The sequence below is a fragment of the Cryomorphaceae bacterium genome (genome assembly GCA_017798125.1).
GTDB lineage: Bacteria > Bacteroidota > Bacteroidia > Flavobacteriales > ECT2AJA-044 > ECT2AJA-044.
The window spans coordinates 403,700-634,385 of the sequence record CP059070.1 but is presented as its reverse complement, the minus strand read 5'-3'; the positions used below and the strand labels follow the sequence as shown (position 1 = coordinate 634,385).

The following is a 230,686-nucleotide window of genomic DNA, read 5'->3' as shown; positions in this document are numbered from 1 at the left end:
AAGGCAGATTGGGCTTTGCGCTGGATTGAGAGCGACAGCTTTGCTGAGCGATTGATTGCTTTTGCTGCTGTGGAAGGAATTTTCTTCAGCGGAAGTTTCTGTTCTATTTTCTGGTTGAAGAAGCGCGGAATTATGCCGGGATTGACCTTCTCCAACGAGCTCATCAGCCGAGATGAAGGTCTGCACTGCGACTTTGCGGTTCACTTGCACAACAACCACTTGGTCAATCAGGTGCCCAAAGAGCGCATCAAACAAATTATTACCGAAGCGCTAGACATCGAGCGCGAATTCATCACGGAAGCTCTGCCTGTGAGCTTGATCGGAATGAATTCAAATCTGATGACCCAGTACCTCGAGTTTGTCGCTGACCGCTTGTTGGTCGAGTTGAACTGCGAGAAAGTCTATGGGTCTGAAAACCCATTTGACTTCATGGACATGATTTCCCTTCAAGGTAAAACGAACTTCTTCGAGAAGCGCGTGGCGGAATACCAGAAGGCCGGAGTTATGAGCCAGAGTGCTGAAGAAAACAAGATATCCTTCGACGCGGATTTTTAATCCGTTCACGAGTAACCATCATCAAACCATTTCCCAACCCTCCCAAAGTATAAAGGCGTATGTACGTAGTAAAAAGAGACGGCCGTAAAGAAGCGGTGAAGTTCGACAAGATCACCTCGCGAATTCAAAAATTGTGTTACGGCCTCAACCCCTTGGTTGAACCGACTTCAGTAGCCATGAAGGTGATTGAAGGAATTTACGAAGGGGTGACCACCTCTGAACTCGACAGCTTGGCTGCTGAGGTATCGGCATCGATGACCACGCGCCACCCGGATTACGCGCAATTGGCTGCCCGCATTGCGGTTTCCAACTTGCACAAGAACACGGAGAAGTCTTTTACAGAGACCATGACTTCTTTGTACGAGTACGTCAACCCTAAAACAGGATTGAAAAGCCCGTTGATCGCGGATGACGTTTACGAGATCATCAAGGAAAACGAGGCCGTTTTGGACAGCACCTTGATCTATGACCGCGACTTCGGTTATGACTACTTTGGGTTTAAGACCTTGGAGCGTTCGTACCTCTTGCGCTTGGACGGTCACATTGCGGAGCGCCCACAGCACATGTTGATGCGTGTGGCCATTGGTATTCACAAAGAAGACATCGATTCAGCGATCGAGACTTACGAGTTGATGTCTAAGAAGTACTTCACGCATGCGACGCCGACCCTCTTTAACTCGGGAACGCCTAAGCCTCAAATGTCGAGCTGCTTCTTGTTGACCATGAAAGGCGACAGCATTGACGGCATTTACGACACGCTGAAGCAGTGTGCTAAGATTTCTCAATCTGCAGGTGGAATTGGTTTGAGCATTCACCACGTACGCGCCACGGGATCGTATATCCGCGGAACAAACGGAACGTCTAACGGAATTGTACCGATGCTCCGTGTCTACAACGACACCGCTCGTTATGTAGACCAAGGAGGAGGTAAGCGTAAGGGAAGCTTTGCGATCTACGTAGAGCCATGGCATGCAGACATTTTCGACTTCTTGGATCTGAAAAAGAACCACGGTAAAGAAGAAATGCGTGCGCGCGATTTATTCTACGCCCTTTGGATTCCAGACTTGTTCATGCAGCGTGTTGAAGAAGACGCCGAGTGGACCTTGATGTGTCCAAACGAGTGTCCAGGTATGCCAGACGTACACGGAAAAGAGTTCGAAGAGCTCTACTTGAAGTACGAGGCTGAAGGAAAAGGGCGTCGCACCATCAAGGCGCGTCAGCTTTGGGAAACCATCCTCGAGGCACAAATCGAGACCGGAACTCCGTACATGTTGTACAAGGATGCAGCAAACGGAAAATCCAACCAAAAGAACTTGGGTACCATTCGTTCTTCGAACCTCTGTACCGAGATCATTGAGTACACAGCCGAAGACGAAGTCGCCGTATGTAACTTGGCCTCCATTGCCCTTCCAAAATTTGTGAAGGATGGCCAGTTTGATCACCAGTTGTTGTTCGACATCACCTACAAGGTGACCTATAACTTGAACAAGGTAATTGACCGCAACTACTACCCAGTGGCAGAGGCGCGTAACTCGAACATGCGTCACCGTCCTGTAGGATTGGGGGTACAAGGCTTGGCTGATACCTTCATCATGCTCCGCTATCCATTTACTTCTGCTGAGGCGAAGAAATTGAATTCGGACATCTTCGAGACCATGTACTACGCGGCTTTGACCTCTTCAAAGGACATGGCCAAAGAAGAAGGTACCTACGAAAGCTATGAGGGTTCACCCATTTCACAAGGGATCTTCCAGTGGAACATGTGGAACTTGGACGAAAGCGATTTGAGCGGAAACTGGGATTGGAACACCTTGCGTGACGAAATCAAAGAGCACGGTGTCCGCAACTCCTTGCTAATGGCTCCAATGCCAACGGCCTCTACCTCACAAATTCTGGGGAACAACGAGTGCTTTGAGCCGTACACGAGCAACATCTACACCCGTCGTGTATTGAGTGGTGAATTCATCGTAGTGAACAAGCACTTACTCATTGACTTGGTGAAGTTGGGCTTGTGGGACAGCGATATGAAGGACGAGATCATTCGTGCGAATGGATCTATCCAGCACATCGATGTGATTCCAGACAACATCAAAGAACTGTACAAAACCGTTTGGGAACTGAGCATGAAAGACATCATCGATATGGCCGCCGATCGAGGAGCCTTTATCGACCAGAGTCAATCCATGAATCTCTTTATGGAGAATGCGAACATGGGTAAAGTAACCTCCATGCACTTCTACGCGTGGAAGAAAGGGCTCAAAACCGGTATGTACTACCTCCGCACGAAGGCAGCTGCGGACGCGATCAAATTCACGGTTCAGAAGCAAGCCAAAGCGCAGGTTGAGCCTGTGGTTTCTTCTGAGCAAACCGAGAAGATTCAAGAAGAACGCGTCAGTAAGCTGGAGGAAGCAGCCAAGAAGATGGCAGCGGAAAACGCGGACATCATTGCGTGCTCCATTGATAATCCTGATGAGTGCGAAGCTTGCGGAAGTTGATCTAGAGTGCAATTTATTTAACTACGCAGGGAAACCCCGGACACCGCGAACTTGTCCGGGGTTTATTTTTTCTCCTACCTTGTAAAAACAAGAGCCCCCACGGAATACGCAGGGGCTCAGTACCGCAGGTCCAAAAAAGTTTCAAAAAAAGACCTGCGTTGTACTTTGACTTTTTCTTTCAAACGAACCTGAAACTCGATTTGTTTTATGCGAACGGCAGTCCTTTCCTGCTTTAGTCTCTTACTTTCTCTTGGTGTGTTAGCTCAAGAGGTACGAGAACCGGATATCGTTGGAGGGAAACGCGAATGGAAATACCTAGTGGAGACGCAGCTTCAGTATCCTTACGCTTCCATTCAAGCGGGTGAGCAAGGCACCGTTTCTATTGATTGCTATATATCTTCAACAGGTCAGCTGGAAGAAATAGAATTCATCAAGTCCGTATCACCGGCAGTAGATCGCGAGGCCTTGCGCATACTCAAGCACGTGGTATGGCGCCCCGGCGTATATGAAGGATCGGAAATTCAAGGGGTCACCCGAATGAAGATCGATTTCTATCCAGACCGGTACTATCGATATTGCAGAAATCGCGGCTACCGTTTATTGCCACACCCAGTCACCCCTGTTTCTGAGGAAACCACTTTGTACACGAAAGAAGAAGTGGATAGTGTAGCCAAACCCCTCATTCCCGAAGGCTGGGAAGCTTTCCCGTACATCTTGAGCAAGCTTAAATACCCTGAAGATGCAGTCCGCGAGAGTATTCAAGGAGAAGTTCGTTTACGCTACGTCGTAGAACAATCAGGACATATTACCAATGTGGAAATCGTGCAAAACCTCGGAGGCGGTTGCCCGCAAGAAGTCACGCGCGTATTGCGTGCTTTGGATTGGATACCGGCCATCCGAAACGGTATGGCCGTTCGCTCTACTCAGGAAATATCCATCCTCTTCCAGCTCGGGGTAGGGGGCACCGCAAAGGAATTTGTCTACGGGGCCCAGCAGGGGATTTACTGACCCTCTTCAAGGCGCTGCATGCGCTGCATTGGGTTCTCCCCGCCTCTGCTTCTGCGCTTGTACAGCTCGAACTTGGTCGGCTGTTGACGGGGTGGCCAGTAGTTGTTTCCCGTATCGGTATCGGCCGTTTCCAAATTCGGATCCAGAACCACGCCCACCAGCTCTTTTTCACTGAAGAAGACTTTGGAGACCTCAGTCGCATCCATCTTCCAGATTTCAGCTGGAATATACTTGCGCTCGGAACTACCATCAGCGTAATCCAAACGAAGAATAATGGGCATGGGGATTCCTCCGATCATTTCCACATCAATCTGATAGTAGTTCAATCCGCTTTCCAGAAGCGCACGATCGTTTTCGTCGAGTTTGCTGAGGTACTTTTCGTAGTCCTCACGGTCGAGTTGAGTCGGCTCTAGAGGATCGTACTCATTGTAGAAATCGAGCAAGTCCGGACGCGCATCCGTCACCTTTGGAATAGTATCATTCCGGAGGTCACCAATAAAGTCTGGTTGAGCTGCATTGCGCCCCTTTTCCAAGGCCATTTCTACATCGGGGTCCTTGGTGTCGATTTGATACCAACGGACGCTCTTAAGCCCCATATCGACGTGATCCGTGGTGTAGAACCAGCTTCTCCAGAACCAGTCGAGGTCCGTACCCGAAGCATCTTCCATGGTGCGGAAGAAATCGGCAGGGGTGGGATGCTTGAACATCCAGCGCTGGCTGTAGGTCTTGAAAGCGTAATCGAAGAGCTCTCGGCCTAGGACCGTCTCTCTTAGGATGTTCAACGCCGTAGCGGGCTTTCCATAGGCGTTGTTCCCAAACTGCCAAATACTCTCGGAGTTGGTCATGATGGGGCTGATGTAGGACTTATCCCCCTTCATGTAGTCTGTAATCTTGTAGGCAGGTCCACGACGACTGGGGTAATCGGGCTCCCACTCTTGTTCGGTCAAGTACTGAACAAAGGTGTTCAAGCCTTCGTCCATCCACGTCCACTGGCGCTCATCGGAGTTGACGATCATGGGAAAGTAGTTGTGACCAACTTCGTGGATGATAACCCCAATCATACCGTATTTGGTACGCTCGCTGTAGGTACCGTCGGCCTCAGGGCGTCCACCGTTGAAGCAGATCATCGGATACTCCATACCGATGCGGTCGGTGTGCACGGAAATAGCCACCGGGTACGGGTAATCAAAGGTGTACTTTGAATAGATGCGGAGCGTGTGCGCAACCACTTCAGTTGAATACTTCTCCCACAAAGGGTTTCCTTCTTTTGGGTAGTAGCTCATGGCCATAACCGTGCGGTCGCCGAACTTCACACCCATGGCGTCCCAAATGAATCGACGCGAGCTGGCAAAGGCAAAGTCACGAACGTTCTCCGCTTCAAATGTCCACGTGCGGGTTTTATCCGTTACGGGATTGGCTATTTTTTCATCTGCTTCTTCTTGAGTCACGATCATGACCGGACGATCCGCGGTGCGCGAATCGCTGTAGCGACGGCGCTCGGTTGAGGTCAATACAGAGGAAGCATTCTGAAGTTCTCCAGTAGCCCCGACGATGTGATCGGCAGGGACAGTCAAGTTGACTTTGTAATCTCCAAAGGGAAGGGTGAATTCACCGCGGCCCAAGAACTGCTTGTTCTGCCAACCTTCGACGTCGTTGTACACGGCCATGCGAGGGAAAAACTGGGCAATGGTGTAAAGGTAATTTCCATCTTCTTCGAAGTATTCGAATCCGGAACGTCCACCGACCTTGCTGCGGTCATTGATGTTGTACCACCACTTGATTTGGAAGGTATAGGACCCGCCTGCCGCCAAGGGCTGAGGCAAGTTGACGCGCATCATGGTTCCGTTGATCACGTATTCCAGCTCATTTCCTCTGCTGTCTTTGACCCAGTCAATCTTGAACCCACCATCGTAGTCGCTGTGCATACGAGCCAGTGTTCCGAAGGACATTTTATCCTCGATGTCCATTTGGCTGATCATTTCGCGATCGCTGCCTTTGGCGCGCATGTTCTGATCGAGCTGAACCCAGAGGTATTCTAGGCGGTCCGGGGACTCGTTGTGGTAGGTGATTCGCTCTTCTCCGTACAGGCGTTGATTCTCGTCATCCAGGGTGAGGTCCATGACGTAGTCAGCCTGCTGCTGATAGTACTCATGACCTGGAGCTCCAGCTGCGGTGCGGTATACGTTGGGCGTGGGGAGCTCATCGTACAGTTGACGGAATTTGTTTTCGTTGGTGTTTTGAGCCCATCCGGCCGTGAGGCCGAAAACGAATAAAAGCGTAAGTAGTTGCTTCATTTTACCAGGGTTTGGTTTGGTAGATCAATATCAAGCTAATGCCGAGCGCCATGCCCGACGTAACTAGGGTCCAATCGCGTTGTTTCACCGACAGGAGCCCGCTCAGCAGGGCGTATACCATCATGATGAAACCAACGATGATCAGCTGGCCAATTTCCAGGCCGAGGTTGAATCCGAGCAAAGGGAGTACAATGTCTGCTTCTCGCCCCAGTAGGGTTCGAAAGTAGTTGCTGAATCCGAGTCCGTGAATCAACCCAAAGCCTAACGCCAGTCCATATTTAATGTTCAGGCGGCCTTTGCCAGAGAAGAGATTGCCCACAGCGGTGAGCAAAATGGTGACGGGGATTAAGAACTCAATGAGTGCCGAGTCCACCACCACAATCTTCAATGCCGCCAAGGCTAGGGTCACGGAATGACCCACGGTGAAAGCCGTTACCAGAATAAGGAGCGGTTTCCAATCGCGAATCGAATACACGGCGACCAAAGCCAATAAAAAGAGCATGTGGTCGTAGCCGTCGAAGTCCGCGATGTGCTCGAAACCGAGCCTGATGTATGTCTCAAATGGCGACATGAGGGGCGAATTTAACAATTTCGTCTTTTCCCGTACCTTGAGCGCATGATCAGTACGGTACTACTCTCCATTTCCCTCTTACTTCATCCGTTTTACGTCAGTGTGACGGAAGCCAAATACAACAAAGAAGCGCGAACCCTCGAATGCAGTGTGCGCATCTTTACCGATGACCTCGAGCGCGCCCTGAAGGATCGCGGACACGGGGTTTTGAATTTGGATAGTGACGAAGAAAGCGCACAGGCCGATTCCTTGATTGGTCACTACGTGCTGAGCACCTTCACGGTGGTTACCGATAAAGGAAAACGCCGCTTGGTCTACGTGGGACGCGAGTACGAAGAAGATGGAACCTATGTGCACTTTCAGGCCGAGGCCATCAGCACCCGATTCAAGTGGGTTGAAATGCACACGAACCTGTTGGTCGAGCAATTTGAAGACCAGCGGAACATCATTCACGTAACCAAAGGTGCCTCTACGCACAGCCTGTTGCTCAATGCGAAGGATCGCGGAGGCACGGTAACATTCCAAGAGTAAGATGAAACAGATTTGGACCCTTTGCTTTTCCCTCCTCCTGGCCCTAGGGGCCGCGGGGCAAAGCGATTATTACAATGTATTGATTCACGCCGCAGACGGTGGTATGGGTCCCTGCGAGCCTTCCATTGCGGTCAGTGTAGCTGATCCAAATGTCGTGGTCGCGGGAGCCGTCCTCAACGACGTGTACCGGAGTACCGACGGCGGCTTCACCTGGACGAAAAACAAATTGCGCTCCCCTTATGGGGTGTGGGGAGACCCCTGCATTGTATCGAACAGCAAGGGCGATTTTCATTTTTTGCATTTGAGTGACCCTACGGGTCGAAACTGGAGCAGCGAGGAAATCCTCGATCGCATCGTTTGTCAAACGTCCACCAACTCGGGCAAGAGCTGGGGCAATGGCACGTACATGGGACAGCGTCACCCCAAGGATCAGGACAAGGAATGGGCGGCTGTAGATCTGCGGAACGATGCGCTTTACGCCAGCTGGACCGAATTTGATGACTACGGGTCAGAGAATTTCCCCGAGGATCGTTCCCGTATTCTCTTTTCGAAGTACACCGGCAAGGGGGAAGGCGGATGGTCAGAGCCCATTATTCTGAGCGAACTGGAAGGAAACTGTATCGATAGCGATAGCACTACAGAAGGCGCCGTTCCGGCCGTTGGCCCCGAGGGGCAGCTCTACGTCGCGTGGTCCTTTGCGGATCAGATTTATTTTGATCGATCCATGGATGCCGGCGCCACCTGGTTGGATCAAGACCTCGTGGTCAGCGATCAGCCCGGAGGGTGGGATATTGATATTTCAGGAGTTGGACGCTGCAATGGAATGCCGGTGACCGGCTGTGATGTCAGCGAGGGTCCAAACCGGGGGCGTATCTACGTCAACTGGGCAGATCAGCGAAATGGCGAAGACGATACGGATGTTTTTCTCGCGTACAGTGACGACGAAGGAGATACTTGGTCCGAACCGATTCGCGTCAACGATGACGGTGCGGGCAAGCAGCAGTTCTTGACCTGGATGGCGGTGGACCCGATGACGGGTCATATTTACGTGGTCTTCTACGATCGCCGAAACCACAAAGGCGATACCACGGACGTCTACTTGGCCAGCAGTACGGATGGAGGAATGACTTGGACCAACGAACGCATTAGCGAGTCTCCTTTTACGCCTGTTGGCGGAGTGTTCTTTGGAGACTACAACAACATTTCAGCCGTGGACGGAGTGGTTCGACCCATTTGGACTCGCCAAGAAGGGCGAGAGACCAGCATTTGGACCGCCATCATCAACAAATAAGGGCAGTATGAATCTATTGATCGTTTCCACCAGCACGGTGCACGGTAAGGGCTATTTGGAGTATATCTTGGAGGAGGTTCAGGACTTCTTTTCGGGTGTTGAGGAGATCGTATTTGTGCCCTACGCTCGTCCGTCGGGAGTCTCACATGATGATTATACCGCCGTGGCCGCGAAGGCCTTTGCTCAGATCGGTATAGCGGTTCGCGGGGTACATACCTTTGATGATCCTGCGGAAGGAATACATCGTGCCGCAGGCACATTCATCGGGGGAGGGAATACCTTTCTATTGCTGCGGGAGTTGTATGCGAATGGACTGGTGGAACCGCTGCGGAAGCGAGCCGCCGAGGGCATGCCGTACATGGGCACCAGCGCGGGAAGTAATGTTGCGGGCCAGACCATCAACAACACCAACGATATGCCCATCGTATATCCACCGTCTTTTCAGGCGCTCGGCTTGATGCCTTTCAATGTGAATCCGCACTATTTGGATCCCGATCCGAACAGCACCCACATGGGGGAAACGCGGGAAACGCGCATCAATGAGTTTCACACGCAGAGCGCCACTCCAGTGGTCGGAATACGAGAGGGAAGCTGGTTGCGCTTCCGAGATGAGCACGTTGAATTGAAAGGTCCACTGACCGCCCGAATCTTTCAAGCCGGACAGGACCCCTGGGAACACAACCCCGGTCCTTTAGAGCTCTAGTGCCTTTTTCACGTTGGATTCACCGCCGAGCAATAGCTCGGTAGGATTCTCCAATGCTTCTTTTACCGCGACCAAGAATCCAACCGACTCACGTCCGTCGATGATTCGGTGATCGTAGCTTAAGGCCACGTACATGATGGGTCGAATCTCTACTTTTCCGTCTACAGCCACAGGGCGCTCAACGATGTTGTGCATACCCAGAATGGCGCTTTGCGGAGGATTGATGATCGGGGTACTGAGCATGGAACCAAAGACTCCACCATTGGTGATAGTAAAGGTTCCTCCGGTCATTTCATCCAAGGTGATGGATCCGTCGCGTACCTTTCCGGCCAAACGACCGATTTCGGCTTCTACACCGCGGAAGCTCATGTTCTCGGCGTTGCGCAATACAGGAACCATCAGTCCTTTAGGGCCACTTACGGCGATGGAGACATCGCAGTAGTCGAACTTCACTTGGTTGTCGCCGTCGATCATGGAGTTCACATCAGGGAACTCTTGAAGCGCACGGGTAACTGCTTTGGTAAAGAAGCTCATGAAGCCTAAGCCCACGCCGTGCTTCGCTTTAAATTCTTCTTTGTACTGTTTGCGCAAGGCGAAAATGGGGCTCATGTCCACCTCGTTGAAGGTGGTCAACATGGCCGTTTCGTTCTTCACAGAGACCAAGCGGGTAGAGAGGCTTCTGCGCAGTTTAGACATGCGTTTGACCTCGCTGCTGCGCGCTCCTTGTCCTGGTGATCCCATGGAAACAACCGCCTTCTGGGCGTCTTCTTTGGTCACGCGTCCGTCGCGACCGGTACCCTTAACGTTGGACAGGTTGTTTTCTTCGATAATCTTTTTCGCCGCTGGAGAAGGTGTTCCCGAAGCGTAAGTTTCTTTGGCCGCTGGAGCGGGCTCTTCTTTCTTCGGCTCTTCGGCAGCTTTCTCTTCTGCTTTTGGCTCTTCTTTGGCGGCCGGCGCAGCAGCTCCTTCTGGTGCAGCGGCATCCGTATCGATCAAGCACACCACTTCGCCCACAGCAACCGTGTCGCCTTCCTCGGCTTTTAAAGTGATGACTCCGCTTTCTTCAGCCGGAAGTTCCAAGGTTGCCTTGTCCGAGTCTACCTCGGCAATGGCCTGATCTTTTTCGACATAATCTCCGTCTTCCACGAGCCAGGTCGCGATTTCAACTTCGGAGATGGATTCCCCCGGACTGGGGACTTTCATTTCTAAGATCATGATCGTCTATGCTTTGATCGTTTAAATTTCAAAAGTTTCTTGAACGATGGCGCGCTGGCGCTCCATTGCTCGTTTACTGGATCCCGTCGCCGGTGCTGCGCTTGCTTTCAAGCTGACGCGTTGTAGGCGAACTTCTTCGGGGAAATGCTGGAGCAAGAATCCCCATGCGCCCATGTTGGCGGGTTCTTCCTGAGTCCAAATATGTTTGTCGGCCTTTTGGTACTTGATCAAAAGGGCCTTGATTTCGTCTTTAGGCAAGGGGTATAACTGCTCGATGCGCACCAAGGCCACATCGTCTGCTTTGCGCTCTTCTTTCTCAGCGAGGAGTTCGTAGTAGACCTTTCCGGTACAGAAGACCACTTTACGCACCTTGCTTGGATCCGCGGTGGCGTCGTCAATGACGCTGCGGAAATGCCCTTCAGAAAGTTCTTCCAAATGGCTGGTTGCTCGTGGATGGCGCAACAAGCTTTTCGGGGTCATGACCACGAGTGGCTTGCGGAAATTCCGGCGCATCTGGCGGCGAAGAAGGTGGAAGTGGTTCGCAGGCGTTGTCGGATAGGCAACGATCATGTTCAGATCGGCGCAGAGCTGCAAGTAGCGCTCCAATCGCGCAGAACTGTGTTCCGCTCCCTGTCCTTCATATCCGTGAGGCAAGAAGAGGACCATACCGCTGCGGTTTTTCCACTTGTCTTCCGCTGCGCTGATGAACTGATCGATCATGATTTGTGCACCGTTGGAGAAGTCTCCAAACTGTGCTTCCCAGATAACCAAGGTTTCCGGTGCAGCTAGGGAGTAGCCGTAGTCAAATCCCATGACTGCGTATTCGCTGAGCAATGAGTTGTAGATGGCGAATCGTCCTTGATCCACGCCCAACTCATTGAGCAAACACACTTCTTCTTCGGACTCTTCCACCTTCATGATGGCATGACGGTGCGAGAAGGTTCCGCGCTCGACGTCTTGACCGGAAATTCGGACGTTGTGCCCTTCGGTCAAAAGTGTGGAATAGGCCAACAGTTCGGCCATTCCCCAATCGAGGTTATTGGTCTCTTCGATCATCTTGCGACGATCGCCCAAGACCTTGACCATTTTCTTGTACAGGTTTTTGCCTTCGGGGACTTGGCTGATGGCCCGCCCCAATTCACGCAGTTTGTCCAGGTCGTAGGTAGTGTCTACATCGGCGAACATCTGCTCCACGTTGTTGGCAAAGGTGTAGGGCTCCCACACCTGCTCCATAAATGGCGTAATCTTGTTCTTCTCGATTTTCTTGGACTCGTCAAAATCCCCTTCGAGCTGCTTCTTGAACTCCTCGTCAATTTGCTTTAGCGTCGCTTGGTCGAGGGTTCCTTCGGCGATGAGTTTATCCGTGTAAATCTTGCGCGGATTCGGGTGCTTGGCGATGATCTTGTACAGGTTGGGCTGCGTAAAACGCGGCTCATCTCCTTCGTTGTGCCCGTATTTCCGATAACCCAACAGGTCGATGAAGACATCCTTGTGGAATTGCTGGCGGTAGTCCATGGCAAAGATCATGGCGTGAACCACAGCTTCTACATCATCGCCATTCACGTGTAGTACAGGACTCAAGGTAACCTTGGCCACATCCGTACAGTAGGTACTCGAACGACCGTCGATGTAGTTGGTGGTGAATCCCACCTGGTTGTTGGCGACAATGTGGACCGACCCTCCGGTTTTATATCCGTCGAGTTTAGCCATTTGTATTACCTCATAGACCACGCCTTGACCGGCGATGGCCGCATCCCCATGAATGAGGATGGGTGCTACTTTTTGCGTGTCTTCGTTCCAGTCATTGTTGATCTTGGCACGCGCCATACCTTCAACGACCGGGTCAACCGCTTCCAAGTGCGAGGGGTTCGGGCTCAAATTCAAGAGCACCTCTTTACCCATTTCAGTTTGATGATTCGAGGTATAGCCTAAGTGGTATTTTACGTCACCGTCAAAGAGCTCATCTTCGAAATCCTTGCTCTCAAATTCACTAAAAATTTGGGTGTAGGTCTTGCCAAACACATTGGCCAATACATTTAGACGGCCACGGTGGGCCATCCCGACCACAAATTCCTCCACTCCAAGGTGCGCACCGCGCTCAATGGCGGCGTCTAGGGCGGGAATCAATGCTTCTGCTCCTTCCAAGCTAAAGCGCTTCTGACCGACAAATTTCCGGTGCAAGAAACCTTCAAAAGCTACCGCTTCGGTCAGCTTGGTGAGGATCTCCATCTTCTGCTTCTTGGAAAATTTTGGCGTGTTGTAGTCTTTTTGAAGCCAGTTCTGTATCCAGCGACGTTCTTCAGGGTCGCGGATGTACATGTACTCCACCCCGATGGATTGGCAGTAGACCTGCTCTAGGTGGTTTACAATATCCTTCAAGGTCGTGGCTCCCAGCCCAATTTCACTTCCTGCTTGAAAAACGCTGTCAAGATCTGAATCCGAAAGGTCGAAGTTCTTCAGCTCAAGAGTAGGGACGTACTTGCGTCGTTCACGAACGGGGTTGGTCTTGGTGAACAAGTGCCCGCGTGTACGATAGCCTTCAATCAGCTTGAGTACGCGAAATTCCCTTTCGACGTGCTGTGCGGCGACGCCAGAAGTAACTTGATCCGCTGCGTAATCGCCTGCGGAACCGTTATAGCTTTCTTGAGCAAAATCGTAGCCCTGGAAAAAGGCACGCCAACTGGGCTCTACCGAGTCCGGCGATTCCAAATATTGCTCGTAAAGATGATCGATGAATTGGGTGTGGGCAGCTCCTAAAAAGGAATATCGGTCCATGTGTCCTACCTGTCGGATTGAGTGTTCAAAAGTACGAAATCTACAGAATGAGCTCGTTTCCGAAAAGAACAAATATCAGGGACCAAGGTTCGCCGTGCTTCAGCCATCAGATATTCGGCTATCAAAGGAGCCCTCACTGTTTTGAGCATTTTTGAAATGCTCCCGTAAAACAACCTTTTGAAGCTCGCGCTCCAGGATCTTGTGGCAGATGAATTCTAGGAAATCAGCGTGTTCGCTGGCCGCTCTCCGCATTTCCTTTTCATCGAGGTCGATGCGGTACAGCAGACTCATAAAACGCTCTGGATCATTGTTTAGGAGATCGTCAACGATGGGCCGGATTTGCGCAAATAGCTCATCGTATGCGGCTTCGCTGTCTCCGCTAAACCGAATATCGAAGTCGAAAATCTGGAAATCCTTCTGAATCTGTTCTACCGTCCGGCGCAGAAAGGAGATCTGCCGGCGGTACTTTTCGTACTCAAGTGGAAGTGACATTAGTGTTCGCGTTGCATGAGGCTTTCCGCGAGCCCAATAAGCGGAGCCTTACGGCTCGATGGTACACGGACCTCCTCGAGGTGTTTCATACCAAGTTCGTAAAACTCATCCATTTTCGCACGAACTTGAGCAGGAATCTCCAGGGTGTCGTAAAGGCCCCGAACGGCTGAGATTTTTTCCTCATCCCGATCATTCACCCCAATGTAGGAGTGCAATAGAGCGCGTTGCTCCTCGCTGGCTTGGGCTTCAGCCGTGAGCCAGAGGTAGGTTTTTTTGTCGCAGAGGATGTCTCCGGCCACTTGCTTGCCCACTTTTGCCTGATCGCCATAGACGTCCAAAAAGTCGTCTTGAAGTTGAAAGGCAATGCCGATGTTGCGACCAAATTGGTAGAGGTGCTCAGCATCCTCCGCGGAAGCACCCGCAATCAGTGCTCCCATTTCTAAAGCGGCCGCGAGCAATACCGAGGTCTTGTATTCGATCATGTGGAGGTACTCGTCCACCGTGACATCGGTCCGCGATTCAAAATTCATGTCCAGCTGCTGTCCTTCGCAGACTTCGATAGCCGTGCGGTTGAAAAGGGCCATGACGCTCGCTTGGACATCGGGCCGTAGGCCCAAAAGAAAATCATAACACTTCACGAGCATGGCATCGCCGCTCAAGATGGCAATATTGGCGTTCCACTTTTCGTGAACTGTGGCCTGGCCGCGCCGCAAAGGCGCCTCGTCCATGATGTCGTCGTGCAAGAGACTGAAGTTGTGGAACCATTCTACGGCCAATGCGGCGGGAAGGGCCTCGTCAGCCGAGCCTTCAAAGAGTTCGCTTCCGAGCAAGACCATCACCGGGCGAAGGCGTTTGCCGCCTAAGGACAGGATGTAGCTCATGGGCTCGTACAGCTCACGAGGGTCGCCCGTCACGGCGTTTTTTTGAAGGTTTTCAGCAAAGTAGGACTGGAGGGCAACGACGCGTTCGTGCATCAGAAATCGCGGTTTAACAACTGAATGAGGTACTGTCCGTAGCCGCTTTTCATCAAGGGCTGTGCGATCTCTTTGAGCTGGGCGTCGTCAATGAAGCCATTGCGCCAAGCAATTTCTTCGATACAGCCGACTTTGAGGCCTTGGCGTTCTTCGATCACTTGAACGAACTGGCCGGCTTGCATCAAGCTCGGGAAGGTTCCCGTATCGAGCCATGCTGTTCCGCGGTCGAGAATACCCACCTGAAGTTTTCCGCGCTCTAGGTAAATCTTGTTGATGTCGGTGATTTCGTATTCCCCACGGGCCGATGGCTCGAGGTTCTTGGCGATTTCCACTACGTCGTTGTCGTAGAAGTACAGTCCAGGCACCGCGAAGTTACTCTTGGGCTGAACGGGCTTTTCTTCGATGGAAATGACATTTTGTTGGTCGTCGAATTCCACCACACCGTAGCGCTCGGGATCTGAAACATGGTAGGCAAAGACCACCCCTCCATCGGGATCGTGGTGTTCCACCAGTAATTTACCCATGCGCGCTCCGTAGAAGATGTTGTCTCCCAATACAAGGGCCGCTGAATCATCTCCGATGAATTCTTCGCCGAGTACAAAGGCCTGAGCCAGTCCATTGGGGACTTCTTGGACTTGGTAGCTGAAGTTGCATCCAATGCGTGATCCATCGCCCAGTAGGTGTTCAAATCGGGGTAGATCCTGCGGGGTGGAAATGATAAGAATGTCTTTGATCCCGGCCATCATCAAGGTCGACAGCGGATAGTAAATCATCGGCTTGTCAAAAATGGGCATCAACTGCTTGCTCACAGCAAGGGTCAAGGGATGGAGTCGGGTGCCGGCGCCTCCGGCGAGTACAATTCCTTTCATGAGGTCGTGTTGTTTTCGGATTCTTCTTCCTTGCGAACGACGAGTTCATCGAGATCGATGTCCTCTTCCTCATCTAAGATATCAATTAATGGCTCTTGGAAGGTTCTGGTCGTGATTCTCTTCTGCAAGGTCAAGAGCAGACTGGGCAGCAACAGCAAGTTGGCCAGCATGGCAATCAAGAGAGTGAGCGACACGAGCATACCTAAGGCCTTGGTTCCGCCGAACTGGGATGCCATGAAAATGCTGAAACCAAAGAACAACACGATGGAGGTGTAGGTCATACTCACGCCTGTCTCGCGAAGGGCTTGTAATACACTTTCCTTGATGTCCCATTGGCGCACCTTGAGTTCTTGTCGGTATTTGGCCAAGAAATGGATGGTGTCGTCTACCGAAATACCAAAGGCAATGGAGAAGACCAAGATCGTGGAAGGCTTGATGGGAATGTTGAAGTAGCCCATCATGGCCGCTGTCAAGAGTAGAGGGATCAAGTTCGGGATCAGAGACACAATCACCATACGGGCCGAGCGGAACATCCAGGCCATAAATAAGGCGATCAAGAAAATAGCCAGCGCCAGGGAAACCACTAGGTTCTTCACGAGGTAGTTGGTTCCCATGATGAAGACCACCGAAGTTCCCGTCATGGTCACATCGTATCGGTCCGGGTTGAAAAGGCTGTCGATTTGAGGTCGCAGGTTTCGCTTGAGTGAATCCATCTCGCGAGTCCCGATATCCGCGATATTGGCGGAAATACGCGCGTAGCGTCCGGTCGAGTCCACCAGCATCTTGACGGAACTGGCTTCGGTGTTGGAGCGATTGACGTACGAGAAAATGAAGTTTTTGTCCTGCGAGTTGGGCAGGGTGTAGAAGTTCGTATCTCCTCCGTAGAAGGCTTGTTTGGAGAACTTAGCCAAGTCAACAATGGAAAGAGAACGGCTGAGCTCGGACTTCTCGGACATAACTCCCTGCAAGGCATCCATACGCTTCATGGTGGTGAGCGAAGTCACGCCATTGGGGCGCTTGGTGTCGATCATGATCTCGAAGGGAAGGACTCCATTGAAGTTCTCCTCAAAAAAGACCAAGTCCTGGTAGAGCTTGGCGTCTTGAGGCAGGTCTTCAGCCAAGTTTCCAGTCTTGCGCATGCGCAGCATTCCGAAGATTCCCGCGGTGATCAAAATCGCCGTGGTGACGTAAATACTGGTGCGCTTGTATTGAACCCGGATCAGCATCCAGTCCACAACTTTGTTAATCCACTGGCGCTCTAAATGCTGGACATGGCGCGTTTTTGGTGGTTTCGCAAAACTGAAGATAATGGGAATCAATAGGAGGGAAAGGACAAAAACAGCCATGATGTTGACCGATGCCAGAATACCGAATTCAACGAGCACTCTGCTGCTCGTAAGAATGAAGGTCGCGAAACCGGAAGCGGTAGTCGCATTGGTCATCAAAGTGGCGTTCCCAATCTTGTGAATCACCCGACTCAGCGCTTTTACCTGATTGCCGTGCTTCACGTACTCCTGATGGTACTTGTTCAACAGGAAGATGCAGTTAGGCACCCCGATCACAATAATGAGCGGCGGAATAAGCGCCGTAAGTAGCGATACCTTGAAGCCGAACAGGACGATAAATCCCATGGACCAGACCACGGCAACCACCACAACGACCATGCTGAAGAGCATAGCTCGGAAGGATCGGAAAAAGAGGTAGAGGATGAGTGCCGTGACCAAGAGGGCCATCAAGACAAACATCAAGATTTCATCCTGGACTTTTTCGGCGTTGACCGTTCGGATATAAGGGAAGCCGGAGGTGTGGGTTTCCAGGCCAGTTTGTTCGGTGAAGTCTGCAATAATTCTCCGGAGGTTGTTCACCACCCGAACCCGTGCTTTGTCGTTGAGGATGTCCTTCTCCAGAGAGATGGCCATCAGCGTAGCGCCGGTCTCAGGGTTGTAGAGAATGCCTCGGTAAAAGGGCAGGTTCAAGAGCACTTCGCGCAGGGAATCGAGTTCTGCTTGATCCTTGGGGAATTCGGGCATCACTGGGTGAACGTCAAAGGCCTGAAGGCTGTCGTTCCGTTCAATGATGAGGGCATCTGCTAGAATGAGCGTACCGGTGACACCGGGCTGTTCGGCCAAAGTATCGGCGAGGTCATTCCACTGCTTGAAGTTTTGATATTCCCGAAGGTTGGGGTCTTGGATACCCACGACGATGATGTTTCCCTCGTCGCCGAATATATCCTTGAAGTTCTCATAGCCCACGTTGGTGGTGTCGTCCTTGGGCAATAGGCGCGCGTATTCGTAGTCCATTTGGACAAATTGCGCTTGGTATCCCATAAAGGCTGTAATCAGCCCAATGGCGACAAGTAGGGTAATTCTGTTACGCAGAATGATGCGAGCGATGAACGTCCACATGGATTGGGAACTCCTTCAGTTTGGAACGTACGAAAGTACGGATTATTCCTGCCAGAAAAAACGGTAATTCAGCCGCAGGGCCCAGTTCTCCCAAAAGTCTGACTTCCCGTATGGACCGTATCTGTAGTAAGCTCCGAAACCGAGGTTGTTGAAGAGCTGGGTAAATTCCACTCCAGATTCAAAAAAGCCCTGGTCCATGGTCTGATTCCCGATATTCAAGTGACGCTCCGGATTCTCCGCATCTCCCCAGGCTGCCTTGGTGACAATCCAAAAGGCGGCGTTGTTGTCCTCTTTCTTAAACATGCGGCCGAAGTTGTGTCGGAGAATAATTTGTGCGTAGCGATCGCTGAGGAATTCGTTTCGCTGCATGGTTTCGAATGAGTTGTTGTCGCTGGCGAAGTTGGGCCCATTATACCAGCCGGCATAGAGGCGAGAGTAGGGAAGATCGCCACCGGCCCATCCACCCGTAAGGGTGAGGTATAAATCGCCTAAATGACGGATGCGCCAGCGCTGCTCCAATTTGGCATCGACGCGCCAATAGTCGAAGTCACTGCCCCAAACTCCCTCCAGACCCCGCGCAACTTGCAAGGTGTAAATGGGATAGGTTTTGTCGATGGTGACGTACCCGAATTGGGTTTGCATGTAGCGGTCTTTTGGCGCCCATTGAATGGAAACCCCCGCTTCGGTATAGTTAAAGGCACGCGATCCGCTGGTGGAATCGGTGACGTCCCCGAGGTATTGGTAATCCCCCACTGTAATGCGGCGTTCCCATTGTCCAAAGAGTCGCATTTTCATATTACTCAGTGGGCGTACGGCCACATAGGCGTTGTGGCGAGAGGCGATATCGACCTGTCGGATGGTCAGGGCGCGATAGTCGTTGATGAGCAGTTTCCGCCCTTCGACGTAGAAAGGAACTCCTCCCGACTCGGGCGTATCATACGAGTAGTCATACCCAATTTTGAGATCCTTGGCTTTGCTGAGGGTATACTCCCCGTCAAACCCGTATTTAGCGGCGCCGTCGCGGAAACCCCATCCCCAAAAGCCACCGACGGTGAAGCGGTCACTGAATTTTTCGTTGGTGTGCACACCTAAGCCGAGCCGAACGGCTTCGTAGCTGTTTACTTGGATGATGCGGTCCAGATCCAGACTGATGGGGCCAATAGGCCAACGTCCGGTTAGGATGGACTGAAAGGCCTTCAGCTTGGTATCGATATTTTCTGCCTTTCCAATGGAGTCGAGCACCCTATAGGTCTCCTGCTCTTTGTCGGTCAAATTACTGTCGATGCGGTAAGGAGCCCAGAATTCGTCATCGCGTTTGCCCGCTTTTCCTTCCAAAGTGACTGCCGTGTTCGGAATCTTCCGCTTTTCGAGGTCTGGATTGATTTTGATGTCCATCAAGTAACTCCGCCCAATGGCTTTGGGGACAATTCCGTTCGCTTCAATGGGTGGCACAATGTCCGTGTTCAGTTGAGTTGGAAACCAATGTTCGCCATCTACCCGCTCGTACATTTGCTGGATTTTGATGGGGAATTCGGTATTCTCTAGAGCGGGTTCCGCAATCACATTGGAGATGGCGTACTTGTCAGAATTGATGTATACCACCCCTTTGAGACCAATGATATTGGCCCGTACGGAGGGTTGGTAAGCGATCACGAAAACGCTATCTCCTTGAGCCGTATAAATGGTGTCTTGAAGCTCGTAAACATAGCGCTTGATGGACCCCTTTGCGATGGGGTTGAGGTAGTCATCCCCGAGAACGGTAATGTAGTCGTCGTAGAAGCTAAAGCTCTGGAACTCGTTGGCGAGCACCACAAAATTAGGGCTTTGCAGTCCGGAAATGCGAGACGCGATCACCCGCTCGTTATCTCTTTTCCCTTTGATGTATTGCCGCTCACTGATGTTCTCCATAATGAAGAGGTGCTGCTTTTCGGAAAACTCTTTCACCTCTAAATTACTGCTGTCTTCTCGGGTCAAGGGGACCTCAGGAACCTCCAGTGAATCGAGATCGAGGGTGATTAAAAACTTGGAATAAGAGTCATAGGAGAAGGAGGGGTAATTGGTCGGTTTGTTTTCATCCTTGAAGTCTACCGCCTTCCGGACAATGCGGTGCGCTGGATTTTCGTTGGCGACCAGTTCGACCTCGTTGATGAGAAAGTTCTCTGCGGTCATCCTTACGATGAAAGGCTTCTTTCCGCTGAGGTCTTGTGGTACAGAGACGGTTTTAGTTTCGTATCCGACAAAGGAGAGGGTCAGGGTCTTGGGAAGGGGCTCGTCCAACCAAAAGCGACCGTCGATATCGGTTACGGTTCCACGTCGAGTATCATCGAAGGTGATGTGAACGAAAGCAAGTCGTTCGTTGGATTCGTCGTCGACCACGTAGGCAGCCATTTGCTGCGCAGACAAGGAGTAGGTCAAAGCGATTAGGAGGAAGGTGAGTAGAGGTTTCATCGCATCAAAATAAAAAAAGCGCCTATCGTTAAGACGGCGCTTTGGCAAAATTGTTACAACACAAGGCGTTAAACGTGCATTATTTCTGCTTCCTTACGCTCGAGATGGTTGTCGACCTTGGTGTTGTAGGCATTGGTAATGCCTTGAACTTCGGCTTCTGCATCTTTGGCCAAATCTTCTGAAAGGCCATCGTTTTGCAAGTTCTTGATCTCGTCATTCGCTTCTTTTCGCGCATTCCGAATCCCCACTTTGGCATGCTCCGCCTCAGCGCGAGCTTGCTTGACTAAGTCTTTACGTCGCTCTTCCGTTAGAGGTGGAATGTTGATGATCACGGACTCACCATTGTTTTGGGGATTGAAACCGAGGTTGCCATTGATAATGGCTTTTTCGATCTCTGGAATCATCTGCTTTTCCCAAGGTTGTACGGTCAGCGTACGCGCATCAGGGGTGTTGATGTTGGCCACCTGAGAAAGGGGCGTTTCTGTGCCGTAGTAATCCACCTTGATGGAGCTGAGCATGCTGGGGTTTGCACGGCCGGCGCGAATTTTCAATAGCTCTTTTTCCAAGTGGACAATGCTCTTGTCCATGGACTCGCGAGTGGTGTCGTAGATTAAATCGAGTTCTTCGTTCATCTCCTTCTGCTTTTTCGGGTGGCCTAAGATATCAAATTCTAGTTCTCAACTAGAGTTCCAACGTTCTCCCCTCGGACAACTTTCTCCAAGTTCCCGGCTGTATTCATGTCGAATACGATGATGGGCAGGTGGTTCTCTTTGCTCAGTGTAAAGGCCGTCATGTCCATGACGTTCAATCCTTTTTCGTAAACGTCCTTAAAGGTCAAATTCTGATAGCGCACAGCATTTTTATCCTTCTCCGGGTCGGCTGAATAGATACCGTCAACGCGCGTTCCTTTCAAAATCACATCTGCCTCAATTTCTACGGCGCGCAGGGTTGCTGCCGTGTCCGTTGTAAAATATGGATTGCCCGTACCACCTCCGAAAATAACAATACGTCCTTTTTCCAAGTGGCGAACGGCGCGGCGTCGAATAAACGGCTCGGCTACCTTGTCCATCTCAATGGCTGACTGGAGGCGCGTTTGTACGCCCATTCCTTCCAGCACAGACTGCATGGCCAATCCGTTGATGACCGTAGCCAACATACCCATGTGGTCTCCCTGTACTCGGTCAATCCCTTGGTCCGATGCGCCAAGTCCGCGGAAGATGTTTCCTCCACCGAGCACAATGGCGACCTCAACTCCCGCTTCAACAACTTTCTTAATGTCTTCAGCGTACGCACTGATGCGCTTGGGATCAATGCCGTAACTATTGTCCCCCATGAGGGCCTCTCCGCTCAGTTTCAGTAGAATTCTTTTGTATTTCATCTCGTGCAGTTGTTTGGGTAAAGTTAGAGCAAAAAAAAGGAGAGAACTAAGTCTCTCCTTTAAAGGTTGTGGTGGGCGAATTAACCGCCGAGGCCAACGCGCTTGAATGCAGTTGCAGTCAAACCTTTGTCCACGGAGTTCAAATAATCCGCAACACTTTGCTTGCTTTCTTTGATGAAGGCTTGGGACATCAAGGTGTTCTCCTTAAAGAATTTACCTAAGCGGCCTTGAGCAATGCGATCGAGCATTTCCTCTGGCTTTCCTTCTTGACGTGCCAAGTCTCGACCCACTTCCAGCTCGCGGTCGATGGTCGCTTGATCAACACCGTCCTTGTCTACTGCGATCGGGCTCATCGCGGCAACTTGCATTGCTACGTTTTTCCCTGCATCGTCAGCAGAAGGAACTCCGCTCAATCCTACCAAGCTCGCCAATTTGTTTCCAGCGTGGATGTACGCGGCTACAAACGGAGCATCCAATTTCTCGTATGCAGAAACTTCGATTTTCTCACCGATAACACCGGTCTGCTCGGTCAATTTCTCTCCAACAGTCATGGTGTCGTCGAAAGAAAGTGCCAACAATGCATCTTTAGTATCTGGAGTGTTGGCCAAAGCAACATTCAAAATGCTGGTTGCCAATTCAACAAACCCTTCATTTTTCGCAACGAAGTCGGTTTCACAGTTCACAGATACCAAAACACCTGTAGTGTTATCTCCGTTGGTGGTGGCCAAAACAGCTCCTTCGCTCGCTTCACGATCGGCGCGCTTAGCAGCTACTTTTTGTCCTTTTTTACGAAGAATGTCGATGGCTGCGTCAAAATCACCTTCGGCTTCTACCAAAGCTTTTTTACAATCCATCATTCCAGCTCCTGTCTGCTTGCGGAGCTTATTTACGTCTGCGGCAGTAATGTTCGCCATTTTACTGATCTAAAAATGTGATGTTAAAGACTGGGTGAATTATTTAGCTGCTGAAGCTTCTTCTTTCTTCGCTGCTTTCTTCTCCTTCTTCTCTGCAGGAGCTTCATCCTTGTCTGCTTTACGAGCAGAAAGGCCTTCTTTCACAGCGTCGGTAACGTATTCCAAGATTACTTTGATTGCTTTAGAAGCGTCGTCGTTTCCTGGGATAGCGAAGTCTACCTCATTAGGGTTAGAGTTCGTGTCAACGAGTGCGAAAGTAGGGATGTTCAATTTCTGCGCTTCTTTCACGGCGATGTGCTCGCGCATGATGTCCACGATGAAGATGGCACCTGGAAGACGATTCATATCCGCGATGCTTCCGAGTTGCTTCTCGAGTTTCGCACGCTGACGAGTCACTTGGAGGCGTTCGCGTTTTGATAGTGAATCGAAGGTTCCGTCTGCGATCATCTTGTCGATGGTCTGCATCTTCTTGATTGCTTTGCGGATGGTCACGAAGTTCGTGAGCATTCCACCTGGCCAACGCTCGGTAATGTAAGGCATGTTCAATCCTTTCATTTGCTCTTCCAAGATCTCTTTCGCTTGTTTCTTGGTCGCCACAAAGAGGATTTTCTTTCCACTGGCTGCAATGGATGCCAGCGCCTTACGACTTTCGTCGAGTTTGGCCGCCGTTTTCTTGAGGTCGATGATGTGGATTCCGTTGCGCTCCATGAAGATATAAGGAGCCATCGCAGGATTCCACTTGCGGGTCAAGTGTCCAAAGTGTACACCTGATTTTAACAGTTTTTCAATTTCAATTGGTTGCATAATGCAAATTGGTTTACGTTCTGTAAGACTTAATGAGAGGTTAAGCAATCAGGAGGTAGGCCCGTAGGCATCCGACTGATTTAGATGCTAAACCGTGTAAGGGATTCCGATTAACGTTTAGAGAACTGGAATTTCTTACGAGCTTTCTTCTGACCAAATTTCTTGCGCTCGACCATACGTGGGTCACGAGTGAGCAAGCTGTGTGGCTTGAAGAGTGCGCGGTATTCTTCGTTGATCTCGCAAAGAGCGCGAGCGATTCCTAAACGAAGGGCTTCCGCTTGTCCAGTGGTTCCACCACCTTCGATGTTCGCTTTTACGTCGTACTTTCCGACGATGTCCGCTATAGTGAAGGGTTGCATCACTTTGTAACGGAGGGTTGGAGTCGGGAAGTAATCTTCGATCGCGCGGTTGTTGATGGTAAAGTTCCCCTTACCTTCTGACAAATAAACGCGAGCAATTGATTTCTTACGACGTCCTAATGCGTGCGTGATTTCCATTGCTTAAAGTTTGATTTCGTTGAAGTTGATTGCTTCGGGCTTTTGCGCCTCATGCGGGTGCTCTGCACCAACAAATACGTGAAGATTCTTAAAGATCTTACGACCTAGACGGTTCTTCGGCAACATACCTTTAACAGCGCCCTCGATCAAAAGGATAGGATCTTTCTCGAACAATTCGCGAGAAGTCAGACTGCGCTGACCTCCAGGGTACCCTGTGTGGCGAATGTGTTGTTTTTGATCCCACTTCTGTCCGGACAAGCTGATCTTATCGGCATTGATAACGATGACGTAGTCACCACCATCCACGTGTGGGGTGAAGTCTGGCTTGTGTTTACCGCGCAACATCTTGGCAACTGCTGAGGCCATACGACCTAGTGTTTGCCCTTCCGCGTCCACCAAAACCCACTTCTTGTTCACTGTGGCGGCGTTGGCCGAAACCGTCTTGTAGCTCAATTGGTCCACTTGACTGAATTTTAATTAATTACCTGACTCACAATGGAGTCCTCTCAAAAACGGGCTGCGAATTTACGACAATAATATCGTTAGCCCAATTTTATAAACGAAAAAGTGTTGATAACCAGAGGGTCTTCTCTGGTGGAGGAAAGATGTTGGCCTGGGGGCATCGAGCCGTAGGCTCAAATCACGCCTAACTCACGGCCCACCTTGGTGAAGGCGGCAATGGCCTTGTCGAGGTGTTCCTGCTCGTGCGCTGCGCTGAGTTGCACGCGAATCCGCGCTTGTTCCTTCGGAACGACAGGGTAGAAAAAGCCGATGACGTAGATTCCTTCTTCGAGGAGTTTATCGGCCATGACTTGACTCAATTTGGCGTCGTAAAGCATTACGGGAACGATGGCGCTATCTCCGTCTTTGATATCGAAACCGGCGTCCTTGATGCCCTTCTTGAAGTAGTTGGTGTTCCACTCCAGCTTGTCGCGCAATTCTGTGCTTCCGCTCAGGAGGTCAAAAACAGCGTTACTGGCTCCAACGATGGAAGGGGCCAAGGAGTTGCTGAAGAGGTAAGGTCGAGAGCGCTGGCGAAGCATGTCGATGATCTCTTTACGGCCCGAAGTAAATCCACCCATAGCCCCACCAAGGGCTTTTCCGAGGGTTCCCGTAATGATGTCAATACGGCCCATTACGCCGTTGAGTTCGTGCGTTCCGCGACCCGTAGCACCAATGAATCCGGTGGCGTGGCACTCGTCGACCATGACCATGGCGTCGTATTGATCGGCCAAGTCACAGATTTTATCCAGTTGAGCCACGTAGCCGTCCATGGAGAATACCCCGTCGGTCACAATGATTTTATGGCGCGCACCTTGAGCGGCTTTCAGTTGCTCTTCAAGGTCCGCCATGTCGTTGTTTTTGTAGCGAAAGCGCTGTGCCTTGCACAAACGAACTCCGTCGATGATGGAAGCGTGGTTCAAAGAGTCGCTGATGATGGCGTCGTCCGGGCCCAAGAGCGGTTCAAAAACGCCTCCATTGGCATCGAAAGCCGCGGCGTATAATATGGTGTCTTCCGTACCCAAGAAATCGGCGATCTTTTGCTCCAATTCTTTGTGAATATCTTGAGTTCCACAGATAAAGCGAACGCTGGACATGCCGAATCCATGAGAGTCCAGAGCGTCCTTCGCCGCTTGAAGCACTTTCGGATGCGAACTCAATCCCAAGTAGTTGTTCGCGCAAAAGTTGATCACCTCTTCGCCGGTGCTGATTTGGATGACAGCGTCCTGCGGTCCAGTAATGATGCGTTCTTTTTTATAGAGCCCCGCTTCTTCGATGGCGGTGAGTTCTTCGGTCAAAAAAGATTGGATGGATCCGTACATATCAAGGGTATTTGGAGCGCAAGTTAGCGCAATTCATGCGTTCAGAAAAAGGGATTTATGTACCTTAGAACGGTATGAAAAGAAAATGGTTGTGGATTGTCTTGGGCATCGTGGTGGTGCTCGTCGGCGGATTCTTTCTGTCGGGCAATCTCCTGGTCTTGCGGCAAGTCAATGAAATGCTGAAGTCGCAAGTCCGTAATCAGCTGGGAGACGGCTGGACCTTCGACTACGACAAGAGCAAGCTCAACCTGCAGCGCGGAGAGCTCATGCTCTACGATATCGAGTTGACCCGAGGGGATGAGGACAAGGAGTACTGGACCCTCGATGTGGAGAGCATCAAGCTATACGGCTTCAGCAGTGCGGAGTTTTTAAGTTCTGGGAGCCTGCGGCTCGATAGCCTAGCTATCGACCGCCCCGTCTTCGAGGGCTACGCATTGGCCCCCAAGGACACCGCTTTAAAACCTGCGCCCGTGCCTGCCGAGGACGGTGGAATTGGCGGACTAAAGCTGCAGGTCAAAAAGATCAGAACCTCGAATGGGTCAATGATCTTCAACCCGGAAGGGCCCACTGAGTTTTCCGCTGGCCTAGACTTCTTGATGACCGACTTGGAGATTAACGGAAAAGCCACAGAGGTCATTGACATGTCCAAGGGACAACTCATACTTCCAGATGTGTACTTTCAGTTTCCGGACAGCATTTACGTCGTGCATATCGATAGTGTAGAAGTGCTTTGGGGCGATACGTTGTTCGCCGGATACGGCCTACATATGGAATCCAACTTGGGCAAGATTGCCTACGGTCACCACTTTGGCTGGAAGAAGGCGCGCTGGGATATTCAAGTTCCCAATTGGTTTATGACCCGACCTGAGGCCATTGATTCGGGCTTCATTCACCTTTCCGAATTGTATTTGAATGCACCGTACGCCGAAATCTTCAAGGACGGTCGCTTGCCCTTCCCCGACCATGTGAAAAAGTATCCTCAAGAGTTGGTCGAGGCCATTCCTATGGACTTCCGATTGAATAAGGCTGTGGTAAAGAATGGTCATATGGTCATTGAAGAATTACACGGAGAGCGAACCGTGGCCGCGCGCATTGAGCTCAATGACATGAATGCCGCCCTCAAGGGTTTGCAGAACCAGAACCGAAGAGAGCCGGCCCTAGTTATGGAAGGCTCCATCATGCTTCAGGGCAAGGCTTACACCGAGGTCCGTGCAGAATACCTTTATGGAGATCATTATCCCTACACGCTGAAGGGTACCATGGAGCCCACGAACCTTCAAATCATGCGGGAGTTTTTGGAGCACTCAGGAAACTTGTCCATCAAGAGTGGACAAGTCAATTCTCTGGCTTTCGACCTTCGCGGGACCAAAGACACCACCTTTGGCGACGTGGACTTCAGGTACAGCAACCTAGAGGTTGCCTTGGTCGATAAGGAGACAGGGCAACAGAAGAGCGGGATGATCAATTTCTTCACCAATGCATTTGGAGGCCTCGTCTATCACAAGAACAATCCTTCGGATAAATTCGGCCTGCACATCGGAGAAGCGGCCGTAGCCAATAAACCGTACAAGGCCTTTATTGGCCATTGGATCGAAGGCCTACTCGATGGCCTCATTCATTCCGTCTTGCGGACCAAAACGCACAAACAGGATCGCGCCTACCGGAAGAAGGTGAAGGAAGAACAAAAAGAAGAACGCAAGGCTGAAAAAGGTGCTGATACGGATCAGGAAGAGCCGGAGAAGAAGCGCGGTCTCTTTAAGAAGAATAAAGACGCTTAAAGCTGTCCTGAACCATGGACCATAGGATTTGATGGGTCTGGCCCGTCCAAGCCTCGGGAAGATCGAATCCTTCCGAGCCTCTCGGTTGGGCATCTTGTCCCGCTCCAATACCAATGAATACACCGTTGAGACCCTTCAAGTAATGCTGGAAGTCATCGGACCAATGCAACGGTTCATCCAATAAGCGAACGGGATGGCCAGAAGCTTTTCTCCACTGTTCAACGACCTTCGCTGTACCCTCGCCATTGCGAATAGCGATGAACTCGTCATGCCAAGTGACATCCACACCTAGTTCATGAATTTGCCCGGCGATTTGCGCATAGTCCACAATGCGCTTGGCCATTTTGTCCAGCTCTCTCTTTTTCCGAGCACGTACGGTCGCGCTCAACTCAGCATACCCTGGTGAAGTGTGAAAGACTTTTTCGCCCAATCGAATATGCGCCACATTGGTTTGCACAAACTGCTCAAACTTCTCATCGGCAGACAAATCGAGTATTTGCTCGGAAAGACGAATGACTCCTTTCAAGGGATGCACAGCACCAAGGGCGGAGCTAATGTCGCTCTCTTTACCGTGTAGTTTGATGGTCAATCCTTTACTCGCCGTAGTCATCGCCCCTTCTCGAAAGACCACTGTTCCTAATTCCTCGCCCGGAATCGGTTCAAATCCAATGATCCAATCCGGCTTGAAGGGTCGGAACTTATCATCTGAGAAAACAGCATGGGCGCCGGTTCCAGTGGTCGAGGCGGGCTGGAATACAAGAACCAGCGCTCCCGTTTTGGGCATATTCTCCTGAATAAGCGGAGCTAAACCGGCAACCGCGGCCATTTCGGCGTCATGTCCGTAGGTATGCCCTTCTGCGGCCGCGTCCATGCAGGCTCGGACCATAACAGTAGGCCCCTTTTTTCCCGAGTTCCATTCGGCAATAACTCCGTATCCACCTACATGATCAACAAATCGGGTCGGTTTAAATTCGGTGAGGAAATGCTTGAGTCTAGCCGCCGTTTCACGTTCACTATTAGCCGTCTCTGGAAAGAGGGCTAACCGGGCGCGTAGGGTTTCTGCGAGCTCGATAGGTGCGTTCGATGAAACTTGTGTGCTCAAATCAAAAGGGTTTATTCAAGAAGACTAACACCCTTCTTCGTCTGAGGTTCAAAAAAAATTGAAAGTTTTGAATCTGCCGTCTTTATTAGTCCTCCGCGGCAGAATCAGGAGCTTCTGCCTCTAATTCTTCACCTTGGGCATCATCGTCTCCTCCTTCGTCTAAAAAAGCATCGATCGCATTGATCATTTCCACATTCATTTTGATCAGGTAATCCCCATCTTCGGTTTCAATGGGAAGGGCGGAGACCGTCTCACCAGCGGCGTTGACAAATTTGATCATATCGTCGTCATCGTACCCATACGGATAGGTATGCTTAATGCTCTCGAGCATATCCGAAGTGATGTTTTTGACGTTGATGATTCGGTGCACTTTACCCATGGTGAGCAGGTATTTAGCGGGGAACGATTCTCGATTTACACAGGTACAAATTTAAAGGCCCAATGGCCGGCCAAGTTGTTTCAGTATTAAGTTTTAACCAAGCAACCGTCAGACTTCATTAATCGAATTTCGATTCCTACCTCTAATTTATTTATTTCTGCTTTTGTGCCTGCGGCACGATGCTCGATTTTCCCTCCAATCACCCCCATCCCTCTACCTTCATCTCCCGCGGAACTCCTATATTCACAGTCCAAATCCCTACAACATGAAAAGATTACTCTTTCTTTTGCTCGGTCTTTTGAGCACAACTGGTCTCATGGCTCAGGAAGTCATGACACCCGAACTACTCTGGGATCTCGGTCGCGTTGGCGGCGGCGCTCTCAGTCCAGACGGTAAATATTTAGTCTACGGGGTCACTCGATATGATATTGATGAAAACGGCGGTTCTAGCGATCTTTATATGGCGGATATTGAATCAGGAGACAACCGCCGATTGACTTCCCTCGAAGGATCTGAATACGGTGCCCAATGGCATCCAAGTGGAGAAAAGGTCGGTTTCCTTCATGGCGGGCAGTGGTATGAGATTCCCGCAGAAGGCGGTGAACCCGTACAGATCACCGAATACGCGTATTCTATTGGCAATGTAAAATACAGTCCAAACGGGGATAAATTACTGTTCACGGCAGAGGTTAAGATCACCCTGGAAACCTCGGATCGTTATCCGGATTATCCTCAAGCCAATGCGTTGATTTATGACAATCTGATGTATCGCCACTGGGATCATTGGTCGGACGGCCGCTTTTCGCACGTGCACTATGTAGAACTCGAAGACGGTAAACCGAAAGGAAGCCCCGTGGACATCATGGAGGGAGAGCCCTACGATTCACCCCTAGCACCATTTGGAGGCTCTGAAGCCTTGACGTGGGGACCGGATGGGCAGTCCATCATCTACGCGTGCAAGAAGCTCAGTGGAGTTGAGTACGCGCGCTCGACCAACGGTGACCTTTATCGATACGACTTTACGAATTTCACTACGACTAATTTGACGGACTTCAATGAAGGTTACGACAATAACCCTCAGTATTCCCCAGATGGAAAGTACATGGCCTGGTTGAGCATGGAGCGTGATGGATACGAGAGTGATCAAAACCGATTGATGCTCATGGAAGTGAGTTCAGGAAAGTACATTTCCCTTATGGGGGACCGCCCCATCACGGTTGGTGGATTTAGCTGGGGCCGTGATTCCAGAACCATTTACGCTGAACTTCCAACGAAGGCGACCCAACAAATCTTCTCTTTTGATCTCCCAAAGAAATTCAGCGATATGCCTGAGGACGTTGAAGTGAAGCAACACACTTCTGGAAACTTCAACTACGGTGTCCCTATGGATGCTGGAGACCACTGGGTGGTGGGTCGTACCGATATGAATCACGCCCGTGAGTATTACAGTGTCAACAAGAAGAGTAAAGAGGTGGCAAACTTGACTCGAGTCAATGAGTCCATTTACAACCAAATCAGCTTAAGTGCGATTGAAAAACGCATGATTAAAACCTCAGATGGCAAGGAAATGCTGACTTGGGTCGTCTTCCCACCGAATTTTGATCCAGATAAAAAATATCCGACGCTATTGTACTGCCAAGGAGGACCTCAGGCTGCTGTTTCGCAGTTCTACAGCTTCCGCTGGAATTTCCAGTTGATGGCCGCCCAAGGGTTCATAGTTGTAGCCCCAAACCGCCGTGGCCTTCCCGGATTTGGTCTCGAATGGAACGAGGATATTTCACAGGACTGGGGCGGTCAGGCCATGAGGGATTATTTGTCTGCGATAGATACCGTGGCAGAGGAGCCCTATGTGAATAAGGACAAACTGGGCGCCGTTGGAGCGAGCTATGGTGGGTACAGCGTGTATTACCTGGCCGGAATCCATGAGAAGCGGTTTAAGACCTTCATCAGCCACTGCGGACTCTTCAACTTGGAATCTTGGTATGGTTCCACGGAAGAACTGTTCTTTGCGGACTGGGACATTGGTGGTCCCTATTGGGAAACTCCACGTCCGGAGAGCTATGACAAATTCAGTCCTCATTTGAATGCCGACAAATGGGACACCCCAATTCTGGTGATTCACGGAGGAAAAGATTTCCGTGTTCCATACACCCAGGGTCTTGAGGCTTATCAAGCGGCCCAAGTTCAGGGAATCCCCAGTCGATTGTTGTTCTTCCCTGAAGAAGGGCACTGGGTATTGAGTCCGCAGAATGGATTGATTTGGCATTCCGAATTCTTCGGCTGGCTCAACCGTTGGCTAGTGCCTTCGAAAGAATAAGAGGAAACTTATTCACATTCTGTTCATAACAGGGGGTTTAACATACTGTTTTACAAATACTTAACGTTCCGGCAGAACTCAGGTTCTAGCCGGACGTTACGTTTGTATAGAATTAAAAAACAGGATTATGACCTCTGAAATGGAAATGGATCGCTACCTGAAAAAGCGCATGTTTCGTTACTGCTTGGAAGAAGGATTCAAATTGTCTGAGATCAAAAAATCACTCGGTCTTCGGGCTTCCGAAATGCGTGAATTTGTGTTCGAGTACCAAATGAAAGGATCAGCTTCGGCCGTCTAACCAAGCTTTAAAGCGGGCGCTTTTGTCGACGCTGACCACCGCGTCTTCAGGCGTTGGCGGAGCAGTGACGAGCTTCAAACGGCCTTTGGAGTACGGAATCATTTCTTCTATGCATCTAAAGCAAATGATGAACTTTCGGTTGATCTGAAAGAATTGCTTTGGATCCAACTGTTCAATCAGCTGCGTTAGTGGTTGGTCAATAAGGTATTCTCTTCCCTGTTTATCCGTGATAAACGAGTGCTTTCCTTGCGCGAAGAAAAATGAAATTTCTTCCGCGGGAAGGCTCTTTACCCGTTCACCCGTGCTCACCAAGAAGCGATCCCGGTATTCGGGTTTTAAATCCCGCTCAACTTTGTTCCAGTCCAATTGCCCATCACTAGGCTGGGTCCATCGATCTCGCTTATCCAGCGCACGTTTCAATTCTCCCTCTCCAATGGGTTTGAGGAGGTAGTCAATGGAATTCAATTTAAATGCACGGAGGGCATATTGATCAAAGGCGGTGGTAAAGATGATGGGACAAACGACTTCGACTTGATCGAAAAGCTGGAAAGAGAGACCATCGGAGAGATGAATGTCCAGAAACAAGAGGTCTGGTTTGTGCTCCCGAAGCGCTTCGGCTGCGGCCCGCACGCTTTCGACCGGAGCGAGGGCTACCCAATCGGGCCGTAGGCTCTTTATGGCCTGCTGCAACTTCTCAGCTGCTAGGGGTTCATCTTCTACGATTAAGTAGGTCATGCTTCGGCTTGAATGAGGGGTAGATCCGCTCGATACGTTCCTTCCAAGATACGGAAATCGGGTTCGTGGGAGGTTAAGATGCGGTAGCGTTCGCGAAGGTTTTGGAGTCCGAGTCCTGTAGAGATGACGCGGTCCGTCCGGCGTTGGAGGTTGTTGGATATGCGGATACCGTCCGAAGTGCTTTCGAGTGTAATGACCAAGGGCCGTTCGGCGCTGACTTCGTTGTGCTTGATGGCATTGCTCACGAGTTCTTGGAGGCTGAGTGGCGGAACGTAGAGTTCCAAATGGGCCGCGGAGATGTTCTCCTTCAGCTCTAGTGCTGAGCCGAAGCGGATTTGCTGCAGGAACATAAAGGAATCCAAGAAGCGCAATTCTTCACGCAGCGGCACCACCATTTCATCTTTGACGTCCAGCACATAGCGGTAAATACGGGCAAATTCATCGACGAATTGCTCCGCTTTTTTCGGGTCCTTTCGGATGAGGCTGCTCAGGACGTTGAGGCTGTTGAACAGGAAGTGAGGATCGAGCTGTGACTTGAGGGACTCATATTGGCTTTCGACTTGCTGGCGTTTGAGCTGTTCGGTTTCGAGTACACTTTTGCGCCATTGCTGAAAGAAAAAGACGCCCTCCATCAGGAGGACAACGATAAGTGTGATGGTGTTTCCGAAGATAATGTTGTCAAACAGATCGGCCTTGGTAACGGCAATGCCTTCATACAGTGGGGTTTTGGAGAAGCCCATGATGATGAAGTACTGAGCCACACTGGCGTAGAAAAAAACAACGAGTAATTCTACAGCGAGTCGGCGAACCACCCCTTCGCGCCAAGGCATTTTACGGTCAATAAACTGAATGATTCGCGTGCAGCCGAAGTACAAACTGGAAGTTACGGCTAGGGAATAAAGCGCCCCGTAAACAAAAGTGATGGGTCGGGGCTGAACTTCCGTTCCGTGCCAAGTCAAACCGAAGCCGTAATAACGGGTCAAGCTGAGCAGTACGGGGATGCTCGAGATAAAGAGAACGCCGAGAACTTCTTTTTGCCAGAGTTTCACAGGGATCAATTTAAGCAATTAGGCAGGGAGCCAATGCTCCAGGGATTGGGCGCGAAGTTTTTCACGGAGGCGTCTTTCGCCATCGACCCGTAGGGTCTGCAAATCAGGAAGAGCATCGAGGTCCTCGATTTCCCATCCGACAGTGTAGCCATGCCCCATGTAGCGGCTGAGTTTCATGGCAACGAGGTGGGCACCGGAGGTCATGAAGGCCCGCATGTGGGCTTCCGACTCCCATACACTGACGGTGCAAACATTGCGAATAGTAGCGGCCCAAGCCGTCCATTTGACGTTGCCTTTGCTCCGGCCCGCTTGGTTTCCGGAGCGAACGGCGTGGAACTGAAAGAGGAACCAACCGATCGGATTGGTGATCTTGAAGTGGGTGTGACTGACGTACATGGCGCTGCGATTAAAAGGTGATGCGGTAGAGGAACATCGGGAAGAAACCCAATTGGTTCGTCACCTCTAGTTCGCCAGTCGTTTCGTTGTAGTCTTGTCCAAAGGGATTCTCACGCCCGGTCAAATTTTGAATGTCCAGGGCCCATTCCTGAGTGACGTTGGGACCGGCCATCTTGAATCCGATGCGGAGATCGAGCCGTAGGTAGTCGATGAATTGCTCGTCATAAGCCCGCGACCAGTCGTAGACCGCTTCTCCCGCGGCGTTGCTCGCTTCCAAATCAATGGGCACGTAGCGCTGACCGCCCGCCCAGCTGAACTTGGAATCCACGGTGATAGTGTTCAAGAAGCGCGGGTTTTCTTTCTTGCTGCGCAAGGCAAATTCTTTTCCTCCGATGAGGTTGTACACGAAGTTTCCGTTGAAAACGGTGTTTCGCCATTCACCGTCTAGACCGGTGTACTTGCTGTCGAAGATGGAGATGGTGTTGAGGAAGTAAAAGCCATTATCCAGGTACTTCTCAATGGTCAAGTCCAAGCCCACATTATACCCGTTCCCCTGGTTCAAGACCGTGTCTGGGGTGAAGAAGGTAAAGGACCCATCGTTCAGCAAGCTATATTCTTCTTGCTCCGGGGTGACCAGCGCATCGTATATCCATTGGTAGTAAGCCTCCGCTTTCAAGTGAAGTCCCCAAGGCAGATTGCGGTCATAGCCCACGACAAAGTGGTGGCTCTTTTGAAACTCGACATCGGTATTGGGCTCGAAATAGCTCCCGTCCGGAAGATAGACTTGCTTGTACAGGGTCAGCGAATTCGGCACTTGACTGTGCAATCCGTAGCCCGCGCTGATGCGGTTGTTCTCATCGATTTGATAACCGAATCCGAGTCGCGGTTCTACGTTGAAGTTACCGTTGCTCTGGAGGGCCATCGCGTGCACCCCGGCATTCATTTCCAGGCGATTGTTGAAGCGGTGCTCCCAGTTGATGTAGGGGTTGTAGCGCCAGTCGGCTCCGTCGTGGTTGCGCAGCGTTTGGAAGAACTGATCGCTGTTGTCGAAAATGCTGTCGTTGAGGTTGAAGTCCATCCGGGTCACGAAGGTTCCTACACGGACGCTGTTTTTAGCGTCGAATTTCTTGTGCAGATAAGCGGCGAGCTGAATGCTGTTTTCTTCGAACTGCTGCCCGTAGTTCAGGGCGGTTTGGGTACCATCGCCGTAGAGGGTGTCGATGGTGGTTTTGTTCCGAATGGTCGTCGCGGCCAAAGTTACCTTGGAGTACATATCGTTCTCGAAGAGGTACTGATGGGATACTCCAATGACCCCGTTGGTCACTTTGTAGCGCAGGTCTTCATTTCCCGAGTAGAAATTATCCGGCTCTTCTTCTAGGCTCTCCGAATCGAGGAAATCGATGTTGGACCGACCGCCCATGGCAAAGACCTCGATGTTTCCAATTTTCCGACTCGGGAAGTTAAATTTCGCCGTGAAGTCCTGGTAATAGGGGATGGCCGTTCCGGTTCCGAATTCGAAGCCCATCTCCGCCATGATGCCCAGTGTTGAGTAACGGTAGTTGATGAGGTAAGAAGAGTGTTTTTCGCGATTTAAGGGCCCTTCTGCCCCAAATTCGAGCCCGTTGAAGCCAATTTGGCCCAAAAACTCGTGATTTTGATCATTTCCGTTTCGGAGCTGAAGGTCGAAAACTCCCGATAATCCATCCCCATAATCTGCCGGGAAGGCCCCAGTCAAAAAGTCCGAATTGGCCAGCACGTTGTTGTTGAGCATCGAAACCGGCCCGCCCGTGGCTCCAAATGACCCGAAGTGGTTCGGGTTCGGAATATCAATGCCCTCCATTCGCCAAATCAGCCCGATGGGCGAGTTTCCGCGGATCACGATGTCGTTGGTGGCATCGTTTGTGCGCTGCACCCCGGCAAAGTTAGACGCCATGCGTGCCACATCGTTATTGGCTCCTGCGAATCGCTTGCTCTCTTCAATCGAAAAAGTACGGCCCGATACCTCAACCCGTTCATTCTTCGTCCGCTGCAGATCCACTTCTTCCACCACCGTGACTTCCATGATTTCCTCCGCGCTTTCCCGAAGGTCCATGTTCAACACCAGCTCTTTCGAAGCGATATGCTCGATGTTCCGTGCCGTCCGCGTTTCGTACCCGATAAAGCTAAACTGCAGGGTAACGCGCCCCACAGGGACATCTTCAAGCACGTAGTAGCCGTCGAAGTCCGTGGCCGTTCCAATCATCGGCTCGCTGCCGATTACCAGCACATTGACACCCGGCAAAGGCATCTGCGACTGTTCATCGATCACGCGCCCCCGGATCGTTTGGGTATAATCTTGTTTGATGACGACGCGGTAGGCGTCCTCTGGATTTGCGCCTACGGCGCGATGCGACAGGCCAAAGGCCATAGCAAGTACTACGAGGAAGAGGGAGGGTTTCATTATTGGTTCAAATCAAGTTGCTATTCAAATCCTGCATGGCACCGAACGGATGAGCGCCGTATCCTCGCACACGGTCATTCCCTCGTTCATCACTTAAGATAGCGATGAATTCGTGATCTCTGCGTTCTACGCGAATGAAGCGTAGCATTTGCAGCGGAATGGCGATACGGATGGCATTCATGGTCGTTCGATTTTACACAGGCAAAGGAATAGCACCTTGCTCGACCATAATAACAGACGGGAGTGAACGGGAAATATTACGGTATGAACCGGAAAATTTAGGCGTAATACCGTTTTTTCAACCAATAACTCACCTGTACCAGGCCGATGAGCGCAGGTACCTCAACAAGCGGGCCAACAACGCCGGTGAAGGCCTGACCCGAGTTTAAACCGAAGATGGCAATGGCCACAGCGATGGCCAATTCAAAGTTGTTTCCCGCTGCTGTGAAGGCAATGGAAGCGTTCCTGGAATAGTCTGCGCCCATTCTTTTCGCCACGAAGAAACTGATGAGGAACATCAAGGCGAAGTAGATGACCATCGGCACAGCAATACGCAGTACATCCCCCGGTATTTCTACGATGAGCTCCCCTTTCAGGCTGAACATCAAGACGATGGTTGCCAACAAGGCGATGAGGGTTATGGGGGAAATCGCCGGGATAAATTTCTCCTTGTACCAATCTTCGCCGAAGCGACGAGCCAGCAAGATCCGACTCAGGAATCCGGCGACGAAGGGAATTCCGAGATAGATCAGTACACTCTCCGCAACGGTCCCCATGGAGATGTCCACCAGGGCACCTTCGAATCCCAATTTGGGAGGCAACCAGGTAATAAAGAGATAGGCGTAAACGGAATAGAAGAACACTTGAAAGATACTGTTGAGGGCCACCAAGCCCGCGGCGTATTCACGACTTCCATCGGCCAGCTCGTTCCATACTATGACCATGGCAATACATCGCGCCAGTCCAATCAGGATCAAACCGGTCATGTATTCCGGATAATCGCGTAAAAACAAAACGGCCAATCCAAACATGAGCAGGGGGCCTACGATCCAGTTCAAGAAAAGCGAAATGCTCAAGACTTTGACGTTGGCAAAGACCTTGGGCAAGAGTTTGTAGTTCACCTTGGCCAATGGCGGATACATCATCAAAATCAATCCAATGGCAATGGGGATGTTGGTGGTGCCGGACGAAGCGCTTTCGAGCGTCTGCGCCATGGAGGGTACAAAATACCCAAGACCAACACCTACGGCCATGGCCAAGAAGATCCACAAGGTGAGCCAACGATCGAGAAAGGACAGGCGAGGTTTCGTTTGCATGGCGTTAGTTCTGGAGGAGTCCGTACAAATGGTGAAAGGCATACATCATCTCGGCCGCGATTTGTCGACTGCGTTCATCGTAGGTCGCGGTCTGCTCCGACGTTCCATCGGATACCTTGGGATCGTCGTAGTTCAATGAAATCCGCGCACTCGCTCCTGCTACGAAGGGACAGTTCTCCTCTGCATGCCCGCAGGTCATCAAAGCCATGAACTCTGATTTGGGATTGGGTTCGTCTTCATAAACCTTACTAAAGATTTCCAGGGCAGCTCCTCTTGGTTTCAATCGAGCGAGGTGATGAGGGTTCTCTCCTTCGCCTCGTTGAATCGCGATTCCCGCGCGCTCCAAAGCAACCAACGTATTGGGGTGGCATGCCGTCACTTCGGTACCGCCAGAATAGGAATCGACAAAGCGCATTCCATAATAGCGACTCGCAGCCCAGGCCCAGACCTGTCCGAACTGAGATCGACGACTGTTGTGGGTGCAAATGAAATTCAATCGGATCCGGCGCCTGGAGCGTCGTTCATCGGCCATTTTTTCGGCCCAACTTTCGAGTACGGCTCTTCGGCCAGCGGATATGGTATGCGCATCTCCGGCCCGCTCATCCAAGTAGCGGTGGAGTGGAGGAAAAAAAGTCATCTCAACAACATTTTTTGTCAATGGAAGGGGAAAAAATGAAATCACCGAGGACTTTTTGGAGGACTTTCCAACGGTCGGTATCGATGCAATAGCACACCTTGGTTCCGTCTATATCACCCCGGATAAGGCCGGATTCTTTTAAAGCTTTGAGGTGTTGGCTAACAGTGGGTTGAGCCAAGCCCAAATCCTCAACGAGATCTCCGGTTATACAGGAATCCGTGTCCAGAAGTATCTGAAGAATACGTATGCGGGCAGGGTGACCGAGGACTTTGGCCATTTCAGCCAGCTCGTTGGTTCGCCCGTCAAATAAGTCAATTCGTGTGATGCCCATCAGCGGTATATTGATATTGCAATATTACGATGATAAGGTGAAGATGGACCACGGGAGATGTTAAGTTTTTGAGAACCTATCGATACTCTTCGGGAAGTTCAACACCGTTGCGATCGCTGACCCATAGAATGCTGGTGATCCACCAACGTGTGCCGTCGAAGTAGAGTTGATAGCTGTTGACGCCTTTCTCCTTTCCGCGGGGGCTTTCGACTTGATACCCTTGGAAGACTTGGGCAATACCGTTGTATTCGTTCACCGTCTTTTTGAGCTCGTACTCCAAAAAGGAACTACCGTCATAAAAGTTGCGGACAATTCGAGCGAATTCTTCCAGGTTGAAGGTGCGCAAGCTTCGATTGCCATCCGGAGCATGAGTCAGCGCGCGGAAGGTTGCATCGTGCCTAAAGAGCATCCTGAACTGCTCTAGATTGCGAACCTTGTCCGGTTCTCCGGAGATGATGTTCAAGACTTCGTTTACCGTTCCGTCAATGGTTGAAACTGTTGTTGAATCGGGTTCGTGCGTATCTTGGGCCTGAACCGAAACGAGGTAAGTCAAGCTCAGGATTAAGAGTGCTTTTTTCATAGGATTTTGGTTTGCAGGGTTACCCCTTCAATGCTCTTTATTTCTTCGCCAATCCACTGTCCAGGCGTTGCAAATCCAAGGGGGCCTTCTCCCTTCACGATCTGGTGACAGAGCAGCAGCAGGCACTCGGCGGTAAAGACGTAGGCCTCTGGACCTTTGAGTTCGGCGACTGCTTTTTGGCCATCCTGCGAAGAAACTTCTGCGTAGACGAGGGTGTATCCCTTTTTCATTTGCTTTTTCGATGGTCCTTCGGGTAGCCAATGCAGTCTTTTCAACAGGAAACGACGCAGCCATTTGAGCTTACCGTGCATCATGGAGATAGCGAATCCGGGCAGTTTCATATAGGACTGGTAGTTGGCCACCCCTGTTCCATGAGGCACGGTCAAAAGATCGGCCCGAAGGGGATTGTTTACGCCCTGAACGGTTTGACCAAAAACGCTCCGCTCCAGGCGGTCTTGTGCCGGCTGGGCGATGGCCCATTCGCGATTTACCCACTGGACTCCACCCTGATCGACTTCGCTGAGCACGGAATAAAGCGTTCCTCTAGAAACGCCGCCGAAGGTCGCGGCCAATGCCAGGGCATGGCTTGCATCGGGAAGTTGTTGAAGGGCCAAATGAGCGGCGATATCTGGAGGGGCCACTCCAAAACCAGCGGCTGGAATAAGAACGATTTGGGCTTCCAGAGCTCTTTCATGGCGTTCCAAGGCCCGCTCTACTTCTTTCTTTTTTCCGGAGACATCCACGTAGTGCGTTTTGCTCTCGATGCAGGCGTCCATTAAAGGTCCTTGAGTAGCGGCAAAAGGACCAGCCGTATTGATTAGGAAGTCAATATCTCTAAGGTGATCGGCGGCTTCCTCCACGTTGAAAATTCGGGCCTCAAGACCGAGGATTCCGGCAAATTGTCGAACTGCGTTGGAGCGTCCGGCCAAGATGGGTCGTAGCCCTCGGGCGCGGAAAAGACGCGTGGTCAATCGGCCAGTATAGCCGTTTGCTCCGTAGATCAATATTTTCTTGTTGGCTAGGGCGGATAGGTCCACAAACAAGGGGCTTGAGTTAGCGTACTTCCGAAGGTAGGCTTTTCACTTCGAAGCGCGTGAGCCCATCGGGGTCGGTCTCGAGTCGGAATGGGAATCCGTGCTGCATAAGTACTTCTCGGCTCAAGGTGAGTCCAACACCTTGACCGTCTTTCTTAGTGCTGAAGAAAGGTTTGAAGAGTCGATCCGCTTTATCGGCGGGTATGCCCGGGCCATTATCGGCGACACCCCAGAGGCCGTGCACGGGATCTGCAAAGAGCTCAATTTTTCCGCCTTCACCGATGCTCTCACGTGCATTTTTGATGGCGTTGGTTAGCACTTGCTCCAGCTGCTCGCGATCGCCCTCTGTAATCAGTGCCGTCTCAGGCGCTTCCCAGATCAAATCTATATGATGCTCGGCGCAAATCGGCCTCCACAATCGAGCGAGGTCATGGAGTAGTTCTCGGATGTCAAGGGGCTCTGTTATGGGATCGGGAAGTCGGACCACATCGGCAAACTTATTCATGAACGTGCCCAAGCTCTGGTTCCGTCGAATCACCACGTCCATGGACTCTCGGTAATCGGTTCTCAAATCTTCTGCAATTTGAGTGTCAAAGGCCACCAGACTGTTGAGTAGCGAATTGATGCTGCCCATGGAATTGTTGACCTCGTGGCTCATCATGCGGATGACCTTTCCGTAGGCCTGCTTTTCCGCTTCGATCATTTCACGACTGAGCTCTTCGACGAGTACGAATTGCCGATTGAATCCGCGGTGAATGAACTGCCCTCGATGAACCTTGAATTTGCGCCAACCATCGAGTTCGATGAGCTTTTCGTTTTGTCCCTCCGAAAAGACGATTTGCTTTAATAGGGGGTCGGGAGATTCATCGGGCCGTAGGCCCAATACCTGCTCAGAAGGAAGGGTCATGAAGCGCTCCAAGGCCGGATTTGCAGATACCCAACGCTGCTCGTAATCGAGAATTCCAATGCCGGTCGGTGAGGCGTTGATGAGCTCTTCCAAGAAGTAGTTTTGCTCCTGCTGATGGATGCGCTCGTTTCGGAGCTCGTCGATCATTCCGTTGTAAACGTTGATCAAACTGTCTAATTCACCTTGGCCAGTGGGTTTAAATTTGACTTGAAAGTCGCGATCCTTGATGGCTTCCGTGCCGCTCCGGATGAGCTCCAAGGGCCCCATAAGTCTTCGGTACAAGCGCCACCCTAGCCACATGCTGAGCAATACGCCGATTTCTACGGCAATAAACCAATAGCGTTGTTCCCGCTCAAATTGCGGATAGGCCAGCCACAAGATTACTCCGTGGATGACGATCAAATACAAGATGAATTTAGTCTTCAGCCCCATCGGCCATTCCGAACTTTTCGAGTCTTCGGTACAGGGCGTTCCGACTGATGCCGAGTGCCCGCGCCGCCGGAGCTACTTTGTATCGATGAGCCCGCATCGCGCGTTCCACCAATTCTCGCTCCATTTCTTCCAAATTTAAGGTTTTGCTTTGGGGCGTGGCATTGCTTTGGTTCGGACGCAAATGCTTCTCGATATCCGAGGCCTGCAGTTCATTTCCGGTGGCCAGAAGCAGTGCCCGTTCCACCAGGTTTTTGAGCTCGCGGATATTGCCCGGAAACGGAAGCCCTTTTAACAGTTCCAGCGCCTGCGGCGCGAAGCGGACATCTGTTTTTCCATAGTCGGCCGCCGCCAAGTTCAAGAAGTGCTTGGCCAGCAGAGGGATATCGCCAGGTCGTTCGCGGAGAGGCGGTAAATGCAGGGTGATGAGGTTGATACGGTAGAACAGATCCTCGCGGAAGCGTTCTTCATCGACCTCTTTGGCCAAGTCTCGATTGGTGGCCGAAACGACCCGCACGTTGACACTCTTGGTTTCGGAACTCCCCAGGACTTCAAATCGTCGATCCTGCAATACGCGGAGCAGTTTGACTTGTTGCGCAAGGGGTAGTTCACCCAATTCATCTAAGAAGATGGTGCCGTTGTGCGCGGCTTCAAATCGACCGACTCGGTCTGCATGTGCGTCGGTGAAGGCCCCTTTTTTATGACCGAACATTTCGCTTTCGAACAAACTGGCCGAGATACCTCCGAGGTTGACCTCCACGAAGTTCTCTTGACGCCGTTCGGAGTTCTTGTGCAGGGCTTGAGCGATGAGCTCCTTTCCTGTACCGCTTTCCCCCAAGATGAGCACGCTCGCATCGGTTGGTGCCACACGAGCCACTTGCTCAAGCACCTCAAGGAGTTTGGGGTCTTCCCCAATAATGTCGCTGAAGTCGAATTTCCGATCCAGTTTTGCTCGGTCAGAACTTGTCTCTTCCACGGACTGGTTCAGCTTGAGGGCCGTTTTGGCCGCCTCCAGGACGTAGTCATTCTCCCAAGGTTTATTGATAAAGTCTGCGGCCCCCGCTTTCATACCATCAATGGCCAAGGCCATATGCCCCCATCCGGTAATCAAGATAACCGGGATCATGGGGTGTGCTTCTTTAATGCGCTTAAGTGCCGCGAGCCCTTCATCTCCAGTGGTCTCCACATGGAAATTCATATCCAAGAAGACCAGCTCTACGGGGTGTTCCGCTAGTTGGACCAAGCCCATTTCGGGGTGCTCAGCCTCCAGGGTTCGGTACCCATTTTGGCGGAAGAGGAGGGAAAGGGACTTCCGTACGCCTAAATCGTCGTCAATGATGAGGATCATTCTTCGTGAAGGGCTTGAGCAGGTTCAATTCGCGCGGCTTGATGACTTGGGTACCAAGCACAGAGAAAGGTAATCAAATAGATAATGCCCAAGGCAATACCCATGGCTACAAAGTAATCCTGTGCCGGAAGATCAAAGGCACCCATCAAGGGAAACTGAATGGCGATTAAAAGCCCGAGAATTACTGAGAATGTGGTGATGACCATGACTTCACCAATGAACTGACTGCCAATCGCACCGGCGGGTGCTCCAAGGGCACGGCGAAGTCCAATTTCGGGGCGGCGTCTGTTGATGTTGTACCAGAGTACGCCAAAAATGCCCATGCCCACATTAAAGAGTAGAAAGGCGCCAATAATGCTGAAAATGATGACCGGAACCATGACCAATAAGTCCCTTCCGGTTTTCATTTCACTGAGCCACGAAATGTCGTATTCCCAAGCCGGATTGGTGCGCTCCAAGAGGTTCATCAACTTTTGCTCAAATTCCTTTCCGGCGTCGGGCTTAACGCGAACGAGCATCGCTGTAGCCAGGAAGTACTGGTTGGTGTCGTTCAAGCTGTACATCCTAAAGAAGGAGTTTTGGTTGGACATAAACTGGCTGGCGTATCGAAAGCGATCTATAACCCCGGTAACAATGCGGTCTCCAGCATCATCGATGTCTTCGCCCACAATATCGACGGATGGGTCAATGTCCAAAATAGTCTCTTCCAGTTTCCGATTGACCACAACATAGTGCCCCTCGTCATTGATGTTCGCCTCGTCAAATACCTTCCCTCGTTCAATGGGAATGCGAAGCACATCGAAGAACTCAGGCTCTACCCAAAATGAATTTGAAGTAAGGGGTTCCTCTTTATAATCAAAGGAGTTGGTCGACGAGCTGAAAGCGAAAGGAAAGTTATCGGTCATTAAGGCCAGACTTTCAATTTCGGGCTGATTGCGAAGGACACTTTTCAAGTTCTTCATCGTTTCCACAGCCTCTTCGTTTTCCACGTCGATGGTGGTCTCGATAACCCATACATTTTCGTATTCAAAGCCCAAGGGCTGAGCGTAGTTTCGGTAGTTCTTGACCACAAGGGTCATGATGCCGAAAAGAACCATAAAGGAGGCCAATACCTCGACCAGGAGCAGGAAGTTCTTCCCTTTCCGGTTCCACATTAGTTTGAATAGGTGACGGATCATTGTTCTTCAGATTTAAGTGCTTCAACAGGTTCCATACGACTCATACGCCAGGCGGGATATACACCGGAAATCACTCCAAACCCCAAGGTGATACCCAAAGTCATGAGGAGTACGCGACCATTGATTTCGAGGATGAATCCACCAAGGACGTTGGCATCATTGAGTATGGAAAGAGCGATATAGGCCAAGAGAAGACCGAGTGCCCCTCCAATGAAGGTGGTGACGACATTCTCTACAATGAATTGACCGACGAGATTGACGGAGCTGGCTCCAAAGGCTTTTCGGATACCAATTTCACCAGCGCGCTCTACCGTTCGGGAGATGGTCATATTGATGAGGTTTACGGTCGGCAATAGCAAGAATAGGATGATCACAATGGTGGACCAAAGGCGAAACTTGCCCGCCCCTTTGTCCTTCGCATTCCCGAAAATCATGCGAATGATAGCCTCAAAGGGACTTTCCGCATGACCGTAAATAGCGGTCCAAGATTCCTCTGCCGGCCATTGGACATTGCCCAGTTGATCTTGATATTCCTGCTGAATCAGTTCCTTGTCCGCTGGAGTTCGCCCAAGCATAATGGCGCCATATCCGCGGCCATTCAAACGAACTTCGTCGTATTGGGGATCCATTACCTTATACGGCAAGTAAACATCGCTTCCCGACAATAGGCGGGAGGTACTTACATTTTCGATGACCCCGACCACCTTCATGGTTTTCCCAAAGATTTCAAAGTCTTTACCTGAGGCTTCAACCGTTCCGTAAAGTTGTTCGGCAAGGCGTCGACTAATCACGGCCAATTGCTGAGAAGACTCGACTTCATCACGATTGTACGGCCGGCCGTTCAAAAACTCAAACTCAAACACTTCGAAATAGACTTCATCCGTGGTGCGGGTATCCCCCTTGTATCGGTTTCCGTCCTTGTAGATTTTCGCTGAGTTCCCCATGGTATAGATCCCGACCTTCTCTGGAGTTTTCAGGGTTTTGACATAGGTTTTGAGGTAGTAGTAGCTCACCGTACCATTACTGTAGTTGTGGTTGACGGTATCCTCGAGGTAGATCATCTGAGTCATGACCGCGCGGTCCATGTTTTTTTCAGGACCATTCGCTCCGAAGGAGCTTTCCCAAAAGGCCACAACTACGATGAGGATCAGCAGAGTAAAGCTGATGCCGAAGAGGCTGACGAAGGTGAAGAACTTTCGGCGGTTCAAAACCTTCCACGCTAGGAGTATATAGTTTCTAATCATTGGAGTTGGTTTTAGGAGACTTGCTGTCCGTCGTAAAGGCGCATCAAGCGGTGGGTTTTCTTGGCCATGTTCTCATCGTGGGTCACCATGATGATGGTCGAACCTTCTTGATTCAGCTTGAGCAGGATGTCCATTACCTCATTTCCCATTACCGAATCCAAGTTTCCGGTAGGCTCATCGGCCAGAATGAGTTCCGGGTTTCCAATGATGGCTCGGGCAATGGCCACACGTTGACGCTGACCTCCGGAAAGCTGAGATGGATAGTGCTTCATTCGGTTGCTCAAGCCTACCTTTTCCAAGGCCTCCATCGCTTTCTTGCGACGCTCCGAAGCTGTGCTTTTTCGGTACAAGAGCGGAAGCTCCACATTGTCCAACACTGTCAAATCATTGATCAAGTGAAAGCTCTGAAAGATGAAGCCGATGGTGTGGTTGCGGAATTGAGCCAGGTTCTTATCGCTGTAGGCGGTGGGATCAACTCCCTTTACGGTGAGGCTACCGGCCGATGGTCGATCCAGCAAGCCCATGATGTTGAGCAAGGTGGATTTACCGCAACCCGAAGGGCCCATGATGCTCAGGAACTCACCTTCGTCCACGTTCAGGTTGATGCTGTTTAGCGCCACCGTCTCGATACTCGAGGTGCGAAATACCTTTTCAATGTTCTGTAGTTGAAGCATAGTGTTTAGCGTTTTTGTTGTGTTCGGAAATCGTATAGGGTAAATAGTTGTAGTCGGTAATAGGCCTCCCAGTAGTCGCGAAGGGCGCCCAAATAATCGCGTCGGGCGCGGTCCTTCTCTCCTAGGGCGATCATGAGATCGGTAATGCTGAGGTCCCCGAGGAGGTAGCGATCATAGCTAATTTGGTAGCGCTCAGCGGCCAGTTCATCTCCTTGCTTGTAGAACTCAATCTGCGTCTGAAGTAGGTTGAAGCGCTCGGCCAATTGAATCACGTTTTGGTCAAAGTTGATCTCGTCCTGCTGCACCGTGTACTCGACGAGCTTCTGATTGGCCAAGGCCGTCTTAACACGCGCGTCGGCCCGACCCCAATCGAGGATGGGAATGGTGAATCCCAACCGGACGCCTTGTTGATCAATAGTATTTTGGTACGCCCCACCGAAGGACTCATCGGTACCGCTGAAACCAAGGGAAGCCTCGAGATTGGCTTGAGGCCCGGTTTGCCCTTTTGCCATGGCCACCTCTTCTTCGGCTTCCAACAATCTGCGTCGGAAGGCGACGGGATCTGCCCGATTGGCCCGAGCTTCAACCAAAGCCAACTCCGGATTCACGTTCAAGTAATCCATAGCCGTTGGGAGCACGGCATCTAGTGAATCCCCTTCCCAGCCCAAGAAGGTTTTCAGCTCCAAAGCAGCGATATTCCGGTCGAGCTTCGCCTGTGCCACATCTTTTTGAGCAGTAACCGCGGCCAATTGCAACTGAAGGAGATCTGACTTGGAAATACGGCCGAGCTCGAAGCGCGTCTCCGCAATGCGGAAAAGCGTGTCGTTGTTTTTGAGGTTGTTCTCTGCAATGTCGAGGTTGATCTCCGCCCGAAGCAAATCGAAGTAGCGGCGGCACACTTGCACGGCAATGCGCGCTTCCTCTTCCTTGAACTGACGCACGGATTCCTCGTACTTCAAGGGCTCGATTTTCTGTCCCCACTTCAATCCATTGTATTGGAAAAGCGGTTGCGAAAGTCCAATAAAGAGTGGGCTACTGTTGTACAGGCGGGTATCGCGATCAAAATCATCGAAGCGATTCAAGCGGGTTCCGATGAAAACCTGTCCACCAGTCCAGGGCAAATTTTGACTAACGTCCAACTGCAAGCTGGAGTTGTTGATGGTCACCGGTTGGTAAAGGGTGGTTCCGTCGGGTTGAGTTACCCCGCTGAAGGAGCGGTTGAATTCAGGGGCAACCCCGCTGAGCACGAGGCGCGGATAAAGGTTACTGCGAAAACTTTGATAGGCCCAAAAGCGGTTCTCTTTGGTGGTTTCGTTTTGAAGCGCCGTGATGCTCTGTCCCTGCGCATAGGAAATGGCTTGGTTGAGGCTCAAGATAACCGGTCCGGATTCTTGGGCCCTCACGGGCCGATAAAGCACAGCCGCGATCAGCACAAACGTGTAGATTAGCTTATTCACGACCCGTCATTTTAAAGGTTTGACGATGGCGCAAGCGCGGGAGTTGCGTAATAACGACTTGATCTCCTTCTTTGACCCCTTGGAGGATTTCGACGTGCTCGAAATTGCTCAGGCCTACTTGAACGCGCTGGCGCTTCCCTTGACCGTCTTTCATCACAAAGACTTCTTGTTGGCCTGAACCAGAAAAGGCACTTCCGTTGCGAACGATTAGCGTTTCTTCTGAATAGTTGGTCACGACGTAGACTTCCACCGTCATATTGGGGCGGAACCCACTGAAATCGTTCCCTTCAAACCGCAATTCGAAGGCCACCCGGCCGTTTTGCACGGTGGGTTCAATAGAGGAGATAATGGCTTCAACCGGTTTGCGATTGACCTGTACATAGGCTTTTTGTCCCGGTTGCAAGAAGTCAATGTACTCGTCGGCGATGCGGGCATCCACCTTGAAGCGACTGAGGTCCGCTACGCGAGCTACTTCTTGTCCCGGACGCAGGGTCACTCCGCGATCCGTATGCACAAAGGTGACGGTTCCGCTGCGCTGGGGGCGAACTTGCGCCATTTCCCAGCGGCGTTTCGCTTCGTCGTAGCTGCGTTCGGCCATAGCCACTTGCAGATCGAGTTCTCTGAGTGTTGCGATTTTTTGAGAGCGACGGTTGGCGATCTCATTTTCCATTTGGCGGAGTTCGATGCGCGCGATTTGGAGGTCCATTTCCGCCTTTTCGACTTCTTCAGCGGTTCCTCCTCCCACTTTCAAGAGTTTTTTCTGATCCTCCACTAGGGCTTCAAGTCCCCGAATGCGGAGACGCTTGATGGAAATAGCAGACTCCAAATCGTAAATGGATTTCTCCCACTGTAGGCGTGTCTTTTCGTAGGTCGCTTCGCTGAGCTCCAGTTCGTCTGCCCTGGAGGCCAATTGATTCTCGAGTTTCTTGGAAGTTAGAGAGAGAATCTTTTGACCGGAGTCTACGCGAGTACCGGCTTGAATAAGCACCTCCTCCAATCGAGCTTCTTCGGGAACGGTGAGGGCTTGCTCGTACTCGGGGACAATGGTTCCCGTAGCGGTAATGGTGGCTTCGATAGAGCCGGCTTCTACAGTGGAAATGACCACCTCACTGGATTTGACCCGTGCTTCAAGTTGATTGCGGAAAATGATGATGGCGACCACCAGTCCGATGAGAATCGCTACGGGGGCAATCCACTTACGTCGTTTCTGGGAGCGAAGATGTTGTTCTGATAAGGGGCGGTCCATACTGGTTCGGTTATTCGAACAAAGTAAAGCCAAGGCTGTGCCAAAGCAGCTAAGTCACTGCAAATCAGAAATTAAGAGTTTGCAAAGCGGTCAAGTTAATGCGCGCATTCGAACAAAGTGTTCCGAATCGCAACACTGCTCAGGGGAAGTTTTTATCTTTAACGGAATAATCTTTCGATCATGAAGAGAACCTTACTCGTTTTGTTGATGGCCACTTTTGGCTTTGCAACGCAAGCCCAAAACGCCATTGAACTTCAGCCCTATGTGGGATTTCAATTCGGTAATACCATTCACGCCTACGACGGGGTCGTTAAAACCCAAGACGGTTTGGACTGGGGAGGTTCGTTGAGTATCGAGGTTCGCCCCGGAGTGTATTTGGAATTGATGTACAGCCGTATGGAAACGGACATGCGCATCGACGAATACTACGGTCCTTCAACACCGCTCTTTGATATTGATATTCAATACTTCCAGATCGGTGGATTGGTGGAACAGAGCATCGGCCAAGTAGCTCCCTTTGGAACCTTTACCCTTGGTGCGGTGGATTACGATCCACAGGATAGCCGCTTCGTCAACGAAACGCAGTTTGCCATCACCTTCGGGGGTGGAATCAAGTACTTCGTATCGGACAACATCGGAATCCGCCTCCAAGCCCGCGCCATGATGCCTCTATACTTCGGAGGATTTGGCTTTTTCTGCGGAACAGGGGGATGTGGCGGTAGTGCATACACCACTAGCTACACCTTCGCGGCCGACCTGACCGGAGGTCTGATCTTCCGCTTGGGAGGTGACTCGCGCGTGTATTAAGCTCTATTGATTTTATTCTTCGCCCTCGACCGGTAGGGGCTGAACCGGGAAGTCGCGGAACATGCGGCGAATTCCCTCTTCCAAGATCTCGCTCATATAGCGCGTATCCTGCTCAACAGTCGCATTCAAGATGCCTTGGAAAACGATGGTATTGGTGTTCGCATCCACGAAATCGCAGAACACGTAACCGTCTGTGTATTGGTTGACGTCGGTATACGTCGTGCCGTAGGCACCTCCCCATCCTGGACCGTATCCGTAGCGATAGTATCCACCGTAATAGTTGGTGTTGGTGCTGACCGATACTTTCTCCTGGGTGCGGACGTACAGGTTAATGAAGAGGTCTGGATTAGCCGTACGACTGATGCCTCGCGCATTCATCTGAGTCTCAATAGATCCCAAGAAGCGATCATAGAGCAACTTGTTCTTCGGCGTACGCTCCAGAACTTCTGGGGCAAATTGGAAGGTTTTGTATTGCGTGAAGTTCGCAGATGGATCCTTGTCGGTAGATACTTTCACGGCCGGACCACATGAAGTTAGTACAGCGGCGGAAAAAATCATCAAGGCAAGCAATCGTTTCATTTCAAGTTCGTTTTGTGAGGTACTAAAACTACAAAAAAACCCCGCTGACGGGGAATCGCCTATCTTTGCTTTATGAAATTTTTCTTGAGGATTCTGGCCTATGCAAAGCCCTACAGCTTCTTTGCGATCTTGGCCGTTTTCTTTAACATACTCAGCGTAGTTTTCTCGCTCGCTTCCGTCACCTTGGTCATTCCCGTCCTCGGCGTACTGTTCGGCACCCAAGAGCGGGTGTATGAGCCCGCGACGTTTACCGGATCCTTGGAGAGCTTGGAGCAGGCCTTCAACTACCAAGTGACCCTCATCATCGAGAATGAGGGACCCTCGCGGGCCTTGGCGGCCATCTGCGCTCTGATTGTCGGTGCCTATCTCGGTAAGAACCTCTTCCAGTATGCTGCCTTCTACGTGACGGCCATTCTTCGAAACGGAACCATCCGCGATATTCGAAATGCCCTGCACGAAAAGATCCTAGCTCTTCCTATGGGTTTCTTTAGCGATCAGCGAAAAGGAGACATTATGGCCCGTATGACTTCGGATATGTCGGAAGTAGAATGGACCATGTTCACCTCTTTGCAAAAAGTTATTCGCGACCCTTTAACGGTGATTGGTTCCTTGATCATACTGGTGTACATGAGCTCCGAACTCACCGTGGTTGTAGGGCTGATGTTACCGGTGACCGCCTTGGTCATCAGCATCATAGGACGTTCCTTGAAGCGCAAGAGCACTAAGGCGCAGAATCAGCTCGGATTCCTGCTTTCGCTGGTCGATGAAACGGTCGGTGGATTGCGCATCATCAAGGCCTTTAATGCTGAAGCCGAGAAGCATCGCCAGTTCCGAACGACGAATACGCGCTACCGTCACTTGATGAATCGCGTACTCTGGCGCAAGGATTTGTCGAGCCCCATTTCTGAAATGTTGGGCGTCATCGTCGGGGCCATTGTGATCTGGTACGGAGGAAGCCTAATCCTCGAAGGACAAGGCCTAAAGCCCGAGGTATTCTTCGGCTATTTGATGGTCTTTTTCAACGTTATTACCCCCGCAAAGTCCGTAGCGAACATTTCCTACAACATTCAGAAAGGGAATGCCTCCGCTCAGCGCATCTTTGAGATCCTCGATGCCGAAAATCCAATCCAGGACCCCGAAAGTCCTGTCGCTTTATCGGAGTTCACTTCGGCCATTGAGATCGAGAACTTGAACTTCAGCTACGGTAAAGAGCCCGTTCTGTCGGACATCAATTTGACGATTGCGAAAGGGGAGTCCGTCGCCTTGGTTGGGCCTTCTGGGTCCGGAAAGACGACCTTGGCCAACCTCATTCCTCGCTATTACGAAGTAGAGGCGGGGAGCCTACGGCTCGATGGTCATCCAGTTGCAGACTACACCCTACGTGACCTTCGCGCCCAACTCGGCATCGTTACGCAGGAGAGCATCCTTTTTAACGACTCCGTGATCAACAACATTCGACTCGGCAATATCCACGCTTCTGAGGAGGAGGTCATTGCGGCGGCCAAAGTGGCCAACGCTCATGAGTTCATTGAGCAATTGCCCGAAGGATACTACACCAACATCGGGGACGGTGGGGGCAAACTCAGCGGAGGCCAGAAGCAGCGCATATCTATTGCGCGGGCCGTATTAAAGAACCCGCCGATTTTGATCTTAGATGAAGCGACTTCGGCCTTGGATACCGAAAGCGAGAAGCTCGTACAGGATGCCTTGAACCGACTTATGCAAAACCGGACGAGTGTAGTCATTGCTCACCGATTGTCGACCGTTCAGCATGCCGATAAGATCGTGGTGATGAAGGACGGCCGGATTGAAGAAATCGGCACGCATGATTCCCTTATTGCTTCTGGTGGAACCTACCACAAATTGACCCAAATGCAGAGCTTTGTTTGAGCCTTCTGGCGTACCTTTACCGAAGCTAAAACAAGGACTTATGTTTAAGAATATCGACCATATCGGCATCGCGGTCCGGGACCTCGAGTCGTCTAAGGAACTCTTCGAAAAACTCACGGGTCATTCCATCGCGCATGAGGAAAGTGTTCCTTCAGAAAAGGTGAATACGGCCTTCATTCAAATTGGAAACACAAAGCTTGAATTGTTGGAGCCCATCAATGGAGAAGGCCCCATGCAAGGTTTTATCGACAAGCGCGGTGAAGGCATTCAACAGATGGCCTTTGAGGTTGCCGATATTCGCGCGGAGATGAAGCGTCTGAAGGAGGCGGGCTTCATCTTGCTCAATGACGAGCCTAAGCGCGGAGCGAACAACACCCAAGTCTGCTTTATTCACCCAAAGAGCGCCAATGGAATTCTCGTTGAACTGCTTCAGAAGGGGTAATTAGCTGTTGAAAAGAACTTTTGTCACCACCGGGCGTAATCTGTAGGTTTGCGCCCGGTTTTTAATACTAATCCTTTGTCTATATGAACCTCAAGTCCATTCTCCTTTTCCTTTCTTTCGGTCTTCTTTTGGCAGCGTGCTCAGATGAGGGCGAGAATAACCTCGCACCTGGAACAGCGGCATATACCGTTGTCGGTGATACCACCTATACTGTAGCAGGAACGGCCACCGTCTTGTTCGTCGGCGATACCCTCGCTGGTGTTACCATTAGCTCCTCAACAGGTGTCGTTTTGGCGGTCAACATCAAAGGCGACAACGTCGGCTCTAAAGGAACGTATTCTGTAAACAACAATGGTGTTACCGAGCGCGGTCAGTCCAATACCAATTTGCAAGACGGGTCAAACACCGCGTACAGCGGCATCAACGGTACCGTTCGCATTGATAAAGGCTCCACGAGCGATTTTCAAGGTGAAATTCGCAACATGACCATGGAGAACTTCGTCGGTGAAACCATCACCGTCAACGGAAGCTTTCGCGCCAGCGGTAATTAAGTCTTATTGCTCTTGGAAGACCCGCACGTAATCCACGACCATTTGTTGTGGGAATTGCGTACTGGCATCTGGAGAACCTGGCCAATTTCCTCCAACGGCAACGTTGAAGATGAAAAAGAAAGATTGCTGGAATTCATCAAGAGCTGCTGAGGTAATATCGATACTGCAGAACTGAATGTCATCGCGATACCATGTGATGGCTTGATCATCCCAGATGATGGTAAACACGTGGAACTCTTCAGCGAAGATGCTTCCATCGGTTAGTGCATTGCTACAGCCGTAATCTGCTTTGGTTCCGTTTTGGTCCCAGTGTACGGTACCGTGTACTCTGTTGTCCTGATCACCACCTACTAATTCCATGATGTCGATTTCGCCGCAATAGGGCCATCCAACAGTGCTAAAGTTGTCCCCTAACATCCAGAGTGCAGGCCATAGACCTTGTCCAAAGGGTGTTGCCGCACGAATATCAATTCGCCCGTATTGGAAGCTTTGATTTCCCTGCGTCACGATGCGTGAAGACGTGTAGTTTCTTCCACCGACGTTCTCTTCACGTGCTTGAATGATGAGGTAACCATCGTTCACCGTGGTGTTCTCTGGTTGATAGTATTGAAGCTCATTGTTTCCCCAACCGTTGTTACCGGTTCCGATTTCGTGGGTCCAGTCTGAACTTAGGCTTGTTCCGTCAAATTCATCACTCCAAACCAGATCATATCCAGGATAGCTTGTAGGGGTCTCGTATCCGGTCGTTGGAATCTGTCCGATAGGAGGGGTGTTGTCCTCGTCGATTTCGACGGTGACAGTGGTTTCTTTTTCAATGTAATACTCATACGAGGTATGGGCGCGGATAACCACGCGGTAGGTACCTGATTCTGTGTACAAGTAAGTCGCTTCACCCTCTGGAGATTGAATGAATTCTGAGTCAGAGGAATCGGCGTTGAAAAATTCAAAACTGTAGTAATTGGCCATAATGGCGGTAGCGGTCGCTTGGACCAACCCTTGCGGGTCTTCTGACACTTCAATGGTATAGGTCAGGCTCGCGGGTAAGGATACCGGCGAGTTGCCAGCTTCTTCGGTACAGCCGATGAGGAATATGCTGGCGAGGAGCGAAAAGGAGATGAGTTGTTTCATTTTGTTTGCGGGGTTAAGTCAGAGAAAAAAAGGGGGCAGCGGATGGCGCTCCGCTAACCCCCATTTCACTACTACACTTTATTGTTGAACGATGTCGTCTACGTAGAATACTCCACCGCTACCCACATCCCAAGAGGGGAAGATGACTAGGCGGTCAAAAGTATTGGCCGACCCGACGAAATCGAAGGTGATTTCTTCCCAGGCGTTGGCCGTGGTTACTGTTGCATCCAATTCCACAAAAGAGTTTGCATCGGCTTGCTCTTCGAGCTTCATGCGGAAGGTTCCAGTAGCTGGAGCCCATACCTTGAGCTTGATTGTGGTTTGTGTTGAGAAATCCAATGGGTCAACAAGGTCAACATACTGACCTGCCCATCCTTCATTTCCTTTAGTGGTTTCCAACACACGCATGCTGGTGTTGATACCGCTTTGATCAGGATTATCTACATACGTGTACGCATTGTTACCGAATGTAGTCCAATCTGGTTCGAACGTCTCAAAGTCCAAAGGCAAAGAAGCCGTTGGGGGTGGTGGAGGCGTTCCGGTATCTGTATTGAACCCTTCTGGAACCAAGCGGATGTACCATGCTAAACCAGGATCCGCTTGATCCTCATAGCGCAAGAAGAGTTGATTTTCTTCAATGTTGATGATGCGGTAGGTCTGAACACCGGTATAGTAACCGATGAAGGACTGCCCACTTACGGAGATAGTAGTATCAGAACCTTCAACGATGGTCCAGTTTTCACCCAATTGATCATCGAATGGAGACATATAATCTCCTACCGGACTTTCTACAGCGTTTGGCCAGTCTCCAAGGCTACCTGCATTGAGGTAAATATCTCCATTGGTGACTTGGTCAAATCCGAATCCACTCAAGTGGAAGACGAAGCGGTCATTGTAGAATCCAGCTCCTGCCTTTTCATTGGCTCCGGCTGAATACCACTCAGGCCAATCTCCGTTTTGAGACGGGTTCGGGCCAACACCAAAGTGACCGGCAGCGGCAGAATCAATCGCCCAAGTCTTAGAACCTGGTCCATCAGACCCTCCGGTCAACAAATCGTACAGTGGATTGTCCAAGAGACCTGGATCATCCTCAGCGATGTTGATGACTTGTGAGCTTGAGTTCGACCCTCCAGAGTTGTATACCGTCAATACCACGGTATAGTCTCCAGCATTTGGATACTCTGCTGTCACCATGTGACCTTCAGCAGTTGTACCGTTTCCAAAGTCCCACTGGTTGGTGTAGTTTGGATTAGCTGCTGTAAACTCGATAATGTTATCACTTGTCGAAGACGCTTGATAAGTAAATTGTGCATCTGCATCACTGGGCGGATCATCCAAAGATGGTTCGTCCTTCTTACACGAGGATCCTCCTATCAGAAAGCCGACGCTGATTGCGAAAGCCATTGCTTTCATCCATTTGTTCGTGCTCATCATTTTGCTTAGTTGTTAATGAATTAATAGTTCGGGTTTTGTTGCCAATTCCCACCAGCCAGATCAATTTCGATCTGAGGAATTGGAAAGAGTTCATGTTTTCCAGCAATGAAGCCGTCAATTTCTAGTGGTGCTCTTCCAGTGCGGACGAGGTCCCAGAAATGATAACCTTCACCACCCAGTTCTAGAACGCGTTCGTTCCAAATATCATCGGTCAATTGAGACCCACCGCTACTCAATGGTGGCATGCCCACACGGTCGCGAACTTGGTTTAGCAGTGGAAGTGCTGCCGCATCATTTCCTGATCGGTTATGCGCTTCAGCGGCCATTAAGAGAACGTCGGCATAGCGAATGACTTTATAGTTCACCGGTGAAGTAAGGTCGTTGTCCGGTAATCCGAGCTCGTTTTGACGCTTGAGATACTTGTTGTTGTAGTATCCAGTATGTCCGCCACCACCGATGGCGTATGTAATGCTACTAGGGTTGGGTTGGTCGGCAATCCACGCATCAATGTCCAAAACAGTAATATCGCGACGGGGATCAGCGGGCGCAAAGGCATTGTATAAATCTGCTGTAGGCAAATTGTAGCTGTTCCCATCTCCGTATACCGGTCCTTCGAACTGGCGGATTCCGTGAAATCCAACGGCGGCATTTCCTTCCAAACAGACGAAGCAGTCATAAGAGCCTCCTTCTAAACCAGTGTACTCAATATCAAAAACGGTTTCCTCATTGTTTTCGTTGGCTACTGGCCAGATGTCCGCATACTCTGGAACGAGGCCATATCCTCCTTCTAGAATGACTTGGTCTAGGACCGTCGCCGCTTCCGCAAATTTGTCTTGATAGAGGTAGACCTTTCCAAGCAGCGATAAGGCTGCTCCTTTGTCCGCGCGCCCTTTTTCGAAACGGCCATAGCTCAAGTTAGCTGCCGCGAACTCCAGGTCTGCCTCGATTTGGGCGTATACTTCAGCTGCAGAGGCTCGGTCAATTTCCGTGACTTCGTCAGCGCCCAATCGTTTGTCAACGATCAATGGAACACCACCGAAGTACTTCACCAACTCAAAGTAATAGTATGCACGTAGGAAACGGGTTTCACCAATGACGCGATTCTTTTCGTCGAACTCGATGTTGTCCTTATTCTCCATAATGTAATTACAGCGGGCAATTCCCGTGTACTGGAATTGAAAAAGTGATCTCAGCTCATTGTTTTGAGCATTGTGCGTCATGTTTTCAATTTCGTGTAAGCCCTGTGTGTCCGTGACACTCTCTCCACCGGCAATGGAATGACCAGAGGCAATCTCTCCAATCCACTGTGTCAGGAATGAGGTTTGTAGCAAGTCATAGGCGCCAATAAGGGCCAACTCATAATCTTGCGGACTTAAAAAATAATTCTCTGCATCCTGAGTGAATTCAGGTTCTACATCTAGGAACTTCTCACAACTCAACAAGGCCATGAGCGATCCAAAAACTAAAAAGTACTGTGCTAATCTTTTCATGTCTGTGTTGTTTAGAAGCGAATACTAAATCCTCCCATGTACGTACGAGCTTGCGGATAGAACCCGTAATCCACACCGGAATTCAAGGGTCCTCCGTTTGATCCAATGTCTGGATCAAACCCTTGGTAACTCGTGACCGTGAGGAGGTTGTTAGCACTTAGGTAAATACGGAAGTAGCTCGCCTGGATGTTTTTCAACCAATCTCCAGAGAAGGTATATCCCAATTGAATGTTACGCAGACGCAAGAAAGATCCGTCCTCGACGTAGAAATCACTGAACTCTGTGTTACGAGTTGCTCCTGTAGTCACGCGTGGAATATCATCTGAACTAAATGGTCCAGTCCAGCGATCGATCCAGTAGTCCAATTGGTTGGCGTAGGGCTGCTGACGCTCATAGTTTCGGATGATCTCATGACCCAAAGCAGCGTATAGGTTAACACCGAGGTCCCAACCTTTCCAACGTCCGTTTAAGTTCAAGCCGAAAGTGAAGTCAGGGATTGGTGAGCCAATTTGTACGCGATCACTATCATCTCCAAAGCTGATCACACCATCGCCGTTCTGATCTACATACTTCAGATCACCTGGCTGTGCTCCCGGTTGACTAACACCTGAAGCATCAATTTCCGCTTGGCTTTGGTAAATACCATCCGTTTGCAGACCGATGAAGTATCCAATGGGGAAACCTTGTTCGAAGCGAGTAGCTACGTTACCACCCACTCCGAAGTTGGCTCCAGGTATGAAGTCAACTCCATCCGGAACTGCCACGACTTCGTTCTTCAAGTACGCGCCATTCAAGGCGGCTGAGAAGATGAAGTTGTTAATCGGCTTGGTTTGGTACCCAAGTTCCAATTCAACCCCAGTGTTCTGAACATCTCCTGCATTCACGAAAGGCGGGAAACCACCGGCACCGTAGGTTCCAAGCAGTCCAGATACTTGTGGCTGGAAGAGCAAATCATTGGTACGCTTGATGAAGTAGTTCACTGTTGCGTTGAAGTTTTCGAAGAAGGAGAAATCCAAACCGACGTTGAACTGTCGGGTGGTCTCCCATTTCAAGTCGGGGTTCGCAGCGCGACCAATCGCTACCCCTTGAACGATCACGTCGTTGAAGACATAGTTTCCTTCTCCGTTCAATAGTGCGCGATAGCTGAAGTTTGGAATCTGGTCGTTTCCAGAAATACCATAGCTCATGCGCAGCTTTGCAAAGTCAATGGCTTCTGAATTAAAAAAGTCTTCTTCAGAGAAAATCCATGCCCCAGATACAGATGGGAAGATTCCCCAGCGGTTGTTCTCACCAAATTTGGAAGAACCATCACGGCGAAGAATAGCCGAGAACAAGTAGCGATCATCCAAGCTGTATTCGGCACGCAAGAAGGCCGACAATAGGCGCTCTTCGAATTGGAAAGAACCCGTGTTGTTCAAGAACCCACCGGGCGCTTGGTTGGCGCTAATGTCAGCGAATTCGACCGAGTTGTTCGGGATGTTGAAGGCTGTACCGTTCAAACCCTCACCCTTACGCGTGAAGACCGAAGCTCCGAGTGTACCGCGAATAAGACTGCGCTCATTGATGCGGTGGTTGTAGTTCAAGAAACTCTCAAAGTTCAAATCGACATACGTTTCGCGACTTTCATATACACTGGCGCCGCGCTCAATAAAGACGCTATCCGCAATCTCCACCATGGTTGGATCGAGGTCAGCATTTAATGCCGTGTTCTGCGCTTTACCAGGACCGTACCAGACCAAAGGCCCGAAGGTTTTGTAGTCAACGCTAGCGTAATTGTAGTTGAAGCGGTTGGTCCACGTCAACTCATCAGTGAAGGTGTATACAAACTCTTCTTTACCCACAAACTTGTTCACCCAGGTGCGGTTGAAGGTATTCTCCATCTGCGCGATAGGGTTGATAATATCATTCACCAATTCCAAGTAGCTGAAGCTTCCATCGGGTTGACGGATGGGCTCAGTGGGGTAGGCGTTCACCGTGTTGTAGAGAACGGAGCCGATACCGTTTTCCGGCAAAGTTGAGCGCTCTTCATGCGTGAAGAGGAATACGTTGTTGAACTTCAAGCGCGGAGAGAGTTGCAAAGAGAAGTTGACACGTCCATTCCAACGTTCAAACTCTGCTTTGCTTCCACCGACGATTCCTTCTTGATCGAAGTAGGATCCACCGATGCTGTACGTCGCTTTGTCCGTACCTCCTGTAATACTCAAGTTGTAGTTTTGGATGGGCGCGTTTTGGAAAACCGCTCCTTGCCAATCTGTTCCCTCACCCAACTGCGTATTGTTGAAGGGGGGGTCTTGACCACCGTTGGCGAAGGCGTTGTTTTTGATCACCGCATACTCCGAGGCGTTCAGAAGGCCCAACTGACGAGCCGTTTGCTGGATTCCATAGTATCCGCTGAACTCCACTTGTGGCGCTTCACTCGCTGCTCCTTTTTTGGTTTCAATGATGATTACCCCGTTGGCGGCCCGTACTCCATAGATACCTGCGGTACCATCTTTCAATACGTTGATCGAGGCAATGTCATTCGGGTTCAAGGCATTCAGGCCTTCCGAATCGTAGACAATACCGTCTACCAAGATCAGAGGATCATTATCCCCAAAGGTGCTCAGTCCGCGAATTCGAATCACGGAAGAGCCCCCAGGAGAACCCGAACTGGTTGCGATGTTCACCCCTGCTACTTGACCCTGCAAGGCAGCGTCGAGTCGCGGAATGTTCAACTTGGTGACCTCTTCTCCTTTTACGGTCGAGGTCGCCCCAGTTAATTCCTTTTTCTTCACGGCTCCATATCCCACCACCACAACTTGGTTGAGTACTTCGATGTCCTCTTCCATAGATATGTTGATGACGTTCGTAACGCCCACGACCTGTGTGACGTCCTTGTAGCCTAGAAATGAAAAAAGCAGCGTATCACCAGTAGCTGCTTCCAATTGATAATAGCCATCGAAATCGGTGGCTCCTCCAGTGTTTGATCCTTTAACCAAGATGTTTACCCCTGGCACAGGTTCACTGGTCGCCTTGTCGAGTACTTGACCCGTAATAGTACGAGTCTGTGCACTCACCCAAGTCGGGCACATAAATAGGAGTGCCAAAATGCTCAGATAGTAGTTTTTCTTCATAGGTCAGTTAGTAAGTGTGTCCTTCACCTTTTATGGCCTGTTCCGAAGGTTAAATACGGATTAATGCAACATGAAGGATTGGCAAAGTAGTAACTTTTGGTGAATTATACCATAAGTTTCCCTGTTTTTTCCTGCTTTCAGCCGCTAGGCCCCGTAAATCCTGAGTAATAAAGGTACTTTTTACATTTTTACAAGTCGAATTGGGTCGCTTTTGATCTCCGGAGCGTGTAAGAAGTAGATTCCTCTGGCCCATCCTTCGGTGGAAATGTGGTTCAAACCCGCATCGAGCCGTAGGCTCTGAATCAGAATACCTGTGCTTGAATAGATATGGGCCTCACGGCCCGATGTGCCCTGTTCCACCTCAATCACAAAGTCGTTGATGTGGGGGTTGGGATAAACCTTCACCTCGGACTCAGGCTTCGATTCCTCGAGGCCCACGGCACTGGATTGGTAGACCCGAACATAGTCGATAACCATGTCACTCTCGACGAATGCGGAGGTGATGTCCGGGTTGATCGCCACGTTGAGGAGAATATATTGCTCGGCGATGAAGGGCCAGGTGGTCATGTCGTATACGGTGGGCTCGTAGGTGTAGAAGATGAATCCATTGACACTGAAATCCAGTCGATCCGGATACCAGTCCAATGCGTAGACATTAAAGTTGTTGCTGACGCCTGGAAGATTCAATCCGCCCGTATTGACCGTTCCTCCAAAGCTGGAGGGGGTATGGACGGCACTTGAGATGTGGTCCTGATTGACGCCCCAATGTTCCATGACGTCCATCTCGCCGCAGGCGGGCCATGGGGTGGTTCCGTAATCATCGGTCCAATAGGCACCGGGTTCGTCGATGTTTTTGCCCAAGGTCCAGATTGCCGGCCACGTTCCCGCTCCCGTTGGAAGCTTGGCGCGCACTTCAATGCGCCCATAGGTGAAGGCGAATTTCGAATTCAACCGGGCTGAGGTGTACTGCTTATTGACTCCTTGATCGGTAAAGCTTTCGCTTTTCGCCACAATGTGAAGGTTCCCTTGGTCTACATAGCTGTTGTCCGTTCGATCCGTGTAGTGCTGGAGTTCCCCGTTGTACCAGCTGCTGCCGTTGGGGAGCAAAGTCTGGTGAAACCATTTGGAGGTATCGATCATGCCTGGAGTGTCGAATTCATCGGCCCATACGAGTTGATCGTAGAGAACGGGGGGTTGATTTCCTGCCGTGTCCAGGATTCCGTCGTAGCTCACGTTGTCGATGTACGCCAGAACTATGTCGTTGTTGTTCTCCCCGTTGAACTGGAAAAGGACTCGATTGAAATCTGTGCGGGTGGAGGGAGCAGCCGAGCCCGGATCCAAATTGACCCAATTGTCGTTGACCCAGTCAAAGGTCAAGGTCTGCCATTGGTCCAAAACAATCGGTTTGATGATTTCGGACTGTGTGGTCCACGGTTGACCTAGGGTTCCATCTTGAAGTTTTAGGGAGAGTTGGTTGGGCTGACTTCCGGTCAATCCGGCCGAGGGTACATAGACATCTACGGTAAAGGTATGTCCCGAACTGAAGATGAAGTTACTGGCAACGTCAAATCGGACGTTCGCGTATTGACCCCCTTGATCGTGATACTCGAGCACGGTCGCAGAGGTGTTGGAGCCTTGGTTGTAGGGGTTTCCAAATGATGTATTCAAGACACAATCATCGCCAAACCAGGTCACGATGTTTCCGTTTCCTTCGAAGTCATCATAGACGGATTGGGCAGTAATGGCGGGGCTTGCGAGCGCAAGGCACAAGAGGATAGTCGTTCGGCGGAGCATACTTATGGTATTTTTCACCATAAATGTACGCAATACGTTTTTAAAGGGTTGGGCGGGAAATTGAACATCTTCATATACAGGGGGTTAACCAACTGTTATGCGTTCCACGGTATCCCTACTCACACGATTCTTTGTCTTCATGGCGCTGTGCGTTGTGCATTCCGTTAGTGGTCAGAACCTCTATCACTACAATGACGACAATCAAATTTTCCGAATAGAAGTGGCAACAGGAACGGCGACACTCTACGTCACCCATCAACCCATCTGGCAGCAAAACGGAACAGACATCAGCTTTCATCCCAACGGTTCGCTATACGTCTTGTCCGTTTTTGGTGAGCTGTATGAAGTTGATACCCTTTCTGGAGCAATAACTCAGGTGACCAACTTTCCTCCTCAGGCGGGCTCTTCCAATTACCGGGCCTTGACAACGGATGCCAATGGTATCTTCTATGCCGGAAATGCCAATGGCCGAATCTTCACCTACAGCCTGACCGGCAACCAAGTCGTTGAGCTTGGAAATCTGGGAAGAAGCATTGTAGGCGATTTAACCTTTTACGATGGGGAGCTCTACACGACGCTCGGAAATCCAGACTCACTGGCTCGGGTAGATTTGTCACCTCCAATCAGCAGCACAGGTATTGCGGGTTTGTTGGGTGGTCCATTTATTCCGGACAACGGTCTCTCGACTATTTCGGATGGCTGCGGAAACGAACGGACCTTCATGACGGTCTACGATATTGATAAAAACGGATTTTCGACACTCGTTGAATACGATTGGTCGTCTGCCAGTTACTCCTTTGTGAGCACCCTGCCGGGAAATGCCGTTGGATCGGCGTCCAAAAAGGAGTATTTGGCCTCCTTGCCCAAACTGAATTTAGACAGCACTCAATTTAGTTCTGCATGTGGGCGCGGTTCCATCTTCATTGATGCGCGCGGAGGACAGCCCCCGTATTCCTACCAACTGAACGGTGTGCCTTTCGAATCAACCGTTGAATTCAATGATCTTCCTTCCGGGGTGTACTCCGTCCGTGTTCAAGATGCTCGAGGTTGTCTTGATTCGATTAAGGTAGAGATCATCGGTACGGAGCCCATATCCATAAACCTTGATGAGGCGACAAACCCTAATTGCGGAAAGATCAACGGAATCATCGCTTTTTCGGCGACCGGAGGTACGGGTGCTTTGCAGTATTCGCTGAACGGATTGGACTTCTTCACTTCGGGTTATTTTGATCGACTAGGTCCAGGAGACTACGATCTTGAAGTGGAAGATGAAGAAGGCTGTTCTTCTCGCGAGCGCATTACCTTGACTGATGAGTTGGAAGGCTGTACGATTCAGGTTCCCAATGTTTTTTCTCCCAATGGAGACGGAAACAATGATGTCTTCATCATTCAAGGACTCGCTGGCCGCCTGAATACCTTTCGCGTTTACAACCGTTGGGGAACCAAGGTATACGACCGAATTAACTACTTGAATGACTGGTCTCCTCGAGATCTTTCAGAGGGCACTTATTACTATGTTCTTTCGGTCGAAGGATTGAAGGACCTGACCGGGTTTCTCACCTTGGTCCGCTAAGCGTCCGACGAAAAACCCCGACTCGCTTGCAGGGGTTTTGCCGCTACCGCGGCAAGAAGCTGAAATAAGGGGGGCTTCACAACAGAAGCGAAGCCCTCGCTGCGCTCGTTATTTTTCTCTTTTTCCAGAAGTCCTAAGCAAGCTCGGCTTCTGTCAATCGAAAAAACCCGCCCCGCATTCGCGGAACGGGCTTCGCTTCTGGTTGTGGTCCCAGCAGGGCTTGAACCTGCGACCCACAGATTATGAGTCTGTTGCTCTAACCAACTGAGCTATAGGACCAGCAAAAAAGTCTTGCAAAGTTAGACCTTCAAAGACTATCTTGCAAAGAGTAACCACCTACCGAATGATTCGCAACCTTATCCTCGACCTTGGCGGTGTTCTTTTAGAGATCGATTACCGCCGTACCGAAGAGGCCTTCAAGAAACTTGGGTTTGACGACTTTGAGAATCGCTACTCACAGCTCAAGCAATCCGAAACGTTTGACTTGTTTGAAACTGGTGACCTAAGCGCCGATGAATTTCGCGACGAAATCCGCAACATCAGTGGTAAAGATCTAAGTGATGACCAAATCAACGATGCTTGGAATGCGATGCTCTTGGATCTACCCCAGAAGCACATCAATCTGCTGGATGATATGCGCGATGAATATCGACTGGTCTTGCTGAGTAACACCAACGAAATTCATCTGGACAAGATCTACGAGAAGTTTGGTCACGAGTACAGCGAGTTTGAGTACATCTTCGAACGTACCTACTACAGTCACCTTGTGGGATACCGGAAACCCGAAATCGAGATTTTCGAAGAAATCATGGAGGAACTCGGTATGGAACCATCGGAGACCTTATTCATTGATGATTCGCCTCAGCACGTCGAAGGAGCAAAAGAAGCGGGCCTGAATGCCTATCACTTGACCCCAGGGTCCTCGATTCTTTCATTGGATCGGATCATCCAAAAGTTCCAATAAGTTGTCCTAACTTAGAGCGAACCTATTCCTCAACCCATGTCCCTTAAGCGGCTTTTATTCGAATCCAAGAAGTGGCTAAGCATCCATGTTGCGGGGTATGTCCTTCAGGCGAAAGACTCGATTAAGGCGGCTTTGAAAGGAAGGAAAGTTGAGGCCAAATTTGTCTTGTTTGGCAAAGGTCGCTCGGGCACAACCCTCCTGGTCAGCTTGATGAATTCCCATCCAGATCTTTTCTGTGATGGCGAGATCCTGAATAAGAAAGTACTTCAAACCAAAAATCGAGTCCGAACACGGGAGCGACTTTCCCCGAAAGCCGTCTATGGGTTCAAGTTGCTGAGTTATCAGCTTCGAGACCTTCAGGACCTTCCCGATCCTAAGGCCTTCTTACAAGCTTTGATAGATGATGGCTACAAACTCATTCACTTGCGGCGCGAGAACAACTTGCGGCAAGTTCTTTCACGGCTGTACGCTGAGCACCGAATGACCTACCACGCCGCGAAGGGAAGTCAAAATGCACCTTTGGAGAAAATGCACCTGGACGTTGATGACCTCCTGGTTCAATTGGGTCGGTCCGCTTCATTAGATCGCTTTGAAGCCGAGGTGCTCGAAGGATTGGACTTTCTCTACGTATCGTATGAAAAGGACCTCGAGGACAACACCAAGCACCCGGAAACCATGCGACGCGTTTTCAGCTTCCTTGAATTGGACTACCACGAGCCCGAAGCGGCGTTGAAAAAAATCACAACCAAGAAACTCTCTGGATTCATCGCCAATGCCGATGAAGTGGAACATGCCTTGCGAGACTCTGGATACCAAAGCTTTCTCGATTAATGGGTGTTTCCTCCAAAATCAAAGGCAATTACTGGCTGAGATCGGGAGTCTACACCATAGGACAGCGATTCAGCACCATGGCCTTTGGCTTGGTCAACTTCTTAATCCTCGCCCGGGCCACGACCAAGGAAGAGTTTGGAACACTCGCCTTGTTCATCAGTGTCATCACCATATTGGAAGTACTCCGGAATGGATTCTTGAGGAACGGCTTAATTCGCGGCATTAATCACGCTAACTCCGAAGAAGAAAAGACCAAGATCAAAGGGAGTAGCTTTGGACTGAGCATGATCTTCTCGGTCATTCAAGCCCTGCTCTTTTTGACTCTGGCCCAACCGGCGGAATCGCTCTGGGGAGCCTCGGAATTAGCTCAAATGCTCTACATCCAGATTGTTGGCTCCTTCTTGGCTCCTTTTTTCTGGCATTTCGAATACCTAGGTCAAGCCAACCGGACTTTTCGTGGATTCTTTTGGTCTCATTTCATTCGACGAGGTGGGTTCACGGGCTACATCGCGATACTCTGGTTCACCGATATGCCGATTGATTTGACTGAGCTATCGATCGCCTTTGTCGTCTTTCAAGGAGTCGGTGCCTTAGTGGGCTGGATCCTAACTCGGTTCTTGGCTCCTCTTAAAATGAAATGGGATCGGGAAACGGCCAGCGATTTGTTCCACTATGGGAAGTACACTTTTGGAACCAATGTCAGCGCTCAGTCCTTGAAGAATATTGATCAGTGGTTCCTGGGCGGTATGATTGGCACCTCGGCAGTGGCCGCCTACAATCCAGCTATTCGCATCTCCTCTTTGGTCGAGGTTCCTACACTCTCTGTAGCGAGCATGCTCTTTCCGGAACTCACCAAACGCGTTAGGGAAGAAGGCATCAAGGTGGCCACGGAACTGTATGAGCAAAGTGTCTCGGGGATTATGGCGCTCACCCTACCCACCGCTCTAATCGTGCTCATTTTTCCGGAATTCATCATCAATGTCTTGGCTGGCCCAAAGTATTTAGACACGGTAGATATTTTGAGGGTGACCATTTTCTACACCCTTTTTATCCCCTATGCCCGGCAGTTTGGAGTCGTCCTGGATGCCATTGGACTTCAGAAGGTCAACTTCTATTTTGTCCTGTTCTCAGCGATTTTAAACATCCTCTTTAATTACCTCTTCATCAGTGCCTACGGCACGATAGGAGCTGCCTACGGAACCCTCGCCACCTACGGTGTGGGCTTCATCTACAACCAGTGGTATCTGGCCAAAAAACTCGGTACAAATCCGCTTCGCACTCTGCTCGGAGTAGGCGCCATGTACCAGAAAATTTTCCTATTGATTCGTAAAAAAGTGTAAATTCAACACTCAACTAAACCCATAAAAGATGAAAAGAACCTTATTAATTGTAGCCTTCGTTCTCGGAACAGTGGGCTTTAGTTTTGGACAAGGGCATGAGCTCGGAGTCCGTTTTGGAGGCTTTACCGGCAATACCGGGGTCGCCTTGGATTATGTTGGGCCGGTAGGTCAGTTTAGTCGTGTTCACGCCGATTTGGCATTTGCTGACGGGGGGATTTATGTGGACGCTCTTTATGACTTTTTGTATCGCCCTCTCGGTGGAGAAGCCTTTAGCTGGTACCTCGGAGCGGGAGTTGGCTTGGGGTTGGATGATCCTTTCCGCTTGGCCATTCCTTTTGAGGCAGGATTAGAGTATCAATTCAACACTATTCCACTGTCCTTAAGTATTGATTATCGCCCAGCTCTTCGTCTGATTGAGGACACAGATTTTGAAAGCGGAGGTTGGGGATTCAACGTTCGTTACCGATTGGGTGGATAACACCAAAGAAGTATAGAACCTAAACCAAAAAAGCCGACTCATCGAGTCGGCTTTTTCCTTTTCGTGACCCCGCCAGGAATCGAACCTGGATCTTAGGTTCCGGAGACCTACGTAGTATCCATTCTACTACGGGGCCAGCGAGGGGCAAAGGTACAGGATTGAGTTTTTAATTTCCATCCTGAACTCTTTATTCTTGGAAAGCATTATCTTTGGCGTCCTTCATTGGGTAATTAGCTCAGTTGGTTTAGAGCGCCGTCTTGACAGGGCGGAGGTCACTGGTTCGAATCCAGTATTACCCACCAAGCCATTCCATAAGTCTGCCACCTTCGGGTGGCAGTTTTTGTTTGCGAGCGGCTTGAGGTGGAGCATCGCGCCGTAGGCGCAAAAAATTATCTTTAAAACGAAATTGGCCCCGTAGTTCAAGGGATAGAATAGAAGTTTCCTAAACTTTTGATCCGCGTTCGAGTCGCGGCGGGGCTACAAGTGCATTGAGAATCCGCCCCACGTTTCGTGGGGCTTTCCTTACCTTTGCGGCCATGCAGCGCGTAATCCTGATTTTTGCTCGAACCGTTGTGGTTCTTTTCCTGCTCTCCGCTTTCGGATGGGTGGTCAAAGGCGCTGTCAAAGGTGACTTGGGATGGGGGCCCAAGGTGAACTCGACCGTGGTCACCTTTGTGAGTTTCTTCGACCTCTTTGAAGAGACGGTTGAAGAAGTCAAAGAGCTGCCCAAGACCTTTGTGCCTACACCGGAGAATTTTGAGCCCATCAATCGCCTGGACCGAGATGTTTGGGGATTGGTCACCTATTCCACCGGCGACTTTGAGCGAAAGTTGGACGTCTTGAACTTCCGGAATGATTCCGTAGCGCATTCTTGGACCATCACCAATATCCAGCGCGCGCAGAACCGGATCATCCACCCGATCATGACCCGAAACCGGGATTTAATCTATTCTCTAAATGGGGTCACCGGACTGTTTGCTGTCAATGCAAAAGGTGAACGGCTGTGGAAACAAGACACCATTGCTCACCACCACGGGCTGAACTTTGATGCCGACAGTATGATCTGGGCCTGTACCTACGACAAGGAGCCCAAGGGATTCATCATATATCGAGGTCTGGTCAAGCTCAACGGAAGAGACTTGAACTACATTGACAATACGGTGAGTCAGATTGACCCCAAGACAGGTCATATCCTCTACCACAAGTCGCTGACCGATATTCTGGTGGAAAACGACTTGACCCATTTGTTGATGAAAACCGGGCAGGCCTGGGATCCGCTGCATTTGAACGATGTGGAGCCCGTACTGGCCGACGGACCGTATTGGAAAAAGGGAGATCTGTTTTTGAGCATGCGGTGCATCAGCGTGGTCATGCACTACCGCCCTTCAACGGGTGAGGTGATCCGCGTATTGGAGGGTCCGTTTTATACCCAGCACGATGTCGATGTAGTGAATGATTCGACCTTGAGCATCTTCAACAACAACGCCCATGTGACCTGGCAGAAGACCAAGACCAATTTGCCGATTGGATTGGAGCGCAAAAATGCGGGGGATCACTACTCCAATATTGTCTTTTACCACCTCGATACGGATGAGGTTGAATTCATCGAGAAAGAAACGTTTGAGGCCAACCGCATTTACTCGACAACTGAAAGTCTGGCCGATTGGTTGCCTGATGGGTCTGTCTTTGTTGAGGAACAAAACAGCTCTGTTTTGTGGGTGTTGAAGGACGGCGAGGTCTTGTATAAAAATGTACTTTCTTCGCAGCACGAAGGATACCACCACTTGTCCAATTGGACGCGAATTATACCTGAATTATGAGCGCACCTTTGCTTTACATCGGCCCGGGACTCGGAGCCGGCACCATTGTACTCATCTTGGTCATCACGGGGATCGTGGCGTTTAGCTTCGGATACATCATTTGGATCCGAATCAAGAAACGATTCCGTAAGAAGGACTGATGGTCGATTACCTGATCATCGGCTGGGCCGGGGTCGTCTTTATGGTGATCGTCCGCATTTTCACCAAGCGCTTCTTCGCCTTGGCGGAGTCGAGCGTGCACTTGCTGGACATTTTTTTAGCGCCGGGGACGGATGAAGAAAAGCTTCCAACCATTGAGCGACGAACCAAACGGTTGACGGGAGCTCTATTTGCCGTGATTGGGGTACTGCTGCTGGCCTTTGGGTCTGCCGCGGCCTTTCCTTTTGCTTTTCAAGAGTGGTTTATCGAAGACCGGCCTTTTGCACCGAGTGGGGTGTGGAATGTGGTGGCCCTTTCCGTGGGGGCAACGTTACCCCTGGTCATTCCTTTTGGCCCAAAGAGCCAGAATTCCTCAGGTTATTCGCCCTTGGCTCAGTTGCTTCACCATCTAGCGCTGGACAATCCTCATGTAGGCCTGCGCCTTTTGCGGCGCGATGTCCACGCGGCGCGGAAAAAGAACATCGAGCCGAAGGCTCAATTCCTCATCATTTCTGGTCTGGCGCGAGCGGGAACCACCAGCTTTTTGAATGCGGTGATGAATCGCGGTTCCTTCGCTTCTTTGAGCTACGCCAATATGCCCTTTGTGCTGGCGCCGACAACGTGGGCAAGGTTGTATAGTCCCAAGGCCGAAGTTCAGGTTGAGCGAAGCCATGGCGACGGAGTCATGGTGGGTCTGGATTCCAGCGAGGCTTTAGAAGAGGTCTTCTTTAAAGCGGTGACCGAAAGCGAATACGTGGAGGAAGATTGCTTGCGCACGCACGATCTATCCAAGGAGGCCTACGCGCAGTATCTGGATTATCAGGCTGTTGTGCGTGGCGAGAACGAGCGCGTCTACGTGGCCAAGAACAACAACTTTTTGCTTCGCTATGCATCGGTCCGAGCCTTGAATCCGAAGTTTCGAATGGTGATCCTCTTCCGAGACCCGCTCACGCAAGCGGCATCGCTTTTGGAAAAGCACCTGCAGTACTCGGAGATGCAAGAGGAAGACCCTTTCGTTCTGGAGTACATGAATTGGCTGGCTCACCATGAGTTTGGTCGGGGTCAAAAGCCCTTCTGCTTTGGTGAGGGCGGTCCATTGGAGGGCGATCCTAAGAGCATCAACTATTGGTTGAAGCTGTGGATTGAGGTGTACAGGTATGCTTTGGAGATTCAGGACGACCAAACGGTTTTCGTGGCCTATGAGGACTTTTGTGCTGAGCCCAATGAGGTGGTTGAGCGTGCTTTGGGAGGATTGTTATCGGCCCGTGAGGGCCAAAACCTGGCCCCGCATACAGGGGTTCGAAAGGTAGAAGTCGAAGCGGACGCGACGCTTCTTGCTCAGGCAAAGAGTCTCTACGACCAGCTCAGAGCTAAGGCTTGAGTACCTCCAAATAAACTTCTATAACTCCCCAACCTTTCGCCGTCAATCGGTGTTAAAACCTGATAAAATTCAGCTTGCTGCTTTTGACCAGCCGGCCGATAGAGGCTATCTTTGCGCCATTAAGAAGATTGATTCTAAATAAAGCGCAAAAGTCTTGGCCGAATGGGTGTTGGCCCCTACATTTGCGGCGTTATTAAGAATGGTTCTAAACAGATAAAATGAAACAGTCCGTACTTTCTTTACTCCTCCTTGTCACTTTTGGAGTTACTGCACAACAGATCGATCAGGTATCTGTCGGCGCTGGTTACATCAATCAAACCTATTACAGCCTTTCAAGCGGTAATACATCCGCTTCTTCACTAGAAGCCTGGGACATCGGTTTTAATGTGAATCCTTCGATGGCGAGTGTCTTCATCAACGAAGGTGTAGCTTCTGGCGCTGGAGCACAAGGCCCGGTTTCTGCATGGTTGACCAGTGCAAGCGATTTCAATACCGTCACCATCAACGATACCGTGGAGTACCTCCGCAACCCGGATGTATCCTGGTCTGAAGGAGCATTCAACACACCAGCGGCTGCTGGAAACCCTGCAGACTTCGGATGGGGTGTTTACGATTTTGTAAGCCACGAGGTCATCGGTGACCGTGTATTCATCATTCAACTCCGCAACGGATCCTTCAAGAAGTTCATGGTGGAATCACTAATCTTGGGAACCTTCACCTTTAAGTGGGCAGATCTCGATGGTGGAAATGAAATCACCAGCACCTTGGATCAAACCGCGTACAGCAAAAAGATTGTCTTCTATTCCTTGGCGAATAACGCAGTCGTTGATATCGAGCCGACCAGCTGGGATATGATGTTCACGCGTTTCAGCCAATCCTTGGACGCTGGAGACGGAACCTTCTTGGAGTACAATGTAGGAGGTGCATTGATCGCACCAAATGTATATGTGGCCCAAGCCAATGGCGTGGATCCATCAAGCGTTGAATTTGTTGATCACGAAGCGGACTTGACAGACAGCATTGATGTGATTGGACACGACTGGCGTTACTTTGATTTGGGATCTTTCAGCTGGATCACCTTGAGCGACCGCGTATACTTTGTGACTACCGAAAGCGATAGCCTCTTCCAGATGCAGTTCATCGACTTCGAAGGATCAAGCACGGGAATCATCACATTGGAAAAAGAATATCTAGGTCAGTACGTGAGTACGCCTGAGATCGAAGATTTGAACGGTTTTGCCATGTACCCGAATCCAGCCAGCAGCAATGTCAACTTGACCTTGGATTGGGCGGATGCTGGAACAGAAGGCTCGTACCGCATCGTTGACTTGCAAGGTCGCATTGTGGCAGAGGAAAGCTTCCGCGTTGAAACCGGATACAACAAACAAGCGATTCAACTTGACGCTGCACCGGGAATGTACGTAGTTACTATGACCGTAGGAACAGCGCAAACCACTGAACGTCTGATCATCCAGTAATTCTGAAGACAAGAACGCTCATAACGATCTTATTAGGACTCTCCTTTACCTGGGCACAAGCTCAGGTAGAGGAGGCTCCTGATTCTACAGACCCCGTTCGTACCTACGAATTGGAGGATGTAGTCGTGACGGGCGAGTTTGAACCGACTTCTGCTGAAAAGGCTGTTCACGAAGTCAAGGTTATTGACGCGGAGCAGATTCAGACCATGGGCTTCCAACAGCTCGATGAGGTCTTGGAGCAACAGCTCAATCTTCGGGTCAATCAAGATCCTTCGCTCGGGGCCGGACTGACCATGCAGGGCATTGGTGGAAACAACGTTCAAATCATGATCGACGGAGTGCCCGTGATTGGCCGTTTGGACGGGAATATTGATATCTCCCAACTTCCGCTGTACAATGTGGAGCGCGTGGAGATTGTCCAAGGAGCTATGAGCAACCGGTACGGAACCAACGCGGCCGGAGGCGTTATCAACCTAATCACCAAGAAGAACGACGGCGCAGAGTGGTCGGTCACTACACAAAATCAATGGGAGAATGTGGGGCTCTTGAGCAACACATTGGGCCTATCTGGTCGATTGGGGCGCGTAATGCTCTCCGGAAGCGTCTTTCGCTATAAATCACAGCTCTTTTCGGACGACAGCTTGCGTTCTTCCCAAAGCATGTGGAACCCAAAGGAGCAGATCGGTGGAGACGCTCAGTTCAAGTACTACGGCAAGAAAAGCTTGGAATTCGGCATCTCGGTTCGATACTTTGATGAACTGGTAAGAGATCTCGGAGAAGTCAAGCGCCCACAATTTGAGCCTTACTCTTTTGATCAGTACTTCTATACGCGCCGCATCGATCCAAGGGCCCACTTGAAGTTTGATATGGGGCGAAAACACAAATTCAACAGCGTAACGGCTTTCAACCTTTACGATCGCGTCAGCGAGAATCGCCGCATTGACTTCGAGAATGATTCAAACTATGTGCTGGCCGATGGTCAGGATACCTCGAAGTTTACCACGCTTTTGAACCGGACCATCGTCACCGCGAAATACGGAAATCGCTGGAAGGCGGAATACGGTTTGGAAACGCAGTACGAAACCGGAGCAGGCGACCGAATCATCGACAGTTCTTCTACGCCCATCAATGAAACCCGAATGATGAACATCGCGGGATGGGTAGGGGCTCAATATATGCCCAATGAGCGTTGGACCATTCAGCCGAGCGTGCGCGTCGGGTGGAACAGTCGATTTGATCATCCCGTGTTACCTTCGATCAAAGCGGTGTATCGCGGAGATAAAAATCTAATCGTACGCGCGGGTTATGCCCAAGGATTCCGGGCACCGGACCTCAAAGAACAGTACTTCGAGTTTGTCGACGTGAACCACGACATTCATGGAAATCCCAACCTCGAAGCCGAGACTTCTCACAATGCGTACATCGCCGTAGAGCGCGAATTGTTGACCAATGAAGCCCATCGGGCCTTGGTTCGGGGACGCATCTTCTACAACTATATTGAGAATCAAATCACCTTGGCCCAGACGGCCCCACTGTACTACGAGTACATCAACGTAGGCCGCCTATGGACCGATGGAATTAACGCTGAATTGGACTACAAGCTCTACGATGATTTTACCTTCCTTTTTGGAGCTGGTTATACTCGGGCCAAGTCCTTCTGGGATGAGTTGACCGAGCCTACGGAATACATCGGTACGGTAGACTTGAACCTCCAAGCTACCTACGTTATACCGAAGATTGAAACCAACGTAACCCTGAACTTCCGCTACTTCGGAAAACAAGGGAACTACTTCCTCAGTGATGAGGTGTTGACTTTGAACGAGCAGAGCCCTTACAACATGACCCACTTGAGCTTCTCACGCGGCTTCTGGAACAACCGAGTCTTCGTGTCTGTAGGAGCCAAGAACCTCTTCGATATTCAAACGGTAGAGGTGAGCCAGGTGAGCAATTCTACCCACAGTCCAGGCGGTGCACAACTGGTCAGCTGGGGACGCAGTTACTTCATCAAGCTCAACATGAGCCTGGGCCCTGAATACCGCAACTAATGCCGGCGCTGGTCAAAGCCGAGGTACACAGTCATTGTTTATCGCTCCTTCAAGAGCAACTCTCCGGAATTCAAGATCAAATCAATGCCCTCAAGGCCGATTTAGGCAGTGAGACGAAGAGTAGTGCCGGAGACAAGCACGAAACCGGCCGAGCCATGATTCAGTTGGAACAAGAACGGCTGGGCGCTCAATATTCCGCTGCTAAAAAACAGTGGGAGGTTCTACAGCGCCTCCCTAAAGAAAACACCGACCGCGTTGTGCTGGGCGCGTTGGCCCGCATTAGCGATCGGTGGTATTATTTTGCCACCGGCATGGGTTCCGTAACCGTGAGCAATACGGAGGTCATGGTCATTGGACTCACGAGTCCGCTTGCTCAAGCCTTGAAGGGTATGCCGGTAGACGGTTCTGCTCAGTTCCGCGGCAACTTATACCGCGTTCAAGAGGTACTTTAGTCTGTCAGCTCTGCCATCCGCTCTTTGATGAGCTTATTGACAATGAGCGTTTTGCCTTCAAGTTCAGGCGTCGCTTCAAAAAGCAACTCCTTTTTACCCATGAACTTCTTACCCTTCGGGTAGAAGTAAAATTTCTGCCCCACCGCCACGGTCACGCCGCTGTTGCTGAAAGGAGAAAGATTGGGATTCATCACTCCTGGAATGACGAGTGGAATAGACGTTGCCGTGTTGTTGCGCAAGGTCATAGATACGCGGTCCGGAGATTTTGCTGGCCCTGCCAAGCTCGTCAGAACAAAGGCCAAGGTGAGTGCTAGTGTTTTCATGTTGAAATGTTTAGTGTTGTCAGAGTAACGGCGAAGTCCGACATCGAATTCATAATGAGGTGTTAAGACCCACAAAGCCGCGTCGAAGGCCTATTTCCCGTATCTTTGCCCAATGGAGAGTCAACGATTAAAGAAAGTCAACAGCGTCTTGCAAAAAGACCTCGGAGAACTGCTCGATGCCTTTGCCCGCGATCACTTCCGCGGAACCTTGGTCAGCGTAAGCGAAGTTCGCGTAGCACCCGACTTGAGTTACGCGAAAGTATTCGTCAGTGTTTTCCCTACGGGAAACCAGGGTGTCATCATGAAGCAAATCACCGACAGCACCGGTCATCTCCGCCATCAATTGGGTCAGCGAATCCGCAATCAAATGCGCGTTGTGCCCGATCTCGATTTTCGATTGGACACTACCCTCGATGAGCGGGATGAAATCGATCGTCTACTCAAAGGGGAAGGAGACAACCCCTTCAAGTGAACCTGAGCTGGTACATCGCCCGACGTTACCTCGTTTCTAAGAAGCGTACAAATGCCGTGAACTGGATCACGCGCATTTCAATGCTCGGCGTGGCTGTATGTACCGCTGCCCTTTTCATTATTCTCAGCGTATTCAACGGCTTCGAAGGCCTACTCCTGAATCTATACGGAGCCTTTGACCCCGACATTCGCATCCGCCCAGCCACGGGTAAAGTCTTTTCTACCGACAGTTTGGATGTAAGTGCCTTACGGCACGATGACCGCGTCATCCACTTTTCCCAGGTCCTCGAAGAAAAAGCCATTCTTCGGTACCGTGAACGGGAGTATGTCGCAACAATACGAGGTGTAGACACAAGTTTCCGCGGCTTAACGGGACTCGACAGCCTCATGTGGCAAGGCCGTTTCTTTCGGGCCGATGACGATCAAGACCTCGCCGTCCTCGGGAAGGGCGTTTCCTACTACTTAGGTCTCGGTCTTCAGGACATGTACAATCCGCTGTTCCTCTATATACCCAAGCCCGGCGCAACGATGAGTACTCGGCCCGAAGATGCGTTTCGAATCAACGGCCTTTTTCCCATCGGTATCTTCTCGGTCCAGTCCGATTTTGACGGAGAATACGTACTCGTTCCCATCTCCTTTATGCGGGGAACTCTAGGAGCCTCACAAACGACTGTTTCTGCCCTCGAATTTCGGTGCACGTCCGACAAGGCCATGGAGGAATTGCACGCTCAATTGAAGAAGGATTTGGGACCGGACTACATCGTGGAGAATCGATACGAACTCCACTCGGTCTTTTACAAGGTCATGCAGACGGAGAAGTGGGCGGTCTTTGCCATTTTCGCCTTCATCGTCCTGATCGCCACCTTCAACCTGATCGGTTCCATCACCATGCTCCTCCTGGAGAAAAGACAGGACATTTCCACTTTCCAAAGCATGGGCGCCCAGGGAAGCACCATTCGGCGGATCTTCTTCGTTGAAGGTCTTCTGATCAACGGCGTAGGCGCCGTGGCCGGCCTACTCTTTGGGATTGTCCTCTGCTGGGGTCAGATGACCTTTGGATGGGTTCGGCTCGGAGCAGACGGAGCCTTCATCATCGATGCCTATCCAGTGGCTATGAAAGTCACCGACGCTTTATATACCCTATTAATGGTCTTGGTTATTGGCTCCTTGGCCGCGTATCTGCCCGTTAGGCAGCTCGGGAAGAACTCCTGAGCAGCCAGAGGTTAAATCCTACTAGACCAAGGCTAAGGAAGGCCATAAAGGCTCCCGACTCCGGTGTCCCTACTTGATTTACCGCTTCTTCTGAAATTCCATTCTTCTGTAGAATGAACGTAAATATAAGCAGCAAACTGTTGTTGGTGTAGTGTGCGAGTATTGGCAACCACAACGATCCGCTCCAGACGCGGAGGTAGCCCAGTACGCCCCCGAGCAGGGTCAATGGAATGAGGTTGATTAAGTTTTGGTGCATCAGACCAAAGAGGAGGGAAGAAATCCAAATGGCAGCATGCACATTCATTCTTCGTGCTAATGTGGGCTGAATCACCCCACGAAACAGCATCTCTTCTCCGAGCGCTGGAAGGACAGCCATCACGAAGAGATTGGCCATAAGGTCTCCCAGACCGTTCATGTCCAGGAATCGCTCCATAAGGGCCGTATTGTCTTGTCCGAGTTCCACCCACCATTGAAGCCAGGAAGGATAATTGATCGAATCAAAGAAATAGATCAGGGCATTCAAGGCTGGAATGGCCACGACCATGAGGAGGACGCCATTGACGACCTGACCTCCTGAGATGGACTTGTTCAGGGCGAGCTCTTGAAGCATTCCGCGCCGTCTAGCGGCCCACACGAAGGAGGGAACCAAGAACAAACCAATGCTGCTCAAGGACTGCGTAACGAGCAGGGCACCCCGATCTTCAAAGATGCTGGAGGGGTCTTCAAAAACAGGAACGCCCATGGCGAATTGCGCAATAGCCAGACCTAATAAGCTGAAGAACAACAAACCCAAAAGCACCCAGAACATAAGTTCTACGAGATCCGTTCCTATTCGGCGTTCTGGGGTATGCATCTGATTAGCAGCTTAATTCGTAATTTTGCAACCCCAAAGATACGTTTCGAATTCTATGGTAAAGATTGCCGACATCGAATTGGGAGACTTTCCCTTACTTCTTGCTCCCATGGAGGATGTGAGTGACCCACCCTTTCGCGAATTGTGTAAGGAACAGGGAGCCGATTTGATGTACACGGAATTCATCTCTTCAGAAGGACTCATTCGAGACGCTGCCAAAAGCCGCATGAAACTGGACATTTTCGAGTATGAGCGCCCCATTGGCATTCAGATATTCGGAAATGAGATTGAATCGATGAAAGAGGCTACGGCCATCTGTGAGGAGGCTGGTCCAGACATCATCGACATCAATTACGGATGTCCCGTAAAAAAGGTGGCCTGCAAAGGCGCTGGTGCCGGGATTCTCCAAGACATTCCGAAGATGGTGAAAATGACTGCGGAGATCGTGAAGTCGACATCTCTTCCCGTAACCGTTAAAACCCGTTTGGGTTGGGATGAGAACACCAAGTACATTGTCGAGGTGGCTGAACGGCTTCAGGATGTGGGCATCAAAGCCATTTCAATACACGGGCGTACTCGGAAACAGATGTACAAGGGAGAAGCGGACTGGACCTTGATTGGAGAGGTCAAGAACAACCCGCGCATGAATATTCCTGTATTCGGCAACGGAGACATCGATAGTCCGGAAAAAGCCGTGGAGTGGAAAGAGCGTTACGGTGTTGACGGCGTCATGATCGGGCGAGCGAGTATTGGATACCCTTGGATTTTCAGAGATATCAAGCACTACATTACCACCGGTGAAATCCTAGATCCACCAACTATTGAAGAGCGCACAGAGATGGCTCGTCGACTGCTTCAAAAGGCCGTGGCTTGGAAAGGTGACCGTTTGGGAATTGTAGAAACACGCCGACACTACACCAACTACTTCAAGGGAATCCCCAACTTCAAGGAAACTCGACTGGCATTGTGCACGAGTGAAAGCTTGGATGATCTCATGGGAATTCTAGACCGCATCCCTCAAGAGTTTGGCGAGCACGTCTTCGCATAAGCAACCCGGAACCTTCCGCTAAAGCAAAAAAAATCCCCGCAGTTTCCTGCGAGGACTTTGTAATATTCAAATCCACGAGACTATTCTAACGTACGACGAGTCGCGTAGTTGATCTTGTAGGATTGTGCTTTTCTCAATTCTTGCTTGATGTCCGTGATGATACCCATCTTCACATCCATATCCGCCTTGATTGAGTTAATCAACTGCTTTGCTTCTTGCTCTGAGCGCGCTTCGCGTTCTTGAGCAACAAACTCCTGGATGTCGTCTACGGATGCAAAAGCATCGTTCAACTGAACACGTGGTTCTTCACCGTAGGTAGCGCGAATTCGCTGAACAGGCTTCCCTACATAGATGTAGCTCACCAAGTTCTTACGCTGAATCTTTTGAATTTCTCCTGCCTCAGGCAAGCGAACTTCCACGACCAACGTTACTTCACGCATTACGGTAGTTACCATAAAGAAGAACAGAAGCATGAAGACAATGTCCGGGAGGGATGCTGTCGAGATCCCTGGACTATCTTTTGATTTTGAATCTTTAAACTTTGACATCTTCTTATGATTTAGGACCCACCAACGTCTTTCGGTTCAGCCTCTGAGATCAACTTCGGATACATCGCTTTGATTTCCTTCTGTTGGTCATCAGTCAAATCACCGAACTCCTTGCCGTATTCTTCCATACTCACTCGATCCCGCAATTCCGTGTACGCTTGGGCCAATTGATCTTGAACCGTAATGTACATTTCGTAGGAAGTTCCGCGGTCGTTTTGTAGCGAAACGATGGCCTTATCTGGATTGTCCGATTTACGCGGATCACGAGCTCCCTGGCAGTGTGCACAAGAACCGTCCCCGTTGTTATCGATAAAGGCTTTTGCCTTTTCCTTGAGGTCATCTACATCGGTCGGCTCTTCGTTGACCAACAACTGGTCATACGCATTTACCAACACGATAAAGAGATTTCGCTTATTCGCTTTCTGGTCGTCGGGCGGAGGGGTGTTCTCATCTGGCATAGGAGGTAGCCTACGGATAATCCCCGTATCTACGTCCATAGTTGTCGTTACCAGGAAGAAAATCAACAGCAAGAAGGCGATGTCTGCCATCGACCCTGCGTTAATTTCAGGTACTCCTCTTTTCTTACGAGCCATAGTGATTAATTATCGACGTACTATAGATTTCACTGAAGAAAGAATCACAGCCAAGATGGCCACACCGGCCAACAAATAGAATGTGATCAATCCCATACCTACTCGCTTAGAAGTAGTTTCCGTTACGCCACCTTCAACGCGGCCCATCGCCTCTGTTACATTCCCCGATGCGAGGAGGTAAGAGATGCCGATGACCACAACCAATGCTCCGATTCCAATAAGGGAATTCTTCGCGTTCTCTGGGTGGGTAATCAAGTAGTATACTGCAAAGCCAATGGTCAGCAATGAAGCCAAACCTGCGGCAATGTATGCCATGAACATCATGGGATCAATGATCGACGCTTGAACAGCAGCATCGTTCTCGATGGTATCGTCTCCCTTCACCAAAGCCAAGGCAAAGAAGATGACCGCACCGACCATGAATACATAGCTTAATATTTTTCCAACCTTTTCCATGGTAGGAGCTTATTTAGAGTTCTTCACCAAGATGTCTACCAAGCTGATAGAAGCATCTTCCATGCTGTTCACCAAGCTGTCCACCTTGGCCACGATGATGTTGTAAAAAATCTGAAGGATGATCGCTGTAATCAAACCGAATACAGTGGTCAAAAGTGCAACCTTAATACCACGTGCAACGAGTGATGGAGAGATGTCTCCAGCAGCTTCAATCGAGTCGAAGGCAGAGATCATACCGATTACTGTTCCCATGAACCCAAGCATTGGTGCCAAGGCGATGAAAAGAGAAATCCAAGAGATACCGCGCTCCAACAATCCCATTTGTACGGAACCGTAAGAGATAACCGATTTCTCTACCATGTCGATCCCTTCATCAGAACGCTCAAGACCTTGGTAGAAGATGCTGGCTACTGGTCCGCGAGTGTTGCGGCAAACTTCTTTTGCAGCTTCAACACCACCGCTTTTCAATGCAGCTTCAACTTCGCTAAGCAATTTAGCTGTGTTGGTGGTCGCGAGGTTCAAGTAAATGATACGCTCGATACAAATAGCTAGACCGAGGATCAAACAAACCAAAACGATACCCATGAACGTGGCACCACCTTCGATGAATTTTTGTTTGACGATCTGGTGGAATCCGCGCTCGCCTTCTGCGGCGGCTGCTTCCATCATTTCAGTATCCTCAGCTTCGGCGGCTGCAGGAGCTTCTTCTTCTGCTTCGTCTTCGATAGCAGCAACTGAATCCGTAGCAGCAGAATCTGCAACCATTTCAGTATTGTCTGTAGCAGTGCTGTCGTCTTGCGCATAAACGCCTACGGCGCCGAAGCTCAACAAACCTGCAATTGCCAGAAGTGATAACGCTTTTTTCATTTTGGCTTTTTGTTGATTAGAAATATTTAGGTTTTCCTATTAATTACACATTTAACTCAGCGGAGAGAGGGGGATTCGAACCCCCGATACCGGGTTACGGTATACACACTTTCCAGGCGTGCGCCTTCAGCCACTCGGCCACCTCTCCTCACACTGGCGATTAGCCCTTCTCCGTAGAGCACGCCAAAATACAAAAATTTAGCAACCGCGAAAATTATCTATACGTTAACAGTCACTCCAAAACCCGCATTGGCATTGACTTTCCGTTAAACGCCTCTGTTCTATTTCAATCGGTCAGTTCTCCGCGCAGATTTTTCTCAAATCGCTTGCGGAAAGAACGACCGTCCCATCCCTGCCCTAGGACGAACATGGCCTTGGTTACGGCCGACTCAAAAGTGATGTCTTTTCCTGTCACCATACCCAGTTCCATGAGGAATTCACTGGCCTCATATCGACCCATTTGAACCCGCCCACGCAGGCATTGCGTAACATTAACGAGATGCAGGCCTCTATCTTGTGCTTCGCGAAGGGTTTCTAGGAAAGGCTCCGCTGTAGGGGCGTTCCCGGAACCAAAGGTTTCAATCACCGCACACTTCAATCCAGGAGTTTCGAGCATGTGTGCGAGGTGCTTCGCCTGCATGCCCGGGAAGAGCTTAATGCCAATGACGTTGGTGTCGAGATCGGTGTGCAGGTGCAGGGGCAACTTCGGAGCCTTCAACATCTGCGATTTCTCAAAATGTAAATCCACTCCTGCCTCGGCCAGCGCGGGATAATTGGGAGAGGCAAAAGCCTCAAAATGGGACGCGCTCATTTTCGTGGCGCGATTCCCGCGATATAGATGGTACTCAAAATAGATACATACCTCTTGAACGAGGGGAACACCTCGGAGCGATTTCTGTGACGCAATCTCAATACTCGTAATGAGGTTCTCCTTGGCATCGGTCCGCGTAATTCCGATGGGGAGTTGACTTCCCGTGAAAATGATAGGCTTGTGCAGATGCTCAAACATAAAGCTCAAAGCACTCGCCGTATAGGCCATGGTATCCGAGCCGTGCAAGACCACAAAGCCATCGTACTGGTCCATGCGGTTGTAGATCTCAATGGCGAGACGAGCCCAATAGGCCGGCTGCATGTTTGAGGAATCAATGATGGGCTGAAGTACTTCGAAATCCAGACTACACCCAATATGCGCCAGTTCCGGCAGGGTGGCCTCCAGGTCCCCGAAGTCAAAAGGGATCAACGCCGGAGAACTCGGGCTTTGGACCATTCCGATGGTCCCCCCGGTGTAGATCAAGAGGATGCGCGGCTGTTCGCTCATACGCCAAAGAGTCGTTTGCTGTTTGCGGTGGTGGCCTCGGCCACTTCTTCCAAAGATATTCCTTTTACCGATGCGAGCTTTTCTGCGACCAAACGAACGTATCCGGATTCGTTTCGCTTCCCGCGATGCGGCGTTGGCGCCAAGTAAGGACTATCGGTCTCCAGTACAATATGTTCCATAGGAATTGCGCCTACGGCGCGATCCACACCGCTGTTCTTAAAGGTCAACACCCCGCCGAGTCCAAGCATCATGCCCAGCTCTACCGTCCGAAGCGCCTGTGACTCGTTCCCCGTAAAGCAGTGCAGTACTCCCCGCAAAGTCCCGTCTTGAGTCTCCTCCAAGACCTCAAAGATCTCGTCAAAAGAGTCGCGACAGTGAATCACAATCGGCAGGTCCATTTCCTTGGCCCAAGCAATTTGTCGCTTGAAGGCTTCGACTTGCCAGGGCAAGGTGCTTTTGTCCCAATAAAGGTCAATGCCAATTTCCCCGACCGCGACATAATCTTCTGCCCGCAGCTCTTGTTCAATGGCATCCAGAACTTCCGACCAATTCTCCTGAACGGAGCAGGGGTGAAGCCCCATCATGGGCCAAACTTTTCCGGGCCAGTTTGTCGCCAGGTCCTTGACGGCGTCTATCGAAGACAAATCAATATTGGGTAAAAAGAAACGTTCTACGCCGGCATCCATGGCGCGTTGCATCATCTCATTCCGATCCTCGTCGAATTGGTCGAGGTATATATGCGTATGTGTATCGGTCAGTGTCATGCTTCAAAATTAAGGTAAATTGCCCCCATGAAAGTCCTTGTGGTTCGTTTCAGCAGCATCGGCGATATCGTCTTGACCACACCTGTGGTCCGAGTCCTTAAAGGACAAATCAAGGCCGAAGTTCACTACTTGACCAAAAAGAGCTTCGTTCCAGTTCTGGAGCACAACCCCTACATCGACCGTCTTTGGACCATCGAAAAGGAGATTGATGAAATCACCGAGACCTTGAAAGGGGAACGTTTCGACCACGTGGTTGACCTCCACAAGAACTTGAGAACGGCGCGTCTCAAGTCCGCCCTCCAAGTGTCCTCCACTGCGTTCAGAAAACACAACATCGAAAAGTGGCTTTACGTCAATTTCAAGGTGAACCGCATGCCCGACGTGCACATAGTCGAGCGTTATTTGGATGCCGTTTACCGCCTAGGGGCGAAAGACGATGGGGGAGGATTGGACTACTTCTTGTCTCCCGAAGACACTCCCGCCATGGACCGCTTGCCGGAAACCCATCGCGAGGGCTACGTGGCCTTTGTCATTGGCGGGCAACACCCCGGCAAAATGCTCCCTGAGCATAAGATTGCTGAAATCTGCAAAGGCAGCGATCGACCCGTTATGCTTTTAGGGGGTCCGGAAGATGCCGCCAAGGGGGAACGGATTGCCTCCGAAGTGGGCCGTACAGTGTTTAACGCGGCCGGTAAATTCAAACTGAATGAAAGCGCAGCATTGGTGCGTGATGCTGAGGTGGTCATCACCCACGATACGGGGCTCATGCACATTGCCGCAGCGTTTCAGAAGCGCATCATCAGCATTTGGGGTGCCACGGTACCGGAGTTCGGCATGTACCCGTTTCGTCCAGGCGCGGGCAGCGTCCACATCGAGCCGCAAGGCTCTTGGGATCGGCCCTATTCGAAATTAGGCGATAATAAGTGGTACAAGCCCAACTTCAAAGGGATGGAAAAAATTGATGTGGCCGAGGTGCTGCGGGCGCTCAATCAGCCTCCGGTGCAAAAAGCGCCTTGAGCTCTGTAGCATCATCCGGATTCATCTTTCCGGATAGAATCAAACTCAACTGGCGACGGCGCAGTGCTCCGTCAAATCGCTCCTTTTCGAGATCTGTTTGAGGATCCAAAGCAGGCACCTGAATCGGGTTCCCCAATTGGTCCACCGCCACAAACGTGTAGATGGCCTCATTCGCCTTGGTCTTGGTATCGGGATTGTTGTTGTCCTCGACCCAAACGTCGCAAAAGACTTCCATAGAAGAACTAAAGGCACGGCTCACCTTGGCCTCTAGGGTCACGATGGCGCCCTGAGGGATGGCGTGGTTGAACGAGACGTTGTTCACCGACGCCGTTACCACGATGCGCTTGCAGTGGCGATGCGCAGAGATAGCACAGGCAATGTCCATCCAATGCAACAGGCGTCCCCCCATCAAATTGTTGAGGTTATTCGTGTCGTTTGGCAGTACAATTTCCGTGAGTATGGCAAGAGAATCTTGCGGAGTTCTAGCCTTCATAATGCGTGTGTTTCAGGCGCTCATTTGCGCCCTGCAAAAGTACGGCTATTTTTTCAGGAGCCAAGCCTCAGCGCTGTGTTCGCGCTTGATCTGTGCCAGGCCTTGGAGCGCCTCACGGCGCGATGCGTAACTCGCATAAGTCACAATGTGAAGCCCTTTGGCGGTCTGTCCAATTCTGCGAGCAGGAAGCCCCTCTCCACGCAGCTGAGCGAGTAGTTTGTCTGCATTGGATTCGTTGCTGAAACAGCCAGCAATGACGTGGTAGACGCCACTTGCCACGGGTTGAGCCTCGGCTTCCGCCACATCGGTGCTTACCGGTACTTCAACCACGGGTTTTGCATTTTCGTGTGCGATGGCCCACCAATCTTCCACATCTGCGGTTTTCAAAGGCTCCCAACGGGTCATTTCTTCACGAGGCTGATACAGTTCCGGACCAGTGGCAGTAAAGTTCAAGATTCCGGCATGAACACCGCTGCTCACCGCATCTCGTTGCCAATAGCTAATGGCCGTCAATCCAATCAGGGGAACTAAAACGGCGGCCGCTCTCCACCACCCTCGGCGGGATGATTTTGCCGCGGCCTCGGGTAAAACAGAGTCACGCGTATCCATGGTGATGACCTTACGCTCTTCTCGCTGTATGGCGGGTGAACGCAGGACACTCAATCCAAAGGCATCGCTTAAATAATTGACTTCGTGGTGCGCCTTGAAGACGATTTGATCTTCAGCGCCCAACTGAAATACGCCAATGTGCTCCCAATCGATTGCCCGATGGTGCTCAAGATTTGCGCGCATTTCTCGAACGGCAGATCCAATTTGCTGCACCGCTTCTTCGTAGGAACACTCCTCTCCAGCGGCCCATTCGTTGGCCAGAAGGCCATCGTTGTTGGTCAGCGCTTGGTTAAAGGACAAGGCCTTCGAAGGCGGATTCATGATGTGCGTAACAGGATGGATCGACGCTGGTTTGTACGCACTGACTAATCCACCCCATTCCGGGACGATCACGCAGTCGTGACGGTACAGTAATTTTCCAACGTAGTCTTCCAGCAGCATAAAGGACTAAATTAAGCTTTTCCAGCAAAATGGGCCTCGACTCGAGCGAGGTCCTCCGGGGTGTCAATCGCCCAAGTTTCTGAAGCGGTTTCCGCACAGTGTATGCGGTATCCATGCTCCAACCATCGCAATTGTTCCAGGCGTTCAGCCTGCTCCAAAGGCGAGGGCGGCAAAGCTACCAGATTTTTCAAAACACCAAAGCGATAGGCATAGAGGCCGATGTGCTGCCAATGCCTCACCTGACCGGCACCATCGCGATCGTGTGGAATAGCCGAGCGGCTAAAGTAGAGCGCTTCTCCATTCAGCGCGCGGGCCACTTTTGGGGTGTTCGGATTGCTCAGGACCTGCGGATCGTCAATTCGTCGGACCAGGGTTCCGATGCTCACCGCTTCGTCTTCGAAGAGTTGGTGAACTGCCTTGATTTGTTCGGGAGCGATGAAGGGCTCATCACCTTGAACGTTGATCACGACATCATTCTCGTCCAATCCAAGGCCCGAAACAGCTTCGCCAATGCGGTCGGTTCCGCTCGGGTGATGGGATGCCGTCATAACCACCTCACCGCCAGCTTCTCGGACTGCGCTTTCAATGCGCGCGTCGTCTGTAGCCACCAGAACTTCGCCAACGACCTTCTGTGCTTGGGACACGACCCGTAGGATCATGGGAATTCCCAATACTTCAGCCAACGGTTTGCCCGGAAAGCGCGTACTTTCATAACGAGCGGGGATGACGATAATCGTTCTCACGGGGGCTAATTTAGTACCTTTCGCCCGCAAAACCTTTTACCTATTTGGTCATGAAAAAAACCACTGTCCTCCTTGTCTTGGTTTTCGTCGCCTTTGGAGCCTTTGCTCAGGACATCTTGGTCCTCAAAGACGGTACCCGAATCGAAGTTGTATTGGAGTCCATTTCCGATGATGAAATCCGCTATCGCCGCTACGGACAGGTAGCCGGGCCCCTCTATTCCAAGAGTCGTAAATCTGTTGCGGTCATTGAATACGAGAACGGAATGGTAGAGCAGTTTGGGAGCACCAAGGCCGTAATGGAAATTACCGATCGGAACTTGATCGGGTATAACTACTTCGATCTGGTTACGCTCAATTTTGCTTTTAGCTATGAGCGCTTGTTGGACGAAGAGGGAACGGTATCTCTGTACCTTCCCATCCGCGTCGGTTTTGCTCAGGACAACAGCTACCTGGAAGATCCTAACGTCTTTGGGGCCGGCTTAGGCTTTAACGTCTACCCTTTTGGCCAAAGAAAAGTGGCGTACTACACTGGTGCGATGATCCACTATTCACTGCGCGAAACCTACGTTTATGCCGATTATTTTGACGAGCCAACCCAGTCGTGGATTTACGAGTCGTATTACGACAACCACAATTTCCTCGGCGGATATGTCACCAATGGAATGAAGCTCAACTTCAATGACCGACTCGGCCTCAACTTCAATCTAGCCCTCGGATTCTTGATGGATTTGAATTATGATGATCCCGATTCTCAGCAGTATTACTACTACAGTGATCGGACGCGATTCCACGCTTTAGGGGAAATCGCGCTGTTCTATCGTTTCTAAGTTATTCCACGATCCATCGAATGGCCCTACGGGCCGATGGAACCTGAACGTCCACTACATAAACCCCCGCAGGAAGTTTCCGCGGCAGATTCAATTCCTCTCCGGACCAGTTGGCGGTTTCAAAGACCACGCGGCCCTGAAGGTCAACGATGCGTATCTGAGCCTGAGCTACAGTGCCGCCGAAGCTGAGCTGAGCGCTGCCGTGAGATGGATTGGGGGAGATGGACCATCGGGCCGTGAGGCCCTCATCCAAACCGATATTCGTTATCGAAACACAAGCGCTGGTATCTTGGCAGCCATCGTCCGTAATCACGCAGGCATAATCCCCATTCGCAGTAGCCGTGTACGACTGACTGGTACCGATGACTTGACCATCGCTACAGTCAATCCACTGGTAAAGCAATGCGCCCGAGTGGGCAGCGGATAAGGTGCTTCCTGCTTGATTGATACTCAAATCAAAGTCGATGATGGTCAAGTCCAAGGATACGATACTGTCGCATCCCGCCGAAGAAGTCAGACTGTCGGTGTAAACTCCCGAGGTGGTATAGGTTTGACCACCCGCCGTGGTATAGGTGAAGCAAGCACTCACGGTGTCTGAGGCAAAGGTGGCACCGTTTCCAGTAACAAAGTTGGAACTGGTTCCGCTCATTTGGAAGCCTGAGTAGGTTCCATTCTGCGTCCCTTTGCTGTCTGTGGCCGTGGTCACTCCCGTATTGGTTCCGCCCGCCACACCGTCTTCGAATTCAAAAAGCATGGTCAAGTCTGGGGAGTTGATGTCGACTGAGCACGAGCTGTACAGCGTGGCCACTTCTGTGGCCGTGAGCGCTCGAGTCCACAAAGCTGCGTCATCAAATCGACCTACGGTCCAGAAGGGAGGTCCGAACTGAGTCTTACCGACCTCAAATGCGACATTCCCGTTGCTGATGCTTCCATTCGCGGGAGTGGTTCCGACACTCACACCATTGTGAAAGACCTCGGTTTGCGTTCCATTATAGGTGAAGACAAAGTGGTTCCAGGCGTTCATTTGGAGTCCGGTGAATACGATGTCAAAGGCGGTTCCCAAGTTGTTTCGAAAGCGACATTCGACATTCGAGGCGGAGAGTTGAAGTAAGTAGAAGTCGAAGCTGGTTTCGGTTCGGAAGCCGGCGAATCCGTCAAAATCAGGAAAACCAGGACTGGGATTGGTCGGGTAGACCCAGAAGGCCATGGAGATGTTCTGGTTGACAAAATGGCTGGAGGCGTTGGGGACGGACATCACATCGTCCACCCCATCGCAGGCGATGCCGGTTTGAGCCGAGGCCGAGAGTGTCCCCGCTACGGCCAACAGGAGTAAAAGTCTTTTCATGGTTCACGGTTAAGGTTTGGTCAAGGTAAGAATTAACTAATTTGGCCCCATGTCCACTGCCTCCCTTCCGGATCTTTGGCCGCGCATACAAGCCGGAGATGAATCTGCCTTTGAGGAGGTGTTCCGCGCCTACTATTCGGACTTGTGCCGCTTTGCGCATCGCTATACGTTGGATCCACAGCAAAGTGAGGACTTGGTTCAGGATGTTTTTTTCAAGTTCTGGCAATCGGCTTCGACCTTGGAGTTGCGGACCGCAATGCGCCCCTATTTGTATCAGAGTGTTCGCAATGCCTGCCTAAACCACATCAAGCACTTAAAGGTGAGAACGGCCTATGCTGAGGGGCAATCGGGCGCTTCGGGCGTTTCGGAAAATGAATCTGAACTGTGGGAACTGGAGCAACGGATCAATGACGCCATTGGTCGCCTTCCCGAGAAATGTCGAGAAATTTTTGAGCTCAGCCGATTTGCTGGTTTGAAGTATCAACAGATTGCAGACGAGCTGGGTATTTCAGTCAAAACCGTTGAGAATCAAATGGGTAAAGCGCTGCGCTTGCTTCGCGAGGAGCTCAGCGATTACATGCCGCTTATTGTGGTCGGCGCAGCAGGGGTCATTTATTTGATTGTGGAGATAGGGGTAAATATTCACTGGGTTGTCTTATAAGTGAAGATGTCGCACGAAGGAGCTGAACATAGCATGTACGAACTCGTGGTCAAGCAATTGGCCGGCGAGACTTCCCCGGCCGAAGACCGTGAGGTTGCGGCGTGGGTAGAAGACTCCGTCGAAAACGCGAAGGAGTATGAGCGTATTCAGCAGGTGTGGGATGCTTCGAAAATCAGTGAATGGACTCCTGATGTGGATGTCGCCTGGGCGCGAATGAGCGCTCGAATGCATCGAGAAACACCGGTAATCGATTTAAAACCGAAAAGACGACCTATGAAAGTTCCGGCGCTGTGGCGTGTTGCTGCCGCCGTAGCCATCTTGTTCGTTGCCCTTTGGTTCATCCGTCAGGCCTTGCAAACACGGCCTGACGATTATCGAGACTGGTCTGGCCAAGTGGCCGCTCTGGAGCAGGTGATTCAGGAAGAGTTGAAGGACGACTCGAAAGTTGCTTTGAAACCGCAAACCACGCTTTTTGTCGCAGATGATTTTGGACGAAAAGAACGTGCTGTCGCCTTGGAAGGCTCGGCTCAATTCAGCGTAGCGAAGGATGTTGAACGGCCGTTTACGGTCTGGGCAGGCGAAGTGACGGTAGAGGTTCTCGGCACCGAGTTTCTCGTTGAGGCGTATCCGGATTCCGGGTTTGTTCGGGTCGATGTTTCTGAAGGTCTTGTAGCCGTGATGTCCGCGAAGGACACCCTGCGCTTGAGCGCCGGAGAAACGGTTCGATTCGAACGCGGAACAGGCGTGATGCTCCCACAGGAGCAAAAGCCGGACGCATTCTTCTGGAGCAATCGTTCACTTGATTTTCGACGTACACCACTGGATGAGGTCGTTGCGACATTGAATCGCAACTATCAATCAAACCTCGTCCTCGCGAACCCTCAGCTGGCCAATTGCCGATTGACCGCGAATTTCAACGATCAAGTGATCGACGATATCGTGGATGTCCTATCAGCTACGCTGAATCTCGAGGTGCGTAAAGAAATGAGCACATGGATCATCGATGGAACGGGCTGCGCCCCAAGTTTGTAATTCTTTTGCTTTCCCTGATTTTGGGATCATCTTGGACGGCCTCTGCCCAAGATCTATTGAACCGTCGCGTCAGCGTTCGCTATGAGAGCGTCGTTCTCGAAGACGCCTTGGACAACCTGAGTCAAGAAGCCGATTTTCGTCTTTCCTATTCGCCTTCAATGGTCGATGTCGATCGGGTCATCACGTATTCAGCCTATCAGGAGCGGCTTCGTGTGGTGATTCGAGATATGGTCGGTCGAGATTATGATGTGTTGCGTCGCGGGAGCTTCGTGGTCATTGTTCCAGCAGAGGCCTCACCGGTGGCAACACAACTCACCATTGAAGGCCAGGTGCTGGATGCCCAAACAGGGCAGGCATTGACCGGCGCAACCATCTATCGGGTGGACGAGCTCAAAAGTGTTGCGGCTTCCACTTCAGACGGTTCCTACGCCTTGGACGTGGAAACACGGGACAGCACGGTTTGGGTGGCGATTTCCAAGCGTAATTATCGAGATACCGTCATAGCGGTGAATACGCGTGACTTAAACGCACTCAACATCACTCTAGAACCGGACAGCGCTCAGGCGGTCGCCTACTCTCCGGTAGACAGCATGAAGCTGGTTCGCTGGTTTAGGCCTTCAGTGGATTGGTCCTTTATCAAGAACGTAGAGCTCGACCAGATCAAAACCGCACAGGTTTCCTTTGTTCCAGGCTTGAGCACGAACGGAAGGCTGAGTGGTGAGATCGTCAACAACTTTAGTTTCAATGTTCTGGCGGGTTACACGGGCGGAACGCGTGGATTTGAGCTCGGGGGTCTTCTCAACATCAACCGATACGATATGTACGGGGCTCAAATTGGCGGGATTGGAAATGTAGTGGGTAACCGTACCACGGGTGTTCAAATTGGCGGAATTTACAACTGGACGGACAGCCTGAGCGGGGTACAAGTTGGAGGAATCTTCAACAACGTTGACCACGCCCTGGCGGTACAAGTGGGAGGGATCGCCAACATTGGTAAAGATTTTACCGGGCTTCAAATTGCGGGCATCACCAACGTGACTTACGAGGAAATGAACGGTCTTCAAATTGCCGGGATTGTCAATCAAGGTTATGGCGAAGTCAAGGGAGCTCAAATTGGGCTAGTGAACGTTGCCGATCATCTTTCAGGATTTCAGTTGGGGTTGGTCAACGTCGTGGACAGTTTGAAAGGAGGTGCCGCATTCGGTCTCTTCACCTTTATCCGCAATGGAATCCACACCCTGGACATCCAATACAATGAGTGGGATCAATTAGGTGTCCGCTTTGTCACCGGGACCAAGCCGCTCTACAACATCTTCCGATTGGGATATCGACTCAATGGACAACAGCCTCAATGGGCAGTGGGTTACGGTTTGGGAAGTCAATGGCATTTCACCGATTGGGCCTTCATCAACTTTGAGGCGGTGGCCAATGCCATGACCACGAATTCGGCGTGGTCCGGAAACATTAATGGGATGGGTGATTTTCACATCAATTTGGGCTTTGAAATATTTGATCACTTCAGCATTTACGGTGGCCCGGTCCTGCATACCTATGTGACGGATTATTTGAACCCCGAAACGGGCGAGTACGGGAACCTGGAGGTACCCAGCAACACGCTGTACGAATTCAACGATGAGGGCATCGTGACCCGCGGTTGGTTGGGGTGGAATGTAGGGGTGCGGTTTTAGCATCGGCCCGTAGGGCCAAAACTTTTTTAGGGTAGCGTAGGGGTAAATGGGCGCTGAGGTGTCCTAGCTATAGAAAACCAAAAATCTATAGCGCCATGATTTACAGAATCTGCTTAACACTTTTTCTTTTCGGGCTTTTGAGTCTTCCCGCACAGGGTCAGGAGGTGACGCAACACATCTTCGGAACCGTTCAGGATCGAGACGCTTTACAGCCGCTGCCCGGGGCCAACATTGTCCTCACTTCCGTGGACCCTCCTCTGGGGGCGGTCACGAACGCGGACGGGACATTTCGTTTGTCCGACGTCCCTGTTGGGAGACACACCTTGGAAATAACTTTTATTGGATACGGTACTCAGGTCATCCCCAATGTGGTAGTGACTTCGGGAAATGCCGTTCGTATTGACGTTGCGCTGGTCGAGTCAGCTGAGGTGCTTGGCGAGGTAGAATTGACTTCGCGCGCCTCAGCAGACCGCCCTACCGACGATATGGTCTTGGTCAGTGGTCGTTCCATCACCGTTGAAGAGACCAAACGAATCGCCGGGGCCATAGATGATCCTGCTCGAATGGTCACTTCCTTTGCGGGGGTGACGAACGGTTCGGATGGAAACAACGACATCATCGTCCGGGGTAATTCGCCCAAGGGCGTCCTCTGGAGATTGGAAGGGGTGGAAATTTACAACCCCAATCACTTCGCCGATGAGGGCTTTACTGGAGGGCCGATCAACGCCCTGAACAGCCAGGTTTTGGGGACCTCGAACTTCTATACTGGGGCCTTTGCACCCCGATATGGAAATGCCCTGAGCGGAGTGATGGACATGACCTTGCGAAACCCCTCCACCGAAGACCGTCAGTATTCAGCCACTCTTAGTGTGCTGGGTACGGACCTTACCGCAGAAGGGCCCTTCGTCAAGGGGGGTAAGGCTTCCTACCTCGTGAACTACCGGTATTCTACACTCGCCTTGATCAGCAATCTGGGATTCCTGGACTTCGACGGGATTCCGGAATATCAGGACGCGGCCTTTAAGGTCAACCTTCCTTTGGGGGATCGCCACAGCCTCAGCGTATTTGGTATGGGCGGGTACAGCCATATTGAGCAGCTCGGCTATGCGGATGAAGAAGAGACGGAAGAGTCTTGGAGTTCTTTCTTGACTTCTAAGATGGGCGTGGTTGGAGCGAACCATACTTGGGTCCTCGGCGATCGAAGTTATTTCAAGAATACCTTGGCCATCACTGGCCGAGGGCAATCTGACGATTACCAAGAGCAGTGGGATGATATCGATGGCCTCGACCTCTTATACCGCAGTGAGATTCACAAGTACAACGTCATAGCTCAGTCCATCTATCACCATAAAATTGATGCTACGAGCAAGCTCCAAGCTGGAGTTACGGGGACACGCCTTCACTATAACTTAGAATCGCAAATGTGGAATTCCGATACGGATCGGTTGGAGACCACCTTGGAGTCTTCAGGTTCAACCCTGTCGGCGCAGGCCTTTGTCAGCTGGAAAAAGAGCTGGGGCCCTCGTTGGGAGACGGTGGCGGGGTTGCACCTTTTGTATTTTGATTTGAATTCTTCCTTAAGCCCAGAGCCACGATTGAGTATTGCCTTCCAGGAAAATGAAAATCGCCGATGGAGCTTTGGCGCTGGAGTTCATTCGCGATTGGAAACGGTATCCATGTACCTTGCTGAAGTAGAACAGCCCGATGGAAGTTTTACTCGTCCTAATGATGATTTGGGTCCAACCAAGAGCGCTCATTTTGTATTGGGCATGACCCAAGAACTAGGCGAGCATCATTCTCTGAGTGCTGAAGTTTATTACCAGCACCTGTACGATGTTCCTATAGGCGGTGCCGGGGATCCTGAATACTCTTTGCTCAACAGCTGGGGGTGGTTTTCGACTGTGGATTTAGCCAATGATGGTACCGGCCGAAACTATGGATTGGACCTTTCCGTGCGTCGGGATTTTTCGCGCGACTACTATTATATGGCAACGGCTTCGGTTTACCGCTCTTTCTTTACTCCCTTTGATGGCGTAGAGCGGAACTCGGTCTTCGACGGGCAGTATGCCTTCAATGTGCTGGGCGGTAAAGAATGGAAATTGGGGAAAGTAGAGAAGCACCGAACGCTGTTCGTCAATACGAAAGTAGCCTACACCGGAGGACAATGGTACACGCCCGTGGATTTAGAGGCGAGTATTGCCGAGGGATCTACTGTTCGCGTAGACGATTTGTACAGCGCCAAAGGGGAAGGGGTGTTCAAGCTGGACTTGGCCATTGGTCTTCGCCGTTCTCGGGCGAATTGGTCTTCTGAATTCAAAATTGATGTCCAGAACGTAACGGCCAACCAAGCTGTGGTTTATGACTGGTACAACAGCGATACGCAGAGTGTTGAGTACGGATACCAATTTCCACTTCTTCCCGTTATTTCATACAAAGTCAGCTGGTAATGAATCCCTACAACAAGACTGCACGCTTTTTATGGTGTGCGCCTGATGAGGACCTCGAAGATCGTTTGGACGAGGGTTCGGAAGAGATGGAAACAGAGTAAATAAGAAAGCCCGGCCGCAAGGCCGGGCTTTTATTCAGAAGCTCTACACTTTAGTCTGGGTCTATGACTTTTTACTCCTGAATGATAAGTTTTTCAACTTTGTAGTCTGAAGCTGATTCAACAACTACGGTGTACCAACCGGCTGAGAGACTGCTTGTATTCAAGACCACTTCCAGAGCATTAAGTTCTGGTTGAACGGTTTGAACTACGCGACCTTGAGCATCTACGATGCGAATCGTACGCTCACCAGACTGCGCCCAAGTAATGGTTACTTGATCTTGAGCAGGATTCGGGAACATATCAAAGGCTCCGGCCTCTTCTTCCAATCCAATGGTACAAGCATCACAACTATTCCAGCATACCACTGGCATTGTCTGATCCATAGCTGGCATAGCCAACATACGGTTTACAAAGACGTTGGTGCCATCAATGGTAGTCAAGGTACATGGTGATCCGTCCGTCAAGTTTTCTTGATCTGTCCAAGCGTCTACGGTATACTTCCATTCGATGGTATCGCCTGGGGTAATGTTGTTGAATGGAACGGTCAAATCGTAGATGTTATCTCCATCTGGATCTTGCATTTCATTACCACAACTTCCGCACCATCCGTTGAACGTACCGTTCACGTGAACCGTAGTGTACGCTCCACCAGTATATCCGGACATATCAACTTGGAAGGTAATGTTCACATTGATCGGGTTTGCTGGACAAGCCATGCAGCTTTCGTAGCAAACGACTGGCATTACCGTGTCGTTTTGGACATCCAAGTATCGGTTAACAAACTGTCCGCTTGGATCCGTAATAACACAAGACATACCCGAGTTCAAGCTTTCGTCAAACGCCCAGTTGTCGATACTGTACTTCCACTCGATAGGTCCATTTGGAATGTCAGCGATGGTTAATTCCCATACACCGTCACCATCTGAGTCATCCATTTGAGCGCAGTCTCCACACCAGTTGTTGAAGTTTCCACTGACATTGACATATCCAAATGCCGCGCCGTAGTTATTCATGTCAACCTTGAAGGTTACATCAGAATCGGTATCTGCTACATCGAGCATTACATCATCGATGGCAACCCCGTCGGCCCATGCACCACCATCGTCGTGCTTGAAGACAAATCCGACAGAATCAGAACCTGCTACTGCAGATACGTCCAATGTGCGGTTTGCCCACGCCGTTGCTGGTGAAGGAGGTACAGAATCGAGGAGCATAAGTGGACCACCATTCATAGAATACCATACGGTGGCTACAGAACCATAATTCTGGTCTCCATAGTATTCAAAAGATAAGTTCAAGGACTGACCTGCATAACCTGAAAGGTCAAATGGAGGAGTCCACAACAAATCGTTGCTCATGTCACAGTCACAGGCATCGTCATTACTCGCCATAAAGTTGGTGTGAGCAGGAACTGGCCAGAATTGTGAAGCATGCATAGTATCATCTCCCCACATAAATCCATTGGAGCCAGCGTTGTGCGTTGTGTCCCAACATGCAGGCATTCCTCCAGTTTCGAAGTCCTCTGTATATGGAAGGGTCATCACCATACAAGGATCTGGTGCGACGCTTACACTTACGTCGTCAATAGCAACGCCATCTGCCCAGGCTCCTTGATCGTCATGCTTCCAAACGAATACAACTGAATCCGAACCTGCAACTGCAGAGACGTCAAGGGTACTCATTGCCCAAGCCGCAGCAGGGGATGGCGCCATAGAGTCCAGAAGCATCAACGGCCCTCCGTTCATGGAGTACCATACTGTTCCAATAGAACCGTAGTTCTGATCTCCGTAGTATTCAAAAGAAAGATCGAGGAGTTGACCGGCATAACCGCTCAAATCGAATTGAGGAGAACGAAGCAAGTCATTGCTCATATCACAATCACACGCGTCGTCATTACTCGCCATAAAGTTCGTGTGTGCTGGAACTGGCCAGAACTGAGAACCCATAGCTGTTGCATCACCCCACATGAATCCGTTAGATCCAGCGTTTTGCGTGGTATCCCAACATGCTGGGAACCCAGCTTCAAAATCCTCTGAATACGGCAACATGCTGACAACACATGGGTTTCCAGTGTTTGCACAGTTGCTCGTATGTGTACCAAGGTCGGTGTAGGTGTCTGTTGGATATACATCCCACTGCGTGGCACCCACTACCCAATCAGTTTCGCCCATGTCTACGGTTGCCATGCGAACCAAGGTGTGGTTTTGAGTGCTTCCGCTTCCTACTGGCCAGCTGCTACCTGGATCAATATCAACTTCTCCAATAATGTCTAGGGTGTCTGATCCCTTCACGAGAAGAATAGCATCGTCTCCGTTGAAGTTCACCGCACTAAAACCAGACAACAATGTGTCGGCCATAGCCGCTAGGGTAGAATCCGCATTGGAGTTTACCATCACATACGTTCCGTATGGAGCAATCATTCCTTGAGGGCTCGACAAGTTGTTGAATGAGCCCGAGTTTACGTTACAGTAAACGGAGTATAGGGAAAGATCGATGGCGTTAGGTGTAGGGTTGTAAAGCTCGAGCGCTTTATTAGAACCAGAACCTTCAATGTACTCGCTGATGATCAAATCACCACAGGCATTCGGGTTGGTTCCACTGCCACTAGCCATCATAACATTGTCGCAGTAGTACGTCTTATCACCTGCAGTAGCTCCGTCCACCCCAAAGTTGAAGAAGATAGACAGTTTGTCATAGGTGTTGTTGTAATCAATCGCGGCAGTACCAGTCGCCTGGTTAGCGAAATCGAATGTCAACATTTCCCAGGCATTGGAAGTAGTAGTCATGGCATCCGTTTCAACGGAAATAGCTGGATCTGCTGCATCCTCCGCCTTAAGGCGTACCACAATTCCTGAATCTGGAGAGTAGACCATAACAGTCATTTCGTTCGCAGATGCTGAGAAAGGTACAGGGTTTGCCAATCCAGCAGCTGTACTCATGGTAGTTCCAGCCCATGTTGGCGCATCAGCCGTTTTATTCATGGTCATAACCATGTTCGACCCTCCGGCAGGGTCCATTACAACACTTGCAGTTGAAGAACCTCCAAATGGAAGGACCGTGTAGTTTACTGTAGAATCATCAAAGGTTATGGGAAGATCCACTTGTGTGAGTACCGGGCCAGCGGCACAGGCAGCACAAGAGTTAAAGCATGCTACATCAAGAACGGTATCAGCGAAGTAAATGATGTTACGATTCGTGAAACCGCTGTTGGTTACGGTACATGACTCACCACCGTTAAATTGTTCTTGATCTGCCCATCCGTCGATGGTAAATTTATACTCCATAGAACCGGCGGGTAGTGGAGCGACCAATTCGTAGATGCCATCCCCATCAGGATCGCTCATCTGAGTTCCCGCACAGCTTCCACACCATCCTGAGAATGGTCCGTTTACGTGTACGTTGGTGTACGTACCTGTGTACTGGTTCATGTCTACTTTGAAAGTCACGTTCACGATGGGTGCAACGTATCCGCAGGAGTTGCAGCTTTCCCAACACACCGCGGGTAGCACAACATCTGCATTCACATCCATGCTTCGGTTAGTGAAACCACCATTTGTCACGGTGCAAGGGGTACCAGACAAGAAATTCTCTTGGCCCGCCCAAGCATCGACTTGGTATTTCCACTCAATAGGTCCAGCAGGAACAGAAACAACAGCCTCATAGATCGAGTCTCCGTCTGCGTCTAAAAGTTGATTTGACGTTCCGCCCCAGCTATTAAATGTACCGCTAACATACACGTTGGTAAACGTGCCTGTGTAATCACTCATGTCGACCTTAAAGGTCACATTGTGATTGGTTTGCGCAGTCAATAACATGGGAACGAAAAGAAGAAATAATAATACTCTCTTCATAGTTATTGGATTTTCAATTGATTACAGTTTAGGTTGACGACGGTGAAATTATAAAAACTTATGGTATTATTCACCAAAAGTTCCTACATTTCGACAACATTTTTTTAATCCTCAGTTCATAAAACTTACGGAAATAGCGCTGATAAGCGTATAAAGTACAATTAATATTTAGTGTATGGACCCTCAGGCCCACGAGAGCATTAGAGCCGAATACGATATTTATCCCATTGCTTTAGAAGATTTCTTCAAGGCGGCATTTTCTGTGGACTGTACCGTTTTTGGATTTGACGAGGATGACCTGAAGGTTCTATTGGTGCAACGGGATGCCGAGCCTTTTAAGGATGCCTGGGCACTACCGGGTGACCTAGTCTATCCAAAGGAAGATTTGACTGATGGGGCTTCTCGAGTCCTCAATGATCTAACCGGAATCAACAATTTATACATGGAGCAGGCACACACCTTCGGCAGTGTGGGGCGTCATCCGCTCGGTCGCGTCATCACGGTTGCATATTACGCGTTAGTTAATATAGGTCACTATAACCCTCAAAGTTCTTCATGGGCCAAGAACGCTCATTGGCACGCCGTTTCGGATTTACCAGAACTTGCATTCGATCACGGAGAGATCATCGTTAAAACTTTGGAGACACTACGTGCGACGGTCCGTCATCAACCCGTAGGGTTTGAATTATTGCCAGCTACTTTTCCGCTGGGGGCGCTGCAACGCCTTTATGAGGCCCTATTGGATAAGACCTTTGATAAAGCCAATTTCCGCAAGAAGATCTTATCCATGGGGCTTTTAATAGAAACCGGAGAGCGGGAGCAGAACGTGTCTCACCGTCCGGGTAAACTCTATCGATTTGACCAAGAGCGTTACGACGAGCTAATCTCCAAGGGCTTTTCCTTCGAGCTGTAATTCTATTCTATGGGCGGCGAATTCAATGCATACGACTATTCGGTTCTAGCCGCTTATTTCCTGTTGATCTTCGGGATATTCATCTTCTTGTATCTGAAGGATCGCAAGAAGGGTTTGGACTCTGACAGTAGCGCATACTTTTTAGGGGGTCGAGACCTGTCTTGGTTCATCATTGGCGCTTCGCTTTTTGCCTCTAATATTGGATCGGAACACTTAGTCGGACTGGCGGGCGCCGGTGCTGCAGGTGATTTTCCCGTGGCACAGTTTGAATTACTGGCCTCATTCATGCTCTTGTTGTTGGCTTGGGTATTTGTACCTATTTACTTACGCACGGGCATTTTCACCATGCCTCAATTCTTGGAGAAGCGCTACAACTCTTGGGCGCGCTCCTACCTCACTTGGATTTCCATTATCGGATATGTGTTGACGAAGATTGCGTTGACCATCATGGCGGGTGGTATCATTTTCAAGGCCTTGCTGAACATTGACTTCTGGTTCGGAGCCATTATCGTTGTCGTTGCAACGGGGATCTACACTCTTTTTGGAGGTCTGAAGGCCGTAGTCTACACGGACATGGTTCAGATGTTTATTCTCTTGGGTAGTTCCATCGCCATCACTTTTATCGGTTTGGATAAGCTAGGTGGGTGGTCCAACTTGGTGGCTACTGCAGAGCCAGGCTATTTGGACCTATGGCGATCCATGGACCATCCAGATTTCCCCTGGACAGGAATTCTCTTCGGAGCCCCGATTTTAGGAATTTGGTATTGGTGTACGGACCAGTTCATTGTGCAGCGGGTACTTGCTGCTCGAAATTTAGATCATGCCCGTAAGGGTAGCATTTTCGCAGCCTATCTCAAGGTGCTTCCGTTATTCTTATTCGTTGTACCAGGGGTTATTGCCTATAAATTGTCTATAGGGCCTGATGCGGTGATTCAATTCCCACTTGAAAATGGAGAACCCGTGTATGATGCGGCTCTTCCGCTCGTCACCAAGCAGTTATTGCCAACCGGCCTTAGAGGGCTTGTTGTCGCTGGTTTGCTGGCGGCGCTTATGAGTTCCTTGAGTTCTGTTTTCAATTCGTGTTCAACCTTAATCACCATGGATGTTTATCAGAGAAGATTTCCTGAAGCATCTGAGCGGCGCTTGGTAGCCGTAGGCCGATGGTCAACTGCGGGGTTGGTGGTTTTGGGAATCGCCTGGATTCCCGTTTTACAACTTTTAGAGGGAGGCCTATTCCAAAAGCTCCAAAGCTTACAGTCCTACATCTCTCCGCCGATTGCTTCGGTTTTCCTTTTGGGCATTTTTTGGAATAGACTCAATGCAACGGGAGCAAAATACGCCCTTCTCACTGGAGCGATCCTCGGTGCATTGAGGCTTGTTTTGGAACTGAGCAAGGAAAATTGGTCTGGCATTCTGCTTTGGTTTACAGAGATCAACTTCTTGCATTTTGCCCTGCTGCTTTTCTTGATATCAAGTGCTGTACTTGTACTCGTGAGTTACAGGACATCTCCACAAGAAGACGCTATTGGTCCTATTGATTCGGATGGGTCTCAAAAGGCCCCATTAGCCCACATTTTACACACAATTATAGTCGTATTCCTGGTCTTTGGACTATGGTGGTACTTCTCCTAATCTGCAACTATGAAGAATAGAGGTATTATGCAAATTGCCCTGATCGTAGCCCTTGGTGGGTTACTCATGGGGTTTGACGCATCGGTCATATCCGGCGTAGTAAAGTTCATTGAACCAGAGTTTGAACTGACGAAACTTGAGCTGGGCTGGTCTGTAGCCTGTTTGACCTTGACGTCCACTCTGGCCATGATGATTGCCGGGCCTATCAGTGATAAGTTTGGGCGACGAGCCGTGTTACGCTGGGCAGCTATCTTATATGCTATTTCCGCCATTGGCTCTGCTTTGGCTCCGAATTTTGTCCTTTTGGTCATTGCTAGAATGATTGGGGGATTCGGAGTGGGTGCTTCTCTCATTTTGGCACCTATGTATATCGCCGAGATTTCGCCTAAAGAATTAAGAGGGAGATTGGTCTCCTTCAATCAGCTCAATATTGTGATCGGTATTTCCTTGGCATTCTTTACCAATTACGCCATTCTTCAATACGCGCAAACGGATTACTCCTGGGTGAAGACTTTGGGCATTGATCAGAATCAATGGAGATGGATGTTGGGCCTTGAGACTATCCCTGCTGTGCTGTATTATTTGGGACTGTTCTTTGTGCCGCGCAGTCCACGCTGGTGTCTCATGCATGAAAACATAAGTGAGGCAGAAGCAGTTCTGGCACGTTTTAACGGACCTGAAAAAGCGCGAAAGGAAATCGATCGAATTACCCAGGCCATCTCTCAGGATGAAGATCAATCAGAGGGTAGTTTCAAAGATTTATTTAAGCCGGCTATGCGTCTCGTTATTACCATTGGAATCGTAGTTGCCGTTCTTCAGCAGATTACGGGGATCAATTCGGTTTTCTTCTACGCACCCATGATTTTCGAGCAAAGCGGACTGGGAACGGACGCCTCGTTCATGCAGGCTATTTTAGTTGGCCTCGTCAATCTGTTATTCACTATTCTGGCCATACTGTTCATTGATCGCCTTGGTCGAAAACCTCTTTTGATTTTTGGTGTGACAGGAATAGTCTTGTCCATGTTCACTTTGGCCTATGGCTTTAACGCCGCAACTTATAGCCTGGATGCAACGGATATCGCTTCCTTTGAAAATGCGATTCCGGCGTTGAGTCAAATAGAAGGAGAGGTCTATAATTCGGAGGCGGGCTTTCAGAGTGCCGTCGAAGGCCTGGAGGGAGGTTCAGAGTTTTACGTAGAGCAAAAGCAATCGCTGTTAACGGCCAGTATCAATTTGAATACAGTGCTCATTTTGGGTGCGATCTTGGCCTTTGTCGCCTCGTTTGCCATTTCTATTGGGCCCGTCATGTGGGTGCTTTTCTCTGAGCTCTTTCCGAATAAGATCCGGGGTATTGCCATTTCATTTGTCGGGTTGATTAATTCCGCTGTTAGCTTTATTGTACAATGGGTCTTCCCGTGGGAGCTCGAAGTATTAGGGAGCTCCTTGACCTTCTTAATATATGGTCTATTCGCTTTAGCGGGCTTGATCTTTATTATTAGAGTGATTCCAGAAACCAAGGGAGTCTCTTTAGAAGAATTGGAGAAAAAACTAGTAAAAGCCTAAGCATGAAAAGAGTAATCATCCCCGCGCTATTGGTTCTTTTTGCCGCATGCCAAAACCCTTCGACCCAAGAGTCGACAAGAGTAGTAGATGATGAAGGTAATTCTTGGGTTGTGTTGCTTGGCGAAGGTGAAGCCCCCGTAAAACTACAAGCTGGTGGGCACCTTGACCTTGAAGTCACGGTACCTACTTGTGGCCGTTACCGGGTAACGTTTGATGCCTCCGGAACAGATAGTTCGACTATTTGGCTGGAGGATTACATGGACAACACCGATGGCCGAACCTACAATATCACGGGTAGTGTTACGCCGCATGGTTGGAAGGATTTGGCTTCGATAGACGGTAGCCCCTTGGATACTGGCCTTCATCCAATGCGCTTACATGTGGATGGAGGAGCAGTCGAGTTAAAATCCCTTGGATTTGAATTGATTCAAGAACGAGTGGCGAGCCCGAATGTCCATGTCCAGAACATGGAAGGTGATGAGTGGGAGCTGGTTTGGAGTGATGAGTTTGACGGAACGGGATTACCTGATTCTACCAAGTGGTCTTACAATATTGGAAACTGGGGTTGGGGTAACAACGAACCTCAGTACTACACGGACGGTCAAATCGAAAACGCACGTCAAGAAAATGGAACCTTGATTATCGAGGCACACCAAAACGAAATAGGGCCCGCTTGGACTTCTGCTCGTTTAACAACTCAAGGAAGACATGCCTTCCAGTATGGGAAAGTGGAATTTAGAGCGAAAGTGCCACCTGGTCGCGGAACCTGGGCGGCAGGTTGGCTTTTAGGAGAAGCCTATCGAGACGAAATTTCCTGGCCTTATTGCGGGGAGATTGACGTATTGGAGTGCGTTGGTTACGAAATTAATGATACCACGGGAACTGGATTGAACCATGCGACCTGTCATACTCGAGCTTACTATTTCAAACAAGGGAATCAAATAGGGTCAGAAATTGAGGTGGACAGCATGTATCAGCAGTTCCACAACTATACCATTGAATGGCATCCGGATCGGATTGACGCCTACTTGGACGGGGAGTATTACTTCACCTATGACAAGAATGCCAATGAATTGGAATGGCCATTCGATAAACCTCAAAACATCATCGTGAATCTCGCCGTAGGCGGAGGCTGGGGAGGGGCTCAAGGAATTGATACTTCTTGGAAATCTCATCAGTACATTCTCGACTATGTACGGGTATATCAAAAAGTGAATTGATTATGATGGGAAGACTCGCCGTTGCGATTTTAATGCTGTCTTTAGCCTCCTGTAGCCAGCAGGAAGGGCTTACTTATCAGCTGTATAGAAGTAGTGCTGAAGGGGAGCGAATGTCGCTCGTTTCTGAGGAAGAACCATCCCAGGAAGAGGCTCTTTCATGGTCTATTTTTCCAGATACAAGCTATCAGGAGATCAGGGGTTTCGGAGGTGCGTTTACAGAGTCTTCTGCTCATCTATGGACGCGATTGAATCCGAGTCTGCAAGAAGAGCTTATTCAGGCCTATTTCTCGGATTCTGGTGCGGCGTATAATATGGCTCGCACTCATATTAACTCCTGCGATTTTTCGCTCGGGTCCTATGACTATTTAGAAGGCCCAGACACGAGCTTGTCAAGCTTTAGCCTTGAGCCCGATCGAGAGGACATTATTCCCATGATTAAAGCTGCCCAGGGCGTAAGAAGTGATATTCAAATCATTGCTTCTCCTTGGACCGCTCCTCCTTTCATGAAGGATAATCAAGATTGGTTTGGCGGTAGGTTGAAACCCGAATTCTATTCACTTTGGGCACAGTACTTCGTAAAGTACCACCAGGCTATGCAAGAAGAAGGAATTGACATCTGGGGATATACTGTTGAAAATGAGCCCTTGGGGAATGATGCGAACTGGGAAAGTATGCATTACACGCCTGAGGAAATGGCTGAGTTTATCAAAGGTCACATGGGACCTCAGTTCGATTCGGCAGGGATTGATGCGGCCATCTTGACTTATGATCAAAACCGGGGCGAAGAGCTGGAGGAATGGGCTGAAGTATTGCTGACGGATACTGCACTTTTGCCCTACATCTATGGAACTGCGGTTCATTGGTATACTTCTACATATGATTGGTTTCCGAAGAGTTTGAACCACACCCATACTCTTGCTCCACAAAAAGGAATTATTCAAACCGAAGCCTGTGTAGATGCAGAGGTTCCGCATTGGAATGACGATGCATGGTACTGGAAGAAGGAGGCCACCGATTGGGGATACGATTGGGCGAAGCCAGAATCCAAGTACTTACACCCAAAATATGTACCCGTTTTCCGATATGCTCGTGACATTATAGGGTCCATGAATTCATGGGTTGAGGCTTGGGTTGATTGGAATATGCTGTTGGATCCACAGGGCGGTCCAAATCACGTTAAAAATTGGTGTGTGGCACCTGTCCTCGCTGATACGACAACACAAGAATTGTACTACACCCCCTTGTACGATGTGATGCGCCACTTCAGCACTTTCATTCCCCGAGGTTCGGTGCGCGTAGGCCACTCTGAATTACCTGAAGAAATGATGGCCTTGACGGTGAAGAGACCAGATAACTCCCTTATCGTTGTTCTCCTTAATACGGGAGTCGAGAGCTCTTCCTTAAAGGTGGATGTATACGATAAGAACTTGACTTTAGAGGTGCCACCGGCCTCCATCCAAACATTAATTGTCAACTAGAACAACTGAAATATGAGCCAGGCTATTTACTTAGGTAAACAGGCTTTAAAGAATAGCCCAAAGGCGATAGAAGGGTCATTCCTAACGCTGGACGGCGATCGCTTTTACCGAATTTCAAATTACCAGGGCATGGTGCCATTCTTCATGTCTTTGGTGAGTCCGTCAGACCATTGGCTATTTGTGGCGAGTAATGGCGGGATAACTGCAGGAAGGGTCAATGCCGAGTCTTCTCTTTTTCCTTACTACACGGATGACAAAATAATCGACGGCGCCGAGTATACTGGATCAAAGACCATTGTTCGTGTTCAGGAAAATGATCGAACGCTTCTTTGGGAGCCTTTTTCAGCGTACGGGAAGGGCATGTACTCGGTAGATTCTAATCTGTATAAGAATACACATGGAAATCGCCTTCGATTTGAAGAAGTCAATCATGATCTTCAGCTTCGATTCGCTTATGAGTGGTCGTTTTCGGATCGCTTCGGAATTCTTCGTCAGGCGTGGATCGAAAATTTAGGAGAGGATCATAGATCCGTTGAGCTTCTTGATGGAATCCAGAATATACTTCCGGCTGGCATAGGCAGCGCTCTACAGAATGGAAGAAGCACCTTGGTGGACGCCTATAAAAAAAGCGAGTTGCTGGATAAAGGCCTCGCGGTATATAGTTTGAGCGCGAGAATTATTGACCGTGCTGAACCCAGTGAAGCATTGGTGGCCAATACTGTATGGTCTGTAGGGCTGGGCGTAAAGAATTACCTGCTTTCCAATCATCAGCTTGACGCTTTCCGTAATGGACTTGACGTTCAAGAGGAGTCTCACAATAATGGTTATAAGGGAGCCTATTTCGCGCATGCGGATTGTTCTTTGGGAGCTCATCAGGCCAAGACTTGGTTCCTGGTATCTGAATTGAATCAATCCACTGCTCAAGTGATGGATTTGCAGGCCCAATTAAATCGTAATACTGAAGCAGAACTCCAAGAACTTCTTCAGAACGAACGCGATTTAGACCAAGAGCGCCTGAGGGCTATAGTTGCAAAAGGAGATGGTCTTCAGTGTACGCAACTTGAAACGGTCACAACACGTCATTACGGAAATGTGTTGTTCAATGTCATGCGAGGGGGGTTGTTCGAGTCAGCCTACCAAGTAGATCGAGAAGATTTCCGTCATTATGTCAATCAGGTAAGTACCCGAACGGGAATGAAGTGGGATGATTTACTTCGCTCCTGGCCTGACGAAATTCATTATGACGATTTACTCAGTGAGGTGAAACGCTGTGAGGATCCAGAACTAGAGCGAATCACTTTAGAGTATTTGCCGTTATCCTTTAGTCGGAGACATGGCGACCCAAGTCGACCCTGGAATATTTTTAATATCCATACTCGGGGCGAAAATGGAAAACGCCTCCTCTCTTACGAGGGGAATTGGCGGGATATTTTTCAGAATTGGGAGGCTTTAGCCTATGCCTATCCGAGGTTTGTCCAAGGGATGATCTCGAAGTTTTTGAACGCTTCAACCATAGATGGATACAACCCCTATCGCATTTCTAAGTCTGGAATAGATTGGGAAATTATAGAAGAAGATGATCCATGGGCGTATATCGGGTACTGGGGTGATCATCAAATTATCTACCTCCAGAAGTTATTGGAGCACTGGGAGCGTCATGAGAGCACGGCGATTTCTTCGGAATGGAATAGACCACTCTACACCTATGCGAACGTGCCTTATCGCATTCGATCGTTTCAGTCAATTTTGGAGAACCCTAAGGATACCATCGATTTCGATGCCACATTGGATTCCCACATCAAATCGGAAGTGGAGCATTTGGGTAGTGATGCCAGAATGATTTGGAAAGACAATCAACTGATCAAGGCCACACTTGGTGAAAAACTTCTTCTCACTGCTTTAACTAAGATGTACAACTTAGTTCCAGATGGTGGGATCTGGATGAATACACAGCGTCCTGAATGGAATGATGCGAATAATGCATTGGTGGGTAATGGAATGAGTATGGTAACGCTATACTACCTCAGACGATACCTGAATTTCCTGCGTGAAAAATGGGTGGATGTCGACCTGGAATTAAACGAGGCTATTCGCGAATTACTCACTTCTATTGTAGGACAACTCGAAGAGCATAAGTCGTATTTGACCATTGGGTTTGATCCTCGGACCAGATATGAGTTTGTGCATGGATTAGGTCAGGCTGGAGAGCGATATCGAATTAAAGCATACGGTTCGGAACTCGGTGCACGGACATCCGTGTCATCGGCTGAAGTACTCGGGTTTCTGAACTTAGGTCTTGCCTATTTGGATGCTAGCATCGCCTCGAATGTTCGAGAGGATGGTTTGTATCATGCCTATAATCTAATGCAGCTGAAAGGGGATCAGATTAACTTGAGGTATCTCTACGAGATGTTGGAAGGTCAGGTTGCCATTTTGAGTGCTGGCTACTTAAAGCCAGAGCAAAGCTTAGATCTGCTCAATGCCCTAGAAAAAAGCGCCTTGTTCCGTGAGGACCAGTATAGTTATTTGCTTTACCCGAATCGCGAGCTTGCTGACTTCGAAGTGAAAAACAACATTTCTGAAGAATTCTCGAGAAGCTCTATACTGCTAAAAAGCCTAGCGGAAGAAGAAGGAAACGGGATTGTAGAGCGCGACGGGAATGGTGTATTTCATTTTGCGAGTGAAATATCGAATGCATCCGACCTGGAGGAAGCGCTTAGATCCTTGGAACACGGCCCTTTTGCACATGATGCTGAGAAAGAGCGCACGAAAATAGTGGATGAATTTGAACGGATTTTTGACCACCAGTCATTCACAGGACGGTCCGGAACGTTCTATGCCTATGAAGGATTGGGATCAATTTACTGGCACATGGTTTCTAAACTACTTTTGGCTGTGAATGAAACACTTGTTTTAGCTCATAAAGAAAACTCTGATAGCGAGGTTCTGGGTAAGCTGATTGATCACTATTATTCCGTCCGTGCTGGAATAGGATTGAACAAAGGGCCTCAACTCTATGGTGCATTCCCCTTTGACCCATACTCACATACCCCGTGGAATCAAGGAGCCAAACAGCCCGGAATGACCGGTCAGGTCAAGGAAGACATTTTGAATCGTTGGTCGGAGCTCGGGCTTCAAGTAGAAAATGGTGAACTGGTGCTTGACCCCTTTTTCTTTGATAAGAAGGAGCTACTGGAAGTTCCCGTTGAGTTTCAATATTACGATCACCTTGGGGTACCACAGGTTGTTGAGCTTGCTCCAGGTGAGTTAGCGTACACGTATAACGGCCTCTTGATTCGATATTCCAAAGCAGACCAAGCACGACTGGAGCTCATAGACCTTGATGATCAAGTGAAAGTAATGCCGGAAATGCGTGTTTCCAATGACCATTGTAGAGGCATATGGAGTCGAAAACACAACTACAAGGAATTAAGGCTTAGCTATTCATTCTAACAGGCCATTAGCCCGCGCTGATAGTCCAAAAAACCACCATGAGCAAATCACTTCTTTCTAAAATTGCACTTTTTGGACTATTCGTGCTCTCTTGGGCAGCTTCTCACGCCCAAGTTGTTCAGGTGGGTCAAGGTTCGTATACAACCGTTTTTCCAGGAGTGGACGCGGCCGGCAGGAATAGTTTTCCATCGGGGACTCCATTTGTTACAGGACCTGCTGCCAATAAGCCGGTACCCACAAATGAATGGTGGTCGCACAAGGTTAAAAATGCACACTCCTCGAATCTTTTCAATTATCCATTTACCATGGAGACTAAGAACCAAGGCTTGGTTGCTACTTATGTACCTTGGGGCCCCATTGATGCCTTCGACCCTGTTGAAGTTGGTGTCGTTGGGCTCAACGCCTCTTCGGTTAATGTATCTGACTTTGACGATTGGACGTTTACCATGGATTGGCAAGGGGGGAATCATCATTTTCAGGCCAAGACAGGGATAGGAATGCCGTTCATTTATTTTGAAAAGGACGCTATGAGCTTGGCCCAAGTTGTGGTGAACCAAGGAACGGTTACTGATTCAGGTTCTTACCTCATTGTAAAAGGAGTCAACCAAGGAGCAGATTTTGCCATTTACGGTCCAAGCGGCTCTACTTGGTCACAAAATGGAAACACCTATACTTCCACACTGAACGGCAATACATACTGGTCCCTTGCTTTTCTACCCCTTGGAGGGAACGCAGAGGTCTTAGCTCAAAGCTTTAAGCAGTATGCCTTTGTTTTTCCGGACGAGTGTCGTGCGAATTGGAGCTTTGACGAACAGTCATCAGTGGTAACCACCACCTTTGACGTTCAAACAGAGGTCAAGGAAGGAACAGATTCTCTTTTCCTTCAAGGACTCTTGCCCCACCATTGGGCAAACCTTGCGCCGGGAAGTACCATAAATACGAGTCATGAATACATGACGGTTCGTGGCGATCTCAAATTGATGGAAGGAAACTCATTCACAGTAGAAAATACCTTCTACGGAATTCTACCCACCCTCCCCAATGTCAACTGCCGGAGTCTCTCCTATGATCCCGCCAAGCTCAAAGAGAAGATTGACCTGATCAAAGGAGATCAATTGGCTACTTGGACGGATTCGTACAACGAAGGCCAAATGATGAATAGGCTTATTCAGACGGCGAGAATTGCGGATGAAATGGGGGACTCGGCATCTTTGAACACCATAGTAGCAACCATTAAGGAGCGTTTAGAGGATTGGCTGAAGTACAATTCAGGTGAGGTAGCTTTTTTGTTCTACTACAACGACGATTGGGATGCCTTAATCGGATACCCAGCGGGTCACGGACAGGATGACAACATTAATGATCACCATTTTCATTGGGGTTATTTCATACACGCAGCCGCCTTTTTGGAGCAATATGAACCGGGATGGGCCAATGGCTACGGCTCCATGATCAACATGCTCGTTCGCGACGCGGCGACAGATGATCGCCAAGATCCACTATTCCCTTACTTGAGAAATTTTAGTCCGTATGCCGGTCATTGTTGGGCCAATGGTTTTGCTTCATTCCCTCAGGGTAATGATCAAGAGTCGACATCCGAAAGCATGCAGTTTAATTCCTCGTTAATTCATTGGGGCTCTGTCACTGGGAACGACTCCATTCGCGATCTAGGGATCTACTTGTATACCACAGAGCAATCTGCCATTGAAGAGTATTGGTTCGACATGTATCAGCGCAATTTTGGCCCTAGTCAGCAATACGGACTGGTTTCCCGGGTCTGGGGAAACAGCTATGATAACGGAACCTTCTGGACCTCCGACATTGCCGCTTCGTACGGAATTGAATTGTACCCGATTCATGGAGGTTCCATGTACTTGGGACACAATCTGACCTATGCCGCCCAAATTTGGAGCGAAATTGAGCAGCACACGGGGATTCTCAACAATGCGCCAAACGTGAATCTGTGGCACGATATCATGTGGCAATACTTGGCCTTCACGGATCCAGATCAAGCTTTGAGCTTGTACGATTCCTATCCCGATCGGAACTTGAAATTCGGTGTTTCTGATGCCCAGACCTACTACTGGCTGCACGGCATGAAAGTGCTGGGTGCCCCGGATACGACCATCAAAGCGGATTACCCTGTGGCGGTGGCCTTTCAGGGAGGTGGAAGCCCCATCTACGTCGCCCATAATTACGGGACAACTTCACTTGATGTTACTTTTTCTGATGGTTATGTGTTGACTGTTCCTCCAGGCAAGCTGGTGAGCAGCTTGGATGCGGGACTGGAAGGAAACCTCACCATTCTATTCGATCGAGCCTATACCGGAGGAAGTGCTGAACTCGAGTTTCAGGTGCAGCAGGGAAATCCCTCCATGGTTGTCCTTTATCAAGGAGAAGATAGCGTGGCCTTCAGCACCGCGCCACCCCATGATTTTACCATGAATAACTTACCCGCCGGGGTCCACAACTTCCATGTGCGGATGTACGATTCTTTGAATTGTGCGACGTCCAACATCGTCTCCATGACGGTGGGAGAGCAAGTCCCCTATCAGGGTGTTCCTGCCACCATTCCGGGCAGTTTCTGGGCAGGGGATTACGATTACTTCGAAGGCGGAATCGCTCAAGGAATCGCCTATCAAGACCTAGACATCGTCAATCAAGGCGACTACAGAGTACACGAATGGGTCGATGCCTCAGATCACCCCTCAGAAGGCCCCGTTATTGGATGGCTGGGGGCTGGTGAATGGCTCGAATATACCGTCGATGTCCAGACGGCAGGCATGTATGATGTGGTCTTGCGCTATGCCTCTGGAAACAATGCGGGCGGAGGTCCCTTGCGGATTGAATCCGACGGTCAAGTCGTGAAGAACAACATCACCTTTAATGGCACTGGAGATTGGAACGTCTGGGCCTCGAAGACGATCACCAGCGTTCCTATGAAATCCGGAAAACAAATTATTCGCCTATTCATCGAGCACGGCGAATTCAATTTGGGTGAGCTACAATTCACCCTTACGGGCTCTCTACCGTTTTCTCAGCCCGTTGCCGACGCTGGGTCCACCCAAGTGATCGTTATTCCCGCCAGCTCTTCCACTTTGGATGCTACAGCCAGTTCAGATCCAGGAGGTGCGGCTTTGAGTTATACTTGGACGCAACTCTATGGCCCCACATTGGCTACCCCGAGCCAAATAAATGGGGTAATGCCACAGATTAGTGGTCTCCAAGAAGGGGTGTACAAGTACAAGTTGGAAGTGGATAATGGAACCTATTCTGATATTGATGAGGTCTTCGTGGTCGTCGGGAACAGCCCCAACGTTCCGCCGACCACCAGTATTCTGTTCCCCGGGAATGGCGACACCTTTGTAGAGGGCGAAAATCTAACGATATCCGCGACGGCCAGTGATCTCAACGACAGCATTAGCCATGTGGACTTTTACTTAAACGGGCAGTTCTACGGTTCCTCGAACTCGATTCCTTACGAAGCCAGCTGGACGGCCAGTCTTGGTTCTACGGAATGGCGATCCTTGGCCTATGATCACCTGGGAGACTCCACGTGGTCAGCCCCGGTTGTTCTCCAGATCGATTCAGCGCCTCCCTGCGATGGGGTGAGTTACAATGGTGACTTCGAATGGCGGTTCTCAGACGATGACAACAACCCGACCCTCACTTTCATTCCCAGTCAGACCGGTGTAGGTAGCCCTACCTGTATACTCTATTACGGGACCGATCCGAACGGCATGCCTGGGTACGGTGTAACGCCGAATGTTCCGTATACCATCTCGGCAAGTAAAGGCGAATTGATTTACTTCTACTACACCTACTCTTATCCGGGTGAAGGTGAACGCAATAACTCCGCCAATAAGGATACTTATGTCATTGGAACCTGCGTCGAAGCGATTTCCTTGGAAGAGTATCCCTTCGGTACAATTAATGTTTATCCCAATCCGAGTTCAGGACACTTCACTGTTCGTCGTGAGTCAAGCGCGCCAGCGGCATTCCGTATTCAAAATTTCTCCGGGCAGGTGCTTATGCAAGGCGATTTGGAATCCAACGAGTACGAGCTGAATTTGACCCACTTACCGGCGGGCATGTACCTCTTGAATGTCAATCAGGAAGGCCATCAAACCAGCCACAAACTCCTAATAATGCGCTAATCAAATGATGAAAGGGATACAGGTGATTTTCGTTCTCAGCTTGAGTTTACTTTGTGCCTGCGGCACGATGCCAAAGCCCACAGCCAAGGACATCCTCGGAAACCCTGATTATACGGCAATTGCCTATGGTGGATACCGAAACCAAGACCGGTCGGTTGCCCCCAGTGTAGAGGAGATCAAAGAGGATTTAAAGATTTTAAGTGCCCTAGGAATCCGAATCCTTCGAACCTACCACGCGCGATTGTACGATCACACTCCTCGATTACTCCAAGCCATCCGCGAGATGAAGGAAGAGGAACCAAATTTCGAGATGTACGTAATGCTCGGGGCTTGGATGCAGTGCGAAAACGCCTGGACCTCTGAACCGATTCACGATCGGCCCGATGCCACAGAGAATGAAGCGGAGATCCTTCAAGCCATAGATCTAGCCAATGAGTATCCCGATATTGTCAAGATCATTGCTGTCGGAAACGAGTCCATGGTTCACTGGGCCTGGGGTTACTACGTACATCCGAGAATCATTTTGAAAGAGGTTCTAAGGCTTCAGGAGTTAAAGGCGAAAGGCGACCTTCCATCCGACCTTTGGATCACTACCTCGGATAATTTTGCTTCATGGGGAGGAGGCGATGGATCGTACCACCTTCCTGCGCTCGATTCATTGATCATGGCGGTCGACTATTTGAGTGTCCATTCGTATCCCTTTCACGACACACACTACGATCCTGACTGGTGGTGGATGCCCGTTGAACAAGAATCCTGGACGAAAAAGGAACAGATTGCGGCCGGAATAGATAGAAGTGTACAACGCGTTAAGAGTCAAATCGAGGCCGTCTCTGCGTACATGCAATCATTGGAAGTGGATAAGCCTATTCATGTGGGAGAGACGGGTTGGGCAACTGCAGACAACGAACTATACGACAGTGCAGGATCTGGAGCAGCTGATGAATACAAGGAAATGCTCTATCACGATCAGATCCGTACGATGCTTCAGGATCAAGGAATGTCCTGCTTCTATTTCGAGGCTTTTGATGAACCTTGGAAAGGCGGGGATAACCCCGGTGGAAGCGAGAATCACTTCGGATTGATTACTGTGGACGGCGTGGTTAAAATGGCGTTATGGGACGCCTTTGACGAGGGTGATCTTGACGGCCTGACTCGAGGTGGTCATGCCCTTCGGAAAAGCCTAGACGGAAAAGCTGAAAGAGCTCTGGAATTGGCCTCTGTTCCGACAACAAAGTCCGAAGAGTCCGAAACAGAAGAGTAGCATTCTTCCTTTATTTCTATTTAGCCGGCATTAAGAGTTCCATGACCGTGGGAACATCCGTTATATGTATAGGATGGTCTCGGCCCGGAAGAGTGATCATTCTGGAATTCTGATCGGGCAATTGCTTCATTATAAAAGATGCATTTCCATAAGGAACCAGACCATCTTGATCTCCGTGAACGATCTCTACGGGAACACGAATGGAGGAGTACAAGGACAGAACATCCTCTTGGGCTTTCGGATGGGTCAATTTTTCCACGTTGGACACCCAAATAAAGCGGGGCAGGATATACTTGAAGACTTTAAAGTTGATCCAATGAGATACGGGGAAAATGAGCTCGTTGTCAGGGTCAAATTGTCCTGATAAAGAGATGACCTTTTCGACCCGTTCTGGGGAAAGGGCTCCAACCAAGACAGCCACTGGACCTCCATAACTATGGCCCACAACAAGGGCTTTCTGATCTTCATTCTCCAGAGCCTCTGCACATCTCAATGCCTGTATCCAAATAGAAGGCTCAGCCATGCGAGGCTTAGTTGCTCCGTAGCCTGGACGTTCTACAAGAAGGAGTCTATACTGATCGTAGAGTGCGCTTTGCTTGGCTATGCCCAGTCCGTCAAAGAGGCTTCCCGGAGCGCCGTGGATGAATAAAAGTGGGGGCTTTTCCGATGAGCCAATTTCCAAGAAACGAGTTCCGTCGGCGGACCATCGGACTGTTTTTGGTTGATCTATGTTGCGGAACATCCAAAGGGCACCCTTTTCTGTAGCCAAGTAGCGATCAAAGGATTCAAGGGCCAACAAGAGGAAAACGACCAGCCCCAAAAGAATTAACCCTATCCACTTAAAAATCGCCAGCACTAAATGCATTAGAAGCGAGCTTGTAGTTGCAGGGTATACTGAACCGGTGGACCAATTTTCGCTGGTCTAATGATGACCTCGCGATTGAAGGCGTTCTCGATAATTCCTCGAATCTGAAGATTGTCATTGAACGAATAGCCTACTCTGAAATCCCACAAAATATCGCCGTTGTTTAGTCTTGCTCTACTTTCAGATATTCCAGGAGCCTGGAGGGCGAATAATTCAGATTCAAAGATCAGGTCAATGTTAGCCATGAAGTCATTGAGCCGTGTTGACGCCCCGAAAGTCCATGGCCCGTAGTCGAATTGCAAGTCAAGTTTGAGGAGGTGCTGATATCGGTATTTGAGTACACCGCTGGTATCACTACTCGTGTTCGCGTATGTCAATGAATCGGGCCAAAGTTCTCCGATAGGAAAGCCAGTAGCATATACTTCATTTGGATTGGCAATTTGAGGGTCCATGTAGGTATAGCCACCCATCAGCTGCCAGCGACTCTTTCCCTGACGATACTCAAGTCCTGTGCTCAATTCAAAGCCTCGAATATCGGTAGTTCCGATATTGATGCTCTTGAATCCTAGCCCAAAGAATTTATTGATGTCTGATATTTCGGCCCAACGCCCAAAAGTAAACTCCATCATATCGTTGTAACGCATCCAAAAACCGGCGACATCTACAAAACCCAAAAATCGTCCTAACCTGATACCTTGTTTGACTCCGATTTCCGCACTCCATCCGCTTTCCGGTTGAAGGTCTTCACTAGGGTAAATATAGACCCCTCCGACATTGGTAAGGATGTACTTTTCTGCAATGGTTGGAAAGCGATATCCTTGGCCAAAGCTCGCGCGAACACTGGTCCCGGAGGAGATGGCGTAGTTTATTCCGCTTCTCAATACCGGTCTCTGAAACGTTTCATCGTCTAGTCGGAAATACTCATATCGCCCACCAAGCGAAAACTTCAGTTTCCCAAACTTTTTATCCAACTGAAGGTAGGCAGCCAGGTTGTAGGTGGAATGCTCGCCTTGAAAAATCTCCGCATCAGTACTTGCCCAATTGTTCACGATTCCACCAGTAAAGGCGATGTCCTCATTCACAAAGTACTGACCTTGATACTCCGTGTAGTTGGTTCGATAAAAATTATCATAGGAATTCGAAAGTGAACGAGATGTGTTGATATTGGACATGAACCTAGCCTTGAATTGATGCGACCAGCGGTTCTTCTTCCAAGAGATATAGGGATCGATGTAGTAGAAATTTGCTTCAGTCACAGTATTTGAGCTGTCGAGAGGGACGTATCCGTTTTCTTCTGAGTCCCAAATCAACGCGTCACCGCTTTTCCTATAATTTATATTCGAACTGATTCCGTAGCTCCAAGGGGATTGGGTGTTGCTGTGATGCCAAGCACCCTCAAGTCTGATTCGGTGATCTTCTATTTTGTACTCATACCCATCGTCACGCAGTGCGTGACCCCCAATAATGAATCCGTCGGCTCCCGAGGACCAACTCGTCGACCAGTTTACACCGGAGACGGTTTGCAGACCATCCCACCATTGTAGTTCTTCACGCGGGGCCTTGCCATACGCGCCAGTGAAAAGAGTTAGTTCGGTCACTAGGGTATCTGAGGGGCGTTTTGTTCGTACGTTGATCACGCCGTTGAGCGCTGAGGAACCGTAAAGAGCACTACTGGCTCCTTTGATGATTTCTATTTGATCCACCAACTCCGTCGGAACGGACTTCCATTGAACTTGACCGGAACCTCCGTCGATAACAGGTAGGTCATCAATGAGCACTTGAACCCGTGTTCCGGCCCCGTAGCTCCATCCGCTTCCTCCCCGTATATTGGCCTGATCCTCTATAATGCTGACGCCTGAAGACTGCTCCAGTACAGATTGAATCTCGTAGGTGTTTTTCTCATTGATGAGCCTCGGAGAAAGAATATCCATGGAAACCGTCACCTCATCTAGTCTCTGATCAAACTTACCCGCTGTCACGGTTACTGCAGAAAGGAATTCATTCTGAGGTTTGAGCTTGACCGTGAGTTCAAGACCATTTGAGGTTACTTCCAGGTCGTTGAAGATGCGTGGTTCATATCCGATGAAGCTAATTTCAACATCGTAGCTCGCCGGACTAAGGTCAATTTTAAAGTTCCCCTGGGCGTCTGTAGCCGTTCCGTATTCGAATTCAAGTACTCGAATGTTGGCGCCAGCAAGGCGTTCACCGGTTTGGGCATCTTCAACCGTACCCGTAATACTCTGCGTTCTCCCTAGGAATGGGAGAAGCAAGAAAGACAAAAGATAGATGACTCCATACCGCATATCGAAATGTACAAAAAGCGCTTCATCCAGAGCGGACGTAGTGATGTGCCCCAGTATTGCGAATGAGGCTGCGCAGCTCTAATTGCATGAGTAGAGGCAAGAGTTGTGCCACGTCCATTCCCAGTTCGGCCGAAAGAGTATCCAAAGAACACCCTTCTTCTGAGGAGATGAGCTTCAAAATAAGCGAAGAGGACTCGTCGAGGTCTAAAGGAAGACGAGGTTGAATAGGGGTTCCAGTGGGTTTCCATCCCAGAAGGTCCGTCAGATTTCGGGAGTCTTCAATGAGGTGAGCTTGGTGTGTGCGGATGAGGCTATTGCATCCCTGTGCCGACTTGTCTTCGACTCGACCTGGAAGGGCGAAGACATCTCGGCCGTAGTCATTGGCCAGTTTGGCGGTGATCAGTGCACCGCCTTTGCGGGCTGCTTGGACCACGACACAGACATCGGCCAGTCCTGCAATGATCCGATTTCGGCGAGGAAAATGGCCACGGACGGGCTGTGTTCCAGGAAGAAATTCAGAGATCCATGCCCCGTCTTTAAGAATGTCGTGGGCGAGTTTCTTGTTGAGGTCTGGGTAAATACGGTCAAAGCCGCAGGCGAATACCGCCCAAGTTGGAAGGCCGTATTCTAAGGCCCTCCTGTGGGCCTCGGCATCAATACCAACGGCCAGTCCTGAAAGTATTACGGGTTGGTAGGGAACAAGATGCTGAACCAAGTTCCGGACAAATCGTCGTCCGTATTCAGAGGCGCTACGTGCACCGACGATGGCGACGGTTCGAGGAGCTTCAAATGAAGGTGTTCCTCTGGCGTACAGAAGTGCAGGTGGGTCTGGTATTTGTGAGAGCCGAGAAGGATAGTCTGGATCATTTGAGGCGAGGATTGAGTCGGAGCGGGTCTGAAGGGATTTAAATTTCTCTTCGGCATAGGGAAGCCATTGTGTGACCTCTTGGGGAATTCGCCGAATCCACTTGTGGAGTTTCTGAGGTGTTCGAGCCAAGTCTGTTGCCCGCGTTGAGCTTAGGGCGGAAGCCTTTGGAAAGTAGTGCAAGAGCTCTTGCAGAGTGGCAGGCCCGAGGCCGTCAATCTGCATCAGGGCCATGCGAAAAATGAGTTCTTCTGAGTCCATAGGTCGAAGCTAGACGACCTCAAGGACAGCTTTTGGCACTCGGCACATCGGCCCGTAGGGCCAAAAAAAAGTTGCACCTTAAGTTTTTCTTCTACTTTTGCTGAAATAACTACACACTTCACAGTATGAACGCTACACAAAAAGAGTTCATGGATCGCGTAACTGCGAAGAATGGCCATGAACCAGAGTTCCTGCAGGCAGTGCAGGAGGTGGCTGAAACGGTAATCCCGTTTATTGAAGAACATCCCAAGTACAAAGAGCACAAAATTCTCGATCGGATCGTAGAGCCCGAGCGCGTGTTGATGTTCCGTGTGCCTTGGATTGATGACGAAGGCGAGGTTCAAGTGAACCGCGGTTTTCGTATTGAAATGAATTCGGCGATTGGGCCGTACAAAGGAGGTTTGCGCTTTCACCCATCAGTGAACCTCAGCATCTTGAAATTCTTGGCCTTTGAGCAAGTCTTCAAGAACTCTTTGACCACCTTGCCTATGGGCGGTGGAAAAGGAGGATCTGATTTTGACCCTAAGGGCAAGTCGGATAATGAGGTGATGCGCTTTTGTCAGAGTTTCATGACCGAATTGGCGCGCCACATTGGCCCAGACACGGATGTTCCGGCTGGAGATATCGGTGTGGGTGGTCGTGAGATTGGCTACCTTTTTGGACAGTATAAACGCTTGCGTAACGAGTTTACGGGAGTATTGACCGGGAAAGGACACAACTGGGGAGGAAGCTTGATTCGTCCCGAGGCGACCGGATACGGGAACGTCTACTTTGCAGAGCAAATGTTGGAGACCAAAGGAGAGTCCTTCAGCGGTAAAGTCGTGACGATTTCTGGTTCGGGAAACGTGGCTCAGTTTGCCTGTGAAAAAGCGACTCAATTGGGAGCCAAAGTGGTGACCATGAGTGATTCAGGAGGATTTATCTACGATGCCGACGGTATCGATGCCGACAAACTGGCCTTCATCATGGACCTTAAGAACGTTCGTCGCGGACGTATTAAGGAGTACACGGAGAAGTATCCAGGTGCGGAATACCACGAAGGCAAACGCCCTTGGAGCATGAAGTGCGACATTGCTCTTCCTTGTGCGACACAAAATGAGCTCGATGGAACGGAGGCGCAAGCCTTGGTGGACAATGGTGCAATTTGTGTGTCGGAAGGAGCAAACATGCCTTCTACGCCTGAAGCGATCGAGGTCTTCCACAACAACAAGATCCTCTTTGCTCCAGGTAAGGCGAGTAACGCCGGAGGAGTAGCGACGAGTGGATTGGAGATGAGTCAAAACTCCCTTCGATTGAGCTGGACGCGGGAAGAAGTGGATACTCGTTTGCACAGTATCATGAAGGAAATTCACAAGTCTTGTGTCCAGTACGGTAAAGATGCTGACGGGTTCGTTGATTATGTGAAAGGAGCCAATATTGCTGGCTTTGTGAAGGTTGCAGATGCCATGATCGACCAAGGGGTCGTCTAAGTAGTTTCAAATATTTTTGAAAGACCCTCGGAGAATGTTCCGGGGGTTTTTTATTTTAGGACTATGAAAAAACTACTACTGATTTTCGCCCTAGCGGGCGGATTAGCCGCTAGCGCACAGGAACAGTTCGGGCGAGAGCTGTTCATTTACGACATTGGAACGCCTCTACTTCAAAGTGCTGACCCCATCAGTCAAGATGGCCGATTCAGTTGGTCGCACTTCTTTACCGCCTACCGTGATGTGGCCATTGGCCAATCGAACAACAGTGTGGCGATTGGATTGGGAATGGGTTGGACGCAGGTCAACTCGAACTTGAATGGAAGCGTGAATCCGCCCAATACAGAAGGGGCCGGTGAAACGGTTTGGCGTCTATTGGATGACGGAGAAGATCCCACGCGGAACCGTACCGCATTTCGCCGTATCTATGTGCCGATTGAATTCCGCTACCGCGGGAAGCCCAATCCAAATGGAGGGTACTTCAAGGTGCACGCCGGAGTTCGTGTCGGTTGGAACTACTCCACCATCAACTACTACAAGGAAGGAACCTACAGCGTCAAGACCTTCGGCCTGAGCGGAACAAATGCGTTCCACGCTGATGCGGTCTTGCGGATTGGATTTGGAGAAGGAGCCTTTAGCTTCACCTATTCACTGGCCGATCTATTTGACGGTGCGCAGTTGCAAGATGGAACAGAATTGAGCGGACAGGCCCTGACGATCGGCTTTTCGCTGATCGCGTTCTAAAGAATCATCACCGTAAATACGGGTACAAAGCCCACCAGAAATCCGATATACACCTCGGAAGGCTGGTGGGCTTTGAGGTGTATACGGGTGGTGCCAAGAAAACCAGCCAAGAGCAAGAGGGGTCCTAAGAGGTAGAACAGATTGATTTGACTGAGGACGGATATACCGAGAACTCCTCCGATCAGCCCTCCCATTCCGGCCACGTGAACGCTGGCCTTGATGACTTGATTGACAAAAAAGCCGATGGCCAAGGACAAGGTGATGCCTTGAAGAAAGTGAAGAATGTCTACTGGTGTATATAGGTGTTCCAGAATACGCTCCGTAGAGTAAACCGCCAGTGCTGAGAACAGAAGCGGCCAAGACCGCTCTTGGCGATTGGGCAACTCAATACTTTGCACCATGCCAAAAAGCATCATCAGAATAACGAGAAGTGCGGGAAGGATGTAGGTTCCGGCGAACACAATGCCCACGAAGAGGTAGTAGTACTCTTCCGGTATTTGGATGGGCGAATACGCATTGATGAGCAGGACTCCGAGGGTCGGCATGATCATCGGGTGCAGGAGGTAAAGAAAAAAGCGTGAAATCCAGGTCATCAGAGTTGCTTACGTAAACGAGCGACCGGAATGTTTAATTGCTCGCGGTACTTAGCAACAGTTCGACGCGCGATTGGGAAACCTTTTTCTTTGAGCGCTACAGAAAGCTTCTCGTCAGTGATGGGCTTGCGCTTGTCTTCCTCGCCAATGAGATCCTCCAGGATCTTCTTGATTTTCCGCGTAGAGACTTCTTCTCCTTCTTCATTGGTCATCGCTTCACTGAAGAAGTTCTTGATGAGGAAGGTTCCGTAGGGCGTTTGAACATACTTGCTGCTGGCGACCCGTGAGACCGTCGAAATATCCATGTGAATCTCATCGGCAATATCCTTGAGGATCATCGGCTGCATCATGCGCTCATCACCGGTTAAAAAGTACTCCCGCTGTTTTTCCATGATGGCGTTCATGGTGATGTACAAGGTGTGTTGACGCTGCTTGATGGCATCGATAAACCACTTCGCCGAATCCAGCTTTTGCTTGACAAAGAGGACGGCCTCTTTTTGCTCCTTGTTCGCTTTGTCCTTGGTCTTCTGAAAATGCTGAAGCATCTCATTGTAGCTTCGGCTAACGTTCAGTTCTGGTGCGTTTCTCGAATTTAAGGTCAACTCCAGCTCCCCTTCGACAATTTTGATGGTGAAATCGGGAATGACCTGAGCCGCACCACGCGTGTTTTGCGCAGCGGAGGCACCCGGTTTTGGGTTCAGCCGGACAATTTCCTCGATGGCGTCCTTCAATTCCTCTTCGGAGATGTCGAGTTTGCGCGTAATTCGTTCGTAGTGCTTCTTGGAAAACTCATCGAAGCACTTGTCCAAGATGCAAATGGCGTTGGTCACGGCGAGGCTCTGGGCCTTCCGATCCAACTGCAGTAAGAGGCATTCTTGTAGATCCCGGGCACCCACTCCCGGAGGATCCAAAGTCTGCACCACTTCCAAGGCTTCCTCCAACTTGTCGAGGGTGGTAAAAATGTTCCGGGTAAAGGCCAAGTCATCGAGAATGGCCATCAGCTCCCGGCGAATATAGCCGTCGTCATCTACGGCGCCTACAAGGTATCGTGCGATCTCACCCACCTCCGAATCCATCTTGATCATTTGAAGTTGATCCAAGAGAATCTGGGTAAAGGTGGCCCCTGCGGTAATGGGTACGCGTGCGTCCTCATCATCCGCTGAATGATTGTTGGCGTGGAGGCGGTAGTTCGGAATCTCGTCATCGCTCAAATACTCGTCGACGTTGATGTCCTCCGCTTCAATGGTATTCTGTTCCCGGTCTTCGTAGTCATCGAAGTCCGTAGACGTATCGTTGTCGAAATCGAGGGAGGCTTCTTCCAGAGCCGGGTTGTCTTCCAACTCCTGCTTAACCCGTTGCTCCAACGCCTGTAGGGGCAACTGAATCATCTTCATCAGCTGTATTTGCTGAGGAGATAACTTCTGGCTAAGCTTCTGTTGGAGCTGTTGTTTTAGCATTTTTAGGTCTGGTTACAAGCGACTCATCAAAAGTCGTACCAGACCAAAAATAGAATAATTTAGAAAGACGCGCTACCTGGGAATCGAGGAAATGGAATAACGTCACGAATATTTCCCATTCCGGTAATAAATAGGACCAATCGCTCGAATCCTAAACCGAAGCCACTGTGTGGCGCAGTACCGTATTTACGTGTCTCCAAGTACCACCAAAGCTCTTCCTCGGGAATGTCGAAGTCGGCTACCTTCTGGCGAAGGACATCGAGGCGTTCTTCCCGCTGCGATCCACCCACGATTTCGCCAATGCCCGGGAACAAGATATCCATGGCCCGCACCGTTTTGCCATCTTCATTTTGGCGCATGTAGAAGGCTTTGATGTCTGCCGGGTAATCGAACAGAATGACAGGTGCTTCAAAGTGCTTTTCGACGAGGAATCGCTCGTGCTCACTCTGAAGATCCGCGCCCCATCCGTCGATCAGGTAGTTGAATTTCTTCTTTTTGTTGGGCTTGCTGTTGCGCAAGATGTCAATGGCCTCTGTGTAGGACACGCGCTTGAACTCGTTTTCGATGACGAATTTGAGCTTGTCGCGCAAGGCACGAGGTGAACGCTCGGCCTGAGGCTTCGATTTCTCCTCATCCAAAAGACGGTTCTCCAAGAAAGCGAGGTCTTCGTCACAGTGCTCCATGACGTATCCGATTACTTCTTTCAAAAAGTCCTCAGCGAGGTCCATGTTGTCGTCCAAGTCGGCAAAGGCGACCTCTGGTTCAATCATCCAGAACTCCGCCAAATGACGGCTGGTGTTCGAGTTTTCCGCCCGGAACGTAGGGCCAAAAGTATAGACCTGACCCAAAGCCATGGCCCCGAGTTCCGCCTCCAACTGTCCCGATACGGTCAGGTTCGTCGGTTTGTCGAAAAAGTCTTGTTCAAAATCAACCGCGCCATCTTCGGTGCGGGGCACGTTTTCCAAATCCAGCGTGGTCACTTGGAACATCTCCCCAGCGCCTTCCGCATCGCTCCCCGTAATGATCGGGGTGTGCATGTAGTAGAACCCACGGTCGTTAAAGTACTTGTGGATGGCATAAGCCACGGCATGACGAATCCGGAAAACGGCACTAAAGCTTTGTGTCCGAGGACGCAAGTGCGCGATCTCCCGAAGGAATTCCAAGCTGTGCTTCTTGGGTTGAAGGGGGTATTTTTCGGGATCTGCAGTACCGAGGACCTCAACTTCACGCACCTGAATTTCCACGCTCTGTCCGCGTCCTTGACTCTCTACGAGCTCACCGGTGACGCGCACGGCAGCACCCACGGAAATCTGAGCGAGGACCTCTTCCGAAGTGTTCTCGTGGTCTACTACCGCTTGAATATTGGTCAAGCAACTTCCGTCATTCAGCGCAATAAAACGGTTGCTCCGAAAGTGGCGCACCCATCCTTTGGCTGTTACTTCTTCACCTATCCTTTCGCCGCTCAGCAGCTCTTTGACCTTGATCCGTTTCATGTTCTAATCTTCTGAATCTGACCCTGCAAAGGAATTTATTTCCACCCACTTAATCAAGCTGTACCGCCACAATTGTAGCGCCTACGGCGCGATGCTGGGCCATCGGCCCGCAGGGCCTTAACGTGCGCTTAACTCATTCGAAACAAAAAGAAAAGGGAAACATTTTTAAACAAAAGTGTTTCCGTGTAGTTACATTCACTACATTTGCCCCCGAAATATGGAACAAGAACTAGAAGCAAGGATCAAAATGCACGCTCTCCAGATGTTTATGCAGCTCGGAGTGCGGAGTGTGACGATGGATGATGTGGCGAGGGATATGGCGATCTCAAAAAAGACGCTTTATCAGTTCGTCGATAATAAAGCAGACCTGGTGGATAAGGCCTTCACCTTTTTGGTGGATACCACTATTCCCCGAGTGCATGAAATCTGGGAAGCCCCAGGAAATGCTATCGATCACATGTTTATGTTGGATGAGTTTATGTGCGGTATGGTGGAAGCTCACAATCCCGCCGCTAAGTTCCAACTCAAGAAGTACTACCCGGCCACCTGGAAGAAGATCGAGGAAATTCGTTTCCGAGAATTCATGGTGACCATCAAGACCAATATCACAGCCGGAAAAGAAGAAGGTCTGTACAGACCAGAACTCAACGAGGAGCTGATTGCGCTGATGTATTTCGGCAAAGCGGACCTCATGACGGAAGCGGATTGGTTCCCCATCGAAGACTACGACATCACACTAATCAGCCACGTGAGTTTGGAATACCACCTCCGTGGCATTTGTTCACCCCTGGGGTTAGAATACCTCGACAAATTAATCGAAGAGAAGCAATGGAAACACTAAAAAAAGTGCTCATTGGATTGCTGTTGTGGCCCGTCTCCCTGGCCGCACAGGATTCTACGAGTTTCACCTTGGCCGAAGCCATCGACTTCGCTAAAGTGAACAGCTACGCCCTGCGCGATTCGGAATTCGAAATCGAGAAGGCGAAGCGCCTCGTCAAAGAAACCTTGGCCATCGGTTTGCCTCAAATCGACGGATCGGTTTCCTACAACAACTACCTGGAAGTGCCCATTCAACAGATTCCCGGAGACTTTGTCCCTGGCGGAAATCCGGATGAGTTGATTGAAGTGCAGTTTCAGCCCGAGCAAAACATGGGCTTTGACATCACGGCCAACCAGTTGATTTTCGACGGATCCTACATCGTGGCGACTAAAAGTGTCCGCGTATTTCTGGAATTGTCGGAAAAGTTGAAGGTGAAGACCGAGTATGAAATCACGAACGCCATCATCCAGCTCTACGCCCAAGTATTGGTCGCTCAGGAGAATTACGATGTATTGACGGAATCCGCCAAGAGCCTACGCGCCACCTTGGAAGAGACCACGGCCCTTCAATCCGAAGGATTCGTGGCGGAACAAGACGTGGACCAGCTCGCGCTCTTGGTGCTGAGTACCGAGAATCGTGTGCGGCAGGCCGAACGTCAAAAAGGCGTCAGCTTGAACATCTTGCTCTTTACGATGGGATTGCCCCTTGACAGTGAGATTGACCTCGTGACACCTTTGGACAATATCGTGAACATCGCAGGAGAAGAAACCCTTGTGGGCGACTTTGACTTCACCACCCATATTGATTATCAATTGGCCGAAAACCAATTGCGTACGGACGAGCTCAAAATGGCGAACGAGCAGGCAGCTTATATGCCGAGCCTCAGCGCGTTTTACAGCTATCAGCAAAACAGCCAGTCGAACTCCTTTAATTTCTTTGGAGATGCGGCTTGGTTCCCCACTCAGCTTCTCGGAGTGCGCATGAACGTGCCCATCTTTGCCTCTTTTGGACGCAAGAATGCGGTAGCTCAAGCGCGGATCAATGTGGACCAAAGTTCCATGAACCTGGAGCGCACGGGCCGTGACATCATGGTTCAAGTGCAACAAGCACGTGCCTACTACTATCAGGCTTTGGACAACTACGTGACCTCCGAAGAAAATCTAGAACTCTCCAGTCGAATCAACAACAAGGAATTGACCAAGTACAAAGAGGGAATCTCTACGAGTTTGGATCTGGCACAAGCCCAGCGACAATTCTTGGATAGTCAAAATGACTTTATCAACTCTACTTACAACTTGATCGACGCTAAATCGAACTTACTCAAAGCACTTAACCGTTACTAAAAATGAAAAAGTTTATCCTCCTTACTGTTGTCGCAGCCGTAGTCGCTGCCTGCGGTACCACCCCTACAGAAGATACTTCGGACTTGGGTCAATTGAGAGCTGAAAAAGACTCTTTGATTGTCTTGTCTCAGAAAGTGCTGGATGAAATTTCTGTCTTGGACGAGAAGATTTCAAGCTTGGATACGAACGCGAAGCGCGCCTTGGTTTCCATCCTTCCCGTTAGCCAACAGAACTTTGAGCACTACTTCAGCGTGCACGGAGTTGTTCGCGCCAACAAGAACGTGACCCTCTATGCCGAAAGTGCAGGGAATGTCACCGGAATGAACGTGAAAGAAGGCCAGCGCGTAAGTGCAGGACAAGTATTGGTCGAGCTGGATGCTGAGGTGATGAAGAGTCAACTCAAAGAAGTAGAGACCAACTTGGCTTTGGCCATTGACTTGTACGAGCGTCAAAAGCGTTTGTGGGATCAAAAAATTGGTTCAGAAGTGGATTACTTGAATGCCAAGAACCGCAAGGAAGCTTTGGAGCAAAGTAAGGCTACCTTGGAGCGTCAAATCCAAATGGCTCAAATCATTGCTCCGTTCTCTGGTGTCATTGATGAGGTCTTCCCGCGCAAAGGGGAATATGTTGGACCATCATCTCCTGTGGTACGCTTGATCAACTTGGATCAAACCTACTTGGAGTCAGATGTCAGTGAATACTATGTGAGCAAAGTAAAGGCAGGTACTCCAGTACTGATTGAATTCCCTTCTTTGGACACGACCCTAGAAGCGAAAATCACCCGTACTGGAAACTACATCAACCCGAACAACCGGACCTTCAAATTGGAGGTTAACCTGACCAATGTGCGCGGGATTGAGTTGAAGCCAAATCTTTTGGCCGTGGTGAATGTGATGGACTACAACGACGAGGAGGCCTTGGTCCTTCCAGCGCGTACCATCCAGCAAACACCAACAGGTGAGAGCTTTGTGTACGTCGTTTCTCAGGGAACCGGTGTGGCCAAAGTGCGCAAGCAAATGATTACTACTGGGTTCACCTATCAGAATATGACGGAGATTACCGAAGGACTAAAGGCCACGGACTTTATCGTGGACAAAGGTGCTCGATCTATTCGTGAAGGCCAGGACGTCCGAATTGCGGCGAACACGCTATAAGAACCTCCAAAAGAACTTCTCATGTCAGAGCAACAGAAAACATATAAAGTGATGAAATTCTTCAAGGAATTTCGTCTGTCGTCGTTGTCGGTGGACAACCGGATGACGGTCTTCGTTTTGACGGCCATTATCTTCATTGCCGGATTGACATCGTACACATCCATGCCCAAGGAGGCCTTTCCGGAGATTGTAACACCGGAGATTTACGTGGGTACCCCATATCCAGGGAACTCACCCGTCGATATTGAACGACTCATCACCCGCCCTCTCGAGAAAGAGATTAACGGGATTACTGGTATCGATGAGATTAACTCGACTTCCGTACAGGGCTACTCCACGATTCAAGTCAAATTCGACTTTGACGTCACTCCCGAGGACGCCCTTCGCAAAGTGAAGGACAAGGTGGATATCGCCAAAAGCGATCCCGACTTCCCGAATGATTTGCCGGCAGAGCCCAATGTCTTTGAGCTGAATTTCTCGGAGCTCGTGCCTATCCTTAACGTTAACCTCTCGGGCCCATTCTCCATTGATCAACTCAATGATTACGCTGAGTTCTTGGAAGAAGAGATTGAGGCGCTTCCACAAATTTCAGATGTGGAAATCCGCGGAGTTCAGGACAAGGAAATGAAGATCAACATTGATCTCTACAAGATGGAGTCACTCGACATCAGCTTTAATGATGTCGCTAATGCCATCCAGTCCGAGAATGTCACCATCTCAGGTGGAGACTTATTGGTCGATGAGTATCGCCGAAACGTACGTGTCCTGGGAGAATTTGAGTCTGTTCAGGATGTCGAAAACGTGATCGTCAAGCAGGAGAATTTAAACATCGTTTACCTCCGCGACATTGCCACGGTGAAATTTGAAGGGGAAGACCCCATTAGTTTTGCTCGTGAATACACGGAGCCGGTAGTTATGATTGACGTCATGAAGCGTTCGGGAGAGAACTTGCTCATCGCCTCTTCTCGTATTAACGAGATCATTGCCGATGCACAAGAGACCTTCTTTCCGGACAACTTGGTCATTACCATTACCAACGACCAAAGTGACCAGACGCGGAATCAGGTAAATGAATTGGAGAATTCCATCATCTTCGGAATCATCCTCGTGGTCTTGGTTCTCCTCTTCTTCCTCGGTATCCGCAACGCCCTCTTTGTGGGAATCGCGATTCCACTTTCCATGTTGATGAGTTTCTTCATCCTCGGAAGCTTCGGAGTGACCTTGAATACCATGGTGCTTTTCTCTTTGGTTTTGGCCTTGGGAATGCTCGTGGACAACGGGATTGTGGTGGTCGAGAACATATACAGGCTCATGGAGGAAGGTTATTCCCCCATACAGGCGGCGAAGGCCGGTGTAGGGGAGGTGGCCGTGCCCATTATCGCCTCTACAGCAACGACCTTGGCGGCCTTCTTGCCGCTGGCCTTGTGGCCAGGACTCTTTGGTGAGTTCATGAAGTATCTTCCCATCACCTTGATGATCGTATTGGGTTCTTCACTCTTCGTGGCTTTGGTCATCAACCCCGTATTGACCAGCGTTTACATGCGCGTTGAAGAGGCACAAGTGAACCTCAAACGCCTTCGTTTGATCGGAATTATCTTGATTGGCCTTGGACTCCTCTTTGTGGTTATGGGTGCCTCTGGACCTGAGTGGAAAGGAGGAATGGTCACCTTCGGAAACCTTTTGATCCTCGGTGGATCCATGGGCTTCTTGAACCACTACATCTTGACGCCATCGACCCGATGGTTCCAAAACACGGCGATCCCTGCATTGGAGCGTGTGTATGGAGGGATACTTCGTTTTGCCCTAGCGGGCCGACGAGCATATCTCTTCTTCTTCGGAACCATCTTCTTGTTGTTCTTCAGTTTTGTATTGACCGGTGTATTCCCACCACCCATTGAGTTTTTCCCAGAAAACCAGCCCAACCAGGCGGTAATCTACATTGAAAAGCCCATTGGAACGGACATTTCAGTGACCAATGAGTTGACCAAGAAAGTGGAAGCACAGGTCTTGGAAACCATTAAGAAATACGAGGAAACGGTAGAGGAAGACGGCGTGGAAGTAACGCGCAACTGGATGGTCGAGTCCGTGATTGCCCAGGTGGGTGAAGGAACCAGCGATCCAAATGCAGGTCCTTCCATGGCACAAACGCCCAACAAAGCGAAGATCACGGTTCAGTTCGTGGAATTCGCAGACCGCCGTGGACTCCAGTCCAGTGATCTGTTGAAAGAAATTCGCGCAAATGTTAGCCGTTATCCGGGAGTTCAGCTTACGGTGGATAAAGACAATCAAGGTCCTCCAGCGGGAGCTCCAATCAACATTGAGTTGGCGGGAGATGATTACTACCAATTATTGGCAGAGGCCGAGAAAGTTCGCGCCTACATCAATGAAGCCAATATTGGTGGAATTGAAGAGTTGAAGCTCGACGTGGAATCCGGGAAGCCGGAGATGCCGATCATTATCGATCGCGAAAAAGCGCGTCGCTACAACGTATCGACCTACATGATTGGAGATGCACTTCGTACTTCTTTGTTCGGTAAGGAAATCTCCACCTATAAAGACGGTGAGGACGACTACGACATCGTCGTTCGTTTTGACGATCGCTACCGCTACGATGTAGAAGCCTTGATGAATCAGCGCATCACTTTCCGCGATCAGAGCAATGGTCGTATTCAACAGGTGCCCATTTCAGCTGTGGCCCGTGCAGAAAAGTCCTCTACGTTTAGCTCGGTTAAGCGTAAAGACTTGAAGCGTGTCATCACCATTTCGTCCAATGTACTGGAGGGCTACAACGCCACTGCGGTGAACAACGAGATCAAGGCGCGTATGGCCAATTATTCGGTGCCCGTTGAGAATACCTTGAGCTTTACCGGAGAGCAGGAAGAGCAGGCGGAGCAATTTGCCTTCTTGAGCCGCGCATTGATGATTGCGGTCTTCTTGATCTTCTTGATCTTGGTCAGTCAGTTCAACTCCGCGGGACAACCGTTCATCATCCTTTCGGCAGTAGTCTTGAGTTTGATTGGGGTGTTCTTGGGTATTGTGATCTTCCGAATGAACTTCGTGATCATGATGACCATGATTGGTATCATCTCGCTTGCGGGAATTGTAGTGAACAATGCGATTGTATTGATTGACTACACCAAGCTGATCATTGCCCGTAAAAAGGAAGAGTTGGGTGTAGGAGCCACGGAATACCTGCCCAAGGAAGTGCTCTTTGAGTCTATTGTAGAAGGAGGAAAGCTCCGTTTGCGTCCAGTACTTTTGACGGCCATTACGACCGTTTTGGGATTGCTCCCGCTGGCCACAGGAATGAACATCAACTTCTACACGCTATTCTCGGAATATGATCCACAGATCTATTTTGGCGGGGATAATGTGATCTTCTGGGGCCCGATGTCCTGGACCATTATCTTCGGACTCACCTTCGCGACATTCTTGACCTTGGTTATTGTCCCGGTGATGTTCTACCTCCAGAATCGCTTGCTGTATCGCCTGTATCCGAACAGAATTGCGAAAGTATAAATGAACCCCCGACCCGAAGGTTTGTTATCTTTGCCTAATTGCCCTTAGAGGAGAGATAAAAACGACCATCGATGGAGTTCAAGCCAGGAGCCTTATTGGCTCAGATCAACAGCCCTGAAGACTTGCGCCAGCTCGACAAGAGCCAGCTCAAGCAAGTATCGACCGAACTGCGCGACTTTATCGTGGACCTTGTCTCCGTTAAAGGCGGGCACTTCGGTGCGAGCTTAGGGGTAGTAGAGTTGACCGTAGCGCTGCACTATGTATTCAATACGCCCACCGATCAGTTGGTTTGGGATGTGGGCCACCAAGCCTACGGTCATAAGATCTTGACCGGTCGACGTGAAGTATTTCACACCAATCGGAAGTACAAGGGCATTAGCGGATTCCCAAAACGTAGCGAAAGCGAATACGACACCTTTGGCGTTGGTCACAGCAGTACCTCGATCTCTGCAGCTTTGGGAATGGCCGTGGCAAACCGCGAAAAAGGAGATGACCGCCAACACATCGCCGTGATCGGAGACGGCGCGATGACCGCTGGTTTGGCCTACGAAGGCCTCAATCACGCCGGAGCGGAGAACACCAATCTACTGGTGGTGCTCAACGACAACTGCATGAGCATTGACCCAAATGTGGGTGCTCTTAAAGAATACTTAACCGACATCTCCACGTCGCACACCTACAACAAGGTCAAAGACGAAGTATGGGATTTGCTCGGTAAGGTGAGCAAGTTTGGACCGAATGCTCAGAAAATCGTCCAGAAGGTAGAGAACGCTGTAAAATCAGCACTGCTCAAGCAGAGCAACATGTTTGAAAGCCTAAACTTCCGCTATTTCGGTCCTGTAGATGGACACGATGTCGATCACCTGGCCCAAGTGATGGCCGATCTTAAAGACATCCCCGGACCTAAAATCCTTCATGCGATAACCGTCAAAGGAAAAGGGTATGGACCTGCAGAGGCCGGAAGTCCAACCAAGTGGCACGCGCCTGGACTTTTCGATAAAGAAACCGGTGAAATCATCAAGAGTACCCCAACGGCTCCTCAACCGCCCAAGTACCAAGATGTTTTTGGCCATACCATTATTGAGTTGGCTAAGGAGAACGAAAAAATCATGGGGGTTACCCCGGCGATGCCCACGGGTTGCTCCTTGAAGTACATGATGGAGGAAATGCCGGATCGCGCATACGACGTGGGTATTGCCGAACAGCATGCGGTGACCTTTAGTGCCGGATTGGCGACCCAAGGGATGGTGCCCTTCTGCAACATCTATAGCTCTTTCATGCAACGAGCCTACGACCAAGTCGTACACGATGTGGCCCTTCAAAATTTAAACGTGGTCTTCTGTCTGGACCGAGCCGGTATGGCCGGAGCAGATGGTCCCACGCACCACGGAGCCTTTGATTTGGCCTACATGCGTTGCATTCCCAATTTGATTGTGAGTGCCCCCATGAACGAACAAGAGCTCAGAAATCTCATGTACACGGCCTCTCAAGAGGACATGGGATCCTTTGTGATTCGCTATCCGCGTGGACAGGGTGTGATGCCTGAATGGCGCACTCCGCTCGAGCTGGTAGAAGTCGGCAAGGGTCGTCGCATTCAAGAAGGTGAAGACGTAGCCATCTTGACCATTGGTCACATTGGAAACTACGCCACCAAAGCTTTGGAGAGCCTACGGCTCGATGGCGTTCATCCAGCCCATTACGACCTCCGCTTCGTCAAACCACTTGACGGGGAAATGTTGACTGAAATCTTCGAGAAATTCGACCGAGTGGTGACCGTTGAAGACGGATGCATCACTGGAGGTATGGGATCTGCCGTACTCGAATGGATGGTGGATCACGGTTATTCTGCGCGCGTTACTCGATTGGGTATCCCCGATCGATTCGTAGAGCACGGGACGCAAGATGAATTGTACACGGAGTGCCATTATGATGCTGAGAGCATTCGACGTGCCGTACTTGAGCTCATTGGCGAGCGCGTTCTAGATCAGCTTTAAATAGAACGTACAACATAAAAAAAGCCGCTAGTGACTAACTAGCGGCTTTTGCTTTTTATAATGCTTGATTATTCGCCTCCCTTGGTCCCGAGTAGGTCGTATTCTTCCAAGAACTTGGTGGTGTAGTTCCCATTGACGAATTCTTTGTGCTTGAACAGCGCCTGATGGAAAGGAATCGTCGTCTTAATTCCCTCAATCACAAATTCGTCCAAGGCACGACGCATTTTTGCCATAGCCTCTTCACGTGTCTGTGCCACGGTGATGAGCTTAGCAATCATGGAATCGTAGTATGGAGGAATCACATATCCGGCGTACACGTGTGTGTCGATACGGACGCCATGTCCACCTGGCGCATGGAAATTCGTGATCTTTCCTGGACTTGGTCGAAAATCATTGAATGGATCTTCCGCATTGATACGGCATTCAATAGCGTGTAATTCTGGCTCGTAGTTCTTACCTGAGATTTTCTCTCCGGCAGCTACCTTAATTTGCTCCCAGATCAAGTCGTGCATAATGACTTCTTCCGTAATTGGGTGCTCGACCTGAATACGGGTATTCATTTCCATGAAATAGAAGTCACCGTGCTTGTCCACGAGAAACTCAACCGTTCCAGCTCCTTCGTACTTCACAGCTTCAGCCGCCTTGATAGCAGCCTTACCCATCTTGCGACGGAGCGATGAGGTCATAAATGGAGAAGGAGTCTCTTCGACGAGTTTTTGGTGACGGCGCTGAATGGAACAATCTCGTTCGCTGAGGTGACAGGCTTTACCGCGGCTGTCTCCTACTACTTGGATTTCAATATGACGAGGTTCTTCGATGAACTTCTCCATATACATCCCATCATTGCCAAAGGCTGCACCTGCTTCCTGACGAGCAGAATTCCAAGCCTTTTCGAGCTCGTCTTCACCTTTGACTACGCGCATCCCGCGGCCTCCACCACCAGCAGTGGCTTTAAGCATAACGGGGTACTTGATTTTCTTGGCAATCTTATGAGCCTCTTCTAAGCTCTCCAACAAACCGTCAGAACCCGGGATGGTAGGTACCCCAGCTTTCTTCATGGTTTCCTTGGCAGAAGCTTTATCGCCCATTCCGTTGATTTGCTCCGGCGTGGCTCCAATAAACTTGATGCCGTGTTCCTCACAAATCTTTGAGAATTTTGCGTTCTCACTCAAGAACCCGTAGCCAGGATGAATGGCGTCCGCATTGGTGATTTCCGCAGCAGCGATAATGTTCGGGATTTTGAGGTAGGACTCTGCACTACTGGCAGGTCCAATGCACACCGCTTCATCTGCGAAACGAACGTGCAGGCTTTCCTTATCAGCCTGTGAATAAACCGCGACAGTTTTGATATCCATCTCTTTACATGTCCGGATGACACGAAGAGCGATTTCACCGCGATTCGCCACAAGCACTTTATTGAACATCTTTTTGCTCATGGGTGCAAATTTTGGCGCTCGGTGAGCGGTTTATGAAGGGTCTACGAGGAACAAGGGCTGATCGTATTCAACCGGACTTGAGTCCTCTACCAGTACTTTAACAATCTTTCCTGAGATCTCTGATTCAATCTCATTGAAGAGTTTCATCGCCTCAATCACACAGACGACTGACCCTTCGCTGATCTCGTCACCTACGTTAACAAAGGTGTCGTGATCTGGAGAAGGACGGCGGTAGAAGGTTCCGATCATTGGAGACTTGATCTCCACATATTTGGAATCATCACCCGCTGATTCTTCTGGTGCTGCTGGAGCAGGAGCTGCTGGTGCCGGAGCCGCTGGGGCTGGCGCAGCAGGAACGGCTTGAACTTGGGGTGCTGCGGCAACGGGCACGTGTTGAACCACAGTAGTTTCTTTAATTTCCCCATCTCCTTTCGTTTTGATGGAAATCTTGACTCCATCTACTTCCAGATCTACTTCCGTAGCACCGGACTTAGCCACAAAACGAATTAAACTCTGGATTTCTTTTAGATCCATATTGATTCGGGTTTAGCGTATTGAAACAAAACTAACAATTATATCAAGAATCGTAGGCCCACTTGAGGTAGAGTGATCCCCAGGTAAATCCGCCACCGAAAGCAGCGAAAATAATGTTGTCTCCTTTCTTCAACTGGCCTTCATAGTCGCGCAAGCAAAGCGGCAGTGTACCGTTAGTGGTATTTCCGTATTTATGGATGTTGAGCATCACTTTTTCCGGCCCAACCCCCATGCGACGAGCAGTGGCATCGATGATGCGCTTGTTGGCTTGATGCGGTACAAGCCAAGCCACATCGTCGGCGACGAGGTTATTGCGTTCCATAATTTGCGCACTGACATCGGCCATATTCGTTACGGCGAACTTGAATACTTGCTGGCCTTCTTGGTGAACAAAGTGCTCACGAGCAGCTACTGTATCTGCATTGGGAGGATACATGGACCCTCCTGCTTTAATATTCAAAAACTGACGTCCTTTTCCATCAGAACGCAGTATTTCGTCCTGCACACCGAGTCCTTCTTCATTTGGTTCCAGGAGAACTGCTCCTGCACCATCACCGAAGATGACACAAGTTGTGCGGTCGGTGTAATCGATGATCGAAGACATTTTGTCCGAACCGATCACCAGGACTTTTTTGTATTGGCCGCTTGCGATAAACTTGGCGCCTGTGGCGAGTCCATACAGAAAGCCCGAACAGGCTGCCATCAGGTCGTATCCAAAGGCGTTCACTGCACCAATTTCAGAAGCCGTGTAGGTTGCCGTTGCGGCAACCGGCATATCTGGTGTAGCCGTCGTGACCAAGACCATGTCGATTTCGGCCGGGTCTAAATTCTTTTTATCAATGATTTCTTGAGCGGCTTTGATGGCCATGTAGCTGGCTCCAAGCCCTTCGCCTTTGAGGATGTGGCGTTCTTTAATTCCCGTGCGGGTGGTGATCCACTCGTCAGTGGTGTCTACCATCTTTTCAAGTTCCGAATTCGTGAGCACGTATTCAGGAACATAACCGCCTACGGCCGTGATGGCTGCTGTGAGATTTCCCATAGGTTTCAGTTCGTTGTGGCGCCGCTAAAGTACGGTCTAAAAAGAAAGTAGATTCGGCTCCAGGAACCAAATCTACTTAATCTGTTTTCAATAAGTACGAGCGAGGGCTTACAATTCCTCTTTCTCCATCACCACTTTGCCCTTGTAGTACAACTTACCTTCGCTCCAGTAAGCACGGTGATACAAGTGAGGCTCTCCTGTGGTCGGACAAGTAGCAATTGTAGGAGCCGTAGCTGTGTAGTGCGTACGACGCTTATCGCGACGGGTCTTCGACTGTTTGCGCTTTGGATGTGCCATTTTTATCTATTTACGTTCGTTGCTCAATCGTTCAATAAATCCTTCAGTTTGTCCCACCGGGGATCAGTTTCTTCCCCTTCTTCTTTTTCCTCTTTGATTTCAGGGCTCAGTTCATCCAAGCGATCCAAAATCTCCGATTCCAACGTCCCGTCTTCAACTCCTGGGTGTACTTTTTTCATGGGTATGGCCAGGGAAATGATGTCTCGAATAAACGGCGCCACGTCCACCTCCACGGCTTCATAAGGCAACACCAGTACTTCTTCGTCATCATTGTTGAACTCAGGTCCGAATTTGACAATCCAATTGACGTGCTCGTCAAAGGGGTGGTTAAAGGGCTCATCCGTCAGGTCGCAGCGCAACTCCACGGAACCTTTGAAAGTGAACGCCAGCTCAAGCATGCGCTCGCTTTTGTCCATTTCCATATCCACCTGGATGTCGAAATTTCGATACTCCAGCGGTCCAAAAAAACCAAAGAACTCATCTCCCACATGGAAATCGAATTGATGCTTTCCAAGCGCCAATCCCGTAAACGGGATGCTAAACTCCTTCAAATCCTTCATAGCATCGCGATTTCAATGGGCCTGCAAAGATAATAAAAGAATGGAAAAACCGAATCCTATTTAGACTCTTCTTGCTTGATTAGCGGATTTTTAGCCGCCTCAGCGTGCCTCTGACGACGAACGTAAACATCCTTGGCCAAATAAAGGGCTTCGCGGAACGATTCTTCGTTGGCGATTCCTTTCCCAGCAATGTCATACGCCGTTCCGTGGTCAGGTGAGGTTCGAACGACGGGTAAACCGGCGGTGAAGTTGATTCCGCCACCAAAGTTTAGGGCTTTAAATGGAATCAATCCCTGATCGTGGTACATGGCTAGAACTCCGTCAAACTCCAAGTGCTTTTGCGCCCCGAAAAAACCATCCGCAGCGTAAGGGCCATATACCATAAGGCCTTCGTCGAAATGCTTGCGCACAGTGGGTTCAATGATTTTGGACTCGGCATCACCGATGAGTCCTTGATCACCGGCATGGGGGTTCAACCCTAAGACGGCAATTCGAGGTTTTCGAATTTCGAAATCGAGCCGTAGGCTCTGCTCAAACAATCGGAGCTTGGCGCCAATGGACTGCGAAGTAATCTGGGATTCGACCTGACTCAAAGCGATGTGGCCCGTGACTAAAGCCACTCGGAACGCATCACGACAGAGGATCATTAAGCTCTGGCCACCGCCAAATTTCTGTCCTAAGTACTCCGTGTGTCCGGGAAATTTAAAGTCGTCTGATTGGATGTTGTGCTTGTCAATGGGTGCGGTGACCAGGGCTTGAACGTGACCAGCTTCCAAGGCATCAGCCGCAGCTTGAAGACTTTTCAAGGCGTATTGGCCTCCCTCAGGAGTGGACTTTCCAAGTTCAATTTTCGGTTGGTCTGAAATACAGTCAAAAAGGTTGGCTTGATCATTCTTGACTTCACTCCAGTCCTTGATGACCCGGACGGGAAGCTCTTTCAAATCGAGCTGCTTTCGGTAGAAAGACAGTACTGAAGAAGACCCAAAGATCACGGGTGTCATGAGCTCGTTAAGGCGCTTATCGCTCAAGGTTTTGAGCACGACTTCCATGCCTACGCCATTGAGGTCTCCTACCGATATACCAACGCGGATTCTATGGCCACTTGGGTTAGCGCTCATTGTAGCGGGTGCGTTGCAAGAAGTATTCAAATAGCAATCTTACCCCGACGCCGGTAGCATTTTTGGTGCGGTACTTGTCTTTTTTCTTGAGCCAAGAAGGTCCGGCGATGTCAAAGTGTACGTATGGATAGTCCGTAAAGTGTTCTAAGAATTTTCCGGCCGTAATGGCTCCACCTTCGGGGCCACCGATATTCTTTAGGTCAGCAATATCGCTGTCCAGCAGGTCTCTGTATTCCGGCCAGAATGGGAAAACGGCCAGGCGTTCATGCACGGTATTGGCTGCTGTGTGTAATTCGTTCCACACATCGTCCCCAGCGTTACCCATGGCGACAATGCCGTATTTGCCAATGGCCATTGCAGCAGAGCCCGTTAGGGTGGCGAGGTCAATGACGAGTTCGGGGTCAAATTTTTTCGCGTAAGCCAAGGCGTCCGCCATAATCATTCGCCCTTCGGCATCCGTATTCAGCACTTCGACGGTACTTCCGTCAAACATCTTGATAACATCCCCTGGAGCGTAGGCGTTTTGACCGGGCCGGTTGTCCGTTGCGGGGATAAGACCAATCACTTTGATCGGCAATTTGGTTTCGGCAACAGCCACCATGGCGCCTACTACAGCGGCAGAACCCGCCATATCGACCTTCATGAAGTCCATGCTGTTGGCCGTTGGCTTTAGGGAAAGACCCCCAGTATCGTAGACAACCCCCTTTCCAACGAGGATAACGGGCTGTTCATTCACAGCGTCCTCGGGCGACCATTCCATGATGGTAAAGGTCGGAGGGTCCATACTCCCTCGGTTCACCGCCAAAAGACCGCCCATTTTGAGGGACTCAATTTGTTTCTTCTCCAGAACAGTGACCTTGATTCCAAGTTCTTCTCCCCACTCTTTCATAATCTCGGCGTATCGAGGAGCTGTGAGGGTAGAGAGTGGTTCGTTGCTGAGATCGCGTGCGCGCAATGTTCCGTCCAGTACGGCATTTAGATGATCCAGTTGCTCGTCCGAGCATCGAGAGATGACCGAGTATTCGGTGAGTGAGCGCTTGCGGTCGGGATTGGTGAAGTACTTGGTAAAACGGTAATTCCCCAGAACTAAACCTTCCAGGACGTACAGTCCCGCTTCTTGATCTTCGGTGAGGTCGACTAAGGTGATGTTTTTGGCCTTTTGGCGATTGAGCTCTTCTTGAAGCTCATCACCCAGACAGCGCCATGCTTCTAGGGTTGCAGATCGCTCGTCTTTGCCCACTGCACGTGCGGGAAAGTGGACGTGAACGGTTCGATCCAGCACCAGATATTTCTTGCCAGAGGCCCCTGTCGTTTGGTCAATATGATCCCGTTCTTTTTGTTCCGGAATGTAATACTCCAATTGGGCGGCGTGATCGAATAAGAGAATCGCGTCATCTCCCGCATCCAGCGTGGCTTTCCTGCGAACAAAAGTCCTCATTTCTTTGTAGTTTTATCGACGCTAAAGTAGGTAAATTCAATGAATACGGATCAGTTGTTGGGACGGGCGCTAGAGCGCGATTTCCTTAGTGCAGAAGAAGGCCATTTGTTGTTTGAAAAGGTATCGACTCCCGAGTTAATGTTCGTGGCGAACGAGCTGCGGAAAGAATCGGTTCCCAGTGGAAAGGTGACGTGGATTATCGATCGCAACACGAATACCACGAACGTGTGTATTGCGAACTGCAAGTTTTGCAACTTCTTTAGACCTCCCGGTCACCCGGAGCAGTACATCACAGATTTAGAAACCTATAAACGCAAGATCCAAGAGACCTTTGACTATGGCGGGGAGCAGTTGCTGTTGCAGGGTGGACACCACCCTGATCTTGGTTTGGACTATTACAGCCAACTCTTTCGTGATTTAAAAGAAATGTTCCCGAACCTGAAGCTTCACGCGTTGGGGCCACCCGAAATTGCACACATAGCCAAACTCGAAGGGGCCTCTCATACGTATGTATTAGAGAAGCTCAAGGAGGCGGGATTGAATAGTCTTCCTGGAGCTGGGGCGGAAATCTTGAACGACCGGGTTCGCCGATTGATTTCGAGAGGGAAATGCGGAGGACAGGAGTGGCTCGATGTAATGCGCGCAGCACACCAATTGGATATCACTACTTCAGCGACCATGATGTTTGGTCATATCGAAACGGTTGAAGAGCGATTTGAGCACTTGGTTTGGTTGCGTGAAGTTCAGAGTGAAAAGCCCGAGCACGCAAAAGGTTTCATCGCCTTTATTCCTTGGCCGTTTCAAGACGATGGCACCTTGTTACGCAAAATTCGAGGTGTTCGGAATTCGGTGACCGATGATGAGTATGTCAGAACGATTGCCATCAGTCGAATCATGTTGCCGAATGTCCAGAACATTCAAGCCTCATGGCTCACCGTTGGTGAACAAGTTGCGCAAATGTGCTTGCATGCTGGAGCGAATGATTTCGGCTCCATCATGATTGAAGAAAACGTGGTGTCCGCCGCGGGAGCCCCTCACCGATTTACTTCGGAGGGAATTCAGCGAGCCATCCGCGAAGCTGGCTTCGAGCCTCAATTGAGAAATCAGGAATACGAGTATCGCGAGCTTCCTGAACAAATGGTGCAACAAGTCATTGATTATTAAAATATTCCGACCTTAAAGTCGGTTTTACTAAGTACCAACCCGAACGCATGAAAAAGTGGATCTCCTTTGTCGCCCTTTTGTTGTGGACGAGCACTGTCGTGTTCGCAACGCACAATAGAGCTGGTGAGATCACCTACAAGCACTTGAATGGGTTGGAATACGAGTTTGTTTTGGTGACCTACACCAAGGACTCCGCACCAGCGGATCGCCCCGAACTTGTCGTTTTTTGGGGTGATGGTACCAGTGATACCTTGACGCGTAGTAATGGTGGTGGAAATGGTCAACCCATTGGGAACGACATTAAGCGCAATATTTACATCGGCCGTCACTTGTATCCAGCACCGGGCACCTATACGGTGACCATGGAAGATCCGAACCGGAATGCAAACGTGGTCAATATCCCAAATTCTGTTCAGATTCCCTTTGCGATCAGTACAACGCTAGCGGTTAACCCCAACTTGGGATTCAACAACTCACCGGACCTGTTATATCCACCGATTGATAACGGATGTGTGAATGTGCCCTTCATCCACAACCCAACGGCTTTTGATATTGATGGGGATAGTTTGAGTTACTCTTTAATTCCTTGTGCTGGGGCAAACGGCGCTCCCATTCCCCTTTGGACCTTGCCCGCGGCGAGCAGCAGCATTACCATAGACCCTGTTTCCGGTGAGTTTCTCTGGGATTCGCCCATCCAAGCAGGGGAGTACAATATCGCTATCGAAATTACCGAGCATCGACAGGACGACAATGGCAACTGGTCCATTGTTGGGCGAATGGTTCGGGACATGCAAATCGACATCGCCGGATGCAACAACAATCCACCGGAAATTCAGCCTTTGGATGATCGCTGTGTCGAAGCCGGGGACTCCATCTTCTTCCCCGTAGTGGCGATCGACCCCGATGCGGATGGGGTGTCCTTGATGGCCTTTGGCGGACCTTTTGAGGTCGACGACCCTGCCTTTTTCCCACCGAACCTGCAAGGACAAGGACAGGTGACTGGAATTTTCGGGTGGCAAACGAGCTGTTTGCATGTGCGCAAACAACCCTGGCAAGTTGTTTTCCGTGCGGAGGACATTGGAGTGTTCCCTTCCCTTGTGGATCAGGAGACCATGAACATTACCGTCGTAGGACCGGCGCCACAAAACCCGCAAGCAATTCCCGCTGGTAATGCCATGGATGTTTCGTGGGATGCCTCAGCGTGTACCCAGGCCATTGGCTATGATGTGTACCGCAAGAACCAATTCTTTGGTTTTGTACCGGACGAGTGTGAGACGGGTGTTCCTGCGTATACGGGATACCAGTTGATCGGTTCCACCAATGGACTGAACGCCACGAGCTATTTCGACGACAATGGTGGTGCGGGATTGACCAAAGGAAACACCTATTGCTACATGATTGTAGCCAAATATCCGGATGGTGCCGAGAGCTACGCTTCAGTAGAAGTGTGCGCGGAGCTGTTGCGGGATCAACCACTGATCACCAATGTCACCGTCAACAATACGGGTGCTGGGAATGGTGAGATAGAAGTCCGCTGGGTAAAACCGATTGAGTTTGATAGCGTGCTTTATCCCGGACCATACGCGTATCGGGTTTATCGCGCCGTAGGCGCAAATGGAACCAACTATACCGAGTTGGCTACCCTTAATGGAATCAACGACACCTTCTACGTAGACGCGGGAATCAACACAGTGGATAACGGCTATCGCTATCGAATTGACTTCTTCCAGAACAATGGAGGCACCTTGGAGCCCATTTCGCAGTCCGACCCAGCTTCGAGCGTATTTATTAGTCTGGTTCCGACAGATCAAGCCATGATCATCAATTGGTCGGTCAATGTGCCTTGGATCAATGCGGAGTATGTCATTTACCGCCAGGACCCCGGTGCCACCACTTACGATTCCGTGGGTGTGAGCTCGACCAATAATTACTTGGATGGCGGGCTGGAAAATAATCGGACGTACTGCTATTACGTGGAAACTCGAGGGGCCTATTCAGGATCGGGCTTGCCTGCGCCGTTGATCAATTTGAGTCAGGAGACCTGTGGGGCACCGAACGATACCACTCCACCTTGTCCGCCAATCTTGCGTGTGGAGAAGAATTGCGAGGAGAACTTCAACCAGCTGAACTGGGGATTCCCGGATGATGAGTGTGCGATCGATGCCATTGAATACGAAGTGTACTACACGCCGATTGAAGGAGGCGAGTTCGAGCTTCTGACCGTGATCACCGATCCTTCAGATTCGTCCTTCACACACAACGATTTGATGAGTATTGCGGGCTGCTATGCCGTGGTTGCCGTGGATTCCTTCCTGAACGTTAGCGATTTCTCCAACGTGGTTTGCGTTGACAACTGTCCGGAATATGAGCTTCCGAACGTCTTCACGCCAAACGGGGATATGGATAACGACTTCGTTGTACCCATCAGCAATAAATATGTTGAAGGGGTGGAGGCGACCATCTACAACCGCTGGGGAACCATCGTATACCAGACCACGGATGTAGACATCAATTGGGACGGCACGAACTATCAAACGGGCGAAGATGTTCCCGAAGGCGTATATTATTATGTCGTCCGCGTGAATGAAGTACGACTAACGGGTCTCGAGGTCCGTGAAATCACCGGCTTCATCCACTTGTTCCGCGACTAAAACACAAGCACATGTTTACCGGCATTATCGAAGAAATGGGCGAAGTTTTGGACCTACGGCCCGATGGTACAAACGTCCATATCCGCGTCCGTGCAGCGATGACCCCAGAACTCAAAATCGACCAAAGTGTAGCGCACAATGGTGTCTGCTTGACCGTGGTCGACATCCAAGGCGATACCTACGAAGTAACGGCCATTGAAGAAACTTTGAAGCGCACAAACCTCGGTGATTGGAAGCCTGGCTCAAACGTTAATTTGGAGCGATGCATGACGGCAGGAGGTCGTTTTGATGGTCACATCGTTCAAGGACATGTGGACACCACAGCCACGTGCGTTTCTGTTGAGGAGCGAGACGGTTCTTGGAACTTTCATTTCGAATACGATCCGGGCGAAGGCCGAATCACGGTAGAGAAAGGAAGCATCACCATCAATGGTGTTTCGCTGACTGTTGTAGAGAGCACAAGCCGGGGTTTCTCGGTCTCCATTATTCCATTCACCTACGAGCACACCAATTTCAAGGATATCCAAAAGGGATCCCGAGTCAACTTGGAATTTGATATCGTCGGGAAGTACGTCGCTCGTTTAATGGGTAAGTAAATTCTTGATTCGAGTTTTAGTGTATAAAAAAAGCCGGCCCCTTTTGGAGCCGGCTTTCTTTTAACGTTATGCTTGCTTAGTCGTTTCGAATCAGCATCAAGGTTCCCTGAGCTTCGAGCTCTTCACCTTCCTCGCCAATGGCTTTAACGACGTAGTAATATGTTCCTTCTGGGTGGCCTTCACCACTCCATCCGCTGCTTGGGTTTTCCCAATCGGTCCATTCGTAGATCATATTACCCCAGCGGTTGAAGATCTGTCCTTGGAACTCAACCAAGTTTTGCGTTGAGTCGTTGGCTGTAACCGCATTATAGTATGGGAAGTTTCCGTCAGGCGTGAATACGTTCGGCATTTTCAACCTTGGCTCACGCTGATATACGATAAACTCACAGTAGTTCGACTGGCTGACGTACACACCTCCGGTATCGACAAACTCAGCTGTCTGGATGCGAACGGTGTACGTATCTGCATCATAGGGCTTCTCAATCGTGGTACTCGTTGTAGTCGCTGTATCCATGGTGTTCCAAACCCCATTTGAACCCTGAATTTGGACATAGTACTCTGGATTCGGCCAACCCCAGTAGTCACTCCACTGAAGATCGAGGAACAAGGTGTCACTGTTGTCTGCGCAATCCAATAAAATGGTCGCAATGGAATCAGATTGACGCGATTGTCCTCCATCATATACGATGCGCACATAGTAGTTGTATGCGTTCGTATTCACATCGGCTTGACCAAGAGTTAAATCCTCCCAGCTGGTTGCATTGAAGTTGTTCTCCGTTCCAACAGGTGCATAAGGTCCTCCTGGATTCAGTGCACGGTAGATTTGGTATTCTGTAAATAAACCAGAAAGTGCACTCCAGCTTGTATCCGTAGAGATTCCCCATTCGACCATTGGATGATCATCGTCTACTACGGTGACATTCTTCAAATCAATGTCGACATCGTAGCAGTTAAAAATGTTGACCAATACCGTATCAAACTCCGGCAGTGTACCACATTCTGAAGTCAATGAATTTTGGTCATTCCCCAACTTTGACCAGAAAACATACTGACCATTGTTGTTCATGGGGAACAAGGTGGTAATTGCGATTTGCTGTGTTTGTCCGTTCTGGCAGTTGATGCCCTGAGCCCCAACTACTGGTAGTGGATTACCGCCAGGGAAGGACATACGGAAGTCAGACCCGTCTGGGCTGATGGAATTACAGTCAATAGGACGGTCGATAGTGATCACAAACGTACTGTCCCCACATGGAATGGTGATATCCGGTCCAAGAGCTGGACGAGGGCTTACAATAACGTCGACGGTATCCGTAACCGTGTTTCCATTTTGATCTGTGGCTTGCACCCAGTACGTGGTCGATTGAGAAGGTACTACGGTATCTGTTGTCGTTGTGTTACCCGTACTCCAAATCAAGTTTGGCGGTGCACACCCGATCAATACTTCGTCAATTCCCCAAGCGTCGAAACCAGTACTACTGGTTACCAACTGAGCCCATCGGAACGATGTGGCGTTTGTCACCGCTGCCGCAGGGATAGGGCATCGGTATAAGTTCCAGTGATAAAGCGTGCTTTGCTGTTGTTGAGCCAAAGTAGGGAATGGCTGCCAATAACCTCCCGATCCAGGAACGGTCGTTAGAAATGGTGGAACCGTACTCAAGTTTCCTACGGGTGCTACATTCGGTCCGGGGAAATCCGTCCAAGTCAAACCGTTATTGGTAGAATACTGAAGGTGGACTCCTTCCGTCGCGGCATCCGGGTCCTCACACGGCCCGTTTCCAGGTACAAGACCATACCTCATCCAGAATTCAATATAACAGGCACCACCAGCCGTCAAATCGTAGGTGTTCGTTACAAGCGTACGGTTGTTCGATGGAGTTGTTCCTACCCAAAGGTGCGAGCCCACTGGGCCAGGACCACATGGATTGGTAAATACAGGGTTTGCCTGCGTCGAACTCCAACCGATACCGATGGTTCCGTTGTTAAAATCGTTAAATAGGAATGCAGATGTACATTCCAAAAACACAGTATCACCTTCACAGATTGTCGTGTCTTGTCCCGGTGAAATAATCGTGATGTTCAATCCTTGACCGTAAGACCAAGAAAAACCGAACGCTAGAGCTAATACGAGTAGAAATTTCTTCACAGTAGTCGTTATTTAAGGGTCACAGTCAAGTTGGCCAATTCCAAGTCGGTCAGCTCACGCATATCGTCCTTGTCCGTGAACCTCTTATACTCAGATAAACGTTGATCGCCGCAAGTTCCTTCCAATGCTGAACCAGCGGAAAGAGTAAAGCTTGCACTGCGCTCGTCGTCCGAGTTTGAATCAAAGGCGGGCATGTTGTCGTGAAAAGGATGAGGAACCCAAGAAACCTCAGCGTCTTGATTATTGGTGTTCACCACTTTAATCAAGACATACTCCAGATAAACCCCATTAGCAGGATCGTCACAAGCCTGCTTCTTCATGTAGATTTCGACGCCGTTTTCAGTGGTATACAATGTCCACTCAAGGCTGTTGATTCCCTCCGGAGCTCCTGCTACAGCTGTGGCCATCCATAGAGCACCCGCTAAGGAAAGAATCCATTTTTTCATATTCCGTCGATGTTTAGGTTTGACGCTATTTCGCCAAGAACAGCAAATATAATAAAAACTGCTACGGCGCTCCAATAAACGAAAGTCGTCCCTGAATGGTTGGCTATGGAAATGAATGAGTCTTTGAACGCGAAATCAGAGCGGAAAAAGGCGTAATTTCGCGGCTTATGAAGAATATCCGGAATTTCTGCATCATCGCACACATCGACCACGGTAAGAGCACCTTGGCAGATCGTTTGTTGGATGCAACCCAAAGTGTATCGGATCGCGAGAAGAAGGACCAAATCTTGGACAGCATGGATTTGGAGCGAGAGCGTGGAATCACCATCAAGTCTCATGCGATCCAAATGACCTTTTCGAATGAAGGTGAAGAGTATACCCTGAATTTGATTGATACTCCTGGACACGTCGACTTCAGCTATGAGGTATCTCGTTCCATTGCTGCCTGTGAGGGAGCTCTGTTGGTGGTGGATGCCGCACAAGGAATTCAAGCGCAAACCATCTCCAATCTCTATCTCGCCTTAGAACATGATTTGGAGATCATTCCGGTTCTGAATAAAATTGATCTGCCCAGTGCAAACCCTGAGGAAATTTCAGATCAGATCATCGATCTAATCGGCTGCGATCTAGACGAGATCATTCCCGCTTCAGCCAAAGAAGGTATCGGAATACAGGAAATCTTGGAGGCCATTGTAGAGCGGGTTCCTGCCCCCGAAGGTGATCCCAAGGCACCCTTGCAGGCCCTGATTTTTGACTCTGTATACAATCCTTTCCGCGGTGTTGAGGCCTACTTCCGTGTGATGAACGGTTCCATTCGCAAAGGAGAGATTGTCCAATTCGTCAACACGGGGAAGAAATACAACGCCGATGAAATCGGAGTACTCAAACTGAACCAAGAGCCCCGAAAAGAAATCAAGACTGGTGATGTAGGGTACATCATTTCTGGAATTAAGGACGCCAGAGAGGTGAAGGTGGGGGATACGATTACTTCATTTGAGCGGCCTACCCCTGAAGCCATTGCCGGATTCGAGAATGTGAAGCCCATGGTATTTGCCGGGGTATACCCTGTGGATACCGAAGAATACGAAGAGTTGCGCAGCGCCATGGAAAAGCTCCAACTCAACGATGCCAGCTTGACCTTTGAGCCGGAGAGTTCAGCGGCCTTGGGCTTTGGATTTCGCTGCGGGTTCTTGGGAATGCTACACATGGAGATCATTCAAGAACGCTTGGAGCGCGAGTTTAAAATGACGGTGATTACCACCGTTCCCAACGTATCGTATAAAGCGTATTCAAAGAGCAGTGGTGATGAGTTTGAATGGGTAAACAACCCTTCAGACCTCCCAGATCCAAACCTATTGACCAGTGTTGAAGAGCCGTATATTACCGCGCAGATCATTACGAAATCTGAGTTTGTTGGTTCTATCATGACCTTGGCCATTGAAAAGCGCGGGATCATGAAGAATCAGGTTTATCTGACTTCAGATCGCGTAGAGCTCAGCTTTGACTTGCCTTTGGCTGAGATCGTGTTTGATTTCTACGATCGCTTAAAAACGGTTTCAAAAGGATACGCCAGTTTTGATTATCAACCGATCGGTTATCGAGAGTCCAATTTGGTCAAAGTTGATGTTCTTTTGAACGGAGATCAGGTAGACGCACTTTCAGCGCTTATCCACCGAGACAATGCATACGACATCGGTAAAAAGATGTGCGCTAAGCTTCGAGAGCTCATCCCACGCCAGCAGTTTGACATTGCCATCCAAGCTGCGATTGGATCCAAGATCATCGCTCGAGAAACTGTTAAGGCTCTTCGAAAGGATGTTACGGCCAAGTGTTATGGAGGAGATATTTCACGTAAAAGAAAGCTCCTTGAAAAGCAAAAGGCCGGAAAGAAACGAATGCGTCAAGTAGGGAACGTTGAAATTCCACAACAGGCCTTTTTAGCGGTGCTTAAATTGGACAATTAAGTCCCTTTTGTTTGCTACTTTAGGGGTCCATTTCAACGACAAATAAGGACTGATGTCTGACAAATTTCAGGAGCTCGATAAAAAGGTTGCCGAAGCCCAACTCGGGGGAGGTGAAAAACGCATACAAGCCCAACACGACAAAGGAAAGTTAACCGCACGTGAGCGGATACACTTTCTATTGGACGAAGGCTCATTTGAGGAGATCGGTATGCTGGTCACTCACCGTTCCACCAATTTTGGCCTTGACAAACAAAAGATCCTTGGTGATGGAGTCGTCACGGGCTATGGCCGAGTGAACGGAAGATTGATCTATGTCTTTGCTCAGGACTTTACCGTTCTCGGCGGATCCTTGGCGGAAGCCCACGCTCAGAAGATTTGTCGCATCATGGACTTGGCCATGCAGAATGGAGCACCCATCATTGGGTTGAATGATTCTGGAGGTGCTCGCATCCAAGAGGGCGTTGTTTCCCTAGGCGGATATGCAGATATCTTTTTCCGAAATACTCGTGCCAGCGGGGTAATTCCTCAGCTTAGTGCGATTATGGGCCCTTGTGCTGGTGGGGCAGTATACAGTCCTGCGCTTACGGATTTCATTCACATGGTGGAAGGAACGAGCTACATGTTCGTTACAGGCCCGAATGTTGTAAAAACAGTCACGCATGAGGAGGTCACAGCAGAAGAGCTTGGAGGAGCTTCGGCACACTCTACGAAGAGCGGGGTGGCTCATTTTACTGCCGCTAACGAAATAGCCCTGATCCAGCAGCTCAAAGAGCTTTTAGCGTTTATTCCTCAAAACTGCGAAGAAGAACCACCGGCATTGCCTTATGAAGCGGGAGATGAAAAGCGTCCAGACCTCAATCAGATCATCCCGGAAAACCCCAACCAGCCTTACGATATTAAAGACGTGATCAACGGCGTTTGTGATTCGGATTCCTTCATGGAGGTCCATAAGGACTATGCTGAAAATATCGTTGTTGGTTTTGCACGATTGGCCGGTAAGAGTATTGGTATTGTAGCGAATCAGCCAGCCTTCTTAGCTGGAGTTTTAAACATCGAGGCTTCCCAAAAAGCGGGGCGCTTTGTCCGCTTCTGCGACAGCTTTAATATTCCTCTTTTGGTATTTGAAGATGTGCCGGGATTCTTGCCTGGAACAGACCAAGAATGGAATGGAATCATTACTCACGGAGCCAAGTTGCTCTATGCTTTTAGTGAAGCAACCGTGCCGCGCGTGACGGTAATTACGCGAAAAGCCTATGGTGGAGCCTATGACGTGATGAACTCCAAGCATATCGGAGCGGATATGAATTTTGCATGGCCGTCAGCAGAGATCGCTGTCATGGGCGCTAAAGGTGCAGCGGAAATAATTTTTAGAAAAGAAATTGCATCAGCAGATGATCCTTCTGCCAAGCATGCGGAGAAAGAAGCGGAATACGCGGAGCTCTTCGCCCATCCATATAACGCTGCGGCACGTGGTTATGTAGACGAGGTCATCAAACCTGAAGTTACCCGTGAAAAGTTGATTCGCGCGTTTGAGATGCTCAAAAACAAAGTGGATGTTCTTCCCAAAAAGAAACACGGGAACATTCCGCTCTAAATATGAACTGATATAAATTGAACCGAAAATGAAAAGAGTATTTGCCTTAGCTACCGCTTTTGTGACTGGATTGGCATTGATGTCTTCTGCCCCAGCTGGTGATAAACTGGAAATAGGAGATTCCATGCCTTTACCGCATGTGAAAATGACTAATGTTGACGGTACAGAACTGAATCTTCGCGAGGCCATGAAGCCCGGAGGATTGGTTGTCATTTTCTCATGCAATACTTGTCCATTTGTTATAGAATGGGAAGAAACCTACAATGATATCAATGCTGTGGCTTCTGCAAACGACGTGGGTATGATACTCGTTAATTCGAACGAAGCTAAGCGAGATGGTGACGATAGCATGAAAGAAATGATGGAGCACGCCAAAGCTCAGAAATACAGCATGCCTTATGTTGTGGATAAGGACCATGTTGTTGCGGATGCCTTCGGGGCCAATACGACTCCTCACGTTTACTTCTTCGATAAAAACATGACGCTTGTTTATACCGGTGCCATTGATGACCGTTATGAAAATAGTGCTAAAGAGGTTACCCAAACCTATTTGACAGATGCCATCCAAGCCTATATGGGAGATGGGACAATAGACCCTGAAACTACCCAGAACAAAGGGTGCAGCATTAAGCGCGTTAAGCAGTAATTCACATTTAACATCTTGGTATGAAGATCCTCGTTCTTGGATCGGGAGGTCGAGAGCATGCGCTGAGCTGGAAGCTGGCGCAGAGTCCTCGGGTTGAGCACGTGTTCATTGCTCCTGGAAATGGCGGTACGCATGAAGTAGGTACGAACGTTGCCTTAAATCCCAATGACTTTGACGCCGTGGCCGCCTTTATTCGTGAAGAAGGAATTGATGGCCTCGTTGTTGGGCCAGAAGATCCTTTGGTGAATGGAGTTCGGGATGCCCTGGAAACGCAATTCTCTTCGGACCAATTGTGGATCATTGGTCCTGGAAAGAGCGGCGCGGAATTGGAGGGCTCCAAGGAATTTGCAAAGGACTTCATGGAGCGCCATGATATTCCGACAGCAAAATACAAGAGTGTTAACGCCGAAAACATTTCCGAAGGAATCGAACTCCTAGAGTCCTTTAATCCTCCCTATGTGCTAAAAGCGGATGGGCTTGCTGCCGGAAAAGGCGTTTTGATTCTCGATGACCTTGAAGTAGCAAAGTCTGAACTAAAGGCCATGCTCGACGGAAAGTTTGGGTCGGCCAGTTCAAAAGTCGTCATCGAAGAATTCTTGCCGGGAATAGAGCTTTCGGTCTTTGTTTTGACCGATGGGGATACTTATAAGCTTTTGCCTTCTGCAAAGGATTACAAGCGAATTGGTGAAGGAGATACGGGATTAAACACCGGAGGCATGGGTGCCATCAGCCCTGTCCCGTTCGCAGATGAAGAGTTTTTAGGTAAGGTCGAAGAACGTATTGTCCGACCAACCGTTGAAGGCCTGAAGAAAGATGAAATTCCCTATTGTGGTTTCATCTTCATCGGATTGATGAATGTAGAAGGAGAGCCTTACGTGATTGAGTATAATGTGCGCATGGGCGATCCAGAAACAGAGGTGGTCATGCCACGACTGGAAGAAGATCTAGCCGAGATTCTTGAAGCTACTGGAACGGGCAAGTTGAATGAGGTCACGACCACATTTGGAGACAATTCCGCCGTCACCGTAATGCTGGTCAGCGGAGGATATCCGGAGGCTTATGCCAAGGGTATGGCCATTTCGGGTATTGATGGTGTTGAAGGGAGTACCATCTTTCACGCGGGTACGAAAGACGTGAATGGCGAACTGCAAACGGCCGGAGGACGGGTTTTAGCGGTTACTTCTATAGCCAAGAACCGTCAAGAAGCTTTAAAAACCAGCTTTTTGAACGCTGAGCGAATAGAATTTGAAGGGAAGTATTACCGAAAGGATATCGGTTTCGACTTGGAGTAAAGCTTATTCTTGCCCTGCTCGTTTGTACTTGAAGAGTTGCCCCATCCAGTAGATAAAGGCTGCTGACATAATCAAGACAAAGGCCAGGTTGGCACTATTTCCCAATGTTGGGAAAATTTGAAAGGTGAATTGTAGAAAATCTCCGAGTCCAGTCCAGAATTCCGTCATGGCAAGTTCATTTGAATCGGGTCAAAATTAAGTAAAAAAAGCACAATGTTGATCAACGTCTTCAGAAATCAGAAGCCCGCTTCGGCGGTCATGATTTTGTTGATCTTCTTGCTTCTTTGGTTACCGGGCTGGTGGTCTCCAGATCAAGTCCACTCCAGTGGCGGGATGCCCCTATTCGGCCTTCTTTATGAATTGTTGGGCGGTTCGGCCATCATCTTCAGGGTGCTGACCGCGGTCATGTTATTTTGGGCCTGTGTCGTTTTCAGTAATGCCGTGAATCGTCAGGACATGTTTAAGGTCAAAAACAACTTTGCCTTGTTTTTTGGCGTGTTCCTCGCCGCCGCTATTCCTGAAGTTTTAGCTTCCTCACCGGCCATTTGGGCACTTCCGTTTTTAGCCTTGACCATGCGTGAGCTTTTTCGCCTGTATTTTGATGAAGGGAGCTTGATGATTGCATTTAACGCGAGTATTTTCCTGTCTTTGGCAACCTTGATGTACGCGCCTTCCGTAACTTTTTTCCCCTTGCTGTTCATTGCCATTTTGATCAATGGACATACCGATTGGCGACATATCTCAGTCATCCTAATCGGTTATGTGGCACCGGCCTTCATCGCTTACTCTTTTTGGGTTTGGTATCCGGACTTAATGGAGTTCAATTACATCAACTACTGGAGCGCCTTTCAGCAAGGGGCTATTGATTTGACTCTGTCTCGATCTCGTCTTCCCCTGATGATCGTCGTGCTGATTTTAGCCGTAACGGGAGGTGTAGAACTAGCGCTTCACCTGAGTAAAAAAAGAGTGAGCAACCGGAAAAATTTCCTCCTGATGCTCTGGGCCACGGTAGCCGCCCTTGTCGGTTTTGTTCTGGCCCCGGCGAATGAACTTTCCCACTTTGCCATTTTGGGCCTTCCTGTATCACTGGTTCTGGCCAACCTGTTCTACTACTTTCGAAAACCTTTCTGGGGAAATGTCCTGGCGATTACGCTCTTGATTACCGCGTTGATTTCTGCATGGTCGACCTCAGGAATTTGATATCTTCGTTTTCATGGGTCAAGAACCAAGGGAAGAGGATCTAGAAAAGATCAAAGACAAGTTTTTCTCCAACATCACGCATGAGTTTAGAACACCACTGACCCTCATTCTAGGGCCTGTAGAACAACTTTTGCGTACGGAGTTGGACGCACATACACGTCAGCGCTTGTTACTTGTTCAGCGAAACGCGCTCCAGCTTCAAAGGCTGATCGATGAATTACTCGACATCAGTAAAATAGAAAATGAAGACGTTGCCGTAGAGGCCTCGAACGCCGATTTCGCCCGGTTCATGCACGGACTTTTCCTCTCTTTTCAACCCATCGCTGAAGAGAAGCAATTATCGCTTCAGTGGGAGGGGCCAGAGGATGACCTGCTTCTCTTTTTTGACCATCGTAAATGGCAAAAAGTGCTCTACAACTTGATCTCTAACGCTATCAAGTTTACCGACGGGGGCGGCAGCGTTTTTGTCCGTCTGCACGATCACGGTAATGAGGTGGAGCTTCAAGTGAGCGATACCGGAATTGGCATTGTGGAGAGTAAGCTTCCCCACGTATTCGATCGTTTTTACCAAGAAGAAACCCATGTCCGTTTGTACCAAGGAACGGGTATCGGCTTGTCTCTGGTCAAGGAACTGGTCGAAATGATGGGCGGAACCATTGACGTTTCCAGCGTGAAGTTTCAAGGCACCACTTTTACTGTGAAGTTTTCCGCCTTACGGCGCGAAGGAGACTTACCCGAAGATTGGGTCGTTCTTCCTCCTCAACTCGATGAAGTGTCCGAGTCAGCCAACGCCCAACCCAAGTTGCGGTCCGATGTATACCCCATCGTAGACCCCAAAACCAAGGATCAAGAAGCTCCTCTTGTCCTGGTCGTGGAGGACAACAATGAAATGCGCGAGTTCGTGCGAAGCCTTCTCGAAGCGGAATACGAAGTTATTTCGGCGCGAAACGGTCAGGAAGGACTTCAAATGGCCATAGAACAAGTTCCGGACTTGATTGTCAGCGATGTCAATATGCCCGAGATGGATGGTTTCGAAATGCTTCGCTTGATTCGGGAAGAGGAGGTCATCAACCACGTGCCTATAATTTTTCTGACGGCCCGCCGGGCCGATGAAGACCGACAACAAGGTTGGGAAGAAGGTGCTCAAGCTTATTTGACAAAGCCCTTCAATGAAGACGAATTAAAGAGCGTCTGCCGAAGCATGATGGACCTGCGCGACAAGATGTACAAGCACTTGCGCAAGGTCATTGAGCATCAGAAGCAAGAAGAAGAGCGACCGCTCACGAAAGCGGAGAGCTTCCTATTGCGCATCCAGCAGGTGGTCGATGCACACCTAGACGAAAGCGAGTTTGGCGTAGAAGAATTGAGTCAAGAGCTCTTTATGAGCCGCACTCAAGTCCACCGAAAAATAAAGGCCCTGACAGGACTCAGCACCAGTATTTACGTTCGAAACTACAAGCTGTCCAAATCGATGGAACTGCTTCGGGATGTGGATAAACCCGTCAGCGAGGTGGCCTACGAGCTTGGATTTAGCAGCCCAGCCTACTTCAGTAAGTGCTTCAGTGAATGGTGTGGGAAAACGCCAACTGAGGTACAAAAAGAGTCCGCGAATGAATAGACTATTCTTCGCACTTTTCTTCCTCCTATCAGGGGTACTCAATGCCCAACCCATTCTCAAATCCTCAGAACTGGAGGATTCAGGGCGAGAGATCCCGTTGGACGATTATTTAGTCGTCTGGAAGGATACCACGGGAGAACGCGATGTCCGCTGGGTTTGGCTTCGAGAACGCACGAGTTTTAAGCCACTCACTGATTTCAATTTTGAGCGACCCCTGGTCGGAACCTATTGGATGTTCCTGAAATATGAACCTTCTGAAGGTGTTGAACCCTACATCACTTTCAACGGGTCCAAAGCCCATCTGTATTACAGGGGTTCTACCAGCCGTATCTTGGAATATACAGGCCCGAGCTCCGTTCGGCTCCAGTCCAGAAGAAAGGGCGCAACCACAGGAGACGTTCAAGTTTTTCAACTCAAAGGGCTACCCGACAAAGCACAGTTTCTTTTGTTTTCGGTGACCTACGATGCTGAATCTGGCTACAATGAGATTGGAGGAAGATACAGTTCGCGATCCTACGAAATGATCGATTTGATCGCGGGGCAACAGAACTCGTTTTACGCCTTTTTCGGTATCCTGGTGACGTTCCTTTTGTACAACTTCTTTTTTCTCTTGGTTACTCGGTCGAGTTCAAATGCCTACTTCCTCATCTATGTATTGGCGGCGACCGTTCTCTGTATCAACTTTTTTCAGACGGATGTCCTTTTTGCCACGGTTGAAGAAAGCCATAGTCTCGGGTCCATCTTGAACCGACTTTTGACCTTAACCCTATTGGTCAGCTTTGGTGCCTTCACCATGAACTACATGAATTTGAGGGAACGGCATCCCAGAATACGACAGGTAATCTTGGGCCTTCTATCCATTTTTGTCATCAACTTCGTGCTTTGGCTTTTCAATCCAGACTATGAAGAAACCACCCGAAACATCAACGTTCTTTTGGCCTTGGTCATGTTCTTCTGTGCGGTCTTGGCGGCCTTGAAGATCTACCTCAACGGAGTCAAGCACATGCGTTTTGTGATGTTGAGTTTCATCGTCATGTTTGTCTTTTTGATCCTGTTTGGCCTCGATTTCTTCGACATCGTTCCCACGGATTTCAATTTCTTCTTCACCGGAATTACCTCTCAGATCTTTCTGTTTAGTCTCAGTTTTGCCGATCGTTTCAACCTTGAGCGTGCCAAACGGCTCGATGTCCTCAGCCAGCAAAAGTCCATCCTCGAAATGCGCGTTCGAGAGCGGACTCGCGAGATCAAAGAGGAGCAGGAGAAATCTGAAGCTCTTCTGCTCAACATTCTTCCGGCCGAAACCGCGGAAGAGCTCAAAGTCGAAGGCCGGGCCCGAGCCCATCTCTATCCTGAGACAACCGTTCTTTTCAGCGATTTCGTGGGCTTCACCAAGCTCGCTGAAGAGTTGGAACCCCAGCGGCTGGTCGACTTGATTGACCACTGTTTCCGCGGGTTTGACGAAATCATCGACGACTACCCCATAGAGAAAATCAAGACCATTGGCGACGCCTACATGTGCGTCTGCGGCCTCCCTCACGGTGAGGAAAAACACGCCCAAATCATGGTCGAAGTGTCGCTTAAAATGCGGGAATTTATGATGCGCCTACGGCGCGATAACCAGGCTCGCCAAGAGCCTTATTTCGACGTACGGATTGGCTTGTCCAGCGGTCCTGTTGTTGCTGGTGTTGTCGGAACCAAAAAGTTCCAATACGACATTTGGGGGGACACGGTAAATACAGCGGCTCGAATGGAGCAACATTCTGAGCCTGATAAGATTAATATCTCCCAAAGCACTTACGAACTTGTGAAAAATGTGGAGACCTTGTATTTTGAACCTCGAGGTTCGCTTCAGGTCAAGAACAAGGGTTCGATGCATATGTACTACATCGAAAGAAGTGAACAAGAGTGAAAGTAAATGCAACATGATTGCAGATGTATCCTGGGGGATCAATCGATCTTAGCGCATTAGTCTATGGCGGAATTTAAAAAAGCAAAGGAGGCCATTCTCCTGTACCTCGAGGAACATCTCCCAGAGCATCTGAGTTATCATAGCTTGGATCATACACTTGATGTGTACCAGGTCTGTATGGAATTGGCCGGACATAGCAAGGTTAGTGAAGAGGATCGAGAGCTTCTGGGGACAGCCGCGCTGCTTCACGACATTGGGTTCGTTCGCACCTATAAAGGACACGAAGAGGCCAGTGCACAGATTGCTCGAGAACTTTTGCCACAGTTCGGGTATGGGCCTGAGCAAATCCAGCGAATAATAGAGCTAATCATGGTCACCCGTGTACCTCAGTCGCCTACGGACTTGCTCGGACGACTCCTTTGCGACGCGGATCTAGATTATCTTGGACGCTCGGACTTCTTCGTTACCGGAAACCGTCTGTTTTCTGAATTCAAAAGCCTTGGAATTGTCCAAGACGAACGAGAATGGAATCATCTACAGGTCCAATTCTTATCCGTACACCACTATCATACGGACTATTCTCGTGCCCACAGAGAACCACTCAAGCAACAGCACCTAGAACAGGTGAAAGAGATTGTTGCAGGCTATGTGGACTAATTCTATCTTTGGAACTAGATCAATTTGAATACCATGAGTAAAACAACCTTGGTCGTGCCGACCGATTTCTCCTCTGTCGCTGATACGGCCCTGAATCACGCACTATATATTGCTAAGCCAATGGACGGTAAAGTCGTCTTGCTTCATATCCTGAAGAGCGACGCCGACCGAGCTGAAGCAGAAAACAAACTAAGCGACATTGCCGAGGCCGCTACTCAGGACTCGGGTGTTACGGTCGAGTATTTGACCCATGTCGGAAGCATTTTTGATGATATCGGAAACATCGCTCGTGAATTAGAGGCTCGTTTGATCCTCATGGGCACGCACGGAATGAAAGGATGGCAATTCCTGACCGGGAGTAATGCACTTCGCGTGATTAAAGACAGCACAACTCCTTTTATTGTAGTTCAAGAACGCACTATTGAAGAGGGAGGATACGACGTGATCGTTCTCCCGATTGATCTTTCCAAGGAGGAAAAGCAAAAACTCAAAGGAGCTGTGGAGATTGCCAAGTTCTTCAACAGTATGGTCCACATTGTCAGCCCAATCCACAGTGATGAATTCCTGCGCAATCAGCAACAAAGAAATATGCACTACGCAGAGACCTTCCTAGAAGAAGAAGGCGTGAAGCACGAAAGCCATATTTTGGAAGACACAGGGAGTTTTGACCAAGAAGTGGTGGCCTTTGCCGAAAAAGTAAATGCGGACCTCATTTCCATCATCAATCATGAAGATGCCGTAGGCGCGCTGTTCGGAAGCTCTTTTGAACAGCAGTTAATCACGAACAAATCTGAGATTCCAGTGATGGTGATCAACCCCAAGGCGATTACGACTTTGGGTGGGGTGATCGGAACTTAATCCGGACGAAAATATCGTACCTTTGCCGTGAATTCGTTCACGGCTTTTTTTTGCCCTAAAATTTAGACCTCATGAAGTTCGGTGTAGTCATTTTTCCAGGTTCAAATTGTGATCAAGACATGATTTACGTGCTCCGCAGTTTCGGGCACGAAGTTGTTGAACTTTGGCACAAGGATCATGATTTACAAGGCGTCGATTTCATCATGCTACCCGGGGGCTTTAGCTACGGAGATTACTTGCGTTCGGGTGCGATCGCTCGTTTTTCACCCATCATGAACGAAGTCATTGACTTCGCCAACAAAGGTGGATATGTCATGGGTGTGTGTAACGGATTCCAAGTGCTTTGCGAAGCAGGTTTGTTGCCTGGAACGCTCATGCACAACCCTTCTCACAAGTTCATTTGCAAGAACATTTACCTGAAGCCTCAAAGCGGAACGGCTCTGCCTTCAGCGGAATTGAAAAGCAGTGATGTTCTGGAGATTCCCATTGCCCATGGCGAAGGGAACTACTTCGCTGACGAGGCGACCCTAAAGGCCATCAATGAGAATGACCAAGTCATGTTCCGTTACTGTGATGCTACTGGAGACATGAACGCCGGAAGCAATCCGAACGGGTCAGCAGAAAACATTGCAGGGGTATGTAACGAGGGTAAAAATGTCTTTGGGATGATGCCTCATCCAGAGCGCGCCGCCGACGCAAACTTGGGCAATACGGACGGTCGTCGAATCTTCGAGTCCATCTTGAGCGGAATTCTCGAAGAAGCCTAATTCTTATTCGTAATAGTGCATCAATTGGATCTCCTGCCAAGTGGCTGGGGGAACCATGGCCGATACGTCCTTTCCTTCCGCAATCGCCTTGCGGATGAAACTGCTCGATAAGTCCATCAGCGGAGCTTCTACAATACGGACATTTTGGTGATTGGAATAAGGTCCTTCACCGCTTTCTGGGCGAGGGTACACGTAAATGGGGTAGTGTTCGATCAGATACTCCGCATTCTTCCACTTGTGCAGGTTGGCCAAGTTGTCCCCACCCATGATGAGTCCAAATTCATGGTCGGGATGTTGCTCTTTTAAATGAGCCAAAGTGTCCGCCGTATAACTAGGTTGAGGCAAGCTGAATTCAACATCTGTCGCCCGCAAGTTGGGATGCGCTTCCAGGGCCAAACGGACTAAATGAAAGCGCGCGCGATCGTCGAGTAAATTGGCTTTTTTCTTGAAAGGGTTGTGCGGGGTGACCACCAACCAGACTTCGTCTAACTCACTGTAGGCTTGCATGAACTGGGCAATGACCAAATGGCCCATGTGAATCGGGTTGTAGCTGCCGAAGTATAGCCCTACTTTTTTCATGAATCCAAGAAATCACGAAGAATCCCCTCGACCTCTGACACCGCACGTTCCAAGTCATCGTTGACGATGACATGATCAAATTGATCCCGGTAGCTCAATTCTAAATCAGCCTTGGCCAGACGTTTTTGAACTTGCTCTTCGGATTCGGTTCCACGTCCCCTCAAGCGCTGTTCTAAATCGGCCCGTGAGGGCGCCATAATAAACATCGAACGAGCCTCATTGCCGAAGTACTTTTTGAGGTTCACACCACCCACGACGTCAATGTCGAATAAGACGGCTTTTCCTTCTCCGTGCAAGCGATCCACCTCACTCTTCAGGGTTCCGTAAAAGGTGTCGGCATATACCTCTTCATGCTCGAGAAATTCGTCCCGAGCAATGCCCGCTCGAAAATCTTCAGAAGACAAAAAGTAGTAGTCCACACCATGCTGTTCTTGCCCACGAGGATCGCGGCTGGTCGCCGAAATGGAGAATCCAAAACGGCCTGGCATACGCTTCATCAATTCGCGAACGATGGTCGTTTTGCCTGAGCCTGATGGGGCGCTGAATATGACGGCTTTCCCGCTCATTAGAGGCAGTTGAGAACCAGTTCTTTGATTTGTTCCAGGACATCCTTCATCTGAACCACGTGTTTTTGAATGCCCGCGTGATTGGCTTTGGAGCCGATGGTGTTGATTTCGCGACCCATCTCTTGAGCGATAAACCCGAGCTTCTTGCCCTGGCTTTTCTCTTCATTCAGAATACTCAAGAAGTAACTGCAGTGTTTCCGCAAACGCACCTTCTCTTCGTTGATGTCGAACTTTTCGAGGTAGTAGATGAGTTCTTGCTCAAAGCGATTCTCGTCCACCTTTTCTTTAAGGTCATCCAAGTTTTTCCGCAGTCGTTCACGGACGGCTTCCTTCCGCTCGGTTTCCAAAGGCTCAATAGCCATGAGTTGCTCCTCAATGAAGGCCACGTTGCCGCGCAAATCTTGATCCATGGCGCGTCCCTCTTCGGCCCGATGCTCCGTCAATCGAACCATGGCCTCCTTCAGGGTCTCTTCCAATGCCCTCCATTCATCTTCACTGAGTTCCTCCCGCTCGCTTTGCAGTACCTCTGGGAAGCGCAACACGGCGGTCATCAGGTCGCTGGAATCTCCGAGCTCATCGGCCAAGGCCTTCAACTGGCCGTAGTAAGACTTGATCAGTTCGGCATTCAATTGATGACCCGAGTCCGCTCCTTCAGATTCCACAAAAACGCTCAGATCGACCTTACCTCGAACCAACTCGCCAGACGCTCGATTGCGCAGCTCTAGGTCTTTCTCACGATAGACCTGCGGAAGTCGTGTATTGATGTCGATTCCCTTGCTGTTTAGCGAACGGATTTCAACCGTAATCTTCTTATTTCCAAACCTATTCGAGGCTTTTCCGAAGCCCGTCATCGATAGCACCATGGCGTATTATTTTGAAGGCACAAAGGTACGAAATCACCTCTGAGGCCTTGTTTATTCGATTTGCGCCTCACGGCGCGATGCGCGATTTGGCCTCCGACTCACCAAATACACGCCGGTAAAGATCATCGCAGCACTGGCCAGCATGATCGGCGTTAGGCGGTCGCTTCCCACGGCTAGGGCGAAAATGGCCGCCAAGGCCGGCTGGAGGTAGATGTAGATGGAGACTACTGAAGGATTTACGGTTTTGAGCGCATAGGTGTTCAGTAAATAGGCGAGGAAGGTTGTTCCAAGCACCACGAAAGCAACCGCTCCGTAAATCTCTGGAGGCATGGTTCCCCATTCCACTCCCGATAGTTGATTCCAACCAAAGGGCGCCACCATCAAAAGACCAAAAGTGAAGACCCATTTAATCACCGTAATGGGTGAATAGGTATTCATTAGGGGCTTAACCACTACCAAGTACAAGGCGTAGCTCGTAGCGTTCAGGAAGACCAAGAAGTTTCCAAAGTGTTTGTCGTTGTCTAGAAGGTCTATGGCCCCGTCACCAGCAATCAGCATAATGGCTCCTGTTGCACCGAGGAGAATACCCAAGATTTTCACCCAAGTGATGCGCTCGCGAATGAGGAGGGCAGACATGATGAGAACCAGAACGGGGTTACTGGTCATGATGATCGCCGCGTTGATCGGTGTGGTCAAGTTGAGCCCTTCAAAAAAGAGCATTTGATTGGCCGCTACCCCAAAAACCCCACATAGGATGAGGCGTGGGTAATCCTTTCGAGCAATGCGCTCCCTCGGGAAGAGTGCGCTCACCAACCAAAACAAGGCCACGGCCCCCGTAACTCGAATCAGAATAAAGCCAAGAGGCTCTATGTAGGTGGGCATGACATCCTTGGCCACGGTATAGTTGATGCCGTAGATGAGGTTGACAACAAAGAGGGCAATATGAGCGCGATACCTATTAGGCACGAAGGGCAATTCCGGCTTGTTCCGCCGTCTTTTTAGCGTTTCCCACGAAGATCTGATCTCCTACAAGCACTACCGGTCTCTTCAAAAAGGTATACTCTTCCAAAATATACTTGCGGTAGTCTTCTTCGCTCAGTTCCATTTCATTCAATCCCATGCTTCGGAACTTCATCGCCCTGCGGCTGAAAAGAGCTTCATAGCTACCGGCCAATCGGGCCATTTCATCCACTTGCTCCTCGGTCATGGATTCCGTTTTTATGTCTTGAAGAAGGACTTCTGGCCCTGGGTTCCACTCTTTGATGAGTCGCTGAGAGGTGCTGCAGGTGCCCAGGTGATAGATCTTTTTCATGGGGTGTTGCGTTTGCCCCCCAAAGGTAGGTCATTTTCATACCTTTGAGCGGACTATTCCTCTAGAAGAACACACTTATGAAATTCGGGACAAAAGCGATTCACGCCGGTGTAGAGCCGGACGAAGGCACAGGAGCCATCATGACGCCAATCTTTCAAACCTCGACCTATGTACAGGCGAGTCCAGGCGACCACAAGGGCTTTGAATATTCACGGACGCAGAACCCAACGCGGCAAGCCCTTGAAGCGAGCTTGGCTGCCCTTGAAAATGGAAAGCACGGATTGGCTTTTGGTAGCGGATTGGCTGCCATTGATGCGGTTATCAAGCTTCTGGAGCCCGGAGATGAAGTGGTTTCGACCAATGACCTTTACGGAGGAACCTACCGGATCTTCACCAAGATCTTTGAGAAGTATGGCATTGTGTTCCACTTCGTCCCCATGGGTGACTTGGATGAGGTGCGCGCTGCCATCAATGATAAAACGAAGCTGCTCTGGACGGAAACACCCACCAACCCCATGATGAACGTGGTGGATATCGCCAAGCTTTCGGAGCTCGCGAAAGCGCATGACCTAATGCTGGCCGTGGACAACACTTTTGCCACGCCATACCTCCAGAATCCGCTCGACTTAGGAGCGGACATTGTCATGCATTCGGTGACCAAGTATTTAGGCGGACATTCTGATGTGGTCATGGGTGCGCTTGTCGTGAAGGATGACGAGTTGAACGAACGTTTGGCCTTCATTCAGAACAGTTCAGGGGCGGTTCCTGGACCCCAAGATTCCTTCTTGGTTTTACGCGGGATTAAGACGCTCCACCTGCGTGTACAGCGTCATTGCGAGAACGGAGCTAAAGTTGCTCATTTCTTGAAAACACAGGCTCAAGTGGACAAGGTGTATTGGCCAGGCTTCGAAGACCACCCAAACCACGACGTCGCTGCGAGTCAAATGCGAGATTTTGGGGGAATGGTTTCGTTTTCCCTCGTAGGTGACCGACTCGAAGATGCCTTCAAATTGGTTTCATCGACGAAGTATTTTACTCTTGCCGAATCCCTCGGTGGTGTGGAAAGCCTAATTGGACACCCAGCAAGTATGACCCATGCGGCAATTCCCGCTGAAGAGCGCGCAAAAACCGGGGTCGTAGACTCACTTATTCGTTTGAGCGTTGGTATTGAAGACGCCGATGATTTGATTGAAGATTTACGCCAAGCATTTGCTCAGCTTGGCGCCTAAATGCCTTGAGCAATGAATGAACACAAGTTTGCAGTAGTAGGACTGGGCTATTTTGGCTCGGCTATCGCCCGAATCCTCTCCGGCCGTGGAGCGGAAGTTCTGGCCATTGATTCTAGTGAAGAACGCGTCGAGGCCATCAAGAATGAGGTAGCACACGCCGTGATGATGGACGCCACGGACCGAAAAGCCTTAGAGGCCCAAGGGGTAGCTGATTTGGATGCTGTGGTGGTAGCCATTGGTGAAAACTTTGAAGGGCTACTGTTGTGTACGTATGCGCTTCAAGAGATTGGTGTAAAGCGAATTATAGCGAGAGCATCTGGTCCGAATCAACGTCAGATTCTGGAAAAAATGGGGCTAGAGGACATCTTATCGCCTGAGATGGAAGTAGGAGCCAGCGTGGCTGAGAACCTGCTCAACCCAAATGTACTCATGTGCATGACTCTTCCGGATGACTTTGAGATTGTCGAGGTCAAGCCTCCGAGACAAATCGTGAATCGATCCTTGGCGGACATCGGCTTGCGGAAGAAATACCGACTCAATGTAGTGACCATATTGCGCGAAGAGAAGGTGGTTCGCAAAGGCGAACAAGTTTGCGAACAGCACATCCTCGGAGTTCCTACATCGGACACCGTGGTCCATTCGACGGATACGCTCGTGCTCTTTGGACTGACCAAGAACATCGAGAAGTTTATCGAGATCAATCGATAAGATCGCGCATCAGTAAGAGCAGGGGCATACGGGTTCCTCCGAGAATTGAATACTCAAATCATCCAAGCCCCAGGCATCTCGTGACTGCCCATAATCCCCGGTGTTATTTCGCCAGCGCAAAATGAGCTGTTCTCCATGTGCTAAGGCGGTATTGAACCGAACCGTCTTTTGGCTGGACTGCCAGGGAGCATTTACCATGGACGGTCCCGGAGATTGATGATCTCCCGAAGCTCTTCCACGAAAGCTCTCGGCCCCTGTCCTTGAAGAAAAAGCAATTGATTCTGAGGCCTCCCCATCATTCCGCGTGTAGATCGTGAAGGTGATCCACACGTGGCGAATGATATGTCCCGTTTGATTCTCAACACGGAATAAGATAGCCCCTGGTGCAAAGTCCTGTCCACTCGGGCGTATGCCGAGCATTCGGTTTCCCATAGTCCCGGATTCAAAGGCGTAGAGCCCCCCAAGGGTGTCGGTCCCGTCCGAAAGACCCCGAGCCCAATCACCGGAAGTGTATTCGTTTCCAAACTGAGTATTTCCATCACTCAGGCCAAGTATCCTAAAAGCTTGGGAAGAAAGGAGGTCCGAAGAATCACTGCTTAAACCCGCTCCTGAAAAGGCGCTGCCCAAGATGCCGGTAAGTGCGGTGTCGAAGGAGCAGAACCACAGACTGTCTGTGTGATGAAGTGCATTCGTAGCGTAGGGTACAGCGGAAAGTACTGGATTTCCTTCGAGTCGGAGCGCATCGAAAGCCAGCTCTTCCGAGGAGGATTCGGCATGTACCTCAATCCGAAATTGGACGCTATCGCCTGCGGGTATAGAAACAGAAAACAATTGGAAGGTCCGACTCAGTCGATGGATTCCAATGGTGTCAGCTTGTCCGTCAAAATCGAGGTCGAGTCCCATGGGCTCGTTGGACCCGTCTCCGTGATTTTCATAGCTGCACCAAAGGACGTTTTGCCAGGTCGCTCCGCCATTTAGCGAATAGTAAACTCGGATATAATCGGAGGCATCGTAGTTCGAAGCACCTGGGCCACCTTCATTTCCAGCGGCAAATAGACCAGAGAATACCAGTTGTTCGTAGCCCGAAATATCGATACTGGGAAAGACTATGCTCTTTTCGTCAAGGCCATCTCCACCGTTGTCATCGGTATCCTCTGCGGCCCAGTAGTGACTGCCAAGGGCACCGAGATAGGGTCCACTCACGTTTGAAATATCCGATCCATCAGTCCGCTGAAAGTGATCATTGAGGCCGTCGTTAAAAGCGCTGCTGGATTGGTAGCGCATCCCTCCGTCGCCATCCGTCTCAAAGGACTCCAGCCACAATGTGGTTTGCCCTGAAGCGGGCGCGCAGAATAGCAAAGTGAAGGTGAAGATTATCGGAATGTGAAAGGCTCGGAAATGGGACATGGATGACGAGGTTTTGATTTAAGACGCAACCAACAGCAAGTCAGGGACTTAAAATGACCTCTGAGGACTCGGAAAAGACTACCTTTGCAAAAATTTTATCTATGGATCGCCCAAACAAGAACCGCAGGCCCGCAGGTAAGCCCGGATCCGACCGAAGAAAAAGCAACAGCGACAATAGCCCTCGTGGCCGCAAGCCAGGTGGTCGCTCAAATCGCCCCGGAGGTAAGAAATTTGAAGATCGTCCTCGCCGTGAAGGCGAAGATCGTCGACCCAAAAGAGACGGAGAAGATCGCCGACCCAAGAGAGACGGAGAAGATCGTCGACCCAAGAGAGCGGGTGGTGAGCGCAGAGATGATCGCCCACGTCGCGATGGAGCCTTCAAATCCAGACCCAATGCATGGCGCGGTGGCAATCAGAAAGGAAAACCTTTCCGAAAGCCCAGACCTAAAAAAGACGAATCGAAGGGAAGTGCCGATACCCGTTTGAATAAATATCTAGCGCATGCTGGAGTAGCATCGCGCCGTGAGGCGGATAACCTTATTGCCACTGGACTGGTCCAAGTTAATGGCAAGGTGGTGACCGAGATGGGATATAAAGTGCAGCCCAATGATGAGGTGCGCTTCAACAATGAGCGTATTTCGCCAGAAAAGAAGGTGTATGTGCTCTTGAATAAACCGAAGGATTTCATCACCACGGTGGATGATCCTCAGAACCGCAAAACGGTCATGCAGCTCGTCCAAGGCCACGGGCCGGAGCGCATCTATCCGGTGGGACGATTGGATCGTATGACTACGGGACTCTTGATGTTTACCAACGACGGTGATTTGGCCAAGCGTTTGACGCACCCGCGGTACAATGTGCGCAAAGTGTATCACGTCGTGCTCGATCAAACCCTCAAGCCGAACCATTTGGACGACATCCGAAAGGGCATCAAGCTCGAAGACGGACCAATTGCTGCGGATGAGATCAGCTACATTGAATCAGCGGCAAGCCGCAAGGAAGTGGGAATTGAAATCCACAGTGGACGTAACCGAATTGTGCGCCGAATCTTTGAGCATTTGGGATACAAGGTTGTTCGTTTGGACCGGGTCGTCTTTGCCAATTTGACCAAACGCAACCTCAAGCGCGGTCAGTGGCGATTCCTCACCCGCGAAGAATTGCAGCGTATGGCCATGATGAGTAAGCCAAAATGAGCCTAAGGCGGCATCATATTTGTACTTTTTCGTCGTTCCTGTACGAGCCTCTAAACCATGCGCATCGTCCGTAAAATCCTTACCGTCCTCCTGATCCTGATGGTTCTTGCCCTCGCGGGTGGATGGATCATCACGACCCAATATGGCGATCAGCTTGTCGGCCGGGTCACGCAGGCCTTGAATGACCAGCTTCGGACCGAGGTCACCGTAGAGGAAATCGACTTGACGCTTTGGCGCCGCTTCCCCAATGCCGCACTGCGTTTCCAAAACGTCTTTATACCCGTTCCCGAATCGAGCGATACGCTGATTGCGGTGGACGATCTGTATTTAGAAGTCAACCTCTTCAACCTCATTCGCGGGCAGTACATCGTCGACGGACTCACGCTGAGTTCGGGCGTCGCCTACCCCGACCGTGACCCTTGGGGCCGGCCTAATTATTTGATCCTCAAAGCCACGGAGAACGAGACCGAAGCAGACTTTCAATTGGACTTGCAAAAGGTCCGCCTCAACAATATGCGAGTGCGTTACACGGATCGGGCCAACGAACTCATTTTTGAAGGCACTGGTCTGGACGCAGACGTCAGCGGAAACTTCAGTGCGGGTCGTTTTGAGCTCGAAACCTCTGGAAAGGGGCAGCTTGTCCAGACGCAATTTCAAGAGACCTCATTGCCCACCGCTTTGCCTTTGTCTTGGAGCCTACGGCTCGATGTTTCTGGCGATACCGTCCTCGTTGATCGAGCCAACCTCGAAGTGGACGGGATGCCCTTTAAGGCGAACGGCGGATATCGACCCGAATTGGTCGACCTCTACTTGACCGGTGACGACCTAAACCTGGAGCACCTTCTTTCGCGCTTGCCGGAACGCTTTACGGACCACTTCCAAGGATATGAAGCGCAGGGCACTTTTTACTTCCGCGCGCACCTGATGGGCGACCCCCAAAAGCGCCCGAGGTTATACGCCGATTTTCACGTCAACAACGGAAGACTGTATGACCCCTCGAGCAAACAGACCCTCCAAGACCTCGAAATTGAAGGTCGCTACGACGACGGTGCCGGTCAGGCGAGCAGCGCCGTCTTGGAACTCACCGAATTCAGCGGTACGGCACAAGGATCTACCTTTCTGGGAACATTTAGCATGAGTGGATTTGAGTCGCCTTTGATCAAAGCTGAACTCAAGGCGGATTTGGATCTGGAACAGATCAGTGCTTTTTTGCCACCGACACTCAGCCGAGAACTCTACGGTTCCGCTCAGCTCGACTTGAATTTTGAAAACCGATTCTACCGACTTGACGAGGTTCAACAACGCGACTTGGTCGGAGCCAAGATGAACGGTTCGTTGGAGCTCAACAGTGTTCAATGGACCACCGACTACCTCAAACATCCGGTGCAAGGTCTAACGGGCCGCTTTACCTTCACCAACCGAGATTTGAGAATTGAGCGCTGTAGTGGACGGGTATCGGAAAGCGACTTCGAGATCACGGGATACTTCCGAAATACCCTGGCGTATGCCTTGATACCAGGTGAACCCGTGGCCCTAGAGGCTGAATTTAAGAGTCAGAATCTTCAGCTCGATGATCTACTCGCCGACAGTGAAAGTGAGTCGGAGTATTCCTTAGAACTCTCGCCTCGCGTATCGTACGATTTGAACGTCGATGTGGCCAATCTCGGCTTCGAGAAATTCACGGCTCAGAACATCCGCGGTCGCTTCATCCAAAAGGCTGGAGTACTGCGCGCACAACCCCTGACTTTCCAGGCGGTTGACGGTTCGTTCAAAGGACGTATGGTCGTGAACGGCCGGGACCCGCAAGATCTTCAAGTCCTTGTGGACGCTGAGGTCACCGATATCGACATTCGACGTCTCTTCGATGAATTCAACAACTTCGGCCAGACTACCTTGGCCAGCGATAATCTTCGCGGGCGAACCGATGCCTCTATTCAGTTCAATTCCTACTGGTCACCGCAACTCGTAGCGGACCTCGATCGTTTGACCACGACGGCTGACTTGACCATTCGCAACGGTGCTCTGATTGGGTTTGAGCCGCTCAAGGCTCTAGGTGACTTTGTGGAAGTTGAAGAATTGGAGAATGTGGAGTTCCAGACCTTGCGAAACCGCATTGAGATTCGACGTCAAACCATATTGATTCCCGACATGAGCATCAATTCTTCGGCGTTGGACTTCGCTGGAAATGGAACGCACACCTTTGACAATCAGATCGACTACCACGTGCGCATGCGCCTGAGTGATGTCCTCGTCCGCAAACAGCAGAAGGAACGACCCGACCTCGAAGAGCACTACGTTTTCGAAGATTCCGCCCCAGGCCCACTTTTGTTCTTGACCATGACCGGTGACGTCTACAGTCCAACGATTAAGTACGACGCTAAATCCGCCAGTAAGAACATCGCCGCCGAATTCAAGAATGAAGGCCAGGAAATCAAAGAGGCTTTTCAAAGCGAATTCAAGCCCGATACCACGACGGACAAAACTCAAGAGGAGCCCGATTTCATCATTGAATGGAATGAGGAGGAAGAGCCAGACACCCTCAACTCCCCCAATTTTTACGACTTTTAAGGCATGTCTCGGAACATTTACGCCGAAAAAAACCGCTGGAAATGGGTGCTCTTTGTGATTGCCCTATCCATTGGTGCGGTTACGATGTGGTACACCAACAACTTCGTGCGAAAGCTTCGCGAAGTCGAGCGCCAGAAGGTTCGCCTGTGGGCTGAGGCCTCCAAGTTGCTCGCCAACGTCGGAGACAACGATGAATACCTGGGCTTCGTTTTCCAGGTCATCCGCGACAACAAAACCGTTCCCGTTATCCTGACCGATGCCGAAGGAAACATCAATGGATGGAACAACCTCGACACCAATAAGGTCCAGCGTCCCGGCTACCTCGAAAACGAACTCGAGGAAATGAAGGCCGAACAAGAGCCCATCGAAATCGAGTACCTCGAAGGGGAACGGGTCTATATCTACTACAAAGACAGCCTCCTACTCCAGCAGCTTCAGTGGTATCCCTTGGTCATCCTCTTGGTCATGACCCTCTTTATTCTCATCGCCTATTACGCCTTCAGCACCTCGAGACGATTGGAGCAAAACCGAGTCTGGGCAGGAATGGCGAAAGAAACAGCTCACCAAATTGGCACCCCACTCAGTTCCTTATTGGGATGGATTGAAATTCTGCGCACCCAAGAAGTGCCGGAGGACATGTTGGGCGAGATGGAAAAGGATGTTCATCGCCTAAACGTGATTACTGATCGTTTTTCCAAGATTGGATCTATGCCGACGATCCGACCTGAGGACATTGTTGCCACCACCGAAAGCGCGATGCAATACCTCAAAGCGCGTTCGGGCCGCAAAGTGGACTTCGAGTTCAATACGCCTGAGATCACCGAAAGCGTCCAAGTGCCTTTGAACGTTCCACTGTACGAGTGGGTCATCGAGAACCTCATTCGCAACGCCATTGACGCGATGGCGGGAGCGGGTAAGATTTGCATCACGGTCCGAGACAAGGGCAAGCAGGTACAAATCGACGTGCAAGACAGCGGTAAGGGGATCAAAAGCACCCAATGGAAAACTGTTTTCAACCCCGGCTTCACGACCAAGAAACGCGGTTGGGGTCTTGGATTATCCCTAGCTCGCCGCATCATCGTGGACTACCACGGAGGACGCATCTTCATCGTCCGCTCTGAAAAAGACAAAGGCACCACCTTCCGCATCGTTCTGAACAAGTGATGGCGGGCCTCTACGTCCATATTCCATTCTGTCGCCAAGCCTGTCACTACTGTGACTTTCACTTCAGCACCACCCTCCATCGGGTTCCTGAGATGGTCGAGGGCCTGAAGCAGGAATTGCGCCTACGGCGCGATGCTTGGTCTACCCGGACCTTCCAAACCCTCTACTTCGGTGGCGGTACTCCATCCATGTTGACCACGGCTCAGCTCGATGAATTGTTTGAAGCCCTCCATTCTGAATACAACATCAACCCCGATGCCGAATGGACCCTCGAGGCCAATCCGGACGACCTCACCATGACTCGGCTTCAGTACCTTTCCGAAAGCCCCATCAATCGGCTCTCTATCGGGATCCAAGCTTTTGACGACACTTGGCTTTCGATGATGAACCGAAGCCATGACTCGGCCCAGGCCATTCGCGTCATTTCAGAGGCGAGAAGCTTTGGTTTTCGAGATCTGACGGCGGACCTGATCTATGGAATGCCCCAAATGAATCTGAATCAGTGGAAGGAGCAGGTCAAGCGTCTGTTGGACTTTGAGCTGCCTCATTTCTCGAGTTACGCTTTGACCGTTGAGCCGCGCACGGCACTGGCCCATCAAGTTGAAAAGGGAACCGTTCAGATGCCGGAGGACGGTCTTGTAGAAGATCAATTCCACGCCCTTGTTCAGGCCGCCGAATCCGCTGGATACGAGCATTACGAAGTGTCCAATTTTGCGCGCCCAGGGCATCGCTCCAAGCACAATACCAGCTATTGGCATGGAGTGCCTTATTTGGGTATCGGCCCAAGTGCCCACAGCTATGACGGAAAGATGCGTCGGTGGAATGTGGCGAACAATGCCCACTACTTAGAAGCCCTTGAAGAGGGTGGAACCTTTCACGAGCAGGAAGAGCTTTCCGAAGCTGATCGCTATAATGAATGGGTCATGACAGGGCTTCGCCTTTCAGATGGTATTCGTCGCGAGGGGATTTCTGAATTCTCATCGGCCCTTAGGGCCCACTTTGATCAAGAAGTCTCAGCGGCTCAGGCCGCAGGGGAGTTGGTGGAAGAGGACGGATACATTCGTATCGCGCCGTGGAGGCGCTTTCGTTCAGACGGCATCGCCAGCGACTTATTTTATATCCAAGACGACTAATTTGGTCTCCTTCGTCCACATTGTAGAAGAGGAAATGGAGCCGATGCGCCTTCAAGAATACGGCGTGGGACTCTTTGAAGAATGCGCCACAAAGTCGGCTTGGAAGAAGGCCATCAAGGCGCGCAAGGTGCTTTTGAATGGAGTGGAAGCGAGTACAGCGCGATTGGTTCATACGGGAGATGAGATTACGCTACTCGGTGTTCCTGATGTGCCGCCGGGAACTATATTCGAAATGGACATTCCCGTTCTGTATGAAGATGATTTTTTGGCCGTGGTTCACAAACCGGTGGGTATTAGCGTCAGTGGAAATCGTCGGCGTACTTTGATGAATGCACTACCTCCAAATCTGCAGCCAAGTACCCAGCGTGACGCCTGTTCGCCGAGGACCATTCACCGCCTGGATTACGAGACAAGCGGCGCCCTTCTCGCTGGTAAAACGCGTTCGGCGGTCCAAGCGCTAAGTGAGATGTTTGCTCATCGGAAGGTGCACAAAACGTATTATGCCATTGTTCTGGGAACTCCGCCGGATCACGGGACCTTTGACCGTCCTATTCAAGATAAACCAGCCCGATCTTATTTTGAGCGATTGGCCAGCACGCCCTCGGAGCGATTTGGAAGCCTCAGCCTACTGCGCTTGACGCCTGAAACGGGGCGAAGACATCAATTACGCATCCACCTCTCGGAGGCCGGACATCCCATCCTGGGGGATCGTAAATACTGCAAGCCCGATCAGCTCCTCACAGGCAAGGGCATGTACTTACACGCCTTCAGTCTTGCTTTTGAGCATCCCGTTTCTGGCGATGAAGTTCTCGTTCAAGCGGATCCCCATAAGAAGTACGCCAAAATATTCCCTTTTGTACCTTGGGAGTCATGAACACGGATTCCATGATTGCACGCATTTCTTATCCCGAAGGCGAATTGGCCTTCGATCTCAGTGATCCTATAGACCTATCACTTCCATTGAGCACCGAGGAATACACAGCTCGAGCCTGGTATGTGCCACCCGTCAAAATTGAGCCGGTGGTGACCGATCAGTTTGTCGGTGAAGTGAGCCGCGGAGGATCCGTGAATTTCAGGGATGTCACCTTTAACCCCCATGGAAACGGGTCGCACACCGAGTGTGTGGGCCACATTTCGAAGGAATGGTACAGCGTCAACAAATCCTTGAAGAAGTTCTTTTTCTCCGCAGAGCTAATCAGCATTCAACCCGAAGTTCGCGGTGAGGATGAAGTCATCATGTTGGATCAAGTGGAAGCGGCCCTCGCTGGAAAGAAGCCGGAGGCCGTCGTTTTTCGAACCCTCCCAAACCCCGATGGCAAGCGCGAGCGTCAGTACAGCAATACAAACCCGCCTTACCTAGATCATCATGCCGCGCTGTTCCTTCGCATGAATGATGTTAAGCACTTATTGATTGATCTTCCTTCGGTGGACCGGGAGTACGACGAAGGCAAGCTTCTATCTCATCACGCCTTTTGGAACTATCCGGATGCTCCGCGGCTCGATGCTACGATTACCGAGCTTATCTACATTCCGGATCGAGCCGTCGACGGATCCTACATGCTGAGCCTTCAAGTAGCGCCCTTTGAAAACGATGCCAGTCCAAGCCGACCGGTGTTGTATCGTCTCCTCTAGAATACAATGGTTTTCCCTAAGTCGGATTTCGACAAGCCTTTAACCTCAATCTCCTCTAGAGAAATTTCCCTTTGGGGGCGTGCAAAATAGTCTTCCCCAAGAGTCACAATGGCCCTTTGAAGGCCAGAGCCATTTGCTCCTGTGACTTGGCCTATGAGCTGAACGCCAAGTTTGGATGCTAGCCTTTCGTATTTCCTATTCATCAGCTTCATCAGCCATTTTAGTGGCCCCGGCAATTTCACTCCCGTCTTGTGCATGTTTTGCACATCTGGAAAGGACGTAGAAACCACCTTATTCGACTGAAGAAGAATCGATTTCCTCAATGTTTGACCACCGAGAACATCAAATATGTAGTCTGGAGGATTTCCATGGAGGACCTCTTCGAAATTGACTTTTTTATAATCTATGAACTGTTCGGTCCCAAGTTCTTCTAGGTCTTTCCGATCTCGCTCTGAGGCGTTGGCTATAATGCGTAGACCCATGCTTTTCGCGAGTAGAACTGCTTGAAACCCAACACCGCCTCCCGCTCCATGTATGAGGATAGAAGCCCCTGGTTTAGGGCTCAATGATTTCAAGGCTTCGTACGCGGTCAACAAGGGAAGAGCGACTCCTCCGGCATTTTTCGCATCAATATGGTCAGGAATCAGAGCGCAATGGTTAGCCGGAATGGTAATTTCCTCTCCCCAAGTTCCAATATCTGTGAATAGACGATAAAACATAACCTTGTCTCCTAGAGAGAACTCGCTCACGTCTGGTGCGATCTCAATGATTTCTCCAGAACCATCGACACCGCCGAGTTGTGGATCTTTATATTTTAAGCCGGGAAATCCTTTCATCAAGTCCATGTCCACAGGATTTACTCGACTGCTAATCATACGAATTCTCAAATGACCAGAACTCAATTTTGGCATATCAATATCGAGAACCTTCATTGTAGTAAACTCTTTGCCGGGCTTAGTCCGAATAATAGCTTTCATTGTCTTGGTACTTATAGTTTTCTCAAAACTACTATCTTGGTCTTATCTTTTAGGCTACTCTAAATAATTGGATGTAGTATAAAAAAATAGACTAATGGCGGTAGTGAGGAAAAACAAGAATTTCAATCCAAATAGTTGTCCGGTGACGCATACCCTCAATTTAATTGGAGGTAAGTGGAAACCCGTTGTTATTTTTCTCCTTCGAAAGGACTGTAATCGTTTTTCCATGCTCCAGAGAGCAATTCCGGAAATCAGCAAGCAAATGTTGGTGAATCAATTGAGGGAACTCGAGGCGGATCGCATAATTACAAGAACAGTGTTTCCAGAGGTACCACCGAGGGTCGAATACGCTATATCCGAATATGGGCGCAGCCTGTTTCCTATTATTGATAGCATGCAGGATTGGGGACTAGAGGATATGGCTAAGAACTAAAAACCAGTACCCGATCCCCGTGATCCTCCAAAACTTCACCGGTGCGCTGAAGGCCTAGCTTTTCAATAAGTGAAATGGAGCGCGTATTTTCTTCCATGACAATGCTCATGATCACTGGAAATTCCAATGTTTCCGTTCCGTACATCATCGTAGCTTGAGCCCCCTCCAAGGCATATCCTCGTCCTTCAAAGCCTGGGAGTAAAGCGAACCCAATATCCGGATGGGGAAGCGTATCGCGCTTCACAAACCCCATCATGCCGATGGGTGCTCCGGATTCCGCTAATTCCATTTTCCACAGACCAAACCCGAGGTCTACGTAGCTCGCGAGGAACTTCTCCGTAATGAAGTTTTCAGCATCGGACACTTCCCGAATATTCCGGTCTCCAATCCACTGAAGCCATCCGGGAGTATTCATGAGTTCAAAGAGGAAGGGTGCATCCGCTACTCCGAACTCGACGATTCGAAGTCTATCGGTTTCGATTTTGAAGGCCATTTTCGGGGTCTTATAGTCCGGCAGAAATCAAGAAGGTCGCGGCAAAGGCGACAATGGCGTAAAGCTCGGGGAATACCGCCAAGACCATGGTGCGGCCGAAAACGTCGTATCCAGATCCAATTCCCTCAATTCCGTGAGCACTCACTTCGCCTTGTTTCATTCCGGAGATGAGTCCAACGAGTCCAAGCGCGAGTCCAGCGGCGAAGACCATTCCGCCTTGGTTTATGGTGAGCTCTGTAATCTGACTTAAGCGCCCGTTGATGATGAAGAATCCGGCGAATCCGTAGAGCCCCTGAGTTCCGGGAAGGGCACTGAGGAGCATATAACTTCCAAAGGCTTCTTCATTCTTCTTGAGCGCACCTAAGGTGGCCTTTCCACCGATCGAGACGCCAATGGCCGATCCAATTCCGGCCAGTCCGATCATTAATCCGATGCCTAAATAGGCGAGTACTACTGCTGTGGTCATGATGATTTTTCGGGTTTTAAGTTCTTCAGAGGTTTATAGGCTTCGCCGCCTCCGGAGAAGCCGGCGTTTTTATAGAATTCAACGAAGGTGAGACGCATGGGGTGAACAAAGGCCCCCAACGTAGCAATGAAGATGTTCAGTCCGTGGCCAATGACGAGCATGATCACGAAGAATACGGGTCCGAGAATGGGGTTGCTTCCCAAAATCGAAAGAGCGATGTCATTGACGACGAAGCCAAGGATGGATCCGGCCAAGCCTAGGGCGAAAAGGCGAATGTAGCTCAGCAAATCTCCAAAGAATCCAGTAATGCCGTAGAGATCCCAGAGCCCTTTTCCGACTCTTCCAAGGATACCCGCTTTTGGATCACTGAGCAGCACCACAAGAGCCACACCACTCCAGGTTAAAATTTGCTGGGTAAGGGCGAATTCGCTCATATAACCCCAGCCAAGCCCCGTAAGCAAAAGCATCCAGCCGAAGGGAGAACCGGCATAGGACGGTCCAAACTGCCTCCATTGATTGATGATTTTCAGGGTTAGCCCGAAGTAGATTTGAAGTGCTCCAATGATTAAGGCTGCATTAAACAGCGCATCAGCATCCAACATGAAGGGCCGTAACTGACGGAGTAAGGGCAGATCTGTTTCCAATAGGTTGATGCCAAAAAAGGTTCCGGCAATAATTCCTACCGGGAAGGCAACCGCTTCCAAGGCAAGAGCCAGAGCCCAAATTCCTTTGTATGCGGGAGGAACGCGCTTGCGAATACCGAGTAAGACAAAAAACAGCAGAAGCCCATAGCCTCCATCCCCCAAACAGAATCCGAAGAACAAGAGAAAGAATGGAGCAAAGAAGGGGGTTAGGTCGAGCTCGTGATAGTCGGGCAAGGCAAACAGATTCGTGATGGGCTCAAACCAGCGTCCTAAGGTTCTGTTCTCCAGTTTCACAGGCGGTGCATCCGAAGGAACCGGCTTTTCTTTTTCGTAGTAGTAGTCTGAGGCGTCTAGCGCCGCTTCGAGCACATCGGCCTTGTCCTTAGGAATCCACCCCTGAAGCATGAGTACCTTTCCAAAGCTCATATGAACGAGTTGGTCACTCGCATTCACTTCTTGAAGTTGGTCTAGGCATTCGAGGTCGTGCTCGTCCAAGTACTGTCGAATCTCCTCACGGTGGGTGAACAGGGACTGGCGAAGAGCATCGCGCCGTAGGCGCAAATCGCTCAGCTCACGCTCAATTTCATTGAGAGAGCGTTCGGGGAGTTCTTCTCTCTGGGCTTTGAGGGTGGGCGGTTCTGCACGATCGCTGATGAGGGCGAAGTAGCTTTTGCGACCCGTCTCGAACAGCGGTTCAATGGCGTGTTCCTGACGCCACTTGGGGTGCATTTTTCCGATCCCAACCGAATAGAGGTGCATATACAGGCCGCGTTCTTTAAGGGCCTTGACCTTGTGAGCATCATAAGCTCCGAAATGCCGAACGTGGAATTCGTCTTCCTCAAGCCGTGGTATTGTTTTGAGCAGGGACTTCAGTTCTTCGAGGTAGGCGTCCAGTTGCTCGAGATTGAAGTTTTCAAGCAGGGAGGCGTTAGGGAGCGACTCATTTGGGAGAAGCCGTTCGAAACGGGTTCGGCTCTGCTTGAGGTGGAGCTGAACCGATTTGAGCTGGGCCGTGTGGCCCTCAGGGTCGTGCTTGAGTTTTTTGATGTGCACCACACCCAAGCGCTTCAGCGTCTTGAGGAGCTGATCGGCCTCACGATGGAAGACCAGGACTTCGTATTTCAGCATGGGTGCTATCATGAGTCCATCTTTCGGGCTTTGACAATTTTCTGTGCGGCCTTGGAGAGGTTCTCCTTATCCTCGAGGAAGCGTTTGATTTTCTTCACTGCCTCTCTGAGGTCCGGAATCTGAACCTTCTCATAGAGGTTGACTTTTTGCGTCGTGCGCTTGCGCTCGCGTTCCAAAATTTTCAATTGGCGGCGAGCCAATTCCAGCTTTACCGCTTCTTCGGCTTCTCGTTCTAAATGAGCGAAGACATCCGGGTACCAGTGGGGCGCCTCATGCCAGAGGATTTCCGAAAACTTGAGCGCCACGGCCTGAAAAACAGGTATGCTGACTCCGGCGATTTTGCGGTTCTCGATCGCCACCTGATCAATGGAAATACACTCAATGGGAAAGCGGCCAATGAGGGGCTGCAGGTGTTCACCTTCTTCGCGCACCTGCGCGTGGGACCTTTCAGCACCTTTGAGTAGGGACTTGTGCTTGATCACCTCGGCCCGAAGAGCGCTTTCCTTGTTTTTCAATATAGGCAAGGCTCCCTCGCGCACCTTCAGCTGCTTGCCGAGGTCGTTCAGAGAAGTCTTGTTGTATTGAAATTGGATGGCCATCAGTCGGTGTAGTATTGATCCGTGAAGGTTGCTTTGATACCGAGTTCTTCAACACTGAAGTATTTGCTGAACAGCGTCCACGTCTGTTCGAGCATCGAATGTGTATCCAGTTGGACATCGATGCTCAAGATGGTGCGTGCGTATTCTTTGGCAAAGTCCAGTGCGCGTTTGTCGTAGTCCGTGAGGTCAAAGCCATTTTCCAACTTGGTCCGGGCGTTGGCGGCATCGGCGTAGAGGCGAACCGCGGCATTCATCACCTGTGGATGGTCTTCACGAGTCTGCTTTCCAATAACCAGCTGCTTCAGTCGACTAAGGCTACGGAAAGGGTCAACGATGACTCGCCCGACTTCCGCATCTTTCCGAAGGAATAGCTGTCCTTCGGTGATGTATCCCGTGTTGTCTGGAATGGCGTGCGTGATGTCCCCTTCGCTCAAGGTGGTTACCGCGATGATGGTGATGGAGCCGCCTTCCGGAAACTGCGCCGCTTTCTCATAGATGCGGGCCAGATCAGAATACAAGGATCCAGGCATAGAGTCCTTGGAAGGAATTTGATCCATACGGTTGCTCACAATACTGAGGGCATCGGCATAGAGGGTCATATCGGTCAACAGGACCAAGACATTCTCGTTTTTCTGGATGGAAAAGTACTCCGCTGCCGTCAAGGCCATGTCCGGAACCAGTAGGCGCTCCAGTGGTGGGTTGTCGGTGGTGTTGACGAATCCCACAATCTTGTCCAGCACGCCTTCCTCTTCAAAAAGTTGTTTGAAGTAGAGGTAGTCGTCGTTGGTCAATCCCATTCCGCCGAGGATGATTTTATCGGCTTCGGCCCGTAGGGCCACCGTAGCCATCACTTCGTTGTAAGGCTGATCGCTGTTGGCGAAGAAGGGGATTTTTTGACCCGCAACCAGGGTGTTATTCAAGTCAATCCCCGCAATTCCCGTGGCAATGAGTTGGAAGGGCTGTTTACGTCGTACGGGATTGACTGTAGGTCCACCGATCTCGGTTTCTTTACCCATGAGCTCGGGTCCACCATCTATAGGTGCTCCGTATCCGTTGAAGAAACGCCCGATGAGGTCGTCGCCGACGTGAAGGGTCGGGGCCTTGCCTAGGAAGACGGTTTCGGCATCGGTAAAGAGGCCTTCGGTACCGCCGAAGACTTGGAGGGTCACTTCTCGGTCGATGATTTTAACCACCTGGGCAAGTCTACCTCCAACCAAGGCGAGTTCTTCATTTCCCACGCCTTCCGCTTCCAGCGTGCAGGTTGCCTTGGTCATGTTCTTAATGGCCGTGTAGTGTTTGGGCAATTCCATAATCAGGCGTTTACGGGTTCAGCACGCTCCCGAACGATCGTCTCTATGGCCGCTTTTCGGGTAGCATAATCTTCGGTTTGATAGGCAGTGTAGTTGAGCTGTTTGCAGTCGTTGATCAGACCCTTGAAAAAGCTCGATACCTCTTCGAAGTGCTCAAAGGGCAAGTCTCTTCGGCAGATGTCCAGGACGAGGTCTAACATTTCCATCTGGCGGGCCATAGGCGTCATGGCGTCTATTTGGTCAAAGGCATCTTGCTGCAGAATGACGAAGTCGATCAACTCGGCCCTCCAGAAGTGAACATGGTAGGCTAAGGGGACCCCATCATCTCCGAGAATATTGATTTGATCATTGGATTCGCCTCCTCGCTGAAGCAGGTTTTTCATCTCCTGAATGGCGTCCACATAATGGTTGGAAATGTGCTCGGCGGCATAGGCCTGAAATTCCGGATACTCGAGGTATTTGGAGTAACTGAGTATGGGGTCAATAGCCGGATAGCGTTTGCTGTCCGCCCTTCTTTGCGCCAGCGCGTAAAAACAGCGGGTGGCTTTTTTGGTAGACTCGGTCACCGGTTCTTTCAGGTTACCACCTGCGGGCGAAACGGTTCCGATGAAGGTGATGGAGCCGTAGCTTCCGTTGTGCAGTTCAACCCGTCCGGCGCGGGCGTAAAAATTGGAGATGATGGCGGTCAGATCCATAGGGAAGGCATCGGGTCCGGGGAGGTCTTCCAGGCGATTACTCATTTCGCGTAAGGCCTGCGCCCATCGACTCGTAGAGTCTGCAAGTAATAGTACTCGAAGCCCCATTTGACGGTAGTATTCTCCAAGGGTCATCGCCGTGTAGACCGAGGCCTCTCGGGCAGCGACCGGCATATTGGAAGTGTTGGCAATAATGATGGTCCGGTCCATCAATTTCTTTCCCGTGTGCGGATCATCCAGCTCGGGGAACTCTTTGAAGATCTCCACCACTTCGTTGGCGCGCTCGCCGCAGGCGGCTACAATCACAATATCGGCCTCCGCTTGCTTTGAAATGGCGTGCTGCAGTACGGTCTTTCCAGATCCAAATGGCCCGGGTATGAAACCCACACCACCTTCGAGCATGGGGTTCAAGCTGTCAATGGTGCGCACTCCTGTTTCGAGCAGTCGACTGGGGCGTGGCTTGTCCTTGAATCGATGAAGGGCCAGTTTGACCGGCCATCGTTGGATCATGTTCACCTCGCGTTGTTCGTCCCCCTTTCGAAGCCTTGCTAAAACGCTATCCGCTTGGTAGGTTCCAGCCTCAACAACCGATTCGATGATCCATTCTCCCTCTAAGTCGAAGGGTGCCATGATTTGGTGTTGGATCCCGTGCTCGTCGACATGGCCTAGCCAGCTTCCCGCGATGACTTTTTCTTCGGCCTTCACGGCCGGATGAAAGTGCCACTCGGCCTTGGGGTCTAAAGCTCTGGATCGAGCTCCCCGATCCAGGAATAGACCGTCAATCTCAGCTAGATCGTTTTGCAGGCCATCGTAGTTTTTAGATAGCATGCCTGGACCTAGGGTCACCTCCAAAAGGCTACCTGTAAAGACGACTTCCGTGCCAACACGCAGTCCACGAGTACTGTCAAATACCTGGACATAGGCCGTTTTACCGGCGATCTTGATCACCTCACCCATGAGCTCTGTGCCTTGATGTTCAATCATGCAGATCTCGTTTTGCCCAACCGCGTTCTCTGCTTCCACCAGCAGGAGGTTGGCGATGATTCCTTTGATGACTCCACGGGTTTTCATGGCGTATGTGGGATTTGATTCACAATATTGTTTTCGAATTCACGAACGTAAAGCGCGCCGCGCTTAGGGTTGTTTTGCCCCCATTTTGCCAGGTCCAGGTACTTCATGAGCCAAGAGATTAGCCCGGGCATGCCGAAGGGGTCAAAAAAAGCGAGGTAGTCCAAGAAGTTCCATTTGACCTCCAGCATTTTTTGCTCTCGAACGAAGGGATCGCCTTCTTCAAAGAAGGTGAGCACTTGGGCGAGTTGGGGGTACTCCGCTTGGATGTCCGCGATGAGGAGTTTGTTGTAACTGTAGCGATCGAAGAGTCCGCCGCTCAAATAATGGACTCCGGCTTTGGCACCCGTTTTCCGCTCCATGGTCCCTTTGAAGAAATTCTTGAGCGTTTTATCGGCAATGAGTAAACGATCCAGTCGCCCATCGCTCAGCTCACTCATCACCGCGTAGTAGGTTTCCCAGTGATCCTGTATGCGTTGAATAGGGGTCTTTCGTTCTCCGAGGGCGGTAGGCGCTTCTTCGCCGAAGGGTGTGTCCGGCGCTTTGTCTTTTTTGTACCATTCTTCAATGGCCGCTCGATCGAGATTTCCACCTTCCATCCACCAATCTTTGGCTTGTACGTAAGCGTTGTAATTGGTCAAGTCCCACTGATAGAAGAAGTGATGAACCACCGCGGAATCTCGGCCACTGAGGTATTGATCCAGCATGGCCCGAAGATCTGCTACAGGCGGCTGTGCTGGACGCATAATCCGCAATGTTGGAAGCCCGCTGATGAGTCCGTAGTACTTCATTCTTCCAGAAGGTTCCGAGTCTCAACTTTGAGAAACTGTCCAAGAAAAGCCGTGAACGTAGCCTCATCAAATACGATCTTGTATTGACCTGCTTCTTCTCGAATGACAAATCCGCTCTCGATGTCGGCGCTTCCCCGAAGTTCAACACCCTCGCGCAACATGTGATGTTCCGTAGCCTCAACAGCCGGTTGAATTTTGCTGTAGAGTTCCGTGGATACTTCGATCTTCCAACCACCACTGCCATCTCGAGTCAATGCGCCGGCGGCGGAACTCAAAATATCCTTCATCACCTCGGGGTCGTCTAGACGCTCTTTCGCAGGCCGCTCTATGGCCTTCTCGACCAAAAGCTCATGCAGTTGTTTTTTAATCTGATTAGCTGTCTTTCGCGCACTCATCCGAATTTCCGACATGACCTTCTTTCGGTAGCTCTCCATTTCGCGTTCCGTCTGCGCGATCAGGTCCCTTCGTTCCTGTTCCGATTTTGCCTTGAGATCGGCCGCATCTTTTTTGGCTTGCTCGAGGATTCGCGCGCTCTCTTCTTGCGCCTTTTCGATTCCTTCGTGGTAGATTTTATCTGTAAGAGTTTTCAGTCGATCGCTCATAGGGGTGTGATTATCTAGGGCTAATTAGGTTCAATTTCAAGAGAAAAAAAATGAATTTTGTTAGGTCTTGATTAATTTCCTGGTCCTATGAATTACGAAGAACTCCGAGAAGCTTGTTTGTCCTTGCCACACGTGACCGAGGATTTTCCTTTTGATGCCGATACGCTGGTCATGCGCGTTGGAAATAAAATTTTTGCCTTTCTCCCGCTCGAAAAAACGCCAGCTCAAATTTCACTGAAAATGACGCCTGAAAATGTCCTGGAGACCCGAGCGGATTATCCTGCGGTGGAGCCCGGCTGGCATTTGAATAAAAAGTACTGGAATCAGGTCATTATGGACGGCTCCATAGAATCGGAAATCATCTTCGGCTGGATTCGAGACAGCTATGACCTTATTTTCAAAAGCTTGCCTAAAAAAGTCCGCGAGGAGCTCCAATAAAAAACCCCGCTCTTGGCGGGGTCTTTCAGGGTTTGATCAAAGGGGAATATTATTTGACACGATCCCAAAGCGCGTCGGTTTGTTTCACTACAATTTCGTCCATCATCTCCATGCCCATCTCCCATGAGCCTTCTCCGTACATTTCGTCAAAGTCGGTTTCTATGTCCCAATTACTGGTATCAAACCACGAGTAGTCGGCAAATGGGATGACTAAAGCATAGTCTCGTCCATAGGACGTAAACGAACCACTCCAGCTCATGAAGGGCTTGTCGACTTCTTGGTACAATTTACCTACTTTATTCATAAAGGCAGCAAAGCGGTCCTTTTCGGTTTCCTCAACATCCATAAACCACACGATTTCATGATCGTTTCGGGAACCGTCAGAATGGGACCAATCCTCTTTATAGACCCAGTTTTCATTGTGCCCGTACTCGGAGATCATGGGCGCAACATTCTTGTTCCAAGCATCATTGTGGTCTCCTTTTCCGGGAGCACCTTCCAGGTCTGAATAGATCATGGGTCCCATAGTCCAGATATACCAGCCCGCGTCTTCACCAGATCTCACGCGCCAAAGCTGACTGGTGTAGGGAGATTCGCTGTGATACTTTTCGTTGTGTTTAAGGACGGCCTCCTCAAAATCATCCTCCATGCCAATTTCAGGAAGAATATACGTGAGCTGAACCATCATGTACGCAGGACCCGAGTCTTCCTCCGCCGATTCATCTTGCGCCCAGCTCAGCAGTGGAAGCGCGAACAGGAACGAGAGTGCAATTATTTTTTTCATAGTCAAGTTTGGGTTTTGGTTTGGAATGGAAAGTACTAAATAAAGCTGATTATCAAGTGTTTGCATGCAGTGATCTTCGATGTAAGAATGGCTATCTTAGCCCCATGAAGACGCTCGCCAAGTATTTTCTACAGGGACTTTTGTACCTCGTGCCTATTGGAGTGACGGTGTATGTTCTCTACGAAGCCTTTGTGATTGTCGACGGTCTTTTACCTTTTGAATATCCAGGTTTGGGCATTCTGACCATGGTCTTGGCCATTACCATAATCGGCTGGATCGGATCGTATTTGATTACCCTGCCCATCATCACCTTCATTGAAAACTTGTTGACCAGAGCCCCCTTGGTCAACTTGATTTACACCTCGATGAAGGATCTCATTCAGGCTTTTGTCGGATCCAAGCGGGCATTTAAGAAGCCGGTGAGCATAAAGCTCTACGAACACTCGGGCATCGAAAGGCTGGGATTTGTAACGGAGGAGGACCTGAGCAGAATTCACGTAGAAGAAGATTTAATCGCCGTCTACGTTCCACACAGTTACGCGTTTAGCGGGCAACTCTTTTTAGTACCGAAACAGTACGTGACCCCGATTGATGCCAATCCGGCGGAGATCATGAAGTTTATCGTTTCAGGCGGCGTCACGGAAGTTGATCAAAAATTGAAGAAATGAATAGGAAAGTACGACTGCTCGCCCTTGTGTTGGGCTTATCATTTTCCGCACAGGCGGCCCCTGGAGACACCACCATTGTTACGGCTCAGCAGGCTATGGACATGACTTGGTATGGAAACTACGATGAATGGGCCGTTTTTCCGTCGGGACAAACTTTTGGCCGCGTGGTCATGGAATACGAAATGGGCTGCGCCAGTAACGGTTGCAGCGATTGGGATTATACCACTCAGATCATCGCTCAAATTCCGACCGGGACATTCGATTCGACCATTGCAAGTATTGATACCAATGGAACTGTCATTGACACCACTTGGAACGTCTTTCAAGTTTTCGACGACTACGAACTGGGGCGTGCGATTACTCCTTATGGCGGTTATATGGCCAACAATCAGCAAGGCTACAACAACAACTGGAGTCATCGATTCTACTACGATGTGACCGACTATCAAATGCTTCTTCAAGACAGTGTGCGCATACGGGCTCGATACAGCGGATGGTCGAGTGGTTTTTCAGCGACCGTGACGTTTCACATGATTGAAGGAACACCGCCACGAGATGTTCTGTCCATGACAACCTTGGTCAATCGAAGTTTTCAGTATCAGAATCAATCAACGGTAGATTCACTCTTCTTAACACCGCAAGATGTCGCAATGGACGCCGGAATGCAGGGTGCAGCCATGCGCGTTATTACGAGTGGACACGGTTTTGATAATAATGTCAATTGCGCTGAGTTCTGCCCGCGTGATTACTACGTCTTCGTCGATGGAACACAGCACGTTACTCAGAGCATGTGGCGTGACGATTGCGGGTTAAACCCCATCTATCCGCAAGGGGGAACTTGGCTCTATGATCGGGCCAACTGGTGTCCGGGGTCAAAAGCTACCGGATATTGGCATGAATTAACTCCACATGTGACCGCTGGTCAAACCCATGAGGTCGATCTGGGAATCCAGAACTACGCTTGGAGCGGTACACAGACCCCTTCTTATTTTTTCAGTGCGGTCTTGTTCCAATACGGTGGATTCAACCGCACCCTAGATGCGGCCATTGAGAATGTCTTGGCGCCGAGTGATCACGAAGAGTACCGACGCATGAACCCCATTTGCGGAAATGCACAAGTGGAAATTAAAAACTACGGGGCCACGCCACTGACCAGCGTTGAGATTCAGTATGCGGCTGGAGGCGGTCCAACAGTCCATACCTGGACGGGAAACCTGGCTTATGGGGAGAGTGCTCTTGTCGACCTCCCAGTGGGATATGTCGGGACCCTTTTTCCTCCGATGTTTTATGCGGAAATCATCGATGTGAACGGTCAAGGGACGGATGGAACATCATGGAACGATCGTCAAGAACGATCCATAGAATTGGTGCCCGATCATCCCAAGGACATCTACCTAGAGCTGCGCACCAACCTCATGGGACATCAGACGAGCTGGACTTTAGAGGATTACAATGGAACCGTCTTGTACTCTGGGAACAATCTGGCCAACAACACCATCCACCGCGACACCTTCCAATTGTCGCAAGGATGTTATCACTTCCGATTGAACGATAGCGGTAAGAACGGCCTCAGTTGGTGGGCGGACAATGAAGGCTCTGGCTATTGCCGACTTCGTGCAGTAGATGGGGGAATCCTCAAGGTGTTCAAGCCTGATTTTGGAACGCGTCACGACTACGAGTTTACGGTGACCAGCGGGTTCTCCGTGCCTGAAGAACTTTCCTTGTGGCTGGAGGTTTATCCAAATCCAAGCACAGGTGTTTTCTCGGTGGAGTACGCACAGAGTAGTGCGGAAACCACAGTACTGACCATCACCGACCTTCAGGGCCGGGTTGTGGCCAGCGAAGAAGTGGAGCCGAGACTCGAATACCGGTGGGAGGTCGACCTGAGTCATCAGCCCGCAGGTGTTTATTTCCTGCAGGCGCGTACCAGTCAAGAATTGCGCACCGAGAAAATTGTCATTCAATAAAGAATACATGACACCAGAAGACTATCGCTACTGCGAAAGTTTATTTCAGCACAGGAGATTTACCTCACGTCCGGTTCAGATTGGATCAGTAGGTTTTGGTGGTGAAAACCCCATTCGCCTTCAGTCCATGACCACAACCGATACTATGGACACCGAGGGAACGGTGGAGCAATCCATACGGATGATTGACGCCGGTTGTGAATTGGTACGCATTACCGCCCCGAGCAAGCGGGATGCGGAAAACCTCAGACCCATCAAGGATGAATTGCGTGCTAGAGGTTACGATACGCCCCTGGTGGCCGACATCCACTTTACCCCAAATGCTGCAGAAATTGCGGCGGGTATTGTCGAGAAAGTTCGGGTCAACCCAGGCAATTACGCGGACAAAAAGAAGTTCGAGGAAATCGACTATACGGACGAGAGCTATGCGGCCGAATTAGATCGAATCCGCAAGAGGTTTGAGCCCTTGGTTTTGCTCTGTAAAGAGAACGGAACGGCGATGCGCATCGGGACCAATCACGGTTCGCTGAGCGACCGGATTCTGAGCCGTTATGGAGACACCCCAATGGGAATGGTCGAATCGGCGATGGAGTTCCTTCGCATATGCCGAGATCTGGACTATCACGACATCGTGCTCTCCATGAAGGCGAGCAATCCACAAGTCATGGTTCAAGCCTATCGCCTTCTTATGCACTACTTCTATCGCGAAGGCATGAACTATCCCTTGCACCTCGGAGTCACCGAAGCTGGGGAAGGAGAAGATGGCCGAATCAAGTCAGCCGTGGGCATTGGAACACTGCTCGAGGACGGTTTAGGCGATACCATTCGCGTTTCCTTGACTGAAGAGCCTGAAGCGGAAATTCCCGTGGCGCGCCGATTGGCCGAACGCTATAAGCATCGGAGTGACGCGAAGTCTATTCCGAGCCTTGACGAGCTTCCCTATAATCCCTTTGAATACACGCGCCGGCATACCGCTGCTGTGGGTAATGTTGGGGGTAAAAATGTACCAGTGGTTGTTGCTGATTTCAGCGACCGAGATCAAATCACTCCGGCCACCCTCTTTCCGGTAGGATACACCTACAGCGTGCCTTTGGATAAGTGGAACTTGGCCGACCAGGCCTGTGACTACGCCTTCGTAGGCGATCACGGCGTCGATTTTGATTTGCCAGGGACCTTGGGCGTCATCCAGAACGCCCAGTTCTGGGAAATGAAAGACCGGCACTATCCTCTTTTGACTCCGGAGCAGTATCTGAGCGATCATCCGCGCAGTACCGAACGAAATTTTGTCCGTGCCGACTTGAAGGACCTTTTTCAGGAGGAGTTTATTTTGGCCCTACGGGCCGATGCCACGGCCATCCTCGTGCTCGAGACCCATCACGACCACGGCATGGCTGAGCAGCGTCGCGCTTTTATGGAATTGTTGCGACTGAACCTGGAGATTCCTGTGGTGGTTCGACGGGCTTATCGCGCCGTAGGCGCAGAAGATTTTCAACTCTTCTCAGCGACGGACTTAGGGGCCTTGTTCATCGACGGATTTGGCGATGGCGTTTGGTCGGAGGCCGATGCTTCGGTTTCTGCCAAGACCGTGAACGCGACCATGTTCGGCATTTTGCAAGCGACGCGCACCAGGATCAGTAAGACGGAATACATCAGCTGTCCCAGTTGTGGTCGTACCCTCTTTGATCTGCAGGAAACCACGGCCATGATTCGTCAGCGCACGGATCACTTGAAGGGCGTGAAAATCGGCATCATGGGATGCATCGTCAACGGCCCGGGTGAAATGGCGGATGCGGACTACGGCTACGTGGGAACCGGTCCGGGCAAGATTACCTTGTACAAGGAAAAAGAGGTCGTGAAGCGGAATATTCCAGCGGAACATGCGCTTGACGAATTGATTGAACTGATACGTGAGCACGGGGACTGGGTAGAGCCCGCCGTGGCGCATTCTTGAATTACTTAAAGGCGTTCAGCCCAGTAATATCCAATCCTGTAATCAGTAAGTGAATGTCATGGGTGCCTTCATAGGTAACCACCGACTCGAGGTTCATCATGTGGCGCATGATGGGGTAGTCTCCTGTGATGCCCATTCCACCCAACATTTGTCGTGCTTCACGAGCCACTTTCAAGGCCATATCCACATTGTTGCGCTTAGCCATGGAGATCTGAGCAGATGTTGCTCGTCCCTCATTCTTTAATTGGCCCAATCGCCAGGTCAAGGCCTGAGCTTTGGTGATCTCAGTGATCATCTCGGCCAATTTCTTTTGTTGCAATTGGAATCCGCCAATCGGTCTTCCAAACTGCTCGCGCTCCTTAGAATAGCGAAGGGCGGTATCGTAGCAGTCCATGGCTGCACCCAGTGCACCCCAGGCAATTCCATAGCGGGCACTGTCCAAGCATCCAAGTGGAGCACCTAGGCCGGATTTATTGGGAAGTAAATTGGCTTTAGGAACGCGGACATTTTCGAATACGAGCTCGCCCGTTGCGCTGGCGCGCAAACTCCATTTTCCATGGGTTTCAGGCGTAGAGAACCCTTCCATGCCACGCTCAACGATGAGTCCGTGGATGCGTCCTTCTTCGTTCTTCGCCCACACGACTGCAACATCCGCGAATGGAGCATTTGAGATCCACATTTTAGCACCGTTGAGGACGTAGTGGTCTCCGTCTTCAACGAAGTTGGTGGTCATTCCTCCCGGGTTGGATCCGTGGTTGGGCTCGGTCAAACCAAAGCAACCGACGAACTCTCCGGAGGCGAGTTTGGGCAAGTATTTTTGGCGCTGCTCCTCATTTCCGTAGGCGAAAATGGGGTACATAACCAACGAACTCTGTACAGAACACGTGGATCTTACTCCAGAATCGCCTCTTTCGATCTCTTGCATCATAAGTCCGTAGGACATTTGATCGAGTCCGGCTCCTCCGTATTCTTGAGGAATATAAGGTCCAAAGGCTCCGATTTCTGCTAGTCCTTTGACGATTTGTGTTGGGAATTCTGCGCGTTGTGCGTAGTCCTCAATAATGGGGCTCACTTCGCGCTTTACCCAATCGCGGGTAGCGTCTCTAACGAGCTTGTGCTCTTCAGTAAGCAAATCATCAAAAAGGTAGTAATCCGGAGATTGAAATTGGTCAGTTTTGGCCATGGCAACAGTGCTTCTTTTGAAAACGGAACAAATGTAATGGATTTATTGTTGCGCCCTTATTCAACACAACCTCTTAAACTGTCCTCTAGATGAAAAAAGTTTACTTGTTTCTTTTGCTGCCGGCGGCAGCAGTCTTTATGGCCACTCCGGCCTTAACCAACAGCTCTGCTGGGCCTTCTGGTCGCACCGGAAGCCCTGGCGATAACGGTGTGAGCTGTGCCAACGGATGCCACACAGGCGGTACCGTAACCGATCAAATGGCCGACGTAGACGTCAGCGGAATTCCCGCCAGTGGATATATTCCCGGTCAGACCTATGATATTACCGTTTCTGGAGATCGAGGATCTTTCGGTGGACCGCGTATCGGATTCAGCTTTACGGCTGAGCGTGCTTCAGATGACAGTAAAGTCGGAGGCTTCATGTCCGGTGCGGGAACCCAAGTGAATGGGAATGGGCAGAGCCATATTACCCATACCTCCAGCAGTATTACGGCAAGCGGAAACTCAAATTCTTGGACCTTCCAGTGGACGGCTCCAGCAAGTGGTACGGGAGACGTGAACTTCTATGCCGTTTTGCTCTTCGCGAACGGAAATGGCGGCAACAGTGGCGATATCGTATTGCCAATGGGTGCAGTAACCGTAAGCGAGGATTTGACCGTTGGATTGACCGAAGATGTGCTGCAAGCCAAATTCTACCCATTGCCAGCACGAGACTACACCAGACTTTCTTTTGACCAGCAAACAGATTGGTTGAACGTCCGTATGTACAACAGCTCAGGTCAGTTTGTACAACAACTTTGGTACAGCGACCAAAAAGGATCACACGATGTGCGTCTTGAATTGAGTGATGTTGCCAATGGTACGTACTGGGTAGAATTCTCTAGTGAGCAGGGTTCATTAATGAAGCCCTTACTGGTCCAGTAAATATTGCTCTAAAGAATACTTGCCTGATCCGGTAAAGATCAAGGCGATGAAAATGACGAGGGCCTCCAAGGCGTGCGACGCGCCTGGGAGGCCTTCGCCTTGTCCGAGGTGCATAGCTGCCGCCACAATCATGGTGAAGGCCAAGAATCCTGCTGCGGGTTTGGTGACCCATCCGATGGCAATCAAGAGCCCTCCAATGGTCTCGGCAAGGGCCGCCGAGAGCCCCCACATGACAGGCCAAAAATCAATTCCGACATAGGTCATTTTTCGGCCGAGTGCCTCCCATCGATCATACCCTCCAAGGAGCTTGGGCATGCCGTGAATAAAGGCAAAGCTGAGTCCATATCCCAGACGTAGGATGAGCAGACCCGTATTGCGGAAGTGGATTCGGGAACTAAAAGGATTCACTATGCTAAGGTAATTTTTCTACCCGACTCCTTTTGTACCTTGCCGGCATGCAGGAGTTGGACGTTATAGAACGCTCGATTGGCGGCCGAGATTGGCTAACGCTATTGGCTTTTATTTGGCTTACAGTTTTGGCCTACGTGAGGATGACTTATCCTCTGCGATTTCGTCAATTCACGGGCAGCCTATTCAGCGAGCAGTATGTGAACCTCTATGCTCGGGAAGAGCGATGGTTGTTCAACAACTTCAATATTCCGATCGGTATTCTATTTTTTATGAGTTTGGGTTTCGTGACCGTCCGCTTAGGTGAGTTCTACGGTTGGTTCTCTAGACCCAATGTGTTGACCTTCGGGCTGATATCGTCACTCTTTTTGCTTTTTTACCTCTTTCGGACCGCAATTGTCCTCTTTGTCGGGCGCTTGTTCCGCGTAGAGTCATTGGTTCGTTATGCCCTCCTTCGACGATATTCCAATGCCGTTTTGGTTGGAGGGATCTGGTTTGTGGGTAGTCTTTTGTCCTTGTATCTCCCGCTGGGACAGCGTTTGGTCATCTGGCTGGGATTGGGGCTTGGAGGAGTGTTGTTGCTGTGGGGTTACGTCCAGATTTTCCGAAAGTTACTTAAGCAAACCCGGCTTTCCTTCTACTATTTAATTTTGTACATTTGCGGCCTCGAAATAGCCCCTATTCTGCTCATGGCGAAGTGGTTGACTATTTCGGTTTAACGGAAGCAAACGAAATGGCGGAAAAGAAGGTAAAGACGATTCTGGTTTCACAGCCAGAACCCAAGACAGAGAGCTCTCCCTATTTTGATCTCGCTGAAAAGCAAAAGGTTAAAATCGATTTTCGACCCTTCATCCACGTAGAATCCGTGGATGCAGCAGAGTTCCGCAAAGATCGAGTGAACCTCGCAGACTATACGGCAGTTATCCTCACCAGTCGCAACGCGGTAGACAACTATTTCCGCATTGCTGAAGAAACGCGCTTCAATGTGCCGGACACCATGAAGTACTTCTGTATGTCTGAGGCCATTGCTTACTATCTTCAGAAATACGTTGTGTATCGCAAGCGCAAGATTTACTACGGTAAAACGCGTTTTGAGGACTTGATGCCCACCATTAAGAAGCACAAGAAGGAAACCTTCTTGCTTCCGTCATCGGACATCTTGAAACCCAACATTCCCTCGGCACTGGAAGAGGCCAAGATCAACTACACACGTGCTATCTTGTACAAGACCGTTTGTAGTGATTTGTCTGACTTGAGCGATGTGCTCTATGACATCCTCGTTTTCTTTAGCCCTTCCGGAATTAAGTCATTGCTGGAGAACTTCCCGGATTTTGAGCAAAACGAAACGCGTATCGCAGCATTTGGTCCAACGACCTGGAAGGCTGTTGAAGATGCGGGATTGACGCTGAACATCCAGGCCCCGAGTAAAGATGCTCCTTCCATGACCATGGCTTTGGAGCAGTACATCAAAAAGGCGAACGGACGCAAATAAGCCGTACTTTAGACGGATGAGTCCTACTTTTCGGAAAAACGAACGATTGACCGCACCACAGGTCATGGAAAAGCTGTTTTCCGAAGGTCAGTCCGTGAAACAATATCCCTTTCGATTGCATTGGTATTCTGGGCCTGAGGTGACTCAACCGTTCCAGGTGGCTTTGAGCGTACCGAAGCGAAAAGTGAATCGCGCCGTGAGGCGCAATCGCATCAAACGCAAAATGCGCGAAGCCTACAGACTTCACAAAGAAGAGTGGTTAGGGCAGGTGCAAGAACCGACCGCCGCTATGATCGTCTACCTCGATTCTGAGGACCGACCATTGGAGGAATTGGAGCGGAAAATATGTGTACTTTTTGAGGCGTTTTTACAACAGCAGGCCGAACGGGAAAAATAGATTGAATATGAAAATTCTACTCACAAGCTTGAAGCGCGGATTAATGGCTATCGGATTGGTAGCGGTATTGTTGGTCGGCAGCGCTTTTCAAGGCAGTTACTTCGAGATCTCCAAGCAGTTGGACATCTTCACCACATTATTTCAGGAACTCAACACGTATTACGTGGATGAGATTGAGCCGGGGGACCTGGTCAAAACAGGTATCGACGCTATGTTGGAATCCCTGGATCCTTACACCAATTACATTCCAGAATCTAAGATCGAAGACTTTCGTTTTCAGACCACCGGTGAATACGGTGGAATTGGCGCGTTGATTCGCCGTCAAGACGAGATGATTATGATTTCTGAGCCCTACTTAGGGTTCCCCGCTGATGAAGCGGGTCTAAAAGCCGGGGACATTCTGCTGGAAGTAGATGGAAAATCAGTGAAAGGATTTACCACTTCTCAAACGAGCGAGGTGCTCAAAGGCGAGGCGGGAAGTGACGTAGAAATTCGCGTACGTCGACCGTGGACCGATGAAGAGTTTACCAAGACCTTGACCCGCGGAAAAATCCAGGTGGACTGCGTGCCCTACTACGGAATGCTGGAAAATGGCGTTGGCTACATTAAGCTTTCGAGCTTTACGGATAAAGCATCGCGCGATATCAAGGCGGCTTACAAGGACCTCAATGAAGATGGTGAACTCAAAGGTCTAGTCCTTGACCTTCGTGGAAACCCTGGTGGACTCCTACGCGAAGCGGTGAACATCGTGAACTTCTTTGTACCGAAAGGAACTGAAATTGTCAGCACACGAGGAAAAGTTAAGGAGTGGGACAAAACTTATCGTGGTATCAACGAGCCTTTGGATACTGAAATTCCACTCGCTATTTTGGTCAACCAAGGGTCGGCTTCGGCCTCTGAGATCGTTTCGGGAACCCTTCAAGATTTGGATCGCGCCGTGATCATTGGGGAGCAAACCTTTGGGAAAGGCCTAGTGCAGCAGCCGCGTAAATTGAGCTACAATGCGCAGCTCAAGGTGACCATCGCTAAGTACTACACCCCAAGTGGACGATGCATTCAAGCCATCAACTACTCTGAGCGCGATGAAGACGGTAAAGTAAAACGCATTCCGGACTCACTGCGTACTCCCTTTGAAACAGCCAATGGGCGTACCGTTTATGACGGAGCCGGTATTGGACCAGACGTAGACGTAGATGGACGTGATTACCACGAGGTGTCTCGAGCACTCATCTCCCAGAGCATTGTCTTTGACTATGCCAACAAGTACTACTTTGAACACGACAGCATCGACGCTCCAGACGCCTTTGCCCTCTCGGATGCGGAGTACGACGAGTTCGTCGCCTTTGTCCGCGAACGCGAGTTCGAGTTCAAAACCGATACAGAGAAGAAGTACGACCAACTGCTCAAGACGGCAGAGGAGGAGAAATACTTCGAAGCCCTTGAAGGAGAATTGGAGCGCATGAAGCAAGAGCTTGATGAGCACAAGAAGAACGACATTTACAAGTACCGCAGCGAAATTGAAGAAGCGCTTCGCGTAGAAATCGCACAGCGCTACTACTACCGCAAAGGAAGAATTCAAGCTTCCCTTGAGAATGATCCGTCGCGCTTGGAAGCCCTCCGTGTCTTGGTCAATCCAGAGGAGTACAACGATATTCTTACTTTAGCGGACTAAGCACACCGCTATGCGATGGGATAAAGAATTAAAGACAAGGCTGTATTTCTATAGCCTTGTTTTTTTTGCGGCCACGATGCCATTTCAACGATGGGTTCCACCAACATGGGGCCTTATCGTTTTTTGGGCAGCTTGGCTCCTTCAGTATCCCTGGTCTTTACCCAAGCTCAAAAGTGCTCGCGTACTTTTTGCGGGTCAAATGGGTCTAGTCTTCTTGATTGCCCTGGGCGCATTCCTTTCGGACCACCCCTCATCCGCATGGGATGAATTTGGACGAATGACTCCCCTCTTCTTTGCTCCCTTGAGCGTGGCCCTCGGCCCTCGACTATCGCAGCGCCGCATTGACCAGATTTTTGACATCTTCGCCTGGTCCGTGGTGCTCAGCCTCCTTTTGAGTTTAGGATTTGGATGCGTCAACTACCTCCAATTCAAAGACACGGGCGATGCCGTCTCACCACTCAACTACCTCTTTTACAGCCGACTCTCCTTCTTCCTGGAACAGCAAGCGGCCTACACCGCACTTTATGCATTGTTTGCCTTGGGGATATTCACCAGAAGTAGTGCCTACGGCACGATGAAAAAGTTTGCGATCTTCTTTCTCACCGCAAGCCTTTTCTTATTGGCCTCCCGTACCCAAATTGCCCTTTTGGTTCTTCTCTTTCCCCTTTGGCTTATCCTTCAAAGCCCGCTCAAGAGCCCTCGTCAGAGTCGAATTCTTTTGGTGCTCTTCGTTCTTGGTTTTACCGCGGCACTCTTGGCACCACCGATGACCCGGAAGCGTGTTTTAGGGCTGGGTGAAGAGCTTAGCTCTACACTTGGGGCTTCGAGTCATGAGCGCATCAATAGCCGCTGGTACTTGTGGACCACTGCTGCTGAGCTTTGGTCTGAACGCCCACTTCTTGGATGGGGAACCCATGAAGCCGAACGTCTTTTGAGTGGAAAGGCCATACAGCAATTGCAAGAGGCAGCCGACACGATACCTCCCGCAGCAGTGGTGCAATCTGACCTTCAGTTTCGGGAGGCCTTCTTACGCGATTTTTATCCCTGGCCCGAAACGCCACCCGTCTATCTCGATGCTTCAAACACCGTTCCCGTTTCCTTTCGGGCGACACCCACTTCTACAGTAGATTGGAAAGGCGAAGAAGCCCGCTTTAAAAACGATAGTTCGGGCTTTGTGGGTCTGGCCTACACCGAATGCACTCCCGGACATTTGTACCGCATCTACTTCGAGGCCTTCGACCGCACTCGTGGAGGGGTGGCCGTCTGGCACAATAAAAAAGCCGTGACCTGGGCAAGGGAAAAAGCAGCTGGAGCGGGTTTAGAACGCGATGCCTATTTCGTCGCAGGAAAGCCTAAGGTGGAGTTCCTGTCGAGCAAATACATGGCCTCGGACGTGCGCTTGAGGCAAATGAAAATTTGGGACCTAGGACCTGTGACGCCTTCTCAAGCGCCGGTTCCTAAGCGCTTGGACAATGCCCTAGAGGTCTATGACAGCCATTTCAACACCCATAACCAATACCTTCAGATCGGTATTGATTACGGCTGGATTGGCGTTCTACTTTTTCTGGGGATTTTCATTTTCATAGGAATTCACGCGGTTCGGGAAAAAAACTGGGTGCTTGTGGTCCTCGTCGTGGCCTTGATGGGTTCGATGATGACCGAGCATATGCTGCTTCGAGAGACCGGCTTGTTTTTCTATGCGTTTTGGCTCTCTTTCGCCACTTATTTTGGTCTGGGATGGAAGGCTATTCCTGAAGGTACACCCGACGAACACGCGTCGAGATAGAAGTCAAGACTTCGTACGGAATGGTGCCCAACGCTCGGGCCAGGTCCAAGAGCTGCTCGGGCCGTTCAAATACCACAATTTCATCACCTTCTTGAATAGGGGCATCACCAATGTCCAGCATACACATGTCCATGCACACGCGTCCCGCGATCGGGAAGCCTTGATCTTTCCAGTACAGTTGGCCAACCCCTTCTCCCAAGCGTCGGGAAAGTCCATCGGCATACCCCAAGGATATGGTTGCTATTCGCGTATCCTTCTCCGCTTTAAAGGCACGTCCATAGCCCACTGTTTCCCCGGCTTTCACATGCTTGATTTGTGCTACTTCACTCACCCATCGCCCCACGAGGCGCAAGTGCTGCTGCTCCGAAGGGTCATTGGATACTCCGTAGAGCCCGATACCCAAACGAACAAGGTCGAACTGGGCTTGCGGGAAATTGGAGATACCGGATGAATTGAGGACATGTTTCAAGAAGGAATAGCCCAAGCCATCTTCAAGGGCTTGCGTACACCGTTCAAATCGGGCAATTTGCTCCAAGCTAAATGCACGTTCTTTCGGATCATCTGCCGCTGCCAGATGAGTAAAGGCGGCCTTAACTTGTATAGAAGTGGAGTCTTGAATGATGCGAATGGCATCTTCGAGGTCTTCTTCGGCCAATCCTAAACGATTCATTCCCGTTTCAATTTTCAGTTGAATGGGATAGCTTTTTACGCCGAGCATTTCGGCTTGAAGGACAAAGCGCTGCAAATGACCAAGGGAATAGATTTCCGGCTCAAGTTCGTGCTCAACGATGACCTCAAAATTGCGCTGCTCCGAATTTAAAACCAGAATCGGAAGGTCAATTCCTTGGCGACGCAAATGAACCCCTTCGTCGGGATAGGCGACAGCCAAATAGTCTACTTGATGGTAGCGCAAAATATTGGCGATTTCGAAGGTTCCCGTACCATAGCTGAAGGCTTTGACCATGGCCATGAGCTGGGTTCCCTTGTCGATTCGCTGCCTGAAATACCGCAAGTTGTGGGTGAGCAGATGGGTCCGAATTTCCAAGACAGTAGGGTGCTCACGGAATGAGAGTCTCCGCGCTACGCGTTCCAGAGCATAGGGGCGTGCTCCCTTGAGCAAGAGGGCGACATTTTGGAAGTCAAAAGTGTTGAGTTCTGCAAGGAGGCTTCCAGTGGAATCGAACCAATGAGCATCCTCGGGCAATTCATCCATGAACTGTTTCCATTGGGGCCCTACGACAATGAGTTGATGCGGATTAAAGTCCTTCAGACGTTGTGCTAAGCGACGATAGAGCCCTTCGTCGTGACTGTTTTCCACAAGGTCTGTCAAAACAATACTCTTCTTGGGATTCTGCTTTTGTTCGCTCAAAAAGCTCAAGGCATTCTCAATCGATTCCCAATCCGAGTTGTAAAAGTCGTTGATCAGCGTACTGCTGTTTCGGCCTCGGGTCAGCTGAACCCTCATCTCCACCTCCGGAAGTTTGCTCAATTCCGCTTTCAGTTTGTCTAAGTGAAGGCCCAAGGCGGTGGCGATGGCCGTAGCGTGGGCGGCGTCTTCTTGCCGCGCGGCATCCTTATAAGGGACTAACTCGGCCAGCTCATCCGTCCAGACTAGAAAGTCGCTTTCGGTTCGGCTCCAGCCCAAGAGTCGGGGTCTGACTTCCCAAGGATAGTCCTGAATGCCTTGAACAATCAAGGGATTATCAGCTTCGTATATGAGCACTGGACAGCCGTCAAATAGGCTCAGCTTTTCTTTGAGCTTCTCTTGCTGGTTGGGGAAGTTCTCCGCGTGTGCCTGGCCAATATTGGTGATGAGGCCAATGGTGGGCTCGAGCATTTCGCGCAAGGCGGCCATTTCTCCGGGCTGGCTGATCCCGGCTTCGAACACACCGACCTGGTGATCGGGCCGCAGGCCCAAAAGACTCAAGGCAACACCAATCTGGGAGTTGTAGCTCGAGGGCGTTTTGTGCACCTTTCCGTGTCCGGTGAGCAAGGTAGCGGCCCATTCCTTGACGATGGTTTTTCCGTTGCTACCGGTGATGGCAATCAAGGGCCCCTCAAAGCTTCGGCGATGTTCTGTGGCCAAATTTTGGAGGGCATCTAGAGTGTTTTCAACAAGGATAAAGGCGGCGCCCTCAAGTTCCTCAGTGGGCAAACTGGATACCAAAAAGCTCCGGACCCCGTGATCATAGGCATCCGAGAGGTACTTATGCCCGTCGTTTTGTTCCGTCTTGAGCGCTACAAAGAGGGCATTTAGGGGTTTGTTGATTCTTCGAGAATCGAAATAGACGCGTTGAATGACCCGATCATGATCATCGGAAGCATGGAGTTCTCCATGCGTGAATTCGGCCACTTGTTGGACCGAATACTTCACGACTCGGTCTTTTTCTGGGCTTCTTGAAAGGCCGATCGCGAAAGAGGCTCATATTCATTGCTCTCTCCAAGCACGATGAGGTCTTCTTCGGCGGTAATGCGATGTGAATAATGAGCAAGGTTACCGGTCTCCGCGCAGATGGCGTGTACCTTGGTGACGTACTCGGCGTGGGCCATGAGAAAGGGCATCGGCCCGAAGGGCACCCCTTTGTAATCCAAGTCCAAGCCCGCGACAATGACACGTTTTCCTTCGTTCGCCAGTTGATTACAGACATTGACAATTTCGTCATCAAAGAATTGCGCTTCGTCAATCCCTACCACGTCGACGTTCTGAGCGAGAATCAAAATATTGGCCGCCGCAGGTACGGGCGTGCTCTGAATGGCGTTTTGATCATGGGACACCACAGCGGTCTGATCGTATCGATCATCAACCGTTGGCTTAAAAATCTCCACCTGTTGCTTGGCGAATTTCGCTCGCTTCAATCGTCGGATGAGCTCTTCGGTCTTGCCGCTAAACATGCAGCCCGTGATGACCTCGATCCAGCCACTCTGCTTGGTGTGATTTATGGTGTTTTCCAGAAACATCGTCAGGGAAATATAGCGTAAAAATATACCTTTAACGAGAATAAACGGACATCGATGAAAGCAAAGGAGCGCCTTGCGGCGCGATTGGAACAACTGCGTACGAATTGGGACTCTGCCGAGGCTAGTGAATTGGTTCATTTGGCCCGTGACGTGTACGAGGGATTGGTGGAATTGCGCTATGCGGAAGAGCAGAATCCAAAGTCGGCCATTCCCCCGGCTCCGCCCGCGGACCGATTGATGGCATCGGATCCCCTGCCTTCATCTCCGAAATCCGCAACTCCTGCACCTGAGGTGCCTAAGGCAGTTGAGGTAAAAGCGGAAACACCAGAACCCGAGCAGGTCGCCCAAGTAGAAACGGCCATCCCGGCGGTGACTTCGGGAGACAAGAAGGGCCCGCAACCCTCAAAGATTTTAATTGACTTCAATGATCGATGGGCCTTTGTCAACAAGCTCTTTGATCGCAATCAGGACGATTTCAACCGGGTCATTTCCCAATTGAACACCATGAGCACCTTCGTGGAAGCGCGCAACTTCGTGGAACACGTCGTCAAGCCGGATTACAATTGGTCCGAGCAAGAGGAGTTTGAAACTCGATTCATGGAATTGATCGAACGTCACTTTAGCTGAGATGGGAAGGCTGGTGCTGGTGCCCACTCCGATTGGTAACCTCGGAGACATTACGCTCCGAGCTCTGGAGGTATTGAAGCAAGCCGATCTGATTCTAGCAGAGGATACCCGGACTTCTGGGAAATTACTGAAGCACTACGCTATTGATACGCCCATGCGCGCGTACCACATGCACAACGAACACAAGATCAGCGAATCGCTGGTCCGCGAATTGTCCGGAGAAGTGACCTATGCGCTCATCACCGATGCGGGAACGCCGGGAATTTCGGACCCGGGCTTTCTCTTGGCTCGTGCAGCGACGGAAGCTGGGGTGGAAGTCGAGTGCTTGCCGGGTGCCACGGCCATGATTCCTGCCGTAGTGGCCGCAGGCCTACCCAATGATCGCTTCACCTTTGAGGGTTTTTTGCCGGTGAAGAAAGGACGACAAACGCGACTGAAGGAATTGGCGGAAGAGCCGCGGACCATGGTGTTCTATGAGTCACCGCACAAGATTGTCAAGACCTTGGGTGATTTGAGCGATGTGTTTGGATCGGCCCGTAGGGCCACTCTTGTCCGGGAAATCAGCAAGCTGTACGAAACCTACCACCGCGGCACCCTCGGGGAGTTGCACGCCGAATTTGAGGCGAACAAAGCAAAGGGCGAACTCGTTTTGGTGGTCGAAGGGAAGCGCTAAAAACCCGTACTTTTGTATTGTCTATGAGCCCTACGGAACTTCATGTGGAGCCTTCGGTAGCCCGAGGTAAGGAACGTCCATTTTTGGTGGCCGGTCCGTGCAGTGCGGAAAGCGAAGAACAGGTCCATCAAACCATAGCCGAATTGGTGAAGCACGCTCGTGTGGATGTCATTCGTGCCGGTGTTTGGAAGCCGCGCACGCGTCCGGGATCCTTTGAAGGCATTGGAACGCCTGCTTTGCGCTGGTTGGACGAAGCCCGCCAAGAATTCGGATTGCCACTTGCAACAGAAGTGGCGAATGCCGAGCATGTGGAATGGGCCCTCAAGCATGATATTGAATACTTGTGGCTGGGTGCGCGCACCACGGTGAATCCCTTTTACGTACAGGAAATTGCCAACGCCTTGAAAGGGACTGATCGCAAAGTGTGGGTGAAGAATCCCCTGCACCCGGATATCGGACTGTGGATTGGCGCTCTTGAACGAGTGAACCGCGCCGGAATTACGGATATGGCGGCCATTCATCGAGGCTTTTTTGCCTACGACAGCAAGCCGTATCGGAATGAACCCAAATGGGAGTTGGCCATCGAAATGCGTCGATTGGCTCCCGATTTACCCATTCTTTGCGACCCGAGCCACATTGCCGGAACACCTGGACTCATTTCTGAAGTGAGTCAAACGGCGCTCGATTTGAATATGGATGGGTTGATGATCGAATCGCATTGGAACCCTTCGGTGGCTTTGAGCGATGCGCAGCAGCAAGTGACGCCGCGCAGACTCGGGGAAATTATGAGCGGACTTGTGCTTCGCGATACCTCTTCTGAGGATGCCCTTTTCTTGAGCAAGCTGAAAACGCTACGAGAGCGCATTGATGAAATTGACAGCGAATTGATCGAGGTATTGGCTCGACGGATCCGCGTTGTAGAGGAGATTGGAGCATTCAAGAAGGATCGAAACGTCGCTGTATTCCAATTGGACCGCTGGTTCGAAATCTTGGAAACGCGATCGGATTGGGGTGAGGAACAAAGTCTTTATCGCGAGTTGGTCGAAGAGCTCTTTAAGCTGATCCACAAGCACTCGGTACGTACCCAAACAGATATGACCCACCGGGTCGAAGAAGATCCGACCGCATGAGGAAAGCGCGGTGGCGGATGAAGCCCACACCCAAGGGGAGCGTGGTGGAGCAGTTGCGCTCAGAGCTCGGAGTTCCGGGAACCATTGCCCAGTTGATGGCACAGCGTGGGATCACCAGTTACCAGGAGGCAGAATCTTTTTTCAAACCTAGATTGGAAGATCTTCACGATCCATTCACCATGGCGGATCTCGAAAAGGCCGCGGATCGATTGCACACCGCACTCGAACAAGAAGAGCGCATCCTGGTCTACGGGGACTACGATGTGGACGGGACTACTGCCGTTGCACTGGTCTATACCTTTTTGGAACCCTACACGGAGCATTTGGATTTCTACATCCCGGACCGATACGCTGAGGGCTATGGCCTTTCTCGCACAGGAATGGAGTATGCGGTGGACAACGATTTTGACCTAATTATTGCACTGGATTGCGGCGTTAAGGCCATTGAGGAAATCACCTGGGTTCAAGAGCGTGGGGTCGATGTCATTGTTGCCGATCATCACCGTCCGGGTGCTCAGTTGCCGCCGGCTTATGCCGTCCTAGACCCTAAACGTTCGGATTGCGATTACCCCTTTAAGGAGCTCTGTGGTGCTGGTGTAGGATTCAAACTGATGCAAGGGCTTTCCCGCAAAAAAGGACTGGACGAACAGGCTTTGGTTCGTTTCCTCGATTTGGTCGCGGTGGCCATTGCAGCGGACATGGTGCCTGTCACGGGCGAGAACCGCATCCTGAGTTATTTTGGCCTGGAACGCTTGAATACTGAGCCCAGTCCCGGGCTGCAGGCATTTGTCCGGCTTTCTAAGGTGGCCAATAGGCTTTCGAGCACCGATGTCATGTTTAAGATTGCACCCAAAATCAATGCGGCCGGTCGTATGGAGCACGGTCGTTTGGCGGTGGAGTTATTGATCGAGAAGGATGGCCAATTGGCCCTGCAAAAAGCGCACGGCTTGGAAACAGCAAATGAGGAACGTCGGCGGACGGATGAATCGACTACCCTCGAAGCCTTGGCGCAGATCGAAAACGAAATCTCAGAGGACGCCTACAGTACGGTCGTTTATCAACCCGAGTGGCATAAAGGTGTTGTGGGGATTGTGGCCTCCCGATTGATTGAGAAGTTCTATCGGCCCACAGTTGTCTTGACCAAATCCAATGGAGTGCTGGCGGGCTCCGCTCGGTCAGTTCACAACTTTGATGTTTATGCAGCCCTCGAGGCCTGTTCGGAGCACTTAGAGCAATTCGGAGGCCATATGTATGCGGCGGGCATGACGCTTCGAGAAGAGCAGCTTGAGGGATTTAAAGCGGCCTTTGAAGAAGTTGTGGGGGAACGGATCACCGAGCATCAACGCCAGCGGGAAATTGAAATTGATCTCGAGGTGGATATTGATGAGCTTTCGCCTAAGTTTTATCGTCTGCTGCGTCGCTTTGAACCCTTTGGTCCAGAGAATCCCGTTCCGGTTTTTTGTGCTCGTGAATTGCGGACGCGAAGTCCTTATGTCATGGCCATAGGAAAGCAGCGTGATCATTTGAAAATGACCCTCACGGGTGAAGGCGCTACAAAAAGCATGGAAGCCATTGGCTTTGGCATGAGTGAATGGGTGCCGTCATTGGAGAATGGACACAGCTTTCATGCCGTTTTTGAGCTCAATGAAAATCACTGGATGGGTCATACGACCTTGCAGCTCTTGGTGAAAGACCTAGACCTTACTTGACTTCGGTCCGAATCAGTGATTCACCTCCCGGTCCCTTGACGTGAACTGATACCCGCGGCAATTCTTCGGACCAGTCAATTTCAACGAGACCGTAGTTACGACTGATGGCTCTTTCAAGCCGATATGGATTTTCCTCGTCGTATTCATCGGTCCACGTATTGGTGAGTCCACTCGTGGTCATTTCGTAGACTTCGTATTCTTCTTCCAACAAAATCATCGAAACCTCCCCGATGTGACGGTCACCGCTGATGAGCACAAGACCTTCGGGTTGGGTTTCGGAAAGCAATTTGAAGAACCGTTCCCGTTCGAGCGGGAAGTTGCTCCATTTCTCATACGGGTGCCGAGACGAGATGATTTGAATACTGGAGACGACAATATTCACTTGCGCGGGTGAATTCTTGAGCTCTCCTTCGAGCCACTTCCATTGTTCTTCTCCAAGCAGTTCACCTTCTGGATCCTTGTAGTAGCGCTGTCCTGCATCCGCATTGGCACGTCCCAGAGGATCTCGAAAATAACGCGTGTCCAGCAGGATGATGCGGACCTGTTGGCCCTTGGGGCCATAGGTATAGCTTTGGTAGGCTCCGTCGTGCAGGTGATCGGGGTGATCTTCGGGATAGTCCAGAAAGTCGAACATCAGTTTCTTAGAAGCGTCCTTGCGCGGATAGGTACGGTCTCCATCGTTGACACCGTAGTCGTGATCGTCCCAAACGCCAATGACCGGGGTCTTCGAGATGAGATCTTGGTATCCCGGATGGGCCTTCTGGCGTGCGTATTTGTCTTTAATCGTGTCGAGATGATCGGAGTCCGCGTAAATGATGTCGCCGAGCCAAACCCATAAATCGGCGTTCTCGGCATTGATTTCATCCCACATCTGCATCTCCGGCATGTCTTGCTTGGAACAGCTTCCCAAAGCAATTTTAGTGAGCGCAGCTTCTTCTTGGGCGTGAAGAGAAAAGGGGAGGAGAAAGAGGAGTAAGAGTCTTTTCATATAGGGAAGATAAAAAAAGGGAGCCGACCGAAGTGGGCTCCCTTTTCTTCATAGCGCTGATCGCGATTAGAATCGAACGTTCAATCCTACGTTCCAAGTACGACCGAAACCGTACCATACACGTGAGCTTTCCAAACGCTCTTGATCTGTTTGCGTATCGTCTCCACGATCCTGAGCTTCCATCACGAAGATTTCGTCAAACAAGTTGTTGACGTTTCCGCGAAGAACAGCATCGTATCCGAAGAGGTCGAATTTCCAAGTCAAACCTGCGTCCACCAATTGGTAAGATGGAAGTTCGAATGGCTGGATACCTTGATCCGCTTCAGAAGTACGGTCGCTAGGCTGGAAGCTCGCATAAATACGATCGTATACAGACCAGCTCGCGTCGATCGTGATGCCGAATGGGAAGCGGTAGCTTGCGCCCAACATTCCAGTCGTTTGTGCAGCGTCTCCAACGTTCAAACCATCTACGTAGAAGGTCTCTTCACCAATGACGTTTTGGTCGTCATCCTGAATAACACCGCTCGCAGTTCCTTGCCATTTCCAGTCTCCGAAGGATCCCATGACCATCAATTCCAAGTTGCTCACCGGACGGATGCGGGCATCAACTTCAATTCCTTGGTGAAGGGCATCTACTCCAAGTACGTTTGCAAAGCGAAGGTTTCCGTCATCATCAGTCTCAGAGAATGACTCGGCTTTGTTTTGCCATAGCGTGTAGTACCCGTTCACGTTTACAGAGAACCAATTGTTTCGGTAGCCATAGCCAATCTCGAAAGCCGTAGTGGTTTCGTTCTCAGCTTCTTTGTTGATGTCTACGTTGTTGAAGCGTGGGAAGACGATGTCGAAGTAAGGAGCACGAGACAATTGTCCAGCATTTACGAAGACATTGTTGTTTTCGTCAATATTGAAGTTCGCTCCTGCCTTTATATTGTATCCGAGGTAGTTCAACTTCTCACTCGTAGTTGGCCCACTGTTGAATTCGTCGTAACGCTCATAAGAGATGTTCGACAAGCTCAAGCTCAAGAAGGCGCTCAAACGATCTTTAGAGTATTCAAACTCTCCAAAGACTCCCGCCCAGTTGATTTGCTCTTGGTTGGAGTAATCGATACGGTTTTCCGTATCCTCCGTTCCGAAGAAGTTCAAAGCGTCGTTTCCTGGACGAACCAAGTTTCCGAGCTCATTGTCGTCGCGCACACCATCGCCGTTGAAGTCAACCCAGTCGAGTTGTGCAGCTGAGATTTGACGACTGTCTTGGTCAAACCACCATTCAGCACCCAAAAGATCAACGGTCTTGCGGTAGTGATCTCCATAGTACCAGCGAAGGTCAACTCCTGTGTTCAAACGCAAATTGTCGGTGATGTCCCAAGTCAATGTAGACAAGGCGCCGAACCACTGGTGCTCGTTCATTGAAGCACGCTTAATAGTTCCACCGGTTTCTTTGTTCGCGATGAAAGCCGTTCCGCTATCTCCTGCAGCCGTGGCATAGTTCAAGGCTTGGAGTGTATCACCACCAAGTGCGTTCTGACCAGAGTTCCAAGCGACGATGTCGTCGAAGTTTACCTCTCCATTGTAGTCACGTGGCAATTGGAATTCGCGACGACTTCCAATATCTCCGGTACCACCACCGCGGCCTGAAGATCCGTAAACAGAAGTCGAAAGGAAGGTCTTTTCGTTGATGTTCCAATACCAGTTTAAAGCCGCTTGAGGCTTGTGGTAGAAGTTGTCTCTCCAACCGTAAGCTTGGTTGCCTTTATAACCCCAGTCATCGTTGTAGCGGATTCCGTACTTCTGGAAATCGCTGTAGCGGTGCTGGAAGCTACGCTGACCGTGCTTCTGAGGTGCTCCGAACACAGTGAAGACCAATTGGTGGTCTTGGTTGATTTCTTTCGCTACAGAAAGGAAGTAGCTCCAAGCATCGATGTATCCGTTGTTGATGTATCCATCACCCGTTGTGCGTGAACCGCTGAAGGTCACCGCCCAGCCATTGTCCAAGCGGCCGGTAGATAAGGTCAATTGAGTTTTCTGGAAGTTGTCGTTTCCAATCATGGTTCCGATGCTTCCACCTTTCTCTTGGTCAGTTGTTTTGGTGATGATGTTGATGGTACCACCTACAGAAGTGATCGCCAATTTTGAAGCTCCGAGTCCACGCTGTACTTGAATGGTACGGGTTACATCACCCAAACCAGCCCAGTTCGACCAGTATACTCGGTTGTCTTCCATTCCGTTCACGGGAATACCATTGATCAACAAGGCCACATTCTCTTGCGAGAATCCACGAACGGTAATTCGCGAGTCACCGAATCCACCAGCTCCTTTCGTCGCATAGATGGAAGGTGTGTTTTTCATGGCCTCCGGGAATTCTTGGTTACCCAACTTAGTCTGAATCTCCGCAGCATCGATCGTAGAAACAGCTACTGGCGTTTCACGATCTACCGCGACATCCGCGATGAGGTTGACCTGGTTCAAGCCAATTGAGCTTGAAGCTAAAGACAGCTCTCCGAGGTCGGCAGTTTGCCCGTCTCGAACAGTTACGTTTTCCGTCATTTCGGTGTAACCGATGAAGGAAATGTGCAATTCATGATCGCCTGCAGGTGCCCTAAAAGAAAAAGAGCCGTCAAAACTTGACGACGTCCCTAAAGATGCTCCTTTTACTACGATGTTTGCTCCGACAATCGCTTCGCCTGTCTCCGCGTCGACGACTGTTCCTGTGATCGTTCCTTGTGCCATGGCTCCCCACGAAAACGCGAGGCAGAAAATGGCCAAGAAACTCCATTTTAGTTTGTTGTGCATTTTGAAACTAGGTTTAGTTTGAGTCAAAAGTAAGGAGAGCTCACGCTCTATACTTTACGAGTAAGTTAAGTTGATTTTACCTTCGAATAAAAACCCAAGTTGTTAACACGGGTCGGAGTCTGTTGATAAACAGAAGCTTAGTGTAAAAAGGACACTATAGAATGCGCCCCAGCGGCTTGCTCAGGTGCTCGGCCACTTGATTCAGTTTTAAAAGACGTTGCAGATGTGCTTGCCGTGTAGCGTCGTCGAGTTCCTTTTTGAGCTCTTCGGTAACTTCTTTCCGAAGCAGCAGCACCTTCCTTTCCTTGAATCGTAGGACTTTCTGGCGCATGTCCTCTTCAATCTTCGACTCGCGCGTCGCCACAAAAATTTGTCGCTTACTCCAATCGCTCAACTCGTAGGGCTCACTCAGAAGCTCACTGGCCAAGGCCGAAAGTTCCTGGTCCTCACTTCGTACAAAGAACTGACCGTCACGTACTTCGCCTTCATCGATCCCTTCCACAATGCTGTTGAAAACTTTAGCAAAACGCTCATCGCGAAAGGACAATCCATCGCCCAAAATATCTTCCACGACCAATTCGGCCAGTGAAATCTGCTCGGTCCGATCTTCTTCAGCGTGCACTTCTTCGTCCCATTCCGGATTTTCTATTTCCATCCCATGACTCCCGTGATTCAGGAGCAGGGCAATGATTCCTTTTTCCTGCTCAAAATCTTCGGGCAGGGTAGGTTTACTTGGGCCCTTAACGGGCCGATGGACCACGCTCATCGGATCCTCAACCTCCCGTTCCGAGCTGCGCTGTTCGCGTTTGCGTTGATTGTTCTGATCCTTTCGACGCTGCTGGGCTAGCTCGTTGTACAAGACGTCTTCGCCCATCTCAAACATCCGGGCCGTCTCCCGAACGTACACATCACGTGTAATGCGATCGGGAATCTTACTCACGCTGGTCAGGATTTCCCGAATGAGGGCTGCTCGTCGAACTGGATCACCTTTGGCCTCTTCGAGCAAGAGCTGGCTCTTGAACTGCAGGAAGTCTTTGGCTTCGGCATCCAAATAGGCCGTGACTTCTTCATTAGATCGGCTCTTGGCAAAGCTGTCTGGATCCTCTCCGTCTGGGAAGAGCACCACCTTCACATTCATGCCTTCCGACAAGATCAAGTCAATTCCGCGGAACGATGCCCGGATCCCCGCGGGATCTCCGTCATATAGGATGACCACATTTGGCGTATACCTCCGAATCAACCGAATTTGATCGGGAGTCAGGGCAGTACCCGAACTCGCAACGACATTCTTAATCCCGGCCTGATAAAGACTGATGACGTCGGTATACCCTTCAACCAAATAGCAAACGTCTTCTTTGACAATGGTCTGCTTGGCCTGGTATATACCATAGAGCACCTTACTCTTAGAATAGATGCTCGTCTCCGGGGAGTTGACGTATTTCGCAACGCTCTTGTCGCTTTTCAAGGTGCGACCTCCAAAGGCAATGACCCGTCCACTCAAGTTGTGAATGGGGAACATGACGCGCCCTTTGAATCGGTCAAATTTCTTTGCCCCTTCATCCCGGACAATGGTCAGTCCGGCTTTGTCCAAATACTCTAATTGATACCCTGCTTCAATGGCGCTGTCCGTCAAGGCCGTCCACTGATCGGGGTTGTAGCCCAGCTGAAAGTCTTCAATGGTCTGATCGCTAAAGCCTCGTTCGCGTAAGTAGCCATAAGCAATGGCGCGCCCTTCATCGGTCTTGAGTTGGTCGTGAAACCACTCTGCGGCGAACTTGCTGACGATAAACAAGCTCTCCCGCTCATTGGCAGCTTTGAGCTCTTCGGGCGTTTGTTCTTTTTCCTCGATTTCGATCCCGTACTTGTCTGCGAGGTAGCGCAAGGCTTCGGGGTACGTGAAGTGCTCGTGCTCCATCAGGAAGTTCACAACACTGCCACCTTTCCCACTGGAAAAGTCCTTATAGATCTGCTTGGCGGGACTGACCACAAAGCTCGGTGTCTTCTCGTTGGAGAAAGGACTCAATCCCTTTAGGTTGGACCCGGACCGCTTCAATTGTACGAATTCGCCAATCACCTCCTCGATTCGGGCAGCTTCAAAAATTCGGTCAACAGTCTCCTTTGGGATCATCCCTCGAATATAAAGATTTGAGAGGGCTTATTGGTCGCGGTCGATCACGTAATTCACCAAGTCGCGCAAGCTGTTTTTTGCGTCGCTCTCTGGGTACTCATCGAGGAGGGCAAGCGCTCCATCTCGATACTCCAACATTTTCTTTTGCGCGTACTCAATTCCGCCACTGGCGTTCACATAATCGATGACTTCCTTGACCCGATCGGGCTCCAAGTTGTGGTTCTTCACCGTATTAATGATTCGCCTTTTGTCCTTGCGCTCCGCATGTTCCAGGGCGTAGATCAAAGGCAAAGTCATCTTTTGTTCCTTGATGTCGATTCCAACAGGCTTGCCAATCTTTCCGACGGCTGCGTAGTCAAATAAATCATCCTTGATTTGAAAGGCAATGCCCACCTTCAATCCAAACTCCCGCATGCGTTCAATCACTGCCTCATCTCTGTTGACGCTTGCGGCCCCAGCCGCACAACAAGCGGCAATCAGCGTTGCCGTTTTTTGCTCAATGATGTCGAAGTAAATGTCTTCTTTGATGTCCAAACGACGGGCTTTCTCGATCTGAAGGAGCTCCCCTTCACTCATTTCGCGAACGGCATTGCTCACGATTTCCAGCAGGTGGTAGTCCTTGTTCTCGACAGAAAGCAGAAGCCCGCGTGAAAGCAAGTAATCACCCACGAGTACAGCAATCTTATTCTTCCAAAGGGCATTGAGGGAGAAGAAACCGCGACGCATATTGGCATCGTCTACTACATCGTCATGAACGAGGGTCGCTGTATGCAGCAGCTCAATGAGCGCTGCGGCGCGATGCGTACTTTCGTCCAGTTCCCCATTGAGTTGAGCGCTCAAGAAGACAAACATGGGACGCATCTGTTTGCCCTTGCGTTTAACGATGTAATGCGTGATGCGATCAAGTAGGGGGACACGACTGGCCATCGAGGCGCGGAACTTCTTTTCGAATTCCGCCATCTCGCTTGCAATCGGTTGCTTTATGTGGTCGAGTTGGCCCATGCGCGCAGCCAAATGTACGGCAAAAAGGACAACCGTTTAGGCGCTTTCCTTGTTCGCCAACTGGCCGCAAGCAGCGTCGATATCTTGCCCGCGACTGATGCGAACATTCACCACGACTCCTTCCGCACGCAAGCGCTCAATGTAGTGCTCCAATTGAGGTCCGGCGACGGGAACAAATCGAGTGTCGCCAATGGGGTTGTATTGGATGAGGTTCACCTTGGACGGGACCAAACGGCAAAACTCCAACAGCGCGTCGATGTCTTCGTCCTGGTCGTTGATTCCTTCCCAGACGACGTATTCGTAAGTCACCTTTTTTCCGGTCTTCCCGTGGAAGTACTTCAAAGCATCCTTCAGTTGATCGAGCGGGTTGTGCTCGGTAAAGGGCATGATGTCTTTTCGAACGACTTCTCGGCCCGAATGCAGACTCAAGGCCAAATTGAACTTGACGTCATCATCGGCCAATCGACGAATACCCTTGGCCACTCCGACCGTACTGAGGGTAATCCTCTTCGAGGCCATACCCAGTCCCTCGGGAGAAGTAATTTTGTCGATGGCCGCCATCACGTTTTTGTAGTTCATGAGCGGCTCACCCATACCCATCAAGACGATATTGGTCAGGGGCCGATCAAAGTAGAGCTCCGCCTGTTCTTTGATGGCCACGACCTGATCGTAAATCTCGTCCGGGTTCAAATTGCGCATCCGCTTTAATCGCGCCGTAGCGCAAAACTGACAGTCCAAACTACACCCCACTTGCGAACTAATGCAGGCTGTGATTCGCGTGTCGGTGGGAATGAGAACACTTTCGACCACGAGACCGTCGTGCAGCTTGATGGCATTCTTGATGGTCCCATCGGAGCTGCGCTGCATCTTGTCCACATGGATGTGGTTAATGCTGAAGTGGGCCTCCAGGTGTTCACGCAAACCCTTGGATAGGTTGGTCATGTCGGAGAAACCCTTCGCGCTTTTGTTCCAGAGCCATTCATAGACCTGGTCCCCGCGAAAGGCCTTGTCGCCCATCTCCACAAAATAGCCGCGCAAATCTGCTCTGCTCAGCGCTCGGATGTCTCGTTTTTTTGACATGGGGCAAAGGTAGGGTATTCGTGGTTTCGTAGCTTTGAAGCATGAAATTCTATACCGCCGATTGGGTCTTCACGGGAAAGGGCAAGCCTCTTCCAGAAGCTGTAGTGGCGGTAGAATCAAGCGGCCGAATTGCCGGAGTTTTTCCGAAGGGGGCCTCACGGCCCGATGCGCACATCGCCCCGACACGTCTCAAGGGTGTCCTTTCGCCGGGCTTTGTGAATGCGCATTGTCACTTGGAACTCAGTCACCTTAAAGGGCGAATCCCGGAGGGAACGGGGCTCCCAGATTTCCTGAACCACGTTTACACTTTACGGGAAGTTCCCGAAAAAGAAAAAGAAGAGGCGCGGAGGTCTGCAGAACAAGAAATGATCGACTCCGGTGTAGTCGCTGTAGGAGACATCAGCAATGTCGCGGACACCTTTAGTCAAAAAGCGATGAGCTCCATCGAGTACCACACCTTTATAGAGCTCTTTGACTGGAATCCGGAGCGGGCCCACCAGACCTACGAACGAGGCGTGGCCTTAAGGGCCAAGTATGAGGGAGTATTTGAAGGCCTGCACCGAACCGCGCACGTAAGCATTAATCCTCATGCGCCGTATACCGTGAGCGATAAGCTGTTTCAGCTCATGAATCACGGAGAGTACTGCGATGGCACCCCCATGACCCTTCACCATCAGGAGACCCCTGGAGAAAATGAACTCTTTGAATCGGCTTCCGGACCCATGGCGGATTTCTTGTCTCAGGTTCGGGGAAGGTCAGATACCTTCAGACCGCACCGAGCCAACAGTAATCAATATGTGGTGCCCCTTTTACCGCGATGCCAGAACATGCTCTTGGTCCACAACACCATGACCGAGCAAGCGGATTTGGAGCGCTCGCTTCAACATTCCAGCCGCTTTTTCTGGGTGACCTGTGCCCGAGCCAATTGGTACATTGAACGCCGCCTACCGAACTACGCCCTTTGGCGTGAGATGGGGCTGCGCATCTGCGTGGGTACGGATTCACTGAGCAGCAATTGGGATTTGAACTTCTGGAATGAATTGAGCTTCATCGACGAGCGCGTTTCCGATCTGCCTTTCGAAGAGCTTCTTCAATGGGCCACCTTGAACGGAGCTGAAGCTTTGGAACTAAAGCACCTTGGAAGGCTCGAAGAAGGAGCACGTCCGGGCTTGATTCACCTCGAAACCGACGGGAGCTTCAGTGCTGCATCGGTTCAAAAGGTTACCCCAATAAATACTCGGCCAGCTTAAGATCCTTCGGCGTCGTAATCTTGATGTTTTCCGGATTTCCGTCGACTAGGTTGACCTTAAAGCCCGCAGCTTCAAAAACACTGGCATCGTCCGTAAAGTCTTCGCGATAACCTACATCGTAGCAGGGCGCCAGCACGTTGTACCAAAAGCACTGGGGTGTCTGTACCGAACGGAAGTCCGAACGGCGAACCGCTTTATTTCCCCCTTCATCAATCTTTCGCAAGGAGTCCGTAACGGGAACTACAGGAATTGCTGAATTGCTCTTTGCGGCGGTTGAATAACAGCGATCCAAGGTTTCTCGGCTTACGAAAGGACGGACGCCATCGTGAATGCCCACAACCCCATCTTCCTCAATTTGGTCAAGACCATTCTTTACCGAATGAAAGCGCGTTTCGCCCCCAGCGGTCAAAGTGAAGGGTAAATCCCAACCGTATTCTCGGCAGAGCTGGTTCCAGTAGTCAAACTGATCCTTTGGCAGAACCAAGATGATTTCCATGGAAGGGTCGTAGTCGTAGAAGGTCTCCAAGGTGTGCATCAATAGTGGACGCCCTCGGAGGGGAATGAATTGCTTTGGGATCTCCGAGCCCATTCGGGTTCCCGATCCTCCGGCGACAATAACGGCGTATCTCTTCATTAGAGGATAAGCATAGCGTCACCGTACGTGTAGAAGCGGTATTCTTCTTTTACGGCTTCCGCATACGCCTCTTTAAGCAGGTCAAATCCGGCAAAGGCAGCGGTCATCATCATCAGCGTTGACTTCGGTGTGTGGAAGTTCGTGATCATGCTGTTCGCAATGGTGAAATCGTATGGAGGGAAGATGAATTTGTTGGTCCAGCCCGCAAAAGTGTTCAGGTGCCCGTCGGTGCTCACAGAACTCTCCACGGCGCGCATAACGGTGGTACCAACCGCGCAAATGCGACGCTTTTCATCAATTCCTTGGTTGACGATATCCACACAATCCTGAGGGACACTGATTTGCTCAGAATCCATCTTGTGTTTGCTGAGGTCTTCTACTTCCACCGGGCGGAAGGTTCCTAAACCTACGTGCAAGGTCAATTCTGGGAATCGAATTCCTTTGATCTCTAGACGCTTCAACAATTGCTTGCTGAAGTGAAGCCCGGCTGTAGGCGCCGCAACGGCACCTTCTTCCTTCGCGTAAATGGTTTGGTAGCGATCCGCATCCAATTCATCCGGTTCGCGATTGATGTATTTGGGAAGAGGTGTTTGACCCAACTCATAAAGCTTGCTGCGAAACTCATCGTAGCTGCCATCAAACAAGAAGCGAAGCGTGCGGCCTCGGGAAGTGGTGTTGTCGATGACTTCTGCCACCAAGCTATCATCTTCTCCAAAGTAGAGCTTGTTTCCGATGCGAATTTTACGTGCTGGATCAACCAATACGTCCCACAAGCGGCTTTCTTGGTTCAACTCACGCAGCAAGAAGACCTCAATACGTGCACCGGTTTTTTCCTTATTCCCGTACATGCGAGCAGGGAATACCTTGGTGTTGTTGAGGATCATGACATCGCGATCGTCAAAGTAGTCGATCACGTCCCGGAACAATTTGTGCTCGAATTTGCCAGAATCACGGTGGACGACCATGAGTCGACTCTCATCGCGATTTTCCGCAGGGCGTTCTGCGAGCAGTTTCTCAGGAAGGTCAAAATTGAAGTGCGAAAGCTTCATCTTCATAGCTTACGGGCTTTAAAGAGTTGGTAAAAAATGAGCGCAAATATACATTCCGGCGAGGGGGGTTGTCAAGTAATCCGCTGAAAAACACCAGAAAATAAGGCGAAAAGGAATTTCAATTCAATTTGAAAACTAATTATCTTTCTGAGCAGTTATCATATCCTAACGCAAAGCATTCGAAATGTTTGAAGGAGTAAACCTAGAAAGTGCTCTGTATAAAGAGCGCGCGAAGCGACTGAAGCAAAACCAAGACGATACGTTGTCTGCCTTCAAGGCCTTATTGGAAAGAGATGATCGACTGGACGAACAGATACTAGAGAATATTCTGGGCTCAGCCGGTGAAGGAGCTCCTGTCTTGAACATGGAGGAACTTCAGGCGGATCGCATTTACTCCATTGTGGACATCAAGAAGATCTGCGTGCAGTATCGCTTGCGCTTCTTGGATGCTAAGTACTTCAAAGGAGAGATTCCGAGTGAAGCCATTTCGAAGGTTAAAGAATTGCAGAAAGACCACAGCGTTGAGCTAGACGGATACAAAATCGTTGCCCCGGCAGAACTCTTCAATCTTAAGGAACGCGACAAGGATCCGCTTTTGTTGGTTCCAGTAGGTCAAAACCACTATTACTTGGTCCACAAATGGGGTGGGGAACTCAATGCCATGCGCCGCATTTTGAGCTGGCCACTTCAGACCTTTGGCAACATGGTCAAATTCGTATTTGCGCTCGCATTTACGATTTCAATGCTAGTGCCGCATCGCGTAATGGTCACAGATCCGGATATGGCGAGTTGGCCCATCCGAGGAATCTTGTTTTTCTGGTTGCTGATTGCCTTCAGTGCTATGGCTTCTTTCTTCACCTTGGCCATGGAAAAGAACTTCAATGATGCCGAATGGAATTCGCGGTACCGAGTCTAAGCTTCTAGCTGTTCAATAAATCCGCCTATAGTCATGGCGTCTTCGACGCGAAAATCACCGCTTCCCGTGCGTCGCAGTGAGGTGAGGTGTGCTCCGGAGTTGAGGGCCTGACCTATGTCGTGCGCTAAACTTCGGATATAGGTTCCTTTGCTGCATCGAACCACGAAAGAGACTTCAGGGAAGGCTTCCAGGTTCAGATCTAGGCTGTGGATGGAGATTTGCCTCGGGGGAACATCGGGCCGTAGGCCCTTGCGCGCTAAATCGTAAGCGCGCTTGCCGTCAATGTGAACCGCAGAGAATACGGGCGGCCGCTGCAAGATTTCCCCTAGAAATTGTTGGCGGACCAACTCTACTTTTTCTGGAGTGATGTGCTCCGTGGGAAATTCACGGTCGACCTCGGTTTCTAGGTCGTAGCTCGGAGTGGTTGCGCCGAGAAGGAAGGTGCCGGTGTACTCTTTTTCTTCGGCTTGGAACTGCTCAATTTCTTTCGTTTTCCGGCCCGTGCACAGGATGAGGAGCCCCGTTGCTAATGGGTCTAGAGTACCTGCATGACCAACCTTGATTTTTCGAAGTCCGTAGTGCTTGCGAATGACCCAGCGGATTTTATTGACCACTTGAAAAGAGGTCCATTCCAAGGGCTTATCGATCAGTAGGACGCGGCCTAGCTGATATTCATTGAGGTCTTGATCTGCGGACATTAGAGTAAGCTAACGGCGATGGCAATGGCGCCTACGGCAAAGCAATAAAAAGAGAAGTAGCGCAATTGGGCGCGTTTGACTAAGGCGATCATCCAGCGGCAGGCCACGACTCCGCTAAAGAATGCAGCGAGGAAGCCGATGGTCATGGGTAGGCTAGCGCCCTGGCTAATGGTCATTTCTCCGGTGGCCAGATCCTTGAGGTCGAGCAGCATTTTGCCGAGGATAAGGGGCACCACCATTAAAAAGGAAAAACGAGCCGCCTTTTCTCGGTCAATCCCTTGAAGGACCGCTGCGGAGATGGTTGCTCCAGATCGAGAGATTCCAGGAAGAATAGCGATGGCCTGTGCCACACCAATAATGAAGGCGTTCATGGCGCCTACGGGTTTGTCCGTGTTCTTGGCACGATCGGCCAAGAAGAGCAGACCTCCTGTAACGATGAGCATGGCTCCAACGAGTGTGATTTGTCCGCCGAAAAGCGCTTCGATTTGATCTTCAAGAAGCAGTCCGACGGCGGCCGCAGGAACCATGGAGACCAAAATGAAGGTGACAAATTTTGCCTCGTCATTCCATTGAAAGGTCATCAGACCCTTCAGAATTTCGTTGACGTCTTTTCGGAAAACGAGTAGGGTAGCCAGCGCCGTGGCGCCGTGTACCAAAACGGTAAAAAGGAGGCTTTCTTCGGGGACGGAACCTTCCCCGAAAAGGGCTTTAGCGAGTTCGAGGTGACCACTGCTCGATACGGGCAGAAATTCGGTCAAACCCTGGATAATACCCAGGATTAATGCCTCGAACCAATTCATTCAGACGTTGATTTAGACTTCGGACGCCACATGATGGCGTAGATCTCGATCGCAAATCCGATGATGATAACCGTAGGGGAAACCACGATGCGGCGCGCGCTGAAGATTTCAGGGTTGAAAACTTCTGGGTCTTCCGATCCTCCGCCCACCATGAGTAGGTATCCGATGGCCATAACCACCAATCCAACAATCATCAATTGATAATTGCGCTTTTCGAAAATAAAGTCCTTGTTTCTTTCTTCCATCAGAAATAGAGTTCGTCCGTTTTAAGGCGCAAGTACTTACGTACTGCAAAGAAAGTACAAATCCACGAGATGAAAACGCCGAGCAGGAGGGTCCCGCCGGCCAATGTCCCGAGCATTTGATAGTCGTCCACCACGACCAGGTCTGGTATGTTTCGCTCAATACCCACCAGCATACCGGCCAGCAATGCCAAGGCGATCACGGCCCCGATGACCCCCATGCGCACTCCACGCCACAAGAAGGGTCGTCGAATAAAGCGCTTGGTGGCCCCAACCAGTTGCATGGTTTTAATGAGGAATCTGCGCGAATAAATACTGAGTCGAATACTGCTGTTGATCAAGGCCACGGCAATCAAGGTCAGCAGCGCACTCACTGAGAGAATTCCGATGCTGATCTTGCGAATGTTTTCGTTCATCAATTGAATCAAAGGCTTGTCGTAGGCTACCTCCTGCACCAGGGGATGATCGCCCAGTTCATCGGCCACAACACCCAGGGTTTCTGAGGTCGCATAATCCGCCTTGAAGTACACGTCAATAGAATTGGAGAGGGGATTGAATCCCAAGAACTGCACAAAATCTTCGTCCAAGTCCTCTTTCAAGAGATCCGCCGCTTCTTCCGCACTGACATACTCTGTGGCCAAAACGTAGTCTTTGAGTTCAAGCGATTTTTGAAACTGCCGAACTTCCAATTCCTTGGCATCGGGCTTCAGCATTACGGTGAAGACAAAGTTCTCTTTGACGTGATCGGAAATGCGCTTGGCATTCAAGACCAAGAGGCCGAGCATGCCGATCATGAACAACACCAGCGATATGCTCACCACTACGCTCGCATAGCTGGAGCGCAGGCGCCGTTTCGTGTATTTGTCCATCTTGTTCGACATGCCGCTAAAGTAAGGGTTTTGAAGAAAGGCGTGAGGTAATGAAAAGTTAAAGTTTAACGCACGTTATCTCAGTCTATAAAGTCAACGGGAGCAATGTTTAAAGTGTACGGCCTAGTATAAAGAGGTGTAATTCAATGCTGAAGATCAACTAGTATCCATAAAAATCTTGAATATCTTTGGAAGTAGGGTTTATAGAAACGACGTGGTATTCACGGGAAAAGCCTACGGGTTTTACCTAAATGAAATCCCCGCTGGAGTATATCAACTAACCCTCCAGTACAACGACAAAAACGAGGTTCATTCAGTTGTAATCAAGTGATCATTAAAAGATCAATATTTAGAATAGTAATAGGTGTCGTCACAATGACGACACCTATTTGTGCTCAAAACTTGATTGTTAACCCTTCTTTTGAAGAATATAGCGTTTCGTGTGAGGATGTTTATGGCCAAGGGAGGATCTATGATGCATTAGGTTGGGAAAGAGCGCATCGCCATCTTGGATGGACTAGTGACTTGATAAGTCCATGTTCATGGACAGATGATTATAGGCCGCCATATACAATTCTTGGATACCAAGAACCAAAATATGGTTTCAATTATGCTCATGTTGCAACTGAGATAGGATGGTTTGGATCAACGGACAACTACGTGAATATTGAAACTATTCAGCCCACTTTGCTCATAGACCTAATACCTGGATAATGCTATACTCTAAAACTGGATATTAGCTTAACTGACAATTCACCTGAAGATTTTAATTTCGGATTGGATCTTTACTTTTCAAGTACAGACTTTGTTCTAGATTCAATGTTCAGGCCAAACATAACGCCTCAGCATTCCTTTTCGGAACTCGATAGCCTGTCACGGTCAGAGTGGGAAAACTTATCAACTAATGTTGTCATTCAAGACACTATGCGGCACTTAACGATTGGATGGTTCAACACACCTTTAGCATATCACGAAAATACTTTTTACAGCTTTAGTTATTTTATTGACAACTTCGTCCTGTACCCTTGCAATGCCCCGGTATACGTCGCCGATGCCGGTGAAGATGTAACCGTATGTAAAGGGGATTCCGTGGAGTTGACTTCTCCATACCGCAACGATGAATATATGTACTGGTGGGTGAACAGCTTCGGAGATACGATAAGCACCGAAAGAACCTTTTGGGTTGGGGATACCCCAAGCACCTACTACCTCGCTCAAATGGACTTTAAGTTTGATGTGACTTGGGATACGGTAAGCGTATTCAATAAATCGTGCTTAGAATTGGAGTTGCCCAACGTGTTTACGCCAAACGGCGATGGAGAAAACGAACTATGGAAACCGACAGGAAAGGACATTGAGCAAATGGACATCCAAATTTTCTCCAGATGGGGAAAACCAGTTTGGAGCTACAACGGAAGTTTTGAAGATCTTGCTGGCTGGGACGGTCATGAAGTCGCAGAAGGAACCTACTATGTGGTGGCCAAAGGCATTGGCAGTGACGGGAAAACCGTTGAAGAAAAAGGATCGATTACTCTGTTGAGGTAGTACAGAAGACGCAGTTTTGTTAAGGCGATTGAATACCTTTGCACCTTCAAAGAAATTGGAGATGAGCTACGATCACCGCGCCACCGAAGCCAAGTGGCAGCAATATTGGGCAGAGCAAAAGACCTATCAAGCACAGAACGGTTCTGAGCAACCTAAATTTTACGTCTTGGACATGTTTCCCTATCCATCTGGAGCGGGACTTCATGTGGGTCACCCGCTGGGATACATTGCCAGCGACATTTATGCGCGCTACAAACGACACAAAGGATTCAACGTGTTGCACCCCATGGGCTACGATAGCTTTGGTTTGCCTGCAGAGCAGTACGCTATTCAAACCGGGCAGCACCCAGCCATCACCACCGAAGAGAACATTGCCCGTTACCGCGGTCAGCTCGACCGCATTGGCTTCAGCTTCGACTGGGATCGAGAAGTACGTACCAGTGATCCGGCATATTACCGCTGGACGCAATGGATCTTCAAGCAGTTATTCAACTCTTGGTATGACAACTCCGCCGACCGCGCTCGCCCGCTCAACGAACTGATCGCTCATTTTGAAGAGCACGGTACGGAAGGCTTGGATGCCGCCTACGGCGAGATGCAAGAGTTTACCGCTTCGGCCTGGCGTTCGATGACGGCTGCCGAGCAGCAAAACGTCCTTTCCGAATACCGCCTTACCTTCCTCAGCGAAACTTGGGTAAACTGGTGCGAAGCCCTAGGCACCGTTCTGGCCAACGACGAAATTAAAGATGGCGTAAGCGAACGTGGAGGCCATCCCGTAACGCAGAAGCGTATGTGGCAGTGGAGCATGCGCATCACGGCATATGCTCAACGTTTGTTGGACGGACTCGATACCGTTGACTTCAGTGAGGCCCTCAAGGAACAGCAACGGAATTGGATTGGCCGCTCTCAAGGAGCACAAGTCTTTTTCGATCTAGACGGACACGAGGAGCAAATAGAAGTCTTCACCACGCGCCCCGACACCATTTTCGGAGTTTCCTTCATGGTCCTTGCACCCGAGCACGAGCTCGTAGCGCAAATCACCACCGATGAGCAGCGAAACGAAGTGGAGGCCTACATCGAGGCCACATCGCGCAAGTCTGAGCGTGATCGACAAGCCGATGTCAAAAACATTACCGGCGTCTTTACCGGGGCCCACGTTCTTCATCCATTTACCGGCGAACGGGTCCCTGTCTGGATCGGCGACTACGTCCTCGCGGGTTACGGAACTGGAGCGGTCATGGCCGTTCCTTGCGGCGATCAGCGCGACTATGAATTTGCCCGCCACTTTGGAATCGACATCCCCAATATTTTTGAGGATCAAGATATTTCTGAGGCCGCCTACGGCGAGAAGGAAGGGCGCATTGCTCAATCAGACTTTTTGAACGGGCTCGAGATTCCGGCAGCCATTGTTAAAGCGGTTGAAGAAATTGAGAAGGCCGGTCGCGGAAAAGGAAAAGTGAATTTCCGATTGCGCGATGCTATTTTCTCACGCCAGCGTTATTGGGGAGAGCCTTTCCCAATCTACTATCAAGACGACTTGCCCTTTGCCCTCAAGGACGAAGAGTTGCCTTTGACCCTCCCTCCAGTGGATGAATACCTTCCCACTTCAGACGGAGAACCGCCACTCGCTCGAGCGGCCAAAGAGGATTGGCCACAGTTCCACGGAGACCGAATGGAAACCAACACCATGCCCGGGTGGGCTGGATCGAGCTGGTACTTTTTGCGCTACATGGATCCGCACAATGAAGGGGAATTCGTCAGTCGCGAAGTAGCGGATTACTGGGGACAGGTGGACCTATACGTCGGTGGAAGCGAGCACGCCACAGGACACTTATTGTACAGTCGTTTCTGGACTAAATTCTTGTACGACTTTGGATACATCGGATTTGACGAGCCGTTCAAAAAACTCGTCAATCAGGGAATGATTTTGGGGACTTCGGCCTTGGTCTACCGCATCAACGGAACCAACACCTTCGTTTCCAAAGGTCTTGCGTCCGAGCATGAGACAACAGCCCTGCATGTAGACGTCAACATGGTCGAAAATGACGTACTGAATCTCGATCGCTTTAAGGCTTGGCGCAACGAATTTGCCGATGCTGAATTCATCCTCGAAGACGGTCAATACCTCTGCGGAAGCGAGGTTGAGAAAATGTCCAAGCGCTGGTACAACGTGGTCAACCCCGACGACATCTGCGATCGTTACGGTGCGGATGTGCTTCGGATGTACGAGATGTTCTTAGGGCCTATTGATCAGGCCAAGCCCTGGAATACGAATGGTATTAGCGGAGTGAGCAACTTCATTAAAAAGTTGTGGCGCTTGTACGTCGGCCCGGAGGGCCAAAATCTGGTGGTGGAAGACAAGGCCGATAAGAAGGAACTGAAGGCCCTGCATACCGCAATCAAGAAGATCAATGAGGACATCGTGAATCTGAGCTACAACACCAGTATCTCCAATTTCATGATCTGCGTGAACGAATTGAATGACCTCAAGTGCCACAAGCGTGAAGTTCTGGAGTCTTTGGCCATTCTGGTATCGCCCTTTGCTCCGCACATTGCGGAGGAGTTGTGGGCGCGCTTGGGACATGCGCCGTCCGTAACGACCCAGGCTTATCCGGTCCACGACGAAAGTGTTCTGGTGGAAGACAGCCATGAGTATCCGGTGATGTTCAATGGGAAGATGCGTTTCAAGCAAGAATTTTCATTGGCCCTTCCTCTGGCTGAGGTTGAAGCGGCGATTCGGGCCGATGAGCGCACCGAGAAATACGCGGGAGGCAATCCGATTAAAAAAGTGATCGTTGTGCCGAAGAAGATCATCAACGTCGTCTGCTGATTCCAATAATTCACTTTGGCACTCGTTTTGTACTTACGAGGTTATGAAACGACTTGCCCTACTTCTTTTACTCTTGCCGTTGGGAAGCCAACTGCAAACAACCCCGCCTCCTGCCGAGGAGGTCGCGCGCGTGGTGGGGGTTGATGAAGAGGGGATGCGCATGCTCCAAAATGATGCGTTCGAAGTCGGAGAATACCTGAAATACAGAATTCATTACGGCCTAGTGAACGCGGGAATCGCGGAGTTGAGGGTGTTAGAAGAAACCCGCGTTCACGGGCGGCCGACCTATCACATCGTGGGGACTGGAGGATCCGTTGGGATGTTCAACCTGTTTTACAAGGTGGATGATCGATACGAGACCTACCTCGACCGTTCGGCACTGGTGCCTTGGAAGTTCATTCGAGATGTCTACGAAGGGGGATATGAGATCAATCGCGAGATCGACTTTGACCATTATGTCGATTCGGCCTACAGCAGTAACGGGAAGTCCTATGCGACCCCGGAGAATGTGCAGGACCTTCTGAGCGCCTTCTACTACAGTCGCACCTTCGATGTCGATGGCATTCAGGTGGGGGACGAACTCGAGATCACGACTTTTCTGGACCACGAAGTCTTTCCACTGCGCTTGCGGTATATGGGTGATGACCTGGTCAAAACCAAGTTCGGAAAGGTGGAATGCATGAAGTTTCAGCCCATCGTATTGGTGGGTCGGGTCTTTAAGGAAGCTGAAGGAATGTATCTCTGGGCCACGAAGGACGAGAACCACGTTCCCGTTCGTCTCCAAAGCGAATTGCTCTTCGGGTCCATTAAAATGGATTTGATCGACTATGATGGGGTCCGCAGACCCATTGATTTCCAATAAGAAGTACTTATTAACGGTCAACCGTTCAAAAAGACGCTAGCTGGTGAAACAGGTGCGTTGATTTCCCGTTATTTTTGTCTTATGATCGGTGCAAAACAGCTTTTTGGGGCCCTGAGCCTACTTATTTTGGTTTCCTCCTGTACATCGTCCAAGAACGAGGGAGATGATTCGGGTGTGGAAGCGGATTCGGCTTCCGTTGAAGTCCGGGAGGAATTTGGAATCCCCGTGGACCAGTATGTGGTCGTTGAGGATAAAATCAAGAACGGGCAAAATTTGAGCGAACTGCTCTTGCCCTACGGAGTAGACTACCCCACCATCGATCGCATTGCACGCACTCCTCGTGAAGTCTTTGATATTCGCCGAATTCAAGCGGGAAAACCCTATAAAGTCTATTGTACTGAAGACAGCATCCTCCGAGCGGAGTGCTTTGTCTATCAGCCCACGCCGGCAGATTATGTTGTCGTCGATCTTCGAGATTCGCTGAATGTGTATCGGGGACAAAAAGAAATTGAGGTCCGGGAAAAGCACGCAGCCGGAGTCATTGAGAGTTCTCTTTGGAACGCCATGGTGGACAACGACATGAGCCCCGCACTCGTGATGGAGCTCAGCGCCATCTACGCCTGGACCCTGGACTTTTTCCGTGTCAAGAAAGGTGACAAGTTCAAGGTCATTTATGAAGAGAAGTATGTCGATGGAGAGTACTTAGGTGTTGGTCGCGTGCGTGCCGTAGAATTCGTGCACATGGGCGAGACCTACCCCGCGTACTACTTTGAGGAAGAAGAAGCTTTTGGAGATTATTTTGACGATGCCGGAGACAATCTGCGTCGGGTATTCTTGATGGCCCCCGTGGAGTACAGTCGGATCAGCAGTCGCTATACCAAACGCCGTTTCCACCCGGTTCAAAAAAGGTGGAAGGCACACCTCGGTACGGATTATGCCGCCCCTCATGGAACGCCCATTTACAGTACCGCAGACGGGGTAGTGACCAAAAGAGGATATACCCGCGGCAACGGTAACTACGTCAAAGTGCGCCACAACAGTACCTATGAAACCCAATACCTCCACATGAGTAAGTTCGTGGCGGATGTCAAAGTCGGCACTCGGGTCCGCCAAGGGCAGGCCATCGGATACGTCGGTTCTACGGGTTTAGCGACCGGTCCTCATGTGTGTTATCGATTCTGGAAGAATGGAGTTCAAGTGGATCCATTTAAAGAGGATCTTCCTCCGAGTGAACCTATTAAAGATGAAAATCGCGCTCGTTTTGACGCGCTCAAAGCTAGCCGTAAAAAACAACTCCAGGATATTCACTACCCTGGAGTCGTTGAAGATTTTGAATCACCGGAAGAGACGCCTATTGCGCTCTCTACTTCACAATGAAGCTCAGCCCCTTATTTCCTTCGGCACCGATCAGGTGCAGGTGATAGGTTCCGGTCGCCCAACCGCGGACATCGAGTGACCATTGGTTTGATCCGGCTTCCATACTGATGACGCCCTCGTACATCAATTGACCCAAGACATTTCTGACTTGAATTTGGAGCGATTCGTTTCGCGCTGATTCCCAGCGTAGATTCAGTTGTTCACTAGTAGGCTGCGGGAATGCTGTGAATCCGGCCAGCTGTAGGCTTTCCCAAGAAATATTGCTGACGACGTATCCAGAGGACAGTCCAATGCACCCACTTATGTCGGTGACCTGTACCGTATAGGTCCCGTTTTGCGTCACCAAATAACTGGATGTATTGGCCCCGCTGATCTGAACACCATCACGGAACCATTGGTACGTTCCACTTGCATTCGTGAATAGCGTAAAACCATTTTGACTAATCGTGGGTACGAAGGGGGCAGGATTGTTCAAGGTGTAGCTGTTCACCACCGAGCATCCATCGTTCGTGATGGTGCAAGTGTAGGTCCCGGCCAGAAGATTGAAAATACTGGCAGCATTACTTCCGTTGCTCCAACTGTAGGTGTAGTTGGTTCCAGTACCTCCGCTTGGGGCTAGCTGAATGGACCCGTCTGCCACATCAAAGCAGGTGGGGTCGTCCAAGCTGGGATTATCGCTGAACGAACATCCGGACATACAGAAGGGTACGGTTGCTTGAAGGTTAAACTGCCCGTTGTGGGAGGCCATCACTGCACCGTTTTGATCCAAGAGGTTGACATACCCCGATCCAAAAAAGCAACAGATGCCGTCGCCATAGGAGTCGTAAATGATGAAGTCGTAACAACCATCCCCAAGGCAAAGGACCTCCAAATGATTGGTGTTTGGATTGCTGTATGGCCCTCCTTGATAGATAACGGTTCCCACGGAATCCACAATCTCCCAAGTGGTTTCACCGGGGTAGTCGTCCGTTTGAATTTCCACCGTCATGGTGGTTCCGTTAGGGAAAGCTGTGAAGCTCAAACTCAAGGTATCGTTCAATGGGTTTCCGTCAACTCCTCCATTAGGCGCTGATACGGCTACAGTCAAAGTGTTCAATCCGTTGACCAACATCATGCTCGGAAGCGAAACGGTATCCGAGTCTAGCGTGAGCAAGCTTCCTGTCCACGACGAAGTTTGCCAGGGTGCTGCATTGATCTGGTAATGAACTTGTACGGAAGTCAGGGTGTCAAAGCCACGATTGGTAAACATGAGCTCTGGATCGGCGATGCTGTCACAGACAATGCTCCCAATTCCTAATATCTGCGTGCTGGAGGCATCTAGAGCCATGGTTGGGCTGTTTGGATCGTATCCATCCAGAGTGTCTACGGCAATATTCCCTGGATCCAACCAATCCTTCAATCGGGTGGAAGCACTGGTTCCATCCCAACTCACGTCGAAACGTCCATAGTAGTCATCGATGTTGTTGGAACAACTCGCGGTCCCTCCATAGAGCTGGCCAATGATGCGGTGATTCTGATCAAAAAGAGGCGATCCAGAACTGCCGGGCTCTGTAGTGCCATCTTCCCAATCGAGAATGTGCCAGCACTGTGCGCCACCCCATAGAGCTTGCTGTGCTGGGTCATCGTCGAAACTGATTTTTTTGATGTCTCCACTGGGATGATGGATAGCCACTTGTTCTATCGGTGTATTTCCGCTCTTGTCCCAACCGGCGTAGTAGACATTGTACGAAGCCGGAGGAGCGCTGGACAACTCGAGTAAGGCAAAATCAGAACCGCCGTTGCTCGCTCGAAGCGTGCTCCCCGAAACGGTCTGCATATTCGTTGGATTGGCATTCGCACAGGTCGGAGCTTCCCAATTGAACCGGAAAACCCAGTTCGCTACGCTTCCGCCCAAGCAGTGATCCGCCGTCAGGAAGTATGGCGTCCCATTGTTCGCTGTGTTATTGACCATTGCGCCGGTGCACGCACCATTTCCGCCGACAAGAATGATGGCAACAGAACGCTTTTCAACACTCCAGGGAACACCTACTGGACAATTGACATTGTTGTTGCAGGCCCCAGAGTCTCCGTATCCCTTGAACTTATCCAGCCCTCGATAACCGTAGGTAATGCGTTTGATACCCAATCCATGAATTCCGCTGATGGGCCCCGGATAGAAGTACTCGACAATCAGAGAGTCTCCTTCCACAACGTCGGTAGCAAGCGCACCGTGGGACTTGTTGTTCTCTTCGGTAAAAGCACCGCGGACAATTTGCTGGTCCGGTGTGTACATAAACACCCGAGCGCCCGCCGGCACGTTGTAATCTTCAAAAAGCAAGTTGATGGACACGGCTCCCGGTGCATGGATCCCCAATCGCCAAACGGTTCCCCCGGCCACTTGGGTTAGGGTCCCGCTGTTTCCGGGGTGATAATGGACGTCGTAGTTGACTCCAAAGCGCCAGGGTTGGGCTTTGTCTTGATCGTTCCGGTCATCCTGAGCCGCCAGTTGGGCCAAGTTTGGGGTAGGCGTGGTGACAAAAGAAGGTGCCCCCCATTTAGAACCAGAAGCCATGGGCTGCCCGTCATGAGCAATTTGACCCCATGCCAGAGTAGAGAGGAGCGCTGCCGCTCCTAGAAGTAGTAATCGCATGTTTGTGCCGTTGGGTTAATGACCTTCCCAATTTACGGCAATTCAAGAACTTACTCCTCAGACCAATCCAAGAGCGCGTCCATCGTTTGACGACTGACGGCGTGGTAGTTTGGACGGGCCTGTGCGTAAATGGCTCGAGCTCGATCTTTCGATGGATCCGCTTCGACGAGCGCCTTGTAGGTCGGTGTCAAGAATTTACGACGGCCCACTTCAATCAGGAAGCGCTCCACCCGCTCATCTGCCGGTGCATACCCGTTCGGAATGGTCTTTTGGAACCAAGCCGCGAGGATTTCATTATTTCCTGAAGTGGTGAATCCAAAGGTCGCGTCCAAGTCGGAGAGCTGGTCTACGGAGAGCTCATCGGGAAGGTTGCGAATAAAACGGAGCCACTCATGTGTGGTCCAGTTGTCGGTTATTAGCGTAGAAGCAGCCGCTCCTCCAGCAAAGTCGTTGATTTGCGCATCCACGGCTTCGAAATTTGCGGAGGCATACACCGGAGCGTTGTCCGGTAATCCAGGCCCGTAGATCCACTCCTCAATGCGCACTTCTTCACGGAGCGATGGCGTAGTCAACAGCTCGGCATTCACTTCTTCAATAAAGCGTTCAGTATCCATAACCTGGAACTTGTGACGCTCGAAGTAAGACTTCAAGAACGCGTCAAACTCCTCGCGCCCAACAGCCTTCTCGATGGTTTTCAAGAGGAAATTCCCCTTTTCGTAGGCAATGTCTGTAAGTCCGTCGTCTGGATCGCGTCCAGCCAAGTCCAATTTGAGGTGGGAATCATGACTGTCGCCCATTTCGGCAACCGTTCCTTCAAGGTCCTGACGTCCTAGGGAAATCAACATCTCCGCATAATTGCGTCCGCGTACAGCTTCCATAATGCGCTGCTCAAAATAGACCGTAAAGCCCTCGTTCAACCAGAAGTCGTTCCATGTGGCATTGGTCACTAAGTTTCCACTCCAACTGTGTGCCAGCTCGTGCGCGATCAGGGCGGTCAAGCTGCGGTCCCCAGCCAAAATGGTGGGCGTTGCAAAGGTCAATCGCGGATTCTCCATTCCACCAAATGGGAAGGATGGGGGCAACACAATGACATCATATCGGTCCCAAGCATAAGGCCCGTACAATTCTTCAGCAGCAATAAGCATATCCTCCATACGACCGAATTCCCAAGCCGCCGTATCCACCAATGATGGTTCGGCGTACACACCCGTGCGCTCACCAACCGGTTTGAAGACGATATCGCCTACAGAAAGTGCCATCAAATAGGAAGGAATAGGCTGGTCCATAGAGAAGGAATAGGTCCCGCTCTCGTTCCGTTCCGTTGGGTTCGTGGCACTCATCAAGGCCAGCATTGACGACGGCACGGTCACATCAGCCGTGTACGTGTAGCGTATTCCAGGACTGTCTTGTACCGGAATCCAAGTACGCGCCAAAATAGCCTGGCTTTGAGTGAACAAGAAAGGAAGTTCTTTCCCTGCCGTCTGTTCCGGATCCAGCCATTGAAGGGCGCGGGCCCCTGGGCTGGTTGTGTACTTCACCGAAACTTTCGAAGTGCTTTCCTCCAAGCCAATGCTCAAATAGGCTCCAAGAATTTCATCGTGATCACCCACTTCGAAAAGAAGCTCGCGACCATCTTGATCGGTGACCGATTCAATTTCAAGATCGTAGGTGTCTAAGATCAACTCGCGTGCATCTGCCTTTTTCTGAAGGTCATAAGTCGCCGTGGCTTCGATAACCTCGCGGTCGAAATCCACATTGGCTACCCAGTGCAAATGTTGGATGCGCGCCTCATTTGGACGAGCATAACTGTGCGGATCTGCGGGAAGTTCCATCATGGTTTCAGCCGTTTCGTTTTCAGTTTCTGTAGTGGAAGGGCTCGAGCAAGAAATGAGCCAGCCGCCCAAAAGGGCTATCGAAAGTGTTCTTAACATCGCTTGAAATTGTAGGTCGATCTTTATTGCGAGCGCTAAAAGTACTAAATTGAGGGCAACCTAATTGCCTATGAATTTCATTGTACGCCTTGTCATCTCTGCGGTCGCCGTGATTCTCACGAGCTACTTACTCGCTCCTCATGTTCAAGTGAGCAGCTTTTTCAGCGCCCTCGTCGTCGCGGCATTTCTCGCCCTGATGAACGTGACTATTAAACCACTTCTGATCATTTTAACCATCCCCATCACCATCATGACCCTGGGTCTATTCTTACTGGTGATCAATGCCGTAGTCATCGGATGGATCGGAAACATCGTCTCCGGATTTCACGTCTCGGGATTCTGGTGGGCTTTGCTCTTCAGCCTGATCTTGTCCGCCATCACGAGTATTCTCGAAAGCTTATCGGGCTCAGGGGAGCCGACAGATCGCAATTATTAAACAGAGCGCCTACGGCGCGATGCGACCTTCCCGATCTTACATCCCCCGTTCTTTCTGAATGGCCTCGTAGGCCTCTTGGACCTTCTGGAACTTCTCCTTTCCTCCTTTGCGAAGCTCTTCGTCTAGGTGCTGTAGCTTGTCGGGATGGTATTTCATGGCCATTTTACGATAGGCCTTTTTGACCTCTTCATTGGTGGCTGATTCATCGATCTCCAAGATCTTATACCACTTGTCCTTTTCTTCGTAGAACATCGCCTTGATGGAGGCCAAATCTCGAGCGTTGATGTTGAAGTAGTGGCCAATTTTCTCGATTTCCAGAACCTCTGGTTCCGTAACCTGCCCATCGGCCTTGGCAATACCGTACAGGAAGTGGATCAGTTGCAGACGCGAGGGGTGGTCCATGTGATGCTGAATCTGCATGGCCACCTGTCGGGTGCTGATGTCTCCCTTGTTGATGACGTTCTTAAAGAGTTTGAAGCTTTGTTCTGCGCGCTGTTTTCCGAACATGCGCACAAAGTGCTGGCGGACAAAATCAAGCTCTTTCTGATCGACACGACCGTCGGCTTTGATGACAATGGCCGATAGTACCAAAAGACTGACTTCAAAGTCACCGGACTGTGTCCCGCGTTGACCTGAATGGACGCGTTGACGGTAATATGCCTCAGCTTGCCCCTGGTTGTCGAAGTAGTTTCCAATGGCGAATCCGAAGATGGCTCCAATAGGTCCACCCAAGACCCAACCTAAACCGCCGCCAATCCATTTACTGTATTTTCCCATGATGGTATTCGTGTTAAGACGATACCGATACGTGCAAGTATTGCGCCAAGGCCGTGTATAGGTCGCTTTGTCGGGCGGGCTTCATCAGAAACTCATTCATCCCGATGGCACGTGCCTGTTTTTGGCGCTCTTCAAAGACGTCTGCAGAGAAGGCAATGATGGGCGTCTTTTGATTCAAACTCTCTTCCTGGCGCCGGATGGCGTGCGCTGACTCAAATCCGTTCATCTCCGGCATCTGCAAATCCATGAAGATGATGTCGTAGCGTTTTTCGCAGGCTTTCTCGAATCCAATGCGACCGTTACCGGCTATGTCAAGTTGGCATTTCGTCTTGCTCAACAGTTGCTTGAAGACCATCTGGTTCATGGTGTCATCTTCCACGAGAAGAACTTCGCCAGCGAGGCGTTGAGGATCCAAATCGCGGACGGTCTCAACAGGCCCTTCGGCCAAGGGCAGGTCAATGGAGAAGAAGAAGGTCGCTCCTTTTCCGGGTTTGGAATAGACTTCAATAGTTCCACCCATCTTTTCAATAATGCGCTGAGAGATGGTCAATCCCAAGCCCGTTCCGCCATAACGAAGGTGGATTTCTTCGGAGGCCTGCACGAATTCATGGAAAATCTCCTGTTGTCGATCCGACGCGATTCCGATTCCGGTATCCGTAACGGAGAATTTAATGGTCTGAGTGGATTCAT

At 50.2% G+C, this 230,686-nt stretch carries 196 protein-coding genes and 5 tRNA genes (2 of these 201 cut by a window edge); 93 read left to right on the top strand and 108 right to left on the bottom strand.

Features of this window, described 5'->3' with window-relative positions:
* The 3 genes from HZ996_02730 to HZ996_02720 form a co-directional block, all read left to right on the top strand.
* A protein-coding gene (locus HZ996_02730) for a ribonucleotide-diphosphate reductase subunit beta (GenBank protein ID QTN38099.1) crosses the window boundary here: on the top strand, positions 1-555 show its 3' portion. Its footprint begins 429 nt before the window's first position; 555 of the gene's 984 nt are visible here — the last part of the coding sequence; its start codon lies beyond the left edge, outside the window; its stop codon occupies positions 553-555.
* 59 nt (positions 556-614) lie between these two features.
* A complete protein-coding gene (locus HZ996_02725) occupies positions 615-3,050 on the top strand; it encodes a ribonucleoside-diphosphate reductase subunit alpha (GenBank protein QTN38098.1) in 2,436 nt (811 codons plus the stop codon).
* 207 nt (positions 3,051-3,257) lie between these two features.
* Positions 3,258-4,058 (top strand): energy transducer TonB, encoded by an 801-nt coding sequence (locus HZ996_02720; GenBank protein ID QTN38097.1) that lies wholly within the window; start codon positions 3,258-3,260, stop codon positions 4,056-4,058.
* Here the strand turns inward: HZ996_02720 and HZ996_02715 are convergent.
* Together HZ996_02715 and HZ996_02710 are read right to left on the bottom strand one after the other, a co-directional pair.
* Positions 4,052-6,352 (bottom strand): M1 family metallopeptidase, encoded by a 2,301-nt coding sequence (locus tag HZ996_02715; protein QTN38096.1) that lies wholly within the window; start codon positions 6,350-6,352, stop codon positions 4,052-4,054. The two genes, HZ996_02720 and HZ996_02715, sit on opposite strands and share 7 nt — an antisense overlap.
* Position 6,353: 1 nt before the next feature.
* Entirely contained in the window at positions 6,354-6,923 is a 570-nt protein-coding gene (locus tag HZ996_02710) for a HupE/UreJ family protein (GenBank protein ID QTN38095.1), read from the bottom strand.
* Positions 6,924-6,968: 45 nt separating this feature from the next.
* Here HZ996_02710 and HZ996_02705 point away from each other — a divergent pair, with 45 nt between their 5' ends.
* Genes HZ996_02705 through pepE form a run of 3 tightly spaced genes read left to right on the top strand, consistent with a single transcriptional unit; the run spans position 6,969 to position 9,448 of the window.
* Positions 6,969-7,454 carry a hypothetical protein gene (locus HZ996_02705; protein ID QTN38094.1) on the top strand — a complete coding sequence of 162 codons (486 nt, stop codon included), beginning with the start codon at positions 6,969-6,971 and terminating at the stop codon, positions 7,452-7,454.
* A gap of 1 nt (position 7,455) precedes the next feature.
* The gene (locus tag HZ996_02700; protein QTN38093.1) at positions 7,456-8,745 is read left to right on the top strand and encodes an exo-alpha-sialidase; all 1,290 of its coding nucleotides are present in this window, start codon (positions 7,456-7,458) and stop codon (positions 8,743-8,745) included.
* 7 nt (positions 8,746-8,752) lie between these two features.
* Complete coding sequence (gene pepE / locus HZ996_02695; protein ID QTN38092.1) at positions 8,753-9,448, top strand: dipeptidase PepE; 696 nt, start codon at positions 8,753-8,755, stop codon at positions 9,446-9,448.
* On the opposite strand, the gene odhB is transcribed toward pepE, so the two are convergent.
* The 14 genes from odhB to kbl form a co-directional block, all read right to left on the bottom strand.
* The gene (gene odhB, locus HZ996_02690; GenBank protein QTN38091.1) at positions 9,437-10,663 is read right to left on the bottom strand and encodes a 2-oxoglutarate dehydrogenase complex dihydrolipoyllysine-residue succinyltransferase; all 1,227 of its coding nucleotides are present in this window, start codon (positions 10,661-10,663) and stop codon (positions 9,437-9,439) included. The two genes, pepE and odhB, sit on opposite strands and share 12 nt — an antisense overlap.
* Positions 10,664-10,684: 21 nt before the next feature.
* A complete protein-coding gene (locus tag HZ996_02685; GenBank protein QTN38090.1) occupies positions 10,685-13,438 on the bottom strand; it encodes a 2-oxoglutarate dehydrogenase E1 component in 2,754 nt (917 codons plus the stop codon).
* 99 nt (positions 13,439-13,537) lie between these two features.
* Positions 13,538-13,930 (bottom strand): hypothetical protein, encoded by a 393-nt coding sequence (locus HZ996_02680; GenBank protein QTN38089.1) that lies wholly within the window; start codon positions 13,928-13,930, stop codon positions 13,538-13,540.
* The gene (locus tag HZ996_02675) at positions 13,930-14,904 is read right to left on the bottom strand and encodes a polyprenyl synthetase family protein (protein ID QTN38088.1); all 975 of its coding nucleotides are present in this window, start codon (positions 14,902-14,904) and stop codon (positions 13,930-13,932) included. Before HZ996_02675 ends, HZ996_02680 begins: the two co-directional genes overlap by 1 nt.
* Positions 14,904-15,773, bottom strand: a complete 870-nt coding sequence (rfbA, locus tag HZ996_02670) for a glucose-1-phosphate thymidylyltransferase RfbA (GenBank protein QTN38087.1) — start codon at positions 15,771-15,773, stop codon at positions 14,904-14,906. The genes HZ996_02675 and rfbA overlap by 1 nt, the downstream gene beginning before the upstream one ends.
* A complete protein-coding gene (locus tag HZ996_02665) occupies positions 15,770-18,178 on the bottom strand; it encodes an MMPL family transporter (protein QTN38086.1) in 2,409 nt (802 codons plus the stop codon). Before HZ996_02665 ends, rfbA begins: the two co-directional genes overlap by 4 nt.
* Before the next feature lie 42 nt (positions 18,179-18,220).
* Positions 18,221-20,626: a carboxypeptidase-like regulatory domain-containing protein gene (locus HZ996_02660; protein ID QTN38085.1), complete on the bottom strand. Its 2,406-nt coding sequence runs from the start codon at positions 20,624-20,626 to the stop codon at positions 18,221-18,223.
* A gap of 68 nt (positions 20,627-20,694) precedes the next feature.
* A complete protein-coding gene (frr, locus tag HZ996_02655) occupies positions 20,695-21,258 on the bottom strand; it encodes a ribosome recycling factor (GenBank protein ID QTN38084.1) in 564 nt (187 codons plus the stop codon).
* A 38-nt stretch (positions 21,259-21,296) separates the two neighbouring features.
* The gene (locus HZ996_02650; GenBank protein QTN38083.1) at positions 21,297-22,004 is read right to left on the bottom strand and encodes a UMP kinase; all 708 of its coding nucleotides are present in this window, start codon (positions 22,002-22,004) and stop codon (positions 21,297-21,299) included.
* Positions 22,005-22,084: 80 nt separating this feature from the next.
* The gene (locus HZ996_02645) at positions 22,085-22,918 is read right to left on the bottom strand and encodes an elongation factor Ts (GenBank protein QTN38082.1); all 834 of its coding nucleotides are present in this window, start codon (positions 22,916-22,918) and stop codon (positions 22,085-22,087) included.
* Between the two features lie 39 nt (positions 22,919-22,957).
* Positions 22,958-23,722 (bottom strand): 30S ribosomal protein S2, encoded by a 765-nt coding sequence (gene rpsB / locus HZ996_02640; GenBank protein ID QTN38081.1) that lies wholly within the window; start codon positions 23,720-23,722, stop codon positions 22,958-22,960.
* A 110-nt stretch (positions 23,723-23,832) separates the two neighbouring features.
* Positions 23,833-24,219, bottom strand: coding sequence for a 30S ribosomal protein S9 (gene rpsI, locus HZ996_02635; GenBank protein QTN38080.1), 387 nt, complete (start codon positions 24,217-24,219; stop codon positions 23,833-23,835).
* Between the two features lie 3 nt (positions 24,220-24,222).
* Positions 24,223-24,681, bottom strand: coding sequence for a 50S ribosomal protein L13 (rplM, locus tag HZ996_02630; GenBank protein QTN38079.1), 459 nt, complete (start codon positions 24,679-24,681; stop codon positions 24,223-24,225).
* A gap of 173 nt (positions 24,682-24,854) precedes the next feature.
* A complete protein-coding gene (gene kbl / locus HZ996_02625; protein QTN38078.1) occupies positions 24,855-26,042 on the bottom strand; it encodes a glycine C-acetyltransferase in 1,188 nt (395 codons plus the stop codon).
* 74 nt (positions 26,043-26,116) lie between these two features.
* On the opposite strand from kbl, the gene HZ996_02620 reads away from it, so the two are divergent.
* A complete protein-coding gene (locus HZ996_02620; protein QTN38077.1) occupies positions 26,117-27,820 on the top strand; it encodes a hypothetical protein in 1,704 nt (567 codons plus the stop codon).
* Here HZ996_02620 and HZ996_02615 read toward each other — a convergent pair.
* A complete protein-coding gene (locus HZ996_02615) occupies positions 27,798-28,922 on the bottom strand; it encodes a hypothetical protein (protein QTN38076.1) in 1,125 nt (374 codons plus the stop codon). The two genes, HZ996_02620 and HZ996_02615, sit on opposite strands and share 23 nt — an antisense overlap.
* Before the next feature lie 85 nt (positions 28,923-29,007).
* Positions 29,008-29,301: a hypothetical protein gene (locus tag HZ996_02610; protein QTN38075.1), complete on the bottom strand. Its 294-nt coding sequence runs from the start codon at positions 29,299-29,301 to the stop codon at positions 29,008-29,010.
* A 265-nt stretch (positions 29,302-29,566) separates the two neighbouring features.
* On the opposite strand from HZ996_02610, the gene HZ996_02605 reads away from it, so the two are divergent.
* Positions 29,567-31,618 (top strand): S9 family peptidase, encoded by a 2,052-nt coding sequence (locus HZ996_02605; GenBank protein ID QTN38074.1) that lies wholly within the window; start codon positions 29,567-29,569, stop codon positions 31,616-31,618.
* 127 nt (positions 31,619-31,745) lie between these two features.
* Positions 31,746-31,916: a hypothetical protein gene (locus tag HZ996_02600; protein QTN38073.1), complete on the top strand. Its 171-nt coding sequence runs from the start codon at positions 31,746-31,748 to the stop codon at positions 31,914-31,916.
* Here HZ996_02600 and HZ996_02595 read toward each other — a convergent pair.
* From HZ996_02595 to HZ996_02515, 17 genes are all read right to left on the bottom strand, one after another.
* The gene (locus tag HZ996_02595; protein QTN38072.1) at positions 31,899-32,651 is read right to left on the bottom strand and encodes a response regulator transcription factor; all 753 of its coding nucleotides are present in this window, start codon (positions 32,649-32,651) and stop codon (positions 31,899-31,901) included. The two genes, HZ996_02600 and HZ996_02595, sit on opposite strands and share 18 nt — an antisense overlap.
* Entirely contained in the window at positions 32,648-33,700 is a 1,053-nt protein-coding gene (locus HZ996_02590; protein ID QTN38071.1) for a histidine kinase, read from the bottom strand. Before HZ996_02590 ends, HZ996_02595 begins: the two co-directional genes overlap by 4 nt.
* An 18-nt stretch (positions 33,701-33,718) precedes the next feature.
* Positions 33,719-34,096: a hypothetical protein gene (locus HZ996_02585; GenBank protein ID QTN38070.1), complete on the bottom strand. Its 378-nt coding sequence runs from the start codon at positions 34,094-34,096 to the stop codon at positions 33,719-33,721.
* A 10-nt stretch (positions 34,097-34,106) separates the two neighbouring features.
* The gene (locus tag HZ996_02580; GenBank protein QTN38069.1) at positions 34,107-36,536 is read right to left on the bottom strand and encodes a TonB-dependent receptor; all 2,430 of its coding nucleotides are present in this window, start codon (positions 36,534-36,536) and stop codon (positions 34,107-34,109) included.
* 7 nt (positions 36,537-36,543) lie between these two features.
* A complete protein-coding gene (locus tag HZ996_02575) occupies positions 36,544-36,717 on the bottom strand; it encodes a hypothetical protein (protein ID QTN38068.1) in 174 nt (57 codons plus the stop codon).
* 97 nt (positions 36,718-36,814) lie between these two features.
* Positions 36,815-37,852: an ACR3 family arsenite efflux transporter gene (arsB, locus tag HZ996_02570; protein ID QTN38067.1), complete on the bottom strand. Its 1,038-nt coding sequence runs from the start codon at positions 37,850-37,852 to the stop codon at positions 36,815-36,817.
* A gap of 4 nt (positions 37,853-37,856) precedes the next feature.
* Positions 37,857-38,489, bottom strand: coding sequence for a protein-tyrosine-phosphatase (locus HZ996_02565; protein QTN38066.1), 633 nt, complete (start codon positions 38,487-38,489; stop codon positions 37,857-37,859).
* A 1-nt stretch (position 38,490) separates the two neighbouring features.
* A complete protein-coding gene (locus HZ996_02560; GenBank protein ID QTN38065.1) occupies positions 38,491-38,820 on the bottom strand; it encodes a winged helix-turn-helix transcriptional regulator in 330 nt (109 codons plus the stop codon).
* Between the two features lie 76 nt (positions 38,821-38,896).
* On the bottom strand, positions 38,897-39,400 hold the full coding sequence (locus HZ996_02555; protein ID QTN38064.1) for a hypothetical protein: 504 nt from the start codon (positions 39,398-39,400) through the stop codon (positions 38,897-38,899).
* Entirely contained in the window at positions 39,397-40,437 is a 1,041-nt protein-coding gene (locus HZ996_02550) for a saccharopine dehydrogenase NADP-binding domain-containing protein (GenBank protein ID QTN38063.1), read from the bottom strand. Before HZ996_02550 ends, HZ996_02555 begins: the two co-directional genes overlap by 4 nt.
* 16 nt (positions 40,438-40,453) lie before the next feature.
* Positions 40,454-41,773 (bottom strand): HAMP domain-containing protein, encoded by a 1,320-nt coding sequence (locus tag HZ996_02545; GenBank protein QTN38062.1) that lies wholly within the window; start codon positions 41,771-41,773, stop codon positions 40,454-40,456.
* A complete protein-coding gene (locus tag HZ996_02540; protein ID QTN38061.1) occupies positions 41,757-43,118 on the bottom strand; it encodes a sigma-54-dependent Fis family transcriptional regulator in 1,362 nt (453 codons plus the stop codon). The genes HZ996_02545 and HZ996_02540 overlap by 17 nt, the downstream gene beginning before the upstream one ends.
* The gene (locus HZ996_02535) at positions 43,115-44,296 is read right to left on the bottom strand and encodes an FtsX-like permease family protein (protein QTN38060.1); all 1,182 of its coding nucleotides are present in this window, start codon (positions 44,294-44,296) and stop codon (positions 43,115-43,117) included. Before HZ996_02535 ends, HZ996_02540 begins: the two co-directional genes overlap by 4 nt.
* Positions 44,293-45,540, bottom strand: coding sequence for an ABC transporter permease (locus tag HZ996_02530; protein ID QTN38059.1), 1,248 nt, complete (start codon positions 45,538-45,540; stop codon positions 44,293-44,295). The genes HZ996_02535 and HZ996_02530 overlap by 4 nt, the downstream gene beginning before the upstream one ends.
* A gap of 11 nt (positions 45,541-45,551) precedes the next feature.
* A complete protein-coding gene (locus tag HZ996_02525) occupies positions 45,552-46,214 on the bottom strand; it encodes an ABC transporter ATP-binding protein (GenBank protein QTN38058.1) in 663 nt (220 codons plus the stop codon).
* Positions 46,215-46,219: 5 nt separating this feature from the next.
* Positions 46,220-47,671, bottom strand: coding sequence for a TolC family protein (locus HZ996_02520; GenBank protein ID QTN38057.1), 1,452 nt, complete (start codon positions 47,669-47,671; stop codon positions 46,220-46,222).
* Complete coding sequence (locus HZ996_02515; protein QTN38056.1) at positions 47,664-48,917, bottom strand: HlyD family efflux transporter periplasmic adaptor subunit; 1,254 nt, start codon at positions 48,915-48,917, stop codon at positions 47,664-47,666. Before HZ996_02515 ends, HZ996_02520 begins: the two co-directional genes overlap by 8 nt.
* Positions 48,918-49,097: 180 nt before the next feature.
* Between HZ996_02515 and HZ996_02510 the strand changes: the two genes are divergently transcribed.
* On the top strand, positions 49,098-49,724 hold the full coding sequence (locus HZ996_02510; protein ID QTN38055.1) for an outer membrane beta-barrel protein: 627 nt from the start codon (positions 49,098-49,100) through the stop codon (positions 49,722-49,724).
* Between the two features lie 12 nt (positions 49,725-49,736).
* Here the strand turns inward: HZ996_02510 and HZ996_02505 are convergent, their stop codons facing one another.
* Positions 49,737-50,303: a DUF4136 domain-containing protein gene (locus HZ996_02505; GenBank protein QTN38054.1), complete on the bottom strand. Its 567-nt coding sequence runs from the start codon at positions 50,301-50,303 to the stop codon at positions 49,737-49,739.
* A gap of 72 nt (positions 50,304-50,375) precedes the next feature.
* Here HZ996_02505 and HZ996_02500 point away from each other — a divergent pair, with 72 nt between their 5' ends.
* The 3 genes from HZ996_02500 (at position 50,376) to HZ996_02490 (ending at position 53,186) form a co-directional block, all read left to right on the top strand.
* Complete coding sequence (locus tag HZ996_02500; protein QTN38053.1) at positions 50,376-52,193, top strand: ABC transporter ATP-binding protein; 1,818 nt, start codon at positions 50,376-50,378, stop codon at positions 52,191-52,193.
* A gap of 40 nt (positions 52,194-52,233) precedes the next feature.
* On the top strand, positions 52,234-52,635 hold the full coding sequence (mce, locus tag HZ996_02495; protein ID QTN38052.1) for a methylmalonyl-CoA epimerase: 402 nt from the start codon (positions 52,234-52,236) through the stop codon (positions 52,633-52,635).
* An 83-nt stretch (positions 52,636-52,718) separates the two neighbouring features.
* The gene (locus tag HZ996_02490; protein QTN38051.1) at positions 52,719-53,186 is read left to right on the top strand and encodes a hypothetical protein; all 468 of its coding nucleotides are present in this window, start codon (positions 52,719-52,721) and stop codon (positions 53,184-53,186) included.
* Between the two features lie 3 nt (positions 53,187-53,189).
* Here HZ996_02490 and HZ996_02485 read toward each other — a convergent pair whose 3' ends face one another.
* From HZ996_02485 to HZ996_02465, 5 genes are all read right to left on the bottom strand, one after another.
* Positions 53,190-54,314, bottom strand: a complete 1,125-nt coding sequence (locus tag HZ996_02485; GenBank protein ID QTN38050.1) for a glycoside hydrolase family 16 protein — start codon at positions 54,312-54,314, stop codon at positions 53,190-53,192.
* A 78-nt stretch (positions 54,315-54,392) separates the two neighbouring features.
* Complete coding sequence (locus HZ996_02480; protein QTN38049.1) at positions 54,393-55,718, bottom strand: PKD domain-containing protein; 1,326 nt, start codon at positions 55,716-55,718, stop codon at positions 54,393-54,395.
* Positions 55,719-55,768: 50 nt separating this feature from the next.
* Positions 55,769-57,238, bottom strand: coding sequence for a RagB/SusD family nutrient uptake outer membrane protein (locus HZ996_02475; protein QTN38048.1), 1,470 nt, complete (start codon positions 57,236-57,238; stop codon positions 55,769-55,771).
* An 11-nt stretch (positions 57,239-57,249) separates the two neighbouring features.
* Positions 57,250-60,351, bottom strand: coding sequence for a TonB-dependent receptor (locus HZ996_02470; GenBank protein ID QTN38047.1), 3,102 nt, complete (start codon positions 60,349-60,351; stop codon positions 57,250-57,252).
* Positions 60,352-60,531: 180 nt separating this feature from the next.
* Positions 60,532-62,145, bottom strand: coding sequence for a family 16 glycosylhydrolase (locus tag HZ996_02465; GenBank protein QTN38046.1), 1,614 nt, complete (start codon positions 62,143-62,145; stop codon positions 60,532-60,534).
* A 97-nt stretch (positions 62,146-62,242) separates the two neighbouring features.
* Between HZ996_02465 and HZ996_02460 the strand changes: the two genes are divergently transcribed.
* Complete coding sequence (locus HZ996_02460; protein ID QTN38045.1) at positions 62,243-63,718, top strand: gliding motility-associated C-terminal domain-containing protein; 1,476 nt, start codon at positions 62,243-62,245, stop codon at positions 63,716-63,718.
* 205 nt (positions 63,719-63,923) lie between these two features.
* On the opposite strand, the gene HZ996_02455 is transcribed toward HZ996_02460, so the two are convergent.
* Positions 63,924-63,997 (bottom strand) — tRNA-Ile (locus HZ996_02455).
* A gap of 64 nt (positions 63,998-64,061) precedes the next feature.
* On the opposite strand from HZ996_02455, the gene HZ996_02450 reads away from it, so the two are divergent.
* The 4 genes from HZ996_02450 to HZ996_02435 are packed head-to-tail and all read left to right on the top strand — an operon-like array spanning position 64,062 to position 67,331.
* Positions 64,062-64,682, top strand: a complete 621-nt coding sequence (locus tag HZ996_02450) for an HAD family phosphatase (GenBank protein QTN38044.1) — start codon at positions 64,062-64,064, stop codon at positions 64,680-64,682.
* Between the two features lie 36 nt (positions 64,683-64,718).
* Positions 64,719-65,513 carry a Nodulation protein H gene (locus tag HZ996_02445; protein ID QTN38043.1) on the top strand — a complete coding sequence of 265 codons (795 nt, stop codon included), beginning with the start codon at positions 64,719-64,721 and terminating at the stop codon, positions 65,511-65,513.
* On the top strand, positions 65,513-66,853 hold the full coding sequence (locus HZ996_02440; GenBank protein QTN38042.1) for a flippase: 1,341 nt from the start codon (positions 65,513-65,515) through the stop codon (positions 66,851-66,853). Before HZ996_02445 ends, HZ996_02440 begins: the two co-directional genes overlap by 1 nt.
* Before the next feature lie 28 nt (positions 66,854-66,881).
* Positions 66,882-67,331 carry an outer membrane insertion C- signal gene (locus HZ996_02435; protein ID QTN38041.1) on the top strand — a complete coding sequence of 150 codons (450 nt, stop codon included), beginning with the start codon at positions 66,882-66,884 and terminating at the stop codon, positions 67,329-67,331.
* Between the two features lie 64 nt (positions 67,332-67,395).
* On the opposite strand, the gene HZ996_02430 is transcribed toward HZ996_02435, so the two are convergent.
* Positions 67,396-67,467: transfer RNA gene (locus HZ996_02430), tRNA-Arg, on the bottom strand.
* Between the two features lie 88 nt (positions 67,468-67,555).
* Between HZ996_02430 and HZ996_02425 the strand changes: the two genes are divergently transcribed.
* From HZ996_02425 to HZ996_02390, 8 genes are all read left to right on the top strand, one after another.
* Positions 67,556-67,633: transfer RNA gene (locus HZ996_02425), tRNA-Val, on the top strand.
* 106 nt (positions 67,634-67,739) lie between these two features.
* Positions 67,740-67,811 (top strand) — tRNA-Arg (locus tag HZ996_02420).
* Positions 67,812-67,867: 56 nt separating this feature from the next.
* Positions 67,868-69,151 carry a hypothetical protein gene (locus HZ996_02415; GenBank protein QTN38040.1) on the top strand — a complete coding sequence of 428 codons (1,284 nt, stop codon included), beginning with the start codon at positions 67,868-67,870 and terminating at the stop codon, positions 69,149-69,151.
* Positions 69,148-69,291, top strand: a complete 144-nt coding sequence (locus tag HZ996_02410; protein ID QTN38039.1) for a hypothetical protein — start codon at positions 69,148-69,150, stop codon at positions 69,289-69,291. Before HZ996_02415 ends, HZ996_02410 begins: the two co-directional genes overlap by 4 nt.
* Positions 69,291-70,670: a hypothetical protein gene (locus tag HZ996_02405; protein ID QTN38038.1), complete on the top strand. Its 1,380-nt coding sequence runs from the start codon at positions 69,291-69,293 to the stop codon at positions 70,668-70,670. Before HZ996_02410 ends, HZ996_02405 begins: the two co-directional genes overlap by 1 nt.
* Before the next feature lie 218 nt (positions 70,671-70,888).
* A complete protein-coding gene (locus HZ996_02400; GenBank protein ID QTN38037.1) occupies positions 70,889-72,148 on the top strand; it encodes a T9SS type A sorting domain-containing protein in 1,260 nt (419 codons plus the stop codon).
* A gap of 110 nt (positions 72,149-72,258) precedes the next feature.
* A complete protein-coding gene (locus HZ996_02395; protein ID QTN38036.1) occupies positions 72,259-74,193 on the top strand; it encodes a TonB-dependent receptor in 1,935 nt (644 codons plus the stop codon).
* On the top strand, positions 74,193-74,645 hold the full coding sequence (locus tag HZ996_02390; GenBank protein ID QTN38035.1) for a hypothetical protein: 453 nt from the start codon (positions 74,193-74,195) through the stop codon (positions 74,643-74,645). The genes HZ996_02395 and HZ996_02390 overlap by 1 nt, the downstream gene beginning before the upstream one ends.
* Here HZ996_02390 and HZ996_02385 read toward each other — a convergent pair.
* Positions 74,642-74,968, bottom strand: a complete 327-nt coding sequence (locus HZ996_02385; GenBank protein ID QTN38034.1) for a hypothetical protein — start codon at positions 74,966-74,968, stop codon at positions 74,642-74,644. The genes HZ996_02390 and HZ996_02385 overlap by 4 nt on opposite strands.
* A gap of 112 nt (positions 74,969-75,080) precedes the next feature.
* Between HZ996_02385 and rbfA the strand changes: the two genes are divergently transcribed.
* Positions 75,081-75,440 (top strand): 30S ribosome-binding factor RbfA, encoded by a 360-nt coding sequence (gene rbfA, locus HZ996_02380; protein QTN38033.1) that lies wholly within the window; start codon positions 75,081-75,083, stop codon positions 75,438-75,440.
* Entirely contained in the window at positions 75,437-76,651 is a 1,215-nt protein-coding gene (locus HZ996_02375) for an ABC transporter permease (protein ID QTN38032.1), read from the top strand. The genes rbfA and HZ996_02375 overlap by 4 nt, the downstream gene beginning before the upstream one ends.
* Here HZ996_02375 and HZ996_02370 read toward each other — a convergent pair.
* On the bottom strand, positions 76,626-77,504 hold the full coding sequence (locus HZ996_02370; GenBank protein ID QTN38031.1) for a CPBP family intramembrane metalloprotease: 879 nt from the start codon (positions 77,502-77,504) through the stop codon (positions 76,626-76,628). The genes HZ996_02375 and HZ996_02370 overlap by 26 nt on opposite strands.
* Positions 77,505-77,559: 55 nt before the next feature.
* On the opposite strand from HZ996_02370, the gene dusB reads away from it, so the two are divergent.
* Positions 77,560-78,552 carry a tRNA dihydrouridine synthase DusB gene (dusB, locus tag HZ996_02365; protein QTN38030.1) on the top strand — a complete coding sequence of 331 codons (993 nt, stop codon included), beginning with the start codon at positions 77,560-77,562 and terminating at the stop codon, positions 78,550-78,552.
* Between the two features lie 80 nt (positions 78,553-78,632).
* Here the strand turns inward: dusB and HZ996_02360 are convergent, their stop codons facing one another.
* The 7 genes from HZ996_02360 to HZ996_02330 all read right to left on the bottom strand — a co-directional run bounded on the left by HZ996_02360 (position 78,633) and on the right by HZ996_02330 (position 83,098).
* Positions 78,633-79,100 (bottom strand): biopolymer transporter ExbD, encoded by a 468-nt coding sequence (locus HZ996_02360; protein QTN38029.1) that lies wholly within the window; start codon positions 79,098-79,100, stop codon positions 78,633-78,635.
* Between the two features lie 11 nt (positions 79,101-79,111).
* On the bottom strand, positions 79,112-79,693 hold the full coding sequence (locus tag HZ996_02355; GenBank protein QTN38028.1) for a biopolymer transporter ExbD: 582 nt from the start codon (positions 79,691-79,693) through the stop codon (positions 79,112-79,114).
* A gap of 9 nt (positions 79,694-79,702) precedes the next feature.
* Positions 79,703-80,149: a hypothetical protein gene (locus tag HZ996_02350; GenBank protein ID QTN38027.1), complete on the bottom strand. Its 447-nt coding sequence runs from the start codon at positions 80,147-80,149 to the stop codon at positions 79,703-79,705.
* 9 nt (positions 80,150-80,158) lie between these two features.
* Positions 80,159-81,016 carry a MotA/TolQ/ExbB proton channel family protein gene (locus tag HZ996_02345; GenBank protein ID QTN38026.1) on the bottom strand — a complete coding sequence of 286 codons (858 nt, stop codon included), beginning with the start codon at positions 81,014-81,016 and terminating at the stop codon, positions 80,159-80,161.
* Between the two features lie 60 nt (positions 81,017-81,076).
* Positions 81,077-81,164 (bottom strand) — tRNA-Ser (locus HZ996_02340).
* Positions 81,165-81,302: 138 nt separating this feature from the next.
* A complete protein-coding gene (locus tag HZ996_02335; GenBank protein QTN38025.1) occupies positions 81,303-82,334 on the bottom strand; it encodes an asparaginase in 1,032 nt (343 codons plus the stop codon).
* Complete coding sequence (locus HZ996_02330) at positions 82,331-83,098, bottom strand: TatD family hydrolase (GenBank protein QTN38024.1); 768 nt, start codon at positions 83,096-83,098, stop codon at positions 82,331-82,333. Before HZ996_02330 ends, HZ996_02335 begins: the two co-directional genes overlap by 4 nt.
* Before the next feature lie 27 nt (positions 83,099-83,125).
* On the opposite strand from HZ996_02330, the gene HZ996_02325 reads away from it, so the two are divergent.
* On the top strand, positions 83,126-84,115 hold the full coding sequence (locus tag HZ996_02325; protein QTN38023.1) for a glycosyltransferase family 9 protein: 990 nt from the start codon (positions 83,126-83,128) through the stop codon (positions 84,113-84,115).
* Here the strand turns inward: HZ996_02325 and HZ996_02320 are convergent.
* Genes HZ996_02320 through kdsB form a run of 3 tightly spaced genes read right to left on the bottom strand, consistent with a single transcriptional unit; the run spans position 84,084 to position 86,401 of the window.
* Positions 84,084-84,608, bottom strand: coding sequence for an acyl-CoA thioesterase (locus HZ996_02320; GenBank protein ID QTN38022.1), 525 nt, complete (start codon positions 84,606-84,608; stop codon positions 84,084-84,086). The two genes, HZ996_02325 and HZ996_02320, sit on opposite strands and share 32 nt — an antisense overlap.
* A gap of 45 nt (positions 84,609-84,653) precedes the next feature.
* Positions 84,654-85,658: an HU-CCDC81 and SPOR domain-containing protein gene (locus tag HZ996_02315; GenBank protein ID QTN38021.1), complete on the bottom strand. Its 1,005-nt coding sequence runs from the start codon at positions 85,656-85,658 to the stop codon at positions 84,654-84,656.
* Positions 85,659-85,669: 11 nt separating this feature from the next.
* Entirely contained in the window at positions 85,670-86,401 is a 732-nt protein-coding gene (gene kdsB, locus HZ996_02310; GenBank protein ID QTN38020.1) for a 3-deoxy-manno-octulosonate cytidylyltransferase, read from the bottom strand.
* Between the two features lie 50 nt (positions 86,402-86,451).
* Between kdsB and HZ996_02305 the strand changes: the two genes are divergently transcribed.
* Positions 86,452-87,228 carry a hypothetical protein gene (locus HZ996_02305; protein ID QTN38019.1) on the top strand — a complete coding sequence of 259 codons (777 nt, stop codon included), beginning with the start codon at positions 86,452-86,454 and terminating at the stop codon, positions 87,226-87,228.
* 1 nt (position 87,229) lies between these two features.
* Here the strand turns inward: HZ996_02305 and HZ996_02300 are convergent, their stop codons facing one another.
* The gene (locus HZ996_02300; protein QTN38018.1) at positions 87,230-88,573 is read right to left on the bottom strand and encodes a T9SS type A sorting domain-containing protein; all 1,344 of its coding nucleotides are present in this window, start codon (positions 88,571-88,573) and stop codon (positions 87,230-87,232) included.
* 49 nt (positions 88,574-88,622) lie between these two features.
* On the opposite strand from HZ996_02300, the gene HZ996_02295 reads away from it, so the two are divergent.
* The 4 genes from HZ996_02295 (at position 88,623) to HZ996_02280 (ending at position 94,401) form a co-directional block, all read left to right on the top strand.
* Positions 88,623-89,234, top strand: a complete 612-nt coding sequence (locus HZ996_02295; protein ID QTN38017.1) for an RNA polymerase sigma-70 factor — start codon at positions 88,623-88,625, stop codon at positions 89,232-89,234.
* Positions 89,235-89,240: 6 nt separating this feature from the next.
* Complete coding sequence (locus HZ996_02290; GenBank protein QTN38016.1) at positions 89,241-90,266, top strand: FecR domain-containing protein; 1,026 nt, start codon at positions 89,241-89,243, stop codon at positions 90,264-90,266.
* Complete coding sequence (locus tag HZ996_02285; protein ID QTN38015.1) at positions 90,227-91,954, top strand: hypothetical protein; 1,728 nt, start codon at positions 90,227-90,229, stop codon at positions 91,952-91,954. Before HZ996_02290 ends, HZ996_02285 begins: the two co-directional genes overlap by 40 nt.
* 95 nt (positions 91,955-92,049) lie before the next feature.
* The gene (locus HZ996_02280; protein QTN38014.1) at positions 92,050-94,401 is read left to right on the top strand and encodes a TonB-dependent receptor; all 2,352 of its coding nucleotides are present in this window, start codon (positions 92,050-92,052) and stop codon (positions 94,399-94,401) included.
* A gap of 172 nt (positions 94,402-94,573) precedes the next feature.
* Here HZ996_02280 and HZ996_02275 read toward each other — a convergent pair whose 3' ends face one another.
* Positions 94,574-98,353, bottom strand: a complete 3,780-nt coding sequence (locus HZ996_02275) for a choice-of-anchor J domain-containing protein (GenBank protein QTN38013.1) — start codon at positions 98,351-98,353, stop codon at positions 94,574-94,576.
* Between the two features lie 175 nt (positions 98,354-98,528).
* Here HZ996_02275 and HZ996_02270 point away from each other — a divergent pair, with 175 nt between their 5' ends.
* The 8 genes from HZ996_02270 to HZ996_02235 all read left to right on the top strand — a co-directional run bounded on the left by HZ996_02270 (position 98,529) and on the right by HZ996_02235 (position 114,033).
* Positions 98,529-99,266: an NUDIX hydrolase gene (locus HZ996_02270; protein ID QTN38012.1), complete on the top strand. Its 738-nt coding sequence runs from the start codon at positions 98,529-98,531 to the stop codon at positions 99,264-99,266.
* Between the two features lie 9 nt (positions 99,267-99,275).
* Entirely contained in the window at positions 99,276-100,898 is a 1,623-nt protein-coding gene (locus HZ996_02265) for a sodium/solute symporter (GenBank protein ID QTN38011.1), read from the top strand.
* 9 nt (positions 100,899-100,907) lie between these two features.
* Positions 100,908-102,461, top strand: coding sequence for a sugar porter family MFS transporter (locus tag HZ996_02260; GenBank protein ID QTN38010.1), 1,554 nt, complete (start codon positions 100,908-100,910; stop codon positions 102,459-102,461).
* Between the two features lie 2 nt (positions 102,462-102,463).
* Positions 102,464-103,681, top strand: coding sequence for a glycoside hydrolase family 16 protein (locus HZ996_02255; GenBank protein QTN38009.1), 1,218 nt, complete (start codon positions 102,464-102,466; stop codon positions 103,679-103,681).
* A 2-nt stretch (positions 103,682-103,683) separates the two neighbouring features.
* Positions 103,684-105,159, top strand: a complete 1,476-nt coding sequence (locus HZ996_02250) for a glycoside hydrolase family 30 protein (protein ID QTN38008.1) — start codon at positions 103,684-103,686, stop codon at positions 105,157-105,159.
* A 129-nt stretch (positions 105,160-105,288) separates the two neighbouring features.
* Entirely contained in the window at positions 105,289-108,612 is a 3,324-nt protein-coding gene (locus HZ996_02245; protein QTN38007.1) for a hypothetical protein, read from the top strand.
* Positions 108,613-108,650: 38 nt separating this feature from the next.
* Positions 108,651-112,769, top strand: a complete 4,119-nt coding sequence (locus HZ996_02240) for a carbohydrate-binding protein (GenBank protein ID QTN38006.1) — start codon at positions 108,651-108,653, stop codon at positions 112,767-112,769.
* 7 nt (positions 112,770-112,776) lie between these two features.
* Positions 112,777-114,033: a glycosyl hydrolase family 17 gene (locus tag HZ996_02235; GenBank protein ID QTN39988.1), complete on the top strand. Its 1,257-nt coding sequence runs from the start codon at positions 112,777-112,779 to the stop codon at positions 114,031-114,033.
* A gap of 16 nt (positions 114,034-114,049) precedes the next feature.
* Here the strand turns inward: HZ996_02235 and HZ996_02230 are convergent, their stop codons facing one another.
* Genes HZ996_02230 through dprA form a run of 3 tightly spaced genes read right to left on the bottom strand, consistent with a single transcriptional unit; the run spans position 114,050 to position 118,327 of the window.
* Positions 114,050-114,898 (bottom strand): alpha/beta hydrolase, encoded by an 849-nt coding sequence (locus HZ996_02230; GenBank protein ID QTN38005.1) that lies wholly within the window; start codon positions 114,896-114,898, stop codon positions 114,050-114,052.
* Positions 114,898-117,201, bottom strand: coding sequence for a TonB-dependent receptor (locus HZ996_02225; protein ID QTN38004.1), 2,304 nt, complete (start codon positions 117,199-117,201; stop codon positions 114,898-114,900). The genes HZ996_02230 and HZ996_02225 overlap by 1 nt, the downstream gene beginning before the upstream one ends.
* Before the next feature lie 22 nt (positions 117,202-117,223).
* Positions 117,224-118,327, bottom strand: coding sequence for a DNA-protecting protein DprA (dprA, locus tag HZ996_02220; GenBank protein QTN38003.1), 1,104 nt, complete (start codon positions 118,325-118,327; stop codon positions 117,224-117,226).
* Positions 118,328-118,452: 125 nt separating this feature from the next.
* Here dprA and gdhA point away from each other — a divergent pair, with 125 nt between their 5' ends.
* Positions 118,453-119,796, top strand: a complete 1,344-nt coding sequence (gdhA, locus tag HZ996_02215) for an NADP-specific glutamate dehydrogenase (GenBank protein QTN38002.1) — start codon at positions 118,453-118,455, stop codon at positions 119,794-119,796.
* A 63-nt stretch (positions 119,797-119,859) separates the two neighbouring features.
* A complete protein-coding gene (locus HZ996_02210; protein ID QTN38001.1) occupies positions 119,860-120,537 on the top strand; it encodes a hypothetical protein in 678 nt (225 codons plus the stop codon).
* Here the strand turns inward: HZ996_02210 and HZ996_02205 are convergent.
* Genes HZ996_02205 through asnS form a run of 3 tightly spaced genes read right to left on the bottom strand, consistent with a single transcriptional unit; the run spans position 120,534 to position 124,080 of the window.
* Positions 120,534-121,130, bottom strand: a complete 597-nt coding sequence (locus HZ996_02205) for a hypothetical protein (protein ID QTN38000.1) — start codon at positions 121,128-121,130, stop codon at positions 120,534-120,536. The two genes, HZ996_02210 and HZ996_02205, sit on opposite strands and share 4 nt — an antisense overlap.
* A complete protein-coding gene (gene rpoN, locus HZ996_02200; GenBank protein QTN37999.1) occupies positions 121,130-122,587 on the bottom strand; it encodes an RNA polymerase factor sigma-54 in 1,458 nt (485 codons plus the stop codon). Before rpoN ends, HZ996_02205 begins: the two co-directional genes overlap by 1 nt.
* A 59-nt stretch (positions 122,588-122,646) precedes the next feature.
* A complete protein-coding gene (gene asnS, locus HZ996_02195) occupies positions 122,647-124,080 on the bottom strand; it encodes an asparagine--tRNA ligase (GenBank protein QTN37998.1) in 1,434 nt (477 codons plus the stop codon).
* A 217-nt stretch (positions 124,081-124,297) separates the two neighbouring features.
* On the opposite strand from asnS, the gene HZ996_02190 reads away from it, so the two are divergent.
* The 5 genes from HZ996_02190 to HZ996_02170 all read left to right on the top strand — a co-directional run bounded on the left by HZ996_02190 (position 124,298) and on the right by HZ996_02170 (position 132,910).
* Positions 124,298-124,921, top strand: a complete 624-nt coding sequence (locus tag HZ996_02190; GenBank protein QTN37997.1) for a TetR/AcrR family transcriptional regulator — start codon at positions 124,298-124,300, stop codon at positions 124,919-124,921.
* The gene (locus HZ996_02185) at positions 124,909-126,243 is read left to right on the top strand and encodes a TolC family protein (protein QTN37996.1); all 1,335 of its coding nucleotides are present in this window, start codon (positions 124,909-124,911) and stop codon (positions 126,241-126,243) included. The genes HZ996_02190 and HZ996_02185 overlap by 13 nt, the downstream gene beginning before the upstream one ends.
* A gap of 2 nt (positions 126,244-126,245) precedes the next feature.
* The gene (locus tag HZ996_02180) at positions 126,246-127,397 is read left to right on the top strand and encodes an efflux RND transporter periplasmic adaptor subunit (GenBank protein ID QTN37995.1); all 1,152 of its coding nucleotides are present in this window, start codon (positions 126,246-126,248) and stop codon (positions 127,395-127,397) included.
* Positions 127,398-127,418: 21 nt separating this feature from the next.
* Entirely contained in the window at positions 127,419-130,916 is a 3,498-nt protein-coding gene (locus HZ996_02175; GenBank protein QTN37994.1) for an efflux RND transporter permease subunit, read from the top strand.
* A 71-nt stretch (positions 130,917-130,987) separates the two neighbouring features.
* Entirely contained in the window at positions 130,988-132,910 is a 1,923-nt protein-coding gene (locus HZ996_02170) for a 1-deoxy-D-xylulose-5-phosphate synthase (GenBank protein QTN37993.1), read from the top strand.
* Between the two features lie 68 nt (positions 132,911-132,978).
* On the opposite strand, the gene accC is transcribed toward HZ996_02170, so the two are convergent.
* The 7 genes from accC to HZ996_02135 all read right to left on the bottom strand — a co-directional run bounded on the left by accC (position 132,979) and on the right by HZ996_02135 (position 139,332).
* The gene (gene accC, locus HZ996_02165) at positions 132,979-134,334 is read right to left on the bottom strand and encodes an acetyl-CoA carboxylase biotin carboxylase subunit (GenBank protein ID QTN39987.1); all 1,356 of its coding nucleotides are present in this window, start codon (positions 134,332-134,334) and stop codon (positions 132,979-132,981) included.
* A 42-nt stretch (positions 134,335-134,376) separates the two neighbouring features.
* Positions 134,377-134,880: an acetyl-CoA carboxylase biotin carboxyl carrier protein gene (gene accB / locus HZ996_02160; protein QTN37992.1), complete on the bottom strand. Its 504-nt coding sequence runs from the start codon at positions 134,878-134,880 to the stop codon at positions 134,377-134,379.
* 43 nt (positions 134,881-134,923) lie between these two features.
* A complete protein-coding gene (locus HZ996_02155; GenBank protein ID QTN37991.1) occupies positions 134,924-135,919 on the bottom strand; it encodes a ketoacyl-ACP synthase III in 996 nt (331 codons plus the stop codon).
* A gap of 108 nt (positions 135,920-136,027) precedes the next feature.
* Entirely contained in the window at positions 136,028-136,216 is a 189-nt protein-coding gene (gene rpmF, locus HZ996_02150; GenBank protein ID QTN37990.1) for a 50S ribosomal protein L32, read from the bottom strand.
* 23 nt (positions 136,217-136,239) lie between these two features.
* Positions 136,240-136,776: a DUF177 domain-containing protein gene (locus tag HZ996_02145; GenBank protein ID QTN37989.1), complete on the bottom strand. Its 537-nt coding sequence runs from the start codon at positions 136,774-136,776 to the stop codon at positions 136,240-136,242.
* A 56-nt stretch (positions 136,777-136,832) separates the two neighbouring features.
* The gene (gene pdxA / locus HZ996_02140; GenBank protein QTN37988.1) at positions 136,833-137,894 is read right to left on the bottom strand and encodes a 4-hydroxythreonine-4-phosphate dehydrogenase PdxA; all 1,062 of its coding nucleotides are present in this window, start codon (positions 137,892-137,894) and stop codon (positions 136,833-136,835) included.
* The gene (locus HZ996_02135) at positions 137,884-139,332 is read right to left on the bottom strand and encodes a leucyl aminopeptidase (GenBank protein QTN37987.1); all 1,449 of its coding nucleotides are present in this window, start codon (positions 139,330-139,332) and stop codon (positions 137,884-137,886) included. Before HZ996_02135 ends, pdxA begins: the two co-directional genes overlap by 11 nt.
* Positions 139,333-139,371: 39 nt before the next feature.
* Here HZ996_02135 and mqnC point away from each other — a divergent pair, with 39 nt between their 5' ends.
* The 3 genes from mqnC to HZ996_02120 are packed head-to-tail and all read left to right on the top strand — an operon-like array spanning position 139,372 to position 143,743.
* Complete coding sequence (gene mqnC, locus HZ996_02130) at positions 139,372-140,496, top strand: dehypoxanthine futalosine cyclase (protein ID QTN37986.1); 1,125 nt, start codon at positions 139,372-139,374, stop codon at positions 140,494-140,496.
* 47 nt (positions 140,497-140,543) lie between these two features.
* A complete protein-coding gene (locus tag HZ996_02125) occupies positions 140,544-143,147 on the top strand; it encodes a gliding motility-associated C-terminal domain-containing protein (GenBank protein ID QTN37985.1) in 2,604 nt (867 codons plus the stop codon).
* A gap of 11 nt (positions 143,148-143,158) precedes the next feature.
* Positions 143,159-143,743, top strand: coding sequence for a riboflavin synthase (locus HZ996_02120; protein ID QTN37984.1), 585 nt, complete (start codon positions 143,159-143,161; stop codon positions 143,741-143,743).
* A 76-nt stretch (positions 143,744-143,819) separates the two neighbouring features.
* Here the strand turns inward: HZ996_02120 and HZ996_02115 are convergent, their stop codons facing one another.
* Together HZ996_02115 and HZ996_02110 are read right to left on the bottom strand one after the other, a co-directional pair.
* On the bottom strand, positions 143,820-145,886 hold the full coding sequence (locus HZ996_02115) for a gliding motility-associated C-terminal domain-containing protein (protein QTN37983.1): 2,067 nt from the start codon (positions 145,884-145,886) through the stop codon (positions 143,820-143,822).
* Between the two features lie 8 nt (positions 145,887-145,894).
* The gene (locus HZ996_02110; protein QTN37982.1) at positions 145,895-146,332 is read right to left on the bottom strand and encodes a hypothetical protein; all 438 of its coding nucleotides are present in this window, start codon (positions 146,330-146,332) and stop codon (positions 145,895-145,897) included.
* Positions 146,333-146,499: 167 nt separating this feature from the next.
* Between HZ996_02110 and lepA the strand changes: the two genes are divergently transcribed.
* From lepA to purD, 4 genes are read left to right on the top strand one after another with little or no spacing between them, the layout of a single operon-like run.
* Positions 146,500-148,296 carry an elongation factor 4 gene (lepA, locus tag HZ996_02105; GenBank protein QTN37981.1) on the top strand — a complete coding sequence of 599 codons (1,797 nt, stop codon included), beginning with the start codon at positions 146,500-146,502 and terminating at the stop codon, positions 148,294-148,296.
* A gap of 52 nt (positions 148,297-148,348) precedes the next feature.
* Complete coding sequence (locus HZ996_02100; GenBank protein QTN37980.1) at positions 148,349-149,890, top strand: acyl-CoA carboxylase subunit beta; 1,542 nt, start codon at positions 148,349-148,351, stop codon at positions 149,888-149,890.
* Between the two features lie 28 nt (positions 149,891-149,918).
* Positions 149,919-150,536, top strand: a complete 618-nt coding sequence (locus HZ996_02095; GenBank protein ID QTN37979.1) for a redoxin domain-containing protein — start codon at positions 149,919-149,921, stop codon at positions 150,534-150,536.
* 20 nt (positions 150,537-150,556) lie between these two features.
* Positions 150,557-151,828, top strand: a complete 1,272-nt coding sequence (gene purD / locus HZ996_02090; protein ID QTN37978.1) for a phosphoribosylamine--glycine ligase — start codon at positions 150,557-150,559, stop codon at positions 151,826-151,828.
* A 3-nt stretch (positions 151,829-151,831) separates the two neighbouring features.
* On the opposite strand, the gene HZ996_02085 is transcribed toward purD, so the two are convergent.
* Complete coding sequence (locus HZ996_02085; protein ID QTN37977.1) at positions 151,832-151,996, bottom strand: hypothetical protein; 165 nt, start codon at positions 151,994-151,996, stop codon at positions 151,832-151,834.
* 45 nt (positions 151,997-152,041) lie between these two features.
* Between HZ996_02085 and HZ996_02080 the strand changes: the two genes are divergently transcribed.
* From HZ996_02080 to purQ, 6 genes are all read left to right on the top strand, one after another.
* Complete coding sequence (locus HZ996_02080) at positions 152,042-153,028, top strand: hypothetical protein (protein ID QTN37976.1); 987 nt, start codon at positions 152,042-152,044, stop codon at positions 153,026-153,028.
* Positions 153,029-153,041: 13 nt separating this feature from the next.
* The gene (locus HZ996_02075; GenBank protein QTN37975.1) at positions 153,042-154,646 is read left to right on the top strand and encodes a response regulator; all 1,605 of its coding nucleotides are present in this window, start codon (positions 153,042-153,044) and stop codon (positions 154,644-154,646) included.
* Positions 154,639-156,555, top strand: a complete 1,917-nt coding sequence (locus HZ996_02070) for an adenylate/guanylate cyclase domain-containing protein (GenBank protein ID QTN37974.1) — start codon at positions 154,639-154,641, stop codon at positions 156,553-156,555. Before HZ996_02075 ends, HZ996_02070 begins: the two co-directional genes overlap by 8 nt.
* 63 nt (positions 156,556-156,618) lie before the next feature.
* A complete protein-coding gene (locus HZ996_02065) occupies positions 156,619-157,212 on the top strand; it encodes an HD domain-containing protein (protein ID QTN37973.1) in 594 nt (197 codons plus the stop codon).
* Positions 157,213-157,245: 33 nt separating this feature from the next.
* Positions 157,246-158,070, top strand: coding sequence for a universal stress protein (locus HZ996_02060; GenBank protein ID QTN37972.1), 825 nt, complete (start codon positions 157,246-157,248; stop codon positions 158,068-158,070).
* Between the two features lie 71 nt (positions 158,071-158,141).
* A complete protein-coding gene (gene purQ, locus HZ996_02055) occupies positions 158,142-158,837 on the top strand; it encodes a phosphoribosylformylglycinamidine synthase subunit PurQ (GenBank protein QTN37971.1) in 696 nt (231 codons plus the stop codon).
* Positions 158,838-158,840: 3 nt separating this feature from the next.
* Here the strand turns inward: purQ and HZ996_02050 are convergent, their stop codons facing one another.
* From HZ996_02050 to HZ996_02030, 5 genes are read right to left on the bottom strand one after another with little or no spacing between them, the layout of a single operon-like run.
* Entirely contained in the window at positions 158,841-159,416 is a 576-nt protein-coding gene (locus HZ996_02050; GenBank protein ID QTN37970.1) for a nicotinate-nucleotide adenylyltransferase, read from the bottom strand.
* On the bottom strand, positions 159,413-159,982 hold the full coding sequence (gene gmk / locus HZ996_02045; GenBank protein QTN37969.1) for a guanylate kinase: 570 nt from the start codon (positions 159,980-159,982) through the stop codon (positions 159,413-159,415). Before gmk ends, HZ996_02050 begins: the two co-directional genes overlap by 4 nt.
* Positions 159,982-160,845: a YicC family protein gene (locus tag HZ996_02040; protein ID QTN37968.1), complete on the bottom strand. Its 864-nt coding sequence runs from the start codon at positions 160,843-160,845 to the stop codon at positions 159,982-159,984. The genes gmk and HZ996_02040 overlap by 1 nt, the downstream gene beginning before the upstream one ends.
* Positions 160,846-160,896: 51 nt before the next feature.
* On the bottom strand, positions 160,897-161,811 hold the full coding sequence (locus HZ996_02035; protein QTN37967.1) for an EamA family transporter: 915 nt from the start codon (positions 161,809-161,811) through the stop codon (positions 160,897-160,899).
* The gene (locus HZ996_02030) at positions 161,804-162,157 is read right to left on the bottom strand and encodes a hypothetical protein (protein QTN37966.1); all 354 of its coding nucleotides are present in this window, start codon (positions 162,155-162,157) and stop codon (positions 161,804-161,806) included. The genes HZ996_02035 and HZ996_02030 overlap by 8 nt, the downstream gene beginning before the upstream one ends.
* 77 nt (positions 162,158-162,234) lie before the next feature.
* Here HZ996_02030 and HZ996_02025 point away from each other — a divergent pair, with 77 nt between their 5' ends.
* Both HZ996_02025 and HZ996_02020 read left to right on the top strand, forming a co-directional pair.
* Positions 162,235-163,386 (top strand): cystathionine gamma-synthase, encoded by a 1,152-nt coding sequence (locus HZ996_02025; GenBank protein QTN37965.1) that lies wholly within the window; start codon positions 162,235-162,237, stop codon positions 163,384-163,386.
* Between the two features lie 12 nt (positions 163,387-163,398).
* Positions 163,399-164,094 (top strand): TrkA family potassium uptake protein, encoded by a 696-nt coding sequence (locus HZ996_02020; GenBank protein QTN37964.1) that lies wholly within the window; start codon positions 163,399-163,401, stop codon positions 164,092-164,094.
* Positions 164,095-164,103: 9 nt separating this feature from the next.
* Here the strand turns inward: HZ996_02020 and HZ996_02015 are convergent, their stop codons facing one another.
* Positions 164,104-165,501, bottom strand: a complete 1,398-nt coding sequence (locus HZ996_02015; GenBank protein ID QTN37963.1) for a hypothetical protein — start codon at positions 165,499-165,501, stop codon at positions 164,104-164,106.
* A 101-nt stretch (positions 165,502-165,602) separates the two neighbouring features.
* Here HZ996_02015 and HZ996_02010 point away from each other — a divergent pair, with 101 nt between their 5' ends.
* From HZ996_02010 to HZ996_01985, 6 genes are read left to right on the top strand one after another with little or no spacing between them, the layout of a single operon-like run.
* The gene (locus tag HZ996_02010; protein QTN37962.1) at positions 165,603-166,694 is read left to right on the top strand and encodes an RNA-binding S4 domain-containing protein; all 1,092 of its coding nucleotides are present in this window, start codon (positions 165,603-165,605) and stop codon (positions 166,692-166,694) included.
* 57 nt (positions 166,695-166,751) lie between these two features.
* Positions 166,752-169,262, top strand: coding sequence for an AsmA family protein (locus HZ996_02005; GenBank protein QTN37961.1), 2,511 nt, complete (start codon positions 166,752-166,754; stop codon positions 169,260-169,262).
* A 3-nt stretch (positions 169,263-169,265) separates the two neighbouring features.
* The gene (locus tag HZ996_02000; GenBank protein ID QTN37960.1) at positions 169,266-170,426 is read left to right on the top strand and encodes a HAMP domain-containing histidine kinase; all 1,161 of its coding nucleotides are present in this window, start codon (positions 169,266-169,268) and stop codon (positions 170,424-170,426) included.
* On the top strand, positions 170,426-171,559 hold the full coding sequence (hemW, locus tag HZ996_01995; protein QTN37959.1) for a radical SAM family heme chaperone HemW: 1,134 nt from the start codon (positions 170,426-170,428) through the stop codon (positions 171,557-171,559). The genes HZ996_02000 and hemW overlap by 1 nt, the downstream gene beginning before the upstream one ends.
* 34 nt (positions 171,560-171,593) lie before the next feature.
* Positions 171,594-172,433, top strand: coding sequence for an RluA family pseudouridine synthase (locus HZ996_01990; protein ID QTN39986.1), 840 nt, complete (start codon positions 171,594-171,596; stop codon positions 172,431-172,433).
* Positions 172,434-172,444: 11 nt separating this feature from the next.
* Complete coding sequence (locus HZ996_01985; GenBank protein QTN39985.1) at positions 172,445-173,191, top strand: cyclase family protein; 747 nt, start codon at positions 172,445-172,447, stop codon at positions 173,189-173,191.
* Here HZ996_01985 and HZ996_01980 read toward each other — a convergent pair.
* Positions 173,188-174,168: an NADP-dependent oxidoreductase gene (locus HZ996_01980; GenBank protein QTN37958.1), complete on the bottom strand. Its 981-nt coding sequence runs from the start codon at positions 174,166-174,168 to the stop codon at positions 173,188-173,190. The two genes, HZ996_01985 and HZ996_01980, sit on opposite strands and share 4 nt — an antisense overlap.
* 94 nt (positions 174,169-174,262) lie before the next feature.
* Between HZ996_01980 and HZ996_01975 the strand changes: the two genes are divergently transcribed.
* A complete protein-coding gene (locus HZ996_01975; protein ID QTN37957.1) occupies positions 174,263-174,601 on the top strand; it encodes a helix-turn-helix transcriptional regulator in 339 nt (112 codons plus the stop codon).
* Here the strand turns inward: HZ996_01975 and HZ996_01970 are convergent.
* From HZ996_01970 to HZ996_01935, 8 genes are read right to left on the bottom strand one after another with little or no spacing between them, the layout of a single operon-like run.
* Positions 174,591-175,094, bottom strand: coding sequence for a GNAT family N-acetyltransferase (locus HZ996_01970; GenBank protein ID QTN37956.1), 504 nt, complete (start codon positions 175,092-175,094; stop codon positions 174,591-174,593). The genes HZ996_01975 and HZ996_01970 overlap by 11 nt on opposite strands.
* 10 nt (positions 175,095-175,104) lie before the next feature.
* Positions 175,105-175,560 carry a V-type ATP synthase subunit K gene (locus HZ996_01965; protein ID QTN37955.1) on the bottom strand — a complete coding sequence of 152 codons (456 nt, stop codon included), beginning with the start codon at positions 175,558-175,560 and terminating at the stop codon, positions 175,105-175,107.
* Positions 175,557-177,344, bottom strand: a complete 1,788-nt coding sequence (locus tag HZ996_01960) for a hypothetical protein (protein QTN37954.1) — start codon at positions 177,342-177,344, stop codon at positions 175,557-175,559. The genes HZ996_01965 and HZ996_01960 overlap by 4 nt, the downstream gene beginning before the upstream one ends.
* Positions 177,341-177,931, bottom strand: a complete 591-nt coding sequence (locus HZ996_01955; GenBank protein QTN37953.1) for a V-type ATP synthase subunit D — start codon at positions 177,929-177,931, stop codon at positions 177,341-177,343. The genes HZ996_01960 and HZ996_01955 overlap by 4 nt, the downstream gene beginning before the upstream one ends.
* Positions 177,931-179,241, bottom strand: coding sequence for a V-type ATP synthase subunit B (locus tag HZ996_01950; protein QTN37952.1), 1,311 nt, complete (start codon positions 179,239-179,241; stop codon positions 177,931-177,933). Before HZ996_01950 ends, HZ996_01955 begins: the two co-directional genes overlap by 1 nt.
* Positions 179,242-179,243: 2 nt before the next feature.
* Complete coding sequence (locus HZ996_01945; protein QTN37951.1) at positions 179,244-181,007, bottom strand: V-type ATP synthase subunit A; 1,764 nt, start codon at positions 181,005-181,007, stop codon at positions 179,244-179,246.
* Positions 181,004-181,795: a DUF2764 family protein gene (locus tag HZ996_01940; protein QTN37950.1), complete on the bottom strand. Its 792-nt coding sequence runs from the start codon at positions 181,793-181,795 to the stop codon at positions 181,004-181,006. Before HZ996_01940 ends, HZ996_01945 begins: the two co-directional genes overlap by 4 nt.
* On the bottom strand, positions 181,792-182,397 hold the full coding sequence (locus HZ996_01935; GenBank protein QTN37949.1) for a hypothetical protein: 606 nt from the start codon (positions 182,395-182,397) through the stop codon (positions 181,792-181,794). The genes HZ996_01940 and HZ996_01935 overlap by 4 nt, the downstream gene beginning before the upstream one ends.
* An 87-nt stretch (positions 182,398-182,484) precedes the next feature.
* Here HZ996_01935 and HZ996_01930 point away from each other — a divergent pair, with 87 nt between their 5' ends.
* The gene (locus HZ996_01930; protein QTN37948.1) at positions 182,485-182,835 is read left to right on the top strand and encodes an MmcQ/YjbR family DNA-binding protein; all 351 of its coding nucleotides are present in this window, start codon (positions 182,485-182,487) and stop codon (positions 182,833-182,835) included.
* A 49-nt stretch (positions 182,836-182,884) separates the two neighbouring features.
* Here the strand turns inward: HZ996_01930 and HZ996_01925 are convergent, their stop codons facing one another.
* Positions 182,885-183,619 carry a hypothetical protein gene (locus HZ996_01925; protein ID QTN37947.1) on the bottom strand — a complete coding sequence of 245 codons (735 nt, stop codon included), beginning with the start codon at positions 183,617-183,619 and terminating at the stop codon, positions 182,885-182,887.
* A 104-nt stretch (positions 183,620-183,723) separates the two neighbouring features.
* Here HZ996_01925 and HZ996_01920 point away from each other — a divergent pair, with 104 nt between their 5' ends.
* From HZ996_01920 to ispG, 3 genes are read left to right on the top strand one after another with little or no spacing between them, the layout of a single operon-like run.
* Positions 183,724-184,287, top strand: coding sequence for a DUF502 domain-containing protein (locus HZ996_01920; GenBank protein ID QTN37946.1), 564 nt, complete (start codon positions 183,724-183,726; stop codon positions 184,285-184,287).
* A complete protein-coding gene (locus tag HZ996_01915; GenBank protein QTN37945.1) occupies positions 184,284-186,254 on the top strand; it encodes a T9SS type A sorting domain-containing protein in 1,971 nt (656 codons plus the stop codon). The genes HZ996_01920 and HZ996_01915 overlap by 4 nt, the downstream gene beginning before the upstream one ends.
* 7 nt (positions 186,255-186,261) lie before the next feature.
* The gene (ispG, locus tag HZ996_01910) at positions 186,262-188,205 is read left to right on the top strand and encodes a (E)-4-hydroxy-3-methylbut-2-enyl-diphosphate synthase (protein ID QTN37944.1); all 1,944 of its coding nucleotides are present in this window, start codon (positions 186,262-186,264) and stop codon (positions 188,203-188,205) included.
* A gap of 1 nt (position 188,206) precedes the next feature.
* Here ispG and HZ996_01905 read toward each other — a convergent pair whose 3' ends face one another.
* Complete coding sequence (locus HZ996_01905) at positions 188,207-189,388, bottom strand: acyl-CoA dehydrogenase family protein (GenBank protein ID QTN37943.1); 1,182 nt, start codon at positions 189,386-189,388, stop codon at positions 188,207-188,209.
* Positions 189,389-189,477: 89 nt separating this feature from the next.
* Here HZ996_01905 and HZ996_01900 point away from each other — a divergent pair, with 89 nt between their 5' ends.
* On the top strand, positions 189,478-190,311 hold the full coding sequence (locus tag HZ996_01900) for a T9SS type A sorting domain-containing protein (protein QTN37942.1): 834 nt from the start codon (positions 189,478-189,480) through the stop codon (positions 190,309-190,311).
* On the opposite strand, the gene HZ996_01895 is transcribed toward HZ996_01900, so the two are convergent.
* Positions 190,297-190,719, bottom strand: a complete 423-nt coding sequence (locus HZ996_01895; protein QTN37941.1) for a DoxX family protein — start codon at positions 190,717-190,719, stop codon at positions 190,297-190,299. The genes HZ996_01900 and HZ996_01895 overlap by 15 nt on opposite strands.
* A gap of 47 nt (positions 190,720-190,766) precedes the next feature.
* Here HZ996_01895 and HZ996_01890 point away from each other — a divergent pair, with 47 nt between their 5' ends.
* The 5 genes from HZ996_01890 to HZ996_01870 are packed head-to-tail and all read left to right on the top strand — an operon-like array spanning position 190,767 to position 196,066.
* Complete coding sequence (locus HZ996_01890; GenBank protein ID QTN37940.1) at positions 190,767-191,438, top strand: DUF4271 domain-containing protein; 672 nt, start codon at positions 190,767-190,769, stop codon at positions 191,436-191,438.
* Positions 191,439-191,452: 14 nt separating this feature from the next.
* Entirely contained in the window at positions 191,453-192,211 is a 759-nt protein-coding gene (locus HZ996_01885; GenBank protein QTN37939.1) for a uroporphyrinogen-III synthase, read from the top strand.
* 16 nt (positions 192,212-192,227) lie between these two features.
* Complete coding sequence (gene rnpA / locus HZ996_01880) at positions 192,228-192,608, top strand: ribonuclease P protein component (protein ID QTN37938.1); 381 nt, start codon at positions 192,228-192,230, stop codon at positions 192,606-192,608.
* A gap of 7 nt (positions 192,609-192,615) precedes the next feature.
* On the top strand, positions 192,616-194,280 hold the full coding sequence (locus HZ996_01875) for a S41 family peptidase (protein QTN37937.1): 1,665 nt from the start codon (positions 192,616-192,618) through the stop codon (positions 194,278-194,280).
* A 10-nt stretch (positions 194,281-194,290) separates the two neighbouring features.
* Complete coding sequence (locus tag HZ996_01870; protein ID QTN37936.1) at positions 194,291-196,066, top strand: O-antigen ligase family protein; 1,776 nt, start codon at positions 194,291-194,293, stop codon at positions 196,064-196,066.
* Here HZ996_01870 and HZ996_01865 read toward each other — a convergent pair.
* Together HZ996_01865 and HZ996_01860 are read right to left on the bottom strand one after the other, a co-directional pair.
* Positions 196,026-198,440: a bifunctional UDP-N-acetylmuramoyl-tripeptide:D-alanyl-D-alanine ligase/alanine racemase gene (locus tag HZ996_01865; protein QTN37935.1), complete on the bottom strand. Its 2,415-nt coding sequence runs from the start codon at positions 198,438-198,440 to the stop codon at positions 196,026-196,028. The genes HZ996_01870 and HZ996_01865 overlap by 41 nt on opposite strands.
* Entirely contained in the window at positions 198,437-199,024 is a 588-nt protein-coding gene (locus HZ996_01860) for a thymidine kinase (GenBank protein QTN37934.1), read from the bottom strand. Before HZ996_01860 ends, HZ996_01865 begins: the two co-directional genes overlap by 4 nt.
* Positions 199,025-199,078: 54 nt before the next feature.
* Between HZ996_01860 and HZ996_01855 the strand changes: the two genes are divergently transcribed.
* The 4 genes from HZ996_01855 to recJ are packed head-to-tail and all read left to right on the top strand — an operon-like array spanning position 199,079 to position 203,163.
* Entirely contained in the window at positions 199,079-199,651 is a 573-nt protein-coding gene (locus HZ996_01855; protein QTN37933.1) for a hypothetical protein, read from the top strand.
* A gap of 1 nt (position 199,652) precedes the next feature.
* Positions 199,653-200,324 carry a 16S rRNA (cytidine(1402)-2'-O)-methyltransferase gene (gene rsmI, locus HZ996_01850; GenBank protein QTN37932.1) on the top strand — a complete coding sequence of 224 codons (672 nt, stop codon included), beginning with the start codon at positions 199,653-199,655 and terminating at the stop codon, positions 200,322-200,324.
* Between the two features lie 23 nt (positions 200,325-200,347).
* Positions 200,348-201,454, top strand: coding sequence for a bifunctional 3-deoxy-7-phosphoheptulonate synthase/chorismate mutase type II (locus HZ996_01845; GenBank protein QTN37931.1), 1,107 nt, complete (start codon positions 200,348-200,350; stop codon positions 201,452-201,454).
* Positions 201,451-203,163 (top strand): single-stranded-DNA-specific exonuclease RecJ, encoded by a 1,713-nt coding sequence (recJ, locus tag HZ996_01840; protein ID QTN37930.1) that lies wholly within the window; start codon positions 201,451-201,453, stop codon positions 203,161-203,163. Before HZ996_01845 ends, recJ begins: the two co-directional genes overlap by 4 nt.
* Here recJ and HZ996_01835 read toward each other — a convergent pair.
* From HZ996_01835 to rlmN, 5 genes are all read right to left on the bottom strand, one after another.
* Entirely contained in the window at positions 203,156-204,151 is a 996-nt protein-coding gene (locus tag HZ996_01835; GenBank protein ID QTN37929.1) for an alkaline phosphatase family protein, read from the bottom strand. The two genes, recJ and HZ996_01835, sit on opposite strands and share 8 nt — an antisense overlap.
* Positions 204,152-204,217: 66 nt before the next feature.
* Complete coding sequence (locus HZ996_01830; protein ID QTN37928.1) at positions 204,218-206,941, bottom strand: TonB-dependent receptor; 2,724 nt, start codon at positions 206,939-206,941, stop codon at positions 204,218-204,220.
* Positions 206,942-207,095: 154 nt separating this feature from the next.
* Positions 207,096-209,069 carry a DNA primase gene (locus HZ996_01825; GenBank protein ID QTN37927.1) on the bottom strand — a complete coding sequence of 658 codons (1,974 nt, stop codon included), beginning with the start codon at positions 209,067-209,069 and terminating at the stop codon, positions 207,096-207,098.
* Positions 209,070-209,096: 27 nt separating this feature from the next.
* On the bottom strand, positions 209,097-210,071 hold the full coding sequence (locus HZ996_01820) for a polyprenyl synthetase family protein (GenBank protein QTN37926.1): 975 nt from the start codon (positions 210,069-210,071) through the stop codon (positions 209,097-209,099).
* 36 nt (positions 210,072-210,107) lie between these two features.
* Entirely contained in the window at positions 210,108-211,151 is a 1,044-nt protein-coding gene (rlmN, locus tag HZ996_01815; GenBank protein ID QTN37925.1) for a 23S rRNA (adenine(2503)-C(2))-methyltransferase RlmN, read from the bottom strand.
* A 41-nt stretch (positions 211,152-211,192) separates the two neighbouring features.
* Here rlmN and HZ996_01810 point away from each other — a divergent pair, with 41 nt between their 5' ends.
* Positions 211,193-212,401, top strand: coding sequence for an amidohydrolase family protein (locus HZ996_01810; protein ID QTN37924.1), 1,209 nt, complete (start codon positions 211,193-211,195; stop codon positions 212,399-212,401).
* On the opposite strand, the gene HZ996_01805 is transcribed toward HZ996_01810, so the two are convergent.
* Both HZ996_01805 and queA read right to left on the bottom strand, forming a co-directional pair.
* Complete coding sequence (locus HZ996_01805) at positions 212,373-213,035, bottom strand: 2-C-methyl-D-erythritol 4-phosphate cytidylyltransferase (protein QTN37923.1); 663 nt, start codon at positions 213,033-213,035, stop codon at positions 212,373-212,375. The two genes, HZ996_01810 and HZ996_01805, sit on opposite strands and share 29 nt — an antisense overlap.
* Entirely contained in the window at positions 213,035-214,084 is a 1,050-nt protein-coding gene (gene queA / locus HZ996_01800) for a tRNA preQ1(34) S-adenosylmethionine ribosyltransferase-isomerase QueA (protein ID QTN37922.1), read from the bottom strand. The genes HZ996_01805 and queA overlap by 1 nt, the downstream gene beginning before the upstream one ends.
* Positions 214,085-214,268: 184 nt before the next feature.
* Here queA and HZ996_01795 point away from each other — a divergent pair, with 184 nt between their 5' ends.
* Positions 214,269-215,000: a hypothetical protein gene (locus tag HZ996_01795; protein ID QTN37921.1), complete on the top strand. Its 732-nt coding sequence runs from the start codon at positions 214,269-214,271 to the stop codon at positions 214,998-215,000.
* On the opposite strand, the gene truB is transcribed toward HZ996_01795, so the two are convergent.
* From truB to HZ996_01775, 4 genes are read right to left on the bottom strand one after another with little or no spacing between them, the layout of a single operon-like run.
* A complete protein-coding gene (gene truB, locus HZ996_01790; GenBank protein QTN37920.1) occupies positions 214,997-215,698 on the bottom strand; it encodes a tRNA pseudouridine(55) synthase TruB in 702 nt (233 codons plus the stop codon). The two genes, HZ996_01795 and truB, sit on opposite strands and share 4 nt — an antisense overlap.
* Positions 215,698-216,498 carry an undecaprenyl-diphosphate phosphatase gene (locus tag HZ996_01785; GenBank protein QTN37919.1) on the bottom strand — a complete coding sequence of 267 codons (801 nt, stop codon included), beginning with the start codon at positions 216,496-216,498 and terminating at the stop codon, positions 215,698-215,700. The genes truB and HZ996_01785 overlap by 1 nt, the downstream gene beginning before the upstream one ends.
* A complete protein-coding gene (locus tag HZ996_01780; protein ID QTN37918.1) occupies positions 216,495-216,743 on the bottom strand; it encodes a DUF3098 domain-containing protein in 249 nt (82 codons plus the stop codon). The genes HZ996_01785 and HZ996_01780 overlap by 4 nt, the downstream gene beginning before the upstream one ends.
* Positions 216,743-217,621, bottom strand: coding sequence for an ABC transporter permease (locus tag HZ996_01775; GenBank protein QTN37917.1), 879 nt, complete (start codon positions 217,619-217,621; stop codon positions 216,743-216,745). Before HZ996_01775 ends, HZ996_01780 begins: the two co-directional genes overlap by 1 nt.
* Before the next feature lie 912 nt (positions 217,622-218,533).
* Between HZ996_01775 and HZ996_01770 the strand changes: the two genes are divergently transcribed.
* The 4 genes from HZ996_01770 (at position 218,534) to HZ996_01755 (ending at position 224,223) form a co-directional block, all read left to right on the top strand.
* Positions 218,534-219,154: a gliding motility-associated C-terminal domain-containing protein gene (locus HZ996_01770; GenBank protein ID QTN37916.1), complete on the top strand. Its 621-nt coding sequence runs from the start codon at positions 218,534-218,536 to the stop codon at positions 219,152-219,154.
* Positions 219,155-219,215: 61 nt separating this feature from the next.
* A complete protein-coding gene (locus HZ996_01765) occupies positions 219,216-221,984 on the top strand; it encodes a leucine--tRNA ligase (protein QTN37915.1) in 2,769 nt (922 codons plus the stop codon).
* A 43-nt stretch (positions 221,985-222,027) separates the two neighbouring features.
* Positions 222,028-222,846, top strand: a complete 819-nt coding sequence (locus HZ996_01760) for a DUF3108 domain-containing protein (protein ID QTN37914.1) — start codon at positions 222,028-222,030, stop codon at positions 222,844-222,846.
* 81 nt (positions 222,847-222,927) lie between these two features.
* Positions 222,928-224,223 (top strand): peptidoglycan DD-metalloendopeptidase family protein, encoded by a 1,296-nt coding sequence (locus HZ996_01755; GenBank protein QTN37913.1) that lies wholly within the window; start codon positions 222,928-222,930, stop codon positions 224,221-224,223.
* Here HZ996_01755 and HZ996_01750 read toward each other — a convergent pair.
* Together HZ996_01750 and HZ996_01745 are read right to left on the bottom strand one after the other, a co-directional pair.
* Positions 224,210-226,852, bottom strand: a complete 2,643-nt coding sequence (locus tag HZ996_01750; protein ID QTN37912.1) for a trypsin-like peptidase domain-containing protein — start codon at positions 226,850-226,852, stop codon at positions 224,210-224,212. The two genes, HZ996_01755 and HZ996_01750, sit on opposite strands and share 14 nt — an antisense overlap.
* 50 nt (positions 226,853-226,902) lie before the next feature.
* A complete protein-coding gene (locus HZ996_01745) occupies positions 226,903-228,783 on the bottom strand; it encodes a M1 family metallopeptidase (protein QTN37911.1) in 1,881 nt (626 codons plus the stop codon).
* 70 nt (positions 228,784-228,853) lie between these two features.
* Here HZ996_01745 and HZ996_01740 point away from each other — a divergent pair, with 70 nt between their 5' ends.
* On the top strand, positions 228,854-229,219 hold the full coding sequence (locus HZ996_01740; GenBank protein QTN37910.1) for a phage holin family protein: 366 nt from the start codon (positions 228,854-228,856) through the stop codon (positions 229,217-229,219).
* Between the two features lie 36 nt (positions 229,220-229,255).
* Here HZ996_01740 and HZ996_01735 read toward each other — a convergent pair whose 3' ends face one another.
* Together HZ996_01735 and HZ996_01730 are read right to left on the bottom strand one after the other, a co-directional pair.
* On the bottom strand, positions 229,256-229,996 hold the full coding sequence (locus tag HZ996_01735) for a TerB family tellurite resistance protein (protein ID QTN37909.1): 741 nt from the start codon (positions 229,994-229,996) through the stop codon (positions 229,256-229,258).
* 13 nt (positions 229,997-230,009) lie between these two features.
* On the bottom strand, positions 230,010-230,686 hold the 3' end of the coding sequence (locus tag HZ996_01730) for a tetratricopeptide repeat protein (GenBank protein ID QTN37908.1). The gene runs 1,807 nt beyond the window's last position; only the last 677 of its 2,484 coding nucleotides appear in the window; its start codon lies beyond the right edge, outside the window; it ends in the stop codon at positions 230,010-230,012.

Coding starts and splice junctions, on each gene's coding strand:
- HZ996_02725 (QTN38098.1), top strand. CDS start 615: ATGTACGTAGTAAAAAGAGACGGCCGTAAAGAAGCGGTGAAGTTCGAC.
- HZ996_02720 (QTN38097.1), top strand. CDS start 3,258: ATGCGAACGGCAGTCCTTTCCTGCTTTAGTCTCTTACTTTCTCTTGGT.
- HZ996_02715 (QTN38096.1), bottom strand. CDS start 6,352: ATGAAGCAACTACTTACGCTTTTATTCGTTTTCGGCCTCACGGCCGGA.
- HZ996_02710 (QTN38095.1), bottom strand. CDS start 6,923: ATGTCGCCATTTGAGACATACATCAGGCTCGGTTTCGAGCACATCGCG.
- HZ996_02705 (QTN38094.1), top strand. CDS start 6,969: ATGATCAGTACGGTACTACTCTCCATTTCCCTCTTACTTCATCCGTTT.
- HZ996_02700 (QTN38093.1), top strand. CDS start 7,456: ATGAAACAGATTTGGACCCTTTGCTTTTCCCTCCTCCTGGCCCTAGGG.
- pepE (QTN38092.1), top strand. CDS start 8,753: ATGAATCTATTGATCGTTTCCACCAGCACGGTGCACGGTAAGGGCTAT.
- odhB (QTN38091.1), bottom strand. CDS start 10,663: ATGATCTTAGAAATGAAAGTCCCCAGTCCGGGGGAATCCATCTCCGAA.
- HZ996_02685 (QTN38090.1), bottom strand. CDS start 13,438: ATGGACCGATATTCCTTTTTAGGAGCTGCCCACACCCAATTCATCGAT.
- HZ996_02680 (QTN38089.1), bottom strand. CDS start 13,930: ATGTCACTTCCACTTGAGTACGAAAAGTACCGCCGGCAGATCTCCTTT.
- HZ996_02675 (QTN38088.1), bottom strand. CDS start 14,904: ATGCACGAACGCGTCGTTGCCCTCCAGTCCTACTTTGCTGAAAACCTT.
- rfbA (QTN38087.1), bottom strand. CDS start 15,773: ATGAAAGGAATTGTACTCGCCGGAGGCGCCGGCACCCGACTCCATCCC.
- HZ996_02665 (QTN38086.1), bottom strand. CDS start 18,178: ATGTGGACGTTCATCGCTCGCATCATTCTGCGTAACAGAATTACCCTA.
- HZ996_02660 (QTN38085.1), bottom strand. CDS start 20,626: ATGAAACCTCTACTCACCTTCCTCCTAATCGCTTTGACCTACTCCTTG.
- frr (QTN38084.1), bottom strand. CDS start 21,258: ATGAACGAAGAACTCGATTTAATCTACGACACCACTCGCGAGTCCATG.
- HZ996_02650 (QTN38083.1), bottom strand. CDS start 22,004: ATGAAATACAAAAGAATTCTACTGAAACTGAGCGGAGAGGCCCTCATG.
- HZ996_02645 (QTN38082.1), bottom strand. CDS start 22,918: ATGGCGAACATTACTGCCGCAGACGTAAATAAGCTCCGCAAGCAGACA.
- rpsB (QTN38081.1), bottom strand. CDS start 23,722: ATGCAACCAATTGAAATTGAAAAACTGTTAAAATCAGGTGTACACTTT.
- rpsI (QTN38080.1), bottom strand. CDS start 24,219: ATGGAAATCACGCACGCATTAGGACGTCGTAAGAAATCAATTGCTCGC.
- kbl (QTN38078.1), bottom strand. CDS start 26,042: ATGTACGGATCCATCCAATCTTTTTTGACCGAAGAACTCACCGCCATC.
- HZ996_02620 (QTN38077.1), top strand. CDS start 26,117: ATGAAAAGAAAATGGTTGTGGATTGTCTTGGGCATCGTGGTGGTGCTC.
- HZ996_02610 (QTN38075.1), bottom strand. CDS start 29,301: ATGGGTAAAGTGCACCGAATCATCAACGTCAAAAACATCACTTCGGAT.
- HZ996_02605 (QTN38074.1), top strand. CDS start 29,567: ATGAAAAGATTACTCTTTCTTTTGCTCGGTCTTTTGAGCACAACTGGT.
- HZ996_02600 (QTN38073.1), top strand. CDS start 31,746: ATGACCTCTGAAATGGAAATGGATCGCTACCTGAAAAAGCGCATGTTT.
- HZ996_02595 (QTN38072.1), bottom strand. CDS start 32,651: ATGACCTACTTAATCGTAGAAGATGAACCCCTAGCAGCTGAGAAGTTG.
- HZ996_02585 (QTN38070.1), bottom strand. CDS start 34,096: ATGTACGTCAGTCACACCCACTTCAAGATCACCAATCCGATCGGTTGG.
- HZ996_02580 (QTN38069.1), bottom strand. CDS start 36,536: ATGAAACCCTCCCTCTTCCTCGTAGTACTTGCTATGGCCTTTGGCCTG.
- HZ996_02575 (QTN38068.1), bottom strand. CDS start 36,717: ATGAATGCCATCCGTATCGCCATTCCGCTGCAAATGCTACGCTTCATT.
- arsB (QTN38067.1), bottom strand. CDS start 37,852: ATGCAAACGAAACCTCGCCTGTCCTTTCTCGATCGTTGGCTCACCTTG.
- HZ996_02565 (QTN38066.1), bottom strand. CDS start 38,489: ATGACTTTTTTTCCTCCACTCCACCGCTACTTGGATGAGCGGGCCGGA.
- HZ996_02560 (QTN38065.1), bottom strand. CDS start 38,820: ATGGGCATCACACGAATTGACTTATTTGACGGGCGAACCAACGAGCTG.
- HZ996_02555 (QTN38064.1), bottom strand. CDS start 39,400: ATGAAAAAAGCACTCTTAATCCTGAGCTTGACTTACCTCGTTTCGGTT.
- HZ996_02545 (QTN38062.1), bottom strand. CDS start 41,773: ATGGGGCTGAAGACTAAATTCATCTTGTATTTGATCGTCATCCACGGA.
- HZ996_02540 (QTN38061.1), bottom strand. CDS start 43,118: ATGATCCTCATCATTGACGACGATTTAGGCGTACGGAAGTCCCTTTCC.
- HZ996_02535 (QTN38060.1), bottom strand. CDS start 44,296: ATGATCCGTCACCTATTCAAACTAATGTGGAACCGGAAAGGGAAGAAC.
- HZ996_02530 (QTN38059.1), bottom strand. CDS start 45,540: ATGATTAGAAACTATATACTCCTAGCGTGGAAGGTTTTGAACCGCCGA.
- HZ996_02525 (QTN38058.1), bottom strand. CDS start 46,214: ATGCTTCAACTACAGAACATTGAAAAGGTATTTCGCACCTCGAGTATC.
- HZ996_02515 (QTN38056.1), bottom strand. CDS start 48,917: ATGGACCGCCCCTTATCAGAACAACATCTTCGCTCCCAGAAACGACGT.
- HZ996_02510 (QTN38055.1), top strand. CDS start 49,098: ATGAAGAGAACCTTACTCGTTTTGTTGATGGCCACTTTTGGCTTTGCA.
- HZ996_02505 (QTN38054.1), bottom strand. CDS start 50,303: ATGAAACGATTGCTTGCCTTGATGATTTTTTCCGCCGCTGTACTAACT.
- HZ996_02500 (QTN38053.1), top strand. CDS start 50,376: ATGAAATTTTTCTTGAGGATTCTGGCCTATGCAAAGCCCTACAGCTTC.
- mce (QTN38052.1), top strand. CDS start 52,234: ATGTTTAAGAATATCGACCATATCGGCATCGCGGTCCGGGACCTCGAG.
- HZ996_02490 (QTN38051.1), top strand. CDS start 52,719: ATGAACCTCAAGTCCATTCTCCTTTTCCTTTCTTTCGGTCTTCTTTTG.
- HZ996_02485 (QTN38050.1), bottom strand. CDS start 54,314: ATGAAACAACTCATCTCCTTTTCGCTCCTCGCCAGCATATTCCTCATC.
- HZ996_02480 (QTN38049.1), bottom strand. CDS start 55,718: ATGGCTTTCGCAATCAGCGTCGGCTTTCTGATAGGAGGATCCTCGTGT.
- HZ996_02475 (QTN38048.1), bottom strand. CDS start 57,238: ATGAAAAGATTAGCACAGTACTTTTTAGTTTTTGGATCGCTCATGGCC.
- HZ996_02470 (QTN38047.1), bottom strand. CDS start 60,351: ATGAAGAAAAACTACTATCTGAGCATTTTGGCACTCCTATTTATGTGC.
- HZ996_02465 (QTN38046.1), bottom strand. CDS start 62,145: ATGCTCCGCCGAACGACTATCCTCTTGTGCCTTGCGCTCGCAAGCCCC.
- HZ996_02460 (QTN38045.1), top strand. CDS start 62,243: ATGCGTTCCACGGTATCCCTACTCACACGATTCTTTGTCTTCATGGCG.
- HZ996_02450 (QTN38044.1), top strand. CDS start 64,062: ATGATTCGCAACCTTATCCTCGACCTTGGCGGTGTTCTTTTAGAGATC.
- HZ996_02445 (QTN38043.1), top strand. CDS start 64,719: ATGTCCCTTAAGCGGCTTTTATTCGAATCCAAGAAGTGGCTAAGCATC.
- HZ996_02440 (QTN38042.1), top strand. CDS start 65,513: ATGGGTGTTTCCTCCAAAATCAAAGGCAATTACTGGCTGAGATCGGGA.
- HZ996_02435 (QTN38041.1), top strand. CDS start 66,882: ATGAAAAGAACCTTATTAATTGTAGCCTTCGTTCTCGGAACAGTGGGC.
- HZ996_02415 (QTN38040.1), top strand. CDS start 67,868: ATGCAGCGCGTAATCCTGATTTTTGCTCGAACCGTTGTGGTTCTTTTC.
- HZ996_02410 (QTN38039.1), top strand. CDS start 69,148: ATGAGCGCACCTTTGCTTTACATCGGCCCGGGACTCGGAGCCGGCACC.
- HZ996_02405 (QTN38038.1), top strand. CDS start 69,291: ATGGTCGATTACCTGATCATCGGCTGGGCCGGGGTCGTCTTTATGGTG.
- HZ996_02400 (QTN38037.1), top strand. CDS start 70,889: ATGAAACAGTCCGTACTTTCTTTACTCCTCCTTGTCACTTTTGGAGTT.
- HZ996_02390 (QTN38035.1), top strand. CDS start 74,193: ATGCCGGCGCTGGTCAAAGCCGAGGTACACAGTCATTGTTTATCGCTC.
- HZ996_02385 (QTN38034.1), bottom strand. CDS start 74,968: ATGAAAACACTAGCACTCACCTTGGCCTTTGTTCTGACGAGCTTGGCA.
- rbfA (QTN38033.1), top strand. CDS start 75,081: ATGGAGAGTCAACGATTAAAGAAAGTCAACAGCGTCTTGCAAAAAGAC.
- HZ996_02370 (QTN38031.1), bottom strand. CDS start 77,504: ATGCATACCCCAGAACGCCGAATAGGAACGGATCTCGTAGAACTTATG.
- dusB (QTN38030.1), top strand. CDS start 77,560: ATGGTAAAGATTGCCGACATCGAATTGGGAGACTTTCCCTTACTTCTT.
- HZ996_02360 (QTN38029.1), bottom strand. CDS start 79,100: ATGTCAAAGTTTAAAGATTCAAAATCAAAAGATAGTCCAGGGATCTCG.
- HZ996_02355 (QTN38028.1), bottom strand. CDS start 79,693: ATGGCTCGTAAGAAAAGAGGAGTACCTGAAATTAACGCAGGGTCGATG.
- HZ996_02350 (QTN38027.1), bottom strand. CDS start 80,149: ATGGAAAAGGTTGGAAAAATATTAAGCTATGTATTCATGGTCGGTGCG.
- HZ996_02345 (QTN38026.1), bottom strand. CDS start 81,016: ATGAAAAAAGCGTTATCACTTCTGGCAATTGCAGGTTTGTTGAGCTTC.
- HZ996_02335 (QTN38025.1), bottom strand. CDS start 82,334: ATGAGCGAACAGCCGCGCATCCTCTTGATCTACACCGGGGGGACCATC.
- HZ996_02330 (QTN38024.1), bottom strand. CDS start 83,098: ATGACACTGACCGATACACATACGCATATATACCTCGACCAATTCGAC.
- HZ996_02325 (QTN38023.1), top strand. CDS start 83,126: ATGAAAGTCCTTGTGGTTCGTTTCAGCAGCATCGGCGATATCGTCTTG.
- HZ996_02320 (QTN38022.1), bottom strand. CDS start 84,608: ATGAAGGCTAGAACTCCGCAAGATTCTCTTGCCATACTCACGGAAATT.
- HZ996_02315 (QTN38021.1), bottom strand. CDS start 85,658: ATGCTGCTGGAAGACTACGTTGGAAAATTACTGTACCGTCACGACTGC.
- HZ996_02305 (QTN38019.1), top strand. CDS start 86,452: ATGAAAAAAACCACTGTCCTCCTTGTCTTGGTTTTCGTCGCCTTTGGA.
- HZ996_02300 (QTN38018.1), bottom strand. CDS start 88,573: ATGAAAAGACTTTTACTCCTGTTGGCCGTAGCGGGGACACTCTCGGCC.
- HZ996_02295 (QTN38017.1), top strand. CDS start 88,623: ATGTCCACTGCCTCCCTTCCGGATCTTTGGCCGCGCATACAAGCCGGA.
- HZ996_02290 (QTN38016.1), top strand. CDS start 89,241: ATGTCGCACGAAGGAGCTGAACATAGCATGTACGAACTCGTGGTCAAG.
- HZ996_02285 (QTN38015.1), top strand. CDS start 90,227: ATGGATCATCGATGGAACGGGCTGCGCCCCAAGTTTGTAATTCTTTTG.
- HZ996_02280 (QTN38014.1), top strand. CDS start 92,050: ATGATTTACAGAATCTGCTTAACACTTTTTCTTTTCGGGCTTTTGAGT.
- HZ996_02275 (QTN38013.1), bottom strand. CDS start 98,353: ATGAAGAGAGTATTATTATTTCTTCTTTTCGTTCCCATGTTATTGACT.
- HZ996_02270 (QTN38012.1), top strand. CDS start 98,529: ATGGACCCTCAGGCCCACGAGAGCATTAGAGCCGAATACGATATTTAT.
- HZ996_02265 (QTN38011.1), top strand. CDS start 99,276: ATGGGCGGCGAATTCAATGCATACGACTATTCGGTTCTAGCCGCTTAT.
- HZ996_02260 (QTN38010.1), top strand. CDS start 100,908: ATGAAGAATAGAGGTATTATGCAAATTGCCCTGATCGTAGCCCTTGGT.
- HZ996_02255 (QTN38009.1), top strand. CDS start 102,464: ATGAAAAGAGTAATCATCCCCGCGCTATTGGTTCTTTTTGCCGCATGC.
- HZ996_02250 (QTN38008.1), top strand. CDS start 103,684: ATGATGGGAAGACTCGCCGTTGCGATTTTAATGCTGTCTTTAGCCTCC.
- HZ996_02245 (QTN38007.1), top strand. CDS start 105,289: ATGGTGCCATTCTTCATGTCTTTGGTGAGTCCGTCAGACCATTGGCTA.
- HZ996_02240 (QTN38006.1), top strand. CDS start 108,651: ATGAGCAAATCACTTCTTTCTAAAATTGCACTTTTTGGACTATTCGTG.
- HZ996_02235 (QTN39988.1), top strand. CDS start 112,777: ATGAAAGGGATACAGGTGATTTTCGTTCTCAGCTTGAGTTTACTTTGT.
- HZ996_02230 (QTN38005.1), bottom strand. CDS start 114,898: ATGCATTTAGTGCTGGCGATTTTTAAGTGGATAGGGTTAATTCTTTTG.
- HZ996_02225 (QTN38004.1), bottom strand. CDS start 117,201: ATGCGGTATGGAGTCATCTATCTTTTGTCTTTCTTGCTTCTCCCATTC.
- dprA (QTN38003.1), bottom strand. CDS start 118,327: ATGGACTCAGAAGAACTCATTTTTCGCATGGCCCTGATGCAGATTGAC.
- gdhA (QTN38002.1), top strand. CDS start 118,453: ATGAACGCTACACAAAAAGAGTTCATGGATCGCGTAACTGCGAAGAAT.
- HZ996_02210 (QTN38001.1), top strand. CDS start 119,860: ATGAAAAAACTACTACTGATTTTCGCCCTAGCGGGCGGATTAGCCGCT.
- HZ996_02205 (QTN38000.1), bottom strand. CDS start 121,130: ATGACCTGGATTTCACGCTTTTTTCTTTACCTCCTGCACCCGATGATC.
- rpoN (QTN37999.1), bottom strand. CDS start 122,587: ATGCTAAAACAACAGCTCCAACAGAAGCTTAGCCAGAAGTTATCTCCT.
- asnS (QTN37998.1), bottom strand. CDS start 124,080: ATGAAACGGATCAAGGTCAAAGAGCTGCTGAGCGGCGAAAGGATAGGT.
- HZ996_02190 (QTN37997.1), top strand. CDS start 124,298: ATGGAACAAGAACTAGAAGCAAGGATCAAAATGCACGCTCTCCAGATG.
- HZ996_02185 (QTN37996.1), top strand. CDS start 124,909: ATGGAAACACTAAAAAAAGTGCTCATTGGATTGCTGTTGTGGCCCGTC.
- HZ996_02180 (QTN37995.1), top strand. CDS start 126,246: ATGAAAAAGTTTATCCTCCTTACTGTTGTCGCAGCCGTAGTCGCTGCC.
- HZ996_02175 (QTN37994.1), top strand. CDS start 127,419: ATGTCAGAGCAACAGAAAACATATAAAGTGATGAAATTCTTCAAGGAA.
- HZ996_02170 (QTN37993.1), top strand. CDS start 130,988: ATGGAGTTCAAGCCAGGAGCCTTATTGGCTCAGATCAACAGCCCTGAA.
- accC (QTN39987.1), bottom strand. CDS start 134,334: ATGTTCAATAAAGTGCTTGTGGCGAATCGCGGTGAAATCGCTCTTCGT.
- accB (QTN37992.1), bottom strand. CDS start 134,880: ATGGATCTAAAAGAAATCCAGAGTTTAATTCGTTTTGTGGCTAAGTCC.
- HZ996_02155 (QTN37991.1), bottom strand. CDS start 135,919: ATGGGAAATCTCACAGCAGCCATCACGGCCGTAGGCGGTTATGTTCCT.
- rpmF (QTN37990.1), bottom strand. CDS start 136,216: ATGGCACATCCAAAGCGCAAACAGTCGAAGACCCGTCGCGATAAGCGT.
- HZ996_02145 (QTN37989.1), bottom strand. CDS start 136,776: ATGAAGGATTTGAAGGAGTTTAGCATCCCGTTTACGGGATTGGCGCTT.
- pdxA (QTN37988.1), bottom strand. CDS start 137,894: ATGAGCGCTAACCCAAGTGGCCATAGAATCCGCGTTGGTATATCGGTA.
- HZ996_02135 (QTN37987.1), bottom strand. CDS start 139,332: ATGAGGACTTTTGTTCGCAGGAAAGCCACGCTGGATGCGGGAGATGAC.
- mqnC (QTN37986.1), top strand. CDS start 139,372: ATGAATACGGATCAGTTGTTGGGACGGGCGCTAGAGCGCGATTTCCTT.
- HZ996_02125 (QTN37985.1), top strand. CDS start 140,544: ATGAAAAAGTGGATCTCCTTTGTCGCCCTTTTGTTGTGGACGAGCACT.
- HZ996_02120 (QTN37984.1), top strand. CDS start 143,159: ATGTTTACCGGCATTATCGAAGAAATGGGCGAAGTTTTGGACCTACGG.
- HZ996_02110 (QTN37982.1), bottom strand. CDS start 146,332: ATGAAAAAATGGATTCTTTCCTTAGCGGGTGCTCTATGGATGGCCACA.
- lepA (QTN37981.1), top strand. CDS start 146,500: ATGAAGAATATCCGGAATTTCTGCATCATCGCACACATCGACCACGGT.
- HZ996_02100 (QTN37980.1), top strand. CDS start 148,349: ATGTCTGACAAATTTCAGGAGCTCGATAAAAAGGTTGCCGAAGCCCAA.
- HZ996_02095 (QTN37979.1), top strand. CDS start 149,919: ATGAAAAGAGTATTTGCCTTAGCTACCGCTTTTGTGACTGGATTGGCA.
- purD (QTN37978.1), top strand. CDS start 150,557: ATGAAGATCCTCGTTCTTGGATCGGGAGGTCGAGAGCATGCGCTGAGC.
- HZ996_02085 (QTN37977.1), bottom strand. CDS start 151,996: ATGACGGAATTCTGGACTGGACTCGGAGATTTTCTACAATTCACCTTT.
- HZ996_02080 (QTN37976.1), top strand. CDS start 152,042: ATGTTGATCAACGTCTTCAGAAATCAGAAGCCCGCTTCGGCGGTCATG.
- HZ996_02075 (QTN37975.1), top strand. CDS start 153,042: ATGGGTCAAGAACCAAGGGAAGAGGATCTAGAAAAGATCAAAGACAAG.
- HZ996_02070 (QTN37974.1), top strand. CDS start 154,639: ATGAATAGACTATTCTTCGCACTTTTCTTCCTCCTATCAGGGGTACTC.
- HZ996_02065 (QTN37973.1), top strand. CDS start 156,619: ATGGCGGAATTTAAAAAAGCAAAGGAGGCCATTCTCCTGTACCTCGAG.
- HZ996_02060 (QTN37972.1), top strand. CDS start 157,246: ATGAGTAAAACAACCTTGGTCGTGCCGACCGATTTCTCCTCTGTCGCT.
- purQ (QTN37971.1), top strand. CDS start 158,142: ATGAAGTTCGGTGTAGTCATTTTTCCAGGTTCAAATTGTGATCAAGAC.
- HZ996_02050 (QTN37970.1), bottom strand. CDS start 159,416: ATGAAAAAAGTAGGGCTATACTTCGGCAGCTACAACCCGATTCACATG.
- gmk (QTN37969.1), bottom strand. CDS start 159,982: ATGAGCGGGAAAGCCGTCATATTCAGCGCCCCATCAGGCTCAGGCAAA.
- HZ996_02040 (QTN37968.1), bottom strand. CDS start 160,845: ATGGTGCTATCGATGACGGGCTTCGGAAAAGCCTCGAATAGGTTTGGA.
- HZ996_02030 (QTN37966.1), bottom strand. CDS start 162,157: ATGAAAAAGATCTATCACCTGGGCACCTGCAGCACCTCTCAGCGACTC.
- HZ996_02025 (QTN37965.1), top strand. CDS start 162,235: ATGAAATTCGGGACAAAAGCGATTCACGCCGGTGTAGAGCCGGACGAA.
- HZ996_02020 (QTN37964.1), top strand. CDS start 163,399: ATGAATGAACACAAGTTTGCAGTAGTAGGACTGGGCTATTTTGGCTCG.
- HZ996_02015 (QTN37963.1), bottom strand. CDS start 165,501: ATGTCCCATTTCCGAGCCTTTCACATTCCGATAATCTTCACCTTCACT.
- HZ996_02010 (QTN37962.1), top strand. CDS start 165,603: ATGGATCGCCCAAACAAGAACCGCAGGCCCGCAGGTAAGCCCGGATCC.
- HZ996_02005 (QTN37961.1), top strand. CDS start 166,752: ATGCGCATCGTCCGTAAAATCCTTACCGTCCTCCTGATCCTGATGGTT.
- HZ996_02000 (QTN37960.1), top strand. CDS start 169,266: ATGTCTCGGAACATTTACGCCGAAAAAAACCGCTGGAAATGGGTGCTC.
- hemW (QTN37959.1), top strand. CDS start 170,426: ATGGCGGGCCTCTACGTCCATATTCCATTCTGTCGCCAAGCCTGTCAC.
- HZ996_01990 (QTN39986.1), top strand. CDS start 171,594: ATGGAGCCGATGCGCCTTCAAGAATACGGCGTGGGACTCTTTGAAGAA.
- HZ996_01985 (QTN39985.1), top strand. CDS start 172,445: ATGATTGCACGCATTTCTTATCCCGAAGGCGAATTGGCCTTCGATCTC.
- HZ996_01980 (QTN37958.1), bottom strand. CDS start 174,168: ATGAAAGCTATTATTCGGACTAAGCCCGGCAAAGAGTTTACTACAATG.
- HZ996_01975 (QTN37957.1), top strand. CDS start 174,263: ATGGCGGTAGTGAGGAAAAACAAGAATTTCAATCCAAATAGTTGTCCG.
- HZ996_01970 (QTN37956.1), bottom strand. CDS start 175,094: ATGGCCTTCAAAATCGAAACCGATAGACTTCGAATCGTCGAGTTCGGA.
- HZ996_01965 (QTN37955.1), bottom strand. CDS start 175,560: ATGACCACAGCAGTAGTACTCGCCTATTTAGGCATCGGATTAATGATC.
- HZ996_01960 (QTN37954.1), bottom strand. CDS start 177,344: ATGATAGCACCCATGCTGAAATACGAAGTCCTGGTCTTCCATCGTGAG.
- HZ996_01955 (QTN37953.1), bottom strand. CDS start 177,931: ATGGCCATCCAATTTCAATACAACAAGACTTCTCTGAACGACCTCGGC.
- HZ996_01950 (QTN37952.1), bottom strand. CDS start 179,241: ATGGAATTGCCCAAACACTACACGGCCATTAAGAACATGACCAAGGCA.
- HZ996_01945 (QTN37951.1), bottom strand. CDS start 181,007: ATGAAAACCCGTGGAGTCATCAAAGGAATCATCGCCAACCTCCTGCTG.
- HZ996_01940 (QTN37950.1), bottom strand. CDS start 181,795: ATGAAGTACTACGGACTCATCAGCGGGCTTCCAACATTGCGGATTATG.
- HZ996_01935 (QTN37949.1), bottom strand. CDS start 182,397: ATGAGCGATCGACTGAAAACTCTTACAGATAAAATCTACCACGAAGGA.
- HZ996_01930 (QTN37948.1), top strand. CDS start 182,485: ATGAATTACGAAGAACTCCGAGAAGCTTGTTTGTCCTTGCCACACGTG.
- HZ996_01925 (QTN37947.1), bottom strand. CDS start 183,619: ATGAAAAAAATAATTGCACTCTCGTTCCTGTTCGCGCTTCCACTGCTG.
- HZ996_01920 (QTN37946.1), top strand. CDS start 183,724: ATGAAGACGCTCGCCAAGTATTTTCTACAGGGACTTTTGTACCTCGTG.
- HZ996_01915 (QTN37945.1), top strand. CDS start 184,284: ATGAATAGGAAAGTACGACTGCTCGCCCTTGTGTTGGGCTTATCATTT.
- ispG (QTN37944.1), top strand. CDS start 186,262: ATGACACCAGAAGACTATCGCTACTGCGAAAGTTTATTTCAGCACAGG.
- HZ996_01905 (QTN37943.1), bottom strand. CDS start 189,388: ATGGCCAAAACTGACCAATTTCAATCTCCGGATTACTACCTTTTTGAT.
- HZ996_01900 (QTN37942.1), top strand. CDS start 189,478: ATGAAAAAAGTTTACTTGTTTCTTTTGCTGCCGGCGGCAGCAGTCTTT.
- HZ996_01890 (QTN37940.1), top strand. CDS start 190,767: ATGCAGGAGTTGGACGTTATAGAACGCTCGATTGGCGGCCGAGATTGG.
- HZ996_01885 (QTN37939.1), top strand. CDS start 191,453: ATGGCGGAAAAGAAGGTAAAGACGATTCTGGTTTCACAGCCAGAACCC.
- rnpA (QTN37938.1), top strand. CDS start 192,228: ATGAGTCCTACTTTTCGGAAAAACGAACGATTGACCGCACCACAGGTC.
- HZ996_01875 (QTN37937.1), top strand. CDS start 192,616: ATGAAAATTCTACTCACAAGCTTGAAGCGCGGATTAATGGCTATCGGA.
- HZ996_01870 (QTN37936.1), top strand. CDS start 194,291: ATGCGATGGGATAAAGAATTAAAGACAAGGCTGTATTTCTATAGCCTT.
- HZ996_01860 (QTN37934.1), bottom strand. CDS start 199,024: ATGTTTCTGGAAAACACCATAAATCACACCAAGCAGAGTGGCTGGATC.
- HZ996_01855 (QTN37933.1), top strand. CDS start 199,079: ATGAAAGCAAAGGAGCGCCTTGCGGCGCGATTGGAACAACTGCGTACG.
- rsmI (QTN37932.1), top strand. CDS start 199,653: ATGGGAAGGCTGGTGCTGGTGCCCACTCCGATTGGTAACCTCGGAGAC.
- HZ996_01845 (QTN37931.1), top strand. CDS start 200,348: ATGAGCCCTACGGAACTTCATGTGGAGCCTTCGGTAGCCCGAGGTAAG.
- recJ (QTN37930.1), top strand. CDS start 201,451: ATGAGGAAAGCGCGGTGGCGGATGAAGCCCACACCCAAGGGGAGCGTG.
- HZ996_01835 (QTN37929.1), bottom strand. CDS start 204,151: ATGAAAAGACTCTTACTCCTCTTTCTCCTCCCCTTTTCTCTTCACGCC.
- HZ996_01830 (QTN37928.1), bottom strand. CDS start 206,941: ATGCACAACAAACTAAAATGGAGTTTCTTGGCCATTTTCTGCCTCGCG.
- HZ996_01825 (QTN37927.1), bottom strand. CDS start 209,069: ATGATCCCAAAGGAGACTGTTGACCGAATTTTTGAAGCTGCCCGAATC.
- HZ996_01820 (QTN37926.1), bottom strand. CDS start 210,071: ATGGGCCAACTCGACCACATAAAGCAACCGATTGCAAGCGAGATGGCG.
- rlmN (QTN37925.1), bottom strand. CDS start 211,151: ATGTCAAAAAAACGAGACATCCGAGCGCTGAGCAGAGCAGATTTGCGC.
- HZ996_01810 (QTN37924.1), top strand. CDS start 211,193: ATGAAATTCTATACCGCCGATTGGGTCTTCACGGGAAAGGGCAAGCCT.
- HZ996_01805 (QTN37923.1), bottom strand. CDS start 213,035: ATGAAGAGATACGCCGTTATTGTCGCCGGAGGATCGGGAACCCGAATG.
- queA (QTN37922.1), bottom strand. CDS start 214,084: ATGAAGCTTTCGCACTTCAATTTTGACCTTCCTGAGAAACTGCTCGCA.
- HZ996_01795 (QTN37921.1), top strand. CDS start 214,269: ATGTTTGAAGGAGTAAACCTAGAAAGTGCTCTGTATAAAGAGCGCGCG.
- truB (QTN37920.1), bottom strand. CDS start 215,698: ATGTCCGCAGATCAAGACCTCAATGAATATCAGCTAGGCCGCGTCCTA.
- HZ996_01785 (QTN37919.1), bottom strand. CDS start 216,498: ATGAATTGGTTCGAGGCATTAATCCTGGGTATTATCCAGGGTTTGACC.
- HZ996_01780 (QTN37918.1), bottom strand. CDS start 216,743: ATGGAAGAAAGAAACAAGGACTTTATTTTCGAAAAGCGCAATTATCAA.
- HZ996_01775 (QTN37917.1), bottom strand. CDS start 217,621: ATGTCGAACAAGATGGACAAATACACGAAACGGCGCCTGCGCTCCAGC.
- HZ996_01770 (QTN37916.1), top strand. CDS start 218,534: ATGCGGCACTTAACGATTGGATGGTTCAACACACCTTTAGCATATCAC.
- HZ996_01765 (QTN37915.1), top strand. CDS start 219,216: ATGAGCTACGATCACCGCGCCACCGAAGCCAAGTGGCAGCAATATTGG.
- HZ996_01760 (QTN37914.1), top strand. CDS start 222,028: ATGAAACGACTTGCCCTACTTCTTTTACTCTTGCCGTTGGGAAGCCAA.
- HZ996_01755 (QTN37913.1), top strand. CDS start 222,928: ATGATCGGTGCAAAACAGCTTTTTGGGGCCCTGAGCCTACTTATTTTG.
- HZ996_01750 (QTN37912.1), bottom strand. CDS start 226,852: ATGCGATTACTACTTCTAGGAGCGGCAGCGCTCCTCTCTACTCTGGCA.
- HZ996_01745 (QTN37911.1), bottom strand. CDS start 228,783: ATGTTAAGAACACTTTCGATAGCCCTTTTGGGCGGCTGGCTCATTTCT.
- HZ996_01740 (QTN37910.1), top strand. CDS start 228,854: ATGAATTTCATTGTACGCCTTGTCATCTCTGCGGTCGCCGTGATTCTC.
- HZ996_01735 (QTN37909.1), bottom strand. CDS start 229,996: ATGGGAAAATACAGTAAATGGATTGGCGGCGGTTTAGGTTGGGTCTTG.